Raw genomic sequence first — 226,994 nt, forward strand, 5'->3', positions numbered from 1 at the left:
ACCACGCCCACTTCGACCGGCCCGCACCCGGCACCGCCGTACTCCTCAGGCACCGCCAGCCCCTGAAGCCCCAGCTCGGACCCCATCCGGCGCCACAGTGCCGGGTCGAAGCCCTCCGGGGTCTCCATCAGCCGCCGTACCTCGGTCTCCGGCGAGGTGTCCGCGAGGAACGCCCTTACCGTGCGCCCCAGTTCGGCCTGCTCCTCACTGAACGCGAAGTCCATGCCTCAGCCCTCCCCGCCGGTTCGGCGACCGGCACGGGACGCGATGATCTTCTCGACGACGGCGATGTGGTCCGGTGAGTGCATGCTGTCCCGCTCGGCGAGGAGCGCCGGTTCCAGTACGGTCGAGAGCGCCTGCTCCAGATGCAGGTTCACCGCGCGCTTGGTCCCGCGCAGCGCCTGCGCGGGCAGGGCGGCCAGCCGTCCGGCGAGGTCCATGGCCTCGTCCAGGAGCTTGTCCTTCGGCACGGCACGGTTGGCGATGCCGAGCCGGACCGCGTCCTCGGCGCTCACCCGGTCGCCGAGGAACAGCAGCTCCTTCGCCCGGGTCAGCCCGACCAGCAGGGGCAGTACGAGGGCCCCGCCGTCGCCCGCGACGAGCCCCACCTGGACGTGCGGGTCGGCGATGTGGGCGTCGTCAGCGATCAGTACGAGGTCACTGAGCAGGGCCAGACTGCATCCGAGACCGACGGCGGGCCCGTTCACCGCCGCGATCACCGGCAGTGGGCAGCGGACCATACCGGTGATGATCCGCCGGGCCTCGTCCACGTTCCGCTCCCGGAAGACGCTGTCGCGCTGGACCCGGGTCATGATGTCGAAGTTGCCGCCCGCGCTGAACGCCCGGCCGCGCCCGGTGAGCACGACCACCCGTGCCTCGGGATCGTCGGCGACCGTCTCCCAGACCGACGCGAGTCCGGAGTGCAACTCCTCGCTCATCGAGTTGAGTTGGTCCGGTCGGTTCAGCTCGATCAGCCGGACCGGTCCATGGGACGTCACCACCAGATCCGCCATGTCCACACCCACCGCCGCAATCCCAGAATGAGTCAGTAGAGTTGAATGGTATAACTAATTAAGCTTGCGGGGAACCGGTCGTGGAAGTGACGAGGCTGACGGAGGACGCGAATGCCGGAGCAGAAGTACGAGACCGTGCGAGCCGAGGTGGCGGACGGGATCCTCACCGTCACGCTCGACCGGCCCGAGAAGCTGAACGCCTTCAACCCGCAGATGATGGCCGACCTGCTCGACGTCCTGGACGCGGCCGACGCCGACGACGACGTACGGGTGATCGTGGTGACCGGCGCCGGGCGCGGATTCTGCGCCGGTGCCGATGTCAGCTCCGGCGGCACGTCCTTCGACCACCACAAGGCCGGCGCCTGGCACCGGGACACCGGCGGCCGGGTCGCGCTGCGGATCTTCTCCAGCACCAAGCCGGTCATCGCGGCCGTCAACGGCCCGGCGGCGGGCGTCGGGGCCAGCATGACCCTGCCCATGGACATCCGGCTGGCGTCGACCTCGGCGAAGTTCGGGTTCGTCTTCGCGCGCCGCGGCATCGTGCCGGAGTCCGCGGCGAGCTGGTTCCTGCCCCGGGCCGTGGGCATGCAGCGGGCCATGGAATGGGTGGCGACCGGCCGGGTCTTCGGCCCCGACGAGGCCCTCGCGGCCGGGCTGGTCCGCTCCGTCCACCCGCCCGAGGACCTGCTGCCGGCGGCGTACGAACTGGCCCGCGAGATAGCCGAGAACACCTCCGCGATCTCGGTCGCCCTCTCGCGCCAGATGATGTGGCGGATGCTCGGCGAACCCCACCCGATGGCCGCGCACCGGCTGGACTCGCGGATCATGGGCCAGATCGGCGGCGGCCCCGACCCCATGGAGGGCGTCGAGTCGTTCCTCGCCAAGCGACCGCCCGCCTTCCCGGGCCGGATCAGCGAGGACATGCCCCCCGTCTACCCCTGGTGGCAGGAGGAAGAGTTCCGGCCACTGGAGTCCTAGGTTCACGAGATCTGGCCGAAACATTGTCGTAGTTACCCCGAAGTGTTAGCGTCCGCCCGGCGGGCATTCAGTTGAATGCGCTGAACCATTCACCGCTGGACGGTAACCATGAGCGATGGTTTCCTGTACGAATCCCTCCGCGGTGTCGACTGGGGGGTCGCCACCGCTGACACCCTCGCGGCCCCACCGCCGCACCCTGCCGAGCAGGCCGGTCACTTCCGGCAGTGGACCGACGACATCCGGCACCTGACCGGGGTCGCGGCAGACACGCACCGCATGGTCGCGGGATGGCCGCAGCTCCAGCCCGACGGTCCCGGAAGCTGGGACCGGGCCGCCCTGGACCGCTGCGACCGCGCGCTCGACTCCCTCCTCGCGCAGGGCACGCGGCCGAGCATCACCCTGTTCGACCGCACACTGCCGCCTTGGCTGGACGCGGCGGGCGGCTGGCTCGCCCGCGACACCGCCGAGCACTTCGCCGCGTACGCCGCCGAACTGGGCCGGCGCTTCGGTGACCGCGTGGACCGCTGGATCACCTCCACCGACCTGGCCGGACCCACCCTCGCCGACCATGTGGCCGGAATGTACACACCTGGCCGGGGAGTCGGCCGCCCGGGCCTGGCCGCCGTCCATCACATCCTGCTCGCCAACGCCCTCGCCACCCAGGCCCTCAGGGCCACCGGCGCGAGCGGCCGGATCGGCACGACGATCACGCTCGTCGGCGGCTACGCGGCCACCGACGACCCCTACGACCGGCTCGCCCTGGAACGCCTGGAGAGCTGGACCAACCGGCTCTTCCTCGACCCCCTGCTGCTCGGCGAGCACATGGTGACCGAGGACGACATCTCACCGGTGGCGGCCACCGGCTGTGTACGCCCCGGCGACCTGGAGGTCATCGCCACCGCACAGGACCTGCTGTCCCTGTCCTGGCACACCCCGTTCCGTGTCACCGCGCCCGAGAACCTGCCCCGCGTGCTGCCGACCGCGCACTGCCGCAGCGCCCTCAACGAGGTGAACCGCCTGCTCATGGGCCTCGGCTTCGCGATCGTCCCCTTCGAGGACGTGGAGACCACCGCCTACGGCTGGCCGATCATCCCCGAAGGACTCGCCGACGCCGTCGCGGGCCTCTACGACCTCTACGGCGACCTGCTGCCACCGCTGTCCGTCGTGGACAACGGCATGGGCGACCTCGACCTCGTCGACGGCACCGGACACAGCGACGACACCCGCCGCCGGACCCTGCTGCGGGCCCGGCTCTCCTGGCTGGCGGGACTCGTCGCGGCCGGGGTGGACGTGTGCGGCTACGAGTACTGGTCGGTCCTCGACAACCTGGAGGCCAAGTTCCGCTACACCCGCCTCTACGCGATGGCTGTCCCGGACCACGAGCCCGGGCCGCGCCCCCCGATGCCCGCCGACTGGCTGCACGACGGCGCCTTCGCCGACGCCGCCGTACCCGAGACGGGCCGCGCGGCCGGGCTGCGTCTGGTACCGGCCGACCCCCGGGCTCAGGGCGCCGGGGCCTCGTAGTCCCTGCCCCGGATCAGCCGCACCGGCGTGTAGACGAGCACTTCCTCGTCCCGCTGGTTGCGCACACTGATCCGGCTCGTCACCACACCCCGCCCGGGCCTGCTGGAGGCCCGGGAGCCCGTGGTCTCGACGACGGCGTACAGAGTGTCGCCGACGTACACCGGCCCCTGGACCGTGAGTTCCATGTGCAGAAAGGCAAGTCCCGTGCCGTGCAGCACGTTCGTCTGGAGGACGAGCCCTTCGGCCAGGCAGTACGTCAGCGCTCCCGGAACCAGCCGCCCGGTGTAGCCGCCGTCCGCCGCGTGCGAGGCGTCCCAGAAGAGGGGCTCGTTGAAGCCGCCCCAGGTGACGAAGTTGACGAGATCCGTCTCCGTGACGGTACGGCGGGCGGTCCGGAAGACCTGGCCCACCGGCATCTCCTCGTAGGTCAACCCCCGTACCAGCGGGGGGACTTCGGTGATGGTCTGCTCCGACGGCATGATCGGTTCCTCTCGTACGGGTGGTCGCGGGTGGTGGTCACAGGTCGAGCGGGTGCTTGCCGGCCACGCCCTCGAAGTCCGGGGCGCGCTTGTCCCGGTGGGCGGCGAGTCCCTCGACGACCTCGTGGCCCGCGAAACCGAAGAACTCCAGCCCGAGCGAAGCCTCGAAGATCGGCTGCGCGGTGCGGTACCAGTGGTTGAGGGACCGCTTCGTCCAGCTGATGGCGCTGGCGGGCCCGGCGGCCAGGGCGGTCGCCACCCGCAGACCCTCCGCGTGCACGTCCGCGTCGTCCACGCACTTCGACACCAGCCCGATCCGCTCGGCCTCCTCGCCGGTGAGCGTCTCGCAGGTGAGCAGGTAGTACTTGGCCTTGGCCATACCGCACAGCAGCGGCCAGCAGATGGAGGCATGGTCACCGGCCGCGACCCCCAGCCGTGTGTGCCCGTCGACGATCTTCGCCGTACGGGCGGCGATGGAGATGTCCGCCAGCATGCCGATGACCAGCCCCGCACCGACCGCCGGGCCATGGATCGCGGAGACCACCGGCTTCGAGCAGTTGATCACGCCGTAGACCATGTCCCGGGCCTCGCGCATCACCCGGGCACGCACCGCGTACTCCTCGGTCATCGCCTCGATGGAGTCGAAGGTGCCACCCGCAGAGAACGCCCTGCCCGCCCCCTGCACGAGCACGGCCCGCGTCTGCTCGTCCCGGTCGACGACCGGCCAGATCTCGGCCAGCTCGCCGTGCATGCGCGGATCCACGGCGTTGAGGTTCGGGGCGTCGAGCACGATCCGGAGCACGCCGGGCGCGGGCCGCTCGAAGGTCAGGCTCGTGAACGGGGCGTAGAGATCGGTCACGTCGCGCTCCTGGTGTATTCAGTGCGGATACTATAATTATCTAACTGTATCGAGGGGTGGGCGGCAAGCAGCCCGCATGTGACATCGCACCGGGAAGCACTGCACCGGGGAACACCGCACCGAGGACGGGAAGCTCGGCATGGATCTCACCTTCAGCGAGGAACAGGACGAACTCCGCAAGGTCGTACGCTCGTTCCTCGCCAAGCACTCCGACGAGACGGAGGTACGCCGCCTGGCCGCCGATCCGACGGGCCACGACCCCGTCGTCTGGCGGCGGATGGCCGGCGAACTCGGACTCCAGGGACTCGTCGTACCGGAGGAGTACGGCGGCTCCGGCTTCGGCTACGTCGACCTCGGCATCGTCTTCGAGGAGGCGGGCCGCGCGCTCCTGTGCGGCCCGTACTTCGCCACGGTTGCCCTGGCGGCCGAGGCACTACTGCGCTGCGCCGACGAGACCGCCCGTACCGATCTGCTCCCGGGCATCGCCTCGGGCGAGACGGTGGCCACACTCGCGCTCACGGAGGAAGCCGGCCGCTGGGACGAGCAGGGGATCCGGCTGACCGCACACGAGACGACGGACGGATGGCGGCTGACGGGTGCGAAGACGTACGTCCCCGACGGACACCTGGCCGACCTGCTGCTGGTCGCCGCCCGCACCGAGTCGCCCGGGATCAGCCTCTTCGCGGTAGAGGCCACCGAAGCGGAATCGCGGGGCCTCACCCGACCCCCCCTCCCCACCCTCGACCAGACCCGCAGACAGGCCAGGCTGGAGTTCACGGACACCCCGGCCCGGCTGCTCGGCACCGAGGGCGCGGCATGGCCGGGCCTCGAACGCACCCTCGCGACTGCCTCCGTCCTGCTGGCCGCCGAACAGGTCGGAGGAGCGGCGGCAGCCCTGGACGCGGCCGTGGAGTACGCGAAGATCCGCGAGCAGTACGGCCGGCCCATCGGCTCGTTCCAGGGGATCAAGCACAAGTGCGCCGACATGCTCATGGAGATCGAGTGCGCCCGCTCGGCCGCGTACGGCGGACTGTGGGCGCTGGACACGGGCGACGAGGCGGAGACCGCCATCGCGGCGGCCCTCGCGCAGACCTTCTGCTCGGAGGCGTTCACCAGGGTGGCCGGCGACAACATCCAGGTCCACGGCGGAATCGGCTTCACCTGGGAACACCCCGCCCACCTGTACTTCAAACGGGCCAAGAGCAGCGAAGTGCTCCTCGGCACACCGTCGTACCACCGCGAACTGCTGGCTGCCCGGCTCGGCATCTGATCGTCGGCAGAGGAGCAGAGGAGAGGTCATGGAACTGGACTTCGGGCCCGCCGTACGCGACTTCCGCGACGAGGTGCGGGACTGGCTGGCCGAACACCTCGTGGGGGAGTTCGCCGAGCACCGGGGCGTGGGCGGCCCCACCGACGGCGAGGCCTGGGAGGTCCGCCTTGCCTGGGACCGCGAGCTGTCGGCCGGCCGGTGGCTGGGCGTCGGCTGGCCGCAGGAGTACGGGGGCAGAGGCCTCGGTCTCCTGGAGGAAATCGTCTTCGAGTACGAGTACGCCCGCGCGAACGCCCCCTACCGGGCCACCGTCAACGCCCTTGACCTGCTCGGCCCGATGCTGCTCCAGGTGGGCAGCGAGGCGCAACGGAAACGCTTCCTGCCGCCGATCCTCGCCGTCGAGGAAATGTGGGGCCAGGGCTTCAGTGAACCCGGCGCCGGCTCCGACCTCGCCTCGGTCCGCACCCGGGCGGAACGCGACGGCGACGAGTGGGTGGTCAGCGGACAGAAGGTGTGGACGTCGTTCGGCGTCCACGCGGACTGGCTGTACGTCCTCACCCGCACCGACCCGGAATCCGTACGCCACAAGGGCCTGACCCTGCTGCTCCTGCCCACCGACCAGCCGGGCGTGGAGATCCGCCCCATCCGCAACCTCGCCGGCCAGGACGAGTTCGCCGAGGTGTTCCTCTCCGACGCACGCACGGGCGCGGACATGGTCGTGGGTGAGGTCGGCCAGGGCTGGCGCACGGCGATGGCCACCCTCGGCATCGAACGCGGCACCACGCTCCTGCCCCAGCAGCTCACCTTCGAACGGGAGGCGGAGGCGCTGATCGACCTCGCCCGGGCCCGGGGCGCGCTCGACGATCCGATGCTGCGGCGCAGGATCGTGGACGCCTGGATCTCCGTACGCATCATGCGCACCACCAACCTGCGGACCCTCGCCGAACTGACGGCGGGCCGCACGCCGGGCGCACAGGCCGTCACGGCGAAGCTGTACGCGTCGACAAGGCACCAGCAACTGGGCCATCTGGCGATGGAGTTGGCCGGACCCGCCGGGCAGCTCATCGGATCGGACTACGGCCTGGACACCCGGCAACGCTCGTTCCTGCTCTCCCTCGCGGAGACGATCTACGGCGGTTCCAGCGAGATCCAGCGCAACATCATCGGCGAGCAGCTCCTGGGCCTCCCGAAGGAGCCCCGCCCATGAGCACTGTCGAGGAGCGGCTGGACCGCGTCGAGTCGCAACTGGCGATCCAGCAACTGCCCATCCGCTACGCGCTCGCCGTCGACGCCCGGGACCTCGACGCCTGGGCCGACTGCTTCCGGCCCGACGTCGACATGGGACGTCACGGCCGCGGACGGCAGGTCCTGCGCCGGCACATCGAACCCCTGGTGCGTGGCTTCCGCCGGTCGGTCCACCAGATCTGCGGGCACCGAGTCGAGTTCACCGGCCGTGACACGGCGACCGGCGCGGTCTACTGCCGGGCCGAGCACGAGGTGGGGGACCGGTGGATCGTGATGGCGATCTGCTACCTGGACGACTACGCGCGCGTGGACGGCGAGTGGTACTTCTCCCGCCGCCGCGAACAGCACTGGTACGCGGCGGATGTGACGGAACGCCCGCAGGCGGTGGGCTTCAACGGCTGGGAGGGAGCCGGGGAACCGGCGTTGCCCGAGGCGTTCCCTTCCTGGGCGCCTTTCTGGAAGGACAAGGACGGGGAGGAGACGTGATGGCACGGTTGTCCGGGAAGACGGCGCTGATCACCGGCGGAGGGCAGGGTGTGGGCCGCGGCATCGCGCTGGCGCTGGCCGCCGAGGGGGCGTGTGTGGTGATCACCGGCCGCACGGAGGGCAAACTGAAGGAGGCTGCCGAGGAGATCGCTGGGCGTGGCGGACGGGTGCACACCGTCGTGGGGGATGTGGGGGAGCGGGCGGACGTCGACCGCATGGTGACGGAGACGGTGGGGGAGTTCGGCAGGCTGGATGTGCTGGTCAACAACGCGCAGTCCTCGGTCCAGCGCCGGCTGGAGCAGACCTCCTACGACGATGTCGAACTCACCTACCGCAGCGGTCCGTTGGCCACGTTCCACGCGATGCAGGCGGCTCTGCCGTATCTCCGGGAGAGCCGGGGCAGTGTCGTGAACCTCGGGTCGTCGGCGGCGGTGCAGGGTGAGGTGAGTTTCGCGGCGTACGCCATGGCCAAGGAGGCGGTCCGGGGGCTGACGCGGGTGGCCGCGCGGGAGTGGGGGGTGTACGGGATCCGCGTGAACGTCGTGTGCCCGGCGGCGCTGAGTCCGGCGGCGGAGGCGTACTTCGCGGAGCACCCGGAGAAGGCGGCGAGTGTGATCGCCGGGATTCCCTTGGGGCGGATGGGGGATCCGGAGAGGGATATCGGGCGGGCGGTGGTGGCGTTGGTGAGCGAGGACATGGGGTATCTGACGGGGGCGACGCTGATGCTGGAGGGCGGGCGGACGTTGATCGGCTGAGGCGGGGTTTGTCTCGCCCCCGCCGCCCTTACCCGTCCCATCCTCGGGGGCGCTGCCCCCGAACCCCCGCTCCTCAAACGCCGGAGGGGCTAGGTTTTTCAGCCCGTCCGGCGTTTGAGGGCGAAGGGGGGTCTGGGGGCGCAGCCCCCAGGGATGGGACGGGTAGGGGCGGCGGGGGCGAGAAAACCGCCTCACACGACCCCCCGCCCCCGCAGCTCCGCCAGCTGACCCTCCGTCACCCCAACCAACTCGCCCAGCACTTCCGCCGTATGCTCGCCCAGCGCAGGCGGCGCCACGTACCCCTCCACGGGACTCCCCGTCAGCCGGATCGGATTCGCCAGCATCGGCAACCGCCCCGACACCGGATCCTCGACCTCGACCAGCATCCCCCGATGCTGTATCTGCGGATCGGCGAAGACATCCGGCAGCTCGTTGAACGGCCCCGCAGGGACGTCGTGTTCGTCGAGAACGGCGAGCCACTCGTCCCGCGTCCGAGTCCGCAGGACCGCCGCCAGCACCGGCAGAATCTCCGCGCGATGAGCAATCCGCGCGGACGTCGTCGCGAACCGCGGATCCTGGAGGAGATCGGTCCGCCCGGCCGCCGCGCAGAACCCGGCGAACTGCTTGTCGTTGCCCGCGACAAGGAAGATCGGCTTGTCCGCGCACGGGAACGCCTGGGACGGAATCCCCCCGTACCCACCGTTCCCGCGCCGCTCCGGAACCTCCCCGGAGACCAGGTAGTTCATCGCGAAGTGCGACAACGAGGCCAGACCGCAGTCCAGCAGGGACAGGTCGATGAACTGGCCCTCACCGGTGACGTCCCGGTGCCTCAGGGCGGCGAGCACGGCCGTGGAGGCGTACAGCCCGGTGAGGATGTCGACCATGCTGACGCCGACCTTCATCGGCTCCTCCGGATGCCCGGACACGCTCATCATCCCGGACATGGCCTGGAAGATGCCGTCGTAGCCCGGGCGCCCGGCATACGGCCCCGTCTGACCGAAGCCCGTCACCGACAGGTACACCAGCCGCGGGTTCAGCTCCCGCAGGCTCTCCTGGTCGAGTCCGTACTTCGCCAGCGTCCCCGCCCGGAAGTTCTCGACCAGCACGTCCGAGCGCGCGGCGAGCGCACGGATCAGCTCCTGCCCCTCGGCGGTGGCGTGGTTGACGGTCACCGACCGCTTGTTGCGGTTGCAGGCGAGGTAGAAGGCGGCGGTGTCCGTCCGGTCGCCCTCGCCCTCGGGCCCGGGCGCGAAGGGCGGGCCGTAGGTCCGTGAGTCGTCCCCCGTTCCGGGCCGCTCGACCTTGATGACGTCGGCGCCGAGGTCGGCCAGCATCTGGGTGGCCAGCGGCGCGGCGAGGATGCGGGACAGATCGAGGACACGTATCCCGGCAAGTGCGGTCGACGGCATCGGGACTCCTCCCTGTGCAGTTAACAGTAGAATGAGTTAGATAAATGATACATCCATGTTGACCGCCCCACCCGTACGATTGCCTCAACTAGCTGATTCATGTAACTATATCGATCGGCCGACAGGTCGAGACCGGAGGGCGTGCTGATGACCGTCGCGGCGAGAACCCTCACCGACCAGGAGCAGCGCGAACGCCGGACCTGGTTCCGGGCCCGATGGGAGCGCGGGGTCGCCTTCAACCGTCTCTGCCGCATCCGCGTGACGCGCTGGGACCCGGACGCCGTCGAGATCCTGCTTCCCTACGCCGAGTCCCTCTCCGCCCATGAGGGCGTCTTCCACGGCGGAGTCATCTCGGCACTCATCGACACCGCCGGCGCCGGAGCCGTCATCGCCGGGCACGACTTCACGAAGGGGAGTCTGCTGAGCACCGTGTCGATGTCGGTGCAGTACCTCGCACCCGCCCGGGGCCGGGAGGCCGTCGCCTACGCCCGCTGCGTGCGACGCGGCGGCAGGCTGCACTTCGCCGATGTCGACGTGATGACCGACGGCCGCATCTGCGCGCGGGGCCAGGTGGTGGTGACCATCTCCGGGGAGCGACCGGGCGTCGGCGACCCCATCCAACCCCTGGACATCGAGCCCCTGGACATCGAACCACTGGACGAGGAGTGAGGAGTCACGAGATGCCCGAGGAGCCCATGACCTCGCCGCACGACCTGGACCTGGTGCTGTACGAGGTCGACGAGGACGGCGTCGCCACCGTCACCCTCAACCGGCCCGAGCGCAAGAACGCGTGGAGCCTCCCCATGGAGCGCCGCTTCTTCGCGCTCCTCGACGAGGCCGCGCACGACCCGGCCGTCCGTGCCGTGATCGTCACGGGCGCGGGCAGGGCCTTCTGCCCCGGCATGGACGTCCAGCGCCTGGAACAGAACGCCCAACCCGGTCAGTCGCTCAACCTCCACGCCCGCGTCCCCATGTACAGCAGACGCGACATGCCGAAGCCGCTCATCGCCGCCGTCAACGGCGCCTGCGCGGGCATCGGCCTGGTCCAGGCGCTGATCTGCGACATCCGCTTCGCCGCCCGAGGGGCCCGCTTCACCACCGCCTTCACCCGACGCGGCCTGGCCGGCGAGTACAACCTGCCGTACGTCCTGCCACGCGTCGTCGGCCTGGAGAACGCCCTCGACCTGCTGCTGTCCGGCCGGGTCTTCGACGCCGACGAGGCCAAGGCCCTCGGCCTGGTCAGCCGTGTCGTGGAACCCGAGGACCTGCTCGACTCCGCCCGCGCCTACGCCCGGGACATCGCCCGCAACTGCTCCCCGCGCGCCATGGCCGTCGTACGCCACCAGGTCTACGGCGATCTCGACCGCACCTTCACCGACGCCCTCGCCCGCTCCTACTCCGCGATGGAGTTCTTCGCGGGCTCGCCGGACTTCCGCGAGGGCGTGGCGAGCTTCGTGGAGAAACGGGAGCCGAAGTTCGAGGGACTCCCGCCGGACTTCGACCCGGACGAGGCCACCCGCGACGCGTTCCTGCCGTACTGACCGAACTGACCGAGCTCACCGATGAGTAGGAGTACGCGACCATGACAGGGCAGCCGTTCCCGGTCGAGGCCGGGCACATCATGATGTTCGCCCGCGCCATCGGCGACGAGAACCCGGCGTACGACGGCGAGTCCGCGCTCGCGCCGCCCACCTTCACCATGGCCGGTGCCCATCACGACCCCGACTACCACCTGCGGCCCAAGCCCGGTGAGGAGTGGTTCGGGTCCGGTGCGGGGCCCGGGGTGATGGCCGAGGGCGGCGGCGGGCTGCACGCCGAGCAGCACTTCGAGTACCACCGCCCGGTGCGCGCCGGCGAGACCCTGTACGCCCACTTCACCCTCGGACGCAGCTGGGAGAAGCAGGGGCGCAGCGGTCGGCTGCTCTTCAGCGAGCGCATCACCGAGTACCGGGACGCGGACGGCGAGCCGGTCGTCAGCGCCAAGACGGTCGCCGTCGTGCCCGAGGGCCCCGCCACCCGTAAGGAGGACGCCCGATGAGCCTGAGCCCGGACGACATCAAGGTCGGCGAGACCCGCACGAGCGTCCTCGTCGACGACCTCAAGCGCACCCGGATCGTGCAGTACGCGGGCGCTTCCGGAGACTTCAACCCGTTGCACACCGACGAGAGGTTCGCCGTCGACGCCGCCGGATACCCCGGGGTCTTCGCCCACGGCATGCTGACGATGGGCATGACCGGCCGGATTCTGACCGACTGGGTCGGCGCGGAGTCGCTGCTGCGCTTCGGTGTGCGGTTCAAGGCCCAGGTCTGGCCCGGCGACACCCTCACCGCCACGGCCACCGTCGAGTCGATCGAGGAGACGGCGTCCGGCCCGGTCGCGCACTTCTCCCTGCGCACCCTCAACCAGGACGGCGCCGAGGTGGTCACCGGCACCGCGGCGGCCCGCCTGGAGCGGTGAAGCCGATGGGCGGCGTGCAGGAGACCGGACAGGCGGCCACCTGGACCGCCATGGTGAGCCGCGCCTACGACCATGCCCGCCCCGCCGTCCGCTTCGGCGACCTGACCTGGACCGGACGCGAACTCCTCGACCGGGCCGCCGGCGCGGCCTACTGGCTGGACACCCTCGGCCTCGAACCGGGCACGCCCGTACCGGCGTTGGCCGCCACCTCCGCCGACGCGCTCGCCCTGGTGATCGGCGGCGCCGGTTCCGGACATCCGCTCGCACCGCTCGGCGTCCGCATGACCCCGTACGAACTCGCGGCGGTCGTCAAGGCCACCGACTCCCAAGTCCTCCTGGCACAGCCCGAGTTCGCCACCCTCGGCGGACAGGTGGCCGAACTGTCCGGCCGACGGGTCGCTGTTGTCCCCGAACTGCGCACCAGCGCACGGGAGTTGACGGGCACCCCCGACGAACTCGCAGCCGTCCTGCACACCTCCGGAACCACCGGCCTGCCCAAACCGGTCCCCATGACCCAACGACGTCTGGCCGCCCGCGCCCGCGTCAACGGACGGCTCTGTGGCCTCGGTCCCGACAGCTTCTACGGCGGCAGCGCGCCCTTCCATCACATCGCCGGCCTCGGCAACATCGCCGTCGCCCTCGCCGCCGGAGCCCTGATCACCGGCCTGCCCCGGTTCACCGTCGAGGGCTGGACCCTGCTGCGGGACCTGGGAACCACCCACACCAGCATGGTCCCGGCGATGCTGGAGACCCTGCTGGCGGCGGGCGAGGCACGGCACGGGACGCTGCGGACCCTCCAGTACGGCGGCGCGCCCGTCCGCCCCGGCACCCTGCGCCGGACCTACGAGGCGATGCCCGGTGTCCGCATGCTCAACATGTTCGGGCAGACCGAGGGCTCGCCGATCAGCGTGCTCACACCCGAGGACCACCGGGAGGCGGTCGCCGGACGCACCGAGCTGCTGCGGTCGGTGGGCCGGCCCGCTCCCGGCGTCGAGGTCAGGGTCCACGGCGCGGGCTCGGACGGCATCGGTGAGATCCACGGCCGCGCCGACCATTTCTTCCGCATCGACGCCGAAGGCTGGCTGCACAGCGGCGACCTGGGGCGCGTGGCCGAGGACGGTTACCTCTATCTCTACGGCCGGGGCACCGACATGATCATCCGGGGCGGTGAGAACGTCCACCCCCTGGAGGTCGAGACGCTCCTCGCGGCCCACCCCGGCGTGGCGGACGTGGCGGTCACCGGCGTGCCCGACGAGCGGCTCGGGCAGACCGTCGTCGCTTTCGTCGTGCCGGCCGACCCCGACGACCCGCCCCGGCCGGAGTCCCTCCGGCACTACACCCGCGCCCGGCTGTCCGGGTTCAAGGTCCCCGTCCGCTGGTGGTTCGTGGACGATCTGCCGCGCAACGCCAACGGCAAGGTCGTACGCCGTCGGCTGCGCGAGCCGTCCGAAGGAGGAACAAGTGCCTGATCACACCGGCGAGTTGGACCCGCGGCGACTCGACACGCTCCTGCGCCGGATCCGCCGGGAGGTCGAACACGGCCCCCTGCCGTCCGCGCAGGTCGCCGTCGCCCGGGGCGGCCGGCTGCTGGCCTTCGAGACCTACGGTGACGCGAGCCCCGACACCCGGTACGTGTTGCAGTCCGTCGGACGGTCGATCGTCGCGGGCGTCGTGTGGAAGCTGATCGGTGAGGGGCTCCTGGCCGTGGACGAGCAAGTCGCCGCGATCATCCCGGAGTTCGCACCGAACGAGAAGGAGACGGTGACTGTCGAGCAGGTGCTCACCCACACCGCGGGCTTCCCCTTCGCGCCCCTCGGGTATCCGAAGATGCTGGACCGCGAACAGCGCCTGGCCGCCTTCGGCCGCTGGCGGCTGGACTACCCGCCGGGCACCCGTTTCCAGTACCACCTCACCTCGGCCGCGTGGCTGATCGCCGAGATCGTCGAGCGGCGCACGGGGCTGACCTTGGCCGACTATCTGCACGAGAAGGTCGCCGGGCCGCTCGGCCTGTCGTCGATCGAACTCGGGGTGCCGGTCGACCGCCAGCCCGGCACCGTCGCCCCGATGCTCGTCACCGACCGCACGAGCGACGACCAGGAGGCCGACCCCTGGGGCCCCTGGTACCTGTCCGACCCGTGCGTGCTCGCGGCCGGCGAGCCCAGCCACGCCCTGGTCGCCACCGCTGCCGATGTCGCGCTGTACTTCCAGGCGCTGGAGCACTCGGGGCTGTGGAAGCCGGGCGCGGTCGCGGAGGGCACCCGGATCCGATTCACGGAGCACCCGTACGGCGAACAGATCTACGGCGGTGGCGGCAACCGCCGTACCAGCATGGGCCTGTTCGTCACCGTGGCCGGCCCCGACGCGGGCAGCAACCTGCCGTCCACCGGATCGCCCGCGCTCTTCGGCAGCGCCGGAGCCGCCTACCAACTCGGCTTCATGGACCCGGAGTCGGGCCTGTCCTTCGCCTGCCTGAGCAACGGCTACCCGCTCGCCGGCTACGACCACTCCCCGCGCGGGACCGCCCTGTTGTCGGACATCGCGAACCTCGCGGCGGACCTGACGGACTGAGCTTCTCCCCGGGTGTTCCTGAACTACCGCGGGTTCAGTGCTCGGTCTGGAGCGCTTCACGGGCGGCCTGTTGAAAGGACGCCAGGGGGATCTGCTTGGCACTGGCAGTCGCCGCGAATCGAGAGCGATGGTCGTCCACGTGCGGCTCGCCGTCTCTGATCGCCGCGCGTATCCATTTGACGCCGATCATTTCCCACTCTCGCATGGCCCGGTGCAAGTCGGCCGCAGTCACGGCCGCCGCCGCCGGGCCCACCACGGCCACCGCGGACGAAGCCGTACTGAACCGGGCCCAGGCATCGTGCGTCTCCGACAGGGCCGCCTGCCATTCGGCCGGCGTGGCGGCCCGCGCGGACAGTTGGTCGGCGGCCTTCCACAACGCCGCGTTCAGTTGACGCGTAGCCGCCAAGAAGGCGGTGTACGCATCGCGCCTCATCTCATCGCGCCAACGCTCACGCTCGGCACGCCGTTGCTCACGATGGTGCCGGGACTGTGCCATCACCGAGAGCCAACCGCCGCCAAGTCCCCCCACCGCCCCGACTGCCGCGCCGATGACGGCTGCCACGCTCCCATCCACAGCCACGATTAGATCGTGGGGCGGCCTGGCGTGCCAGAGCGCCCAGGTGGGAAATGGCCGAGCCCGGTACCGATACCGGTACCGGGCTGTTCGACCGGACTGCGACGCTCAGCGGCTGATCAGCTGCTGAGCGTTGTTGTACATGATGTCGTCCTGGACGGACTCGTCCAGCTCCGAGATCAGTTTGCGGAAGTCGGCCGGGTTGGCCAGGCCTTCCGCGTGCGGGAAGTCTGAGCCCATCACGATGGACTCGTGGTAGCCGAGGCGCTTGACCAGGGCCACGGTGTCGTCCTCCGGGTAGGGCACCACGCGGATGTGCTTGCGGAAGACCTGGCTGGGCCGCTCGTCCAACTGCCCGCCGATCCAGGGGCCGTTGCGGCCCATGCCCCGGCTCTTGTCCATGTGGCGCACGAAGTGCGGCACCCACTCGGCGCCGAACTCGGACACCAGGACGTTGATGTCGGGGAACCGGCCGAAGAGGTTGTCGAAGATCAGCGCGGACAGCGTCTCCTCGATGGGACGCTGGCCGTAGGTGTTCTGCCACTGCCAGGCCGACATCCGGAAGTGGATCGGGTGAGGGTCGAAGCCCCAGGAGGGCGCCACCTGCGAGTTGTAGTAGAACTCGCTGATGTGGTAGCAGACGCTCGCCTTGGCCTCGTTGACCAGTTTCCAGAACGGGTCGAAGTACGGGTCGCCCGGTGAACGGCCGTACACCGGCCCCGTGGGCAGCAGGATGAAGCGGGCGCCCTGCTCCAGGACGTACTCCAACTCCTTGACGGCGCTGGGCAGATCGCGGAGCGAGAGCAGCGCGGGGGCGTAGATGCGGTCTTGGTGGTTGAAGCCCCACACCTCGTTCATGTAGCGGTTGAACGAGTGGTAGTTGGCGTAGAGCGGCTCGACGCCCTTCACGTACTCCTCGGCGACCAGGGCCCAGCCGCCCGGATACATGATCGTCTGGTCCAGGCCCTGCTCGTCCATGACCCGCAGCCGGGCCTCGCGGTTCTGGTACGACTCGTGCATCGGCTCGAACTGGTAGGTCTCCTCCGGATTGCCCGAGGCCATCGCCTTGAGCATCTCCTTCAGCGAGCCGGGACGGTAGACCTGCCCGAACTCCGGCTCCAGGCATACGACGATCCGGTCACCGGCGAGGATCACCTCTCGCCCGTCCGGCAGCGTCACCGGTGCGACCGCCGCACCGAGGAACTCCTTCGGAAGGTAGCGGGTGAAGGAGTCCCGCTCCTCGTACATGTGCTGGTCGCAGTCGAAGATGCGCTTGCGCTGTTCGGCCATGGCCGTCGCCTCCGGACCCCAGGATCTATTCAGTACGCCTCCTATAATTATCTAACTGTTTCCAGGAGGCAAGGGGGAGTCCGGAATGATGCCGCGGACGTGATCCGGGGCCGGGTCAGTCGATGAGTTCGAGGACCGTCTTGGGTCCGGCGGCGTTGACCACGTCGTCGGCGCTGGAGATGTGCCGCTGCCAGAGCTTCTCGGCCTCGTCCGCCTTGCCGGACTCGATCAGACCGACCAGCCGCACATGCGCCCGGTGCCCCTTGAGGGCCTGGGTCTTCTGGGCCTCGGCGTCGGTGGCGGCGGCCGTGTACGAGGCGTTGGCCCGGTCGATGATGTTGCGGAGCATGCCGCACAGCAGGATCAGGGTCTGGTTGCCGGTGAGTTCGACCAGCAGGGCGTGGAAGGCGTCCTGCGCCTCGACCAGGGAGAGCGGGTCGTCGAGCGCGGCCTTCTCGTTCGCCACCGCGTCACGCAGCCGCTTGATGTCCTCCGGCGTGTGCTTGACGGCCAGCTGGCGGGCGCAGGGCGGCTCGATGAGGGCCGCCGCGCGGTAGATGTCGCCCAGGGTGGCGCCGCGGTACTCCAGGATCAGACCGGCGTAGCGGGCGGCGACGTCCGAGTCCGGCGCGCTCACGCGGGCGCCGCCGTGGGCGCCGCGCCGCACAGTGATCAGGGACTCCGACTCCAACACACGGAACGCCTCGCGCAGGGTCGGCCGCGAGATGCCGAACTGCTCCATCAGGCCCGACTCCGGCGGCAGCGCGTCGCCGGGGTTCAGCTCGCCCCGGACGATCTGGCGGCGCAGGTGCGCGGCGACCAGTTCGGCGGTCTTCGGGACCCGCACCTGACGTCCGACGCGGGTACGGGCCGGGGCGGGCACGGCCGCCGTTTCTGCTGCGCGGGCTGCCTCGGCCACGATGGGCGCTCCTTGTTCGGGATGCAGGGTTCGGGATATAGCAAAATGAATCGTCTTAGTGCATCGAGGGTACCAGGTCAAGGGTCGGGTGGATCTTCCCGTGACCGGACTCGGCGAGACTTCTGGTATACAGGTGATTCGTCTACCTATTAAGCTGGTTGGAGAGACCTCGATGACCGAGAATCCGACCCCGGTGATCCTCACCGAACTCACCGCCGACGGGGTCATGCTCCTCACCCTGAACCGGCCCGAGCGGCACAACGCCTGGACGCTGGAGATGGAGCTGCTCTACAACGAGCTGTTCGACCGGGCGGAGCAGGATCCAGGGGTACGGGCCGTGGTGCTCACCGGCGCCGGGCGCGGTTTCTGTCCGGGGATGGACATGAGCGTGCTCGACGGAGCGTCGTCCGGTGCCCGCCCGTGGCCGACGGACCAGCTGCCGCCGCGCACCCGTCCCATGTCCTTCCCCAAGCCCGTCGTCGCGGCGATCAACGGCGCCTGCGCGGGCATCGGGTTCAACCAGGCGCTGATGTGCGACGTCCGCTTCGCCGTGCCGCAGGCCAAGTTCGCCGCCGCCTTCAGTGCGCGCGGCCTGGTGGCCGAGGACGGCGTGTCCTGGATCCTGCCCCGGCTGGTCGGCTACGGCAACGCCGCCGATCTGCTGCTCTCCTCGCGCCGGATCACCGGCACGGAGGCCCTGGCGATGGGCCTGGTCAACTATCTGGCCGAGCCGGATGACCTGCTCCCGGCGGCGCTCGCGTACGCGACCGAACTGGCCCGCACGGCCAGCCCGTACGCGATGTCCCTCATCAAGCGACAGCTCGTCGACGACCAGGCCAGGACCTTCACCGAGAGCCGCGACCGGGCGGCCGCCCTCCTGGCCACGGCGAAGCGCGCCCTGGACTACCGCGAGGGCGTACGCAGCTTCATCGAGCGCCGGCAGCCGGAGTTCGCGGGGCTGGTGGAGGCCGTGCCGGAACCGGGCGAGGACGGGGCAGAGTCGGCGGAGACTTCGGAGCCGGCGGAGACCTCGGCATGACCCGCGCCGAGCTCCCGCTGCACCGCCGTACCGTCGCCGTCACCGCCTACGCGGAGGATGGCGGGGATGAGATCTCGGTCGAGGCGGAGCTGCGCGACGAGCGGCCGTGGGCCGAGCCGTCGGCCGCCGTCGTGCACCGGATGGTGCTGGCCGTGCGTGTCCGCCTCGCGGACATGGTGATCGTGGCCGCCGAAGCGGACATGCGGAGCTTTCCGCACGCCGAGTGCCCGCGCATCACGACGGTGTTCGACGGTCTCGTCGGGCTCGGCATCGCCGCCGGGTACAACCGGGCGATCCAGGAGCGGTTCCGGGGTGTCTCCGGGTGCACCCACCTGTACGAACTCGCTCGCGTGCTCGGCCCCGCGGTCGTCCAGGCGTCCCTGTCCGCCTACGTACGGCGCCGTGACGTCGGTGACCCCTCCGTCGGTCCGAGTCCCACCGCCGGTGTGCTCGACAGCTGCCACATCTGGGCGCCCGACGGGGTGGGTCTGCGCAAGCTCGACGCGGGCTGGCGCCCGGGGAACGGGCCGCGTCCGGTCCCGCCGGTCGAGACCTTCGAGCGTCAGCGGCCCAGGTAGGCCAGCTCGGGGAAGTGCCCCTGGTACGCGTCCAGCAGGCGTTTGGCGACGGCGTACGAGTCGATCAGGGGATGGATCGTCAGGGCCTTGACGGCGTGTGCGCGATCGCTGGTGGTGGCCGCCCGGATCACCGCGCGCTCGACGGCCTTGACCGAGCACACCAGACCCGTGCCGTGCTCGGGCAGCGCGGCTCCGGCGACGGGGCGGGCGCCGTTGCCGTCCACATGGCAGGGGACCTCGATGACCGCGTCGTCGTCGAGGACGGGGATCCGGCCGCGGTTGCGGACGTTGAGGATGAGCGACGCCCGCTCGTCCCGGGCGATGGCCCGCATGAGGGCGAGGGCCACCTGCTCGTAGCCGCCGGACTCCAGGTCGCAGGAGTCGCGGTCGCCCATGCCGACGGCGTCGCGGTTCTCCGCCATGTAGGTGACCTCGCGCTCCAGGCGGGTGGCGTCCCAGGCGTTCCAGGCCGTGCGGGGCGTCGGTCGGGAGGCGTCGGCGGTGCCCAGTTCGTCGTAGAAACGCTGCTGCTGGGAGTGGAGGAAGGCGCCCCGGGTCTGCTCGGCGGCTCCGGCCGAGCGCACCGACTCGCGGCTGAAGTAGTAGTAGTGCAGATACTCGTTGGGCAGCGCGCCGAGCGTGCGCAGCAGGTCGGCGCCGAAGAGTTTGCCCTCCTCGAAAGAGGTCAGCGCGGCCTCGTCCTCGAACAGTGACGGCAGCAGGTCCCGGCCGTCGGCGTACAGGCCGCGCAGCCAGCCCAGGTGGTTCAGACCCACGTAGTCCAGGCTGACGCGCGCCGGATCGACGCCGAGCGCCCCGGCCACGCGGCGGCCCAGGCCCACCGGGGAGTCGCAGATCCCGATCACCCGGTCACCCAGGTGTGCGGTCATCGCCTCGGTGACCAGCCCCGCGGGATTGGTGAAGTTGATGACCCAGGCATCGGGCGCCAGCGCGGCGATACGGCGGGCGATCGCGACCGCCACCGGAACCGTGCGCAGCCCGAAGGAGATACCGCCCGCGCCGACGGTCTCCTGGCCCAGGACGCCTTCCGCCAGGGCGATGCGCTCGTCCGCCGCCCGGCCCGCGAGCCCGCCGACGCGGATCGCGGAGAACACGAAGTCCGCCCCGGTGATCGCCTCGTCGAGGTCGGTGGTGGCGGTGACCGTCGGCGGGTCGGGGTGGCCGGCCGCCTGGTCGGCGAGGACCCTGCGGATCGTCGAGAGCCGGGAGGCGTCCAGGTCGTACAGGGTCACGTCGGTGACGCGCCCCTCGCCGCGGTCGCCGAGCAGCGCCCGGTAGACCAGCGGGACGCGGAAGCCCCCGCCGCCCAGGATCGTGAGTCTCATACTTCGACCACCTCAACTCCCGCCTCACGCAGCCGATTGCAGGTCTTCTCGTCGCCCGGCCCGTTGGTCACCACGACGTCGAGTTCCTCCGGACCGCACACCCGGGCCATCCCGGTGCCGGGGAACTTTCCGGCGTCCGCGACCAGGACGACCTGGGCGCTGGCGGCGATCATCGCCCGTTTGACGGGCACTTCGACGGCGGTCGTGTCCAGCACCTGTCCGTCGGGGCGGACTCCGCTGGTGCCGAGGAACAGCCGGTCGGCGTGCACTTGGCGCAGGTTGTCCTCGGTGAGGAAACCGACCAGGGAGCGGTAGTCGCGCCGCACCACACCGCCCAGCAGGATCAGCTGGACGTCCTTGTCGTCCTGGAGTTCCTCGTAGACGGCCAGGTTGCTGGTGATCACGGTCAGGGACCGACCGTGCAGCTGGCGGGCCACCCGGTGCGCGGTGGTGCCAATGTCGAGCAGCACGGTCTCGCCGTCCCTGACGAGGTTTGCGCACCAGGCCGCCAGGGCGTCCTTCGCCTCGACCCGGATGCCGGCCACGTCGGCGAACGGATCGTCCTCGCCCACGACGGGGGCGGCACCGCCGTAGACCCTCTTGAGGAGGCCCTCGTCCTCCAGTTGTGCGAGGTCGCGCCGGATCGTGGCCTCACTCGCCCCGACCTTCTCGGCCAGGGCGACCACCGACGTGGGCCCGTCCGTGCGCAGGGCGCGCAGGATCAGCTGATGTCTTCGGTCAGGGAGCATGCGGCAGACCATACTCGCGAACGCTCCAAACTCAAGCAAAGTCGCGCATGAATGTCTCGATATCTGCTTGACCCTTGTCAAACCCGCGCACCGGGTGCACTCTCTTGCGTAATTCGGAGCCAGGTCCGGACCCCACTCCGGTCGGCCGAAGCGGATGAACGGCATATTCCGCCGTCACGGACGCCTCGGCACCGTCTGAGAGGACCAGGACACACACCCCGGGTGGCTGAAGGGTTGCCCACCCACGCCGATGCTCTTCAGCCACCCGGCCCTCCCGCCGCGTCCCCACGCCACGGCACCAGACCCACACGTCCTGTCGGACATGCCGGACATCCGAACCCGCCGAAATCTAGGAGAAGACCGTGGACCTTTCCCGCAGACGATTCCTCCAAGCCGCCGTACTGACGGCCGCCGCGGCCGGCGCCACCGCCGCGTGCGGTGGCGGCTCAGGATCGAGCGGCAGCAAGGACAGCAAGGACCTGGCCCTCTGGTACTGGTCGGGGGGCCTGAGCGACAAGGTCGTCGCGGACGCCAAGACGCACTTCTCCGACATCACCCTCAAGACGTCCGTGGTCGGCGGCGACTTCAAGACCAAGCTGCTCACCGGTCTGCGCTCGGCGCAGGCCGCCCCGGACATCACCGGCATCAAGGGCGAGGACATCGCCTCCTTCCTGCCGAACGCCGACCGGTTCATCGACCTGAAGACCGTCGGCGCGGACAAGCTGGTCCCGGACTACCTGGCGTGGAAGCTCAAGCAGGCCACCACCCAGGACGGCAAGCTCATCGGCTTCCCGATCGACATCGGCCCCTGCGCCACCTTCTACCGAGAGGATCTCTTCGCGCAGGCCGGACTGCCCACCGACCCCGCCAAGGTCTCCGCCCAACTGGCCACCTGGGACGACTACTTCGCGGCCGGCGTCGAGCTGCACAAGGCCGTCCCCAAGACCTTCCTGATCAACAACATCGGCTCGGTCTTCTCGATGATGGTCGGCCAGGGCACCCAGCGGTTCATCGACGAGGACAACAAGTTCATCGGCGACCAGGACCACATCCGCACCGCCTGGACCACCGCCGTGAAGCCCTACACGCTCGGCATCGACGCCAAGATCAACGACAACACCTGGAACGCGGCCATCAGCAACGGCGCCCTGGGCACCGAGATCGGCGCCGCCTGGCACGCGCTGGACATCAGCAACGCGGCTCCGGGCACCAAGGGCAAGTGGCGGGTGGCGAGCCTGCCCGGCGGGCCGTCCAACCTCGGCGGGTCCTTCCTGGCGATCCCGGCGACCAGCGGCAACCCCGAGGAAGCCTTCAAGATCATCAGCTGGATCCTCAGCCCGGAGAACCAGGCCCGCGGCTTCACCGACGCGGCCCTGTTCCCGACCGCCCCGGCCGCGTACAAACTGCCTGCCCTGACCGGCGGCGACGCCTTCTTCGGCGGCCAGAAGACCATCGAGATCTTCGGTCCGGCGGCCGAGAAGATCCCCTCCGCCTACGAGGCGCCGGCCGACGCCGCGGTCTCCGCGCCCTTCTACAGCGAGCTGACCAGCATCGAGGCCAAGGGCAAGGACCCCGACGAGGCATGGAAGGACGCGGTCAGCCAGGCCAAGCAGATCGCCGAGCGTCAGGGAGTGAAGTGACATGTCGTCAACCCCGGTAGCCGGCCCGGCACCCACCGGACCGACCTCCGGATCCGACAGCGGCCCCACCGGGCAGCCGTCCCCGGACCGTTCACGCGGTCCGGGGCGGCGCGCCCCACGGATCCGTCCGGTGTCGGCCGGGGCCCCGCGCGGGCCCCGTCGGCGGGTCGCCAGGCACTGGCCGCAGTACGTGGCCATCTCGCCGTACTACCTGATCTTCTCCGTCTTCATGCTCTTCCCGGTGCTCTACACCGTGTATCTGGCGTTCCAGAAGTGGGACGGCATCGGGGACATGCAGTTCGTCGGGTTCCAGCAGTTCCGCTTCCTGTGGGACGACCCGATCTTCTGGATGTCCGTCCGCAACACCCTGGTCATCTGGGTGCTGTCGACCGTCCCGATGCTCTTCCTGGCGCTGGTGCTCGCGGTGCTGGTGAACTCCACCAAGCGCTTCACGGCCTTCTACCGGGTCGCCCTGTTCATCCCCAGCATCACCTCGCTGGTGGCCATCGCGATCTTCTTCGGCGCGGTCTTCAGCAACAACTTCGGCCTGATCAACGCCATCCTCAAGTCGGTGCACGTCTCGGCCGTGCCCTGGATGAGCAACGAGTGGACGATCAAGCTGGTGATCGCCGCGCTGATGACCTGGCAGTGGACCGGCTACAACGCGATCATCTATCTGGCCGGCCTCCAGGCGATTCCCTCGGAGCTGTACGAGGCCGCCCGGATGGACGGGGCCGGCCCGGTGCGGATCTTCTTCTCCATCACCATCCCGCTGCTGCGGCCCATCATCCTGTTCACCGTGGTGGTCTCCACCGTCACCGGACTCCAGAGCTTCACCGAACCACAGGTGCTCTTCGGCAGCGAGGCGGCCACCAACCCCAACTCCGGCGGACCGGGCCAGGCCGGTCTGACCACGTTGCTGTACTTCTACCACCAGGCCTTCGACAACAACGACTTCGGCTACGCCGCCGCCATCGTCTGGGCCTTCTTCCTGCTGATCCTGCTCATCGTCCTCGTCAACTGGCGTCTGGTGCAGCGAAAGGAGCGACGGCCGTGAACGGCATGAACCGCAAGCGCGTCCGGGGTCTGAGCGTCCACGTGATCCTGATGCTCGGCGTGGTCATCTCGGTGTTCCCGTTCTACTGGATCGTCGTCATGGCGACGAACACCTCGCAGGACATCTACAGCTACCCGCCGAAGCTGTGGTTCGGCGGCAACCTCCTGACCAACATCCAGCACCTGTTCGACCGGATGGACTTCTTCGGAGCACTGTCCAACACGATGATCGTCGCGGTCTGTACGACGGTCCTGGTGCTGTTCTTCGACTCGCTGGCCGCGTTCGCCTTCGCCAAGTACGACTTCCCCGGCAAGAAGTTCTTCTTCGGCCTGCTGCTGTCGATGTACCTGCTGCCGACCCAGCTGGCGATCATCCCCCAGTACGAGATCATGGTGCAGCTGGGCTGGCTGGGCACCCTCAAGGCGCTGATCGTGCCGGCCGCCGCCAACGCGTTCGGCATCTTCTGGATGCGCCAGTACACCACCACCAGCGTCCCCGACGAACTGCTGGACGCCGCCCGGATGGAGGGCGCCGGATTCTTCCGCCTGTACTGGCACGTCGTACTGCCCTGCGTCCGCCCGGCCCTGGCGTTCCTCGGCATCTACACTTTCATCGCCGCCTGGAACGACTACATCCTGCCGTTGGTGATGCTGGTCAACCCGGACAAGCTCACCCTCCAGGTGGCGCTGGCCCAGTTGTACGCCGGTCACTCCACCGACTACAGCATGGTGATGGCCGGGGTGCTGCTGTCGGTGATCCCGCTGGTGCTGGTGTTCACGTTCTTCGCGCGGGGGTTCATCGCCGATGCCACCAAGGGGGCCCTGCGCTGACGCGGCCGGCGTGTTTTGCAGCAGGTGATCAGGCTCTGGGCTCGCGCGGCAGCCCCAGCACCTTCTCCGCGAGGATGTTCCGCTGCACCTGGGAGGTCCCCGCGTAGATCGTGCCCGAGCGGGCGATGAGGTACGTCGTCGACCAGGACGCCGAGGAGTTCGCGGCGCCCGGGTCGTCGGCGCGGTAGGTCCGCAGGGGCTGACGGCCGACCGGAACCTGGCCGTGCAGGCCCATGATGTCCATCGCCAGGTCGGTGACCTCGGTGTGGTACTCGCTCCAGTACAGCTTGGCGATCGACGACTCGGGGCCGGGATCGGCGCCCTTGAGCCAGCCGGTGAGGATCCGGTAGCCGAGGTAGCGCATGATCTCGACCTTGGACCAGCACCAGGCGATGCGCTGCCGGACGACGGGGTCCTGGTCCTTGCCGTACAGCCGGGCCAGCTCGACGAGCCGTTCGACCTCCGCCTTGAAGAGGAGGGGGTTCGTCGCCGCCTCCTCGCCGCGCTCCACGCCCAGCAGGCTCTGCGCGACGGTCCAGCCGTTGTCGACGCCGCCGACGACCAGGTCGGCGCGGGTGCGGGCGCCGTTGAAGAAGACCTCGTTGAAATGCAGCTGTCCGCTCATCATGCGGAACGGCCGCACCTCGATCCCGGGCTGGTCGAGCGGGACGAGGAGGAAGGAGATGCCCCGGTGCCGGGACGCGTCCTGGTCGGTGCGGGCCAGGACGAAGATCCAGTCGCTGTGGTGGGCGCCGGACGTCCACACCTTCTGACCGTCGATCACCCACTCGTCGCCGTCCCGCACGGCGCGTGTCCTCAGCGATGCCAGGTCGGAACCCGCGTCCGGCTCCGAGTACCCCTGGCACCAGGTGTCCTCGCCGCCGAGGATGCGGGGGAGGAAGCGCGCTTTCTGCTGCTCCGTGCCCCACCGCAGCAGCGTGTTGGCCAGCATCTTCACGCCGAAGGTGTCCTGCGGCAGCCCGAACGGCACCCCGGCCAGGGCCAGCTCCTCCATCAGGACGACCTGGTGGAGCTTGGAGAGGCCGCGTCCGCCGTACTCCTCGGGCCAGGTGAGGGAGAGGTAGCGGCGCTCGGCGAGCAGCCGGCGCCAGTCCCGGGCGAAGGCCCAGGCCTCCTCCTCGTCCAGGGCGCCGATGCCCTTCCAGCCCGGCGGCAGTGTCTCGGCGAGGAACGCCCTGACCTCGGTGCGGAACGCCTCGGTCTCCGGGGGATAGCTGATGTCCACCTGGCTTCTCTCCTCGTCCGGCCCCGCTCGCACAGCTGATCGCTGTATTGATTGTTTCAGCATAATAGGTTATCTATTTAAGAGAAATGGCGAGGGATGACGTCGAGCCAGGGGCGGGCTGACATGGGACTGCTGGACGGCAGGCACGTGGTGATCACCGGCGGTGCACAGGGCATCGGCTTCACGATCGCCGAAGTCCTCGGCGGCGAGGGCGCGTCGGTCGTCCTCGGCGACATCAACGAGGACGCCGCAGCGGAGGCCGCCGAACGCCTCGCCAAGAACGGCGTTCCCGCCACCTCGCTGCGCTGCGACGTCACCGACGAGGACGAGGTCGCCGCCCTGGTCGCCCACTGCGCCGACACCTTCGGACCGGTCGGCGTCATGGTCAACAACGCCGGGATCACCCGGGACGCGACCCTGCGCAAGATGGCCGTCACCGACTTCCGTGCCGTCGTCGACGTCCACCTCACCGGCGCCTGGAACGGCACCCGCTTCGCCGCCGAGGCCATGCGCGCGCACGGACAGGGCGGCAGCATCGTCAACATCTCCTCCATCGCCGGCAAGGTCGGCAACTTCGGCCAGACGAACTACAGCGCCGCCAAGGCCGGCCTCGTCGGCCTCACCAAGGCCTCCGCCAAGGAGCTGGCGAAGGCGGGCATCCGTGTCAACGCCGTACAGCCCGGCCTGATCCGCACCGCCATGACCGAGGCGATGCCCCCGGCCGCCTGGGACGCCAAGCTCGCGGAGATCCCCCTGGGCCGCGCGGGCGAACCCGCCGAGGTCGCCCAGGTCGTCCTGTTCCTCGCCTCCGACCTGGCCGGCTATGTCACCGGAGCCGTGGTCGAGGTCACCGGCGGCCGGTACATGTGACCACTCACGAAAGGCATGCCTGATGCCCGCCCTTCTGCGTGACGCGGTGATCTGCGAACCCGTGCGTACACCTGTCGGTGGCTACGGAGGCGTCTTCCGCGATGTGACGGCGACCGAGCTGGCCGCCACGGTCGTACGCGCCGTCCTCGACCGCACCGGTATTCCGCCCGCCGCCGTCGACGACATCCTCCTGGGCCAGTGCTATCCCAACGGCGAGGCCCCCGCCATCGGCCGCGTGGCCGCCCTGGACGCCGGACTGCCCGTGGAGGTGCCCGGTCTCCAGATCGACCGCCGCTGCGGCTCCGGACTCCAGGCGATCATCACCGCGGCGATGCAGGTGCAGACCGGCTCGAGCGACCTCGTCCTGGCCGGGGGAGTGGAGTCCATGAGCCAGGCCGAGTTCTACACGACCGACGTCCGCTGGGGAGTACGAGGCGCGGGAACCACGCTCCACGACCGGCTGGCGCGCGGCCGGGTCACGTCCGGGGGCGTCAACCACCCGGTCCCCGGGGGCATGTTGGAGACCGCCGAGAACCTGCGCCGCGAGTACGCCATCCCCCGCGAGGAACAGGACCGGCTCGCCCTGCGCTCGCACGAGAAGGCCCTCGCGGCCCAGCGGGAGGGCCGGTTCGCCCACGAGATCGTGCCGGTCACGGTACGGACGCGGAAGGGCGAGACCGTCGTCGACACCGACGAACACCCGCGCCCCGACTCCTCGTTGGAGAAGCTGGCCAAGCTACGACCCGTCCTCGGCCGCCAGGACCCGGACGCGACCGTCACGGCGGGCAACGCCAGCGGGCAGAACGACGGCGCCGCGCTCTGCATCGTCACCCACCCCGAGCGCGCCGCCGAACTCGGCCTGCGCCCACTCGCCCGCCTGGTCTCCTGGGCCGTCGTCGGCGTACCGCCCGAGACGATGGGCATCGGCCCGGTGCCCGCCACCGCCCGGGCCCTGGAACGGGCCGGGCTGAAGCTCGCCGACATCGACCTGATCGAACTCAACGAGGCCTTCGCCGCCCAGGTCCTGGCCTGCACCCGCGAATGGGGCCTGACCGGGACCGACTTCGAGCGGTTCAACGTCAACGGCTCCGGCATCTCGCTGGGCCACCCCGTGGGCGCCACCGGCGGCCGCATCCTCGCCACGCTGCTGCGTGAACTCGACCGCCGCCAGGCCCGATACGGCCTGGAGACCATGTGCCTCGGCGGCGGCCAGGGCCTCGCCGCGGTCTTCGAACGGCCCCGCAACGACGCTCCAGGAGGACGCTGACATGGCCGGACTGATCGCCTACGGCGCCTATGTGCCGTACCACCGCCTCGCCCGCGCGGACGTGGCCGCCGTCCTCGGCACCGGAGCGGGCAAGGGCACCCGCGCGGTCGCGGGCTACGACGAGGACACCACCTCCCTGGCCGTCGAGGCGTCCCGTGTCGCCCTGGCCCGCGACGGGCTGCGCGCCCGCATCGGCCAGCTCTTCCTCGCCACCGCCGCGCCCGCCTACCTCGACAAGACGAACGCGACCGCCGTTCACGCGGCGCTCGGCCTCGACGAGCACGTCCTCGCCGCAGACATGGCCGGCTCGGTCCGCTCCGGCCTCGGCGCGCTGGTCACCGCCGCCCGCTCCCCGGTCCCCACCCTGGCGGTGCTGTCCGACCTGCGTACGGGACTGCCCGGCGGCGCGGACGAGGCAGCGGGCGGCGACGGGGCGGCGGCGTTCATGTTCGGCGGGCACCGCAACGGCGCCCCCGTCATCGCGGAACTGCTCGCCCACGACACGGTCAGTGACGAACTCCTCGACCGCTGGCGCCTGCCCGGAGCACCCACCTCCCGTGTCTGGGAGGAGCGCTTCGCCGAGGAGATCTACACCTCCCTGGCCGACAAGGCGCTCACCGCCGCCCTCGACCACGCGGCCCTCGACATCGGCGCGATCGACCACTTCGTCGTCGCGGGCCTGCACGCGCGCGCGTGCGCGGCGGTACGACGGACAGCGGGCGTACGGCCCGAGGCGGCGACCCCGGACCTCGCCGCGGCGATCGGCAACGCCGGTACCGCCCAGCCAGGGCTGCTCCTCGCCGACGTCCTCGACCGCGCCCGCCCCGGCGAGGTCATCGCCCTCGTCGTCCTCGGCGACGGCGCCGGAGTCCTCCTCCTGCGCACCACCGACGCGCTCCCGGCCCACCGCAGCCCTCGCCCGGTCGCCGCCCAGGTCGCGGTGGGCAGCGCCCCGATCCCGTACGCCACCTACCTCACCTGGCGCGGCCTCCTCGACCGCGAACCACCCCGCCGCCCGGACCCCGAACCGCCCTACGCACCGCCCGCCCACCGCCGTACCGCCTGGAAGTACGGCTTCGTGGCCTCCCGGTGCGAGAAGTGCGGCACCCGGCATCTGCCGCCGGACCGGGTGTGCGTCTCCTGCCGGAGCGTCGACGCCATGACCGACGAGCCGATGGAGCACGTACGCGGCACGGTCGCCACGTTCACCGTGGACCGGCTGGCCGCCACCCCGAGCCCGCCGATGCTCGTCGTGGTCGTCGACTACGACGGCGGCGGCCGGTTCCGCTGCCAGCTCACCGACGCCACCGAGGCCGACGCTGTCATCGGCGCCCGGGTGGAGATGACGTTCCGGCGCACGGTCACGGCGTCCGGTGTCCACAACTACTTCTGGAAGGCCCGGCCGGTGCGGATCGACGACATCCACGACGAGGAGACAGGCCGATGAGCTCGCACGGAATCCGGGACCGCGTCGCGATCGTCGGCATGGGCTGCACGCCCTTCGGCGAGCACTGGACCCGCTCGGCGGACGACCTGCTGATCGACGCCGTCGGCGAGGCGGTCACCTCGGCCGGTGTCACCCTCGACGACATCGACGCGTTCTGGTTCGGCACTCAGGCCTCCGGCGTGTCCGGACTGACCCTGAGCCGGGCCCTCCGTCTGCCCAACAAGCCGGTCACGCGTGTCGAGAACATGTGCGCGACCGGCTCCGAGGCCCTGCGCAACGCCTGTTACGCCGTCGCCTCCGGTGCGTACGACATGGCCATGGCGGTCGGCGTGGAGAAACTCAAGGACTCGGGCATGTCCGGGCTGTCCGGGACCGCCATCCCGGGCGCGGGCGACGACAGCCGGGGCGAGATCACAGCCCCCGCCAACTTCTCCCTCCTCGCTCCCGCCTACGCCGCCAAGTACGGCCTGGACGACGACGAGATGAAGGACGTCATCACCCGCATCGCCTGGAAGAACCACGTCAACGGTGCCCGCAATCCCCGCGCCCAGTTCCGCAAAGAGGTTTCGCCAGAGCGCATCCGGTCGGCCCCGATCGTCGCGGGCATGCTCGGCGTGTTCGACTGCTCCGGCGTCTCGGACGGCTCGGCGGCGGCGATCGTCGTACGCGCCGAGGACGCCTACAAGTACACCGACAAACCGATCTTCGTGAAGGCGCTGTCCTTCGTCGCGGGCCCGGCGGACGGTCTCCTCGACCCGTCCTACGACTTCACCACCTTCCCCGAGGTCGTCGCCTCCGCCCAGGAGGCCTACCGCCAGGCCGGCATCACCGACCCGCGCGCCGAACTCGCCCTCGCCGAGGTCCACGACTGCTTCACACCAACGGAGTTGGTGCTGATGGAGGACCTGGGCTTCTCCGAGCGCGGCCAGGCGTGGAAGGACGTGACCAGCGGGGCGTTCGACCTGGACGGCTCGCTGCCGGTCAACCCGGACGGCGGCCTGAAGGCCTTCGGCCACCCCATCGGCGCCTCCGGCCTGCGCATGATGTTCGAGGCCTGGCTCCAACTGCGCGGCGAGGCCCCGCCCGAGCGGACGGTCGCGTCCGTGGCGGAGGGCCGCTCGCTCGCCCTCACGCACAACCTCGGCGGCGGACCCGGCGAATGCGTCTCGTTCGTATCGGTCGTCGGTAGTCAACTCACCGACTAGGAAAGGCGGTTCGGGACATGGGACGACTCGAAGGGAAAATCGCCGTCGTCACGGGAGCCGCGTCCGGCATCGGCGCCGCCACCGCACGACGCCTGGCCGCCGAGGGCGCGCACACGGTCGTCGCCGACCTGAACCTCGACGGCGCCAAGACGGTGACGGAGGAGATCCGCGCCGCCGGCGGTTCCGCGACCGCGGTCCCCGTCGACCTCGGTGACGTGGAGAGCGTACGGGCCATGGTGGCCACGGCCGTCGAGACGTACGGCGGCCTCGACGTCCTGCACAACAATGCGGCAGCCACCCACCTGGCCGCCCGCCTGGACCTCGCCGTCGTCGACGCCGACCCCACCGTCTGGGACGACACGATGCGCATCAACCTGCGCGGGACGATGGTCGCCGTCCAGGCCGCCGTCCCGCACATGATCGCCCGGGGCGGCGGCTCGATCATCAACACCTCGTCCGGCGCCGGCCTCGCGGGCGATCTGCGCAACCCGGCGTACGGCGCCTCCAAGGCCGCCCTCATCAACCTCACGCAGTACGTCGCCACCCAGTACGGCAAACAGGGCGTGCGCTGCAACGCCATCGCGCCCGGCTTCATCGTCACGCCCTCCAGCTCCGGCTCGGCGCACGGGGCCATCAGGGAGGCGATGCTGCGCCACCACCTCACCCCGCGCCTGGGGCGCCCGGAGGACGTCGCCTCGGCGGTCGTCTTCCTCGCCTCCGACGAGTCCGCCTTCATCACCGGCCACACCCTGCGCGTGGACGGCGGACTGCTGTCCCACCAGCCGTACGTCGCGGACCTGCGCGACGCCTGACGCTCTTGTCATCGACGGTCGGAGGCGCTCCCCGTACGTGGGGAGCGCCTCCGATCCGTTTCAGGCCAGCGTCTCCGGCTCCAGGTCGCCCAGGTAGGCCGCCCGCACCGCCGGATCTCGGCGCACCTCCTCCGGCGTACCGGCGCAGATCCGGCGGCCGAAGTCCAGGACGACGACCTGGTCGCAGACGCTCATCACCATGTCGACGTCGTGCTCGACGAGCAGCACCCCCATGCCCCAGTCCTCGGCGAGCCGCCGCACCAGGTGGGCCAGCTCCCGTGTCTCGTCGTCCGACAGCCCCGCCGCCGGTTCGTCGAGCAGCAGCACGGACGGCGACGCGGCCACCGCGCGGGCGATGGCCAGCAGCCGCCGCTCCCCGTACGACAGATCGCCCACCGGCCGGTCCAGACTGTCCTGGAGTCCGAACTCCCGTACGGCGACCAGCACATGGGCGGGAAGAGGGCGGCTGCCGGGGCGGACCAGGTCCATGAGGTACGTCCAGCGGCCGGGCCGGTCGCAGGCCGCGTACAGGTTGTCCAGGACGGTCATGTCCTCGAACAGCTCCAGCGACTGGAAGGACCGGCTGAGCCCGGCGGCGGCCCGTCGGTGCACCGGCAGCCTGGTCGCGTCCCGGTCGCCGAGGCGCACACTGCCGGACGCGGCCCGGGTGAAGCCGGTGACGGCGTCGATCGCGGAGGTCTTGCCGGCGCCGTTGGGCCCGATGAGACCGACGACCCGGCCCGGCTCGACGTCCAGCGAGAGCCCGTCGACGGCGACGACACCGCCGTAGCGCACGGTCAGGTCTCGTACGTGGAGGGGGAGTGGTGTCGCGCGGGGGACCGCTTCCGCCGCCGTCTCCTCCTCGTGCACGGTCTCCGGCACGAGCGCGGCGCGCTTGGCGGACAGCCTGCGTCGCACGCCCGCCGCCTGCCTGCCGATGTCCTTGCCGATGCCGTCCTGGTTGCCCACCAGCGTCAGTACCAGGATGATCCCGCCGATCAGCGGCATCCACTCGCTCAGCCCGGGCAGCACCAGATCCCCGAACCGGGCGCCCACCGTGCCGGCCGCGAAGGTCGCGCCGAACAACGGGCCCACGAGGAAGCCGACTCCGCCGATGACCGCGAGCCCGAGCGCGGTGATGGACTCGAAGCTGGCGAAGTCCGAGAAGACGACGGACGTCGAGCGGAACCCGGTGAGGACCCCGGCGAGCGCGGCGATGGCGGCGGAGAGACCGAAGGCGTAGAGCTTGGCGGCGCGGACGTCGATGCCGAGGGCGGCCGCGGCCCGCTCGTTCGCCCGTACGGCGATCAGCCGGCGGCCGGTTCGGCTGCGCCGCACGTTGGCGACCACGAGGGTCGCGGCGACGAACATCACGAGTACGACACCGGCGTACCGCTGCGGATGGTCGACGCCGGAGATGCTGATGCCGAAGAGGGTCTGCTTGCCCACGGCGATGCCGTCGCTCCCCGGGGTCGTCGAGAGGTCGGTGTTCTGGAAGACCATCGCCTCCAGCGTGGTGCCGAGCCCGAGCGTGATGATCGCGAGGTTGACGCCACGGGTGCGGACCGCCGGGAGCGCGAAGAGGAGGCCGATCGGGACCGTGCCCAACACACCTGCCAGCAGGGCGAGTTCGAACGGCCAGCCCCAGTCGGCCGCCGCGTGCCCGGCGATGAAGGCGCCGGTCCCGGCGAGCGCGTAGGCGGCCAGGGAGACCTGTCCCGCGTACCCGGTGACCACGACGATCGACAGGATGATCAGCGACATCACCAGGGTGGTGGTGATCGCGTCGGCCCACAGCGGAGTCGCCAGGCTCACCAGCAGCAGTCCCACCGCGACGGCGACAGCCAGCGGCACGGGCCGCACCCGGCCGGAGCCCAGGGCCGGCAGCCGGTCCAGGAACGTGCCGCGCAGCGGCAGCGCCCGGCCGCGTGCGACCAGCACCAGCGCGATGAACAGGAACGGCACGGACGAGGCGAGCCCGGTGACGTCGGAGCCGAAGCGGGTCAGCTCGGACTGGACGACGCCGATGACCAGACCGCCCGCCAGGGTGACGGGGAACGACGAGAACCTGCCGACCAGGGCGGCGGCCAGCGCGCTCAGCAGCAGGGTCGTCAGGCCGGTCACCGACAGACCGATGACCGGCACGATCAGGATGCCCGTCAGGCCCGCGAGCGCCGAGCCCAACGCCCAGTTGCCGGTGGCGATGAGGTCGGGGGACCAGCCTAGCGAGGCGGCGGCGCCCTCGTTCTCCGCGACCGCGGTGGTGCCCAGGCCGAACAGGGTGCGCTTGTAGAGGAGATGGAGGAGCGCGGTCACGACGACGGCGATGGCGAGCAGCCACACGCGGTCCTCGGTCACCGTCGCCCCGGCGATCGTCAGCAGCCGGGTCGGCAGCTTGCCCGGCACCAGCTGGAGGCTGTCGCCGTAGCGTTTCACGGCGATCGCGGTGAGCACGATGAACACTGCGAGGGTGCCGACCAGCCGGGCCAGCGAGGACGCCCGGCGCAGCGGGCGCAGCACCAGCAGATGCGTGAGCACGCCCAGCAGCGCGGAGGCGAGCACCCCGCACGCGACGGCCGGCCAGTACGGCACACCGTGCTGTACGGACAGCTCCCACTGGACATAGGCGCCGGCCATCCCGATCGCGCCGTGCGCGAAGTTCAGGACGCCGGAGCCCCGGTAGACCAGCACGATGCCGTGCGCGGTGAGCGTGTAGAGCGCGCCCAGACCCAGGCCGAGCAGCGCGAACCTGAGGATGTCGTCCATCGGGGAACCTCCCAGGGACAGGACGAGAGCGGAACGAGACAGCACATTCAGTTAAATAATTGTGCCGAGAGTACTTCACTAACTCGAAAACTCACCCCATGCTGTTCGCATCTCGACGACGAGCACCGCGGAGGAACCATGAACGACTCACGCCGACGCAGAACAGCCGCAGCGAGCTGTCTCGCGGTGACCGGAGCCCTGCTCGCCGCGGGCTGCGGGGGAGAGGCCGCCAGTAGCTCGACGGAGACCACCTCCTTGAAGGGCGCACCGGTCAAGGTGATGGTCTGGACGCCGGAGGACACCCAGGGCAGCGCCCAGCCCGGCGTCCGGCTCACCGCCCAGGCCTACGAGAAGTGGATCAACGCCAACGGCGGGATCAAGGGCGGCCCGCTCAAGGTACTGACCTGCAACGAGAAGAACGACCCCGACGAGGCCGAGAAGTGCGCCCAGCAGGCGGTCGCCGAGAAGGTGGTCGCGGTGGTCGGCTCGTACAGCCTCGCGGGCGACCGCTACATGCCCATCCTGGAGAAGGCCGGCATCCCCTACCTCGGCGGGACCGGCGTCTCGGCGGCGGAGTTCTCCAACCCGCTGTCCTTCCCGGTCAACGGCGGCACACCCGTGGTGTTCGCGGCCCACGGTGAGCAGCTCGTGGAGCAGGGCTGCAAGAAGATCTCCGGCGTACGGTACGACGTCGCCGCCGCCGAGACCGTCGCGAAGTTCCTCGCGCTCGGCGTGACCGCCGCCGGCGGAACGGCGCCCAAGGACCTCAAGGTGCCGGTCACTGCCACCGACCTCGCCCCGCAGGTCGCCGCCGCGACCCAGGGCAGCGACTGCGTGGACGTCATCCTCGGCACGCACTCCGACCTGTTCGTGACGTCGTACGTGCAGTCCGGCGCGAAGACGAAGCTCGGCAGCGTCGTCGGCAACCTCACCCCGCAGCTGGCCGAGAGCACCGGCGGTGCGAGCAGTCCCCTGGAGGGCTCCGCGATCACCGGCTACTACCCGCCGACCTCCGACCCCGCTTGGAAGGACTTCCTCGAAGCCACCAAGGGCGAGAAGGAGATCGACCCCACCAACGGCGCCAACGGGACGACCTGGGTGGCGTTCAAGGTCTTCACCGAGGCGGTCAAGAAGCTGCCCACGATCTCCTCCAAGGCCCTGGTACAGGAACTGAACACCACCTCCGGCATCGACACCGGCGGTCTGACCCCGCCGCTGACCTGGAGCGAGTCGACCGCTCTGCCGATCAAGGGCCTCAACCGCATCCACAACACCACGGCCACCGAACTGACCATCCGCGACGGCAAGATCGAGTGGGCCAAGGCCGGCTCGACCTTCGTCGACGTCCGCAAGGTGCTGACGGCCATGGCGTCCGGCTGACCCGGTTGGCCTGGTTGATCCTGCTGACCTGGTTGATCCGGCTGATCCGGCTGAGGAGCAAGCCCGTGCACGACATCGACACGCCCCTGATCGAGACCCGCGCCCTGTCCGCCGGATACGGCACGCGACCCGTCGTACGCGACCTCGACATCCAGGTCCGCCCCGGTGAGGTCGTCGCCCTGCTCGGCCCCAACGGCGCGGGCAAGACCACGACACTCAGGGCACTCTCCGGCGACCTGGCCCCGATGAGCGGGGAGGTGGGCTGGCTGGGCACCACCGGCCACGCACCCTTGCACCGGCGCGCCCGCGAGGGCCTCGCCTACGTCGGTGAACGGGCGGTCTTCACCCGGCTCGACACCGCCGACAACCTGCGGGTCGGCCGGGTGACACCGGACCGGGCCGTCGAACTCTTCCCCGAACTCGACAAACGCCTCAAGGTCGGCGCGGGCATGCTCTCCGGCGGCGAGCAGCAGATGCTGTCGCTGGCCCGCGCCCTGTGCCGCACCCCCAAGCTGCTCCTCGCGGACGAACTGTCCCTCGGCCTCGCCCCGCTCGTCGTCGACCGCCTGCTGCGCGCCGTGCGCGAGGCGGCCGACGATGGCCTCGGCGCGCTGCTGGTCGAACAGCACGTACGCAAGGTGCTGGACATCGCGGACCGCGTGTACGTCCTGCACCGCGGCCGGATCACCATGACCGGCACCCCGAAGGAGCTGCGCGGAAACCTCGACGCGATCGAGTCCTCGTACCTCGCGAAGAACGCGACTCCATGACGCGATTCTCTGACGTGATTCCCCAATCGATGGAGGTGACTGCCGTGTGCGGCGCACGCGAGCAGATCCGATCACTGGTCCTGTCCGGCGAGACCTTCGACCAACCAGCCCAGGAACTACGGGAGTTGCAGCTCGAAGCCGCACGGGAGGCCTTCACCGCCCAGCGCGAGCAGATCCCGCTGCTGCGCACCCGGGCCGAGGAGAACGGCGTACACGAGATCACGAGTCCCGACGACCTCGTGCCGCTGCTGTTCTCGCACACCAGCTACAAGTCGTATCCCCTCTCCCTCCTCACCGCCGGCCGCTGGGACCGGCTGCTGCACTGGTACACGACCGTGTCGGTGGTCGAGCGGGGCGACGTCGACATGGACGGCGTACGCGACATCGACGAGTGGACCGACCGCATCACCGCGGCCGGCCACCGCCCGTACATCACCAGCGGCACCTCCGGGAAGGTCTCCTTCCTCAACTGTGACGCGAGCGACCTGGACTTCCTGCACGACATCCTCGAACACCTCACCTGCTGGCCCGATCCGCTCCCACCGAAGCCCACCCGCCGCGGCTACCTCCTCGCACCCGCGAGCGGCCCGATGCGCTCCATCGACGGCTACCGGTGGCACGCGGAGGTCTTCGCCCGGCCCGGGGAGACCCGGCTGCTGACCCAGGACCCGATGCGGGTCTCCGAACTGATGAGCAGCGCCCTGCTGCGCCGCCGGATCGCGGAGGGCACCGCGACCCCGCAGGAGATCAGCTCCTTCGAGACCGTGTCGGAGTCCCGGGAGCAGGAGCTGGGCGCGGCCATGGACCGGATCGTCGACGACATCGCCACCCACCGCGACGAGCCGCTGCTGATCGCCGGCATGAACAACCAGCAGTTCACGCTGATCCAGGCCCTGCGGGCCCGTGGTGTGGCCGCCGGCAGCCTCCACCCGGACACGCTGGTGCTCAGCGGCGGCGGCAACAAGGGGCGCGCGCTGCCCGACGACTACCAGGAGCGGTTCGCCGCCTTCTACGCCGGCGTACGGCGGGTCCGCAGCTACGGCATGACGGAACTCCAGGGCTCCTGCCTCGCCTGCGAGAAGGGCGACTACCACGTGCCGCCGTGGGTGATCCCGCTGGTGCTGGACGAGGCCGGCGAGAAGCTCCTGAACACCGAACAGGGCGTGGTCGAGGGCCGGTTCGCGTTCCTGGACGTCTCCCTCCAGGGCCGCTGGGGCGGACTGATCAGCGGCGACCGGGTCTTCGTGAACTTCTCGCCCTGCGCCTGCGGCCGACCGGGACCGACCGTCCTGCCGGACATCCAGCGCTACGGCGACCTCGGCGGCGACGACAAGATCACCTGCGCGGCGACACTCGACTCCTACGTCCGGGGGATGATCCACGGATGAGCGCCACGACGCTCGACGGCACGGAGGCGGAGTCCGTGTCCGTCGTCCACGTGATCCGCGGCGAGATCGACGAGGGACCACGCCGCGACCTCGGCCGTTTCACCGCACCGGCACTCGACCTCGACCGCCTCGTGTGGCCCCGCACCGAACCGGGCCCCGCCTTCCAGGTGCCCGTAGCGGAGATCGTCGACCTGCTGGTGGAGACGGGCGAGGCGCTGAAGGCGGACCGCGAGGGCCTGCTCGCCGAGGCCCTGGAGCGGATGGTCCGCGTCAGCCCGCTCCCCGCCGAGGTACTCGAACGCGCCTACGCCGCACTGTGGCGCAGCTTCCAACAGCCCAGTCTGTACGCCCAGATCGACCACGAACTCGGCGGAGCGGACGTCCTCGACGGCTGGCGCGAGGTACGGCTGCCCGGGAACCGGATCGCGGCCACGCGTGCCTTCCCGCCGCGCCTGGTGCACATCATCGCCGGGAACGCGCCCGGCGTGGCGGCGATGTCCGTCGTACGCGGAGCCCTCACGAAGGGCGTCAACCTCCTCAAGCTGCCCTCGAACGACCTGTTCACCGCGACCGCGATCCTGCGCACGATGGCCGCGGTGGCACCCGGCCACCCCGTCGTGCGCTCGTTCTCGGCGGTGTACTGGCGCGGCGGCGACGAGACGGTCGAGAGCGTGCTCTTCCGCCCCCAGTTCTTCGACAAACTGGTCGCCTGGGGCGGCGAGTCCACGATCCGAGGCGCACTGCGGTACGTCGGCCCGGGCCTCGAACTCGTCTCCTTCGACCCCAAGACCTCCATCTCCCTGATCGGCCGCGAGGCCTTCGAGTCCCCCGAGTCCCTGGCCCGGTCCGCCGACGCGGGCGCTGCCGACGCCACGTTCTTCAACCAGCAGGCGTGTGTGGCCAGCCGCTTCCAGTTCGTCGAGGGCTCCTGGGACGACGCCGACCGCTACGCCGAGCTGCTCTGCGAACGCCTCGGCGTGGCAAGGGAGTTCAGCTCCGCCGACGGCCCGCCCGTCGCCGCGGAACTCCGTGAGGAGATCGACGTACTGCGCTCCCTGGCACCCGAGTACCGGGTGTGGGGCGGCTACGACGGCCGGGGCCTGGTCATCCGCTCGCCCGAGCCGGTGGACTTCCACCCCGACGGAAAGATCGTCAACGTCGTCCCGGTGACCGGCCTGACCGACGCCGTGGCACACGCAGGGGTCGCCACCCAGACGGTCGGCGTGTATCCCGACACCCGCAAGGCGGAACTCCGCGATGCCCTCGCCTGCGCCGGAGTCCAGCGCGTGGTCTCCCTCGGCGGGGCGGGCGGAATGCCACCGGGCCTCTCCCACGACGGCTTCTACCCGCTCCAACGGCTCATGCGCTGGGTCAACGACGAGTGACCGCCCGCCGTCCGGGAGGGCCACGAACCTCCTTGACCTGAAGCGCGATCGAGGTTCTAGCGTTTCCCCAAGTCGATCAACTGACGGGACGGGAAACGCTGATGATCCTCGTGACCGGGGCCACCGGAAACATAGGCAGGGCCCTGCTGGGGGAGTTGCAGGCCTGCGGTGCGGGGCCGTTGAGAGGGCTGACCCGTGACGCCGCTCGGGCCGCCTTCCCCGACACGGTCGAGGCGGTCGTGGGCGACTTGGCGAACCCGGAGTCATGGGTGCCCGCTCTGGAGGGGGTGCGCTCGCTGTTCCTTCTGTCCCGGCTGGGTCCGGACGCCGACATCATCGGGGCCGCCCGGTCGGCGGGAGTGGAACACGTAGTGCTCGTGTCGTCGATCACCGTCCGGACGCATCCCCATCTGGGCCCTGCCGACGAGAACCTGGCGGTCGAGAGGCTCCTCCAGGACAGCGGCATGGCCTGGACGATCCTGCGGCCGACCCAGTTCGCCTCGAACGCCCTGATGTGGGCGGCGTCGATCCGCGACGGCGTGCCCGTCTGGGCCCCGTACGCGGACACCGGGCTGCCCACGATCCACCCCGCGGACATCGCGTCGGTGGCACGGGTGGCGCTGACCGAACCCGGCCACCAGGGACGGACGTACGCCCTGACCGGCCCCGAACCGGTGACGGCCCGGCAGCAGGTCGAGGCCGTCGCGGCGGCACTCGGGCGGGAGGTGCCCTTCACCGAGATCAGCCGCGGGGAGGCGCACGCCCGGATGGCCGAGGTCTTCGGCGTGGAGGCGGCCGACGCGGTGCTCGACGTCACGGGCGGAGACGTCAACGACGAGCTGCTGGCGGTGCGTGACACCGTCGAGCGAATCACCGGCTGCCCGGCCAGACCGTTCCGCCAGTGGGCAGAGGAGAACGCCGACCGCTTCCGCTGACGGAACGAGATCGAAGTGCCGCGACGCCCGCTCTAGGGTGGAGCCCATGCCATCGTTACCCGCTGCTCAGCCGCCCCTCGCCGACCCCGCAGAGCTGATCGCCCACCCCTACGAGGTGTACGCAAGGCTTCGCGAGGCAGGGCCCGTCCACCGCATCACCGGAACGGACGGGCTCCCGGCCTGGCTGGTCACCCGCTACGACGACGTACGCCAGGCCATCGCCGACCCCCGGCTCAGCCTCGACAAACGCAACGCGAAACCCGGCGGCTACCACGGGCTCGCGCTGCCGCCGGCGCTGGACGCGAACCTGCTGAACATGGACCCGCCGGACCACACCCGCATCCGGCGCCTGGTGTCGCAGGCGTTCACCCCGCGCCGTATCGCCCTGCTGCGCGAACCCGTCAGGAGGACCGCCGACCAACTCCTCGACACAATGGAACCGCACGGCCGCGCCGACCTGATCGCCTCCTACGCCGCGCCCCTGCCGATCACCGTGATCTGCGAACTGCTGGGCGTGCCCCCGCACGACCGGCGGGACTTCCGGTCCTGGACCGACACCTTGCTGGCCCCGGACCCCGCACAACCCGACAAGGCGAAGGCGGCCGTACGATCCGTCATCGGCTTCTTCACCCAGCTCATCTCCGACAAGCGGGCCGCCCCGACCGACGACCTGCTCTCCGCGATGATCGCCGTACGCGACAACCAGGACCGGCTGACCGAGGACGAGTTGATGTCCCTGGCCTTCCTGATCCTGTTCGCCGGGTACGAGAACACCGTCCACCTCATCGGCAACGCCACCGTGGCCCTGCTCAGCAACCCCGGCCAACTGGCCGCACTCCGCGCCGATCCAGGCCGACTGCCCGGCGCGGTGGAGGAACTGGCCCGCTACGACGGCCCCGTACCCCTGGCCATCCGCCGCTTCCCCACCGAGGACGTCACCATCGGCGGGGTCGGCATCCCGGCCGGCGAGACCGTCCTCCTGTCCCTGGCCGCCGCCCACCGAGACCCACGCCGCTTCCCCGACCCCGACCGCCTCGACGTCACCCGCGACGCGACGGCCCACCTGGCCCTCGGCCACGGCATCCACTACTGCCTGGGCGCTCCCCTGGCCCGCATGGAAACAGAGATCGCCCTAGCAGCACTCCTGGACCGCTTCCCCCGACTGGCCCTGGATGTAAAACCGCAGGAACTGCACTGGAGACCATCAATGCGCTCACGAGGCCTGCTGAGTCTCCCCGTGCACTTCTGAACACGGGTGGCGGACCCGCGCCCCAAAGGGGCGCGGGGAACTGCGCGACCAGCCCCCACCGGCCCGCGGTGAAGGAACTGCCCATCCTGAGGGGCGGCTCAGCCGATGACCCGCCCGAGTTCGATCCGATCGATGTTCGGAGCCCACGCACCCGCGTTCCCGAACGTCACCACATTCGCCCCCGCCCGCAGATCAACAGGCACCCCCACCGTCCAGTAGTCGTCCCAACTCCACGTGTTCTTGAAGGTGACCGTCCGCACCGCCCCGTCCCCCACCGTGACATCCGCCGTACGGGACATGATGTCCGTGTTGTACGCGTGACCGTTGTCGCGCCGATCGTTGTGCGCGTAGTGCACGACCAGCAGATAGCGCCCCGACTTGGGCGCCTCCACCGCGAACTCGGCCGTGCTGGACGCGCTGTTGCCGAGCCACCCGATGTAGGAACCGCCGGACGCGTGGACGGAGTCGACCAGCTTCGCTCCGCCCGCGAGCGTGGCCGAGGCACCCTCGTAGGAGAGCGTGCCGGACGTCGAACCGGCCCCCGAGACGTCGAGGGAGCGGACGGAGGCTCCCTTGGCCGTCAGCGCGATGCGGTTGTTGCCCGCCACCAGATACAGCCGCAGATCCTTGCCGGGCGCCGCCGTCACCTTCTGGCCGTGCAGCTCCACGTTCACCGCCGCCGACGCTCGCGGCACCACCGTGTAGTACCCGTCGCGCGGTGCGTAGACGTCGAACACCGCCTTGTCACCGGAGCGCAGAACGAGCGCGCCCGTGCCGACCCCGGCGGACGAGGAGTAGTCGTACGACGGCCGCCCGCTGATGTCCGCGAGCGTGGCCTCGTACGACGCCGAGGGCGCGGCGGAGGTCCGGGCCGTCAGGTCGATACGGTCGAGGGTGACCTCGGCATCGCCCTTGGACAGCGTCAGCACATGCCGCCCGGCCGGGAGACCGACGGTGATGTCCTTCTTGGCGCGGTAGGTCCAGTTCTCGGTGGAGGGATAGGTGACCGTGACCGGGTCCTGGCCGTCGATCGAGAGCTTCTGTGTTGCGGGCGTCCCGGACTGGTTGCCGTAGAGAATCGCCAGGTCGTAAGTACCCGCGACAGGCACGTCCACCGTGAAGTCGACCTTGCTGGTGGCCGTGTTGAGCGAGCCGACGTCCTTCGTCCCGGAGGCCGCGTAGCCGTTGGCGTTGCCGACCGTGCCCTGGGTGTAGACCTTGCCGTCGGTGATGGCCGCGTCCTCGGCCTCGTACGACGCCGACCAGGGGACCGACGCTGCGGTCGGGGTGCCGGTGCCGCCCGGGGTGAGGACGATCCGGTATGCCGACATCTTGTGCAGGCCACGCAGCGGAACGCTCACCGTGCCGTCGGCCGCGACCTTCACCTTCGTACGGGCGAGGACGCGAGGCGTCGCGTGCTGTCCCTCGTAGCCCGACCAGGCGGACTCGGCGACGGTCGCGGTGACCGTACGGCCGAAGACGGACCGGGAGACGTTCTGGACGACGACATCGGCGTCACCGGCTGAGCCACCGAGCAGGACCTGCGCCTGGCGGCGCTTCTTGTCGAACGAGGCGAGTCCCTGGAGGGTGTCGACGGTGTTGGCCTGCGGCGGGGTCACCTTGACCGTGTCGCCGGTCAGTCCGGCGTACCAACGGAAGTACCACCAGCCGCCGTTGGGGATGTTGGAGCGTACGACGTTGCCGTCGAGGTTGCCGGCCGCGTCCCAGTAGGCCTGGTTGGCGTACACCTTGTTCCGCTCGAACATCGCGACCCACTGGGCGAGTTGGCCCGGCACGGACAGGTCGCGACGGTTGGCGTACTCATCGATATTGATCTTCAGGGGCTCGATGCCGAGTTCACGCTCGATCGCGCGGTAACTGTCGTAGTTCCCCTGGAAGTTCTTAAGGGAGCTGGAGTCCAACTCGTGCCAGGTCATGATCTGGGGCAGGACGTTCTCTCGCTTCGCGAAGGCGAGAAAGTCCCTCAACAGGCGGGTGTGGTAACCGGACTCGTTCGGGCCGGCGATCCTCGCGTCCGGGTCGATCGCGCGGATGCGTTCGTACACCGTCTTCCAGTCCTTGAAGAACCGGTCGCGGTTGATCTCGTACTGCGCCTGGTCGGAGGTGCCGAGGTTGTACCAGATCTGGTCGGGCTCGTTGAAGGGGATGTAGACGAAGCGCTCGCTGTTCGGGTCGGCCGACACCTCGCTGACGATCTTGTCGACCTTGGGGAGGTAGTCCTCGATGCCGAGATCCTCGTACGGCCACTTGGCGTAGATGTCCTGCATCATCACGTTGATCTCGCCGCCGCCGTTGCGGAAGAACGACGAGGAGACGGTGAGCGCGTCCCCGTTGGGATGCTGGGCGCCGCCCTCCGGTTTCTGGGAGACGCTGGTGATCTTCAGGGGGGCCAGTATCGCGTCGCTGGGCACGCCGTCGTCGCTGAGCCCGTACAGGGTGCCGTTGGCGCCGCGCATCACCGGGCCTTCGGACGCGGAGAGGTCGACGGTGACGCGCTGCGGGTCTGCGGCTGCGGTCGCGGACTGGGCCGCGGGAAGGGTGCCTGCCATGGCGGTGACTCCAAGTACGGCTGTGACTAGGGCGGTTCTGGTACGGGACAGGGCGCGCGATCCTGTGAGGGTGGGCGTGCTCACGCTGCTGGACCTCCAGTCATTTGACGGCTCCACTGGTGATTCCGGACACGATCCTTCGCTGGGCCACCAGGAAGACGGCGACCATGGGCAGGCTCATCACCACGACGTACGCGAAGACGAGATGCCAGTTGTTGAGGTAGAGCTGGGCGCTGGCGACCTTGTAGAGGTTGAGCGGCAGGGTCGCCTTGTCTCCGCCGCCGAGGACGAAGAAGGCGTAGAAGATGTCGCTCCAGGCGTAGAGCATCACCATGATCGTCGCGGTGGCGATGACCGGCCTGAGCAGCGGAAGGATGATCCGCAGGAAGATCCGTGACGGCTTCGCGCCGTCCATCCGGGCCGCCTCCTCCAACTCCACCGGGATGGCCCGGATGAAGCCGGTCATGAAGAAGATCGACGTGGAGAGGTACATCCCGGTGTAGACGGCGATCATCCCCGGCCGGGTGCCCGCGAGCCCCAGCTGCCGCAGCTCCATGACGACGGTGATGACGGCGGGTGGCAGCAGCAGTCCGCTGATGCAGAGCGCGTACGCCGCCGAGACCAGCCTCGACTTGCGGCGCGCGAAGACCCAGGCGGCGCCCGCCCCCAGGATCAGCACGAGGGCGACCGAAGGCACCACGACGAGCAGGGAGTTGAGGAAGCCGCGCAGCATCTCGCCCTGGTTGACGGCCTCTTCGTAGTTGCCGCCCGGCTGCCAGTGCCGGGGCAGATCCAGGTTCGGGGTGATCGCCTCGGCCTGCGGTTTGGCGGAGGTGACGACGACCAGCCACAGCGGTACGCCGACCGCGAGCCCGGCGAGCAGCAGGACCAGCGCCGGACGGCCGTACCGCCAGAGGGGGTTCACCGCGGACGCGGGATGAACAGCGGTGCCACTCACAGCAGTTGCTCCCTTCGGCGCAGTCCGATGACGAGGGGGATGGCGACGGCGACGACGACCAGGAAGAGGACGAGGCTCATCGCGGAGGCCTGGGCGTACAGGCCCTGGCCGAAGATCCGGAACATGTAGATGTTGAAGACCTCCGTGGAGCCCGCGGGCCCGCCGCCCGTCGTGGCCTGCACGATGTCGAAGGTGTTCATCGAACCGATCAGCGCCGTCGTGACGTTGAAGGTGAGGGCGGGAGCGAGGAGCGGCCAGCGCACCGACCAGAAGGTCCGCCACGGCCCGGCGCCGTCGCACTTCGCGGCCTCCAGCATCTCGCCGGGGATGCCCTTGAGCCCGGCGAGATAGATCAGCATCGACAGGCCCATCCACTTCCAGCCGTGGACGACGGTGACCAGGACCAGCGTCCAGGTCGTCGAGCCGAGCCACGGGATGTCCGTACCGAGCAGGCCGTTGACGGCGCCGTCCTGGTTGAACAGGGACTGGAAGACATAGCCGGTGGCGAGCGCGGAGATGAGCACGGGCAGGAAGAAGACGGCGCGGAAGAACCGGTTGAACCGGGTGTCCGCCTCAAGGAGCAGTGCCAGGCCGAGCCCGAAGCCGTTCTGGAAGACGGCCGCCAGCAGGGCGTAGAGGAGGGTCGTGCGGATCGCCCGCAGCAGGGAGCCGTCGTCGGCGATGGTGGTGAAGTTGTCGAGGCCGGTGAAGGCGATGTCCGGGTGGTACGAGGACCAATTGGTGAACGGGTAGTAGAAGTTGAGCAGGTTCGGCACCAGGAAGAAGGCCGCGAAGACGGCGATCGCGGGGAGCGCGAACCACCAGGGGTGATGGACGGCGGCGCGCGGCAGCCGCCCCACCCGCCGGGATTCGCCTCTCGTCGGTGCCTCGTTGCGCGTACGTACGGCCGTGTCCGCCATCGGAAGCCCTTGTCTCTCCCCCGGCTAGAAGCCGGGCGCCGCCTGGGCCTTGGCCACCTGCGAGAACTGGTCCTGGATCGCCTGCGCGACCTGCTGCGGACTCTTCTTGCCGTAGAGCATGTCGGCGAGGTACAGGTGCGTGTCGGGCGCGACGATCGCCTTGGCCTGGAAGACACCGATGGCCGTGGGAAGCGCCGCGACCTGGGCCACCGATGCCTGGGGGAGACCGGCGGGGGTCGGCACGGACGGCTGCACGGACGGGATCTTCATCTCCTTGATGTAGTCGGCGTAGTCCGGCCCGAGCCAGAAGGCCAGGAACTGCCGGGAGGCGTTCTGTCGTTTCTCGTCACCGGTCTTGAACGCGACCACACCGTTGGTCTGGTCGGGGGAGTACAGGCCGGTGGCCGAGGAGTTGGCGATCGGGAACCAGCCGATCTTCTGGTCGATCTCGGCCGTGGAGTACTTGGCCTGCAACTGGCTCTGGAAGGAAGTGACGTTGAGGACCAGACCGGCCTCGCCCTTCCACAGCGCGTCGGCCTGCCCGGTGAAGGTGCCCGTCCTGTAGTTCTTCTGCGCGAGCCCGGCGTCGAGCAGCTTCTCCTTGTACTTCTTGATGGCGTCGACGACGACCGGGTCGGTCCACTTCTCCTTGTTCCGGTTGAGATCGGCCCACCACTGCTTGTCGAGGTCGGTGAGCTGGATCTGCATCTGCCACTGGAGCGGCCACTTGTCGCCGCCGGCCTCGTAGAAGCCGGCCGAGTCCGTCTTGTCCGTGATGGTCCTGCCGAGCGCCAGCAGCTCGTCGTACGACTTCGGGAAGTTCTGCTCGGTGAGCCCGGCCTCCTTGAAGACGTCCTTGTTGTAGTAGACGCCGAGCATGGCGGGGCTGGTGACGATCGCCGCGTACCGCTTGCCGTCGATCACGCCGAGCGACCTCTCGGTGTCGCCCAGCTTCGACACCCACTCCTCCCCGTCGAGGGTGAGAAGGTTCTGCTTCGGCTGGACGAACGGCAGTGTGGAGATGGACGGCTGCCAGAACATCAGGTCGGGCCGGTCGCCCGAGGCGAGCTTCGTCGGCACGTTCTGCTCGTACAGGTCGGGGATCGCCTGCGTCTCGACCTCGGCCCCGGTGGCCTTCTCGAAGGCGTCGATGACCTGCTTCGGCGCGTTGAGCGTGTTCTGCGCGGTCCACATGGTCAGCTTCACGCCGTCCAGCCGGGCGGTCGGGTCGACCTTCGACTGCGTGCCGCCAGACTCGGCGGACGAACCGGAGTCACCGACGGTCGGGTCACTGCACGCGGTGGCGGAGAGGGCGGCGGCGCATATGAACGCCAGTGCGGGGAGGGCTCTTCTCGACATTGAGGTGCCTTTCGCGAACGGGCTCAGATGGGCGGATCGGGCAGGCGGTCGGTCCGGCGGTCCGGCTGAGGAAGTGCGATCGGGCGGAGCAAGTGAGCCGTAGGGGGAGTGGGGTTCACCCGCGCCCGGGAGGTGGGCCCGAGCTTTCCCGCACCAGCAGTTCCGGTACGGAGACGGGATGCGGGGCGATCTGCGCGGACTCCTCCAGTACGCCGTGCAGCAGGGCGAACGCGGACCGCCCGAGGCCGGTGAAGTCCAGGCGTACGGTCGTCAGCGACGGGGTCAGATAGGCGGAGTGCGGGGCGTCGTCGAACCCGGCCACGCTCACCTCGCCGGGGACCGCGCGGCCCGTCTCGTGCAGGGCGCGGATCACCCCGAGCGCGAGGTCGTCGTTGCCGCACAGGATCGCGGTGACACCGGCGTCCTTCGCGAGCTTCAGGCCAGCCGCGTGACCGCCCGCCGGGCCCCAACTCCCCTGTACGGGACGGGGTTCCGGCGCTCCGGCCTCCCTGAGCGCCTGCCGCCAGCCGGTCGTGCGGGCGCTGGTGCGCCGGGTGCTGGACGGGATGGCGACGTAGTGCACGGTCTCGTGGCCGAGGGAGAGCAGATGCCGGGTCGCCTCGTACGCGGCCTCGCGGTCGTCGGTCCACACCCAGGGGCGGTCGCCGCCGGGCGGGCTCGCGGGGGTCTCCACCACACCGACGACCGGGAGTTCGGCGGGCACGGCGCCCAGGGCCCGTACACCGGCCGGATCGTACGCGATCACGATCAGTCCGCCGCCCGCGTCCGCCGCCCGCCGCACCTCGGCGGCGACAGCGGCCTCGTCGGCCGATTCGAGGACGCCGACCCCGACGGCGTACGAGGCGGCTCGGGCGGCCTCCTCGATGCCCTGGAGGATCGAGGCGTAGCCGTAGTGCGTGGTGTTGGAGGTGAGCACGGTCACCGCGCGACTGCGTCCGCTGGCCAGGGCGAGCGCGGCGGAGCTGCGCCGGAACCCCAGTTCGTCGATGACGGCGAGCACCCTGTCACGGGTGGACGGCTTGACGCTGGGGCTGTCGTTGATCACCCGGGAGACGGTCTGGTACGAGACTCCGGCCGCGCTCGCGACATCCCGGATGCTCACTGAGCGTCTTGTGTGACCGGTCACATTCATGCCAGGATTGTGACCGGTCACATGGGGGTCGTCAAGAGACCGTAACGTTTGATTCATCCGGCGGAAGCAGACCGCCGACCCAGGCGGCATCGGGAGGGGAAGACGTTGACCGGTACGTCGGACACGGCGGGCACGGCACCCCGCACCACCGCTGAGCCGCACTTCGTCTGGGGACACCGTGCTCTGGAGGCCGAGTTCGCGACCGGCGACGACGAGACCCTGCGGCTGGTCCGGCTGACCGGCCCCGAGTCCCGTTCGAGCGGTGGGCCCCCGGTCGGCGACCCGCGCCCGGACGCCCCCCTCCACCTCGTCGAGGTGACCGCCCTCGGTCACGGCAGCGGCTGGTCGGGCCCCCGCTTCACCGGTACGGCCCTCGGCGCCCGCATGCGCCACCGGGCCCACACCACCCACGAACACGACGGCTGGACGCACCTGACCGTCGAACTCCACGACCCCCGCACCGCGTTGACCGCCTTCGTCGAACTGTCCTCGCCCGTCGGACTGCCCGTGCTGCGCTCCCGCGTCCGCCTCCGCAACGAGGGGGAGGAGCCGATCGTCGTCCAGTCCGTCAGCAGCCTGCTGCTCGGCGGCCTCCCCTCGCCCGACGGCCTCGACATCCACCGCGCCCGCAACGACTGGCTGGCGGAGTGCCGTTGGTCCACCGAGCCGCTGCGCGACACCGTCGCCGACATCCATGTCGACGTCCACCAGCACGACAGCCGGGCGGCGCTCACCCTGACAGGGCGCGGCAGCTGGCCCACCGACGGGCACCTCGCGATGGGCGCCCTCACCGAACGCGGCGGCGACCGGGCCTGGTTGTGGCAGATCGAGTCCCCGGCGGGCTGGCGCTGGGACCTGGGCGAACGCGACCACGGCACGACTCTGGCGCTGAACGGCCCCACGGACGCGGAACACCATTGGCGGGTCGGACTGGCACCCGGCGCCGAACTCACCACCGTGCCCGGCGTCCTGGCCCTCGACTCCGGACTGGACGACGCCTTCGCCGCCCTGACCTCGTACCGCCGTGCCGTACGCCGCCCGCACCCGGACCACACCACCCTGCCGGTCGTCTTCAACGACTACATGAACACCCTGATGGGTGACCCCACGACGGAGAAACTGCTCCCGCTGATCGACGCCGCCGCCGACGCCGGGGCGGAGTACTTCTGCGTCGACTCCGGCTGGTACGACGACAGCACCGAGGGCTGGTGGGACAGCGTCGGCGAGTGGCTGCCCTCGGCGCGCCGCTTCCCCGACGGCGGGATCCGGGCGGTCCTGGACCGGATCAGGGAGCGAGGCATGGAGCCGGGCCTGTGGCTGGAGCCGGAGGTCGTGGGCGTCCGCAGCCCGGTCGCGTCCGAACTCCCGCCGGAGGCATTCTTCCAGCGGGACGGCGTACGCATCACCGAACAGGGCCGCCACCAGCTCGACCTGCGCCACCCCGCCGCCCGGGCCCACCTCGACAAGACCGTCGACCGTATCGTCGGCGACTGGGGCGTCGGCTATCTCAAGCTGGACTACAACATCGTGGTCGACCCGGGAACCTGCGCCCCCGGCGACATCGCCCCCGGAGCCGGCCTGCTCGGCCACGCCCAGGCATACCTGGACTGGCTCGCCGAGGTGCTCGACCGCCACCCCGGCCTGGTGATCGAGAACTGCGCCTCGGGCGGAATGAGAATGGACGGCGCCACCCTCGCCGTCACCCAACTCCAGTCCACCAGCGACCAGCAGGACCCGCTGCTCTTCCCGCCGATCGCCGCCGCCGCGCCGACAGCGGTCCCGCCCGAACAGGGCGCAGTCTGGGCCTACCCACAACCCGGGTACGACGACGACCTGATCACCTTCACCCTCGGCGGCGCACTGCTCGGCCGCATCCACCTGTCGGGCCATCTGGACCGGATGTCGGAACACCAACTGGCGCTCGTACGGGACGCGGTGGCCGTCTACAAGACACTCCGCGGAGACCTCGCGGAGGCCGTGCCGTTCTGGCCGCTCGGTCTGCCGGGGTGGAGGGACGAATGGCTGGCCCTGGGCATGCGGGTGCCGGGTGGCCGTACGACGTACGTCTCGGTCTGGCGTCGTGGCGGAGAGGGCGAACTCCGTGTGCCGGTCGGGCACTTGGCGGGCCGGGAGGTCCGTGCGGAGATCCTGCACCCGTCCGCTCCGGGCGGCGGGTCGGCGGTCTGGGACGGGGGCGGGGTGAGGGTGTCGCTGCCGCGCACACCGGCTGTTGTGCTGATCCGGCTGACTTCGGACGCGTAGGCAAAGGGCAGAGGGAGTCGCTTCGAAGAGTCAGGCGCGCTGGGGTATTTATGGGGACATGAACTACCTGGAGTGCGCGTCATGAACGTCTCGGTCGTCCTGTTCACCTCCGACCTCCGCCTGCACGACCATCCACCGCTGCGGGCGGCGCAGGGCGGTGGACGCGCGGTCGTTCCGCTGTTCGTGCGGGACCGGGCCGTGGACGGCGCCGGGTTCGCCGTACCCAACCGGCTGGCCTTCCTCGCAGACTGTCTGCGCGATCTCGACACCGGTCTGCGCGAGCGGGGCGGACGGCTGGTCGTGCGCAGCGGCGATCTTGTCGGTGAGGTGTGCCGGGTCGCCACCGAGGCGGGTGCCGACGAGGTGCATCTGGCGGCCGACGTCAGCGGTCACGCGCGCCGCCGGGAGGACCGGCTGCGCCGCGCTCTGGAGGCGGACGGCGTACGGCTGCTCGTGCACGACACGGTGACCGCCGCCGTGGCCCCGGGGGCAGTGGTCCCCGCGGCCTCGGACCACTTCGCCGTCTTCACGCCGTACTTCCGCCACTGGTCGCGGCAGCAGCTGCGGGACCCACTCCGGGCGCCCCGGACGGTCCGCGTGCCGGACGGCATCGGATCCGAGCCCCTCCCCTCCCGGAGCGACCTGCGCGGACTGTCGGAGGGGCTCGCCCCAGGTGGCGAGACCGAGGGCCGAGCGCGGCTCACCGCGTGGCTGCGCGGCGGGGTGACGTCGTACGAGGACGGCCATGACGACCTGGCCGGCGACGCCACCTCCCGGCTCTCCCCGCATCTGCACCTCGGCACGCTCTCCGCCGTCGAACTCGTCCACCGGGCCCGCCGGGTGGGCGGTCCGGGCGCCGACGCCTTCGTACGGCAGCTCGCCTGGCGCGACTTCCACCGTCAGGTGCTTGCCGCCCGCCCGGCGGCCGCCGCCTCCGACTACCGCACCCGGCACGACAGTTGGCGAACCGGGCAGCAGGCGGAGGAGGACATCGAGGCGTGGAAGGCGGGCCGGACCGGCTATCCGATCGTCGACGCGGCGATGCGGCAACTGCGCCACGAGGGCTGGATGCACAACCGGGGGCGCCTGCTGACCGCGAGCTTCCTCACCAAGACGCTGTACGTCGACTGGCGGGTCGGCGCCCGGCACTTCCTGGATCTGCTGGTGGACGGCGACATCGCCAACAACCAGCTCAACTGGCAGTGGACGGCCGGTACCGGAACCGACTCCCGGCCCAACCGGGTCCTCAACCCCGTCACCCAGGCCAAGAGATACGACCCCGACGGCGCGTACGTACGCCGCTGGGTTCCCGAACTGCGGTCGCTGGTCGGGCCGGTGGTGCACGAGCCGTGGAAACTGCGCGGCCTGGACCGCGCCGCCCTCGACTACCCGGACCCGATCGTCGACCTGTCCGACGGGCTCGACCGCTTCAAACGGGCACGCGGTCTCGACCGGGCCGCCGCCTCGGCCCCCTGAGCCGGTCAACGGGACGCTGACCTGCTCAGAAGAGTGCAGCGGGGGTGGCTTCGCCGTCATGCGCCGGTCGTCGAGCCAGGGCGGACGATCATCAGGACCACCACGATCAGCCAGGCGAGGGCGAACAGGCCGGTGATCATCGAGAGTCGGGGCAGTCGGGCGGCCAGGGCCTCCGTGGTGATCGACGGCTGGTCAGGTGTGTCGAGCCGGGTGACCACGGCGTCCTGGGTGCCGAGCACCGCGATGCCCAGCAGGACGGCGGCCACCACGGTCAGCGCCACGGAGGCGATCAGCCAGGCGCTGTCCATCACACCCATCACCTCGGCGGTGGCGACGCCGAAGACCGGGACGGAGATTCCGGTCACGGCGTAGACACGGCAGATCCGGTGCAGCAGCCGGACCGAGGCCTCGGCCGATTCCTGCCCGGGTCCGTCGGCCAGTGCCTGGCGCGCGAAGCGCGGGAACAGGCTCGCCGCGACGGTGACCGGTCCGATGAGCAGGATCGCCCCCAGCACGTGGATGCTGAGCAGGAATTCGGCCATGCTGGTGTCTCTCTTTCACGCACGCTGACGCGGGGTGTCAGGCGCACGGGTTCGGTCTGGTTCGACGTACCGCTCACGCTTCGGTGGACGACCCGGCACCGTGCACCTTCTGCCGTACGAACATCGCCGCGGGCACGGCCATGACGATCAGGACGACTCCGCCGATGAGGTTGCCCAGGTGTACGGCGTCGGTGAACGCCCTCGGGACCGCCGTTCCCACCACGCGGGCGAGGGCAGCGGGGAGTTCGGTCGCGCCGCCGCCGTGTGACACACCCGCCACGATCTTGTCCGCTTGCGGCGAGGGGATGTCCGCCTCGACGAGACGGTCGTGCAGGTTCCGGGGGAAGCGGCTGGTGACGATCGTTCCGAGCACACTCGGGCCGAGCACCGTGCCCAGCTGACGTGCCATGTTCGCCGCTGCCGCCGCCATGCCCTCCTGCTCCGGCGGGACACTGTTGACCGCGGCGGCCGTCGAAGGCGCCGTCAGCAGGCCCGCGCCGACGCCCGCGACGAGCAGCCCGGGCCACATCGCCCCGTAGCCTCCCGAGGCGTCGGTCGCCAGCAGCGTGAGGGACCCGGCGCCGATGAGGACCAGACCCGCGGTGATCAAGGGGGTCAAACCGATCCGGCGTACCAGCACCCGGGCCGCGATCACGGTGACCAGGAGGAAGGGGCCGAACAGTGGCAGCAGACGCACACCGACGTCGAGAGGGCTGGTCCGGCCCACGCGTTCCATGTAGAGAACGCTGAGCAGGGCGACACCGACCAGTCCGAAGACGCTGATCGCGGCCACTCCCATCACCGCCGAGAAGGAGGCGTTCCGGAAGAGCCTCAGGTCCAACATGGGGTCGGGGTTGCGCAGTTCGACCCGCACGAACAGGAACAGGGAGGTGGCGAAGACCACGTACATGGTGATGATCGGTGTCTCGGTGTATCCCGTGGAGCCGCCCTGGATGATCGCGTAGGTGGCGGAGGCCGTCATCACCGTGCCCAGGACGAGGCCCGCGAGGTCGGGTCTGCGCGTGGGGTGCCGGGACTCGGCCACGAAGACCGGGGCGAGGAGAAGGGCCGCGCCGGCGATGACGATGTTGGCGAGGTAGACGGAGTGCCAGGAGAAGTGTTCGAGGAGGGCTCCGGCGAGGATCGGGCCGACGGCGAGGCCCACTCCGGAGCACGCGGCCCAGATGCCGATCGCGGCGGTGCGTTCGTGCGGGTCGGTGAAGGTGGCGCTGACGATCGCCAGGCTCGTCGGCAGTACGGCCGCCCCGCCGAGGCCCGCGATCGCCTGTGCGGCGATGAGCATGCCGGCGCTGTCGGCGAAGACGGCGAGCACGCTGCCGGCCAGGAAGACGGCGGCACCCAGGCTGAACACACGCCGACGGCCGAAGAGGTCGCCGAAGGTCCCGGCGGACATCACGAAGCTCACGACGGCGAGGCTGTACGCGCTGGTGATCCACACCAGCGTGCTCGCCGTGACGCGCAGGTCGGTCTGGATGTCGCCCAGGGCCGAGATGGTGGAGGTGACGTCGACGAAGGCCATCATCACGCCGAGGCAGACCACCAGAAGGCCGAGCCGGCGGGACCGTCCGCCGACGGGGGAGGCCTGGGTGGGAACGGACGTCGTCATCGGACCGCCACCGCCTTCGGCTGCTGCGACACACCCAGCGACACCAGGCCCGCGAAGGCCATGAGAGCCATCGCGACCAGCCACGCGTGCCGGTAGGTCTCCAGGGCGGCGCCACCGGAGGCAGTGCCGAGCATGGCGACCAGGATGCTGATGCCGACGACCGAGCCGATCTGCGTCGACATGGTCACGATGGCGCTTCCGGTGGCGGCCTCCTCGGGGCGCAGACCGACGGTCGCGGACGAGACGACGGTCGGCAGCGCCAGGCCGGCGCCGAACCCGAAGAGCAGCCAGCACGGGAGGACGCCCGAAAGGTAGTTCGGGTCGTCGTGCAGCAGGAAGACGAAGAGCAGGATGCCGACGGAGGCGATCGCGCTGCCGACCGCCGCTATGACACCGGCGGGTATCCGGAACCGGCGCTGGAGGGTCTCACTGGCGGTGGCGGCCAGCGCGAAGCCGATCGGGCCGGGAAGGCTGGCGCATCCGGTCTTGATGGCGGAGTAGTGCCAGTGGCTCTGCATCCAGAGGATCGACGACAGCAGCAGGGCGGCGAACGAGGCCAGTTGGAGCATGCCGGCGAGGTTCGCCGAGGCGAAGATCCGGTTCCGGAAGAGCGAAAGGTCGACGACGGGCACCCGGTGCCGTGCCGAGCGGAACAGGAACGCCACCAACCCGACCACGGCCACGGCCAGGGACGTGACGACCCGGCTGTCCGACCAGCCCCAGTCGGGCGCTTTCACGATGCCGAGAGCCAGGGCGCCGACCATCACGATCAGCAGGACACCACCGAGCAGGTCGGGGATACGGGCGTCCTGTTCGTGCTTGGCGTTGGAGACGAGCCGGGCGGCCAGCGCGATGGCGAGCAGCCCGAACGGAATGTTCACCAGGAACAGCCACCGCCAGGAGGCCTGGACCAGCAGCCCGCCGAAGATCGGTCCGCACACCCCGGACAGCGAGCCCGCGGTGAACCAGATCTTGACGTACCGCTCCACCTTGTCGGCGGGGGCGCTCGTCAGGACCAGGCCGAGGCTCGCGGGGGTCAACAGGGCGGCGCCCACCGCCTGGAAGGCACGGAAGACGACCAGCACCCATACGTCGGTGGCCAGCGCCGCCCCGAGGCTCGCCGCCACGAAGACGGCCATGCCGAGAAGGAAGCCGTTCTTGCGTCCGAAGCGGTCGGCGAGCCGCCCGGCGGGGACGAGAAGCGCGGCGAAGACGATCGCGTAGCCGTTGAGCACCCAGCTCAGGTCCGACAGGGAGGTCGAGCCCACGCCCTGTCCGATGTCCGGCAGGCCGACGTTGGTGATCCATACGTCGAGCTGGCCGAGGAAACTCGCCATGGCCAGCACGGCGAGGATGAGAGCCGGACGGGCGTTCGAGGAGCCTTCACCTCCCTTCTGCGTCAGCGGAGGGGCCATCTGATCTTGCGAAGACATGCGTCTTGTCCGTTCCGTGGGCTCTGAGGGGTGCCGAGAGTGGCTGGCGGCATAGTTCTGGACCGCCTTGTCAAGAACCCTACGGATTTCTGGAACGAACTGTCAAGAATGCTCGGACGGCCCCCGGACCGGCGCCGGTTCAGGCCTGCGCCGGCTCCGCCTTGTGCCGGAACACGGCCCGGTACTCCTGGGGAGACGTGCCGAGATGCCGGTGGAAGGCGGCCCGCAGGGACGCGGGAGCGCCGAAGCCGGAGAGGCGGCCGACCTGCTCGACGGGCACGGTGCTCGCCTCCAGCAGTTCGCGTGCGCGGTCGATGCGCGCGTCGGTCAGCCAGGCCATCGGCGTGGTGCCGGTCTCCTCACGGAAGCGGCGGATGAAGGTCCGCCGGGACATATGGGCGCGCTCCGCGAGGTCGTCGACGGTGAAGCCGGCCGCGAGGTTGTCGAGCATCCACTCGCGCAGCGGGGCGAGTTCGTCCCCGCTGGCCTCGGGGCGGAACTGTTCGATGAACTGCGCCTGGCCGCCCCGCCGCCGTGGCGGCGCGACGAGGTCCCGCGCGCGGGTGTTCGCCGCCGCCGCGCCCAGGTCGGTGCGGATCAGGTGCAGGCACAGATCGATCCCGGCCGTCACTCCGGCGGAGGTGAGGATGTCGCCGTCGTCGACGTAGAGCTGGTTCGGCAGGACGTCGACGCGTGGGTAGCGCCGGCGCAGCTGCTCGGCGTGCCGCCAGTGCGTGGTGGCGGGGCGTCCGTCGAGCAGTCCGGCGGCGGCGAGGGCGAAGACCCCGGTGCAGATGGAGACGAGCCGGGCGCCCCGGGCGTGAGCCGCCCTCAGCGAGGCCAGAAGTTCCGGTGAATGGGGCGTGTCGATGTCGTCGTACCCCGGGACGATCACGGTGTCGGCGCCCTCCAGTGCTTCGACGCCGGCTGTGACGGTGATCGCGAAGCCGGAGACGGGCACGGATCCGGGCCCGTTCTCGGCGCACACGGTCAGCTCGTAGTACGGGTCCGTCGAGAAGATCTGCGTCGCGGCGCCGAACTCGAGCGCGAGCACTCCGGGCAGTACGAGCACGGCGACATGGTGTCTGTTCGTCATGGTTTCGTCATGGTGGCACGACAGTAGCGATGGATGGCATCAGTGCCACTTTTCGCACCGGGTCCGCTTTCGTAGCGTCGAGTCATGACCGACATCCCCGCCCTCTCGAACAGGCCGCACGACGGCGTACTCGCTCTCCCGTCCGGGCCGTTGGTCGAGGCGAGCCTCGCCGCCGCCCGCGCCGCGGTGCATCCGTCCGTGCTGAACCACTGCGTCCGCGGCTTCTACTGGTCCCGCCTGTTCGCCGCCCACAAGGGCGTCCTGGACGACGCGGACTACGACGAGGAACTCCTCTTCGCCGCCAACGTGCTGCACGACCTGGGCACCGGTCCGGACGCGCCGGGCCTGCTCCGGTTCGAGATCGAGAGCGCCGATCTCGCCGCCGAACTGCTGACCGGTCTCGGCGCACCGGCCAGGGATGTCGACAAGGTCTGGGAGGCCATCGCTCTGCACACCACTCCGCAGATCCCCGAACGCATGGAGCTGCTGACCTACCTGACCTACGAAGGCATCTGGGTCGACTTCGGCAAGAACGCCGACCTCGTGAGCGAGGAGCAGGAGCGGATCCATGCCGCGTATCCGCGGCTGCGGATGGCCCACCATCTCGCCGAGCAGGTCCTCGCCCACGGCGCCCGCTCCGAGACGGCCGCGCCGCCCTACGCGCTCGCCTTCCACCTCGCGCAGGAGCGGGCGGCCGACGGCGTCACCACCATGGAGCGGGGCGTGGTCGGCGGGCCGTGGGGTGAGTAGCGAAGAGCCAAACACCGTCCATCATGAGAAACGGAGTCAAGAAGTGTCGGATTTCGCGGAGTTCACGTTCCGAGCGCAGCCGGGTTTCGACGAAGCGGTGGCCCGGGAGATCGTCACCGGTTCGATTCCCGTCCGGACGATCGTCATGTACTGCTTCGACCCCCGGGCGGCCGGGGCCGCGCAGGCGGTGGCCGATCACTTCGGCGACGAGGTCTACCCCGGTGAACTTCTCCTCAGTGAGACCGGCAGGAAGATCGGCTCCACGGCGACGGTGTTTCCCCTGATCGTCGGGGGCGGTCGCGCGGCGGACGCCCTTCGCTCGATCACGGTCTCCCAACACCTCTTCGGAGTCGAGCGAGTTGTCGTCGTCCACCACTCCTTCTGCGGTGCCACGTCCTTCACGGCAGAGGGAATCACCTCCGCGTGGAAAGAGGAGCAGCAAGCCGACATCTCGTCGCTGTACGACTGGGACGGCATCGCCATCACCGACTTCGAGAAGTCGCTCAATTACGACGTCAGCCTGATCCGCAACAGCCCGGGCACCCCTGAACACGTGGAGATCTACGGCCTCTTCTACGACATCGACTCCGGCGAACTGACGGAACTCGTCCGCGATGTTCCCGCCGGGGCCGCGTAGCGATCGGGGACTTGGGGCCCAGCGGATATCACGGTGACGGCCAAGGCGAAGTGCCCGGCGGCGGCAAGGCACTTCGCCGCAGCTGTGCCCGGGTCGGAGGACTGCCGCCGTGCTTCGTGGAGCGCGAGCAGTCCGGACAGTACGGCCGAATCGGCTGCCTCGTCGAGGATCTGATCTATCGTCAACTCGCTTGCTCTCGCCAGCTCCTGGGCCCGTCTGACGGCCTGTTCCGGTGAGTCCAGCAGGTCGGCGAGGAAGTCGGCGCCGATGTCCGTATGGGCCGGGACCTCTTCCGTCTCGGTCGTGGCGCCACATCGCACGGCGTCCCGAGCACGCGCCGCCTCCACCCGGGTACCGGCTGACCGGCAGAGGCCGACAAGCGGCCCGAGGTTCACAGGAACGTCGGGCCGCGTGGGCGGAGCCTCGGCGACCGGCCGGTACACGTCACCCGCGGCTCGTGCGCAGTCGCCGATCAGTTCGGTGAGCGCGGCGAGCAGCCAGGCGTGCCGATGCCGGCGGGCGAGCGGCTCCGTGCGGCTCGGTGCGGGCATCAGCCGAGCCTCAGTGCCTTCATGACCCGCAGGCTCAGGCTGATGAAAGCCGCGTACCGCTGATCGTCCATGCCCATCGACGGGGCCAGCGGGAGGATCCGCTGCGTGGCGACGGTCTGCGGCTCCGTGTAGCCGAGGATGCCTTCGCGGCCGTGACGGCGACCGAGTCCGGAGTCCTTCATGCCGCCCATCGGGGACCGGACACTGCCGTGGGCGGCTGTGTAGCCCTCGTTGATGTTCACGGTGCCGCTCTGCAACCGGGTCGCGATGCGTTCGCCGCGACGTGTGTCCTTCGTCCACACGCTGGAGTTGAGGCCGTACGGCGTGGCGTTGACCTGCTCGATCACCTCGTCCTCGTCGGTGAAGCGGTACACCGACACGACCGGTCCGAACGTCTCCTCGGCGTGCACGGCCATCGTGGGCTTCACGCCGTCCAGGACGGTGGGCTCGTAGAAGAAGGGGCCGATGTCGGGACGGGGCTTTCCGCCGGTGAGGACGGTGGCTCCCTCGGCGACGGCCTGGTCCACGTGCCGGGACACCGTCTCCAGTTGGCGCCGGCCCGCCAGCGAACCCATGCCGACCCCGTAACCCAGTGATGTGCCGAGGGTGAGCGCCTTGGTGCGATTGACGAATCGTTCCAGGAACGCGGGCGCGACCGACGAGTGGACGAAGATCCGCTCGGTCGACAGACACAACTGGCCGGCCGAGGAGAAGCTCGTGCGCAGCGCGCCCTCGACCGCCTTGTCGACGTCCGCGTCGGCCAGCACGAGCAGGGCGTTCTTGCCCCCCAGTTCCAGGGACGCGCCGACCAGACGGGTCGCTGCGCGGGCCGCTACTTCGCGGCCGGTGCGGGCGGAGCCGGTGAACGCGACGTGGTCGGCCCGGTCCACGACGGCGGATCCGACGACCCGGCCGTCGCCGATGACGATCTGCCAGACGTCGGCCGGCAGCCCGGCCTGGATGAGGAGCCGACGCGCCCACAGCGGTGTCAGGGCGCTCTGCGTGTCCGGTTTCGTCACCACGGCGTTGCCGGCGACGAGGGCGGGCAGCGCGTCCGCCAGGGAGAGTTCGAGGGGGTAGTTCCAGGGGACGATCTGACCGACCACGCCTCGCGGGTGGTGCCACTCGGTGACTTTCGTGAGCACCGGGAACGCGCCGAGATGCCGCCGCGGCTGGAGGTACGCGGAGGCCTTGTGTCCGTAGTGCCGGGCCACCACGGCGACCCCCTGCACTTCCTCGTGCGCGTGCAGGCGAGCCTTTCCGGTCTCCACCTGGATGAGGTCCATCGCCTCGGCCTGCTTGTCGAGGAGGATGTCGTGAAAATCGAGCAGCACCGCCGCACGCCTGCGCACCGAGAGCGCGGCCCATGAGCGCTGGGCCGCCCGAGCCCTGCCGAACGCCACCTCCACATCGTGGGCCGACGCCTCGGGCAGCTCCGCGATGATCTCGCCGGTCATGGGGGTGCAACTCACGGTACGGCCGCTGCCCTCCACCCCTCGCGTGAGCCGGAACACCAGGTCAGAGGTGACCACGTCGGTCGCCGTCCGGCCGCTGTGTGCTGCGGCGGGGTTGTCGTCACTGGTGGCGAGGTAGTTGGTTCCGCCGTGCGAGGACATGTGTCTCATCCGTTCTGCGGGACTCGCGGGATGCCGTGAGCAACGGTCGCCTGGATTCTGGACCGCTCTGTCAGGAACCGTAGGAACTTGTGGACTGGAATGTCAAGAATGGTCGTGCGGCCTGTACGCTGGCCGCCATGGGGCGCCCACCGGGATTCGACAAGGACAAGGTCGTACAGGCCGTCGAGCGACAGTTCCGCCGTACCGGATACGCCGGTACCAGCGTCGACGACATCGCCAAGGTCGGCGGACTGGGCCGCGGCAGCCTCTACGCCGCCTTCGGTGACAAGAGCAAGCTGTATCTGCGGACGCTGGAGGCGTACTGCGACCGCACCGAGGCCGGGTGGGCGGCCGTACTCGACGGCCCCGACGACAGTGCGCTCGAGCGACTGCACGTGTATCTCTTGACGTCGGCGCGCATCGTGCACGACGACCCCGACGGGCTCGGCTGCATGGTGACCGGTTTCGTCGTCGAGGGCGTCGACCACGACCCGCAGGCCCGTGAGCGCGTCAGGCAGGCCCTCGGGAGGATCGAGGGTTCGCTGACCGGGTGCGTGCAGGCCGCGCAGCGCCAGGGCGACCTCGATCCCGAGGCGGACACGCGGGACGTGAGTCATCTGCTCATGGCGGTCAACCGGGGCATGGAAGTGCTGGCCAGGGCCGGGTTCGACGCGGTCGCGCTGGAGCGAGTCGCCGACCAGGCCTTCGCGGGGCTCCCGCTGACGGCGCAGGCGCGGTCCCGGTCGCGGCAGACGTCCGACGCTTCCTGAGCACTCGCTCCCCGAAGGCCCGCAGCCCGCTCAGCCTTCTACGGCGAACGACTCGACGTACGCCAGAGCCCCGTACAGCGCGTCACGCAGCGGTGTCGACTCTCCGGCCGCCTGGTCCAGCAGTGCTCCGCCCTGGAACGCGGCGGTGAGCAGGTGGGCGAGCGCGGCCGGGTCGGCCTCCGGCCGCAGTTCACCGCGCTCGCGCATCTTGCTCAGCCCGCGCTCGAACAGTTCCTGCCATCGCCCGAAGCCGTCGGCCACCGCGTCCCGGTGGGCCGGCTCGACCTTGACGACCTCGGCGGCCAGGGAGCCGAACGTGCAGCCGCCGCGCACCATGTCCTGCGAGGCGATGTAGGAGTCGGCCCATCGGCGCAGGGCGGCGAAGCTGTCCAGGTCGCCCAGCTCGGGTGCCTGGTGGCGGGCGACGATGGTGTCGGCCTGCCAGGCCAGCACCGCTCGCACCAGGGACTCCTTGGTGGGGAAGTGACGCGTCAGCTGTGAGCCGCTGACCCCGGCCGCCTCGCGGATCTGCTCGTTGTTGGTGTTCTGTGCGCCCTGTTCGTAGATCAGCCTCGCCGCCGCCCCGACGATGCGTTCGCGCGTGGCCAGGCCCTTGGCGGTCAGTTTCCGGCCCGGCGCCTCGCTGGTGGTGGTCATGCTCGCCATCGTACCGCAAGAAAGGGCTTGACAGCCCATTCTGTGAGGTGTTCCCTGGAGGCAGCTCGAAAAAGGGCTACGAAGCCCATTCTTCTCTTTCTCGGGAAACGGAGATCACCCTCATGGAACGCAACCTCCTCGTGATCGGCGCCACCGGCAAGACCGGCGGCCGCACCACCGAACTCCTGCTCCAGCGCGGGCACCGCGTCCGCGCACTCGTCCGAGGCCTCGACGCGCGCGCCGAGCGGCTCGCCGCCCTCGGAGCGGAGGTCGTGGAAGGCGACGTCCTCGACCTGGACTCCCTGGCCCGGGCGGCCAAGGGGATCGACGCCCTGTACTTCACCTATCCGATCCGCCCCGGCCTGCTGGACGCCACCGCGAACGTGGCCCAGGCGGCGGAGGAGAACGGGGTCCAGGCGATCGTGAACATGTCACAGGTGTCCGCCCGCCGTGACACCCCCAGCAACGCGGCCCGCCAGCACTGGGTCGCGGAACGCGTCCTGGACCACTCCCCGGTCCCCGTCACCCACATCCGGCCGACCTTCTTCGCCCAGTGGCTGATCGACACCTGGGCCGACGGAACCGGCGAACTGCGCCTGCCGTTCGCCGACGGGCGCCACGCCCCCATCGCGGAGACCGACCAGGCGAAGGTGATCGCGGCCGTCCTGGAAGACCCCGCCCCGCACGCCGGCCAGATCTACCCGCTGTACGGAGCCGAGGAACTCGACCACTACGAGATCGCCGAGAGGATGTCGCGGGCGCTGGACCGTGACGTCACCTACGTGCCCATCGAACTCGACGAGTTCGCCGCCATCCTGCGCGGGCGCGGCGCGCCGGACCACCTGGTCCAGCACCTGCTCGCCGTGGCCGTCGACTACCGCAACGGCGTCTTCGCCGGCACCAACGACCTGGTGAAGAAGATCGGCGGGAGCGATCCCCTCGATGTCGAGGGCTTCGTCGCCCAGAACCGCGCGGCCTTCAGCCTGCCCACTGACCTGCACACCGTCTGAACACCGGAGAAGACAATGAGCGTCTGGTTCATCACAGGAACGTCCAGGGGCTTCGGCCTGGAGATCACCCGCGCCGCCCTCGCCGCCGGCCACCAGGTGGTCGCGACCGCGCGGAACGCCGAAACCGTCCGCGAGCAGTTTCCCGACGCCGGTGACTCGCTGCTCACCGCGCCGCTGGACGTGACCGACCCGCAGAGCATCCAGGCGGCCGTCGACGCGGCGGTCGAACGGTTCGGCCGGATCGACGTCCTGGTCAACAACGCCGGCAGCGGACTGCTCGCCGCCGTCGAGGAGTCCGACGACGCGGCGGTCCGCGCGCTGTACGAGACCAACGTGTTCGGTCCGCTCGCCGTGCAACGCGCAGTACTGCCGGTACTGCGCCGCCGGCGCTCCGGTCATGTGATCAACATCAGCTCGATCGTGGGCTTCGGCACCGCGCCCGGCTGGGGCGTCTATGCCTCCACGAAGTTCGCCGTCGAAGGCTTCACGGAGACCCTCCACACCGAACTGGCTCCCCTCGGCATCCACGTGACGCTCGTGGAACCGGGCTTCTTCCGCACCGACTTCCTCGATCCCGCCAGCCTGCACACCGGTCCCGACGCGATCGACGACTACGCGCTCACCGTCGGCGCGATGCGTGCGGCGGCCGTGAGCCTGAACCACACCCAGCCCGGCGACCCGGTCAAGGCCGCGCGTGCCATCGTGGAGATGGCCGCCGTGCCCGAGCCGCCCCTGCGCCTCCCGCTCGGAGCCGACACCGTGCAGGCCTTCGACGCCAAGCTGGACGCCTTCCGCAAGGAGATGGACGCGTGGCGGCACGTCGCCCTCTCCACCGATCACGACTAGGGCGACACCGTCGAATCCGCTCCCTTCGGCACAACCGGTCCGAAGCCATGGGAGACAGAGCCCACCGTCCGTACGTGTGTGCGTCAGAGGGCGCGGCCGAACAGCTCCAGCAGCGTGGTCCAGTGGCGCTCGGCGGCCTCGGCGTCGTAGCGGTTGGTGTCGGCCATGGTGTAGCCGTGCTCGGCACCGGCGTAGACGTCGGAGCGGTGCTGGACGCCCGCCTCGGTGAGGGCCTTGTCGAGGCGTTCGATCTGCTCCGGCGGCATCGAGGGGTCGTTGTCGGCGTGGCCGAAGTACAGCTCCGCGGTGATCCGGTCGGCGAGGAGGTGGGGGCTGTCGGGGGCGTCGGTGGCGAGGCCCGCGCCGTGGAAGCCGGCCGCGGCGGCGACCATGTCGGGGTGATGGCCGGCGGTGAGCAGGGCCAGCCGCGCGCCCAGGCAGTAGCCGGACACACCGACGGGTCCCGTGACGGCCTCCGCTCGGCCCGCCAGCCAGTCCAGATACGCGGCGGAGTCGCGCGCCACCACGTCACTGGTCAGGCCGCCCATCAGCGGAACGATCCGCTCGAAGAGGGCCGGCCGGTCGGCGTCGCCGATGAACTCCGGCAGCGGCACCACGGGGGCGCTGCCGTGCCGGTGGAAGACGTTCGGGACCAGCACCGTGTGACCGGCTTCGGCGAGCCGGTCCGCCATCCCCGTGAGCTGCGGGCGCAGACCGAAGGCGTCCATGTAGAGCAGGACTGCGGGATGGGCGGCGCCGTCGTCGGGGTGGGCGAAGTAGGCGTCGGCGGTGCCGTCCTGGGTGGGGATGCCGACGCTGGTGCCACGTACGGCGGTCATGCGGAACTCTCCTTCTTGCTTGCCAGGCCGACCGTTCGGCTGGTGCGGACGCCGGGCCCGGTCGTGACTTCGGGGCGGACGGTACGGCAGTAAGGAAAGAGGAGCCTTAAAGGCAGACTTCACCCATGACCCTCCACTGCGTTGTGCTTGACGACTACCAGGGCGCCGCCCCGACCATGGCGGACTGGAGCCCCCTCGCCGGCCAGGTCGAGATGCGTACCCTCCGCGAACACCTCACCGACCGGGACAAGCTCGTGGCCGAACTCGCCGGCTGCGAGGTCGTCGTGGTCATGCGGGAGCGCACCCCCTTCGACGCCGACCTCCTGCGCCGACTGCCCCGGCTGCGCCTGCTGGTGACCACCGGTATGCGCAACGCCTCCATCGACCTCGCCGCGGCGCAGGCCCAGGGCGTGACCGTGTGCGGTACGGCGAGCAGTTCCACCCCGCCGGTGGAACTGACCTGGGCGCTCCTCCTCGGCCTCGCCCGTCACCTCACCGTCGAGAACCGGGCTCTGCGCGAGGGCGGCCCCTGGCAGTCCACCGTCGGCCAGGACCTGAACGGCCGCACCCTGGGCCTGCTCGGCCTCGGCAAGACCGGCACGCGGGTCGCCGCCGTCGCCACCGCCTTCGGCATGGAGGTCCTCGCCTGGAGCGAGAACCTCACCGCCCGGCGAGCGGCCGACGCGGGAGTCCAACTGGCGGACAGCAAAGAGGACTTGCTGCGCCGTAGCGACTTCGTGTCCGTCCACCTCGTCCTGTCCGACCGCACCCGAGGCCTGCTCGGCGAGCCGGAACTACGCGACATGCGCCCGCACGCCCACCTCGTCAACACCTCCCGCGCCGCCATCGTCGACCGCACGGCACTCGTACGCGCCCTGCGGGAGGGCTGGATCGCCGGCGCCGGGCTCGACGTCTTCGACACCGAGCCCCTCCCCGCCGACGACCCCCTGCGCTCCCTGCCGAACGTGCTCGCCACCCCGCACCTCGGCTATGTCACCGAGCGCAACTACCGCACCTTCTACACGGAAGCGGTGGAGGACATCGCCGCGTTCCTGGCCGGCTCTCCTGTCCGCAGACTGACAGGAGCCTGATCCTCGGGATCTTCGGGCCGCCAGCCCAGCTCGGGCGCGATCAGGTGCCGTACGTCGTGCAGGATCTGCTCGTAGTCGGCCCGGTGGAACTCGTACGGCAGTTCCAGGCGCAGCTCCGAGACGGTAGCGACCACGGGGTCCGCCGCCAGCTGCTCCAGGATCTGGTCGGCGGTCCCGACCACGTCCGGCGCGAACAGGGTCCGCTTCGGGCCCTGCGGTGCGAGGGTACGGGCGTGCCGGGAGGCGGCGTACTCCCGGTAGCGGGCCCGGGTGGTCGCGTCCGCGCTGTCGAACGGGACGATCACCCGGCCGAGCGCCACCCGTGCCGGACGCTCCCCTGCGAGAGCGCGCCTGTACTCGGAGAGCAGGGTGAGCTGGGCCGTGGTGAAGTCGTCGGTGCCCTCGCCGGTGACGATGTTGCCGCTCAGCAGGTTCAGCCCGTGCTCCGCGGCCCACCGGACCGAGCGCAGACTGCCTCCGCCGTACCAGACCCGGTCCACCAGGCCCGGGTTGTGCGGCTGGAGGCGCGGCCGCTGGGTGTTGCCGGGGGAGTGGATCACCGTGTCAGGGCCGCCGAGATAGTCGCCGCGCAGATGGTCGATGACGCGGGCGATCCTGCCGTACGACAGGTCGAAGCCGCGCCAGTCCCCGTCGTACACCAGGTCGCCGAGGAGCTCGGCGTGCGGCATGCCGGTACTGAGGCCGACCTGGAGCCGGCCACGGGACAGTACGTCGGCCAGCGCCAGGTCCTCGGCGAGCCGGAACGGGTTCTCGTACCCGATCGGAATGACCGCCGTGCCCAGCTCGACCCGCTCGGTGCGCTGGCCCGCGGCGGCGAGGAAGACCGCGGCCGAGCCGACGCCGTGTTCGAGATGGCGTTGCCGGATCCAGGCGCCGTCGAAGCCCAACCGCTCGCCGTACTCGAACAGTTGGAGTGTCTCCTCCAGACCGGTGTACGGGTCGTCGTCGGCGAAGTTGCCCGGGGTGAGGAAGGCCAGCGAGCCGATCGTGGGGGTACTCATCCGCTCATGCCCCGCCCCGCTCGCGGGGGATCTTCTCCCCGGCCTCGATCGCCACCGGCAGTCGGTTCTCGGCCGGCGGCAGCGGGCAGGTGGCGAGGTCGGTGTAGGCGCACGGCAGGTTCGTCGCCCGGTTGAAGTCCAGGACGACCGTGCCGTCGGCGGCGGGCGGGGCGATGGCCAGGGCGCGGTTCGCCGCGTAGGTGGTGACGCCGGAGGTCGCGTCGGTGAACAGCGCCATCAGGCTGCCCGGTGCGCGTCCGGCGAACGCGGTGAGCGCCAGGGGCCGTCCGGCCAGCTCGAACTCGACCCGGCCCGGCGCGTCGTACACATGCTCAAGGCCCTCGACCGCCGCGCCCACGGTGGTCGGCCGGGGCGCGTCGAAGGGCGTGTAGCGGCCGGTCACCGTCCAGCGGGGATGCGGGGCGTAGGCGGGCGTGCCGGTGAACGCGGTGCGCAGCGGGGTGTCCGGGTGCCGGGGTCGGACGATGTCGTGTCCGCCGCGCTTGGCGACCTCGATCACGGCGTCGCCCCAGACCGCGTCGACTCCGCCGCGCTCCGGGAGCACCCCGAAGCGGTGCTCGCCATGGACGGGGGTTCCGTCCACGACCAGTTCCTCACCCTCGTCGAGGACCACGACGACCCCGTCGGCGCCGCTCGACCAGGCGCCCGGAGCGTCGGGGAAGCGCTGCGGCTCGGTGCTGAGCCAGTTCAGGCTGGTGATGGCGAGAAACCCGTGCGGGTCGGCGAGCCGCGCCTCCTGCCCGGTGTGCCACTCCTGCCAGGCGTTGGTGAAGGCGGCCAGGTCCGTGGTGGTGTCCTGAACGGTCATGCGGGTTCCTTCGCTTACTGAGGGGGCTGGGATGCGGCCGGTGCGGATCACGACGGCCCGGTGCGCGTTCGTGAGGCAAGTAGTACGCGTGGTCGTGCCGGGAAGCGCTCGGCAGGCGGATGCGGAGCGCGCGCCGGGACAGCAGACGACCCGGCGAGGAGATCAGCGGCGGGTCAGCGGCCGGACGGCACAGATCGCGCTGGCCTGTCGACAGAGGTCGACGTGCCGGCGGGACACGAGGCGCGGGTCCTGGCTCACACGAGCAGAATGACAGTGCTGGTCGGGGAGGGTCAACAGCCGCCCGGCCTGGGCGGCTCGTCAGCACGACGGCGGCATTGCGGCTGTGTTGCGGAAAGTCTGCGCATCCGTGACTCCTTCGGCTTCTGTCATTCGGCCGGAACCGGCACCGAGGTGGCCGCGCGTCGGCGCAGCCGGTCGAGGAGGCGTCGGCCCGTGTCTCCGGTGAACCACTCGGCGTACGGGCCCATCCGGGTCTCCTCGATCACGCCCCAGCGTCCGTCCGGGCCGGTCCAGGTCGGGGCAACCAGGGCGAGCGAGCGGGCGATCAGAGGGCGCGAGAAGTACGGGATCACGCGCTCCAACAGGGCACGTGTGGAGCTCTGTTCGGCGGAAACGGCGGCGAGAAGGGCGCGTACCAGTTCGGGGTGGGCGGCGGCGAAGGACCCGCTTCCGTGGACCCGTTCAGGCCACTGCGGGTGAGTGCGTCAACTGTCGTGCACTGCACGACAATTGACGGTATCTCAGCGAGTCGCCCCGTTGACACCTCCCGCCCCACGTGTTTGCATCCCGCCATGCCGTTGCCAGCGCCGCTGACCCGCCGCCGCGCCGTGGACCTCGTCCGCGTGGCCGCCGCGCTGTGTCCGAAGACCGGCTGCGCACACTCCTTCTGACGCTCCGTCAATCACTCTGCTCCGCAAGCCAGTTGTGCACACGGTGACCGCACCGACGGACGCCCTGGCCCTGGCGCGCGCACTGACCTCCGCCGTGCTGTTCCGCCTCCCCTGACGAGGAACCGCCATGCCGCCTTCTCACACCTCCGCCGGTGACCGCTACGAAACCGACTACGACCGCCGCAGACTGCGCCAGTGGCTCGCCGGTGAGGCCAGGGCCGACGGGGTCACCCGCCGACGGCTCCTCACCCTGCTCGCCGCCACCGCCGCAGGAACCGCGCTCGGCACGACCCGGCCCGCCCACGCCGCCGACACGCCTATCGTCAAGCCCCTGCCGCCCGAGTGGTTCGTCCAGCGCGGCACCAACGCGGAGACCCGCTGGGAGGCCCTGCGCGGCACCGGCCACCACACCCCCAACGAACTGTTCTTCGTACGCAACCACACCGCCACCCCCGTCCTGGAAGCCGGCGACTGGCGGCTGCGTCTGTGGGGGAGCGGGCTGCGTGGTGCCCCTGGCGAGGACCGGCCGATGGAGTTCGGGTACGACGATCTGCGCGCCCTGCCCGCCGTCACCCGGACCGCCTTCGTCGAGTGCGCCGGAAACGGCCGCTCCTTCTACACGACCCAGCAGGGCGAGACGGTCACCGGAACCGCGTGGACCCTGGGTGCGATCGGCGTCGCACGCTGGCGCGGGGTCCGCCTGGCCGACGTACTGCGCAGGGCCGGGCTGTCCCCGTACGCCGTGGACGTGCAGCCGCGCGGCCTGGACGCCGAGTACGTCAGCGGCGGCGAGAGCCTGGGCCGAGTGCGTCGTCCGCTGCCGCTGGCCAAGGCGCTGGACGACGTCCTGCTCGCGTACGAGATGAACGGTGAGCCGCTGCCGTACGACCACGGATATCCGGTGCGGGTGCTGGTGCCGTCCTGGGTGGGGATCGCGTCGATCAAGTGGGTCGGTGACATCGAGGTGTCCGCGCAGCCGCTGTTCTCGCCCTGGAACACCACCTTCTACCGGCTGTTCGGCTCCGCCTACCCGGAGGGCGGCAGCGCGCCGCTCACCCGGCAGACCACGAAGAGTGCGTTTGAGCTGGCGCGCGGGGCCACGTTCACGGCGGGGGAGAAGCACGTGCTGCACGGGCGGTCGTGGTCGGGTGCGGGTGCGGTCGCCCGGGTCGACGTCAGCACCGACGGTGGGACGAGCTGGCTGCCTGCCCGGCTGCACGACCGGCCGCGCAGCGGCACCTGGACCCGGTGGTCCTTGGGCTGGCGGCCCGAAACACCGGGCGCGACCCAGCTGTTGGCGCGTGCTACGGACACGGTCGGTCGTACGCAGCCGGATGTCGCCGTGCCCAACACCCAGGGGTATCTGTTCGACGCGGTCGTTCGGCATCCGGTGAGCGTGGTGTAGGGGTTGTCGGTTGGCTGCTGCGCCGCTGTGGCTGGTCGCGCAGTTCCCCGCGCCCCTTCGGGGCGCGCTTCTGGACCGCTTAGTTGACTAGTTCCCGTACTAGTGCCGCCACTTGCTCCACTTCGATCAGGAAGCCGTCGTGGCCGTACGGGGACTCGATCACCCGGGGCTGGTCCGCTGTGTTGATACCGGCGGCCAGTTCTGCCTGTTGGGTGAGGGGATACAGGCGGTCCGAACTCACCCCGGCTACCAGGGTCTTGGCGGTGATGCGGCGCAGGGCGGCCCGGGTGCCGCCACGGCTGCGGCCGATGTCGTGTGTGTTCATGGCGTCGGCCAGCGCCACATAGCTGCCCGCGTCGAAGCGGCGGACCAACTTGGCGGCGTGGTGGTCGAGATAGGACTCGACCTGGTAGCGGCCGCCGTTCCAGGGGTCCTCGGCGCCCTGGGGTGTGCGTCCGAAGCGGGCCTGCAACTCCTGCTCGCTGCGGTAGGTGACATGGGCGATGCGACGGGCCAGGCCCAGTCCGGCGTGCGGGCCTCGGCCCGTGTCGTGGTAGTCGCCGCCGTGCCAGTGCGGGTCGCTGCGGATGGCGTGGAGCTGGAGGGCCGTCCAGGCGATCTGCTCCGCGCTCGCCGTCGCCGTGGTGGCCAGCAGGAGCAGGGCGTTCGTGCGCTCCGGACAGGAGACCGCCCACTCCACGGCCCGCATCCCGCCCATGGAGCCGCCGACGACCAGCGCCCAGCTGTCGATGCCGAGCGCGTCGGCCAGGCCCGCTTCGGCGGCGACCTGGTCGCGCTGGGTGAGGGGTGGGAACGCGCTGCCCCAGGGGCGTCCGTCGGGGCGGGTCGAGGAGGGGCCGGTGCTGCCCTGGCAGCCGCCCAGCGCGTTGGGGGCGACGACGAACCAGCGGTCCGTGTCCAGTGCCAGACCGGGCCCGATCAGCCCGTCCCACCATCCGGGCGTGGGGTGACCGGGCCCGGCAGGACCGGCGACATGGCTGTCGCCGGTGAGCGCGTGGAGCACCAGGACGGCGTTGGAGCGGTCCGGCGCGAGCCGCCCCCAGGTCTCGAACGCCAGCCGTACGGCGGGCAGTTCGCCGCCCGCCTCCAACGGCAACGGGGTTTCCCGCAGGTGCCACTTGCGGCGACCCGGAGGGTCCCCCTCCCGCCAGGCCCCGGAGGCCGGTGGCGGGAGGGGGATCTCGGAGGTCGTCAGTACGGTGTTCAGGACGCGGCCTTCGCGGCGCGGAAGCCTGCCTCCAGGTCCGCCTTCAGATCGGCGAGGTTCTCGATGCCGACCGACAGACGCACCAGGCCCGGCGAGGTGCCGGTCGCCGCCAACTGCCCCTCGTCCAGCTGACTGTGGGTGGTGGACGCCGGATGGATGATGAGACTGCGTACGTCACCGATGTTGGCGAGATGGCTGAACAGCTCGACCGCGTCGACGAACCGCTTGCCGGCCTCGACCCCGTCCCGCAGCTCGAAGGCCAGGATCGCGCCGGCCCCGCGTGGCAGATAGCGCTGCCCCGCCTCGTACCACCGGTTGGACTCCAGGCCCGGATAGTGGACGGCGGCGACCTCGTCGCGCCCTTCCAGCCACTCGGCCAGGGCCTGGGCGTTGGCCGAGTGCCGCTCGATGCGCAGGCTCAGCGTCTCCACGCCCTGGAGGAGAAGGAAGGCCGAGTGCGGGGAGAGCGCGGGCCCGATGTCGCGGAGCAGCTGGACGCGCAGCTTGATCGCGAACGCACCCGGACCGAGCGCCGGCCAGTACCGCAGGCCGTGGTAGCTGGGGTCCGGCTCGGTGAAGTCGGGGAAGCGCTCGGGGTGCGCGCCGAAGTCGAAGGTGCCGCCGTCGACGACGACACCGGCGATGGTGGTGCCGTGGCCGCCGAGGAACTTGGTCGCGGAGTGCACGACGATGTCGGCGCCGTGCTCAAGGGGCCGCAGAAGGTAGGGAGTTGGGACCGTGTTGTCCACGATCAGCGGGACGCCCGCCTCGTGCGCCACGTCGGCCACCGCCCGTACGTCGAGGACGTTGCCGCGCGGATTGCCGAGCGTCTCGGCGAACAGGGCCTTCGTGTTGGGCCGGACCGCCGCACGCCAGGCCTCGAAGTCGTCCGGGTCGTCGACGAAGGACACCTCGATGCCGAACTTGGGCAGGGTGTGCCGGAACAGGTTGTAGGTGCCGCCGTACAGGGAAGTGCTGGAGACGATGTGGTCGCCCGAGCTTGCCAGCGTCAGGATCGCGAGGGTCTCCGCGGCCTGCCCGGACGCCAGGGCGACTGCGGCGACTCCGCCTTCGAGTGCGGCGATCCGCTGCTCGAAGACGTCCTGGGTCGGGTTGTGGATGCGGGTGTAGATGTTGCCCGGCTCGGCGAGCGAGAACAGGTCGGCGGCGTGCTGGGTGTCGCGGAAGACGAACGACGTGGTCTGGTAGATCGGCGTCGCCCGTGCCCCGGTCGTCGGGTCCGGCGCGGCGCCGGCGTGGATCTGCTTGGTCTCGAACGACCAGGCCGAGGTGTCGGGGCCGGTGGGCTCGTCCTCGGGGGTGTGGCCGGCGGTGACGGAGTCGATGGGCTGGCTCATGAGAGTGCTCCCTTGTGCGGAGGGGGAACTGCGCGGAGGCGGGAAGGCGGGGTCGGCCGCAGGGTGGGGCGCGCCCGGAAACAGGGCAGCGCTCAGTACCGTGCGGTGAAGAAGATGCAGGTCAGAAGCCGGAGCGAGAAGTCAGCGCTCGACGGAACAGCCCGTGGTGGTGACACGCACGTAGTCGACGTGGCGGCGGGTCACGAGCACGGTCATAGGGTCAGATAACCACAGCGGGGCCGCGAAGCACCAGCACCGCCCGGCCGTCTCACGAGGCAAGACGCATGGTGGACGCACCTTCTTCCGTGTGCTTTGATCCGGGCCATGGAGACCACTGGTACGGCACACACGGTGCTGCTCGACCCCTTCTGGGTGAGCCGCCGCGCCGACCAGTTCGACGAGGTCTGTTGCTGATCGCCGGTCATCGGCTCGCGACGCCCGCTTCTCTCTCCGAACCTCCCTTCACCGGCAACTCCGCCTCTTCCTAGGCCGGTTCGCTGCTGCCGCTAAGGAACACCCATGGCTCAGCCCACAGCCCTGCCCGTCATCGACCTCTCCCGCTTCCGCGCCCCGGACACCGACCGCGGCGCATTCCTCGCCGAACTCCGTTCCGCCGCCCACGAGGTGGGCTTCTTCTACGTCACCGGACACGGCGTCCCCGTGTCCGTACGGGACGAGGCGTTGGACGCGGCCCGTGCCTTCTTCGCGCTTCCGGAAGAGCGGCGGCTGGAGATCGAGAACCTCAACTCGCCCCAGTTCCGCGGCTATACGCGCACCGGAACCGAGTACACGGCCGGCAGCGCCGACTGGCGCGAGCAGATCGACATCGGCCCGGAACGCGCGGCCCTGGATGTCGGACCGGGCGATCCCGACTACCTCCGCCTCGTCGGCCCGAACCAATGGCCCACCGCACTACCGGAGTTGCGTGACATCGTGCTGCGCTGGCAGGCGGAGGCGCTGCGGGTGAGCCGGGAGGTGCTGCGGGCACTGGCGGCGGCCCTCGGCCAGGACGAGGACTACTTCGACCAGTGGTTCGACGACGAGGCGGCCGTGCACGTGAAGATCGTGCACTATCCACCGCGCCCCGCCGCCGACGCCGACCAGGGAGTCGGCGCTCACAAGGACTACGGCTATCTCGCCCTGTTGCAGCAGGACGAGGTCGGCGGGCTCCAGGTGCAGGGCGAGGACGGCGGCTGGATCGACGCCGTACCCGTGCCGGACGCCTTCGTGTTCAACATCGGCGAGATGCTGGAGATCGCCACCCAGGGCTATCTGAAGGCTACCCAACACCGGGTCGTCAGCCCGCAGTCGGGCGTCGACCGCTACTCCATCCCCTTCTTCCTCGGCCCGCGCCTCGACGCGGTCGTCAAGCCCCTCCAGCTGCCCCCGGAACTGGCGGCACGCAGCCGCGGGGTCACCGACGACCCGGACAACCCGCTCCTCGCGGCCTTCGGGGAGAACGCCGTGGTCGGCTGGCTCCGCTCCCATCCGAGGGTCGCGGAACGCTGGTGGTCCGACGTCCTGGCGAGGCCGGAGGAGGGCCGATGAGCACCTGGGCGTTCGAGACCCGTCAGGTCCACGCGGGCGCCGTACCCGACCCCACGACCGGCGCACGCGCCGTGCCGATCCACCAGACCACCAGCTATGTATACCGTGACACCGCGCACGCCGCCGCGGCCTTCGAGCTCGCCGACCTCACCACCCACGCCTACACCCGGCTGTCCAACCCGACCACCGCCGTGGCCGAGGAACGCATCGCGGCCCTGGAGGGCGGTTCGGCGGCCGTGGCGGTGGCCAGCGGCCAGGCCGCGACAGCCCTCGCCCTGCTCAACCTGGCCCGCACCGGCGACCACATCGTCGCCTCGTCCTCCCTCTACGGCGGCACGCGCACCCTTCTTGAGCACACGTTCGCCGACTTCGGCATCGAGGTCACCTTCGTCGACGACCCTGACGACCTCGGTGCCTGGGCCGCCGCCGTACGACCGGCCACCAAGGCCTTCTTCGGCGAGAGCATCGGCAACCCGCGCGGCAACGTCCTCGACCTCGAAGCCGTCGCCCGCATCGCCCACGACAACGGTGTCCCGCTCGTCATCGACAACACCGTGCTCACGCCCTACCTGCTGCGCCCCTTCGAGCACGGCGCCGACATCGTCGTGCACTCCACCACCAAGTTCCTGTCCGGACACGGCACCGGCATCGGCGGGGTCGTCGTCGACAGCGGGCGCTTCGACTTCGGCGCGGACCCCGACCGGTGGCCGGGCATCACCCGCCCGGACCCGACGTACAACGGACTGTCCTTCTGGGACTCCTTCTCCGACCTCGGTCTCGCCTACGCGCTGCGGCTGCGCACCCGGCTGGTCCGGGATCTGGGACCGGCCGTCTCGCCCTTCAACAGCTTTCTGCTCCTCCAGGGGCTGGAGACGCTCAGCCTGCGCATCGAGCGGCATGTCGCGAACGCCCAGAAGCTCGCCGAGTGGCTGGAGGCACAGCCGCAGGTCGGCCGGGTCCACTACGCGGGCCTGCCGTCCAGTCCCTGGGCGACCCAGGCCAAGCGGTATCTGCCGCGCGGTGCCGGAGCCGTCCTCGCCTTCGAACTCGCGGACGGGCTCGAAGCGGGGCGCCGATTCGTCGAGGGCGTACGGCTGTTCAGTCATCTCGCGAACATCGGCGACGTACGCAGCCTGGTCATCCACCCCGCCTCCACCACCCACGCCCAGCTCGACGCCGGTCAGCAGGCCGCGGCCGGGGTGACCCCGGGCCTGGTGCGGCTCTCCGTGGGCCTCGAAGGCGCCGACGATCTCATCGCCGACCTCGGAGCCGGGCTCGCGGCAGCCGCCGTATGAGCACCGAGAGCTCTCACCGTTCACGCACCACCCACAGTCAAGGAGCACGATCCGCCATGCGCCGCAGCACCGCCGTCCGGCTCGCCGCCACCGCAGCACTCGTCGGCCTGGCCGCGACCGCCTGCGGCACCGGCTCGGCCGACGATCCCGCGAACGCCGGACAGACCAGCCAGGCCGCCGAGCCCACCGAGATCGACACCGGCGCCACCGTCGACGTACGCCTCGTGCTGGAGCCGACGAGCCTCGACATCGCCACCACGGCGGGCGCCGCGCTCGACCAGATCCTGCTCGACAACGTCTACCAGGGTCTGTTGACCCGCGACGAGGACAACGCCGTCAAGCCGAGCCTGGCCACCTCGTTCGACGAGTCGTCCGACGGGCTGACCTACACCTTCCAGCTCGCGAAGGACGCCACCTTCCACGACGGCAGCAAGGTCACCGCGGCCGACGCCGTCTGGTCGTTGCAGCAGGTGACCAAGGCCGGCTCGAAGAACCCCGACGCCGCCGCACTCGCCTCCGTGAAGAGCGTGTCCGCCGCCGACGACCACACCGTCGTCGTCAAGCTCAAGCACCGTGACACCGGCTTCACTTGGGGCCTGACCGGACGTGCGGGCATCGTCTTCAAGAAGGGCACCGACTTCTCCACGCTCGCCGGCACGGAGAACGGCACCGGCCCCTTCAGGCTCAGCGGGTGGAAGCGCGGTTCCTCCATCACCTTCGTGCGCAACGACTCCTACTGGGGGACGAAGGCGAAGGTCGCCAAGGTCGTCTTCCACTACATCAAGGACGACAACGCCGCCAACAACGCACAGCAGACCGGCCAGACCGACATCGAGACGGCGGCGCAGGCGGACCTGCTCCAGCCGTTCTCCGACAAGAGCAAGTACACGGTGCTGCGCGGCGACACCACCGACAAGTTCACCCTCGCGCTCAACAACGCCTCGGGTCCCACGAAGGACGTCCGGGTGCGGCGCGCCATCCGCCAGGCCATCGACAACGTGGGCCTCATCAAGACCCTCGGCGGCGCCGCCGAACCCGTCGGCGGCCCCATCCCGCCGTCCGACCCCGGCTACGAGGACCTCACCCCGGTCGACGCGTACGACCCGGCAAGCGCCAAGAAGCTGCTGAAGCAGGCCGGTTACGGCAGCGGGCTGAAGCTCACCGTGCAGATCCCCAACATCTACCCGACCGAGATCGGCGACTACCTCGCCTCCCAGCTCAAGCAGGTCGGCATCCAACTCACCGTCCGGCAGGTGGAGTTCCAGACCTGGCTCGACGCCGTCTTCACCAAGCACGCCTACCAGCTCAGCCTCGTCGACCACGCCGAGGCCCGCGACCTCTACAACTTCGCCAACCCCGACTACTACTTCGGCTACGACAACGCGGACGTCCAGAAGTGGTACGCCGCCGCACAGACCGCCGTCAGTGACACCGAGCGCGACGCCCTCCTGAAGAAGGCGGCCAAGCAGGTCGCCGAAGACGCCGCCGCGGACTGGCTGTTCGTCAACCAGACCCTCACCGTCGTCCGCAGCGGCGTCACCGGCGTCCCGGTCGGCTTCACCAGCAACCGCTACAACCTCGCGAACCTCGCAGTGGCGAAGAAGTGACTCAGCAATGACGCTCTATCTGCTGCGCCGGGCAGGGCTCCTGGTGCTGTCCCTGCTAGCCGCCAGTGTGCTGATCTTCCTGGTGCTACGGCTCCTGCCCGGCGACATCGCCCAGACCATCGGCGGCATCAAGGCCACCCCGGCCCAAGTCGCCGCCGTACGCCACGATTTGGGGTTGGACCGGCCGCTCGTCGCGCAGTACGGCAGCTGGATCGGGGGAGTGGTGACCGGTGACTTCGGACGGTCGGTCCTCGACGGTACGTCGGTGTCCGGGCAGCTCGCCGAGAAGCTCGCGGTGACCGGGCCGCTGGCCGTGGGGGCTGTTGTGCTGGCCCTCGCCTTCGCCGTGCCCCTGGGCATCCTCGCCGCCGTGCGCCGCGATTCGCGGCTCGGCAGCGCGGCCAACGCCCTCGGGCAGCTCGGGATCGCACTGCCCACCCTGTGGGTCGGGCTGCTGCTCGTCGTGGTGTTCGCCGTCCAGGTGCGGTGGCTGCCCGCGCAGGGCTTCCCCGTCGACGGCTGGGCCGAGCCGGGGCCGGCGCTGCGCAGCCTCGTCCTGCCCTGGCTGACCCTGGCCCTCGCCGAGGGCGCCGTACTGCTGCGGTTCGTGCGGTCCGCCGTACTGGACGTCCTGAACCAGGACTGGCTGCGCACCGCCCGCGCCAAGGGCCACACCCGCACCGGCGCCCTGGTGCGGCACGGGCTGCGCAACGCGGCCGTACCGGTGGTGTCGGTGCTGGGGCTTCAGATCGCCGCGCTGATCGCCGGCGCGGTCGTCGTGGAGCAGGTGTTCGTGCTTCCCGGGGTCGGACAGATGCTGATCACGGACGTCGGCAACCGGGACCTGGACAAGGTGCAGGGCGAGATCCTGCTGCTCACCGGCGCCGTGCTGGTCATCGGGTTCCTCGTGGACCTCGCCCACCGGCTGATCGATCCGCGGCTCCGGAGCGCCGTATGAAGGGCTCGATGCAGGTCCCCTTTGCCGTCCGGGCGCTGCTCGCCAACCGCAGCGGTCTCGTCGGCGCCCTCCTCGTCGGTCTGCTTGTGCTGTCCGCGCTGGTCTCCCTCGTCTGGACGCCGTACGACCCCACACTCGTCCGGCCCCAGGACGGCTGGCTCCTGCCGTTCTCCGGCGGGCACGTCCTGGGTACCGACAAACTGGGCCGCGACGAGCTCAGCCAGCTGCTCACCGGCGCCCGCAGCACCCTGCGAACCGCCTTGCTCGCGGCGGCCGTCGCGGCTGTCGTCGGGCTCGGTCTGGCGCTCGCGGCGGTGCTCGTGCCGCGCTGGATCGGCGCCGTCGTCGTCCAGCTCACGGACGTACTGATCGCGTTCCCCGTCCTGCTGATCGCGATGATCCTCACTGCGGTGTACGGCGGCTCGACTTGGACCGTGGTCGTCGCGATCGGTGTCGGAGCGGGCGTCAACCTGGCCCGCGTCGCCCGTGCCGAGGCGGGGCGCGTGCTGGGCACCGACTACGTCCTGGCAGCCCATGCCGCAGGGTCCGGAACCTGGCGTACCGTCCGCAAACACCTGCTGCCGAACATCGCGCCCACGCTCATCGTGCAGCTGTCGCTCGTCCTGTCCGTGGCGGTGCTCGCGGAGGCGGCGCTGTCGTTCCTCGGGTTCGGTGCCCCGGCGCCCGCGGTCTCCTGGGGGCGCATGCTGCACGAGCAGCAGTCCTACATCGCCGCGCGCCCGCTCCTCGTCATCTGGCCGGGCCTCGCCGTCGCCGCCTCCGTACTCGGCTTCAACCTGCTCGGGGACGGACTGCGCGAGGCGACCGACGCCCGCCTGCGGGTTCGGGAGGCGGCGTGAGTCTGCTGACGATCACCGACCTCCGCGTACGGATCGGTGGTACGACCGCCGTCGACGAGGTAAGCCTGTCGGTGGGGCCGGGTGAACGGCTCGCGCTGATCGGCGAGTCCGGCTCCGGGAAGTCGCTCACCGCCCTCGCTGTCATGGGTCTGCTCCCTGACGGAGCCGAGGCCACCGGCAGTATCCGCCTCGACGGGCAGGAGATCCTCGGGCTCGGCGACCGGGAGCTGTCCCGATTGCGCGGTGAGCGCATGGCGATGGTCTTCCAGGAACCGATGAGCGCGCTCAACCCGCTCATGCGCATCGGGAAGCAACTCGCCGAGCCCCTGCGGCTGCACCGGGGCCTGAACCGGCGCCACGCGGCTGCCGCCGCCGTCGAACTCGCCGAACAGGTCGGCCTCCCCGACCCCGAACTCGTCGTCCGTGCCTGGCCCCACCAGCTCTCCGGCGGACAACGCCAGCGCGTCGGCCTGGCCATGGCACTCGCGACCCGCCCGGCGCTCCTCATCGCCGACGAACCCACGACCGCCCTCGACGTCACGGTCCAGGCCGACATGCTGAAACTGGTGGACGACCTCGTCCAACAGCACGGCACATCACTGCTGTTCATCAGCCACGACCTCGCCGTGGTCGCCCAGCTCTGCCCACGAGCCGCCGCACTCAAGGACGGGCGGCTCGTCGAGGAAGGCCCCACCGACACCCTCGTACGCACACCCCAACACCCGTACACGCAACGGCTCGTGGAGGCCGCGCGGGCCACGGGCTGGGACACCCCGGAGGTCGCCCGATGACGACATCGCTGCTCAAAGCGACCGGCCTGACCCGCACTTACCGCCTTCCGCGCACCTCACTTTTCGCGCCGACCACCCGTCGCCACGCACTCCAGGACGTGTCGCTGGAACTGACGGAAGGCCGGAGTCTCGGGATCGTGGGGGAGTCCGGCTCCGGCAAGTCGACGCTCGCCCGTCTCCTCCTCGCGCTGGACCGGCCCGACTCCGGCACCGTGCACTACCGGGACCGGGAGGTACGGCCGGGTGCGCCGCGCCGGCTGACCTGGTTCCGGCGCGAGGTACAGATCGTCCTCCAGGACCCGATGGGCTCCCTCGACCCGCGGGCCACCGTGCGGGACATCGTCGCCGAACCGCTGGAGTGCCTGCGGCTACCCGGCGACCACGACGACCGGGTGGACGAACTCCTGCGCGCAGTGGGCCTGGACCCGTCCGTGCGGGGCCGATACCCGCACGAGTTCTCCGGCGGACAGCGGCAACGCATCGCCATCGCGCGGGCGCTCGCCCCCGGGCCGAAGGTCCTCGTCGGCGACGAACCGCTCAGCGCCCTCGATGTCTCCGTACGCGCCCAGATCCTCGCCCTCCTCGACGAACTCGCCGACGCGTACGGGCTGACGCTGCTGCTCGTCTCGCACGACATCGGCGTCGTACGGCATCTGTGTACCGACGTGCTCGTGATGAAGGACGGCCGAGCCGTCGAACAGGGTCCGGCCGCATCCGTGCTGGCCGACCCCCAACACCCGTACACACGCCGCCTGTTGGCCGCCGTACCCCGGCTGCCCGCATGACCGGGAGACCCACATGACCACAGAGACCGCACGCCGACTCACCCTGGGAGCCCTGATCCAGGGCTCCGGCGGCCACATCGCCGGATGGCGCCACCCGGACGCCCGCCCCGACGGTCAACTCGACTTCGCCTTCCACGCCGACCTCGCCCGCACCCTCGAACGCGGCCGTTTCGACGCGCTGTTCGTCGCCGACGTCGTCGCCGTCTGGGGGCACCAGCTCGACTCCCTGTCCCGCACGGGACGCGCCGAACACTTCGAACCGCTGACGCTGCTGGCCGCGCTCGCCCTGGTCACCGACCACATCGGGCTCGCGGCGACGGCGACCACCACCTACAACCACCCCTTCCACATCGCCCGCAAGTTCGCCTCCCTGGACCACATTTCGCAGGGCCGCGCGGGCTGGAACGTCGTCACCTCCGTCGTACCCCTGGAGGCGGCCAACTTCGGCCACGACAACCACCTCGAACACGAGCTGCGCTATCGCCGTGCCGACGAGTTCGTCCAGGTGGTGAAGGCACTCTGGGACAGCTTCGACGACGACGCAGTGGTACGGGACAAGGCGACGGGACGCTACTACGAACCGACCGGGTTGCAGCCGCCGCACCACGAGGGCGAACACTTCACCGTACGGGGGCCGCTGAACATCTCCAGGCCTCCGCAGGGCCATCCGGTCGTCTTCCAGGCCGGATCCTCGGAGACGGGGCGGGAGTTCGCCGCCCGGCACGGGGAAGTCCTGTTCACCACGCAGCACGAGCTGGGCGCCGCCCAGGAGTTCTACGCGGACATCAAGGCACGCGCCGCCGGGTACGGTCGCGACCCTGCCCATGTCCTGGTCTGGCCGGGCCTCACCCCGATCGTCGCGGCGACCGAGGCGGACGCGCGACACCGGCTCGCCGAACTCCAGGACCTCATCCACGACGACGTCGCCCGCCGTCTCGTCCAGGACAACATCGGCGATCTCGACCTCAGCGACTACCCGTTGGACGGTCCGCTGCCGGACATCCCCGACAGCAACCGCAGCAAGTCACGGCGCGATCTGCTCGTAAAGCTGGCCCACGACGAGAAGTTGACGATACGTCAGCTCGCGGGGCGCTACGCCGCGGGGACCTCCGTCGCCGGAACGCCCGAGCAGATCGCCGACCGCATCGAGACCTGGTTCCACGAGCGCGCCGCCGACGGCTTCAACATCTCCTTCCCCTATCTGCCAGGCCCCGCCGAGGACTTCGTTGACCACGTCGTGCCGCTGCTCCAGCGTCGAGGTCTGCTGCGCACCGAGTACGAGGGCAGCACCCTGCGCGAGAACCTCGGCCTGCCTCGCCCCGCCGCCGCCGAGCGACACCTCCAGGAGACCGGACGATGAGCGGCCGCCGCACAGACCAGCTCCACCTCAACGCCTTCCTCAAGCCGCCGGGGGAGTACCTCGCCGCCTGGCGGCACCCGGACACCGCCGCCGACGCGGGAGTGAACATCCGGGAGGTGCTCTCCTTCGCCCGGATCGCCGAACAGGCCACGTTCGACGCGGTGTTCCTCGCGGATCTGGTCGGTGTGCCGTTCGCGAGCGAGGACGTGCTCAGCCGGGTCAGCGTCGTCAACGACTCGTTCGAACCGACCACGCTGCTGGCCGCGCTCGCCGCCGGCACCTCCCGGATCGGCCTGATCGCCACCGCGTCGACCAGCTACAACGAGCCCTACCACGTGGCCCGTTCGTTCGCCTCGATCGACCACATCTCCGGCGGGCGGGCCGGCTGGAACGTCGTCACCTCCCTCAACGACGGCGAGGCCCGCAACTTCGGTCTCGACGCCCATCTCGACCATGCCACCCGCTACGACAGGGCCGAGGAGTTCCACGACGTCGTCGCCGGGCTGTGGGACTCCTTCGAGGACGACGCGTTCCGCCACGACAAGGCGAGCGGTGTCTACTTCGACCCGGCGAAGCTGCACGCGCTCCACCACGAGGGCAAGCACCTGAAGGTCGCCGGGCCCCTCAACATCGCCCGCTCTCCCCAGGGCCGCCCGGTCATCGTCCAGGCGGGTGCCTCGGAGGCGGGCAAGAACCTCGCCTCCCGGATCGCCGAGGTGATCTTCTCCGGCATCAAGGACCTGACCAAGGCACAGGAGTTCTACGCCGAGATCAAGGACCGGGCCGCCGCCCACGGCCGCGACCCGGACCACCTGAAGGTGCTGCCCGCCCTGTCCGTCATCACGGCCCCGACCGAATCGGAGGCCCGCGACAAACTGACCCGCCTCACCGAACTCCTGCCCCCACAGGTCGCGTTGGCGGACCTCTCGTACTGGCTCGGCGGCTTCGACCTCAGCGAACACCCCCTGGACGGCCCGCTGCCCGAACTCCCGGTCTCCAACCAGTCGCAGACCGCACAGCGGCAGATCTACGAGGAGGCCCGCCGCGACAACCTCACCATCCGCGACCTCGTCCAGCGCTTCGCCGACGACGACCGCACTGTCGTGGGAACTCCGCAGCAGATCGCCGACCACATCGAGGAGTGGTTCCACGGTCGCGCCGCCGACGGCTTCAATGTCGTCTTCCCCTATCTGCCGGGCACGCTGTCCGACTTCGCCGAGTCGGTCGTGCCCGAGCTGCGCCGCCGGGGTCTGTTCCGCACCCACTACACGGGCACGACCCTGCGCGACCACCTCGGCCTGCCGCGACCGGCACGGCTCGGGTGAGGACCGGAACGGGTCCGGTCACCCGTAGACATGCCCAGCGTGCCGCCGCCCCCGCCCCACCGTCCGTCGCGCCCTCCCAGGAGTCCCCGTGAAGTTCCTGCTGAACGACATCGTCGCCAACACCCCCGACGCCGCCACCGGCCACCGGCCCACGCAGCGTGACCGCCTTCGCTCCGTCGTCGAACGAGCCGTCCGCGCCGAGGAGTTGGGCATCGACGCCGTGTCGGTGGGCGAACGGCACGGAGGCTACTTCCTGTCCTCCTCACCGGCCGTCCTCCTCTCCGCCATCGGCGAGCGCACCAGCAGGGTGCGGCTGCTCACCGGCGTCACCGTGCTCAGCATCCTCGATCCGGTACGGGTGGCCGAGGAGTTCGCGACCCTCGACAACCTCTCCGACGGCCGGGTCGAACTGATCGTCTCCAAGGGCAACCACCCCGACCAGTACAGCCTCTTCGGCCTCGACGAGTCCCTCCAGTGGGACTACCTCGCCGAGAAGTACGAGCTGCTGCGCCGCCTCTGGGAGCCGGAACCCGTCACCTGGTCGGGCCGGTTCCGTACCCCGCTGACGGGTGTCACCACCCAGCCGCGCCCCCTCCAGCGGCGCATCACCGTCTGGCACGGCAGCGCCACCAGCGAACGCTCCACCGACCTCGCCGCCCGCCACGGCGACCCCCTGTTCACCGCCAACGGCTTCCACCGCAGGGCGCGTTACGCCCGACTCGTCGACCACTACCGCGAACGCTGGGCCCACTACGGGCGGGCCCCGGAGGACGCCGTGGTCGCCGCCAGCTTCCCGAGCCTGCTGGTCGCCGACACCTCGCAGAAGGCGCTGGAACTCTTCCGCCCGGTGTGGGAGGCGTTCGCCGCGAGCCCCACGTTCAAGCACAACAAGTCCGAGATCACCACGGTGGAGGAGTTCGTCGGGGAGGGCTCGGCGCTCGTCGGCAGCCCGGCCCAGATCATCGACAAACTCGGCGAATACCACGAGCTGTTCGGCCATGAACTGACCGGCATCTCCGTCGAGCACACCCCCGCGGGCCTCAAGGAGGAAACCCTGGAACGGTTCGCCGCCGAGGTCGCCCCGGCGATCCGCGCCGGCCAGTCCAGCAGGGTCTGGGCCGACTGACCACCGGGTCCCCACCCGGCGACCCCGCACAGCCCTCCCCGCACGGCCCCGCGCCTATCCGGCCCGACCACAGGAGTCACCCCCATGGCCGCCACCACGAACGAGAAGGAAACCGAGCCCCTCCTCGACACCGCCCCCGACCCCCGCCCCGGGCTGCGCGAGTACCTGGAGGTCAAGCGGGCCGCCCTGCTCGCCAGGCGGGAGGCCCAGCAGACGGCCCCCCTCACCGAACCGCACAAGCTGCGGGCCCGTACGACGGCCGAGGAACGCAGCGGCGTACGGCGTATCCGTATCCGCCACCACCAGATCCTCAGCGACTCCCCGCCGGACTTCGCCGGCTACGACCTCGGGCCCGCCTCCCCGGAGATCCAGCTGGGCGTGCTCTCCAGCTGCCTCACCCACATCTTCCTCATCCAGGCCGCCGACCTACGGATCCCGCTGGACTCCCTGGAGGTCGAGGTCCAGGCCGACCAGGACCCGCGCGCCGGACAGCCCGGCTTCGAGCAGGTGCCGATCTACCCGCACAACATCTCCTACACCGTGCACATCACCTCGCCGGCGGGCAAGGAGCGTATCCGCGAGCTGCACGAGACGGTCGAACGCAAGTGCCCGATCTACAACCTCCTGGTCAACCCGCAGTCCGTCACCGGCCGGGTCGTTCTGACCGGCAGTCCGGAGGAGATCTGACGGCGCCGGTTCCGTCGAGCGGTTTCCTGGCCAGGTGCGCGGCAACCGCCATGACGACGACCGACGCCAGGACGATACCCGCGCCGACGTAGAGCGGTGCGGTGTAGCCGAGGCCCGCGGTGATGGCCAGGCCCCCTAGCCAGGCGCCGAGGGCGTTGCCGAGGTTGGACGCGGACACGTTGGCGCCGGCGGCGAGGGCCGCGCCGTGGGCGTAGTCGGTGACACGGGTGATCATGCCGGGCACGCCGGCGAACCCGAACACGCCCATAAGGAAGGTCAGTACGACCGACGCGGTGGCGTTGGCGGCCAGCAGACCGAATGCCGTGAGGGTGACGGTTAGTCCGAGCAGGGCCAGGATCAGGGCACGGTCACGGTCGTGGTCGGCCGCCCGCCCGCCGAGCAGGTTCCCGACGACCAGACCGACGCCGTACACCATCAGCAGCCAGGCGACCTGCGCCGACGAGAAGCCGCCGACCTCGGTGTACGTGTAGGCGATATAGCTGAACGCGCCGAACATCCCGCCGTACCCGAGCGCGGTGGCCGTCAGCGTCAGCCACACCTGCCAGGACCTGAACTCCCGCAACTGGGCCCGCAGACTGCCAGGTGACTCCGGGGCCGTCTTCGTCAGCGATCGCGCATCCCCTGCCCGGCCGGGGACGAGGGCGACGATCCCCGCCAGCGCGAGTACGCCGATCGCGGTGACCGCCCAGAAGGCCGCCCGCCAGCCCCAGCGTTCACCCACCAGCGCACCGAACGGCACGCCCAGCACGTTCGCCAGCGTCAGCCCCGCGAACATCACCGCCACCGCGCGGGACTTCCGCTCCGGCGCGACCAGACCGCGCGCGACCAGCGAGCCGATGCCGAAGAACGAACCGTGGCAGAGCGCCGCGACGATCCGCCCGAGCAGCATCACCCGGTAGTCCGGCGCGACGGCGGACAGCAGGTTGCCGACGACGAACAACGCCACCAGGCCGACCAGAACCTGCTTGCGGGGCAGCCGTGCCGTCGCCGCCGTCAGGACGATCGCACCCACCGCGACACTCAACGCGTACCCGGAGATCAGCCGTCCCGCGGCCGCCTCGGACACCGCGAAACTCGACGCCACCTGCGGCAGCAGCCCGGCGATCAGGAACTCGGTCAGCCCGATACCGAATCCGCCCAGCGCCAGCGCGACGAGCCCGCCCGGCATCCGCCGCTCGCCGCCGTCCGCGCTGAACTCGCTCATGGTCACCACCCTCACCTCAGGCGGCGGAACCGGTCCATGGACAAAGAGCGGCGACGCTTGGACGGACGCAAGGGAATCCCCGCTCGGTCGACCGGGGTCGCTCTCACGCTCTGGCACCGAGCGAGTGCGCTCTTCGCACCTCCGTGCGCCCCTGTGCTGCTTCCCTCGCGCTCGTCAGAATCACTGTTCACAACGTGGGGGACAGTGGTGACGACGCGTGCTTTCCGGGCTGACGCCTGCCTCCTGAGCTTTCGGCGACAGACAAGTGATGGTGCGACGTGTGGCGACCGCTTCGGCATGGCGAGGATCCGACGAGCATCGGCCCCTTCGAACTGCTGGGCAGGCTGGGCGCCGGCGGTATGGGCAGTGTGTACCTGGCCCGCCGGGCCGGCGGCGGTCTGCTGGTGGCACTCAAGGTGATCCGCCCCGAACTGTGCGCGGAGCCGGGCTACCGGGAACGGTTCGCCCGTGAGATCGAGACCGCCCGAGCGGTCCGCGGTGTGCACACCGTCCACCTCGTCGACTTCGATGCGGAGGCGGCCGTACCGTGGCTGGCGACCGAGCTGGTGCACGGCCCCAATCTGGCCGAGGTGCTAGCCACGCACCGCCGCCTGCCCGCGGACAGCCTGCGGGTTCTCGCGGCCGGCCTGGCCGAGGGGCTGGGGGCGATCCACGCGGCGGGGATCGTGCACCGGGACGTCAAACCGTCCAACATCATCCTGGCCGAGAGCGGGCCGCGGCTGGTGGACTTCGGGATCGCGCGAGCGGTGGGGCAGGGCGGGCTGACGTCGACGGGACAGTTCGTCGGCAGTGTCGTCTACGCGTCCCCGGAGCAGCGGCTCGGTCAACGGGTGGGCCCGGAGAGCGACTTGTTCTCTCTCGGGGTGGTGCTCGCCGAGGCCGCCGGTGAGCGGGTGCTCTCCCCGCAGGGCGCGCCGCTCGCCTCCGAGGCCGTCGACGGCCGTACGCAGTCGTTCGCGTCGCTGCCCGAGGACCTGGGCGCGGTCGTACGGCGGTGTCTGGCGCGCGATCCGGGCGACCGTCCGTCGTCGGCCGAGGTCGGCGGCAGGCTCGCCGTGCCGCCGCGGCCCGGCGCGGGCGGCACCCACCGTTGGCTCCCGGACGCGGTGTTCCGGTCGGTTCGGCGCAGCTCCGAGGAGTTCGAGAAGGCCGCGACCCACCCGCCGACCGTCCTGGATCCGCACGCCGCCGGATTCCCGCACGCACAGCCCACGATGACCGCTTCGGCCCCCGGCGCGGGAACGGCCCGTACGGGAGCGGGACACGACGACCCGACGGTACGGCGTACCCACGACTCCGCGCCGGCCCCCACCGCGCGGCGCAGGCACGTGCCGGTCGCCCTGTCCGCCCTTCTGGTCCTGGCCACCGCCGGGCTCGTCTGGGCGGTGTCGACCTCGGCGGGCGGAGACCAGGCAGAGGCGGGGAAGGATCCGCAGGTCGTCGTGACCCGTACGGCCACGCTCCCCGCCCCGGCGGCCCCGGGCGACGACGGGGAGGCGCCGCGCACGGTGTCGTCTCCCTCCGCCCCCGGTCCGGCCGAAGCCGAGCGGTACCCGTCGGCGGCCCCGCCCGGGGCACCGGCGTTCACCCGCGGAGCGCTCGGCGTCTCCCGCTACCGGGACCCTGGCTATGCGGCGACGGTGACGGCCGTGTCGGCGACCGGCCATCGGCTCACCGTGACCCTCCGGGCCAGGGGTGAGGCCGACCTGAGGCAGGCGGAGACCACCTGCCTCCTGGTGGACGGCCCCGACGGCACGTTCACGGTCCGCCCGTACGCCCGGCAGGCCACCGCCGACAGTCCCGGCGTGTTCGACGGGACGCTCTCCTTCCCGATGCTCGTCCCGGGCAGATACCTGCTCCGCTATTCCTGCCAGGACGACTACTCGGACGTCGAACTGGGCAACGCGTCCGTGCCGAACGTCGGCATCTCCCGCTACAGCGAGGAGTACTTCGCCGTCGTCCTGTCGGCGGACCGGACGGCCCGCGGCACCCAACTCGTGTTCGCGGCGACCGGAAACCCGGACCTGCGGCTGCCGCAGACGTCGTGCCTGAACCAGGGCGGCGCGGAGGAATCGCCGGCGGTGAGCTTGCGGGACAGCGCCACCGAGCTGAACCACTACTACTACGGAGCCATGGCTTTCCGGTCCGGCGCCGCGGGAGGCCGTTTCACCTATTCGTGCGAGGACGACTACACGCCCGTCGTCCTCCCGTGACACGGGGATCTCGCGAGGGGCGGCCCTTGGTCAGGGCGGGCCAATAGGCTGTTGCCGTGGTGGCCGAGAGGGCCGGGCGCGAGTCGTCACGAGACCGGGCAGGCGCTCGGCGCCGGACTCCCGGGGGCCGGGGCAGGGCGTGCCGACGAGGAGTGGTTCGGCTGTCCCGACGGCGCGTCCGACCGCGTCGCCACAGCAGCGCCCGCCGGTCCTCTGCCGGTCTGCTCGGTGCCCCGACGCACTGGTCGCCGCGACGGCAGCCGACCGCTTCGAACGCCTGCTGGAAGACGCCGCCGACGCCCCTCACGCCTCCGTCAGAAACAGCTCCACCACCGGTACGAGTACGTCCGGCCGGGTGACCGGAAGCGTCAGGGTCAGGGTGCCCTCGGGCTGGGGCAAGGGGGAGAGGTGGGCGTGCGGTTGGGGTGTGCTGTCGAGGACGTCGAGCCCGACCTCGCTGCCGTCGCCCAGCAGTTGGGCGTACTCCACCCGGCCGGCCAGCCCGGGCAGGTGCACATGTCTGAACGGCCAGGAGAACAGGTGGAGGTAGAGGCGGTCGCCGCGCAGGGTGTACACGCCGTGGGCGGGCGGAGTGAACGGGGCGGGCCCGGCGCCGTGGATCGCGCGGGCGTGCAGCCGCATCCAGTCCGCGAGGGAGTTCAGGACGCCACGGGCGCGCGGCTCGATGTTCCCGCGGCCGTCGGGACCCACGTTGAGGATCATGTTGCCGTTGTTCGACACCGACTGGACGAGCATGCGTGCCAGGTCACCGGGGTCCTTGAACTCCAGGTTGTCCCGGTGGTACCCCCAGGAGCCGTTGAGGGTCTGGCACGCCTCCCACATGATCTCGACACCGTCGTCGACGAGCGGCCGGTCCGGCTGGTACTGCTCGGGCGTCACGTAGTCGCCCGGGATACCGAGGCGGTTGTTGACCACGATGCCCGGCTGGAGGGCGCGGGTCGTCGCGAGGAGTTCCGCCGAGTCCCAGTCCTCCGGTCCCTTGCCGGGCATCCCGCCACGGTCCCAGGGAAACGTGAAGTCGTAGAACATCAGGTCGATCTGACCGTACGAGGTGAGCAGCTCCTTGACCTGGGCGTGCAGGTAGGCGCGGTATCTGCCCATGTCACGGCCGGAGTTGAGAGCCGCCACGTCCGGCGCGTTGCGCAGCGGATGCACGCCGTCGATCACGTAGTCGGGGTGATGCCAGTCGAGGAGCGAGTGGTAGAAGCCGACCTTCAGTCCTTCGGCGCGTACGGCGGTCACGAACTCGGCGACCAGGTCCCGGCCACAGACACGGGCCGAGCTGTAGTCCGTGACCGCCGAGTCCCACAGGCAGAAGCCGTCGTGATGCTTGGTGGTCAGTACGGCGTACCGCATGCCGGCCGCGCGCGCCGCGCGGGCGATGTCGGCGGCGTCGAACAGATCGGGGTCGAAGTGGTCGACGTACCGCTGGTACGCGGCATCGTCGATCTCCTCGTAGCTGCGCACCCATTCGTGCCGTGCGGCCATGCTGTAGACGCCGAAGTGCACGAAGAGGCCGAACCTCGCCTCCCGCATCCAACCGGTCGCCGCGGGTGTGTCACGCGTCTGGGGCAATTCGATTCCTCTCAATTCCGCCGGATCGACTGAGGGGCAATACTCCCCTTCCACGGCCTGCCGTCAAACACGCTGCCGACATACGAACCTGGTTCTTTTTCTATTTCGGACCAGGTTCGTTTATGGGTGATTCCCGTTGCCTGCTTGACACCCGGTGATTTCCGTCCGCAGAATTCGGCAACCGAGATGGGAGGTCAGCCGTGCGGCTCAGGAGTTCCTTGAGAACCGGTCCAGCAGTGGTCGCCGTGGTGATGAGTCTGGCGCTCACCGCGTGTCAGGACAGTGGTTCGGCGAATTCGAGCAGTGGCTCGCTGATGATCAATTATGCTTCCGGGAAAACCGTGCTCCAGCGGAACTTCAACCCGCTGACCAGCACCGGTGACGCTTCACCAGGAACCAGGATCTACATGTATCAGTCGCTCATGGGGGTGAATGTCCTCAAGGGTGGCGAATTCGAACCGTGGCTCGCCTCCGCGCAGAAACTGTCGGCAGACGGCCGTACGCTGACCGTGGACATCGACAAGAAAGCCACCTGGAGCGACGGGAAACCGGTCACCGCCGCCGACGTCGTGTTCACCTTCGAGCTGGTGAAGAAAACACCCGCACTCGACGCGTCCGGTGTCTCGTTCTCCTCGGTGACCGCGCAGGGGGAGAAGACGGTCGTCTTTCAATTCGACAAGCCGGCGTTCACCCAGGTCGCCTCGATTCTCCAGCAGTACATCGTGCCGGAGAAATACTGGGCGAATCAGAAGAACCCGGTCACCTTCACCAACCCCGACCCCGTGGGCAGCGGCCCGTACACCCTCAAGCGGTTCGACCCTCAGCAGGTCAGCCTCACCCTGCGGGACGACTACTGGCGCAGCAAGATCCAGGTCAAGCAGATCCGGCTGCCCGTGGTGAACTCCGCCACCGAGATCTCCCAGCTGACCAGTGGTCAGGAGGACCTGAGCGGCGGCGCGATACCCAACCTCGAGAAGCAGTACGTCGACAAGGACCCGGCGAAGAACGGCTACTTCTATCCGACATACGGGTCGCTGATCCTGGTCTTCAACCACGACCGGGGCGTCCTGAAGGACGTCCGTCTGCGCAAGGCGGTCGAGCTGGCGATCGACCGACAGCAGCTCATCCAGCTCGTCACCCAGCTCGGCGCCACCCCCATCAGCCAGACCGGCCTGGACGCGGCGACCCAGGGCAAATGGCTCGACCCCGCCTACAAGGACGCCGTCAAGACCGACCTCGCGGCCGCCAAGTCCCAGCTCCAGCAGGCCGGTTACACCTTCAGTGGCGGCAAGGCGGTCAAGGACGGCAAGCAGCTCACGCTCAACTACATCGAGGTCTCCGACTTCGCGGACTCCGTGCAGCGGGCCAGGATCATCGCCGACCAGCTCGGCAAGATCGGCATCAAGGTGAACGTGCAGCCGCTCGCGCAGGGCACCTACACCGACACCCGCGCCAAGGGCGACTTCGACCTCGCCTCGTACGGGCTGGCGTACGGCGCCGTGCCCTGGCAGGTCTACAACCCGCTGCTGAACAGCCAGTTCGCCGGCACCGCGAAGGGCGGTGTGGCGCAGACCAACAACTACCTGCGCTGGCGCGACAAGTCCACCGACGACCTGCTGAACCAGTTGGCGAACTCCGGCGACGAACAGACGCAGATCCAGCTCACCCGGAAGCTGGAGAAGATCATCGTCGACCAGGTGCCGTTCGTGACGCTGTCGAACATCACCGCCGGCTGCGCGTGGAGCGCCCGCAACTGGACGGGATTCCCCGACAAGAGCAATCCGTACGCCATCTGCGCCCCCTGGAACGGCGGCCCGGCGTTCGAGAACGTGCTCGCGCAGCTGAAGCCGGTGAAGTGATGGCCGTGCCCAGGGAGTTCGCCCGATGACGGCGACGACACTTCCGGCGCCGCCCGCCGGACCACCGACGGCGGACGGCCCGCCACGCCGTCGCCGGCGCGGCGGCCGGGCCCGGGTCCTGCTGCGCCGCCTCGGCTTCTATCTCGCGACCGCCGCCGTCGCCGTCACCCTGAACTTCGTCATCCCCCGCCTCATGCCGGGCGACCCGGCCTCCGTCATCCTCAACAAGCTGGCCCAGAGATCACAGGTCAACGCGGCCACCGAGAAGTCCATCCGGGCGTTGTTCGGCGTCCCCGACCAGAACCTGGGGGAGCAGTATCTGCACTACCTATCCCAGCTCGCCCACCTCGACTTCGGGATCTCCACCGCCTACTTCCCGCAGCCCGTCGGCGAGATGATCTCGCAGGGCCTGCCCTGGACACTGGGCCTGGTCAGCCTGACCACCGTCCTGGCGTTCCTCCTCGGCACCGCACTCGGCATCATCTCCGGTGCCAGGCCCGGCAGTCGCCTCGACAGTGTGCTGGCACCGCTCGCGACCTTCCTCGGCTCGATGCCGTACTTCTGGGTCGCCACCATGCTCCTTCTGCTGCTGTCGGTGAGCCTGCCGGTCTTCCCCTCTCAGAACGGCTACGACCTCAACCTCGAACCGGGCCTGAACTTCACGTTCGTCAGCAGCGTGATCGCCCACGGCTTCCTGCCCGCGCTGACCATCGTCGTCTCCTCGATCGGCGGCTGGCTGCTCGGCATGCGCAACATGATGATCACCACCGTGGCCGAGGACTACGTCAGCCTCGCCGAGGCCAAGGGCCTCAGCCGCTGGCGGATCCTGCTGGCGTACGCCGCCCGCAACGCGATGCTGCCGCAGGTGGCGGGCCTGGCCATCTCCATCGGCACCGTGGTCGGCGGCTCGCTGCTCGCCGAGGCGGTCTTCGCCTACCCCGGCATCGGCTACCTCTTCTACCAGGCCGTGGTGAACCTCGACTACCCGCTGATGCAGGCGCTGTTCCTGATCATCTCGCTGTCCGTACTGGTGGCCAACTTCATCGCCGACTCCGTCTACGTCCTGCTCGACCCGCGCACCCGGGAGGACGCATGACGCTCACGGCGACACCGCCCGCCCGGCTCACCTGGCGTACCGCGCCGCGCCGACTGATCCCCGCCAACCGCAAGGCCCGCGTCGGACTCGCGATCATCGCCGGGTACGTCCTCGTGGCCGCCGCCGGTCCGTGGATCGTGCAGTCGCTCATGGGTCTGTCACCCACGGAACTCACCGGTGCCGTCCTCCAACCCCCTTCCATGGACCACCCGTTGGGCACCACCCAGGACGGCACCGACGTCCTCGCCCAACTCGTCGTCGGCACCCGCACATCGCTGCTCGTCGGTGCCGTCGCTGCCGTCGTCTCCACCACGCTGTCCGTGGCCGTCGGGCTGATCGGCGGCTACTACGGCGGCACGGTCGACTCGGTGCTCGGCGCCCTCACCAACGTCTTCCTCGTCCTGCCCGGGCTGCCGCTGGTCATCATCCTCGCCGGGTATCTGCGGGGCAGGGGCGGCCCGTTCGCGGTCGCCCTGGTCATCGGCCTGACCGGCTGGGCCTGGGGCGCCCGCTCCAAGCGCGTACAGACACTGTCCCTGCGCAACAGGGACTTCGTCCTGGGCGCCCGGCTGCTCGGCGAGAGCAATCCGCGGATCATGCTCGTCGAGGTGCTGCCCAACCTGCTGCCGGTGATCTCCGCGACGCTGATGCTCTCCCTCGTCACCTCCATCCTCGCCGTCTCCGGCCTGGACTTCCTCGGCATCGGCGACATCAACACCGTCAGCTGGGGCACGATGCTCTACTTCGCCCAGCAGCGGCAGGCGATGGTCTCCGGCGCGTGGTGGTGGTTCGTACCGCCCGGAGTGGCGATCACCGTGCTCGGCGCCGCCGCCGGGCTCGTCAACTTCGGCATCGACGAACTGACCAACCCGCGACTGCGCGGCGCCCGCCGCAAGAAAGGGGCACAGTGAGCCTGCTGCTGGACGTCAGGAACCTCAGCGTCGACTACGGCACGGCCGCCGAACCCCTGCCCGCGGTGTCCCAAGTCTCCCTGGAACTGCGCCGCGGCGAGATCCTCGGCATCGCCGGTGAGAGCGGCAGCGGCAAGACCACCCTGATCAACGCCCTGCTACGGCTGCTGCGCCCACCCGCCGTCGTCCGCACGGGCAGCGCTACGCTCCACCCGCGCTCGGGCGACCCCGTCGACCTGCTCCACGCCGACGCACGCCAACTGCGCAGAACCCGCTGGGAACACACGGCCGTCGTCTTCCAGAGCGCCATGAACGCCCTCAACCCCGTCGCTAGACTCGGCGCCCAGTTCACCGACACCCTGCACGCCCACCGCCGAATGACCAGATCGGAGGCGCGCGAACGCGCCGCGCACATGCTCGGACTCGTCGGCATCCCCGCCACCCGCCTGGACAGCTTTCCGCACGAACTCTCCGGCGGAATGCGCCAGCGGGCCACCATCGCGCTCGCCCTCGTCTGCGACCCCGACCTGCTGGTCATGGACGAGCCGACGACGGCTGTGGACGTGGTGATGCAGCGCCAGATCCTGCGCCAAGTCATCAGGTTGCAGCGGGAGTTGGGATTCTCCGTCGTCTTCATCACGCACGACCTGTCACTCCTGCTGGAGATCGCCGACCGCATCGCCGTCATGTACGGCGGACGGATCGTGGAGAGCGGCCCGGCCGGCGATCTGTACCGGGACCCGAAACACCCGTACACGCGCGGCCTGCGCGACTCCTTCCCGCCGCTGCGCGGACCGATGCGCCGTCTGAACGGCATCCCCGGCAACCCGCCCGACCTGCGCGGCCTCCCACCGGGCTGCCCCTTCCAACCGCGCTGCCCGCACGCGACGCCCGAGTGCGAGGAGGCGCCTCCCGCGCTGACCACGTACGGCACTGAGCGAGCCGTGGCCTGCATCCACGCCGACAACCTGCCCGCGCTGACCACCGGAGGGCGAGCATGACCGACGAGCAGGCCCGAACGCCCCAGCCGGCCCCCGTACTCGAAGCGGTGGACGTCACCGTCCACTACCCGGTGCACCGCTCCCGCGGGGAGACCGTGCACGCCCTGGAGAACGCCTCCCTGCGTCTGATCCCGGGCCGCACCGTGGCCCTCGTCGGCGAGAGCGGCAGCGGCAAGTCCACCTTCGCCCGGACCCTCGCCCTCGCCCAGACCCCCACCAGCGGCAACATCCTGCTGTACGGGAAACCCGCCTCGGCACGCGGTCGCCGGGCCCGCCGCGCCTACGCCCGCCGGGTCCAGATGGTGCTCCAGGACCCCTTCGCCTCCCTCAACCCCCTGCACCGCGTGCGCTATCTGCTCGAACGGCCGCTGCGGCTGCACGGCTCCGTCACCGGCGGCGAGGACATGGAGCGGCGGCTGCGGGCCCTGCTGGAACGCGTACGGCTCACCCCGCCCGAGCGCTTCCTGGAAGCCTTCCCGCACGAACTGTCCGGCGGCCAGCGCCAGCGCGTCGCGATCGCCCGCGCGCTCGCCGTCGAACCCGAAGTGCTCCTGGGCGACGAACTGGTGAGCATGCTGGACGTCTCCATCCGCCTGGAGATCCTCAACCTCCTCGCCGCCCTGCGCGACGAGGAACACCTGGCCATGCTCTACATCACCCACGACATCGCAGGCGCCCGCTACTTCGCCGACGAGATCGCGGTGATGTACGCGGGGGAGATCGTCGAGTACGGCACGGCGGAGGACGTCACCCAGACCCCGGCCCACCCCTACACCCGACTGCTCCTGGACTCGACCCCGGACCCGGACCGGATGGAGTTCCTGGCGGGCCGCACGAACCGCGAGGACGGCGAACGGGACGTCACCGGGGACGACTACGGCGAACCCCCGGACCTCGTCCACCCCCCGTCCGGCTGCCGCTTCCACCCCCGCTGCCCCCTGGCCCGCGCCGCCTGCCGCACCGAGCAGCCACCGCACGTCGAGCTGACCGACCGTCACTGGGCCCGCTGCGTCCTGCTGGTGCAGCCGGACGCCTCCCGTGACACGACCACCGCGGAGCTGACCCCGTGACCCCCCTCCCGGACGACCTGATCGAGGCCGCCCACCGCTGCCTCGTCCTCGGCTTCGACGGTACGACCGTCCCCGACGACCTGAGACGGCTGGCGGACACCGGACTCGGCGGCGTCATCCTGCACACCCGCAACGTCGCCGGGCGAGCCGAACTGCGCGCCCTCACCGACGAGTTGCGCTCCCTGCGCACCGGACTGCTGGTCACCGTCGACCAGGAGGGCGGAAGCATCAGCCATCTCGCCAGGGCCGGGGCGCCCGAGACCCCGGGAGCCTGGGCCCTCGGCGTCGCCGACGACACCGAGTTGACCGCCGCCGTCGCCGACGCGCTCGCCCGGCACCTCGCCGAGTGCGGAGTGGCCGTCAGCTACGCCCCCGTGGCCGACGTACACCGGGACGCCGCCAACCCCATCGTGCGCACCCGCTCCTTCGGCGCCGACCCCGGCCAGGCCGCCCGCCACGTCACGGCCTGGACGAAGGCCACGCTGGCCGCCGGTGTCGCCCCGTGCGCCAAGCACTTCCCGGGCCACGGCTCGACCACCGTCGACAGCCACTTGGGCATCGCCGTCGACACCAGGGACGAACGAACCCTCCGCGAGACCGACCTGCCGCCCTTCCGGGCCGCCATCGCCGCGGGCGTCCCGCTCGTCATGACGGCCCACGTCGTCCACCCGGCCCTCGACGCGACCGCTCCCGCCACGCTCAGCCGCCGCATCCTCACCGACCTCCTGCGCACCGAACTCGGCTTCGAGGGCGTCGTCGTGACCGACGCCCTGGAGATGAAGGCGATCGCCGACACGGTCGGGGAACCTGCCGCGGCCGTCGCCGCGATCGCCGCGGGAGCCGACCAGCTGATCATCGCCCGCCCCGACCCGACGCTGTGGCGGCGCTGCCGGGACGCCCTGCTCGACGCCCTGGCCGGCGGCACGCTGGACCCCGCCCGGGTCGTCGACGCAGCCCGCCGCATCGACACCTTGGCCGACCGCTTCGCCCAGCCCCCGACAACGACCGGCGGCCCCGCCCCGGAGGACGTGGGACTGCTCGCCGCCCGCCGCGCCATCCGCTGGAAGCCTCTGCCCGGCCCCGTCGTCGATCCGTACGTCGTCGATCTGCACCGCCGCCCCAACCCCGCGCTGGAATGGGACCGTACGGACCTCCTGACCCTCCTGCGCGAGGTCATGCCCGCCACCGACGGCGTCGTGACGAGCGAGGGCCCCGTCGACGTCCCCGGCATCCTGCGGCACGCCCAGGGGCGCCCCCTGCTGATCGCCACCGAGGACGCGGACCTGCACCCCTGGCAGGCGGCGGCCCGCACCGCCCTGTTCACCGCCCGCCCCGACGCCCTCCTCGTCGCCACCGGCATGCCGGACGCGGAGACGGAGGCGGCGGACGGGGTGTGCGCGTACGGACGGGGCCGGGCGAACCTGCGTGCGGTGGCCGAGGCGCTGCTCTAGGCGTGATGTCCTATCGCGCTCCCGAGTGAGCGACCACCGTGCCTGGCGTCAACGTGCCAACCTCTCGACGGCCGCCGGGGTGGCGGGGGTGAAGAAGTTGACGAGGTTGCCGTCGGGGTCGCGGAAGAGCAGCGACCGGTTGCCCCAGGGCATCGTGGTGGGCTCGGTGACGAAGTCGGTGACGAAGCCGGTCAGGTTCTGGTGGACGAGGTCCACGTCGTCGACGAGGAACTCGGTGATCACGCTGTGGTTGTCCGCCGGACGGGCGGAACCCGGGGCGAACAGCGGGACTGTGCGGGTACCGGCGATCGCGAGCGTGGCGCCCGGGGTCTTGAGTTCGGCGAAGTCCTCAGTTGCCCACATCGCCCGCACCCCCGTGGCTCGCTCGTAGAACTCGACGAGGCGGGCTACGTCGCCGGTGATGATGCGGATCGAGACGAACTCCATGGTGATCTCCTTGGCCGATCGGTCGGTGCACGGCGCAGGCTAGGAGAAATAGAGGACAGAATCCGTCCTGTATTCGGCTTAGGCTTGTGCACATGCCTCGACCCACCGGCCGCGTGCTGACACTCCTGGAACTGCTCCAGTCGGGCGGCACCCGGACGGTCGCCGAACTCGCCGAACGGCTCGGCGTGGATGGACGCACCGTGCGGCGGTACGTGGATCATCTGATCGACCTGGACGTGCCCGTGGAGTCGGTGCGCGGCCGCTACGGTGGGTACCGGCTCGCCCCCGGCTACCGTCTGCCTCCGCTCATGCTCAGCGATGACGAGGCGCTGGCCGTGCTGCTCGGCCTGGTCGCCGGCCGCCGATCAGGGTTGACGACGGCGGAGCGCACGGCGAGCGAGACGGTGTCGGCCAAGATCCGGCGCGTACTGCCCAAACACGTCGCCCGCCGGCTCGACACACTCCTGGAGTCTCTCGCCTTCACGGATCAGCCCGGCGAGTTCGCCGCCCCGGACGCCGGGGTCCTGCTCACCGTCGCCGATGCGGTACGCCACCGCCGACCGGTCTCGATCAGATACACCGACCGCGACGGCCGGCGCAGCCACCGCACGCTGCACGCGTACGGGATCGTCGCCCATTCGGGCCGGTGGTACGTCACGGGCACGGACCCCGAGATCGACGAGGCCCGAACCTTCCGGCTCGACCGCATCGCGGACGCGAGGACCCTGCCCGGCTCATTCGACGAGCCCGTGGGTCCCGATCCGGCACAGCGCGTGTTGTCGGGGTTCGCCACGGCCGAGTACCGGCACGAGGTGACCTTGCGGATCCACGGCACCGTTGAGCAGATCCGCGCCCGCCTTCCCGCCGGCGTCGCGACTGTGGAGGAGCACGCGCCCACGGCAGGCGAGGACCGGGCGACCGAGCGCTGGCTGCGCGTCGAACTACGGGCGGAGCGGCTCGACTGGTTGCCTCCGCTACTCGCCGCACTCGACCGGCCGTTCGTCATCGATCGCCCCGATGAACTGCGCGACCTCGTCCTCGCGCTCGCCGATCGCCTCGCGTCCCGCGCCCGCCAGGTCTGACAGTGAGGACCGATGTCGTGTGGTGGCACATCTAGGCCGTGGCCGGGACGGTGGTGAGAGAGCGAGTGTCGGTGGGGAGAGGGTGGGTGTCGGCGGGGCCGCCGGTCAGGGCCGCGGCTATCGCCAGGCGGTACAGCCCGGTCGGTCGGCCCTTGCGGTGGGTCTGGGTCAGCCCCTCGGCGGTGACCAGGCCGTGTGCGTGGAGTTTGCGGACCAGGCGCCGGCCGCTGGGGTCGGTGACGGCCATGGCGTCGGCCAACTCGCTGGGTGTGACGGTCCGTCCGGCCAGGTCGCGTTCGATCGCGGCGAGCCGTGACAACGTTGCCGGACTGAGCCCGACGGTCCGCGCGAGGGAGCGCATCCGGTCGCCCTGCTCCTGGGCCGAGCGGGGCTGTGGCGGCCCACCCGGTCCCAACGGCCCGATCACCAGCCCGCTGTCCTCCATCAGATAGCCGCACGGCCGGTTCTCCGACTCCGCGCGGGCGGCGGCCCGTTCGGCGAGGATCACCGAGGAACGTGCCGAGGGCCCCACGCCGAACCCGGCGGCCACCCCCACCCCGAGCGACTCCTGGGCCTGCTCCAGCACCGGGACGATGAGCCAGTTGCGGCTGAGCCGCTCGAACACCGTACGGCGTCCGAGGACCACGACACCGCGCCGGCCACGGTTCTCGATCCAGGCGTCGCTGAGTTCGGGCGTGGCCCGCAGCAGCTGGAGCAGCCCCATACGGGCGCGCTCCAAGTCACCTGGGCCACCATGCCTGTTGACACAGAACACACCGGCGGCGAACCCGGCGGCGCCCGCCTGTTCGGACCGGATGCGCAGCACCAGCTCGTGCAGTTCGGCCCGGATGCTGGACGGGACGGGCGAGCCGTTCAGCACGCGCAGGCTGCCGCGCAGCTGTCGCAGGACAGCGGTCCGCGCGGTGATGACGTAGCCGCCGCCCTGCCGGAGGGACCGCTGGTGAAAGGCGCAGATCTCCTCGACGGTCTGGTCGTCGGCGTACGGCAGGCACGCGACCCGGGTGCGGTCGATGTGCAGCGCCTCCGCGACCTCGGAGACCACCTCCTGGTCGAAGGTGTCGATGCTGACCGGAACCGGCTGCCAGCCACGGGCCTGCGCCTGGGACAACGCCAGCGCCAGGTCGAGGGCCGAACTGCGGGTGACCGCGACGGGGAGTCCGGGGGAGAGGACGTCACGGCACGCGCGATACGGAACGGCACCCACCAGCAGTCCGTCCAACGCGTGTCCGTCGGCGAGGCTCTGCACACGGGGCCGGATCTCGTGCTCGTGCCCGTACGTGACCCACTTCAGGGAGATCCCGGACAACGGCTCGACGGCTTCTTCGAAGACTCCACGGCGGCTTGCGTGAACGACAAGTCCGATCGACAAACTCACGATGTACCACCCATCAGGAACGTGGTCCTGGGCTGCTCTTGGCGGAAGACGGTACACGCAGGCACCCCGTGCTTCCATGGCGCACCCGGGCAATACATCCGATGTATGGGTGATCGGTGGGAACTGGAGGGTGCTTGCTCTGCTGTGTGTGGCCGAGCCGACAGTGCGGCGGCGTCACCCTCCTCGCATCCACGCCCGGGTGCCGAACGAGGCGCACGCCAGGGAGGCGACCGTGGCGGCATTCCGCAGGGCCTCGGCGAAGTCCCGCGGAGTCAAGTGGTCGTGAAGGGCGAGGTCATGGGTGAGGGCTCCGTGCAGGACGTCGCCCGCGCCCAGGGTGTCCGCGACCGGGACGGCGGGCACGTCCACCGTGCCGCCGCTGTCGGGGCCTGCCCACACGATGGGCAGCCCGCCCCGGCTGACCGCCGCCCAGCGGACCCCCTGCTCCCGCAGGAACCGCAGGGTGTCCTCCGGTGTGTGCGTGCCGGGCGGGCGGAAGTCGTCCGAGCAGACAGCCACGTCGATCAACGGCAGCAGGTCCTGAGTACCGGCCTTCCAGCTGCCCCCGTCGAGGACGGTCCGGCGCCCGACGGCACGCGCGGAGCGGGCGGCGGCCCGGGCCAGCTCCCCGTGGTGGCCGTCGAACTCGACGATGTCGCAGGCGGCCACCAACGCGTCAAGATCGTCGGGTGGGGCGAGCCGATGGCCCGTCGCGTTGGTCGAGACGACGGCACGGTCTCCGCTGGACTCGGTCACGAGGACGGAGGACACGGCAGGCGGCTCGACCGAGCCGGCCGCGAGATCCGACACGGCCACGCCCAGACGGTGCAGGTCCGCAGCGACCGCGAGCCCCAGCGGATGGGAGCCGATCGCTGTGAGCAGCCTGGCCGCACCGCCCAGGTGGGCGAAGGCCGCGGCCGCGTTCGCCGCCGGACCACCTGCGGCCACCGTCTGTTGACGGGCGGTCAGCTTCTGGTTGGAGGAAGGCGTGTGCTCCACGAGCTGGATGACATCGAGCGTGCACAGCCCGACGAACAGCCCTTCAGGACGCCTCCTCGCTGCCGACTCCACCCACCACCTCCTCCTGCCGTGTGTTCATGCCCGCCCCCGCCTCCCCCTACCCGCAGGCAGGCCGGCCGGAGCGTGCATGATCACGGCCGGGGTCGAAGCGGTCCGGGTCGGGGTGGAGCGCCGGATCCCGGTGCAGGGCGGCAGGGCCTCCCGGCCACGAGGAGGCCCTGCCGCGTACGAGGGCGTGCTGTCCGGCCACTGTTCAGGGGCGCCCCGCGAGTTCCCCGGCGAAGTGGCAGGCGGCACGCTGACCGCTGGGGGTGAGGGTCAGTTGCGGGTCGGCCTCCGCGCAGATCGTCCGCTCCGGATGCGCGAGGGGGCCGATCGGACACCGGGTGCGGAACCGGCAGCCGGAGGGAGGGTCCGACGGGCTCGGCAGCTCGCCCCGCAGGACGATGCCCTCCCGTGCGCGCTCCGCGACGCTCGCCGCCGGTGAGGACGACAACAGCGCCGTGGTGTACGGGTGTTGGGGGTTTCCGTAGACGTCGGCGACATCGCCGTACTCCACGATCCTGCCGAGGTACATGACGGCCACCGTGTCGCTGAGGTGACGTACGACCGACAGGTCGTGGGCGATGAACAGGTAGCCCAGGCCAAGTTCGTTCTGGAGCTTCTCCAGCAGGTTGATGATCTGGGCCTGGACCGACATGTCCAGCGCGGACACCGGCTCGTCGAGGACGAGTGTGCGCGGTTCACGCGCCAACGCCCGCGCGATGCCGATCCGTTGACGCTGCCCGCCGGAGAACGCGTGCGGATAGCGGTCGAGGTGTTCCGGGCGCAGCCCCACCTGCTCCACCAACGAGCGTGCCGCCGCTTCGAGTTCGGGTCCGCCGATGCCCCGGAACGCGAGCGCCTCGGTGAGGGACTGCCGGATCGTGCGCCGGGGGTTCAGCGACGCGTACGGGTCCTGGAACACGTACTGCACCGAGGCCCGGACCCGTTTGAGGTCCTCCTCGCGCATCGCGCTCACGTCGGTTCCCTCGACGAGGATCGAGCCGTCGGCGATCGGGCTGATGCCGACGACACTGCGCGACAGCGTCGACTTGCCGCAACCGCTCTCGCCCACCAGCCCGAGCGTGCGGCCCGCCTCCACCGTCAGGCTCACCGAGTCGACGGCGTACACCGGGGGCTCACGACGGAACAGACCCCGTCGCCGCGAACCCACGTCGACGGTGACATCGCGGATCTCCAGTACGGGTTCGGCGGTCGCGGGAGCCGTCTGCCGCACGGGTGCCGCGTCGACGGCGTGCGCTGTCTCGCGTACGCCGGCCGAGGACACGTCCACCCCGGCCTGGGCGACGAAGCAGGCCGCGGTCTGCCCCGCCGCACCGATCTGGAGCAGAGCCGGCGCCTCCCGCGTGCAGGTGTCCTCGGCGAACGCGCAGCGCGGATGGAACGCGCAGCCCGTCGGGAGCGCGGCCGGGTCGGGAGGTGTGCCGGGAATCGCCGGGAGCGGCTTGCCCGTCCGCTCGTCGTCGAGGCGGGGCATGGCCGCCAGCAGCGCCGCCGTGTAGGGGTGGCGCGGATGCTCGAATACTTGCTGGACGGTTCCCTTCTCGACCGTACGGCCGCTGTACATCACCACGACGTCCGTACACAGTTCGGCGACCACCCCCATGTCGTGCGTGATGATCGCGACGGCGATGCCGAGTTCGGTGCGCAGTCTGGACAGCAGCCGCAGGATCTGGGCCTGGACCGTGACATCGAGCGCGGTCGTCGGTTCGTCGGCGATGAGCAGCGCGGGATCGTTCGCCAGGGCGATCGCGATCACCACACGCTGGCGCATACCGCCGGAGAACTGGTGCGGATACTGGTCGATCTTCGTCCGTACGTCGGGAATGCCGACCTGTTCGAGGAGTTCGACCGCGCGTGAGCGTGCCGTCTTCCGGTCCACGCCGTGCACCGTCATGGCCTCGACGATCTGGTCGCCGACCTTCATGACCGGGTTCAGCGCGGACTGCGGGTCCTGGAAGACCATCGCCACCTCGCTGCCGCGCCGACGCCGCATCTCGCTCTCGGGCAGCGCGAGCAGATCCTCGCCGTCGAACCGCACGGAACCGGTGACGATCTCGCCGGGCGGGCGGACCATCCGCATGATCGAGCGAGCTGTGATCGACTTGCCCGAGCCGGACTCGCCGACGATGCCGAGGACGTCACCCGCGTGGATGTCGAAGCTGACGTCGTTGACGGCCTTGACGACACCGTTCCTGAGCTTGAACTCCGTACGGAGCCCTTCGACGCGCAGCAGGGGCACACCTCTGCTCGTGACCGGGGCCGGTGGTTCGGTCGTGGTGGGGTCGGTCGTCGGGTTCATCGGCGATTCACCGCCTCGTTGAGCGCGTCCGACATCAGGCCGACGCCCACCGCGAGCAGCAGAAGCAGCGATGCGGGCCCGATGATGTAGGTGGGGGACTGGGATACGAACCGCAGGCCGTTGTTGAGCAGTACGCCGAGCGACGGCGTCGGCGGCTGCACTCCGAGGCCGACGATGGACAGACCGGCCTCGATGTAGACGCCGATGACCATCCAGACGGCGCCGTTCACGACGATGGCGTCCATCGCGTTGGGCAGCACATGCCGTACGAGGAGTTGGCGGCGCGAGACACCGAGCACCTGGGCGGCGAGGACGTACTCCCTGCCCTGCTGGGTGAGCCAGGCGCCGCGGGCCAGGCGCCCTGCACTGGGCAGACCGCCGATCAGGATGGTCAGGAACAGCGCGAACCAGCCGGGGCCGAGGATCGCCACCAGGCACACCCCGAGAATCAGCCCGGGGAAGCCGATGACGACGTCGAGCAGGCGTTGCACTCCCGCGCCGAGCCATTCGGAGATGGCGCCGCACAGGCCGAGCAGGGTACCGATCGCCATGCTGAGCGGCACCGCGGTGAGGATCAGGCTCAGGTCGACGCGCAGCCCGTAGAGGCTGCGGACGAAGATGTCGCGGCCGAACTCGTCCGTGCCGAAGAGATGCGCGCCCGACGGCCCGGCGAAGCTGTCCGGGCCCTGCTGGTCGTAGCCGGACGAGAACAGAAGAGGAGCGAGCAGGGCGGCGAGCAGCATGATCCCGAGGATCGACACCCCGATGATGCCCTTGGGAGTGCGGAAGGCCGACAGATAGCGGGCCAGTGTCGGATTGAGTCGTCTGCGCGCCGCCGTCGGCGCGGATGCGGACAGGGGGACGTCTGTCATGGCCGGTCTCCCAACCTGATCTTCGGGTCGAGTGCCGCGAGGACCATCTCGGTGACGATCTGGCAGACCACCGCCACGCAGACCACGCCGAGGATCAGCACCTGGAGGACGGTGAAGTCGCGGGTCTGCACGCTGGACACGGCGAGCTGGCCGAGCCCGTTGCGGTTGAAGACCGCCTCGATGACCACGGCACCGGCGAGCAGGGTGCCGATCTCCAGGCCGATCGCGACGACCGCGGTGCCGAAGCTGTTGCGCAGCACGTGCCGCAGGGTGATCCGCCGGGGCGAGACCCCCTTGGCCAGCGCCAGATCGACGTAGTCCTCGTTGCGGATCCGGGCCATCTCCGTCTGGAGCAGCCGGGCCAGACCCCCGGCGGGCGACAGCGCCAGCGCGACCGCGGGAAGGACCAGGTACTGGATCCCGATCGCGGGGTCGTGCAGCACGCTCACCTCCCCGCTGACGGGAAGCCAGCGGTGGTACACACCGAAGAGGAGGATCAGCGCCAGCGCCGTGAGGAACGACGGCACGGCGACCAGGATGCTGGTGCCCAGATCGAGGGTCGCCCGTGCCCACCAGCGCCTGGTCGACCCGGCGAGCACCCCGAGTGTGGTCCCGATGAGGACGACGAGGAGCGTCGCGAACACGGCCAGCTCGACCGTGCTCCCCAGCCGGTCGCCGATCAGGCTCGTGACGCTGCGGTGGAGGAGGTACGACTGTCCCAGGTCACCGTGGAACAGGCCGGAGATCCAGTCCCAGTACTGCACGGCGAGCGACCGGTCCAGCCCCAACTCGCTCCGGATGGCGGCGATGTTGGCCGCCGTCGGGTCCGCACCGGCGAGGGTGACGGCGACGTCTCCGGGCGCGAGCCTGGGCAGGGCGAACGCGACGATCGAGCTGGCGAAGAGCACGAACCCCACCGACGGCACCTTGCGGATCAGGAACCGGATCATTTCGACAGCCAGGCCGTGCCGAGGTCCAGGAAGCCCGTCCGGGTCGCCTTGATACCGCCTACGGCCGTCGACCTGACCGTCATCGTCGGGCGGGTGATCAGGGGAACCGCGAACGCCTGGTCGAGGACGTACTCGTTGTAGGCGAGCACCGCCGTCTTCTGGGCGTCGGTCGAGGTCGCGGTGGCGACCTGCTCGACGAGCTTCGTGTACTTCGGGTCCTTGAGCTTCAGGAGGTTGTCGTCCGCGACGAACTCCGGCCGGCTGACGACCTGGGTGGCCGGCGACAGGGCGTTGCTGTTCATCATCAGCACCGCGGGCGTGCCGATGTTCCGCTTGGCGATCCGCTCGTCGTACTCGGTCGCGGTCAGCAGGACGGGCTTGGCGGTCAGGCCGACCGCGGCGAGGTTGTTCTTGACGATCTGGAAGATGCCGGTGGCCTCGGGGGTGTTCAGCGTGACGACGTCGAACGAGGCACCGCTCACGCCCGCCCGGGCGAGCAACTGCTTGGCCTTGTCCGGCTGATACGTGTAGTGCTTCGCCTGGGTGGCGTCGTAGCCCACGGTGGACGTCCGCCACGGCAGGTCCGTCGCCGCCGCCTGACCGCCCTCGACCTGGGAGACGATCCGGTCGCGGTCGATCGCGTACTGGACCGCCTGTCGCACGGTCTTGTTGTCGAACGGCGCCTTCGTCACGTCGAGGGCGAGCGGGATCGCCGACCCGCCCGACGTCACGAGGGCGTAGCCGTCCTGTTGGCTCAGGCTGCGCGCGTCGAGGGCGGGCATGCCGACGCCGTACTGGACCCGGCCGCTGCGGATCGCCGACACGATGGCGGTCGGGTCGTTGATGATGTTGATCTGGATCTTGTCGAGATGGGTGTTCTTCGCGTCGCGGTACTTGGCGTACTTGGCGAGTTCGACCTTGCCGCCGGGCGTCCAGGACTTCCAGACGAACCGGCCGGTGCCGTCGACGACCTTGCCCGCCGCGTAGTCGCCATAGGCCGTGGGGTTGAGGATCGGCATCGTCTCGAACAGGTCGAAGATGTTCGGCGTCGGCTTCGAGAACGTGAGGGCCAACTCGTGGTCGCCCTCGACCCGTATGGACTTGACCTGGCTCGCGATCGGCTGGTTCGCGGCACCCGTCGCCGGGTCCTGCACCTTCTTCAGGGTGAACTCGACGTCGCTCGCCGTCAGTTGGCGGCCGCTGTGGAACGTCACGTCGTCGCGGAGCGTGATGTCGATGCTTCTGGCGTCGGGTGCCAGCTTCCACGACTTCGCCAGGACACCACTGGGTTGGCCGGTCTTGGTGCTGATGGCGGTCAGGGTCTCCAGGACCTGGTACTCGGACAGCAGGTTGCCGAACGAGGTCTTCAGGAACGAGCCGGGGTCGACGTCGCTGGTCTGCGCGACGACGAGGGTGCCTCCGTCGCGTACCGGGCCGGTGGTCTCGGAGTTCGCGCCGGCGGGCTGGGTGGCGGCGCTGCAAGCGGTGGAGGTGAGCAGTGCCGCGCCTGCGGCGGCGCCTGCCAACAGCCGGCGCGGCCGGACTGGCTTGGTGAGTGACATCGGTGCTCCTTGAAGTGCTCGGGGGAACCCTGGGTGAACAGCCCCGTCAGATGTGGTTCTTCGGGCATGAACTCGGCGTGGGTGCGGGCCGGTCGGTGCCGCTTGCGGGAGGGAGCGGCTGAAGCTGTGGCAGTTCTGTCGTCCTGGCGGGGGACGAGACGGTTCGGCCGTGTGGATACGGGAACGTCAGGCTGCGCGCATGTCGAGCACCACCTTGCCCCACGAGTGACCGGATTCGACTTCGCGCAGGGCGGCTTCGGCGTCCTCGAAGCGGAAGACACCGCGGACCTGGGGATCGAGCCGGCCGTCCGCCACGCGCCGGGCCAGTTCGGTGAGTGTGGTGGTCGAGCTGTTGCGGGACAGGGGCCTGGCACCAAACCGGGCAGCTGTCCCGGAGGCGGCGACCGAGAGGATCCGGCAGGTGGGGGAGATCACCGCCGAGACGCTGTCCAGTACGTCGCCGCCCACGAGGTCGAGGATCGCGTCGACGCCGTTCGGCAGGACTGCCTCCAGCTGTTTGCCGAGGTCGTCGCAGTCGTAGTCGACGGCCAAGGCGCCCAGTGATTCGACGAACCTCCGTTTGGCCGCGGAAGCGGTGCCGACGACCCGGGCTCCGGCGGCGCGTGCGAGCTGCGCCGCCATGACGCCCACGCCGCCGCCGATCCCCAGGATCAGCAGGGTTTCGCCGGCCGCCGGACCGAGCCGGTCCACCCCGTCGTACGCGGTCACGGCGGCCACCGGCAGGACGGCGGCGTCGGTGAACGAGACCGCGGCGGGCTTCACCGCCGTCTGACACGCGGTCAGCAGCGCGAACCGTGCATAGCCGCCGCAGCCCCGAGCGCTGGTGCCGAACACCGGGTCGCCCACGGCGAACCCCTCGACCCCCACGCCGACTCGCTCGACCACGCCCGAGACCTCACGCCCGAGCACGGCCGGCAGGTCGAGGTGGAGGAAAGCGCGGTGCAGACCGGCCCGGACACCCCAGTCCACCGGATTGACGCCCGCCGCACACACCTCGACAAGAAGCTCGCCCCGCCCGGGCACAGGCATGGGCAGATCGAGGAACCGCTGCATCTCAGGACCGCCGTATCCGGTGAATCCGTACGCCTCGGGCATGGCGAGCCTCTCTGACTCAGTGCGACTGCTGGGCCCACTGCCCGCAGAGCCGAATGCTTTCCTCCGGGGTCGCCTGCGCGCCCCGGTCGACCTCGATGACCAGCCAGCCGCTGAAACTGTCGGGCAGCGCCGCCAGGGTCGCGGGGATGTCCACCGACGCGTGGCCGGGCTCGGCCCACAGACCGGCGAGGACCGTCTTCTGGTAGCTCCAGCCCTCGGCCCTGCCCCGCTCGGCCACCTCGGTGTGGAAGTCCTTGACGTGCATGCTCGCCACCCGGTCGCCGTAGTCGCGGATCAGACCGATGACATCGGCTCCGGCCCAGCCGAGATGTCCGATGTCCGGCCCGAAGGAGAGGACGTCCGCCGGGACGGTGTCGAGGATGAAACGGGTCTCCTCCTCGGTCTCCGCCCAGGTCCCGATGTGCGGGTGGAAGGCCGCCGTGACTCCGTTGGCCCTGGTGGTCTCGCCCATCCGCGCGAACACGTCACGCACCCGCTCCAGCCGTTCGGGGGTGGCTTCCGCCCCCACCGCCGGGCGGTGCACCCGGGGTGCCTCCTTGGACATGCCCGTGGCCACGAAGACCGTGGGCAGGCCCAGTTCGGCCATCTGCGCGCTCATCCGCGCCGTCTTGTCGAGGTGCGCCCGCAGGCTCTCCTCGTCCTCGGGCAGCGGGCCCGAGACATAGCCCGGAGCGGGGGACAGGCCGTGGTCCGCGAGGAGTCGGCCGTACTCGGCGGCCGTCATGTCCGCGGGCACCTCGGCGTGCACCGAGCGGATGCCCGCCTCCTGGATGACCTTGAGCCGCTGGGTGAGGGAGGGCGCCAGGGCGGGGTCGATCCAGCCGTCCTCGGTGGCTATCCATTGCAGGGGATTGATGGCGATCTTCTCGGGGCTGATGGTCATGGGCGTCCTTCCCTCGGGCTCGGAAGCGTCAGGTGGGTCTTGCAGGCGTCAGGTGTCATGTGTCAGACGGAGAAACGGGGTTGAGGGCGGTCGCAGGTGCTCTCCAGCTCCACGGCACGACCCTCCTCGGAGGCCTTGTCGACGGCGCACAGCGCTTCGAGCACGTGGAAGGCGAAGGAGGCGTTCGCGCGGTGCGGGCCGCCCTCGACAGCGTCCGCGAGGTCCCGTACGCCGAGTCCTCGCCGGGCCTGCTCGCGGGTGCCGACGGCGCCGAACAGGCCGACGGCCGGTTCCAGCGCCGTCCATTCGGTCTCGCCGTGCCGCCGGAGCCGTACGTCGCCGTCGAAGTGGTTCGGGTTGCCCAGGGACAGCGTGCCCTCGGTGCCGTAGACCTCCATGAAGGGCAGGTCCGTGTCCCATACGTCGAAGCTCATCTGCGTCGTGCCGATGACGCCCGAGTCGAAGGTCAGTACCGCGCCGGCATGGGTGGGGACCGTGACCTCGATCGAGTCGACGGCACGCTCCGGCGCGGTCACCGTCCTGGTCGGCGCGCCGATCCGGCTCGACGCGGCGACGGACCGGACGGGGCCCAGCAGGTTCACGAGGATCGCGAAGTAGTACGGGCCCATGTCCATGACCGGACCGCCGCCCGGCTGGAACAGGAAGCGCGGATCCGGGTGCCACGTCTCGGCCTTGCTGTGGCCGATGAACGCCGAGGCACCGACCGGTGCGCCGATCAGGCCGGCGTCGAGTGCCTTGCGGGCCGTCTGGCTCGCGCTGCCCAGGAAGGTGTCCGGTGCCGAACCGAGCAGACGCCCGCTCCTGGCGGCCGCCGCGAGCACGGACCGGCCTTCCTCGACCGTCGTGGCCAGGGGCTTTTCGACGTACACGTGCTTGCCGGCTTCCAGAGCCTCGATGACGGTACGGGCGTGGTGCACCGGCGGCGTGAGGTTCACGACGATGTCCACCGACTCGTCGGCGTACAGCTCCGCGGCGTCACCCCAGGCCGGGATGGCGTGATCGGCGGCGGCCTGCTTGGCCCGGGCCGTGTCGATGTCGCCGACCCGGACGACCGCCAGCTCCGGGAAGTGGGCGGCCAGACCGGCGACGTACCGGCCGAAGATGTTGCCGCTGCCGAGGATGCCGATCCGATGCGTCTGTTTGGCCATGGTGATGGTCCATCTCCAACCTGATCACAGGGGGGTGACGCCGCTGTGGGCGATGTGCGGTGCCGCGTATTCAAGGGCGGCGCGGAGGTCCCGGACGAGGCGCTCGGTCCGCTGAGCAGAACATTCGCGGCCTGGTTATCGAATCGTGATGAATGGGTGCGGTGGGGTGTCCGGTCGGCTGCGCGTCGCCCGGCCGGCCGACTGTGCGCGCGCTGCGCCAGGCGTGCGGTTCTTGGGGTGGGTGTGGCAAAAAGTGCACGTAAAAGCCCCATTCGAGAGTTCTGTGAGGGCTGGTGGACGGCCTTGAAGTGCTGGGTGCGGGCGACCTGACGGCGCGGGGGAGTCTGCGCGCGGAGGGGGTCTCGGGCGCACCGAAGTGGCCTGTGTGGCGCGGACCTGCCTCAGGGGAAGATCACAAGTCATTGACTTCAGCGCTACGTCATTGAGATAATCCCGCGCTTTTTGGAGGCTGGTCGACCGTCGCGGTGTGCGATGTCCACCTGAACGCCATGTGTCGCGTTCACCTTCGTTTAGTTCGCGCCATCGGAGCAAGATGCCGCTTTTAATTTTCTGCTCGGACTAAATTCGGCTGAAAGTGGACGACCGCTCTGAAGGTCAGGCCCGTTGACGGTCGTGCCGGGACGAAATTAGGGTCCTGAAAGTGCGCAAAGACGAGGGACACCCGATCGACATGGCGCTGCTCCCCGCCGTGCCCGTAGGACTGCCCAAGGTGCTGGGCCTCGTGGTGTCCGGCGAGGCGACCAGCCGTGCCGAGATCGCGCGGCGCAGCGGTCTGGCCCGGTCGACGGTCGGCCAGCAGATCGACCACCTCGTCGGGCACGGCATCCTCCAGGAGAACGAGGCCGGCGAGTCGGTACGCGGCCGGCCGCCGCGCGTGCTGACGCTGAGCCCGCGGGCGGGAACCGTGGTGGTGGCGGACGTCGACACCCTGGCGACGCGGGTCGCGGTCGCCGATCTCGGCGGACGGGTGCTCGCGCAGGAGACCGTGGGTGTCCCGGTCGGCGCGGGGCCGGAAGTCGTGCTGAAGGCGGTGACCGAGCGACTGTTCGATCTGCTGGAGCGGTGCGGGCGCGAGCCGGACCGGGTCCGCAAGGTGGTGATGGGCCTGCCCGGACCGGTCGACTCCCAACGCGGCTGGGCCGTACGGCCGACAGGGATGCCCGGCTGGGACGGCTATCCGGTGGCCGAGCGACTGCGCACCGCTTTCCGCGCCCCCGCCCTGGTGGACAACGATGCCAACCTCATGGCACTCGGCGAGGCCGCCCGGGACGAGGTCGACACCCCGCTGCTCGGCATCAAGATCGGCACCGGCATCGGGGCCGGGATCGTCACCGTCGACGGTGAGGTGTACCGGGGGGCGGACGGAGCCGAGGGCGATGTCGGCCACATCAGGTCCGTCGGCGGCGGGGACGTCCTGTGCGCCTGCGGCAACGTCGGCTGTGTCGGCGCGCTCGCCTCCCACCGGGCCGTCCTGCGCGGCCTGGGCATCCCCGAGTCGACCGAGGACGACCCGCTGCACGGCACCCACACCCTGGCCGAGCGCGTCGCGAACAACGACCCGTCAGCCGTCCGCGCCCTGCGCCAGGCGGCCACCGAGATCGGCGAGTTGGCGGCGATGCTGGTCTACATGTTCAACCCGCGCACACTGGTCCTCGGCGGCCCGTTGAGCGAACTCCGCGACGACATGCTCTCCGGGGTCCGCGCCGTGGTCTACCAGCGCGCCCTGCCCCTGGCCACCCGCAAGTTGACCATCACCACGACTCAGCCCGGCGAGAACTCCGCGATCCACGGCGGCGTCGCCCTCGCCCTGCGGGACGTCTTCAGCGAGCGGGGCATCGCCCGGATGCTGGTCGACGACGGGGGAGTCGCCTGACGGTGGCGGGCGGTGTCTCTCGGGTTCAGCCCGGCCCGCAGCGATCGAGTGCGGCACGCACGTGGTCCAGCCCCGCCGCCCTCCAGTGCTCCCGGTCGGGCATCTGGTCCTCCCGGCGCCAGCGCCAGGCCGAGAACATCGCCCAGTTCAGGGCGCGGCACCGGTGAACGAGGGCGTGGTCGGCCCCCGCGTAATGCTCTCCGACCTCTTCGGGCGCATGCGCGAGGTCGAACTCGATCGGCCCACGGCAGCACGTGGCGAGGTCCACGAAAAGCGGACCTCTCCGCGTGTTGAGGAGGTTGCCCGGATGGGGTTCGCCGTGCAACAGCTGTTCGCCGGTTTCCGCGACGGTGCTCAGTCCGCTGAGTGTGTCGCTGAGAAGGGCCCGGTCGGAATCGGGCAACTCGGGGGACCGCTCCCGGTCGTTCACCTCTCGGAGCGCGGCGGCGACTCGGTCGGTGAAATGCGGCGCGTCCAGATCGATCCGGCGCAGGGCGGCATGGTGCCGCAGGAACGTGTCCGCGTAGTCGGCGGCCGCGATCTCTGATCCGACCGGTTCGTAGTACGTCCAGAGCGAGACGGCGAAAGCGTCACGCACGTAGACCCGGGGTTCGCCCCGGGGGTCGAGCTCGGCCACCGGAGCGTCGACCTCGGTGAGACGGCGAGCAACCTCCACCTCGAACTCGGAACCGGCCAGCTGCCCCGGAGGCGCGACCCGAACCAGCACATCGCACGGGAGCAGGCGCAGCGCGACGCGGTCCGAGTTGTGGACGACGACCACCTCGTCGACCCGAAGGCCCAGCTCCGCAGCGGTGGCCCGTCCTGCCTCGACCGCACGGCGAAGTTCCGACGGCTCCACAGCGTCCTCCCTGGTTCCTCATTGCCGAGTCGGCGAAACATACCCGCCCGGCTACGGCCGGAGACACCGCTTTCTCACCGGGGTGAGGACAAGGGGGCCACGGATCCCCCGGGGGTACACCCGGGTTTCCACGGGCGCGCCCGGTGCCCGCTTCGGGCGACGGTGGCTGGGTCACTGAGCCGGAGCCTGGCGCACGACGAGCCGGTCCCGGTGGATCAGAGCACTGGGATCGGGGAAGACCGTCATGAGCTTGTCCAGCATCGATGTCGTGGCGGAGCCGGTTTCGTCGAGGGTGGCCACGCCCGGGAACAGCTTGACGACCGTCGTTCGCTCCGGGTCCGAGACGGCGGCGGACTTCGAGCGGGTCCGCTCCCTGCTGTTCGGGATCGCCTACCAGACGCTGGGCCGGGCCGCCGACGCCGAGGACGTCGTCCAGGACGTGTGGGTCCGCTGGCAGGGCACGGACCGGGCGCAGGTGCGGGACAGGGTCGCGTTCCTCGCGGCTGTCACGACCCGGGTCGCCCTCAACGCGGCGACCTCGGCCCGCGCCCGTCGCGAGATCAGCGTCGGCGCATCGATTCCGGAACGCGAAGTCGCATCCGTCGATCCGGCGGGGGAGGCCGAACGCGGGGAAGCACTCGAATCCGCGGTCCGGCTCCTGATGGAACGCCTGCTGCCCGTCGAACGCGCCGTGTACGTACTCCGCGAGGCGTTCGAATACCCGTTCCGTGAGATCGCAGAAATGCTGGGGATCAGCGAGGCCAACGCGCGGCAACAGGCGCTCCGGGCCCGCCGTCATCTCGCCGGACAACGGCACAACCGGGTGGACACGGCAGAGCGCGACGCACTGCTCGAAGCCTTCCGCGACGCGGCGCGAGCCGGTGCCATGGCGCGCCTGATCGACCTGTTCCAGGGGCTTCGCAACGCCTCGCGACCGCGATGTCCCTCTCGGTGACCGTGCCGCTACCAACGGTTGACGAGGCCTCGGTCACGCTCCGAGGGGGCCGTCCGGTTGACGGTCCGGGCCGGCGCGCCCGTGGTGCATGATGGGGACGACCCGAGTTGAAGATCAGGGTCTTGCTCCCTTGACCTGCACGGTGGTGGTGGATGTCGAGCAGCGCTCCTCGGCGCGGGCTGCGTGGCCGACGTGGCGAGTGCGGGGTGCTGGATCAGCTGGTGACCGACGCCAGGGCGGGACAGAGCCAGGTGCTGGTGCTGCGCGGCGAGCCCGGAGTCGGCAAGTCCGCGTTGGTCGAGTACCTGGTCACCGGCGCCACCGGCTGTCAGATCCTGCGCGCCACCGGCGTCGAGTCCGAGATGGAGCTGGCGTTCGCCGGTCTGCACCAGCTGTGCATGCCGATGATGGCGCGGCTCGACCGCCTCCCCGTCCCACAACGTGACGCCCTGGCCATCGCGTTCGGTCTGCGTGCGGGGAGCGCGCCGGACCGCTTCATGGTCGGCCTCGCGGTACTCAGCCTGCTGGCCGAGGCGGCGGAGGAGCAACCGGTCGTGTGCGTCGTGGACGACGCCCAGTGGCTCGACCGGGTCTCCGCGCAGACACTGGCCTTCGTCGCCCGCCGACTCCTCGCGGAGCAGGTGGCGCTGGTGTTCGCGGTGCGTACGTCGGCGCCGGCCTCGGGCGACGACCCGTTGCAGGCGCTGCGGGAACTCACGGTCCGGGGGCTGCGCGACGACGACGCGCGGGCGCTGCTCGACTCGGTCGTCCCCGGTCGCCTGGACGAGCGCGTCCGGGACCGGATCGTCGCCGAGACCCGCGGCAACCCGCTGGCCCTGCTGGAACTGACGCGCGGACTGACCGCGGCGGAACTGGCCGGCGGCTTCGGGCGCCCGGACGCACGCCCGCTGGCGAGCCAGATCGAGCAGAGCTTCCTGCGGCGCATCGGGTCGCTCCCGGACGCGGCACAACGACTGCTGCTGGCCGCTGCCGCCGAACCCGTGGGGGACGTACCGCTGTTGAGACGGGTGGCCGAGCGGCTCGACATCGGGGCCGACGCCGCGGGCGTGGCCGAGGCGGCGGGACTGATCGAGTTCGGCGCACGAGTACGGTTCCGGCATCCGCTGGTGCGCTCGGCGGCGTACCGTGCGGCCGACCCCGGGGAACGCCGTGACGTGCATCGGGCGCTGGCCGAGGCGACCGACCCCGCGTTCGACTCGGATCGCCGGGCCTGGCACCGCGCCCACGCGGCGGTCGAACCCGACGAGGAACTGGCGGGCGAGCTGGAGCGCTCGGCAGGCCGGGCCCAGGCCCGCGGCGGTATCGCGGCGGCGGCCGCGTTCCTGAGACGCGCGACCGAACTGACGCCCGACCCGGGCAGACGCGGAACAAGGGCGGTGGGCGCGGCGCAGGCCGCCTTCGAGTCCGGAGCCGCCGACACCGCGCTCGAACTCGTCGCCGCCGCGGAGATGGGCCCGTTGGACGAGGCCCAGCGCGCGCGGCTGGCCCGCCTGCGCGCCCAGATCGTCTTCGCCCGCAGACGCGGCGGTGAGGCTCTCCCGTTGCTCCTCGACGCGGCCGGCCGGCTGGAGGGGGTCGACGACGGACAGGCGCGTGAGGCGTACCTCGAAGCACTCGGCACAGCGGTCGTCGCGGGCCGCCTGTGTGGACATGGCGGAGTGCGGGCGGTGGCCGAGGCCGCCCGCGCCGCACCGCGCGGTCCGCGGCCTCCCCGGCTGGCCGACGAACTGCTCGACGGCCTGGCGACGCGGTTCGCCGAAGGCTACGTCGAAGGCGCGTCGCTGCTGAAGCCCACACTGCGGGCGCTCCGGCGAGCCGCCGGACGCGACAAGGACGACGTCATGCGCCGGCTCTGGCTGACGTGGCTGATCGCCGGCGACCTGTGGGACGACGAGACCTGGCACGAACTGACCACGCACGCGGTCCGGGCGGCTCGGGAGACCGGCGCGCTCAACTTCCTTCCTCTGGCCCTCTCCTACCGCGCCGCCGTGCATGTGCACGCCGGGGAGTTCGACCTTGCCTCGGCGCTGATCGACGAGTCCAACACCATCACGGAGGTGACCGGCAACTCGCCCCTCGGGTACGCCCCGGCTCTGCTCATGGTCTGGCGCGGCGACCTCCGGGCGGTGGAGATGATCCAGTCCGGTACCCGCGACGCGACCGCCTGGGGCGAGGGGCGGGCGATCGGTCTGGCCTCATACCTGTTCGCGGTGCTGTACAACGGCCTCGGCCGGTACCAGGAGGCTCTGGCCAATGCCGAACAGGCCGGGGAGTACGAGGATTTCGCGGGTACCGGGTTCTCCCTCGTCGAACTCGTCGAGGCGGGCGCTCGCAGTGGTGCCCCCGAGGCGGCCGAGGCGGCCCTGCGCCGGCTCGAGGAACAGGCCGGCGCCGCCGGCACGGACTGGGCCCTCGGCGTACTGGCCCGGTCGAGAGCACTGCTCTGCGACGGCCCGGCCGCCGATCTGCTGTACCGCGAGGCCATCGAGCACCTTGAGCGGAGCCGGGTCGCCGTCCACCTCGCGCGCACCCACCTGGTGTACGGCGAGTGGCTGCGCCGCGAGAACCGGCGCGTCGACGCGCGAGAGCAACTGCGCACCGCCTACGGGATGCTGCACGGTTTCGGGGCGGGCGCCTTCGCCGAGCGCGCCCGCCGCGAACTCCTGGCCACCGGCGAATCGATTCGGCAACAGGCGGTCGACATCCGTGAGTCCCTCACCGCGCAGGAGGCTCAGATCGCCTGGCTGGCGGCTGACGGGAAGACGAATTCGGAGATCGGCGCCGAGTTGTTCATCAGCCCGCGCACGGTCGAATGGCATCTGCACAAGGTGTTCACGAAGCTCGATGTGAAGTCACGCAACAAGCTCCGGGGCGCACTGGCCCGCGTGTGACGGCGGAGGGACTCCGAGTCGTGGAGCGGCACCGGTCAGTCGCGGAGCAGCGCGCACACGAAGTTCTCCTCGACCTCGCGCAGTTGCTTGAGCAGCTGCGGCTTCGTCGCCTCGTTCACCTGCGTGGTGAGTGAGAACGTCAGCGACCGCTCGCCGTCCGGGGTCGCGGCGATCAGCTGGGTGTAGCCGGGGGTGTTTCCGGTGTGGCCGAGGACGACCCCGCATCGGGTGGTGTAGCGGAAGATCGCCGCCCCGGCCTTGTTCGCGCCCGGGCCGGCCGGTTCCGAGGCGCCGTCGACCCAGCGGCGCTGCTCGCGCAGGGTCGCCCGGGAGATCAGCGCGCCGCCCGCGTAACCGCGGATGAACCTGGTCATGTCCCGCGGAGTGGAGATGATTCCGCCCGACGCCCACACCCCCGAGGCCCCGATCAGCTCACTGATGTCCTCCGGCGCGGCCGGCGGCTGGACCGGGACGTCGTAGCCGCGCATGTACGGTTCCGGCATCTCGAAGCCCTGCGGCAGGCTCGTGTCGTGCAGGCCGAGCGGACGGTAGACCAGCCGCCGCAGCAGTTCCTCGTAGCGGACCCCGGTCACCGCCTCGGCCATGAGGGCCACGGCGATGTTGTCCGAGTTGGAGTACTGGTAGCGCGAGCCCGGGCGGAACAGCAGCCGCTGGCCGGCCACGAAGTCGAGCAGCCGCCGGGAGTCGAACCGATGATGCGGATCGGCCTGGAGGATGGCGAGGAACTCCGGGCTCCGGCTGTAGTCAGGCAGGCCGCTGGTGTGGGTCAGGAGCTGGCGCAGGGTCACCGCGCGCCAGGCCCGGGGGAGCGCGGGCAGTCGTCGGCCGATGGTGTCGTCGAGTCCGAGTGCGCCCCGGTCCACGAGCCGCAGTGCCACGGCTCCGCTGAACGCCTTCGCCGTACTGGCGATCCGCATGTGGTCGGTCGGTTCGACCGGCCTGCCGGTGGCGAGGTCGGTGGTCCCGGCCCGCAGGATCCGGCGCGAGTCCCCTCGCTGGAGCACGGCGATGACGCCGGGCGGGCCGCCCGGGGCGCGGACCAGCTGTTCGAGCTGGCTCCGCAGCGCGCGGTCCGTGGTGGGGCCGGGCGGGTCGGCTTCGGCCGGGGCGGACACCAGGGCGGCCAGACAGGCGCCGGCCAGCACGGCACCGACCGGTAGACGCAGGTGGCGGGAGGGACGGGGCAACGGCATGGGATCTCCTTGGACGGGCTGGGAGGCCGGGGCACGCCCAGCATCGGCCGCACGACGCCCGGCTGCCTGTGCCGCTGCTGCATACGGCGGAGCGGGTCGTCCGGACGGGTCGTTCGCCGTGGGCGGCGGTTTCCGCCGCGGAAGCGATGAGTTTCGGGTGCGTCCCCGGTCCACCCAGGTGTGAGTTTCCGAGAAGCTGAGGAGAAGCCGATGTCTGAGACGACTCTCGACCTCGGGCCGCAGGCCCTGATCGTGGCCGGCCTCGCGGCCGGGGTGAAGGACGAGCAGCTCGACGGCGCGACCCCCTGTCCGGACTACGCGGTGCACCACATGCTCGGGCATCTGCTCGGGCTGGCCACCGCCTTCCGCGACGCGGGACGCAAGGATCTCGGCGCCACGACCGACACGGCTCCGGACACCGCGATGCCCGACATCGGGCCCGACTGGCGCGAGACCCTGCCGAAGGTGCTCGACGAACTCGCCGAGGCCTGGCGCGACCCGGCGGCCTGGACCGGCGAGACCCGGGCGGGCGGCATCACGCTGCCGGGTGCGATCGCCGGCCTGGTGGCGGCGGACGAACTGGTCATCCACGCCTGGGACCTGGCGCGGGCCACCGGCCAACAGTACGAACCGGACCGGGCCGCGCTACAGGTGTCGTACGACTTCCTCGAAGCCTCGGCCGAGGACCCGTCCCGCGGCGAGATCTTCGGCCCCGTGGTTCCGCTGCCCGAGGACGCGCCCCTGCTCGACCGCGCGGTCGGCCTGAGCGGCCGCGATCCGGGCTGGAAGCCCTAGTAGTGCTTCGTTAGGTCTAGTCGTTGTCGCTGATCAAGAGCATGTTGGTTAGGTGGACACGCATGAAGTGAACCGATTGCGGGCCTCGTTAGGGCTGTTCGTGGCCGATGTGTTCGCCTCGGTGCCGCGCAAGGATCAGCGGGCCAAGGGCGAGTGCTATCTGCGCGGGCTGATGCTGGATGGCCGGCGCAAGTCGATCCAGCCGATGGCCCAGCGGCTGCCGGACGGGAACATGCAGGCCTTGCAGCAGTTCGTCAGCCAGTCGCCGTGGCAGTGGACGCCGGTGCGGCGGCGGATCGCCGAGCGGCTGGTCCAGGTGGTCAGGCCCGAGGTGTGGGTCATCGACGATGTGTCGTTTCCCAAGTGCGGGCGGTCCTCGGTCGGGGTGGCCCGGCAGTACTGCGGGGCGTTGGGCAAGCGGGCCAACTGCCAGGTCGCCGTCAGTGTGCACGCGGCCACCGATCTTGCTTCCTGCCCACTGGAATGGGAGCTGTTCCTGCCCGAGGAATGGGCCCACGACAGCCGGCGCCGCACGGCTGCGGGCGTGCCCGAGGAGGTCGGGCATGTGACCAAGCCCCGTCTGGCTCTGGGGCTGCTGGAGAGGCTGGCGGGCTGGCTGGGGTCGGTGCCGGTGATCGTGGCCGACTGCGGCTATGGCCGCAGTGTCTCCTTCCGCCTGGCCCTGGAGGAACGTGGCTGGTCCTACGTCATGGCCGTCGAGCCCAAGGAGGTCGCCCGCCCGGCCGCTGCCGCGCCGCATCTGCCTCCCTACCAGGGCCTGGGCCCGCCCACGCTGCCCCGCTACCGCGAGCCCGCCCGCCCCCTGCATCAACTGATCGATGCGGGCACCTGCTTCGAAACCGTCACCTGGCGCCAGGGCAGCAAAGGACCGATGACCTCACGCTTTGCCGTGCTCGAGGTGCGGCCCTCGGGCAAGGAAGCCACCCGCACCGCGCAGGAACACGCCGGCGGACGCAGCCGGTGGAACGGCGAGCTGCCGCTGCGGACCCTGCTGGTCGAACAGCCCGATACGGCGCCAGAACCCACCGGCTACTGGATGACCAATCTGCCCGCCACCACACCGATCGTCGATCTCGTGCGCTTCGCCAAGATGCGCTGGCGCATCGAGCACGACTACCGCGAACTCAAACACGGTCTGGGACTGGACCACTTCGAGGGCCGCACCTGGCGCGGCTGGCACCACCACGTCACCCTCGTCACCGCCGCCCAGGCCTTCCTCACTCTGCGGCGCTACGACCCAAAAGCCCGCACGAAAGCCTGACCCTCTACCAAGTCCTCGACGCGTTACAGGACCTGCTGCGGTGCTGGAGCGGCACCTGCACCACCTGCGGCCGCCCCCTCACCACACGCCGACGCAGAACCAGAACCTAACGAAGCACTACTAGTGCTCTGACCGGGAAGGTTCACCGGGTCGCGGGTAGGACCGAGTGGATCGGTGCCTCAATCTGGTGGGGCATGTTTCTCGCGCCACGAAAACCGTTGGACACGTCTTGGACGCTCCACGACGATTCGCGCTGTGACAGACAAAGACGAGCGTCGGACCCCAGTCCCCCCTAGCCCGAAGTCCGTACGGTTTGTTGAGCTATCGAGCACGGCCATGACCGCCTTGCTGAACGACGATCTGGCTCAAGCCAGTGCCGAAGCAGGTGTCGCTCTCACCGAGTACTTCGTCACCGACACGGCAAAGTGGGTGTGGCAGTACCGGGTCAATCAGCTCACCTCGGACCCGGGTTGCGCGGGGTGGCTCACGCAGACTGTGGTAGCCGAGCCGGAAGGTGCCGTCGTGGGGTATGCCGGGTTCCACGGGCCGCCGGATGAGGCGGGCATGGTGGAGCTCGGTTATTCCGTGGCCCCCGTCTACCGTCGTCAGGGCTACGCCAGGGCGATGCTGACCGAGTTGGTACATCGGTCTGTTGCCGAAGCCGGAGTCAGGACCGTGCGGGTGACGATCAGTCCTGACAACGCCGCATCCCTGGCCACGATTTCCGGGTTCGGCTTCGTGGAGGTCGGAGAGCAATGGGACGAGGAAGACGGCCTCGAAACCATATTTGAAGTCCCTGTCTGATCAAGCAGCTGCCGGAAGCGGTCGGCCTCCCCAGCGGACGCCTTTCTCACTGCGGACGCGGGCACGTTCGCGGCGTTCGGCGGCCAGGACATCTCGGTCGCGGGCGTTGGCGTTGCGCCAGCGCAGGTAGGCGTGCAGGGCCCGGGTCTGCACGGGGTGGTTCGGATGGTGGGAGTTGGCGATGGTGAACTGCCGCAGCGGCCCGAAGTGCGCCTCGACGGGATTGGCCCAGGAGGCGTTGGTAGGGGTGAAGCACAGCTCCACTTTGTTCTTCCTCGCCCAGGCGCGGATCTTGGTGCCCTTGTGGGCGGAGAGGTTGTCCATGATCACGTAGATCGGGGCGCCGTCTGGGCGGGCGGCCCGGATCGACTTCAGCGCGGCCAGGGAGTTCACGGCGCCTTTGTGGCGGCGGTTGACGCCCCACAGGGTGTCGTCGCCGACCGAGTAGCAGCCGTGGAAGTAGGTCACCCCATGAGTGCGGTGGTAGGTCGCCGGGACGCGGTCGGGCCGGTTCTGCTTCGCCCAGCAGGACCCGGCGGTGGGGCGGATGCCCAGCGGGCCGAATTCGTCGAAAGCGAAAACGCGGTCGGGGAAGTTCTCCAGGACGTGCTCGATCCGGTCGAGCTTGGCGTCGCGCTCGGGGTCGGTGGACTCCTTCCCGGTCTTGGTCCGCTGGAAGGTCACGCCGCAACGGGTAAGCAGGCACCGCAGGGCCTCGCGGCCGATCCGGATCACCCGGCCGTGGACTTTGCGCAGGTAGGCGACGAGTTTGCGTAACGACCAGCGGGTGAAGGGCTGGCCGAGCCTGGCCGGGCGGGTGGTGGCCGTCGCCACGACGAAGTCCTCGTCGTCAGGGCTGAGCAGGCGGGGACGGCCTCCCGCCCACTGAGACATCTCACGATGCCAAGTCGTCAAGCTGCCGAGGCCAGTTGGGAGGGGAACGCGACGTGCTCGTCGAACAGTTGGCTGGTCTGGAGGCGGTGGTAGAGCTGGCCGATCATGCGGTTGAACAGATGCCGCTGGGCGGCGGCGTGCCAGTCTCCTTGTTCGCGCCGACGGCGGTAGTGGGCTTCGGCGCCGCCCGGCGCCCACACGGCTGCCACCACCCGAGTCATGGGACTGGCGCCCCTCTCAGTGGAGGCCTCGTCGGCCAGGGTCCAGGAAGGCGTCACAGTCCCGCGCTCGAACAGTCCGGCGGAGCTACCAGGAGCTCAGTCGGAGCTGTTACAGAGGAATTAGGGTCCAGGCAGGCCAGGCCCTTCTCATTGAACGCGTGGATCACATCCCGGACAGTGTCCTCGTCGGCCTGCACCAGCCGGGCGATCACCGGCACGCGGTTACCGCCGGCCGAGGCCAGCAGCATCATCGCCCGCCGGTAGCGAACGGAGCTGGTGCTGCCCCGGCGCACGATCTGCTGCAGACGCCGCCCCTCCTGGTCAGTCAGCCTGCGCACACGGACAGGCTCAGCCACCGCGCCTCCAGCGATCGGATCGGATGTCACCGCACATCCAACGGCCACGACCACCAACCCGGCGAACCTGTGCGGACACAGCACTAGGGGCTCCGCCGGATGTGCCGTGACGGGTTGTCTTTCGGCTGCGGCGCCGTCGTGGCTGGTCGCGCAGTTCCCAGCGACCCTTGGCGGCGTCGCCGAACCGCAGTCGACTCCACCGGGCCCGCTCGGTCCCGAGCCGGGGCTACGGCCCCCCAAGGCCGAAGCCCCGGCCGTCTGGAGGGTTACGTGCGGGGGAGCGAGGTGTTGGTGATCGGGAGCGTCACGTGCGTGCCCGCCACGTAGAGGTCCGTCGGGGCCGTGCGCAGCGCGAACGTGTCGTCGTAGCCCGAGACGCGCACGGACATCACGAAGAAGCCGTCCTCCTCGGCCCTCGTCTTCACGTCGTACTCGCTCTCCCAGTAGGTCTGGAGGAAGACCTCGGTGCCCGTCTCCTCGACGCCCTTGGGGAGGGTGACCTTGCCCTGGACGGTGAGGATGTCGCCCGCCTTCACCCTCTTCTTGTTGACCTTGTAGCTGATGGAACTGGACTTGGCCTTGGTGGCCACGGTCGTGTCCGTGAAGTAGCCGTCCTGCGGGGTGTTGAGGTCGCCGTCCACGTCGTAGGAGGCCGTGATCTGCACATCGCGCTGGACGTTGAGCAGGCTGTTGCCGCTCATGTGGTCGATGTTGACGTCGGGGATGCTGAACTTCCCGGTGGCGTCGGTGACCGGTGTGCCCAGGTCGCGCGGGTCGTAGTACGTGGGGTCGATCGGGTCGCCCCAGGGGTTCCAGGTGGTGAAGAGGACGACTTCCTGGACGGTGACGGGGATGTCGGCCGCCGGGGTTCCGTCGGCCTTGGTGACGGTGCCGGTGACGTCGACACGGCGGTTGTCGTAGTCGGTGCCGGTCGGGTTGGTGCTCACGGTCAGCACGTAGTCGCGGACGGGTTCGTCGTCCAAGGCCTTCGCCGATGCGGCGGGCACGGACAGGGCACCCGCGGCGAGCAGGAACGCGACGGTGGCGGCAAGCCGCGTCGGCAGGGACTTACAGGGCACGGTCAACTCCAAGTTTGGTCGGGACTGGAGGAGTTGCGCCGGACGGCACCGGTTCCGCCGCGGCACAGATGTGCGACACAGCAGGTTCGACCTGCGAGGTGGGGCGGGAGTTGTACCTGTGGGGTCTCTGTTACGCGGCTGTGGCAGAGGAGGTTCCGCAAGGAGCGCGGAGCGAGCGGCGCCTAGGATCGCCCGCATGGCGCTGCGACCTGTTCAGGTGAACATCAAGGCTCTTGACCACTCGGCGGTCGGCCGGTTCTGGGCGGAGGCGCTCGGCTGGAGCGACTACAGCCCCGGTGTGACCACCTATGTCGGCCCCGCGGGCGGCCCCGTCTGGCCGGACCCGGTCGTCGTCGGCATCGACGTCGTTCCCGTCCCGGGACCCAAGACGGCGACGAAGAACCGTCTGCACCTCGATCTCGCCACCAACTCCCCGGCCCATCAGGCGGAGTTGGTCGCACGCCTCCGGTCCCTCGGTGCGACGCCCGCCGATGTGGGCCAGGGCGACGACGTGCCGTGGACGGTCCTCGCCGACCCGGAGGGCAACGAGTTCTGTGTGCTGGAACCCCGGGAGGTCTACCGGGACACCGGGCCGATCGCGGCGGTGGTGGTCGACTGCGAGGATCCCCGGGCCATGGCCCGGTTCTGGGGCGAGGCGACGGACTGGACCGTGCGCGAGGTGACCGAGGATCAGGCGGTGCTGCGCTCCGCCAGGGGTGGCGGCCCGTATCTGGAGTTCCTCCGCACACCCGGTGGGAAGACCGTGCCGGACCGTGTCCATCTCGACCTGCTGCCGTACCCCGGTGACGACAAGGCAGCGGAGGTGGCCCGGCTGCGCGCCCTCGGCGCCACCGACCTCGACATCGGTCAGGGCGACGTCCCGTGGACGTGCCTGGCCGACCCTGAGGGCCACGAGTTCTGCGTCCTCGCCCTGCCCTGACGCGAGGCACAACATCGCCCGGTGTGCGTCCCGGTGGGCCGGGCAGGGAAGAATGGGGGCCGTACTCGACGGTCGACCTTGCGGAGGAGCCGGAAATGCAGGACGCGCGAGCAGGGCAGGTCGCCGGGCCCGAGGACCTCATCGATGTGGCCCGCCTGGTCACGGCGTACTACGCGTTGCACCCCGACCCGGCCGAACCGGGGCAGCGGGTGGCGTTCGGCACCTCGGGGCACCGCGGCTCGTCCCTGGCGACGGCGTTCAACGAGGACCACATCGCGGCCACCAGCCAGGCCATCTGCGAGTACCGCGCCGCCCAGGGCACCGACGGCCCCCTCTTCCTCGGCGCCGACACCCACGCCCTGTCGGAGCCCGCGAGGATCACGGCCCTGGAGGTGTTCGCCGCCAACGACGTGACCGTCCTCATCGACGAGACCGACGGCTACACGCCCACTCCGGCGGTCTCGCACGCCATCCTCGCCCACAACCGGAACCGTACGTCCGGCCTCGCAGACGGTGTGGTGGTCACCCCCTCGCACAACCCGCCCGCCGACGGCGGCTTCAAGTACAACCCGCCGAACGGCGGCCCCGCCGGTTCCGAGGCGACCTCCTGGATCCAGGACCGCGCCAACGAGATCATCACCGGCGGCCTGAAGGACGTACGGCGCATCCCGTACACCCGCGCCCTCGCCGCACCCGGCACCGGCCGCCACGACTTCCTCGGCGCCTATGTGGCCGACCTGCCGAACGTGCTGGACCTGGACGCGATCCGGTCCGCCGGTGTGCGCATCGGCGCCGATCCGCTGGGCGGCGCCTCGGTCGCGTACTGGGGGCGGATCGCCGAACAGCACCGTCTCGACCTCACGGTGGTCAACCCGCTCACCGATCCCACCTGGCGTTTCATGACGCTGGACTGGGACGGCAAGATCCGCATGGACTGCTCCTCGCCGTACGCCATGGCCTCGCTCATCGCGCAGCGCGACCGGTTCGACATCGCCACCGGCAACGACGCCGACGCCGACCGGCACGGCATCGTCACGCCGGACGGGGGCCTGATGAACCCCAACCACTATCTGGCGGTGGCGATCTCGTACCTGTTCTCGCACCGGGAGCAGTGGCCCGCGGGCGCCGGGATCGGCAAGACGCTGGTGTCGTCCAGCATGATCGACCGGGTCGCGGCGGACGTCGGCCGGCCGCTCGTCGAGGTTCCCGTCGGCTTCAAGTGGTTCGTGGACGGTCTGTCCGACGGCACCCTCGGCTTCGGCGGCGAGGAGTCGGCGGGGGCGTCCTTCCTGCGGCGCGACGGCTCGGTGTGGACCACCGACAAGGACGGCATCACCCTGGCGCTGCTCGCCTCCGAGATCACGGCCGTCACCGGAAAGACCCCGTCGCAGCACTACGCCCAGCTCACCGACCGCTTCGGCGCCCCCGCATACGCGCGCGTCGACGCCCCGGCCTCCCGCGAGGAGAAGGCCCTGCTCGCCAAGCTGTCCCCGCGCCAGGTCACCGCCGCCACCCTCGCGGGCGAGCCGGTCACCACGGTCCTCACCGAGGCCCCCGGCAACGGCGCCGCCCTCGGCGGCATCAAGGTCGCCACCGCCAACGCCTGGTTCGCGGCCCGCCCCTCGGGCACCGAGGACGTCTACAAGATCTACGGGGAGTCGTTCCTCGGCCCGGACCATCTGAGCCAGGTCCAGGACGAGGCGAGGTCCGTCGTACTCGCGGCGCTGAGCGCCTGACGCCCGCCGGCCGAGCGGGCCGGCGGGTCGTACGTCAGGCACCGGAGCGCCGCTCTGTCGCCGGCCGGGGCGCCGAGGGGGCAGGGAACCGTGTCGAGGTTCTCCTGCCCCGTACGCGAAGTGTCACCGCACCCCGGCCGGTCGGAGCAGCGGTCAGTACTGCTCGGTCTCCACGAAGCTCCCGTCCGCGTCGTTGTCCGCGCCGAAGGTGTCCGCGGCGGCGGTCGGGTTGAATCCGGGCGGGCTGTCCTTCAGGGCCAGGCCCATGTCGGCCAGCTTCGCCTTGACCTCGTCGATCGACTTCGCGCCGAAGTTGCGGATGTCGAGCAGGTCGGCCTCGGAGCGGGCGACGAGTTCGCCCACGGAGTGGACGCCCTCACGCTTGAGGCAGTTGTACGACCGGACGGTGAGGTCGAGATCCTCGATCGGCAGCACCAGGTCGGCGGCGAGGGCGGCGTCCGTCGGGGACGGGCCCATGTCGATGCCCTCGGCGTCGATGTTCAGCTCGCGGGCGAGCCCGAACAGCTCGACGAGCGTCTTACCGGCCGACGCCATGGCGTCACGCGGACGCATGGCCTGCTTGGTCTCGATGTCGACGATCAGCTTGTCGAAGTCGGTGCGCTGCTCGACACGCGTCGCCTCGACCTTGTACGTGACCTTGAGAACCGGCGAGTAGATGGAGTCGACCGGGATACGGCCGATCTCCTGCCCCACCTGCTTGTTCTGCACGGCGGAGACATAGCCGCGACCGCGCTCGACGGTCAGCTCCATCTCCAGCTTGCCCTTGCCGTTGAGCGTGGCGAGGAGCAGGTCGGGGTTGTGCACCTCGACACCGGCCGGGGGCGCGATGTCGGCGGCGGTGACGAGACCCGGCCCCTGCTTGCGCAGGTACATCACGACGGGCTCGTCCTGCTCGCTGCTGACGACGAGCTGCTTGATGTTGAGGATGAGGTCGGTGACGTCCTCCTTGACACCCGGCACGGTGGTGAACTCGTGCAGGACACCGTCGACGCGGATGGACGTGACCGCCGCACCCGGGATCGAGGAGAGGAGCGTACGACGCAGAGAGTTGCCGAGGGTGTAGCCGAAGCCCGGCTCCAGCGGCTCGATGACGAACCGGGAGCGGAACTCGTCGACAACTTCTTCGGTAAGGGACGGACGCTGAGCAATCAGCACGGGGTGTTGCCTCCAGTGGTTTGGCGCCCTCTATCTGACGCCGTAGACACCACGAAGGGTACGGGCGATACGGGCGGTGCGTTCTCCGCAGGGGACGAATCGCCGGTCTTCCCACTCCGGAGCGGTGGCTTTTTCTACCTTTCGATCGCCGTGCGGCCCAGTGAGACCAAGGTGGTGTCGTCCATGAGTGAGCCGTCCCACAGTGCGGTGAAGCGGGTGATCCTGCCCCAGCGGTCCACCTCGAGGCCGACGATGCCACGGGTGACCGCACTGTCGGACGCCGTCCACTCATAGCCCCCGCCCACCGCGTTGCCGACGATGTGGCGAACCGCCGTACCGCCACCGGCGTAGGGCAGCAGGGAGACGGCGTCGGTCAGATAGGTGCCGATGCTTCGGGGGCCGACGATGTGCAGGTGGGCCGTCATGTCCTCGAAGACGGCGGCGGGTGCGAAGAGTTCAGCGGCGGCGGCGCCGTCGCCATGACGCAGGGCCTGTGCGAGCTTGCTCACGACGTGCTTCATGGCGGGCGCGGCGGTTTCTCCGACGGTGGATTCGCCGTAGTCCGGCAGGGACCCGGACCCGTATGCCGCGAGGGCCGCCGTGTTGGCCATGCCGAAATGCCGACCGTCCCAGTAGTCGATCTGCCGGGTGATTTTGTGGCGGCGGAAGTTGACGACGCCGGCCGCGCGGATCTCGGAAGGCCCGAACAGACCGGCGGTGTCGGTGAAGAACACGAGGGCGCTGGTCGCGTCGCCCAGAATGCGCGTGGGGTACGACTTTCCGTCGCTGGGCCAGGTGGGAACGAATTGGGCCAGCCCGTCGCGCAGGGCGTCCCAGGTGAAGTAGCCCGCGCTCACGACCGCATCGATGTAGGTGATCGGATCGCGCGAGAAGAAAGACATCCACCCGTCGAGGTCGTGCGCGCTCTTGCGGGCGAAATACTGCCGGAGCAGCACGGCCGCCTCTCTGGTGGCGTGCGAGGTGTCGATGACGACATCGACTCCGGGGAACACGAGCCCGTCGCCGGAGTCGGTGGCCGCCGCACTTCCGGGGGAAAGCAGGGAGGCCGCGGCGATGCCGGTCCCGCCGAGCACGGCACCACGCAGCAGCGTTCGTCGTGACTTCTGGTTCGGCGTCTGCACGTTGTGTTCCATCACATACCTTTCGACATTGCGGATCGTTCGGTCAGATGAGGAGGTCAAGGGGGGAGGTCAGAGGAGGAGGGTGGACTGCCAGCTGACGACCTTCCAGGCGTCGCCGTCCGGCGCCCACACGACCGTGTAGCGGCTCCGGGTTTCGAGGATGTGCCCGCCGATATCGGCCTTGACGGCCGTGATTCCGCCGAGGAAGGCGAGGCCGCCGTGGAGGCGGACGGTCTCGTCGGCGCAGTCGATGGCGAGGTACTTGGTCCGTCCCGAGCCGATGCTGCCCAACAGGCCCTGCTTGGTGTCCACTGCGCCGTTGCCGTGGATCCACACCATGTCGTCGGCGAACATGCCGGTGAGGGTGGGGACATCGGCGCGGATCATGGCTTCGCGACGGGCCCGGTCGAGTCCGGGGACGGTGACGGGGTCAAGGCCGTGGTCGGTCATGGTGTCGCTCCTGGCTGCTTGCCGGTGATGGCCGTTCGGGGTTCAGCGGATCTCGCCGGCGGTGCGTACACCGCTCCAGCGGCTGACCTCTTCTGCCAGGTCCAGGCGTTCGATGGACGCGGTGGTCGCGTACGCGCTCCACTGGTCGCGAGGGAGCATCCACATGACCTCGAACTCGTTGCCGTCGGGGTCGGAGCCGTAGACGCTCTTGGTCGTGCCGCCGTGGCTGGACTCCCCGGTGTACGCGCCGGCCTCCGCCAACACCTTGCGGACCTGGGGGAGTTCGTCGACGGTGTCGACCTGCCAGGCCAGGTGATAGAGCCCGATCCCGCCGTGGCGCCTGGGCGGTGCGGAGCGGCCGACGCCCATGAGGCCGAGATCGTGATCGTGGACGGAACGCGGCAAGCGCAGGAACACCGCGTTGGCCCGGGGTTCGCGCAGGACGACGTCCATGCTGAAGACCTCGGTGTAGAACCGCTCGGATCGTGCCAGATCGGCGACGAACAGGACGGCGTGGTTGAGCCGCATCGGACCGATTCCCATCGGGGTTCCCCTTTTGGTTCTGTTGGTTCTGTTGGTTCGGAAACCGTGGTGTCAGTCGGCGAGGGCGAATCCGCCGGTCCAGGAGGTCTTCTCGCCGACGGCGAGGGTGAGCTGCAGGAAACCGACCGCCTCCAGCTCCCGGGCCCGGCGGAGGCCGCCCGCGTCCACGGCGCGCAGCCCGGCGGCGCTGATCACGAGGGCGAGCGCCGTCTTGGCGTCCGCGTCGTCACCGGCGAGCAGCACGGTGGCCGGCCGCCCGTTCACCGTGCCGGTGGCCAGCGTGGCGGCGAAGTTGGTGTTGAACGCCTTGATGACACGCGACTGGGGCAGTGCGGCGGCGATCTCGGCGGTGGCGGAGCCGTCGGCCGGGACGACCAGCGAGTCGAAGGTCTGGAAGTCCAGCGGGTTCGTGATGTCGACGACGACCTTGGCGGCCAACTGCGCACCCCGCTGGGCGATGACCTGCCCGACGGCCGGATACGGCACGGCAAGCACCACGATGTCGCCCGTGATCTCCCGCTCCGCGTCGGAGCTGCCGAGGACTTCCACGGTGTCGCCGCTCTTGCCGACGAGTCCGGCGATGGCCTGCCCCATGTTCCCGCTGCCGATGATGCTGATGTGCGCCATGACGACCTCCATTGGTTGTAGCTACAACCATGGCATGCCGGTCTGGGTTGTAGCAACAACTATTTCGTTGCTGACATAATGCGGACGTGGAAACGCGATGGCTCACCCGGGAGCAACTGTCGGCGTGGCTGCGAATGGCCGCCGTACTGGAACTGCTGCCGACGGCCCTGGACAGTCAGCTGCGACGCGACGCCCAGCTGACCCACTTCGACTACCAGGTGCTCGCCATGCTCTCCGAGGCGCCCGACCGCACCATGCGGATGGCGAAGCTCGCCGAGGGCACCATCGCCACCCTCGCCCGGCTCTCCCACGTGGTGCAGCGCCTGGAAGCCCGCGGCCTGCTGGAACGCGTCCCCTGCCCGACGGACCGCCGCGCCACCAACGCCCGTCTCACGGATGCCGGTTGGCAAAAGGTGCGCGAGGCCGCTCCGGGCCATGTGTCCTTCGTCCGGGACACCGTCATCGACGCACTCACGCCCGAGCAGATCACCCAGCTCACCGACATCAGCCAGGCCGTCCTGGACAGGCTCGATCCCGACGCCGGCCGGGCCGGAATGTATCGGTGGTACGACCCGGTCGACTAGTGCTCCGGCGGCGGTTCGCCATCCGGCTTGGTCGGCCGTTGCGATAGAGGGGCGTCAGCTGTCATGCCGATGCGGCGGCCGCTGGAGATCACGGTGAGCTGGTTGGATCCGGGGGTCGCTCCGCTCCCGCTGGACGGCATCGTCCTGGTCTGCGTGCGGCGGCCCGCCGACGCGGGCCCTGTGTCTCCGCCCGGTTCGGGGCTTGAGGAGATCCGGTGACGATCTGGCTGACCCGGCGTCAGTTCCGGATCCCCGCAGCCTTGATCGGAGCTTTCGTGACTGTGCTTGTCGCGCTCGTCGTCCCGGCCGCCGTCGGGCGTGTTCTGGGGCGCACCGGTGATCGAGGCCGGGCTGACGAGTCTCGCGGTGACCTGGTGGAGCGGTCCGATCGACCGCGCCCTCGATGGCGGTGGGGCGGATGCTGGAAGGTCAGGTCTCCGTTGCCGGAGGTGTGGCGCGGTTCCGTGGCCGTGTCCTGGCCAGGCCGGTCTCCACGGCGCTGAGCAGGGCGAGGGTGGCGTCGAGGTGTTCGGTGTCGTGGCCCGCGGCTTCGGAGACGGTCGTGGCCCATTCCTGGCGGACGAGGACGGTGTTGCTGCGTCCGCGCTCGGTGGAGTGGACCGTCACCCCGCGACCGTCGTCCGAGTGGGCGTGCCGCTCGATGAAGCCCTTCTCTTCCAGTCCGCGCAGGACGGTGGAGAGGTTGGTGCGCTGGAGCCCGGTCGCGGTGGCGATGCGGCTGGGTGTGGCGGCGGGGTCGCTCTTCAGGTAGCGCATCACCATGCCCTCGGACTGTGACAGGTGGACAGCCCGCTCGTCCGTGTAGCGGCGGAACTGGATCTCCCGGCTGATGATCAGTACTAGGTCGGCCAGCTCGGCCCACCGCTGCTCGTGGTCCGGCCCTGCTGTCGGGCCCGTCTGTTGCGCTTGGTCCTCCATCACGGCTCCAGGGTACGGGGTTGCCGCCATGTAGTTATGGGGGCATACTCGTTATGTGCTCATAGTTATGAGCACATAACTTTCCTGTGCGACTTCCTTTCCCTGGGGGCTGTCATGACGACAACCACTTCCTCCGCCCGGCAGGCCGGAGCGACGACGCTCTCGCCCCATGCCACGGCCCGCGCCGGGGGCCTGCACCTGGTCGGGGTGTTCATCCTGCTGGCCGGCGCGTTCCTGCCGATCATGGACTTCTTCATCACCAACGTGGCCCTGCCCAGCATCGACGCCTCACTGCACGCCTCCGCGTCGGCGCTGGAGCTGGTGATCGCCGGGTACGGCGTCGCGTACGCCACCCTGCTGGTCCTCGGGGGCCGTCTCGGCGACCGCTTCGGCCGTCGGCGCATCTTCCTCGGAGCGCTTGTGGGCTTCGTGCTGGCCTCCTTGGCCTGCGGCGTCGCTCCGAGCGTGGGTGCGCTGATCGCGGCCCGCATCGTCCAGGGCGCCACCGCCGCCCTGCTCATCCCGCAGGTGCTGGCGACCTTCCACCATGTCCTCGAAGGGGAGCGTAAATCCCGTGCCGTGGCCCTGTACGGGGCCACCTCCGGAATCGCCGCCGTGGTCGGACAACTCGTCGGCGGCCTGCTGGTCAGTGCGGACATCGCCGGTACCTCCTGGCGGCCGATCTTCCTGGTCAATGTGCCCATCGGCGTGGTGGTGCTGTTCGTGGCGGCCCGGATCGTGCCCGACACCCGCTCGCACCACCCGGTCGGCATCGACCTGCCCGGCACCGTCCTGTTCGCCGCCACGCTGACCGCCCTGCTGGTGCCGCTGACCGAGGGGCACTCCCTGGGCTGGCCGTGGTGGACCTGGGTGATGCTCGCCGCCGCGGTCGTCCTGGGCGCCGCCACCTACCTAGTGGAGAAGCGCACCGAGCGGCGCGGCGAGGTCCCGCTGCTGCCGCCGTCCCTGCTGCGCCTGCCGTCGATGTCCCGTGGGCTGACCATGGTGTTCGCCTTCAGTATCGGCTTCGGCGCCTTCATGTTCGTTTTCGCCCTCACGGTCCAGAACGGCCTGCACGCCGATGCCCTGCACAGCGGGCTTGCGATCCTGCCGATGGCCCTGCTCTTCTTCGCCGGTTCACTGGTCGCGCCCCGCCTGATCACACGCTTCGGCCGGGCGGCGCTGTCCACCGGCGCCGTCGTACAACTCGCCGGACTGGTCTCACTGGTGGCGGTCCTGCTGGGGAACTGGCCGCACGTCAGCCTGTGGGCGATGGCCGTACCGCTGGCCCTGGTCGGTGCCGGACAGTCGATGCTGTTCGCCGGCCTCTTCCGCAGCGTGCTCGCCGACGTCCCCACCCACATGGCCGGTATCGGCAGCGGCGTACTGATCACCCTCCAGCAGAGCGGACTCGCCCTCGGGGTGGCCACCCTCGGCACTCTCTATCTGGCCCTGGCCCCGCACAACGTCGCCCACGCCTTTGCCGGAGTCGAGTACGTGCAGATGGGCATCGTCGCCCTCCTCGCGGTCGGCGCCGCCGCCCTGCCGCGATTCAACAAGTCCACGTCGGCCACTCCCGTAGTCGACGCCTGAACCCGCCCCTCTCGAACCTCTCGTAAGGGAGCAGTGATGAGTCTTCTCGACTTGTCGCGATGGCAGTTCGCCATCACCGTGATGTTCCACATGACCTTCCCGGCGATCACCGTCGGGCTGTCGATCTTCCTGGCGGTCGTCTACGGCCTGTACTGGCGTACCGGCAGGGCGGTCTATCTGCAGATGTTCCGGTTCTGGCGGCGTATCTTCGCCGTCGGCTTCGCGATCGGCGTGGTCGCCGGTGCCGTCATCACCTTCCAGATGGGTCTCAACTGGGGTGTGTACGGCGCGAGGACGGGCCCGATCATCGGGCCGATCATCGGCATGGAGGTCGTGACCGCCTTCTTCGTCGAGGCCGGCTTCATCGGCGTCCTGCTCTACGGCGACGGCCGCGTCCGCAAGGGCACGATGTTCCTGTCCACCGTGATGGTGTCGGTCGGCACCGTCCTGTCGTCCACATGGATCATCGCGGCGAACTCGTGGATGCAGACACCCGCAGGATTCAAGGTCGTCCACGGCCGGTTCGAGCCCACGGACTGGATGCGCGTCATCTTCAACCCGTCGTTCATCTGGCGCTGGCCGCACATGCTGGCCGCCGTGCTGATCTCGGCGAGCTTCTTCGTCGCCGGGATCTCGGCCTGGTACCTGGTCAAGGGGCGCGCCAAGGGCTTCGCCCGCCGCTCGATGTCGATCGCGCTCGGCATCGCCGCGCTGCTGATGCCCGTACAGCTCTACCTCGGTGACAATGTGGCCGGGCATGAACTGCCGTATCAGCTCTCGAAGTTGGAGGCGATCGAGGGCAACTGGGGCAACGGGAACACCGGCTTCGTCCTGTTCTCCATTCCGGACCAGCAAGCCGCGCGGAACATCGCCGAACTCGACATTCCCTGCCTCGGCAGCTACATCGCCAAGGATCTCAGTTGCAAGACGGCCATGCCCGGCCTGAAGCTCACCTCCGCCGCCGACCGGCCCGACATGGCCGCGACGTTCTGGGGCTTCCGCGTCATGTTCCTGGCGGCCGTGCTGATGTTCGGCACGGCGTTCGCCGCCACGGTCCTGCGCATGCGCAACCGCCTGTGGACCGCGCGCCGCTTCCACCGGTTCGTCCTCTGGACGACCCCGGTGGGGATCCTCGCCATCCTCGGCGGCTGGGTCACGGCGGAAGCGGGACGGCAGCCATGGATCGTGTTCGGGCAGCTCCGCACCTCGGCCGCGGTGTCCCGGCTGGCGCCCGGCGAAGTCCTGTTCTCGGTGATCGGCTTCTCCGCGCTCTACCTGATCATGCTGGTGGCCTACGTCGCCTACATCGTCCGCACCATGCGCACAGGCCCGGAACGCGACGACCCCGGGCGGGAAACCCCACCGGAGAACCTGCCGGACACCGGCCCCGCCAAGGACGGCGTATCGCTGGAGCTTTCCGTACAGATCGGCTCCCGGGAGGTGGCGGCGCGATGACCACCACTCTCTGGGCGGCTACCGTCCTCGTCTGTCTCCTGATGTACGTCGTGCTGGACGGCTACGACCTCGGAGTCGGCGTTGCCACCCTTTTCGAACGCGACCCCGCACACCGGCGGCACATGCTGGAGTCCGTCGCGGTGGGCTGGGACGGCAACGAGACCTGGCTCATCCTGCTCGGCGTCGCGCTCTGGGCGGGCTTCCCCCTGGCCTTCGGCACACTCCTGCCACACGCCTACCTGCCGATGACGGTCGTACTGTTCTCCCTGATCGTGCGCGGCGTGAGTGTCGAGATGGCGTCCCAGGCACCACCGGCTCCCCGCTGGACCACCGCCTTCGGCGTGGCGTCGCTGCTCGCCGCGTTCGCACAGGGGTTCGCCCTGGGGACGTTGACCTCGGCGGTACATCTGCGGGGTGACGTGTACACCGGGTCGGCCTTCGGGGCCTTCAGCTGGTTCTGCGTGCTGTCGGGGCTCGCGGTAACGGCCGCGTACACGGCACTCGGCTACGCCTACACCAAGCACAAGTCGTCGGGGCCACTGCGGGAGTCGGCGGGACGACGAGGGGCGGTCGCCACGGTGGCCGGGGGAGTGCTGCTGGTTCTCGTCCTCGTCACCGTCGACACCACCGCGGCACCGCTGAACCTCGACAGCCCGGGGCGCGCCTTCGCGTTCGCCCTCCTGCTGTTGTTCGCCTGCGGGGGAGCGTCCGCCTCACTCGTCACGTTTCCGTGGAAGCGGCAGTCCGGGGCGGCGGACACCCTGCCGCTCGGCGGGCTCGTGATCGCGACGGTGTCCGTGTTCCTCGCCCTGTGCGTCGCCCGCTATCCGGTGCTCCTACCACCGGGCCTCACCGTCGACAGTGCGGCCGGCCCGCACTCCACGATGGTCTTCATCCTCGTGGGCATCGGCTTGAACATGCCGCTGGTGCTGGCCTACAACGTGTTCGCCCATCGGGCCTTCGCGGGAAAACTCGACACCGCGGGAGCGCACTCATGACCACCCGAAGCTCGCTCCCCACGCCGGTTCGTGCCGTGCTGCGTCTGCTCGCCGCGGTCGTCTGGACCGTGCTGGGCCTGCTCGCCTACTTCGTCTGCCAGGGGATGTTCGGTGGCTACGCGCAGGTCCACTCGCAGCTGCTGACCACCCTGGGCATGATCGCCATCGCTCTGACCGGTGGCATCGCGTGGATCGTCGACGAGCGGCGCCCTCATGACGACGAATGAGATGTACGAGATGGATGGGACGAGTGAGGCGGGCGCCGTCGGAAAGGGGCAGGACGACGGCGCGTGGCTCACCGCATGCGCCGCGCCCGGGCGGCACTCGTTCCGCCTGTCGGGCACCCTCCGGACACTGGAGACGCTGTTCACGATCACGCGCTGGGGCGCCCTGGCATGGACGGCCCAGGCAGTGATGGACCGGGCCAGGGTGCACGAGACGTGGGGTCTGGTGGCCTTCGCCGTTGCGAGCGTGCTGGCGGTGGGCGCCGACTGGACGGCGGGCACGCTCGCCGGGCGGGGAGCGCGTGCCGTCGCGACCGGCCTGCGGCAGGAGTTGACGGGCGCTCTGCTGCCGACCGCCCGGCGGGTCAGCGAGACCGGCCCGGCCGAGGCCGCATGGGCGATGGTCGACCTGGCCGACGACATCGCCGACTTCCACGCGCGGACCGCGCCCCTGAACCGGTCGGCACCGCTGTCCATGCTCGCCGCACTGGCGGTCACGGCCGCGGTGCACTGGCCGGCCGCGATCGTGCTGGTCCTGACCACCGCGCTGCTGCCCCTCAACATGCGCCTGGCAGGCCTGTTCGCGCAGCACGGCGCGGACCGGCAGGCGGCCGCGACCCGGCACCTGAACGCCGTCGTCCTCGACAGCTTCCGCGGCATGCGGACGCTGCGCGAGCTGGGCGCGGTCGGCCGACGCGGCCGAACCCTGACCACGGCCGCCGAGCAGCTGAACAAGGCGACGACGAGCGTGCTGCGCCGCGCCTTCCTGTCCGGAATGATCATGGACATCGTCATCACGTTCTCCATCGCGGTGAACGCCACCTACATCGGCTTGTCGCTGCTCGGCTATGTGCAGGTGCCGCACGCGCCACGCCTCGACCTGTTCACCGGTCTGCTGGTGCTGCTGGTGTGTCCGATGTACTTCGCCCCGATGCGCGCCAGGGCCTCCGTCTTCCACCAGCGGGAACGCGCGACGGTCGCGGCCGGCGTCATTCGCGGCACCGTCGAGGACACCCCCGCCGAGGTGATCCCGGCGGCCTGTCCGCCGCTGACCGAGCCGGTCGGCGTGTCGCTGACAGACGTCCGGTTCCGCTACGGCGACGCCGACCACGACACCGTCAGTGCCGACGCCGAGTTCGCACCGGGCACCTGGACCGCGATCACCGGCGCCTCCGGCTCCGGGAAGAGCACGCTGCTGTCGTTGATGGCCGGCCTGCGTCGGCCGTCGGCCGGCTCGGTCCGGTGGCAGACCTCGTCCGTACGGCAGGCGCCGGCGCTCGGCGGATGCGCCTGGGTCGGACAGCAGACCGTGCTGCTCGACGCGACCGTCCGCGACAACATCCGCCTCGGCCGCCCGGAGGCCACCGAGCAGCAGATCCGCAGGGCCGTCGATGCCGCCGGGCTGAGCGCCGTGATCGAGGGTCTCCCCGAGGGACTGAACACCCGTCTCGGAGAGGGCGGTTGGGGTGTGTCGACCGGTGAGGCCCGCCGGATCTCCATCGCCCGCGCCTTTCTGCGCGGAGCCCGGCTCTGGCTGCTCGACGAGCCGACCGCCCACCTCGACGCGGACAGCGAACGCGAGGTCGTCGAGGCCCTGCGACGGGCCACCGACGGCTGCACCGTCGTCATCGCCACCCACTCCTTCCCGCTGGCCGCGGCGGCCGACACCGTGCTCGCGATCGACGGCGGCCTCCTGCACGACGCGAGGCCGGTGAACGCGCGATGAGCAGCAGGCGTGGCCCGAACGGCCGTGATCGGCGGGCGCGTTCCCTTGCTGCGGGAGGGCTGGCGCTCGCCGTCGTCGCCGAACTGTCCTCCGTGGGACTGCTCGGTCTGTCGGGCTGGTTCATCAGCGCCTGCGCCGTCGCCGGGGCGGCCACCGTCAGCTCCTTCTCCTACATCGCTCCCAGCGGCGGTGTGCGCGCGTTCGCCCTGGCCCGCGTCGCCGGCAACTACAGCAAGCGCCTGGTCCTGCACGCCGCCGCTCTGCGCCGGGTCGCCACAGCTCGAGCCGGCCTCTTCGACCGTGCCGCAGGCGCAGACCGGGCACAGGCGGACCGTCTGTGGTCGGGAGAACTGCTCGACCGCAGCATGGCCGACGCCGACAGTGCCGGGATGGCACTGATCGAGTTCACGACCCCCGTCACCGTCACCGCTGCGTCGACCGTCGGTGCCGTCCTCGCCGTAGCGGTGTCCACGTCCCTCGTACCGGCCGCCGTACTCGCGGCCGGTGTCGTCGGCATGGTGGTGATCGCCCACCGTACGCCCGGCATCGCGCGCGAAACCGAGCAGCACACCCGCAAGGCGCTGCGCGCCGAACTCGTCACGGCCGTCGACGCCTGGACGGAGCTGGCATCGCTCGGCGCCGCCGAGGAGTTGGCGGCGCGTACGACGGCGAGGCTCACCCGACTCGACATCGCGCGGGAAGTCTCCGGCCGACGAAGGCACCGGACCACGCTGGCCACCGGCCTGATCGGCACGGCCACTCTGACCGCCACGGCCGCCGCCGGCAGCGCACCGGACGCCCCCACGTTCGTGTTGGTCGCCCTGTTGTCCCTCGGCGTGCTGGCCCAGGCCGAGCAACTGGCGGCCGCCGCTGAAGCCCGAGCCGCTGCGAAGGCCGCACACCACAGGCTCACGGCCGGCGCGCCGATCACCATGGGCGACACCGTCGTTCCGGGGATACGGTCATGGTCCACCGAGCAGGGCATCGGCTTCGCCGACTACCCCCTTCCGCCGATGGCCCTCCGGCCCGGGCGTGTCCTCGGTGCCACCGTCGCCCGGGGCGCGACGCTCGTCGTCACCGGCCGCTCCGGCAGCGGCAAGAGCACTCTGCTCCGAGCCCTCGCCTCGTCGCTGCGGCAAGCGGCCGACGGCCACGACGGCCGGCCCGCCGTCGCGGCCGTCGCCGCCGACGACCACCTCTTCACCGGCACCCTCGGATCCAACTGGCGCCTCGCCGACGCCGCCCTGACCGACGACGAGATCGACGAACGCCTCTCCCAACTACGCCTGAACGACAGCGGGCTGACCGCCACAACCCCTGTCGGCCCCGGCGGGAGACAGCTCTCCGGCGGTGAACTCCGCCGGGTCTACCTGGGCCGGGCCCTGGCCCGCCACCCGCACGTACTGATCGTCGACGAACCCACCACGGGCCTGGACGACCGGACCGCCCGCCATGTACTCGGCATCCTCACGAACCTGCCCGACACCGCCGTCGTCCTCGCCCTGCACGACGTACCGGCCTGCCTTGAGCCGGCCCGACCCCTGACCCGGCTGCCGCTCGACCACACCTCCCAGGAGGCGTCATGACCACAACCCGAGCCCTCTCCGGAGCCGCCCAGGACACTGTCCGAGAGGCACACGCCCCGACGCGGTCCGATGCGGAGCACCAGGCCCGCTTCGAACCGGCCCTCGCCTTCCTCGACGGGCTCTACTCGGCCGCCCTGCGCATGACCGGCCGTCCGGCCGACGCCGAGGACCTCGTCCAGGAGACCTACGCCAAGGCCTACACCTCGTTCCACCAGTTCCGCGAGGGGACGAACCTCAAGGCATGGCTGTACCGCATCCTCACGACCACCTTCCTCAACTCCCGCCGCAGCCAACGGCGTCGGCCGCAGTACGACGACACGGTGGAGCCGACGGACCGACAGCTGGCCCGCGCCGGGTCGCACACGTCCACGGGTCTTCGTACGGCCGAATCCGAGGTGCTCGACCACCTGCCCGACGCGGACGTCGAAGCGGCGCTGCGGGCCATTCCCGAGAACTTCCGCATCGTCGTACACCTCTTCGACGTCGAGGGTTTCACCGTTCGGGAGATCGCCGACATCATGCGAACCCCCCTCGGCACGGTGCTGTCCCGACTGCACCGGGGGCGCGGCCGACTGCGCTCGCTGCTCCAGGGCTACGCCTGCGAGCACCGCCTCGTCTCGGCGCCGCACAGGGAGAGTAGCGCCGGGAAACCCGCTCCGACCTCAGCGAACAGCGCGCTTTACGCGCACAAAGATGCGTCAGTACGTCGTTGACCGGCGCTCCGCAGCAGGGCCAGGGTGATGGAGCCACATCGGATCCCGACCACTCGTTTCCGGTCACCGGACTGCGTAAGGAGGCCGTGATGCTTCAGGCAGACACCCGCGAACACACCGAGGCGGGAGAAGACCGCGAGGCGGCTGCCGCAGCCGCGCCCGACACACCTGTGGTCGGCCGTGAACTCCTCTTCCAGCGCTGCCTGTGGTGCGGCACTCCGGCCTATCGCCGCTCGTACTGCCGTTCCTGCGGCTCCACGGCCTTCAAACGGGAGCGAAGCGAGGGCTCCGGTGTCGTCGTACGCCGGAACGGCCATGCCCCGCACAACACCTGGTTCGTCGCGATGGACGAGGGCTTCAACCTGCTCTGCCAGGTCACCGGGACAGCGCCGGTCGTGGTCGCGGTGGGGGCGAGGGTGAGTGTCGTACGGTCCGTCGCCCCCACCGGCCAGGGCCTGCCCCTTGTCGAGCTCGCCCGCCCGACACGGCCTCCGGGGCGCCGGTGGTGACGGGAACCGGCCGAGACGCAGCAACCCCGCGCACGCGGGACGATCAGAGAGGACGGGGCGTGGACACCCAGCACGACGCACCGGACGGATGGACCGGCATTCCCGACGGAGCCGGGCTCGGCGCGCTGGAGGGGCTGCGTATCGCTGATTTCTCCCGGGTTCTCGCGGGGCCCTACGCCACCATGCTCCTCGCCGATCTGGGCGCCGATGTGGTGAAGGTGGAACGGCCGGGCATCGGGGACGACACCCGGGCCTGGCACCCACCGACCGACGACGACGGCACGTCGACGTACTTCCTGAGCGTCAACCGGAACAAGAAGTCCGTCGTCCTGGACCTCACGACCGATGCCGGCCTCGAACAGGCCCGCGCCCTGGTCGCCGAGTGTGACGTGCTGGTGGAGAACTTCCGTCCCGGCACGATGGAACGGCTCGGGCTCGGCCCTCGCGAACTCCGGGCCCGGCACCCGGGGCTGGTCTACTGCTCGATCAGCGGCTTCGGCAGCGGCGCGGGCGCGGCGATCCCCGGATACGACCTGCTCGTCCAGGCCGTCGGCGGGCTGATGAGCGTGACCGGGGACGCGGGCGTGGAGCCGGTGAAGGCCGGCGTGGCCCTGGTCGATGTGATCACCGGCCTGCATGCCTCGCTCGGCATCCTCGCGGCCCTTCGGCACCGGGACGCCACCGGGGAGGGCCAGCACGTGGAGGTGAACCTCCTCGGCTCGCTGCTGTCGGCCATGGTCAATCAGGCGTCGGCGTTCGCCGTCGCGGGTGTGGTTCCGGGCCGTATGGGCAACGCGCACCCGAGCATCGCCCCGTACGAGACCTTCCCGGCCGCCGATCGTCCGATCGCGATCGCGGTGGGCAACGACCGGCAGTTCGTGGCGCTCGCCGGGGCTGTCGGGGATCCCGGTCTCGCGGCCGACGACCGCTTCCGCACCAACGCCGACCGGGTCGTCCACCGCGCCGCCCTTCGAGAGATCCTCAGCGAACGGCTGAGGGCGGCCGGAGCCGACCACTGGTCGGCCGTCCTGCTGGCCGCAGGGGTGCCCGCCGGACCGGTCAACACCCTCGACGAGGCATTCGCCTTCGCCCACAAGCTCGGTCTCCCCGGCATCGTCGACATCCCCGCCGCAGCCGTCGACGGAGTTGTCGGCAAGCCCGCCCGCCAGATCGCGAACCCCATCGCACTGAGCGGTACGCCGGCGCAGTACCGTCTGCCGCCGCCGCGCCTGGGCCAGCACACCACGGAGATCCTCCACCGCGTTTCCGACCACACCTGAGCGGCGGGAAGAGCGGTCATCCGGCCGTTCCCCGTGCAGTTGCCACAACCGAACCGATCACCACAACTCCCAGGAGCTCACGATGAGCGGCGCCAAGCCGATGAAGGACCCCCTCGACCTGCTCGACTTCTCCTCCACCCTCACCGACGAGGAACGCGAGATCCAGGCCACCGTGGCCAAGTTCCTCGCCGACAGGGTGCGCCCATACATCGGCGAGTGGTTCGAGAACGCGCACTTCGCCCGCGAACTCGCCCCCGAACTCGGCAAGTTGGGCGTGCTGGGCATGCACCTGGAGGGCTACGGCTGTGCCGGGACGAACGCGGTCAGCTACGGCCTCGCGTGCATGGAGCTGGAGGCGGCGGACTCGGGCTTCCGGAGCTTCGTGTCCGTGCAGGGCTCACTGTCGATGTTCTCCATCTGGAAGTGGGGCTCGGAGGAGCAGAAGCAGGAGTGGCTGCCCCGGCTCGCCGCCGGTGAGGCGATCGGCTGCTTCGGCCTGACCGAGCCCGACTTCGGCAGCAACCCCGCCGGGATGCGCACCAGGGCCGTCCGCGACGGCGACGACTGGATCCTGAACGGCTCCAAGATGTGGATCACCAACGGCGGCATCGCCGACGTCGCCACCGTCTGGGCACAGACCGAGGACGGCATCCTCGGCTTCCTCGTCCCGCGCGGCACACCCGGCTTCACCACCCAGGACATCAAGCAGAAGATGTCGCTGCGTGCGTCCGTCACCTCGGAGCTGTACTTCGACAACGTACGGCTGCCCGACTCGGCACGGCTCCCGCACGCGGAGGGCCTGCGCGGACCGCTGTCCTGCCTCAACGAGGCCCGCTTCGGCATCCTGTTCGGCGCGGTCGGCGCCGCCCGCGACTCGCTCCAGGCGGCCATCGAGTACGCCGACTCCCGCGTCCAGTTCGACAAGCCGATCAGCGCCTTCCAGCTCACCCAGAAGAAGCTCACCGACATGACCGTGTCCCTGGGCAACTCCGCACTGCTCGCCGTCCACCTGGGGCGGCTCAAGGACCAGCACCGCATCCGGCCCGAGCAGATCAGCGTCGGCAAGCTGAACAACGTCCGCGAAGCGATCGCCATCGCACGGGAGTGCCGCACCGTGCTCGGCGCGGGCGGCATCTCCCTGGAGTACTCACCGCTGCGCCACGCCAACAACCTGGAGTCCGTCATGACCTACGAAGGCACCAGCGAGATGCACACGCTCGTCGTCGGTCAGGCGATCACCGGACACCCGGCGTTCCGCTGACCACCCAGGCGGAGGGGACCGACGAGCGCGCCGCGGAAGAGGCAGACTAAACGTCGCGCACCGCGAGCAGTTCGACCGCTGCCCCGGACGACTCCAGCAGCGGTGCAGCGGCAGAGCGCCGGGGATCCGCCCGGTAGGCAGCGAGATCCTCGCTGCCGGGAAAAGTCAGGAGGTGGGCCTCGACCTGATCGTCCATGGTGCGAAGTCGGCGCTCAAGACGCCCGCCATACTCGGCAAGGAGCGGCAGAACAGCGCTTTCATAAGCGTCGAAGGCACCCAAGCCCCCTTCAGGTAGCCGCGCGAGCATCAAGTAGGTGACGGCCATGGCTCCCTCATAGCGGTCTGTGAACAACGATCTTCTGAGCCTAATACTCCACCCGTAGATCGTGATCTTCATGCTTGAGCAGCTTGTCGTCGGTAGTGGCTGGTCTGGGATCGGGCCTGGTGGCGGCGTCGCCAGACGGACCAGCCAAGCCGGTGGACAGGGTCAAAGACGCGTTGGATGACGAGCGTGATGAACAGTCGTTGGATCTCGTTGCAGGTGAGCGGTATCAGCTCGTCGGGTGAGGGATGACGGTCGTGTTCGTTCGCGCGGACGACGGCGAGGAAGGCGTGCGCAAGCATGGCCAGGGTGACCCAGCGGGACCAGGACGAGTAGCGCCGGACCTGGTGCTCGTCCAAGGCCGCCAAGCCCTTGCCGGACTGGAAAAACTCCTCGACCCGCCACCTTGATCCAGCGACGCGGACCAGGGTGGTCAGCGGCACTGCGGCCGGCGAGTAGCAGCGGTAGTACGCGAGTTCGCCGGTGCTGCGGTTGCGGCGGATCAGCAACTGCTGGCTCCCGGGCCGGGGGTCGGTGAGGTCGATGACGGCCCAGTCGTAGAAGCGGTGGCCCTTGGCTCCGACCCCTGCGGACAGCTTCTGCCAGGCCCTCTTGGGCACCTTCCTGGCCAGCGTATCCGCGCGGAACTTCCCGGCGCCTGTGGTGACTTCGTGCGAGCAGGCCACCGCTAGCACGTAGCCGGTGCCGCGTTCCTCCAGCGCGGCGCGCAGCCTCGGGTTGCCGCCGTAGACCTCGTCTCCCGCGACCCATGCGGCCCGGTGGCCGGCGTCCAGGAATCGGGTGACCATGCGGGCGGCCGGCTCTGGCTTGGTCGCGAACTCCGTCTTGTCACCGAGTCCGGCGGCCCGGCAGCGGTCGGGGTCGGAGGTCCAGGAACGCGGAACATAGAGTTCCCGGTCGATCGCCGCGTGCCCTCGCGGGGTCGAGTAGGCGAGGTAAACGGCTACCTGGCTGTTCTCGACGCGTCCGGCGGTGCCGGTGTACTGGCGCTGGACACCGACAGTGTCGGTGCCTTTCTTCACGTCGCCGGTCTCGTCGACCACCAGCACCGCCTCGTCGTCGTGCAGATGCTCCACCACGTAGTCACCCACGTCGTCGCGGACCTGGTCGGCGTCCCACTTGGCCCGCCCGAGCAGGTGCTGCATGCCGTCCGGGGTCCTGTCCCCGGCCCACTCGGCGATGGTCCAGCAGTTCTTGCGCGGGAGGTCCGACAGCAGGCCGAGTACCAATTTCCGGGCTCGGCGCCGGGATTCGACCCGCGTGAACCGTCCCGCTATCCGGCTCATCAGGCCCTCGAACGCCTCCTGCCAGTGGGCAGGGTTTACGCTGTGACCTGCGGCCACCGCATGATCGTTTGTCTTCACACACCGATGATCAACGGTGGCCGCACCCGTCTCCACAGCGCGTCAGGCTCGCGCAGCGTCTGCCTGCCGTCCTGTATTTGGAGGACTTGTGCAACGTGGCGAAGTCTGGTGGGTTCAGTTCGACGAGCGGAGGTTGGTCGTACTGCTGTCGGGAGAGGACACGTCCGGGATCCGGGTGATGCAGGTCGTTGCTCCGGCGGGCGTCGACATCAGCGGTCTGGGCATCGAAGTGATGGTGGGCGCCGGTGAAGGACTGCCGTTCGAAGGCGTGCTGCGGCTCGCGTTCCCGCGTCCAGGCTTCACCCCGTGCACGTGGCTGACCACTGTGTCCCGGGACGACCTGATAGAGCGGGCGGCCGTCCTGTCCTCGGCGAAGCTCAGCGAGATTGACGATGCCCTCCGACTCGCTGAACAAGCGCAGGAGCAGACCCCGGCGACGACCGCAAAGCTCAGCGAGATAAGGGATGCCCTCCGTCTCGGTGAACTCGGGTAGAGGGAGAAGGAGCCGACAGCGTGGGCGGTCTCGGCCAGATGGTCGACGCTGTCCGACTGTCGCCTCGGCGCCCTCACCATCGAGATCACGATCTACGGCTGGAGTACTAACCGGAGTACGCACCCTCGGCGCCGCGCCGTTGCGTCAAGCCGACCGGGCGCACCTCGCCTTGCCGTCGGCCTCTGGGCACCGAGCGCATGTCGCTCGTCGTTCCACGACGGCCTTGGGGTTCTCAGGCCGCCCGGTAATTGAAGAACCCCTGTCCCGACTTGCGGCCCAGCAGCCCCGACTCGACCATGCGGCGCAGCAGCGGGGGAGGGGCGTACAGCGGTTCCTTGTACTCCTCGTACAGCGCCTCGCCTATCGCGGACACGGTGTCCAGTCCGATCAGATCGGCGAGGCGCAGCGGGCCCATCGGGTGGGCGCAGCCCGCCGTCATCCCGGTGTCGATGTCCTCCGCCGTCGCCGTGCCGGAGCCCACTATCCGCACCGCTGCCAACAGGTAGGGAACCAGGAGGGAGTTGACGACGAAGCCGGCGCGGTCCTGCGCCAGGACCGTCTTCTTGCCCAGGACCTCGCCCACGAAGTCAAGCACGCGCAGCTCCGTGGCCTTCGAGGTCCGCAGCGACGGGATCACCTCGACCAGCGGCATGACGGGGACCGGGTTGAAGAAGTGCAGCCCGACCACCGCCTCCGGCCTCCGGGTCGCGGCCGCGAGCCGGGCGATGGGGATCGAGGAGGTATTGCTGGCCAGTACGGCCGCCGGGTCGGCGACCACGTCGTCCAGCTGCCGGAACAGCGCGGTCTTGGCCTGTTCGTCCTCCACAGCGGCCTCGATGACCAGGTCCGCCCCGGACAGGCGGGAGAGGTCAGCGGTGACCGACACACCGGCCAGGGCACGGGCGCGGTCCTGCGAGGTGATGGTTCCGCGCTTCTCCGCCTTGAGCAGGGAGTCCGCCACGCCCGCCAGTCCCGCACGGGCCCGGTCCTCGGTCACGTCGCACAACGTGACGTGCAGCCCGGCCCGGGCGCAGATCTCCGTGATGCCCCGGCCCATCTGCCCGGCGCCGACGACTCCCACGTGCTTGATCGATGTCATGTGTTCCTCCACCATGCGTCTGTTCGTCGTTGCTGGGGCACCGTGGCGTCAGGCGACGGCGGTCGTGGACGTCGCCCGCAGACGCCGGATCACGCCGCGTACCGCGGGTGAGGTCTCGCCCCTGCGGTACGCGCCCACCAGCCGGGTGGTCAGCGGTACGTCGGCCAGCGGGCGGTAGGCGACACCCGGTATCCGTACGCGGCGCAGCGAGTCCGGCACCAGCGCGACGGCGAGACCGCCGCCCACCAGAGTGAGCGCGGCGATGAAGTCCCGTACCGGAGGCGCGTACTGAGGGCTGAAACCGCCCCGCTCCGCCACCTCCAGGATCTGGTCGCGGCAGCCGTACTCCTCGTCGAAGTGCGGCGCCACGAACCGCTCATGGCGCAACTCCGCCGCCGGCACCGTCTCGTACGCCGCCAGCGGTGCGCCGTCCGGCAGCGCCAGGACGACGTCCTCGGCGAGCAGACAGGTGGCCGTGATCCCGGCCGGGTACTCCGGCCGCCAGCGCAGGAAGCCGACGTCGACGTCCCCGCAGGACAGGGCCTCCAGCTGGGCCGGTGTCTCCAACTCGCGCACCTGCACGGTGAGATGGGTGTCGAGGGCCGCGCACCGGGTGAGGACGTCGGTCAGCACACCGGAGAAGGCGGCGGAGGCCACGTAGGCGATCTCGGCGTGCCCCAGCTCCCCGCGACCGGCACGCCGGCCCACCGCCTCCGCCCGGGCGGCCTGCGCGAGGGTCAGCCGTGCCTCTTCGAGGAACAACCGCCCGGCGCCGGTGAGAGCCGGGCGGGTGCGTCGTCCGCGGTCGATCAGACGGACCCCCAGGTGCGACTCCAGTGCCCTGACCTGGGCGCTGAGCGCCGAGGGAGCCAGGTGCAGCCGGTCCGCCGCGCGGGCGAAGTGCAGTTCCTCCGCGACGGTGACATACGTTTCCAGCCAGCGCAGTTCCACCGGCTCCTCCGTCCTGCCGGGTGCACCGGCCGCGTGCACGGCCGGTGGGATGGATGGACACCCCGCGGCGGTGTCAGGGCAGGACAGGTCCGACGCGGGGTGAGTACGGGTCGTCAGAAATTGGCGTCAGGGGATGACGACGTAGTTGCTGAATCCGCCGTCGCGGTCCGTGAGTCCGGAGATCGCTTCGTTGACCCTGGACAGCGGGAACGGCTTGGCCTGTAGATAGGACAGGTCCAGGGCGCCCGTGGCGACCATGTCGGCGAGTTCCTGCCCCTGCGCGGTGCTGAACCAGTTGGAGCCGATCAGCTGGACCTGCTCGTCCATGAGCCACTTGACGTCCACGGGCAGCCGGTCGGCGACACCACCGACGTTGACGACCTTGCCGCCCCGCCGGACGCCCTGCATGGAGTCGAGCATCGTCTCAACGGGCGCCTTGGCGCCCAGGGCACTGATCACGTAGTCCGCGCCCTCGCCGCCGGTGCGGGACTTCGCCCACTCACCGGTGGAGCCGTCACCCAGCCGGAAGACCTCGATGCGATCCGGGGCGAGTTCTTTGACGCGCTTGAGGAGTTCCTCGTTGCGGCCGGTCCCGAGGATCCGGGAGGCGCCGGAGGCCAGCGCGAGCATGGTGGAGGCGACACCGAGGGTTCCCGTGATGCCGTCGATGAGGGCGACCTGGCCGGGGCTTGCCGCGGCGTTCTTGAGGGCGCCGTAGGAGGTGCCGATGTAGCCCAGCTTGCCGGCCTGCTCGAACGTCATGTTGTCCGGGATGTTGACGATCGAGTACTGCGGGGCGGTCATGTACTCCGCGAAGCCGCCGTAGGGGTACAGGTCGAAGATCCGCTGGCCGTCACGGGAGGTGCTGAAATAGCCGTTCAGGGTGAAGTAGCGGCATCGGCTCAGTTCACCGCCCCGGCACACCTGGCAACTGCCGCAGGAACGCAGGGGGTTGACGTACACCCGGTCACCCGGCTTGGTGTGCAGCACCGCCTCACCGACCTGCTCGACCACGCCCGCGGCGTCCAGCCCGAAGATGGCGGGGAACTTCGGCAACGGCTGGTGCGGGAACCAGGTCGGCCAGTTGTTGATCACGTTGGCCATGTTCGGCACGATCCCGCACGCCTTGACCCGCACCAGCACATCGGTCGGTCGTGGAGTGGGTCTGTCGATCGTGTCCACGGACATCGGCTCACCGAGTGCGTGCAGTCGTGCAGCGAGCATTTTCGCCATTGAAACACTCCTTGAAACCGCTCCGTCCCAGCGGCCCGGGCGGAGATGTCAAAAATTCCCTACGAATTCGGGAAAGGGTGCGGGTAATTGTCTTCGAGGTCGATGTCCAGCAGCCCCATGATGCGGACGCCGGAGTTGTACCAGGCGATGGACAACGACAGTTCGACCATCTGCTTGTCCGTCAGCCGGTCGGCGGCGGCACGCCATGTCTCCTCCGAGACGTCGACGTGGAGCGTGGACTCCTTCGCGAGCCGCATCACCGCCTTCTCCGTGGCGTCGAACAGCTCGGACGACTCGAAGTCGGCCACCGCCGCGAGCTGTTCCCCGGTGAGCCCGGCCTTCAGCCCGTGCGACTGGTGGTGCGCCACCTCGTACGCCGACCGGGTCGCGTACCCCACGGTCAGGATCGCCAGTTCCCGCAGCCTGGGGCTGAGGTCGGCGGCCCGCAGCGAGTTGGCGTAGGTCAGGAAGGCGTCCAGCTGGGCCGGCGCGTTGGTGAGGGCGAGGAAGATGTTCGCCGTCGGCACCTTGCGCTCGGCTTCCAGCCGGTCGTACAGGGGCTTCTGCGAGGGGTCCGCGTCCTCGCGGCGCAGATAGGGGACTCGTGCCATGGTCACTCCTGGGAGTACGGAAGGTCAGTGCGCCGACTGTTCGAGCAGGAACCGTTCGAGCGACATGGGCTTCGGCGGCTCGGTCGGCGGGATCTGGGGCACTCCGACGAAGGGGGACGCCTCGAAGTACCACTTCTCCAGGGCCGGGAGGCCCCAGCGGGCGTTGGTGCTCAGCGAGGCCGCGTCCCAGCGGACCGGCTCGATCTCGGTGTCGATCGTCTGGTAGTGGCTGTTGAAGACCTCCACCCGGTGCCCGTCGGGATCGCGGAGGTAGACGAAGAGCATCCCGCCCGGACCGTGCCGTCCGGGGCCCCGCTCCACGCCGTCGCCGTAGCCCTGGATGCCCGCCCAGTCGCAGGCGGCGAAGATGTCGCGGCTCTCGGAGACGGTGTAGGCGAAGTGGTGCAGGGCGGGCCCGGTGTTCTCGACGATCGCGAGGTCCAGGCAGGTGCCCTTGCGGTACATGAACGCGCCCAGCAGCTTGTCGCCGTGCTCCAGGTACTCCGAGTTGCGGAAGCCGAGTTCGCCGTAGAACGCGCACAGCTCGTAGGTGTCGGGCGCGAAGGTCTGGAAGTGGTCCAGCCGCTGTGCGTGGGCACCCTTGTACCGCTCGAAGTCGATGTGCAGCCGCGGCCGGGTCTCCATGTGCGCGCACAGTTCGAGCGGTGTGCCGATGGGGTCGCTGACGTGCAGGGTACGGCCCTGGTACGGGGTGTCGACCCACTCGGCGGGCAGTCCCCGCTCACGGAACCAGGCGTACGCGAGGTCGAGGTCCTCGTCGAAGAAGACCCGGAAGCCGATCCTCCGGCACCGGCCCGCACCCTCTTCGTCCAGTTCCAGGACGAGGCTGTGGTGGCAGGCTTCGGCCAGGCCGCGCAGATAGCAGGTGCGCTCGTCCTCGTCGCTGACGACCAGCCCCAGCACGTTCACGTAGAAGTTCCGGCTCTCGGCCAGATCGGCGACCGTGAGACGCACGTGACTGGAGCGGGTGATATTGAAACTCGGGCGCAGATTGACGGGTGGCAGCATGCTGGTCTCCGTGCTCGGATCGGCTCTGGAATTCGATGACTGCGACTTCGATGACTGTAATGCTGTGCGGCCGTTCTACGGCTTGGTCGTGGAGGCCCCGGATCCGGCGAATGGAAAGGCGGACCAGCCGCTGAATTCTGCGGATTCACCGAGGGATTCCTCGATGCGCAGAACCTCGTTCCACTTGGCCATGCGTTCGGAGCGGGTGAACGAGCCCACCTTGAGCTGGCCCGCGTCCCAGCCCACGCTCAGGTGGGCGATGGTGATGTCCTCGGTCTCCCCGGAACGCGCCGAGACGATCGTGCCGAAGCCGGCTTCCTTCCCGGCCCGCAGGGCCTGGAACGCCTCCGTGACCGTGCCGGCCTGGTTGGGCTTGACGAGCACGGCGTTCGCCGCCCCGCCGGCCGCCGCGGCCTCGACCCGCTTGGCGTTCGTGACCAGGTAGTCGTCGCCGATGACCTGACAGCGGTGGCCGTGGCGCCGGGTGAACTCCAGCATGCCCTCGTGGTCGTCCTCGCCCACCGGGTCCTCGACGGACAGGATCGGATACTGCTCGATCCAGCCGCCCAGCATGTCGATCAGCGCGGCGGTGTCCAGCGTGCGGTCGTCCAGAGCCAGCCTGTACTGCCCGCCGCTGCCGAACTGCGAGGCCGCGACGTCCAGCGAGATACCGACCTGGGTCGAGGGAGCGAAGCCCGCGCTCTCGATCGCCCGGGTCAGCGTCTCCAGGGCCTCCTCGTTGGAGTCGAACGCCGGCCAGAAACCGCCTTCGTCGGCGACCCCCTGCGCCTTGCCCGCCTGCCGCATCAGACCGCCGGCGGCCCGGTAGATCTCCGCCGTCCAGTCCAGGGCCTCGGCGAAGCTCCGCGCCGCGGGGCACATCACCATGAAGTCCTGGACGTCGACGCGGCGGTCCGCGTGGGCGCCGCCGCCGAATATCTGGATCTCGGGGAGGGGGATGCGGACCCGGCGTCCGCCCGCCAGGTGTTGCCACAGGGGTACGCCCGCCGACGCGGCGCCGGCGTGCAGGACCGCCATGGACGTGGCCACGAGCGCGTTGCCGCCGAGCCGGCTGCGGTCGGGGGTTCCGTCGAGGTCCACCAGAAGCCGGTCGACGGCCTCCTGGTCGGCCGCGTCGCGGTTCAGGAGGGCGGGCGCGATCTCGTGGTTCACCGAGCCCACCGCGCGCCGGACGTCGAGGCCGCCGAAGCGGCTGCCGCCGTCGCGGAGGTCGAGTGCCTCGCCCTGGCCCGTCGAGGCTCCCGCCGGGGCGATGGCCCGCCCGGTCGCGCCGTCCGCGAGGCGTACCTCGACCTCGACGGTCGGGCGACCGCGTGAGTCCCACACCCTGCGGCCGTGGAGCCTGGCGATCCGCGAGTCTGTCATTGCGGTGCGACCTTTCGGAGTTCGGACGGGCGGCCCCGGAGCCGGAGGCGTACGGGCACGAACGAGGGGGAGAAAGCGAAATGGGAGGTGACGAGGGTTGCTCGTTCGGCTCGTCCGCTGCGGCTCCACAGTGCTATCGATAGCGCAATCGTGCAAAGTGGTGACGTCTCTGTCAAGGGGTGAGTGGTCCTTCGATTCGCTGGCCCCGTGTGACTGCTTGCATCTCTTGGCCTGTCGCAACGTGAATGCTATCGTTCGCACAATCTGAGATGCTCCGGCAGAGACTCCGGCGGACCTACGCTCTCCTGGACGGACGGACAGCACAGGCGGCGTGGGTTCGCCGGGCCGGATCCCGGCCGACAGGAAAGCGACCCGCCATGACCGCCCAGCCCTCCCCGGCGCCCATGACCCTCACCATCGTTGTGGCCAGCACTCGCCCCGGACGGGTGGGCAGGTCCGTCGCGGACTGGTTCGCCGGGCGGGTCGCGGAGTGCGACCGGTTCGAGCCGCACATCGTCGACCTGCACGAACTAGCTCTGCCCTTCTTCGACGAGCCGCATCCACCCGCCCTTCAGCGGTACACGAAGAGCCACACCCGCGAATGGAGCCGGATCGTCGAGGCGTCGGACGCGTTCGTCTTCGTCACCCCGGAATACAACGGCGGCTTCCCCGCCCCGTTGAAGAACGCGTGGGACTACCTCGCCGTGGAGTGGCACCACAAACCGGCCGGGTTCGTCAGCTACGGAGGCGTCTCGGCAGGGACCCGGGCCGTGCAGATGGGCAAGCAGGTCGTGGCGAACCTCAGGATGCTGCCGATCGGTCCGACCGTGAGCATCCCGTTCGTCGGTCAGCTCGTCGAGGACGGCGACTTCAGGCCCGGCAAGGTGCACGAGGCCGCCGCCGAGCTGGTCCTCGACGAACTCGCCCGCACCGCCCGAGTCATGCAACAGTTGCGCAGCGGGACGTACTGACCCGGCGGCGCAGGCGTACGAGGGCGCCCGGAGCGGATGCACTTCGGGCGCCCTCGGTGTTCGTGGGTGAGGCCTCTTCTGGCTCAGACGGACCTGGACGGGGCCTTTCCGCCAGGCGGTGCCGTGCTGCCGCGCAGGATCAGCGAGCCGGGGGAGACCGAGGTGTACGGGCCGTCGTTGCCCGGCTTGGTCTTGAGCCGGCGCATCAGCCACAGCGCGCAGCCGGTGGCCATCTCCTGGATGGGCAGACCGGTCGTGGTGAGCCCGGGACCCCACCAGGAGAACCCGGGCTCGTCCCCGAAGCCGACCACGGACAGTTCCCCGGGCACCTTCACGCCCTGTTCGGACAACTCCTCCAGGACCCCCCGGGTGAGCTGGATCGATCCCAGTACGAGACCGGTGGGCGCGTCCGGCCCCGTCAGCAGCCGCCGCACCGCCTCACGCCCGTGGTCCACGGACGACGGCGGCCCCAGCTCCGCACGCCCGGCGTCGTCCGGCAGACCGCCCTCGCTCAGGGCGCTGCGGAAACCGCGCAGACGCTCCGCTCCCGTGGGCAGTTCCTCGGGTCCGCCCAGGTAGGCGATCCGGGTGTGGCCCAGCGCCACCAGATGGGCCGTGGCCCGGCGCAGTGCCTCGTGGTCGTCCACGCCGAACCACTGGGCGCCGAGCGACGGGTGGCGGCGCAGCAGTTGAAGGTGCGGTACGGCCTTGAGCAGCTTGACCGACTCGCTGTGCGGGCGTGCGGTAGGCACGATGATGACGCCGGCGACGCGGTTGGCGGACAGCTCGCGCAGGTGGCTCAGCTCCACCAGTCGGTCGTCGTCGGTCTCCGAGAGCATCAGCTGGAAGCCTTCGGCCTCCATGTTCTTGGACAGCTCGTGCGCGATCGTCGAGTAGAAGCTGTTGCGGATGTCCGGGATGACCAGCGCGACCACGTTGCTGGACGCGCCGCGCATCATCCGGGCGGCGCGGTTGCCGACGTACCCCATCTCGGAAGCGGCCTGGCGGACCCGGAACTTGGTCTCCTCGCTGATGCGGGCGTCGTCGGAGAGCGCCCGGCCGACCGTCGAGACGGAGATTCCGAGGCGTTCGGCGATGTCCCTGGTCGTGATCACGTAAGGCCCCCTTGAGCTGGCTGGTCCCGCTGCCGTCACTTTCCGTGTGCCAACGATAGCGCTCTCGTCGCGCTCAGTGGTCGGGAAGTGGGAGCGCCGAGTTGATCATCACCCTCATGCTAACGTTAGCACTGCTGGATGGGCCGTGCAGCCGCCCGTGGCTGCCTAGTTGCGGAGGTGTCCGTGCGGATCGTCAGGTATGCCGTCGACGGTGTGCGACATTACGGAGAACTCGAAGCCGGTGACACCAGGATCGCGAGATTCGAGGGTGACCCCTTCAACGGACTGTCCCCTACGGGGCATGTCGACGAAGTCGGCGACGTGGTCGTTCTAGCGCCGCTGGAGCGGCCCCGGGTCTTCGGGTTCGCCTACAACTACGCCTCACACATTGACGAGACCGACCGAGAGGTTCCGGAAGTTCCCGTGTGCTTCATGAAGCCCAGCACTGCGGTGATTGGACCGGATGACGCCATTGTCTATCCGGCGGACGGTGAACTGATCCATTTCGAGGGCGAGTTGGTCGTCGTCATCGGAAAGGAAGCCCGCCATGTGAAACCCTCCGAGGCCCACGAGTACATCCTCGGCTATACGTGCGGCAATGACGTCAGCGACCGCATCGTCCAGCGCAAGGAGAGCGCATTCGGAACGCTTCTCATCGGAAAGGGGCAGGACACCTTCGCTCCCCTCGGGCCGGTCGTCGTGACCGGACTCGACTCCTCGGGACTGTCCCTGACGACCCGTGTGAACGGCACCGTCATGCAGTCGGCGAGCACCTCCGACCTGCTGCTCGCCGTTCCCGACATCGTCAGCTACCTCAGCCGCTATCTGACGCTGCTGCCCGGCGACGCGATCATGACCGGCACGCCCGCGGGTGTCGGACCGATCCGTCCCGGGGACGAGGTCGAGGTGGAGATCGAGGGCATCGGCGTTCTGCGCAATCCGGTGGTGGCCGAGAGCCGCTGACTCCGGACGTCCGCCGGACGAACTTGCACAGGGGCCTGCCCACCGCTCGGCGGTGGGCAGGCCCCTGTGGCGTGGCGGCGCCGACCCGCTAGCGCACCGCGTTGTTGAACTGCGCGGGGCGGACGAAGAGCAGCGCCAGGACGCCCAGCAGTGGGAGGGCCATGACCTGGAGCAGTCCCGCGCGGCTCCAGCCGAAGGAGTCCACCAGGGCCGCGAAGAGCAGGCCCGAGAACGCCGCCGTTCCGTAGTAACTGGTGACGAAGAGACCGGAGGCCCGCCCGATCTGCTCGGGACGGACGGACCGCTGCATCGCACTGTTGGTGTTGGGATAGATGAAGCCCAGGCCGAAGGCGCCCATGAGGAACGCGAACACGCACTGCGGGCCGACTCCGGCCCGTGTTTCGTAGATGCACACGCTGATGGCGGAGATTGCCAGCATGCTCCCGATCAGCAGGTTGCGCTGGTTCACACGGTCGCCGAGCCAGCCGCCGAGAACGGCGGACATGCCGCCGAAGCCCAGGAGGCTCATGGCCAGTGCGGCCTGCCCGGAGGTGTAGTGCAGCGAGGTGATGAGGTACGTCGGGTAGAGGCCGAGGAACCCGTAGATGGCCACACCGCTGATGACCGAGTGGACGGCCAGCGCGATGGTGTTGCGGTTGTAGGCGGAGGCCGGCATGTACTCGTAGGTCCTGGTCGAGACGACCTTCTCGACGGAGTGTTCGGTCAGGCCGGTTTTCACCAGGAACAGGCAGGCGACGGCGATCAGCAGCCCGGCCGCGCCGAACAGGTAGAAGGGCGAGTGCCAGGTGCCGTGCGCGCTCGTCAGCCGGACGCCGATGAGCGGGGCGATGAACACGCCGATGGAATAGCCCATGCCGATGATGCCGAATGCCAGGCCCCGTCGGTGGGCGAAGAAGGCGCCGAGCGCCGCGAAGATGGCGGCGGACTGCATGCCCTCACCGAAGCCCGAGACGACCCGGTACAGCGTCATGTCGGCGAAACCGGTCGCCAGCGGCGTGGCCATCGTGCCCAGGGAGTAGATCACGATGCTGACCAGCAGCACGGTCTTGCGGCGGAAGCGGTCCAGGAGATAGCCCGCCGGCAGGCCGGCCAGGGCCATGCCGAGGGTGAAGTTGGTCGCCAGCAGCCCGCCCTGCTCCAGGGAGAACCCGTAGTCCGCACGGATGTTGGGCAGCAGCGGGGGAAAGACCTGGCGGTCCATCGCGTTGACCATGTAGGAGAGGACGATCAGCAGGAAGCCCACCCCGATCATGGGACGGGAAATGGGGGGACGACTGCTTTCCCGCGTTTCGTTCGCGGGCACCGCACTGGTGTCGACTTGCGCTGCGTGAGTCATAGCGGCTCCTGAGAGGAATGGGCCACGGCAGGCCGCGGCGGATCCATCGTCCGTACGGGGCCGCACGGGCGATGACGGGAAGCGGTGAGCTGAACACGGACTCGAAACGGCGACGGCGATGCCGTCGTCGACTCAGGGAATGGGGGCGATGTGCTGCCGCGCGGTCGGACACCGCATGCGGAATTCAGCCGTATATCGCCCGTCGGGGACGTCCGTGGCTATGGCGTCTTCGACAGCCGGACCCCGTGCGGACACTTGTCGGTCACACGGTCGGCGCTGGCAGAAACCATGAAGGGGAAGTCTCCGGCGCGTCAAGACGTGAACGCCGGATTTCTTCCGCGTTCCTCGTTTTCCCGTGATGACCGGGTTCCTCGGCCCTGAACCGGTTCTGCCGCGGGCGGGCCGGAGACCAGGTGTGCGCCGGCACTCTTGACGTGTCGAAGACCCTCAGTGCTATCGTTAGCATCACGTGGCTGTGACAAAGTGATTCGACGTGCCCCGGCATCTCGTGACCCGATCCAGGGGCGTACTGCGGCGCCCGCACCGACCACAAGTCGGCGAGCGCCGACGACACCGGACCCGAGCCCGGCGACCCCCTCCATCCACCTCGGGCGGCCGACGGTCCGACCGGACATGCCGACGGCCGCCCCTCCGGGTGGCGATCAGACCCGCTCACCGGACACGACGGGGCGCGACGCCCGCCGGCCCGCTGCGGCCGCACGATTCTGCGAGGACGACCTGCCATGAAACCACCGAGCCGCTCCGGCACCGTGCTGCTCACCGACCACGCCTGGCCCGACGACTCCGTCGAGCGATCGGTCATCGAAGAGGCGGGCCACACCCTGGTGACCGGCCCCGCCGATCCCGCCTCCGCCGAGACGATCGAGGAACTGGTGGCCGAGCATCGGCCGGACGGCATCCTGACCTGCTGGGCCCCCGTCTCCGCCACCGCTATCGGCACCTCGCCGGAGCTGCGGATCGTGGCCAGACTCGGTGTCGGCCTCGACAACATCGCCGTGGACACCGCCACCGAGCGCGGTGTGTGGGTCACCAACGTGCCGGACTACTGCGTCGAGGAGGTCTCCGACCACGCCGTCGGTATGGTCCTGGCCTGGACGAGGGGCCTGGCCGTCTCCGACCGGGAAGTCCGCGCGGGCCGTTGGAACCCCGCCGGCGCCCGGCTGCGCCGCCTGTCGACGCTGACCTGCGGCGTCGTCGGACACGGCCGTATCGGACGCGCCACCGTGCGCAAGCTCGGCGCGTTCGGCTGCCGGATCCTGGCCCACGACCCGCACCCGCCGAAGGACGCCCCGGGAGTGGAGATGGTGGGCATGGAGGAGCTGCTGCGCCGCAGCGACGTGGTGATCCTCCACGTGCCCCTCACGCCCGCCACGCACCACATCATCGGCGCCGAGCAGCTGGCACTGATGCCACCGGGCGGCCTGCTGGTCAACGTCAGCCGAGGCGGCCTGGTGGACACCGACGCGGTGATCAAGGCGCTGGACAGCGGGCACCTGGACGGAGCCGCCTTCGACGTCCTGGAGACCGAACCGCATGTCCCCGCCGCACTGTTGGACCAGCCGGGCGCTCTCCTCACCCCGCACATCGCCTTCTCCTCCGACGCGTCGGTCACGGAACTGCGCCGCCGCGCCGCCGAGGAGGTCGTACGGATCCTGGCGGGCGAGGCACCGGCCCACGCCTGCAACACTCCCCGTGGTCTGTCTGCCGGGCCGGGGGACCGTCGATGAGCCGGCCATCAGCGCAGAGGGGCCCGGAATCCGCGCTGACCGACTTCCTGACCACCCACAAGCTCGCCGGGCCCGCCGAAACAGCACGCTGGACGCCACTGACCGGCGGTGTCTCGTCCGACCTGTGGCGAGTGGACCTGCCGGGACGCTCCCTCTGCGTCAAACGCGCCCTGGCCAAGTTGAAAGTCGCCGCCGACTGGCAGGCACCGGTGTCGCGCAACGCCTACGAATGGGCGTGGATGCGGTTCGCGTCCCGGCACCGCCCGGACAGCGTGCCCGAACTGCTGGCCCACGACCCCGAAGCCGGCATCTTCGCGATGGCGTTCCTGCCGCCCGAGCACTACCCCATGTGGAAGGCGCGGTTGCTGGACGGCGAGGTGCGGGTGGAGACCGCGGCGGCCGTCGGGGAACTGCTCGGCACCCTGCACGCGCAGAGCGTCGGCGACAACGCCCTCGCCGCGGAGTTCGCCACCGACGACAACTTCCACGCGCTGCGCATCGAGCCGTACCTGCTGGCCACCGCTGCCGTGCACCCCGGTCTGAGTGACATCCTCAGGGGCCTCGCCCACCGCACGGCCACTACGCACCTGGCCCTGGTGCACGGTGACGTCAGTCCCAAGAACATCCTCGTCGGCCCGTCCGGGCCCGTGCTGCTGGACGCCGAGTGCGCCTGGTACGGCGACCCGGCCTTCGACCTCGCCTTCTGCGTCAACCATCTGCTCCTCAAAAGCCTGGTGGTGCCCGGGCGCCGCGCCGAACTCCTGCGGTCCGCCCGGGCGTTGACCGAGGAGTACGTCCGGTGCGTCGACTGGGAGCCCCGGCCGATCATCGAAGCGCGGGCCGCAGCACTGCTGCCGGCGCTGCTGCTCGCGCGCGTGGACGGCAAGTCCCCGGTGGAGTACCTCACGGACGACCGGCACCGGCTGTTCGTACGCACGGCGGCATCGTCCCTGCTCCGGGCGCCCGCTCCGACGGTGGCGGGCGTCCTCGACGCCTGGTCGAACGCGCTCGGGGCGGCGACCGAGCCTCGCAGCGGCCTGGCCGACTGACCACACAGACCCGACCGAGGAGAGACGCATGCGCAGAGTCGTCACCGGCCACGACGAGAACGGCAGGTCGGTCGTCGTCAGCGACGGCCCCGTCCCGCGCAGCCGGGAGTTCACCAGTCTGCCGGGCTGGGTGTCCCGCCTGCCGTGGGCCACCGAACCCGGCGAGCAGCTCAGCCGGACCGGAGAGGACCCCACTCTGAAGGTCAGCAGCCTGCTGCCGGCGCCCGGCGGCACGCGGTTCATCGTCCTGACCTTCCCGCCGGACACCGCGATGGCCGACCCGGCGTTCGACCCCGTGGCCTTCGACCGCGAGCAGCGCGTCGACTCGCCCGGCATCGCGGATCTCATCGAGCCCGACGGCATGCACGCGACACCGACCGTGGACTACGGCATCGTGCTGCAGGGCGAGGTCGTCCTCGAACTCGACGACGGCCGGTGCACCCGCCTCTCGGCAGGGGACATCGTGATCCAGAACGGCACCCGCCACGGCTGGCGCAACCGCAGCGGCCGACCGGTCACGATGGCCTTCGTCCTCGTCGGCGCGGAACGCGACGGCTGACTTCGACGCTGCCAGGTGTTTCTCCCCTGGTTCCCCCCAGCGTTTGTCGGGTCCCAAAAACCCTGGTGAGCGGCTTGTCGGTGGAGTTCTGGTCGATGACGGACCAGGTGGAGTCGGGTTGCCGGACGAGGATGTCGTGCCTGTGGGAGACACCCGGGTCTTGCGGGGCGGCGGCGAGGTCGATGCCAGGGGTTGATCCCGTGGGCTGTCGGCAGCGGCCGATCGTGATCACGATGCGGGTGAGGGGGATGTGGCGTTCGGGGGAGCTCGTGGAGAACCGGAGTTCCTGGCCCCCGGGGCCGTCGCCGGTCTCCGAGGTGGAGCCGGAGCGGTGGTGGCAGCGGCTGCTACAGAACCGGCGGGGCGCGGTGGTCGCGCACGACGTGCGCCGGGACACCGCCCCGGTGATCTGCCGGCTGCGCATCCGGGGCTCAGGCCCCCCGACGGCCTCACGGCGTCGGCCGTATGAGTTCCGTCAAAGGTGTGCGTGATGCCGTCAGGGAGGTGTCAACGGGGGCCGAATCCGGCCACGGAGGCGCTTCTCTCTAGTTGTCCGATTCGTTTCCGAATCTCAGCTAGGAGTTCGCGATGGCCGATCTGGCCTTCGTCGTCACCACGATCGCGGTGTTCGCGCTGGTGGCTCTCGCCGCCAAGGGGGTGACGAAGCTGTGACCGCCGAGAACATCGTCGGCCTCGTCGTGGCCGTCGCCCTGCTGGGCTATCTCGTCCTCGCCCTGCTCTTCCCGGAGAGGTTCTGAGACGCAGATGGGTCCCGTACTTGCCGGCGTTCTCCAGCTGCTCGCTCTGACAGTGGCACTGGGGCTCGCCTATGTCCCGCTCGGCGACTACATGGCCAAGGTCTACTCCTCCGACAAGCACTGGCGTGTGGAGAAGTGGATCTACAAGGGCATCGGCGCCGACCCGAACACGGAGATGCGCTGGCCCGCGTACCTGCGCGGTGTCCTCGCGTTCTCCGCGGTCGGTGTCCTGTTCCTGTACCTGTTGCAGCGGCTCCAGGGTGTGCTGCCGGGCTCGCTCGGCTTCAGCTCCATCGATCCGGACCAGGCGTTCAACACCGCCGCGTCGTTCGTCTCGAACACCAACTGGCAGTCGTACTACGGCGAACAGGCCATGGGCCATGTGGTGCAGACCGGCGGCCTTGCCGTCCAGAACTTCGTCTCGGCGGCCGTCGGTATCGCCGTCGCCGTGGCCCTCGTACGTGGGTTCGCGCGCTCCCGTACCGGTGAACTCGGCAACTTCTGGGCCGACATGGTCCGTGGTGTCGTACGCATCCTGGTGCCGATGTCCGTCGTCGCGGCGATCGTGCTGGTGGCGTGCGGTGCGATCCAGAACTTCGCCGGCATTCACGAGGTCGGGCAGTTCATGGGCGGTTCGCAGCAGTGGAACGGGGGCGCGGTCGCCTCGCAGGAAGCCATCAAGGAGATCGGCACCAACGGTGGCGGGTACTTCAACGCCAACTCCGCCCACCCGTTCGAGAACCCGACCCCGTTCACCAACCTCTTCGAGATCTTCCTGCTGCTGGTCATCCCGTTCGCACTGACCCGCACCTTCGGCCGCATGGTCGGCAGTCTCAAGCAGGGGTACGCGATCCTCGCCACCATGGCGACCATCTGGGTCGGTTTCATCGCCCTGATGATGTGGACCGAGTTCGCCCACCACGGACCGGCGTTCCAGATCGCGGGTGGTGCCCTGGAGGGCAAGGAGCAGCGCTTCGGTGTGGGCGCCTCGTCGATCTTCGCGGTGTCGACCACGCTGACGTCGACGGGTGCGGTGGACTCCTTCCACTCCTCGTTCACCGGGCTCGGCGGCGGTATCACGATCCTGGGCATGCAACTGGGCGAGATCGCGCCCGGCGGTACCGGCTCCGGCCTCTACGGCATGCTCATCATGGCGATCATCGCGGTGTTCATCGCGGGGCTCATGGTCGGCCGTACGCCCGAGTACCTCGGCAAGAAGATCGGCACCCGCGAGATCAAGTTCGCGGCCTGCTACATCCTCATCACCCCGGCACTGGTGCTGGTCTTCACCGCCGTGGCGATGGCCCTGCCGACCCCGGGCAACTCGATGACCAACAGCGGGGCGCACGGCTTCTCCGAGATCCTGTACGCCTACACGTCCGCGTCGAACAACAACGGCTCGGCCTTCGCCGGGCTGAACGCCGACACCCAGTGGTTCAACACCACCCTGGGTATCGCCATGCTGCTCGGCCGCTTCCTGCCCATGGTGTTCGTGCTGGCCCTTGCCGGTTCGCTCGCCGAGCAGAAGCCGGTGCCGGAGACCGCGGGCACCCTGCGTACCGAGAAGCCGCTGTTCACCGGCCTGTTGGTGGGCGCGATTCTGATCATCACCGGTCTGACCTACTTCCCGGCGCTCGCGTTGGGGCCGCTGGCCGAGGGGCTGGCGTCATGACCACCCGTACAGAGAAGCCACGTACAGAGAAGCCACGTACAGAGAAAACCCGTACAGAGAAGCCTGAGGACTCGATGTCCACTGTCACCCCGACCCGGGCACCCCACAGCGATGTGCCGACCGGGCACAAGGCCGCCGAGGGACGTGTCGGCGCTGGCCTGTTCGATCCCAAGCAGTTGCTGAAGTCGCTGCCGGACGCCTGCCGCAAGCTTGATCCGCGGGTGATGGTCAAGTCCCCGGTGATGTTCGTCGTGTGGATCGGCTCGCTGCTGACCACGGTGTTCTCCTTCAAGGACCCGGGGGACTGGTTCGGTTGGGCGATCAGCGCCTGGCTCTGGCTGACCGTGATCTTCGCCAACCTGGCGGAGGCGGTCGCCGAGGGACGAGGCAAGGCCCAGGCCGACACGCTGAGGAAGGCCAAGACCGACACCGTGGCCCGGCGGCTCGTGGGTGACCGCGAGGAGCAGGTGCCCGGTACCGGGCTGCGCATCGGTGATCTGGTGGTGTGCGAGGCCGGCGACATCATCCCCGGCGACGGTGACGTCGTCGAGGGCGTGGCGTCCGTCGACGAGTCGGCCATCACCGGCGAGTCGGCTCCCGTCATCCGCGAGTCGGGCGGCGACCGCAGCGCAGTCACCGGCGGTACGAAGGTCCTGTCCGACCGGATCGTCATCAAGATCACGACGAAGCCCGGCGAGACCTTCATCGACCGCATGATCGCCCTGGTCGAGGGCGCGGCCCGGCAGAAGACGCCGAACGAGATCGCGCTGAACATCCTGCTCGCCTCGCTGACGATCGTCTTCCTGCTCGCGGTGGCCACGCTGCCGCCGTTCGCGGACTACGCGGGCTCGCATCTCTCGATGGTCGTGCTGGTCGCCCTGCTGGTGTGCCTGATTCCGACCACGATCGGCGCGCTGCTCTCCGCGATCGGCATCGCGGGCATGGACCGGCTGGTCCAGCGGAACGTCCTCGCCATGTCGGGGCGTGCGGTCGAGGCAGCGGGCGATGTCTCCACGCTGCTGCTCGACAAGACCGGCACCATCACGCTCGGCAATCGGCAGGCGTCGGAGTTCGTGCCGGTCAGTGGTACCACCGAGGCCGAGGTGGCCGACGCGGCCCAGCTGTCGTCGCTGGCCGACGAGACGCCCGAGGGGCGGTCCGTCGTCGTCCTGGCGAAGGAGAGGTACGGGCTGCGCGAACGCCGGCAGGGCGAGCTGCCCGGTGCCGAGTGGATCGCCTTCACCGCCCAGACCCGGATGTCGGGTGTGGACCTGGATGGCAGGAAGATCCGCAAGGGTGCTGCCGGTTCGGTCGTCGCCTGGGTGCGGGAGCAGGGCGGCGAGGTGTCCGAGGACGCCGGGGCGCTCACCGACCGTATCTCCGAGGCGGGCGGTACCCCGCTGCTCGTGGCCGTCGAAGACACCGACGGGGCGCGGGTGTTGGGGGTCATCCATCTCAAGGACGTCGTCAAGGAGGGCATGCGGGAGCGGTTCGACGAGCTGCGCCGGATGGGCATCAAGACCGTCATGATCACGGGTGACAACCCGCTGACCGCCAAGGCGATCGCCGAGGAGGCGGGCGTCGACGACTTCCTCGCGGAGGCGACTCCCGAGGACAAGATGGCGCTCATCAAGCGGGAGCAGGCGGGCGGCAAGCTCGTCGCGATGACCGGTGACGGCACCAACGACGCCCCGGCCCTGGCGCAGGCCGACGTGGGCGTGGCGATGAACACCGGTACCTCGGCCGCCAAGGAGGCCGGGAACATGGTGGATCTGGACTCCAACCCCACCAAGCTGATCGAGATCGTCGAGATCGGGAAGCAACTGCTCATCACCCGGGGCGCGTTGACGACGTTCTCCATCGCCAACGACGTCGCGAAGTACTTTGCGATCATCCCGGCGCTGTTCGCGGCCGTCTACCCGGGCCTGGACAAGCTCAACGTCATGCACCTGGCCTCGCCCGACTCCGCGATCCTGTCGGCGGTCATCTTCAACGCGCTGATCATCATCGCGCTCGTGCCGCTGTCCCTGAAGGGCGTGCAGTACCGGCCGGTGAGCGCGGACAGGATGCTGCGGCGGAACCTCGGGATCTACGGCCTCGGCGGGCTCATCGCCCCCTTCGTCGGCATCAAGATCATCGACCTGCTCATCTCCCTCATACCTGGAATTGGCTGATCGGCTATGAACAACTCGGTATCGAACACCGGCCGGTTGCTGTGGGCGGGACTCCGTGCCCTGCTCGTGTTGACCGTGCTCACAGGCGTGATCTACCCGCTGGCCGTCACAGGTGTTGCCCAGGCGCTCTTCAACGACAAGGCCAACGGCTCGGAGATCAAAGCGGACGGCAAGGTCGTCGGCTCGTCGCTGATCGGTCAACAGGGCTACAGCCTGGACTACTTCCAGCCGCGCCCCGCCAACGGTCTGGGTGTGAACTCGGTCAACACCCAGTACAAGCTGATCCTCTCCGGTGCCACCAATCGCTCCGGTGACAACGCAGACCTCATCAAGTGGGTGAAGGAGGCGAAGGCGAAGGTCATCAAGGACAACTCCGTCGCCGGCTACACGGTCAAGCCCTCCGACGTACCCGCCGACGCGGTCACGTCCTCCGGCTCGGGCCTGGACCCGGACATCTCCCCGCAGTACGCCGACATCCAGGTCCACCGGATCGCCGAGGGGAACGGCCTGACCGTCGCGCAGGTGCAGAAGCTGGTCGACGACCACACCGACGGCCGCACCCTGGGCTTCATCGGTGAGCCCCGGGTCAACGTCCTCGAACTCAACATCGCGCTCAAGGAACTCGTGGCGAAGGGCTGATGGCCTTACGCACACCGAGCGGGAGTCGGCGGACCGGGAGGCGATCCGGTCCGCCGACTTCCGCCGCCACAAGGCCGGTTCCGCATGACCCGGCCCTCCGTACACGCAGGAAAGGCGTACCCCGATGACCCGGGTACTGGTGGTGGAGGACGACCCTCAGCTCGTCCGGGCCCTCGTGATCAACCTGCGGGCACGCCGGTACGGGGTGGACCCGGCGCCGGACGGCACCACCGCGCTCCGGCTGGCCGCCGCCCGTCGGCCCGACGTGGTCCTGCTCGACCTCGGGCTGCCGGACATGGAGGGTGTGGACGTCATCAGGGCGCTGCGTGGCTGGACCCGCGCACCGATCCTGGTCCTGTCCGCCCGTTGGGCGTCCGACGAGAAGGTCGCCGCCCTGGACGCGGGCGCCGACGACTACATCACCAAGCCGTTCAGCATGGACGAACTCCTCGCCCGGCTACGGGCCGCCGTCCGCCGCACCGAGGACGTACCGCTCACCCCCGAGACGACGCTCGTCGAGACCGGCGACTTCACGGTCGACCTGCGCGCCAAGAAGGCCAGCCGCGACGGCCACGACATCCGGCTCACCCCGACCGAATGGCACCTGCTCGAAATCCTGGTCACCAACCCGGGACGGCTGATCAGCCAGAAACACCTGCTCCAGGAGGTCTGGGGAGACTCACAGAGCAACAAGACCAACTACCTGCGCGTCTACATGGCCCAACTCCGCCGCAAACTCGAAACGGACCCCGCGCACCCCCGCTACCTCATCACCGAGCCGGGCATGGGCTACCGCTTCGAGAGCTGAGGCCACGCTCCGGAAGAACCCTGGGTGCCGCTGTCGATCCAGTCACGTCCCGTTCGACATCCTGATGTAGGACGCATCGCCAGGAGGCGACAGGACCTGATGAGGGAACACATGGATCAGCTGCTGCGCGTGCAGAACTTCTGTATCTCGACGGACGGCGTCGCCGCAGGCGAGGACCAGAGCCTGGAGCGGCCGTTCGGCCACGACATCGATCCGGGAAGGCTCTTCGCCTGGGCCGGTGCCACGGCGAGCTGGCCCAACCGCACCGAGCCAGGGGGAAGCAGGGGCCTCGACGACTACTTCACCCGGGACTTCGGCCACAACATCGGCGCCGAGATCATGGGCCGCAACAAGTTCGGACCCCAGCGCGGCCCGTGGTCCGACCACGAGTGGCGCGGCTGGTGGGGTGACGAGCCGCCCTTCCACACGCCGGTGTTCGTCCTGACCCACCACGAGCGTCCGTCGTTCACGCTCTCCGACACCACGTTCCATTTCGTGGACGGCGACCCCGCCACCGTTCTCGCGCAGGCACGGGAGGCCGCGCAGGGCAAGGACGTCCGGCTCGGCGGCGGCGTGTCCACCATCCGGGAGTTCCTCGACGCGGACCTCGTCGACACCATGCATGTGGCCGTCTCACCAGTGAAGCTCGGGTCCGGGCTGCGCCTCTGGGACTCACCCGAACAACTGCTGGACCGGTTCCACATGGAGGTCGTGCCCAGCCCGAGCGGCGTGACGCACCACCTCTTCTGGCGCAAGTGACGAGTGAGACAACGTGCGGCAGAACTGCCGGCTCCGGTGCGCCTACACCTCGATGTGCGAGCCCATGATGACCGTACGGTCGCGGGGCAGACTGAAGTACTCGGCGGCGTCCGCCGTGATGTAGGAGGTGGCGATGAACAGGCGTTTGCGCCAGGGCGCCATCGTCGGGGCCTTCCCGCGGCGCAGCTCGATCTTCGACAGGAAGTAGGACGCCTGGTCGAGCTGGAGTGGTCCTTCGGTGTCGGCCGGGTCGAGCAGTGCCAGTGTGCCGGGCACGTCCGGTGTCTCCATGTAGCCGAACCGGGCGGTGACGTGGATGATCCCGTCGTCGCCGTACCCGAGGTCGTCGACGACGACCCGCTGCTCGGGCGGGACACGGGGCACGGGCTCGGTGCCGATGGACAGGATCACGACGTGGTCGTGCCGTACGTGGTTGTGCTCGGCGTTGGCCCGCATGGCCAGCGGGGCGGTCTCCTTGCCCCGGTTCAGGAAGACCGCCGTACCGGGCGCCCGGAGCGTCGGCTCCTCTCCCGACTGGAGGTGTTCGATGAACTCGGGCAGCGGGCCCTCCTGGCGCGCTCGTTCCGCGGTGACGATGTCGCGGCCGCGCTGCCAGGTCGTCATGACCGTGAACGCGGTGAGGCCGATCAGCAGCGGCAGCCACGCCCCGTGGACGAGCTTGGTCAGGTTGGCCGCCACGAACAGCAGGTCCACCAGGAGGAGCAGGCCCCCACCGACGACGAGCAGCCACCGGGGCGTACCCCACTTGGCGCGGGCGACGTAGAAGAAGAGCAGGGTGGTGATGGTGATCGTGCCGGTGACCGCCATGCCGAACGCGTACGCCAGCGCCGCGGAGCTGCGGAACGCGAAGACCAGGGTGAGCACCGAGACCATCAGCAGCCAGTTGATCCAGGGGACGTAGATCTGACCGATGGTGGACTCGGAGGTGTGCGCGATGCGCAGCCTCGGCAGATAGCCGAGCTGGGCCGCCTGGGAGGCGACCGAGTACGCGCCGGTGATCACCGCCTGCGAGGCGATCACGGTCGCCGCCGTCGCCAGGATGACCATCGGCCAGCGCCCCCAGTCGGGCACGAGCAGGAAGAACGGGCTGCTGATGTTGGCCGGGTCGTCGAGGATCAGCGCGCCCTGGCCCAGATAGCTCAGGACACAGGCGGGCAGTACGAGGAACAGCCAGCCCCGGGTGATCGCCCGGCGGCCGAAGTGCCCCATGTCGGCGTAGAGCGCCTCGGCACCGGTGACCGCGAGCACGATCGCCGCAAGCGCGAAGAAGGCCGTACCCCAATGACCGAACAGGAAGCCCAGTGCGTACGTCGGTGACAGCGCCCTGAGGATGTCCGGGTGGTCGGTGATGCCCACGACGCCGCACGCGCCGATGGCCGTGAACCAGGCGATCATGACCGGCCCGAACACCCGGCCCACCGCGGCGGTTCCCCGGCGCTGCACCAGGAAGAGCCCCACGATGATCACCGCGGTGATCGGCACGACCGCGCTGTCCAGCGACGGCTCGACGACCTTGAGCCCTTCGACCGCGGACAGCACCGAGATCGCCGGGGTGATCATGCTGTCCCCGAAGAACAGCGACGCACCGAAGATGCCGAGCGCGGCCAGGACGACGGCGCCCCGACGCCCACGCTCCGAACTCCACCGCCGCAACAGGGTGATCAGCGCCATGATGCCGCCCTCACCGTCGTTGTCGGCGCGCATCGCCAGCAGAATGTAGGTGACCGTGACGATGATCATCACCGACCAGAAGATCAGCGACACCACCCCGTACACGTTGTCCGTGGTGACCGGGACGGGGTGCGGGTCGTCGGGGTTGAACACCGTCTGGAGGGTGTAGATCGGGCTGGTGCCGATGTCGCCGAAGACCACACCGAGAGCACCGATGACCACCGCGAGGCGCACCGCGTCGCGCGTGCCCGCCCGACGGGCCTCCGGTGCCCGTGGCGCGGATCCGTCGTCCGACACGGTTCCCTGCCGTCGATCGGCCATGGTGCTCCTCCTCCGTGTGGTCCGCCGAGCTGCGGACCAGGGGCATCGGGGCGGACGATACCCACCCGCTGGCGTGACACCTGGTAGGGGGTGCTGTTTCGTGTTCCGAGTGGCGTCTGTGGCGCGCCGTTGTCAGGGCCTGTCGATCGGGGCCGCGCCGATCCAGCGGTGGTAGGCGTCGACGTCGACGTTGCTGCCACACACGATGGTGACGACGTGCCGGCCGGCGAAGCGGTCGCGGTCCTCGATGATCGCCGCGATGCCCAGCGCGGCCGAGGGTTCGACGACGAGGCCGGCGTGGTCGAGGAGCATCCGCATACCGGCCATGATCGACGCCTCCTGGACCAGTACGGCGTCGTCGGCGACCAGAAGGAGGTCGTCCAGGACGGCCGGGATGGGATACCGGCCGGCCACGCCGTCGGCGATGGTGTCGGTCGAGTCGGTGGTGACCACGCGCTTCCGGTGCCAGGAGCGGGTCAGCGCCGGTGCGCCCAGCGGCTGGACGCAGATCACCTCGACCTCGGGTGCCAGGGCCTTCACCACATGACCCACGCCGGTGGCCAGCGCCCCGCCGCCGAGAGCGATCAGGACGGTGTCGAACGACGGCGAGGTGTCCCCCCGTTCCACGGGTTCCACCAGTTCCAGTCCGATGGTCGCCGCGCCCTCGCAGGTCTCGATGTCCAGGCTGTCCTCGACCAGCCGGATGCCCTCGTGACGTGCGATGGCCGCCGCCCGCTCGCGGGCCGACTCGTGGTCGCCGTCCACCAGTTCCAGCCCGGCGCCCAACGCGCGGATACGGTCGAGCTTGGCCCGGGTCGCGAAACGGGATGCCACGACGGTGACATCGAGCCCCCGGCCGCGCCCCGACCACGCGAGGGCCTGGCCGAGGTTGCCCGCGCTCGCGCACACCACGGCACGCGATCCCTCATCGGCGAGCAGGCTCGCGATCACCTCGGTGCCACGGGCCTTGAAGCTGCGGACCGGGTTGGCCGTTTCGAGCTTGATGCTCACGCCGCACCCGAGGACGGGTTCCAGCGCCTCGCAGCGGTACAGCGGAGTGTCGAGAAAGACCGGGTCGATCAGTCGGCGGGCCGCTCGGATCCGGGCGGTGTCGAGGCGCGTCTTCTGCACGACACAGGAGCGTAGTGCCACCGGCGCCGGGTTCCTCGGGCCGTTCGACGAGGCCGGGGGCGGACCGTACGTCGGTACGCCCAAGGCCGGGCAGCGGCGGAGGCAGAACAGCGGCACCACCTCGGAGACCTCCGGCGACCTGTCCCGCCGGTCGGCCAGAAGACACCGAGGCGTTCTCGACCGCGCGCTTCACGGTCCTCGCCGTTTCCGTGCGCCGCGCTGCGCACGCAACTACGCCCCGGCGATTCCCGGTTGATCCGGCGGAGCCATCCATACGTGCTTCCAGCGACGCTGCACAAGCCGCGTGGAGGGCGCCAGAGGATGGGGAATCGGACTGCGATCGCGGAACGGACAGCGGACGCGCCTCCGCGCTCCAGGAGGGGGCACCGCCCGTAACGCCCGCTGCTCGGCGTACGGCTCGGACAGGTCGTCGTGTGGGAGGCCGCCGTCCTGCTGCTCGCGGCCGGTCTGGCGTACCCCGGCCCAGCCAGGGTTCCCGCCCTGGCCGCCGGCGGCCAGGTCTTGGCGCAGTCCCCGTCGCACGTGGGGCAGGCGCTCAGTGCGGCGCCCGCGGGCTTGGCCGCGTCGTCCTGCTGGGGCCGCAGCCGGCCGCGAACATGATTGCCGCCGCCGACGCCGCCACCGTCACCGAAATTCCCTGCAACTTGCGTATGACTGTTTCCCTCTTCCGTATCTGAATTTCGGCGCGACGGAGCCCGCCCCCGTTTTCAGGGGTTTCCGTGAATGGCGGAACATCCGTCCCGTCGACGGACATCCGCTTCAGCGGTGCATTCCGACGGCGCGTCCGGCGCGGTCGGTCGGCAGGTCTTCCGCTGCTGCCGTGAACACGGGCTGCGCGGGAAGGGGGTTCAATCTCCCGAAGGTTCTCTCGAAGATTTTCTCAGCTCTCAGCTCTCTCGGATGAGCTTGCCGTCCGCGCCCAGCACGAACCACTCACCGTCCAGGCCCTGCCCGTTGACGTCACCGGGGGAGGCGTCGCCGACGTAGTAGTAGAGCGGCCATTCGCCGTACCTGGCCTGCACCGCGCCGCCGGCGCTGGCGGCCGTGGCCAGCAGCTTCGTGTCGGTGCCGGGACCTGCGGCGACCTTGGTCGAGCCGGTCAGCGCGGGCCAGACGGCGATGCAGTCGGCGTCGCAGTTGCTGGTGCCGGCCTTGTCCTTGGTGAAGGCGTAGAGCGTACGGCCGTCCTGGTCGACCAGGATGTCGCCGAGGTCGGAGCCGGCCACCTTCACGGTCTGCCCGGCGCCTTGCGCGGAGGGGCTCGCGGGCTTGTCCGCCGCCGTGCCCTCCGTGTTTCCGCCGCAGGCGGTCAGGGCCAGCAGGGTCAGGGGAATCGCCGCCAGAGTGATCCGTGTGGTCCGTGCGCGCATGATGTCGACCGTCCTTTTCGTTGTCGTGGCTGCCCGCGAAAGCGCGTCGCGGATTCCCACACGTGCGTCCGACGCGACGGGTTCAATCGGAATTTCTCTGAACCTCCGTACCGCCGTGGCCGTGTGCTGGGTGCTCGAAGCAACACCCGCACTCGGAAAGGTCCAAGAAAATGCGCAGGAATTCCGCCCTCGTCTCGGCCGCCTCGGCCGTCGTACTCGCCGCGGGCACGCTCGCCGGAGCCGCCGCCGTCCCGGCCGCCGCCCACGACAGCCACACCGGTCATACCGGGCACAGCGGTTCAGGCGCCGCCTCCACCACGGCCACGAAGCCGCTGTCGGCGGTGTCGGCGAAGGCCCGAGCCGTCTCGCTGGTCGCGCGGCTGGACGGCGCGCAGGAAGTGCCCACGCCGGGTGGCCCGGCGGTCGGCGACCAGGACGGCCAGGCCGTCGCCCTCGTCAAGGTCAAGGGCGACCGCGTCACCTTCGCGCTGAGCTGGCAGGGCATCGGCGCGCCGACCCTCGGCCACATCCACGAGGGCAAGGCCGGCGTCAACGGCGCCGTCAAGACGGGACTGTTCACCACCGCCATGCCCGCCGGGGTGGACTCGGCCGCGGGCCAGACCTCCGTCAACGACGCCGCGCTGGCCGAACGGCTGCGCACCGACCCCGGCAGCTTCTACGTCAACCTGCACAGCGCGGAGTTCCCCGGCGGAGCGGTGCGCGGTCAACTGAAGCCGACGGGCCGGTCGATCAACCCGCTCGCCATCATCAGGGGCGGCAGCCTGCGCGCCCTCGCAGACGGCAGCCAGGAGGTTCCGGCCGAGGACCCGAAGGCGGTGGGCGACCGGGACGGTCACGCGGTGGCGTTCCTGCACCCGGGGCGTCGCTCGGTGGGCTACTCCCTGGCCTGGGTGAACATCGCGGCCCCGGTCGCGGGCCACATCCACGAGGGCGTGCTGGGGAAGAACGGCGCCGTGAAGGTGCCGCTGTTCACGACACCCGTACCGCAGAACATCTTCGCCCTCTCGGGCTCGGTCGCGGTGGCGGACACCGCGGTGCTCAAGCAGCTGAAGAAGCGCCCGACCGGCTTCTACGCCAACCTGCACACCGCCGAGTTCCCCGACGGGGCGGTGCGCGGCCAGCTCTTCCACTGACCGCCTGCTCCTGACCGGCCGGTCAGGAGCAGGAAACCCGTCAACCAGACCTGATGGCTCAAGGGCAGGCTTGATTGGTCTGGACATTGCTGGGATTCTGCTCGCGTGTGGATTCGATTCCTCCGTTCAAGAGCCCGGTCGTTACAGGTCGTTGTGCCCGTGGTGCTCGGTGTGTGCGTGGCGCTGGCCGTGGGGATCCTCGGCCTCGGTGGCCACCCCACATCGGCACAGGCGGCACCGTCGACCGACCGGTACGTGGACATCTCGGCGGTTCCCGCCACCGCCGTCCCGGCCGACGGACCGGACGCCTCCAGGGGATCCTTCACCGAGGACTGCGGACGCAACGAGAACGGTCATCGCAATGCCGACAACCTCGTGATCTCCCCGGGGCTGACGGGCGGAGCCCATCACGTGCACGATTACGTCGGGAACGTGACGGCCGACGCCCTGTCGACCAACGAGGGTCTGGCGGCGGCAGCGACCACCTGTGTGGGCGGTGACCGGTCCACGTACTACTGGCCGGTTCTGCGACGGCTGGACCGGACCGGGAGCGATGCGCACGCCGTGGGCGGCGGGATCGACGGGAACGCCGGCGAGATCCTGGTGGCGTCCTCGGTCCGGGTGGAGTTCCGCGGCAGCCCGACGAGCGAGGTGGTCGGCATGCCCCGGTTCCTGCGGATGGTGACCGGGGACCCGGTGGCGGCGACGGTGAACGAGCCCGGCCGCGTACGCGCGCAGTGGGGGTGTTCCGGCTACGCGGAGCGCTTCACCGTGAAGTACACGCTGTGCCCCGAGGGCAGCGGGCCGACGCGCACGCTGGACTTCCCGAGCTGCTGGGACGGCCTGTCCACGGACAGCCCCGACCATCGCTCACACGTGGTGTTCCCCGCTGCCAACGGCGTCTGCCCCCGGGCCACGTTCGCCGTCCCGCAGTTGAGGATCACCCTCACGTACGACGTCCCGCAGGGGGTGCGCTACGCCCTGGACTCCTTCCCCGAGCAGAAGCGCGATCCGGTCACCGACCACGGTCTGTTCGTCAACGTCATGACGGACCGTCGGATGGAACAGCTCGTGTCCTGCATCAACGAGGGCCGCTACTGCCGGCCCGAGTGACGCAGACCACATTGAACCAACCTCCTCGGGGATGCGTGTTGGACGTGTCAGTCAGGGAGAGGACGGGAGTAAGTGGATGGCGGCGGCACTGTGGTCCCGCACTCGGCACAAGCAAAGAGCTGCTAGTGACGAGGCACTGATCCGGGCGCTGTACGAGGAACACGGCAGAGCCCTCCTCGCATACGCGCAGCGGTTGACCGGCGATCACGCGGCAGCGGAGGACGTGGTCCAGGAGACGCTGATCCGGGCGTGGAAGCACCCGGACGTGCTGGTCAACGGCAAGGGCTCGGTGCGCGGCTGGCTGCTCACCGTGGCCCGCAACATCGTCACGGACCGGCATCGGGCGAAGGCCTCGCGCCCGACGGAGGTCGCGGAGTCCGTCACCACCACCCCGGTGGAGGAGGACCACGCGGAGGCCGTGGTGAACTCGATGCTCGTCATGGAAGCCCTCGACCGGCTCTCGCCGGACCACCAGGACGTGCTGAGGGAGATCTACTTCCAGGGCAGGAGCGTCAACGAGGCGGCAGAGACTCTGGGGATACCGCCCGGGACCGTCAAGTCCCGGTCACACTATGCCCTGAAGGCATTACGGGACATGTACAGGGACAAACCAAGAACAGCGAAGCTCGTCGCACTGAAGGAGGTGGCGGTATGAGCATTCAGCAGCACGACAGCGAATTGCTCGGTGCCTACGTCCTCGGCACGCTCGACGAGGAGGAGGTGCGGGCCGTCGACGAACATGTGGAGTCGTGCCCGCGATGCGGCGACGAACTGGACGGGTTGCGGGAGATGCAGGCCGCACTGGGTGAGGTGCCGCCGGAGGCGTTCCTCGACGGACCGCCGGAGGGCGGGGACCTGTTGCTCCAGCGCACGCTGCGACAGGCCCGCAGCGAACGTACGGGTGTGGAGCGGCGACGACGGGTGGTGCTGTCCGCGGTGGCGTCCGTCGCGGCCGCGGCCGTGCTGGGCGGTGGCGTACTGATCGGCCAGTCCTTCGGCGGCGGGACGGATACGAGAGCGGTGCCGGCTCCGCCTACGGCCTCCGCCCCGGCCGCACCGCCCGCCGGTTCCGAGGTGGGTGCGGCGACCAGTGCCGCCACCGGGACGCAGATGACGGTGCGGGTGACCCCGGCTGCCGACTGGGTGCGGGTCAACGCCTCCGTCAAGGGCATCCCGGCGGGGGAGCGGTGCCGCCTGATCGTGGTGGCCAAGGACGGCACCCGCGAGGTCGCCGGCAGTTGGCTCGTCGCCGACGAGGCCAAGGGCGCCAACCTCGACGGCTCCGCGGCCGTACGGGTCGACGACGTCGCGAAGGTCGTCGTCGAGAACGACCGGGGCAAGGAGTACGTGGCGGTCGAACTCTGAGACACGGCGGCTTCGGCGGGATCCGGAGACGGATCCCGCCGTACGGCCCGCCACTTGGGCGTGATTTTTTCGATGGAGCGTAAGTGCCCGCCGGGCACGACGCTCCTTTTTTGCGGGAGTTCGCCGCGAGAGGGCGTCGAAGTCACAGTGAATTCATAGGTAATCGGTGCCGCACCTTTGTGGGACATTGCGGAAGAAGGCGGAAATAGGGCGCTTGGTCGGCCGTTGACAATGGACTGGACCAGTCGTATTTTTTTGAATGCGCAACCATCGCTTGGCTGAACTCTTACCGGTGTCACCGGTCTTCTGGCGTTCCCCTTCACAGGACGGCCACAATGACGTTCGGAATCTCGCAGCGCAATTCATTGCTCGCCACTCTGCGGCACCTCTACGAAACCCAACCGGAGAAACTCCTCTTCACCTTTGTCGACGACCTCGGTGAGGACAAGGAGACGCTCCGAGCCGGCGAACTCGCCGAGGCCGTCGACGACATCGCCACCTCCCTGCGGTTATCAGGACTCACTCCCGGAGACCGGGCGGTGCTCGTCTACCCGCCCTCGCTGGACTTCGTGAAAGCCTTCATGGGCTGCCTGGCAGCAGGCGTCCTGCCCGTGCCCGTCTACCCCCCGAACCCGTTCCGGCTCAAGCGCGACCTGGCCGGCTTCAACGCCATCGTGGAGAGCTCGGGCGCACGTGCCGCCCTCACCAACGGCCTCTTCGACCGCTCCCGCAGGGCCGGTTCGGTCGCCGGACTGCTCGGACGGTCGGAGCACAACTGGCCCCGTATCCCCTGGTACCGCACCGACCGGCGCTCCGGCAGACAGGGCAGGACGGACTGCGATCCTGGAACCTGGTACGAACCGGCCGATCCGGGTGACACCGCGTTCGTGCAGTACACATCGGGGTCCACCGGAGTCCCCAAGGGCGTGATGGTCACGCACGGCAACCTCGTCCACGAGATCGCCGCCAACGTCGTCGACCTCCGGCTCAACCCGGACACCCGTGGGGTGTTCTGGCTCCCGCAGTACCACGACATGGGACTGATCAACGTCCTGCTCAGCACCGCTCTCGGCAACTCCACGACGCACATCATGTCGCCGCTCACCTTCCTGCAACGGCCCTGGATCTGGCTCGACGTCATGTCCCGGGTGGGAGCCACGATCACCTCGGCGCCGAACTTCGCGTACGACCTCGCGGTCCGAAAGACCACCCCCGAAATGCGCGCCGGATGGGACCTGAGTTCCCTGGAAATGGCCATCACCGCCGCCGAACCGATCAGGACCCGGACCATCCGTGCTTTCCTGAACGCCTTCCTGGTGTCCCGGATCCGGCCCGACGTTTTCTACGGCGCCTACGGGCTCGCGGAGAACACGGCGAGCGTCACCAACCGCGGCCAGGGAGTGCTGCGCCTCGACAGAAAGGCGCTGGCGGAAGGCGAAGTCGTCTTGGTGGACGACATCCCCGGCGGCCCGGACCCCCTGGACGCGGAAAGGCATGTCGAGTACCACGGCTGCGGTTTCTCCAGCAAACCCGGGGACCGGATCCGGATCGTCGACCCCGGGACCGGAGTCCCGTGCCCGCCCCGGCGCGTCGGCGAGATCTGGGTCCGCTCCTCGACCACCGCGGCCGGCTACCACGGACGCCCCGAGACGACCCGCGAGGTCTTCCACGCCACCGTGACGGGCGACGACGACCCGACGGAGTACCTGCGCACCGGAGACCTGGGATTCCTGCACGAGGGCCAGCTCTTCATGACCGGCCGGATCAAGGACCTGATCATCATCCGGGGGCGCAACGTCTACCCCTCCGACATCGAGGACAGCGTCCGGGAGTGCCACCGGGCCGTCCGCCCCGGCGGAGTCGTGGCCTTCGCGCTCGGACCGGACGAGACCTTCCCCGGGGACACCGCGACCACAGCGGCCGGCGCGGACGCCACGGAGAACGGCGAGCGGCTCGTGGTCTTCGCCGAGACGGGCCAGAAGCGGGTCGACGCCGACCTCGCCGCCGAGATCTGCGCGACGGTCCGCAAGTTCGTCTACGCCGACCACCAACTCTCCTGCCACGCCGTCGTGTTGGGCCGACCGGGGCTGGTCCGCAAGACCACCAGCGGCAAGGTCCGCCGCCGGGTGTGCAAGGAGGCACTCCTGAACGGCGAGATCGACCGCGAGACCACCACGCTCCTGGTCTCCGTGCACGAGAGCGACCTCCCTGCCCGCGACGAGTTCACCGAGGGACGACGTTGACGAACGCAGACCACGCCGACCACAACGGTCCGATCCTCGCCACCGGTCCCCGCGACCCGCGGATGTACGACGTCGACGACGACTTCCGGCGCGTCCTCATCGACATGTCCGCGCTGACCGTGGCCTCCGCGACCCGCAGGGACCGTTTCTTCCACGCCACCTCCACGGCCGCCCGCGGTGTCCTGACGGTGGGCGACAGCCCCCTGCTGCCCGCGCACGGATTCCTCCGGCCGGGCCGCCGCTTCCCGGTGCTCGTCCGCTACAGCAACTCGGTCGGCACGGACGACGTCAGGCCGACGGTCCGCGGACTCACCCTCCGCCTGCTCGACGCCACCCCCGACACCGCCACCGGACTCGAACCCGGCCTGCTCGACCTCACCTTCAACACCGGCCCGACCTTCTTCGCCTCCACCGCCGAGATCTTCCGGCGCAGCTTCGGCACCCCCGAGGAACGCTCCCGCACCATCAGCGACAACCCGGCCGTACGGTCCACCATCTGGAACAACATCAGGACCGCCGGCTCCTACGCCACCTACGACTTCTACTCCCAGGTGCCCCAGGGCTTCGTCGCCGAGGACGGACGGCAGTGGCTCATCCGCTTCCGCGTGCACCCGGCCGACGAACCGCTGCTGCGGGGCGACTTCGACCACGGCGACCTGTGGTGGCCGCCGGACGCCCCCGAGGAGATCCCGCGCCCGTACGGCGACACACGTGACCCCGCGTTCCTTCGCGACGACCTCCGCCACCGCGTCCGCACCACCGGCGTGCACAATGTGCTCCAGGCCCAGCTCCACCCCCTGGACGCCACCCCCGAAAACACCGAGACCGCCCTCGACCCGGCGCGCCGCTGGCCGGAGGACCTGTACCCCTGGTTCGACCTCGGGGACGTACACCTCGACACCCTCGCCGACGACGACACCGTCAACGACCTGGCCTTCGACCCGGCGTTGGCCCCGCCGGACCTGGGTATCGCCCTCGCCCGCTCGCCCCACTCGACCGCGTCCCTGAACCAGCTGCGGGCGCTCGTCTACCAGGCCGCGTCCTACGCCCGACTGGGCGAGCGGCAGCCCCCGGAACTGGCGGGACTGCTGCGCCCGAGCCGCAGCATCACGACGAGCACCACTGCTGGACCCGCCTCCGGGACCACTTCACCCGTCGCCGCCGGATCCCGCAGCGTCGTGGTCATCGGCGCCGGACCGGCGGGCCTGACCATCGCCCGCGAACTGGAGCGCTCCGGCCACCGGGTGACCGTACTCGAAGAGCGGGACGCGGTGGCCGGCAAGTGCGAGACGGTGGAGATCGAGGGCCGCGCCTACGACCTCGGCGGCCACATCTGCACCAACCAGTACGAGAGAGTCGCCGAGTTGGCGACCGAGCTGGGCGTGGCGACGGAGGCCACCACCCCGTACCGGGTCCTCGACACCGCGCACGGCGCCGTGCTGCCGCAGGACACCTCCTTCTTCCGCAGGGACACGTTCCTGCGCTACCAGGCCCTGCGGGAGCGGGAGTTCCCGCGCATCGCCGAACCGGGCCTCGCGCACTCCGCGAAGGCGCTCGCCGCCCCCGTGACGCAGTGGCTGGCCGCACATGGACTCCAGGCCATGGCCGCCTCCTTCGGCACCGGCTACACCGCGGCCGGCTACGGCCACCTCGACGACGACGTCCCCGCGCTGTACTTCGTCAAGTACGCGGAGATGACCGGGCTCCTGTCCCACAGGGCCGAACTCCTGGGCCACCCCGGCGCGTTCACCATCTCCGGCGGCTTCGCCACCCTGTGGCGCCGGATCGCCGGAGAACTCTCCGACGTACGGTGTGCCGTGCGCGTCGGGTCCGTCGAACGGCACGCGGACGGCGTACGGGTGCACACCGACTCCGGACCGGTGGAGGCGGACGACCTGGTGCTGACCGTCGCCCTCGACCGCGTGCTGCCGATCCTGGACAGCACCGAACACGAGCGCGAACTCGCCGCGCGGATCCGCGCCAACACCTACCACACCACCGTCGCCACAGCGCCCGGCCTCCCGGACTCCGCCTTCTACTTCCTCAAGCAGCACAACGACACCCGCGAGGCGACGGGCCACTGCGTCGCCTACCACCACCGCTACCCGGACAGCGACGTCCACACCTTCTACTCGTACGGCCGCCCCGAAGAGATCGTCCCCCTGCTGCGGGACGACATCGCAGGCATCGGCGGACGGCTGGAGGCCGTACACCTCGAACGCCAGTGGGCGTTCATGCCGCACTTCGGCAGCGACGACCTCCAGGACGGCATCCTGGACCGGCTCGAAGCGATGCAGGGCCGCCACCACACCTACTACACGGGCAGCCTGCCCTCCTTCGAACTGGTCGAGTGCACCGTCGCCCACGCCCAGGACCTGGCCCGCCGTCACTTCCCGCCCGTGGACGGCACACGGACGCCCACCGCGGCCACCGCCCCCGAACGCTCCGCCGTCACCGCTCCCGGGCTCGGCGCCCGGCTGACCGTGGACGCCGTACGGGACTGGCTGGTCACCAACATCGCCGCCGAACTGCGGCTGCCCGCGACCTCCCTCGACACGGCCCGGCCGCTGGAGGAGTACGCGCTGGAGTCGCTGTCCGTCGCGGCCCTCCAGGCACGGCTCTCCGACTGGCTGGGCTACCGCATCCCGCACACCCTCTTCATGGAACTGCCCACCATCGACCAGGCCGCCCGCCATCTCGCGGAACCCGACGCACCCACATCCACCGGTGGCACCGCGTCCACCCGCCAGGAGGCCGCGATGGACACCACCCGACCCGCACCCCGCCGGATGCTCCCGCTCAACCCGCCCGTCCCCTTCTTCTGCGCGGGCGGCCTCGGCGGCTCCGCCCGCTACCTCGCCTCACTGGCCCGCGCACTCGGCGACGGACGGCCCTGCTACGCCCTCGAGATCCCCGGCCTCGACGGCACGGAGGAGCCGTTGGACGACATGCCGGCCCTCGCGGCCGTGTTCGCCGACGAGGTCCAGCGGATCCAGCCGCACGGCCCGTACCACCTCGGCGGCCACTCCTTCGGCGGGATGCTCGCCTACGAGGCGGCACGCCACCTGCGTGAACGCGGCGAGAAGGTCCACAGGGTCGTCCTGTTCGACACCTACGTCCCGCTGCCCGGCCGGGGCACGCCGGCCGACGACGACCTGCGGGCCATAGAGGAACTCCTCGCACTGCGGCACATCGCCTGCCTCGCGACGGACCGGTGCAGCTGCGGTGTCGACCGTTCCAAGCCCCTGGACGAGCAGGGCGAACAGATCGCGCTGGCCCTCGGGGCGCCCGACCCGCAGTCGTACGAGTCCCACCTCGTGAACCTGGTCGGCACCTACCAGGCGGGCCTGCGGGCCTTCGCGCTCTACCGGCCCGAACCCTCGGACCTCTCGGTGGTCCTGGTCAAACCGGAGGCGGGGTTCGCCCCCCTCGCCCAGGAGGACCACCGCGTCCCGATGCACTTCGACTCGCCCAACGGCTGGGACACGGTCGAACTGGGCGACCTGACCGTCGTTCCGGTGACCGGCAACCACTTCAGCATGTTCACGCGCCCTCACCTGACCGCGGTCGCGGAGGCGACCCGGATCAGCCTGACGGCCGCCTGGTGACGACGGTCAGGTGGTCATCGGGGTCTCACCTCGTCCGTCAGCTTGCCCTTGCGCAGGGTGAGGACCTGATCGGACTGTCCCGCGAGGTGCTGGGAGTGGGTGACGACGATCACGCACTTGCCCTGTTCGTGGGCCAGTTCGCGGAAGGTGTCGATGATGCCCTGGGCGGTGTCCTCGTCGAGGTTTCCGGTGGGTTCGTCGGCGAAGAGGATGTCGACGTCGCAGGCGAGGGCGCGGGCGATGGCGACCCGCTGCTGCTGGCCGCCGGAGAGCCGCATGACGTTGCGCGTGGCCGTGTCCCGGTCCAGACCGATCCGCTCCAGGATTTCCAGAGCGCGGGCCCTGCGGCCGCCGTGGCCGGGCTTCGTACCGGTGATCTCCATGGCGGTGGTGACGTTCTGGAGGGCGGTCATGTAGGTGAGCAGGTTGTAGTGCTGGAAGATCGTGGCGGCGTGCTTGTTGCGGTAGCGGCCGAGGCCGATCCGCGTCAGGTCCCGGCCGCTGAAGCTGATGGTGCCCCGGGTGGGTGCGTCGAGGCCGCTGGCGAGGCTGAGCAGGGTTGTCTTGCCGCTGCCCGAGGGCCCCAGGACGGTGTAGAAGGTGCCGCGTTCGAAGCTGAAGTCGATGTTCTTGAGTACGGCGGTCCTGCGGCGCTGGCCGACATAGGTGTGGCTGACTCCGTCCAGCCGGAGGACGGGCCGGGTCGCGGTGGTGCTGGTCATGGTGGCTGTCACTTGCCCTTCGCGAGGATGGTCCGGGGGCTGGACCGCAGGACGGAGGCGGCCGGGACGGCGGTAGCCAGCAGGCCGATGCCGAGACCGACACCGCCCACGGTGGCGAGGTCCGCCGGGGCGAGGCGTACGTCGATCCTGTCGATGGGGTCGGCGTTCTCCACCGGCTTGTCGTCCGGGTCGATGCCCTGGTCGAGGCCGGTGCTGCCGGGAGCCGGGGGCTGCCAGGAGTCGAGCCTGTCCCGGGCCTCGGCGGCCTCCTGGCCGAGCAGCGACTGGCCGGCGCTCTGGGTCAGGCTCTGCGTGAACATGCCGCTCAGACCGACGGCGAGGGCCGCGACCGCGACGATCTCCAGCGCCTGCTGGGCGATGAGCTTCCACTTCTTCTCGCCCATGGCCAGCAGTACGCCGTACTCCTTGCGGCGCTGTTTGACCGCCAGATTGACGAGGAGGACGAGGACGGCGGCGCCCGCGACGCCGATCAGCCACATCGCGACGGCGGCGGTGGAACTGATGCTGTCCAGAGGGCCCGTCATCTGCCGGATCGCCTTGTCGTTGGCGTCCAGGGTGAATCCGTCGAGCGCCGAACCCGCGATCCGCTCGGCCTCCTCCTTGAACTTCCCCAGGTCGTCGGCGTCTTGGAGGAGGAAGGTCGCCTGCCTGACCTGTACGCCCCCGTCCGCAGTGGAGTTGAGCCCGGCGAAGCCGCCCACGGACGCGTACAGCATGTTGGCCGGGTTGACGAGGTGCTCCGGCTCGGGCTCTGAACTGGGCCGCGGGTCCCGGAAGATGCCCGCCACGGTGAACTCCGCCGTGGCCTTGCCTTCGTTGGCGCCCAGGGCGATGCTGTCGCCGGTCTTGAGGCCGTTCTTCCGGGCCAGCCGCTCCTCGATCAGCAGCAGGTGCTTGTCCTTGTCGGCGGCGGTGAGATGGGCACCGGACAGGAGCGTGAAATTGCCGCTGCGGAAGTCGGGGAGCAGCGCGGAGTCGAGGATCCCGATGGTCGGGGTGCCATCGGGCCCCATGTACGAGGTCGATGAGTCCACACCTTCGGTGACCAGTTCGGCGCCCGCCTTAACGACGCCCCGGTCGAACATGGAGTAGTTGTACTTCTGGACCAGCGGGGAGGCGCCCAGTTCGTCCACCGTCGTGGCATCGATCTGCGGGGCGACGAGACCACCGCCCGCGCTCAGACCGTTGAGGTCCATCTCCAGGCTGACCTCGGCGCCCACGGAGCGCTCGGCCTCGGTTCTGGCCTCGGCGGTCGCGTCCCTGATCAGCACTCCGGCCAGCACCATCACGGAGATGACGAGGAAGGTGCACAGGGTGATCAGGGTTCTGCCCTTGCGGGACCACAGGCTGAAGGCCGCGCGTTTGACGAAGTTCATGTGGATCGGCTTTCTGTGGGGGCTCATTCGTCGGAGACGAGGATGGAGCGGGGGTGGAGACGGAGGATCCCCAGGCCGGGGACGACGGTCGAGACGAGGGAGATCCCGAGACCGATGCCGGCGACGTTGCCGACGTCGGAGGGCTCCACGCGCAGCTCGGGCCGGTCGGCGGCCGGTGCGTCCGGGGACCCGGACCTCGCGGAGGGGGCGAGCAGCGCGTCGCCCGCCTGCCGGACGGCGAGCTGACCGGCGAGGGCGGCGACGGCCACGGCGGGCAGGGCGACGGCGGCCACTTCCACGGTGTGCTGGCCGATGAGCTTCCACTTCTTCTCGCCCAGCGACAGCAGGATTCCCAGCTCGTCGCGGCGATTGCGGATCTGGAGCATCACCACCAGCCCGAGAATCAGCGCACCGGCCACGGCGACGACCCGGACGATCAGCCCGGCGAAGGCCGCGACCCGCTGGATCGGGCGGACCTGGTCCCGGTACGCCTTGTCATTGACGCGGAAGTCGAACGCCCCGGCACCGAGCAGCCGCCGGGTCTCGGCGTGCAGCCGCTCGGCCTGTTCCGGGGAGCCGATCCTGAAGACCGCCTCGGTGAGGTCCGACGCGCCGGGGCTCAACTGCCGCACAGCGCCGACGGGAACGTAGAGCGCGTTGCCGGGCAGCAGGTGCGGCGGCGTCCACGTCGAGGGGTCCGGCGTCGAGTCCCGGTAGATCCCGACGACTTCGAGCGGCACGGTGCGGCTTCCGTCGGCGGACCGGGCGCGCAGGGTGTCGCCGACCTCGATGCCGTTCTTCTCGGCCAGCCGCCGCTCGACCAGGGCGACCGCCCGACCGGCGTCCCCAGGGGTGATCCCGCGCCCCGCCGTGATCCTGTTCGAGCCGTACGAGAAGCGCAGCAGCAGCCCCGAGTCCCGTACGCCGATCAGCGCCAGGGACGGCTGTGTCCGCGCTCCGGTGCTTCCGTCGCCCTCCTCCGGGGCGCCGGACCGCAGCGGCTCGACACCGAGGCCCTCGGCGTCGAGCGGGAGCCACGGGGTGTACCGGTGCACCTGCGGGGACGAGCCGAGCCGGTCGGCCACCGCCGAAGTGAGGCCCTTGCCGCTCACCGTCACATCGACGCCGATCGTCCGCCGCGCGTCCGCCTCCTGGCGGGCGGTGGCGCCTTGCAGCAGGAAGCCGCCCAGCAGCAGCGTGCAGATGACGACGCAGATCGCCAGCAGGACGACGGTTCTGGCTTTCCTGGCCCGCAGACTCTGCCCGGCACGCTTGACGAAGTTCATGGCCAGGACAGAATCAGGGCGACCCGCGCAACGGGATAAGCGCGTTGCACCGGGATAAGGACGCTGTCCTCATGATGCTGTCCTTATCCCGCTGCAATGCCGTGCCGGGTTTCATGGGGATCATGAGAGTTCTGGTAGCCGAGGACCATCGCGTTCTCGCCCGTACGATCGCCACCGGTCTGCGCCGGCAGACGATGGCCGTCGATGTCGCCGCCTCCGGCGACGAGGCCGAGCGGATGTGCCTGCTGACCGACTACGACGTGCTGATCCTCGACCGGGACCTGCCGGTCATGACCGGCGACGAGGTGTGCCGACGACTGCGCGAACTCACCGACCCGCCACGGATCCTGATGCTGACCGCGGCCGGCGAGATCACGGACAAGGTCTACGGGCTCACGGCTCTCGGGGCCGACGACTACCTGGCCAAGCCGTTCGACTTCGCCGAACTGGTCGCCCGCGTACGGGCGTTGAGCCGTCGCGTCCCCAAGTCGCCACCGGTCGCGCTACGACACGAGGGCATCACCCTGGACCGGGCACGGCGCGCGGTGTCCGCGGACGGCCGGCCGCTGGACCTGACCCCCAAGGAGTTCGCGGTCCTGCAACTGCTGATGGAGGCACAGGGGGCTGCGGTCCCGCACGACGAACTCGTACGCACCGTCTGGGACGAGAACCTCGACCCGCGCACCAGCGCCGTACGGGCCGTCATCAGCAGGCTGCGCCGCAAACTCGGCGACCCCGACCTCATCACCGCGGACAAGGGACAGGGATACCGGCTGTGCGACTGAACCCGCGGACGCTGCTGCGGGGCATGCCGTTCCGTGCCCGGCTGGCCGCGGCCTTCTGCACGCTCTTCCTGCTGACGGGCGCGGCGCTGCTGGCCTTCGTGGTGCTGCTCGCACGCTACGGGACGGCCCAACAGGTCAAGGGCATCGCGATCACGAAGGGCGACGCGCCGACAGTCGGCGGGTTCCCCAGTGGGTACGCGCGCGCCACGGACCCCGACGGCACCCGCCCGTCGCTGGACGCGACCGGAGACGACTTCGCCCTGATCCGGCAGATCGACCAGACCGTACAGGCCGTGCAGGACACCGCCCTGAGACAGATGGTCCTCTGGTCGGCCGTCGGACTGCTCTTCATGGCGCTGCTGGCCGGACTGCTCGGCTGGTGGCTGGCCGGGCGGGCGCTGAGGCCGGTCGCCGCGATGACGGAGGCCACCCGTCGGATCAGTGAGCAGAACCTGCACCAGAGGCTGGCGCTCACCGGCCCGGACGACGAACTCCACCGTCTCGCCGACACCTTCGACACCATGCTCGACCGGCTGGAGAGGTCCTTCGAGAGCCAACGGCGTTTCGTGGCCAACGCCTCCCACGAACTCAGGACACCCCTCGCGGCCCAGCGCACGAGCCTGGAGGTCGGCCTCGCCGATCCGCTCCCCGAGGGCCTCGCCGAAGTACGCGAGGACCTGCTCGACACCAACCGCGAGGCCGAGCAGCTGATCACCGCGCTGCTGCTGCTCGCCCGCAGCGACCGCGGCCTGGAGGAGACCGAGACAGTGAACCTGTCGGCCGCGGCGATGCTCGTGGCGGCCGAACTCGCCCCGCAGGCCGAGGAAGAGCAGGTGGACGTGGCGGTGACGGCGGACCGGCCGCTGACCGTCCTCGGCGATCCCGTACTGCTGCGCCACCTCCTGACCAACCTCGTCCGCAACGCGATCCAGTACAACCACCCCGGTGGCCGGGTACGCGTACGGCTCGAAGACCGCACGCTGACCGTGACCAACACCGGGCCCACCGTGCCGGCCGACCGGGTCCCGGACCTGTTCGAGCCGTTCCGCCGCCTCACTCAGGACCGCATCGGCACCACGGGTCACGGGCTCGGCCTGTCCCTCGTCCGTTCCATCGCGGAGGCCCACGGAACCAGGGCAACGGCCGAACCGGGCCGGCAGGGCGGCCTCACCGTCACCGTGCGCTTCCCATGACGTGGCCCCCGCTCCGCACGTCTGGCAGGAGCGCGGCCTACTGAGCGCGCTGCCACTTCCGGTACGCGGCCACCGCGGTCGGCAGGGTGGGGAAGAGGAGGCCGGTGCCGACGGACTCCGTCAGGCCGTACGCGTCCAGGTCGTCCCGCAGATCCTGTTTGACGCGGGCCAGGGCGAAGACGATGCCCCGGCCCGTCAGTTCCTGGCGCAGCTCGTCGACGGCGTCCAGGGCGGTGATGTCGACCTCCACATTGGCCTCGGCGTTGAGGACGAACCAGCGGACCGGGTCGTCCTGTTCGTCGACGGCGGCCATGGCCCGGCGGCGGAAGTTCTCCGCGTTGGCGAAGAAGAGGGGCGAGTCGTAGCGGTAGACCAGCAGACCGGGGATCGTACGGGCCTGCGGATAGTCGTCCACGTCGTGCATGCCGGCCACCCCCGGGACGACCCCCTCGATCGCGTCGTGCGGGCGCGCGACCCGGGTCAGCAGCTCGGCCACGGACAGACCGACGGCGACCAGCACCCCGTACAGGATGTCCAGGGCCAGTACGCCCGCCAGACAGCCGAGCGCGAGCAGCAGCTCCCGGCGCCGGAAGGACGCCAGCCGCTGGAAGCCCGCCAGGTCGATCATGCGGAGGGCCGCGTAGACGACGAGCGCGCCCAGGACGACCGACGGGGTCCGGGACAGCAGGGGGCTGAGGAAGAGGAGGACGGCCAGGACGGCAGCGGCGGCGACCAGTGAGTACGCGGGGGAGCGGGCGCCCGCCGAGGAGGCGAGCGCGGTGCGGCTGGCGCTGCTGCTGACCGGGAAACCCTGCACCGCCCCGGCACCGAGGTTGGCCGCGCCCAGGGCGAGCAGTTCCTGGTTGGCGTCGAGCCCGGGGCCGTCGTCGGTACGGTCGGCGAAGGCGCGCGCGGTGAGGATGAAGTCCGTGTAGCCGACCAGGAGCACGCCGAGGGCGGGCAGCACCAGGTGCGGCAGCTCCGTCAGGTCCGGCGCCGCCAGGCCGGGCAGCCCCGCTGGGACGTCGCCGATCACCTTGATCCCGTGGCGGTCGTCGAGGTCGAGAACGGCCACGGCCGTCGTCGCGAGGACCACGGCCAGCAGGGGACCGGGGACGGCGGGGAGGAAGCGGGCCACGGCGAGGAGGAAGGCGAGCAGGAGCACGGCGAACAGCAGCGTGGGCAGATGGATCTGCGACAGATGCCGTACGAAGGACCACAGTTGGGGGAAGAACGCCGAGCCCGTGGTGCTGACCCCGGTGAGCTTCGGCAGCTGGTCCACGATCATGATCAGTGCCACGCCCGCCAGATAGCCGACCAGCACCGGCCGGGAGAGCAGGTCCGCGACGAAGCCGAGCCGTACCGCCCAGGCCACGACGCACAGCAGCCCGACCGTGACCGCGAGGGTGGCGGCCAGTACGGCGTACCGCTCCGGGTCTCCCGCGGCCAGCGGACCGACCACGGTCGCCGTCATCAGCGCGGTCGTGGACTCGGGCCCGACCGACAGCAGCCGCGAGGAACCGAGCACCGCGTACAGGGCGAGCGCGGGCAGAATCGCCCACAGCCCGGCGACCGGCGGCAGCCCGGCCACCCCCGCGTACGCCATCACCTGCGGCACGAGATACGCGGCCACCGTCACCCCGGCCAGCAGATCGCCGCGCAGCCAGGCGCGCTGATAGCCGAGAAGCACGCCGAGCCCCGGCGTCAGCCGACGCCACACCGGAACGGGTCTGCCCGAGCTGTGGGACATGGGCCTCCTTCTGCCGAGAGACCTCATGATCCACGCATGGCCGGGCAACCGCGAGGGACCGGGCCGCGCCGAGTCGCCCGGGGACCTGTTTCGTCGGCCCAACAGGCCTTCGGGTGAGGGGCGTTAGGACCCCACAGGTCGCTGACCGGCTTGAGAAGCCCCACTCACGTTCGGTACAGGCGGCGGACGACGTCGACAAGTGGCCGCACGACAACGCCCGCACCGAGGCCGAACGCGAACGGCTGGCCGCCACGCTGGCGCAGCGGCGCACCCGCTGGCCGCCTGACCGGGACCCGACCGGCCCCGTACGCGGCCGTGGCCGGTCGGGACCCGCGTGCCAGAATGGAGAAGTCCGTTCTCCGTTCCGGTTTCTTCGAGGTTCCTCTCGTGTCCCAGCCCGTCGGTCGTGTGCCGCAGCGAAGCAACGCGCGGTCCAACCGGGCGCGCATCCTGGCGACCGCGCGCCAGGAGCTCGGGCGGAACCCCGACATCACCCTGGAGGAGCTGGCCCGCGCCTCCGGTGTCGTACGGCGCACTCTGTTCGGGCACTTTCCCGGCCGGGCGGCGCTCCTGGACGCGCTGGCCGAAGAGGCCGCCGAGGCGCTCCAGGCCGCCGTGGCGGTCGGCGCGGGGGCGACGGAGCCCGCCGATCGGGCGCTCGCACACTTCTCGTTGTCGCTCTGGCCCGTGGGCGATCGGTACCGGATGCTCCTGGCGCTGGCCCGGCGGGACCTCGGCATGGACCGTGTCGCCGGGATCCTGGAGCCTGCCCGGGTCAGGGTCACGGCCATCGTGGAACGGGGACAGCGGGACGGAGTCTTCCACTCCCACCTGCCGGCCCCGGTGCTGAGCGCCGGTCTTGAAGCGATGACGGTCGCCCTGCTGCAAGAGGTCAACACCGGGGCGTTGCAGGACGACGGCACCCGGGTCGCCGTCACCACACTCGTCGCGGCCGGTGTGCCGGAGCAGCGGGCGCGGATCGTGGTCGACGACGTGGCCGCGGCACAGGACGTCCCTGTCGGCTGAGCCGCGAAACGGTCGCTCACCCCGACCTTCGAAAAGACCCCGCTTGGGAGAAGCGCAGTGAACTTCAGCGGACCGGACTTGCCGGAGCCGGACCAGGCGTGCTCGCGTAGGTGACGGCCCGCCGTGCACCGTCCGATGTGTCTTCGGTGGTCGTGCCGGTGTCCCGGGTGCGGACAACAAAAAAAAGGGGGGTGCCGGGTGTCCCCTCCCGGCACCGCCCGGGGCCGTGCGCCGCTCAAGGCACGGCCCGTCCTGGGGGTGGAGGAGGCCCGGAATCGGGGTTCCGGCCTCCGGTGTACGGGGCTCAGGCGCCCACGGTCTCGGTCTGCTCCTCGGTCGTCTGCGCCGCTTCTTCCTCACCGTGCTTGGTGGTGTGCCCCCGGCCGGGCAGGACGGCGATGACGATCAGCGTCCCGGCGGCCATGATGATGCCGCCGATGAGGCTGGTGTGGGCGATGGCGTGGGCGAAGGACTCGTGCACCGCCCCCAGCAGGGTCTGGGCCTGCTCGGCGCCGCCCTGGGGGTTCTTGGCGACCTGCTCGGCGACCGCGATGCCGCCGCCGACGGAGTCCTTGGCGGTGTCCATGGCCTCGGCCGGGAGCCGGCCGCCGATCATGCCGGTCAGCTTGTCCTTGTAGGACGTGGCCAGCAGCGAGCCGAGGATGGCGATGCCCAGTGAGGCGCCGAGTTCCAGCGCGGTGTCGTTGGCGCCGCCGCCGACGCCCAGCTCGTCCTCCGGGAAGGAGCCCATGATGGTGTCGGTGGCCGGGGCGAGACTCAGGCCGATCGCGAAGCCGAGCAGCAGCAGGGGAGCCAGGAAGGCGGTGTAGGCCGAGCCCGACCCGATCTGCGTGAGCAGGAAGACGCCCGCCGTGCCGATCACCATTCCGGTGCCCACGACCAGCTTCACGCCGAGCCTCGGGGCGAGCCTGCCGGTGACCGCGGCTCCGGCGAAGACGGCTCCGGCGAGCGGCAGCAGGCGGATGCCGGTCTCCAGGGCGTCGTAGCCGAGGACGAACTGGAGGAACTGGGTGGAGTAGTAGATCGAGCCGAAGGTTCCGAAGAAGAAGAACAGCACCGCGAGCATCGAGCCGCTGAAGGGGCGCTCGGTGAACTTGCGCACGTTCAGCATCGGGTTCGCGTGCTTCAACTCCCAGGCGACGAAGGCCAGGAGACCCACGCCGGCGGCCACGGCCGCGGTGATCGGGCCGACGCCCCAGCCGAAGTGCGGGCCCTCGATGGTCGCGTAGACCAGGGAGCCGACCGAGATGATCGACAGCAGACCGCCGATGTAGTCGATACGGCCCATGCCCGCAGCCTTGGACGGCGGGACCAGCAGCAGCGTGCCGACGACGCCGAGGACGGCGATGGGCACGTTCATCAGGAACGTGGAGCCCCAGGCGTGGTCCTCCAGGAGCCACCCGGCGGCCAGCGGGCCGGCGGCGATGGCGAGACCGGAGGTCGCGGACCAGGCGGTGATCGCCTTGGCGCGCTCGGCCCTCGGGAAGATCGCGACCAGCAGCGAGAGCGTGGCCGGCATCACGACGGCGGCGCCGACGCCCATGATCGCGCGAGCGACGATGACCAGGTTGGTCTCGTCGACCAGGCCGCCCATCACCGAACCGCCGATGAAGATCAGCAGGCCCAGGACCAGGGCGCCGCGGCGGCTGTACTTGTCGCCGATCGCGCCGAGCACGAGCATCAGCGCGGCGTACGGGACGGTGTAGCCGTCGATGACCCACTGGAGGTCACTGCTCGACAGGCCCAGGTCCTTCGTCATGTCGGGGGCGGCCACGATCAGCGACGTGTTCGCCATGACGACGATCAGCAGGCTCAGGCACAGGACCAGCAGGGCCCACCAGCGGCGTGGATAGGGCTCGGTCATCTTCTCGACGGGTGTGTTCGCAAAGAGCGGCATCGTCAGGCTCCTCGGCAGGGGGAAGCGGAGTGAGCAGTTAATTGCCCATGGATGTGCAGGCTAGTTTATTGCTCGCTGGTGTGCAACTATCGAGCTGCCCTCCCCGTCGAACGGAGGTCCGACATGGCCCGCACACCCGTCACAGCCACCCCGGAACGCAGCCGAACCCTGCTCACCCGGGCCCGCATCCTCGAAGCAGCCAGGCAGGAACTGGGTCGCGACCCCGACAGCAGCCTCAGCGACATCGCCGAGGCGGCGGGTGTGGTGCGCCGTACGGTCTACGGCCACTTCAACGGCAGGGCCGCACTCGTGGAGGGGCTGGTGGAGGAGGCCGCGCAGGCGCTGCGGCAGGCGCTCGCGGCCCCGCGGGCCCCCGCGGCGGATGCCGTCACGGAGTTGGCGTGCTTCGTCCTCGCCGTATGGCCCGTCGGTGACCGCTACCGAATCCTGCTTCGCCTCGCCCCCCAGGACCTCGGGGCCGAACGAGTCGCCGAACTCCTCGCCCCCGCACGCCACATGGCGGAGGCGGTCATCGACCGGGGGCAGCGGCAGGGTGTCTTCCAGACCAGTGTTCCGCCGGCCGTGCTGGCCCGGGGGTTGGAGGGACAGCTGCTGGGGCTGCTGGACTGCGTGAACGGTGGGGTCTGGAGTGACGACGGCACGGGCACCACGGCCGCCGCACTGATCGCGATGGGCGTGAACGCCGACCACGCCGCCACCCGTGTCCGCGAGCTCGTCCGACCCGAGGGCGTCGGCGCGTAGGCGCACTTCCCGAAGCACCACCCGAAGAGGGAGAACCATGTACCAGTCCCAGCGCGACGAGGAGTACGTCGGCGAGCCCTACTACGGCGACGGTTCCGTGTATATCAGCCCCCCGACCCGGACCGGGCGGCGCATGATCATCGCCGCCGCGTCCCTGGTGGTATTGCTGATCGGTGCCGTCGCGGTCGACCGGATCGCCGCGGCCCGCGCGGAGAGCCGTACGGGCCAGGCCTTCCAGGACGGCATGGGAACCGCCGACCGGCCGTCGGTGCACGTCAGCGGGTTTCCCGTGCTGACCCAGCTGGCCGAGGGACGCCTGGACCACGTCGACCTCACCGCCCACGACATCCCCGCGAACGGCACGACCCGGCCCCTGTCGGTGACGAGGCTGACTGTCGGGCTGGACGGGCTCAAAACCTCGGGAAGCGCCGACGAAGCGCACGCCCGCAGTGTTCGGGCGACCGCCTATCTGTCGTACGCGGACGTGTCGAACGTGCTCGGCGTGGAGGTGTCGCGGGGCGACGAGTCGGGTCGGATCAATGCGACGGCCAGTCTGCCGCTCGTCGGCGACGTGACCGTGAGCGCCGCCGTCTCGGCGGAGACCGGCAACCGCATCGCCTTCACGGACGTCCGCGCCGAGCGGGGCGAGCTGATTCCTCCGCTGAAGTCTCTGCTCGACAAGGCCCTGGACGAGCCCGTCCCACTGCGGAACATCCCTCAGGGGCTCCAACTACGGTCGGTCACCACCACCGAGGGCGGGATCGACGCCCGCTTCACCGGCCGCTCGGTCACCTTCCGCCCGGACTCGTCGTCGAGTGCCTAGGAGGAGGGCGGTCGGTCGAGGTCGGGGAGGGGGCGCCGGGCGACCTCGTGGGCATCGTCCGGCGGCAGGCCCAGCATGCGCAGAACCATCTCGGCGAGGTTCTTCGCGGCCTCGTCGCCGTCCACCTCGGGGCGGGCGAAACGCAGCTCCACCAGGGACAACAGGGTGCCGCCCAGCGCGGACAGGGCGACCACCGGGTCGAGGACGGTGAAACGGCCGGAGGCGATGCCTGCCTGGAGATCGCGCAGCGCCCGACTGGCCAGTCCGTTGTCCGAGTGGATGTGCCCGAGGCCGCGGCGGCGCAGGACCTGCATCAGCTCCGGATGGGAGTCGGACATACGGGCGCTGAGCCGGAAGCCGGCCGCGACGAGCTCCGCCGGGTCGTCGATCCCGGCCAGGCGCTCGTCGAAGCTCTGGCCGAACTCCTCCAGGGCGTCCACCACCGCCGCCTCGAACAGCTCCGTCTTGGAGTCGAAATGGTTGTAGAAGGAGCCGAAGCCGACGTCCGCGCGCTCGGCGATCGCCTGGATGCTGGCGCTCGTGTCACCGCTCTCGGCGAGTATCTGCCGGGCCGCTCGCACAAGAGCCCTGCGGGTCTCTGCGCGACGCCGCTCGAACCGGTTGCTGGGCGGGGCTGACGTAGACATGCGCAGAGTCTAACCATCGGGACGATGGCGATCGCAGTCCTGATGAATTCATCATTTCCTACCGCGAACGCCTTGACGACGGAACTGTCACAGTTGATGATTTCCTCATTACGGCAATGTTGCTCGGAGGGCACCATGTCTGAAAACCGTGTCAACGGGGCCGACCTCAGGACGGCCCATCAGGACCTCCACAGCGAGCAGGGCGCCCTGCGCGGCGAGCATCCGGGCCGGTCCCGGAATCCCGTGATCAAGGTGGCGGACCTGGCCTGGCTGGAGTTCGAGAAGCCCGACCTGGACCGCGCCGAGATCTTCGCCCGCGACTTCGGCTTCGGCGTCGCCGCGCGCACCGAGTGTGAGCTGTGGCTGCGCGGCACCTTCGCGGGCTCGCCCTGCATGGTGATCCGACGCGGCCGTACATCCCGCTTCATCGGCCCGGCCTTCCGTGCCGCCGGGCGGGCCGACCTCGACCGGCTGGCCCGCGCCACCGGATCGTCCGTACGGGAGACCGACGTCCCCGGCGGCGGCCAGGTGGTCGACCTGCTCGACCCCTCCGGCTTCCCGGTGCGGGTCGTGCACTGCGCCGAACGGCTCCCCGCGCTGCCGGAACAGCGGCCGGTGCTCCTCAACTTCGGCACGGATCACCGTCGTACGAACGCCACCCAGCGCCCGCCGCGCGAGCCGTCCCGCATCCAGCGGCTGGGCCATGTGGTGCTGGAGACCCGCGTGTTCGCCCGGGCTCTGGACTGGTACCTGGACACCCTCGGGATGATCGTCTCCGACTTCCTGTTCCTGGACGGACAGCGCGGCCGTGGCCCGACGATGGCGTTCATCCGCTGCGACCTGGGCGGCGTGCCGGCCGACCACCACACCCTGGCCATGCATCTGGGACCGGGCACCGGGTACGTCCACTCCGCCTACCAGGTCACCGACCTCGACTCGATCGCCGCGGGCGGCGAGTACCTCAACGAGCGTGGCTACAAGCGCAGTTGGGGCATCGGGCGGCACATCCAGGGCAGTCAGCTCTTCGACTACTGGCGCGACCCCGACCGCTTCATGCTGGAGCACTTCGCCGACGGCGACCTCTTCTCCTGCGACGTCGAGCCGGGCTGGGCCCCGATGTCGACCAGCGGTCTGGCCCAGTGGGGACCGCCCGCCACCCGCGACTTCCTCGGCGCGAGCCCGTCCCCGCAACGTGTCCGCGATGTCGTCGAGGCCCTGCGCGGAGACAACGAGATGGACCCGGCGCGACTGTTCGGGCTGCTCAAGGCTGCGAACTCCTGACCACATCCCCCTTGTAAAGGCACTGACATGAGTACGAACGTCCTGCGCACCGCCGACGGCTGGTGGGCGGTGGTCGGCGACCACGCCGTCCGCGTCGACACCAAGGCCCTCACCACCGACGAGTTGCTTCTCGACCGGGAGGCCGTGAAGGAGGCGGCTCGCTCCGGCGAGGCGGGCACGCCCGTCGCCGACCTGGCCGCCCTCTCCCCGGTCACCACCCCGTGCCGGGTGGTCGCCCAGATGGTCAACTACCGCAGCCACGCCCGCGATTCGGGCTTCACCGGCGACATCCCGCCCGCCTTCTTCCGCAAGGCGTCCGGCTCGGTCAGCGGCCCCGGCGACACCATCGTCCGCCCGTCGCACGTGAAGTTCCTCGACTACGAGATCGAACTCGGCCTGGTCATGGGCGCCCGCCTGCCCGTCGGCGCCGTCGTCACGGAGTCCGACCTGCACGAGTACGTCGCGGGACTGGTCGTCACCAACGACGTCAGCGCCCGTGACGTACAGCTCACGAAGACGCAGTTCTACGAGAGCAAGTCGTACCCCACCTTCACGCCCACCGGGCCCCACCTCGCGCTGCTGGACCCGGGCGACTTCGCCCATCTCCTGGACCTGCGGCTGAAGTTGAGCGTCAACGGCGACCTGCGCCAGGACCGCACCCTCGCCGACATGATCGTCCGCCCGGCGCAGGCGCTCACCCTGCTGGCCCGCTTCCAGACCCTCGACCCCGGCGACCTCCTGCTCACCGGCACCCCCGGCGGCACCGCTCTCAAGGCCCCTCCCAAGCCGGTCGAGAAGATCGGCGCGCTGCTGCCGCCCGCGCTGAAGTGGAAGGCCTTCTTCAAGAGCCAGGCCAAGAACCCGCACTACCTGAACCCGGGCGACGTGATCACGGCGACGATCGCGACCCCGGACGGCCGGATCGACCTCGGCGAGCAGCGTACGCCCGTCGCGGACGCGAACTGACACCCGAGGTGAGCCGCACATGACCGTCGACGAAGCCGCACGTGTGCCCGTCGTGATCGTCGGGGCCGGGCCGGTGGGCGTGACCGCCGCCCTTCTCCTGGCCCGGCGCGGAGTCCGCAGTGTCGTCCTGGAACGCCACCAGGACGTCTACCCGCTCCCGCGCGCCGTCGCCACCGACGACGAGATATGCAGGATCCTCCAGGCCGCAGGCGTCGGTGAGGAGTTCACCGCGATCACCCGCCCGGCCGACGGGCTGCGCCTGCTGGACCCCCGGCACCGGGTGATGGCCGAATTCCGGCGCTCCCGGCACGGTGCGCACGGCTACCCACAGTCCAGCATGTTCGACCAGCCCGAACTGGAACGCCTGCTGCGCGACGCCCTGGCCGAACGCCCGGAGTGCGAACTGCGCGGCGGCGTGGAGGTCACCGGCGTCGGCCCGGACACCTCGGGCCCCGTCCGTGTGACCTACCGTGACGACCACGGCGAGCACGAACTGCGGGCCGACGCGGTCCTCGGCTGCGACGGCGCCAACAGCCTCACCCGCGAGGCCATCGGGGGTGTCTGGGAGGACCTGCGCTTCGAGGAACGCTGGACCGTCGTCGACGTCCGCACGACGGCCGGTGTCCGCTGCTGGGAGGGCGTCGACCAGGTATGCGACCCGGCCAGGCCGGCGACCTTCATGCGCGTCGGCGAGGACCGTTACCGCTGGGAGTTCCGGCTGGGGGAGGGGCGGGAGACGGTCCGCGAGCTGGTCGCGCCGTGGCTGCCGCCCTCGTACGACGGGGACTTCGAGGTCGTCCGCGAGACGCAGTACACCTTCCGGGCGCGCGTCGCCGACCGCTGGCGCAGCGGACGGGTCTTCCTGCTCGGCGACGCCGCCCACCTCACCCCGCCGTTCGTCGGACAAGGGCTGTGCTCGGGCATACGGGACGCCTACAACCTCACCTGGAAGCTGGCCCGAGTCCTCCGACAGGGTGCGGAGGACGGGCTGTTGGCGACGTACGAGAGTGAGCGCAAGCCGCACGCCCGGCATGTGGTCCGCCTCGCGGTCGCCATGGGCTGGGCCATGACCGGCGGCCAGGACGGCGCCGCCGCACTCCGCCGCAGAGCCCTGGCCGCGGCCTGCCGCATACCCGGCGTGACCGAACTGGCCGGCCGCGACCTCAGCCGGCCCCTGACCGCCGGGCCGCTGGTGCGGCGCGGTCTCCGCCGGGGTCTTGCGGGCACGTACTGTCCGCAGCCGTGGGTGAACGTCGACGGACGGCGCACCCGTCTCGACGAGGTGCTCGGCGACTCCTTCACCGTCCTGACCGCCACCGAACCCGGCCCTTCGCTGACCGCGATCGCCCACGGCCTCGGCGTGCGCGCGGTCCCGGTGACCGGCCTCGGCGACGACGGCACGCTCGCCGCCTGGCTGCGCGCAGGAGACGCGGACGCGGTCCTGCTGCGGCCCGACCGTGTCGTGATGGATGTCGTCCCGTCGGGCGGCCGGGACTTCACGTCGACCGCCGCCTGGGCGTCCCTGCTGCACACCACACGAAGCCCGATCGCCGCCCGACGCCCAGTCGAGAAAAGCCTGTTGAGGAGCACCGCACGATGACCAGGCCCTACCCGGAGCCCTTCACGACGCCCGATCCGCAGGTTGTCGCCGACAGCAACATCATGGACTTCGCCCGCCATGCCGGACTGGACGGCACCGACTACGCCGCCCTGCACCGCTGGTCCGTCACCGACCTGGAAGGCTTCTGGGGCGCTGTCTGGGCGTACTTCGACATCGACGCGGACACCCCGTACGAGCGGGTCCTGGCCGAGGAGACCATGCCCGGCGCCCGCTGGTTCCCGGGCGCCACCCTCAACTACGCCCACCACGCCCTGCGCAACCTCATCGCCGGCCGGCCCGCGATCATCGCCCTCGACGAGACCGGCTCCGGCCACGCGGTCACCGGGGAGGCGCTGCGCGCGCAGGTCGCCTCCGTCGCCGCCACCCTGCGCGACCTGGGCGTCGGCAAAGGCGACCGGGTCGTCGGCTATCTGCCCAACACCCCGCACGCCATCGTCGCGTTCCTCGCCGCCGCGAGCCTCGGCGCCGTCTGGTCGGTGTGCGGGCAGGACTACGCGCCCAAGGCCGCCGCCGACCGCTTCGCCCAGCTCGAACCGACCGTGCTGATCGCCGCCGACGGCTACCTCTTCAACGGCACCGCCCACGACCGCCGCGATGCGAGCCTCGAACTCGCCCGCGCACTCCCGACGTTGAAGGCCACCCTGCTGGTGGACCATGTGGGCCTGCCCTGGCCCTCGCGCGACTACCCCTCGCTGGTGGTGTCTTGGGAGGACGCCGCCACCCGCACCGAACAACTCGCCTGTACGCCGGTGCCGTTCGACCACCCGCTGTGGGTCGTGTTCTCCTCCGGCACCACCGGTCTGCCCAAGGGCATCGTCCACGGCCACGGCGGCGTCCTCCTCGAACACCTCAAAACCCTCGGCCTGCACTCCGACCTGGGCCCCGGCGACCGCCTCCTCTGGTACACCACCACCCACTGGATGATGTGGAACCTGGTCGCCTCCACCCTCCTGACCGGCGCCACGACCTGCACGTACGAGGGCAGCCCGGCCCCCTTCGCCAAGCTCGACGTCCTGTGGGAACTGGCCGCACGCCACCGCGTGACCGTCTTCGGCACCAGCCCCCAGTACCTCCTGGGCATGGCCAAGTTCGGCATCGACCCCTCCGCGCACGACCTGTCGTCCGTCCGCGTCGTCGGCTGCACCGGCTCCGCCCTGCCCGCCTCCGCCTACCCCTGGGTCCGCAAGAACGTGGGCGACCGCGTACTGCTCGCCTCGATCAGCGGCGGTACGGACGTGGTGTCCGGCTTCGCGGGCAGCGCGCCCAACACCCCGGTGTGGGCAGGGGAGCTGTCGGCACCCCACCTGGGCGTGGCGCTCGCCGCGTACGACGCCGAGGGCCGCCCGGTCACGGACGAGGTCGGCGAACTGGTCGTCACCCGGCCCATGCCGTCGATGCCGCTGTGCTTCTGGAACGACCCCGACGGCACCCGCCACCACGACGCCTACTTCTCCTCCTATCCCGGTGTCTGGCGGCACGGTGACTGGATCACCCACACCTCGTACGGCTCGGTGATCGTCCACGGCCGCTCCGACAGCACCCTGAACCGCAACGGCGTCCGCCTGGGCAGCGCCGACATCCACGACGTCGTCGAACGCCTCGCTGAGATCACCGAGGCCCTGGTCATCGGTGCGGAGGAACCCGACGGCGGCTACTGGATGCCGCTCTTCGTGGTCCCGGCGGCCGGAGTGATCCTCGACGACACCCTCCGCGAGAAGATCAAGGAGGCGATCCGGACCGGCGCCTCACCCCGCCATGTCCCCGACGAGATCATCGAGGTCCCGGGCATCCCGCACACCCGTACCGGCAAGAAACTGGAGGTCCCGGTCAAACGCCTGCTCCAGGGTGCCCCGGTCGAACAGGTCGTCAACCCGGCCGTCGTGGACGCTCCCGACCTCATCGACCACTTCGCCCGTCTGGGCGCCGAGCGCCGCAAGGGCAGGACCACCGCATGACCACCTTGCTCGCCGTCGCCCTGTCCCTGGTCTTTCTCCCGCTGGGCCTGGCGAAGATGGCCGCGGTGCCGTTCATGCGCCGGGCGGCGGCCCACCTCGGCATGTCGATCCGCCTCTACCGCGTGGTCGGCACCCTGGAGGTGGCCGGGGTCGCCGGTCTGCTGCTGGGGCTGACCCGGACGCCTCTGGGCGTGGCCGCCGCGACAGGCCTTGCCCTGTTGATGACCGCGGCGGCGGTGGTCCACCTGCGCCACGGCGACCCGCCGCCCCGGGCCGTCCCGGCCGCCGTACTGGCCCTGATCGCTGTGGCGTACGCGGTGACGGCGGTGGCCGCCGCCTGACGTGCGTCCTGTGGGGCCGGGCGCGGGCAGCCCCGCGAGGTTGGCGGCTGCCCGTCCCCGGCTCCTCCGCGGGCTGCCCTCGCACACCGGCCTCCCCCTCCCTCCGAGGCCGGGACGCCGACCGAGGGTTGTCGTGATCGTTCGTCAGCCTGGCAGGCTCGCCCAGAAATCGAGGTTGTGCTCGGCTGCGAAGCCGTCGCTGACCTCGGAACAGGCAGCCGGGGCCCGGTTGCTCGACGGGTCGGTGTCGCAGGCCTTGAGGGACATCAACCTCCCCGTTGCCGCGCTGTACTTCGGCCAGGTCGGCGTACCCGCCCCACTGGGGGTGCCCTCGGCGGCGAAGCGGCCCCAGTAGGCGATCATCTGGTGGGACAGCTCCAGCTGGTCGTCGTCGTACGGCAGGGTCTGGCCGAGGTAGTCCCAGATGTAGCCGAGGTCGTCGACGTGGATGGCCCCGCCGAAGGGGAAGTCACGGGCCGCCGCGCTCTTCTGCTGGATCAGGTGGATGGACGTGAAGTGCGGGGTGTCGCTCTCGGCGAACTCGTAGGCGTAGGTGGGCACCCACCTCGACAGCGAGGTGAACAGCTGCTGCCGGGTGTAGGAGGTGGAGCCGTTCTGGGCGGCGGTCCAGGCTTCGCCCGGGGTGGCGTACGCGCTGAGGGGGTACTCCGCCAGAACCTTGTCGGCGTCGGCGTCGGCGCCGTAGGCGGAGCGCACCTGCTGCTCGTACTGCGCGGCGGTCATGGGGGTGCCGAGGTAGTCGTAGTTCTGGAAGGTGGACAGACCGCGCTCGCTGTCGGTCTGACCGATCATCACGGGAACGCGGGTGAAGTTCCCGGTCCTGATCGCGGTCGCGGGGTTCACCGGGAAGGCCGATCCGCCCGCCGAGGGAGAGACGCCCGCCTTCTTCTGGGCGGCCAGGAGATCGGCGGCGGGCTTGGCACGCAGGCAGGCGAGGACGTCGGACGCCTCGGAGCAGCCGACGGCCCTGACGAAGGCCGCGCTCTGCGTCTGTCCCGCGGCCGCCGTCTGTAGGTTGCAGCCGCCACTGGCGATGACGGCGCGGGTGAACAGACCCTTGGCGGTGGGTGAGGTGAGGTGGTCGCAGACCGCCGTCGCGCCGGCGGACTGCCCGGAGACGGTGACGTTCCTCGGGTCGCCGCCGAAGCCCGCGATGTTGGAGTGCACCCAGCGCAGGGCGGTCTGCTGGTCGAGGAGGCCGTAGTTGCCCGGGCCGTTCCCGCTCTCGGCGTGCAACTGGGGCAGGTTGAGGAAACCGAGTGCGCCGAGGCGGTAGTTGACGGTGACGACGATCGCGCCGGTCTGCTGGACGAACCTGCGCGGGTCGGTGTCCTGGCCGGCGCCCCCGGTGTTGCCGCCGCCGTGGATCCACACCACGACAGGTGCCTCGGCCTCGGCGTTGTCGGGGACGTACACGTTGAGGGCGAGGCAGTCCTCGCTGGTGACGGTCTTCTCGTAGCCGGGGTCCCAACCGGTGTTCTGCGCGCACCGGTTGCCGAAGGCGGTGGCATTGCGTACGCCGGACCACTTGGCCACGGGCTGCGGGGACTTCCACCGGTTGCGCCCGGACGCGTCGGCGGCGTACGGGATGCCGAGCCACTCGTCGTAGCCGGTGCGGCTCTCGCCACGGACTCTGCCCGCATCCGTCCGCACCACCAGTGAAGAGGTGCGAGCGGATGCGGGGGGATCCGCCGAGGCTCCCAGGGCGTCGGCGGCGACGGGGGACAGCAGTCCCAGGCCGAGCACGCCCACTGCGGCCAGTGCGATGGCGGTTCGGCCGGACGACTTCGTTCTGATCATGGTTCCCAGCTCCTGACTCTGTGATCGGGAACGGTGAACTGCGGTGAGAGGCAGCCCTGGTGGAGGGAGCCTGTGCGGATAGATCGTGCGAGCGCCGAGAACGTAGCCGTCCGGCAATGTTGGGAGCAATACGCGTGACGGGATTCCCTGCGGGCGACTGATAACCGTTGTTGATGGGGGGAGTAGCAACTGTGGACTTCTGCGGGGAAACCGCACCGGCCTAGCCTGGCGGAACGTGATGGCAGAAGGAGTCGCCGCGCCCCTGTGTGCGGCTGCGTCCGGCATTTCGAAGGGAAGTGCAGGTCATATGCCCCATACCGGCGACTGGTCGGTCGCGATCGCAGGCGAGTGCATGGTGACCCGGCCGTTCTCTATTCATCGTGAGGGTGAATTCGAGGAAATTCGTGGGCTGTTCGGTGCCGCCGACGTCGGATACGCGCACCTGGAGATGAACTTCGGGAATTCCTCGGACGTGTATCCGGCCCGCGGTGACTGGTTCGGAAGCTACATGCTGGCGGATCCCGGCATCGCACGGGATCTGCGCTGGCTGGGCGTGGACGTCATGTCGACGGCGAACAACCACAGTCTGGACTTCGGGGAACGAGCCCTGCTCTCGACGCGTGCGGCGCTCAGGGGCGCGGGACTCGCGTCCGCAGGCACGGGACAGGACCTGGACGCCGCGCGGGCTCCGGCCTTCGTCGAGACCCCGAGGGGCCGGATGGCCCTGATCTCGGCCACCTCCGGCAACCGGCCGCACGAGTGGGCGGGCGTGCCCAAGGAGACCATGGCGGGCCGCCCGGGCATCAACCCCCTTCGCGTGACGACGACCTACGTGGTGCCGTCGGATGCCGCCCGGCACCTGAGGTCCGCGGCGGACCGGCTCAACGTGCTGCGGACCAGCAAGGACTGCAAGCCGGGCAGGACGGGCCGGATGCTCACCGCCGGCGAGTTCCAGTACAACCTGCCGGGTGGTCAGTCGGCCGCCGGGGAGATGGTCTTCCGCGAGGGGGACGAGTTCGGGATCCACACCGAGTGCCACCAGGGAGACCTGGAGGGCAACCTGCGGTCGATCCGGTCGGCGGCGGCGATGGCCGATCTGGTCATGGTCGCCCACCACTTCAACATCTCCGAGGGACCGCGCGGCGACCGACCGCCGCGGTTCGTCAGGGAGTTCGCCCACCGTGCGATCGAGGCCGGCGCGGACATCTTCGTCGGCCACGGCTGGCACAAGACGCTCGGCATCGAGATCTACCGCGGCAAACCCATCTTCTACGGTCTGGGCAACTTCTTCGCCCAGTCGGAGTTCCTGGAGCGCGTCCCGTACGACAGTTACGAGACCTGGGGCCACGACGTGGACGCCCTGCCCACGCTCACCCCGGATGTCCACCCCCTGCACCCGGGCCTCGACACACCGTCCCCCACATGGTGGAGTTCGGCCGTCCTCGACGTGCGCCTCACCGACGGCCGGGTCACCGGCGTCACGCTCCACCCGGTGGAACTCGGCCGTGAGGTCTCCAAGGAGGCGAAGATCACCCGGGGCACCGGCAAGTCGACCGAGCACCCCCTGACGGAGGGCCGCCCGCTCATCGCGGACCAGGCCAACGGCGCCCGCGTACTGGAGCGTTACCAGCGGTTGTCCGCGGAGTACGACACACAGGTGGAGATCGACGGGGCGGTGGGCAGGGTGCGGATCGGGGACTGACCGCGGCGCGATCACGGATCAGGAGGTTCCGAGGATGGGATGCGGTGACACATGGCCACGCTGACCCGGGAGGAGATCTCCCCGCCCCGCCCGACCAGGGAGGCGCTCAGGGCGCGGTGGGGGCCCCGGGGTCTCCTGATCCTCGTCGTCCTGCTCCTGGCCGGCCTGGTGTTCCTCCCGACGGCGCTGGTGTTCGTCCGCGCCGTCACGGAGGACCCCCGAAACCCCTTGTCCACCTTCACCCTCCACGCCCTGGCCGACTCGTACGGATCTCCGCGGATCTGGCGGGTCCTCGCCGAGACCATGGCCATGTCGCTGGCGTGCGGGATCCTCGCCACCGTGCTGGGCGGCGCGCTGGCCTGGATCCTGGCGCGCACCGACGTACCCCTGCGACGGTTCTTCGAACTCGTCGTGATCGCGCCGCTCTTCCTGTCGCCGTTCATCGGGGCCCTGGCGTTCCTGGAACTCGGCGCCCCGCGCACCGGACTGCTCAACCAGCTCGCGCGTGACATCGGTCTGCCGGGCTGGGTGTCGATCGACGTGATGACGTTCCAGTGGCTGGTCGTCATCCTGGCGCTGCACTACGTGCCGTACGGCTATCTGCTGGTGTCCGGCAGCCTCCAGAACATGGACGCGAGCCTGGAGGAGGCCTCGCACATGAACGGCCGGGGCACTGTCCAGACAGCCCTGCGCATCTCGCTGCCGGCCGTCCGGCACGCCACGCTCTCGTCGGTCATGTTCGTCACCATCAGCGCCACCGGAATGTTCTCCGTGCCGGCACTGCTGGGGGCCAAGATGTCCTTCCACCCCCTGGCCGTGACGATCTACCGCGCCACGAACGGCTACCCGAGCGACTACGCGCTCGCCGCCGCCCTGGGCACGATGCTGGTGCTGCTCAGCGTCATCGGGCTGTGGCTGTACCAGCGGGGCCTGCGCCAGTCCTCGAAGTTCGTCACCGTCACGGGCAAGTCGCAGAACAGGAAGCGCATTTCGCTGGGCCGGGCCAAGTACGCGGTGATCCTTCTTCTGGTTCTCTACTCCCTCGTCACCACGGTCCTGCCCTACGCCGCGCTCTCCCTGCGTGCCTTCAGCACCTCGTCCAACCTGGACGAGATCCATCTGACCACCCAGGTCGTCAGAGAGGTGCTGGGCGCACCCGAGCTGAAGGACGCGCTGGCCAACACGGTGACGGTGGCGGTGGCTACGGCCGTCGGTGCCGTGGCCGTGGGCATCCTGACCTCGTACGTCACCGAACGCGTCCGGCACAGGGGCTCCGGTCTGCTGAACGCCGTCGCCATGTCACCCCTGGCAGTTACCGGCATCGTCTTCGCCACCGGCGTGTTCGCGATGTACCTCGGCACGCCGCTGTACGGCTCGCTCACCATCATGGTGCTGGCCTATGTGGCGTCCTACCTGCCGCACGCGACCCGCGTCACCGGCAACGGGTTCGCCCAGATCGACAAGTCCCTGGAGGAGGCGTCGAGGATGTGCGGGGCGAGCCAGGCACGCATGGTGTACACCGTCCTCCTGCCACTGATGCGGCCGTCGATATCGGCCGCCGTCATCATGGTCTTCCTCTTCACGGTCCGCGAGATCAACACCGCGATCCTGCTCTACACGCCGGACACCATGCTGCTGTCCATCCTCTCCTTCAACTACGCCCAGCAGGCGTCGTTGCCCGCTGCCGCCGTCGTAGGACTTCTGGAGACCGCCCTGATGATCGCGTGGATCGTCGTCATGCGGGCCCTGCTGCGGCCCGGGAAGCTGCACCAGCGGGCCTGACCCGCACGGACCACACCGCCTGGACACACGAACGAGGTGAACGGATCGATGGACGAGCCGCACGGGAATCCGGCGTCGGACGACGGCCTGTCGGTGGAGGGGCTTTTCGCGGACTACGGCGGCACGATGGCGGTCTCGGATCTCAGTCTGCGGATCGGCCGGTCCGAGTTCGTGACGCTGTTGGGCCCTAGCGGCTGCGGGAAGACGACGACACTGCGGTGTGTCGCCGGCCTGCACACGCCGAGGGCGGGGGAGATCACCCTGGGCGGCCGTCGGCTCTACTCAGGGGGCGCCGGTGTCCCGCCGCACAAGCGGGACATCAACATGGTCTTCCAGTCCTACGCGGTGTGGCCGCACATGACGACCCTGGAGAACGTCATGTACGGCCTCAAGGCGAAGAAGATGCCCCGGGACCGGGCGCGTGCGAAGGCCCGGCAGATGCTGGAGCTGGTCGGCCTGGCGGAGTTCACCGGCCGCAACGCGACCGACCTGAGCGGCGGACAGCAGCAACGCGTGGCTCTGGCCCGCGCGTTGGCGACCGAGCCGAGTCTGGTCCTCATGGACGAGCCGCTGAGCAACCTCGACGCGCAACTGCGCGCCCGGATGCGGGACGAGATCCGGCAGATCCAGCGCCGGACCGGGATCACGGTGCTCTACGTGACGCACGACCAGTCCGAGGCGCTGTCCCTGTCCGACCGTGTGGTCGTCATGGACCACGGCGTCATCCAGCAGGTCGGCGCTCCCTGGGACCTGTACCACCGGCCCGCGAACGCCTTCGTGGCGACGTTCGTCGGTGAGGCGAACGTCGTACCGGGGACGGTCGCCGGGATCGGGATCCGCGCCTTCACGGTTCGGGTCCCCACGCTCGGGCCGGACGTGGTGCTCGACATCGCCCACGGCGCGACGGGCGACGGCCCTAGCGTGGGCGACGAGATATCCGTCGTCTTCCGGCCGGAATGGGTGCGGGTTTCGAGGGAGACCGGACCGCTTCCGGAGACTCTCGACGGGAACGAGTTCAGGGCCCGTCTCGTCGCCAGCGAGTTCCTCGGCGATCACTTCGAGCGCACCTACGAAGCGGGAAGGCACCGGCTGCGCGTCCAGGCCGTCACCGGACCGACCTCCCCGCCCCCGCGGCTCGGAGCCGAACAGGCCCTGCTCCTCCCGCCGGAGAACGTGACCTGGTTCCCCGGTCACGGCGAGACACCGGGTGCGGTTGGGAGCGGGGAGGAGGCGGTGGACGTCGGACGTCCCTCCGGTGTACCGACCGAAGTGCTGGGCCGCTGACCCCGGGGGCAGGCTCAGACGGGCATCGGCACCGTGGCGCGGGTGGCGAGGCGCGGCGAGGAGTTCACCTTGGCCGGCAGCCTGCCGAGGAACGCCCGGGCCGCCCGGGTCACCTCACGGTCGGGCGGGCTCAGGATGACCGCGCCCCGCAGGAGGGGGAGGCCCGGGGCGGACACGGCCCGGAGGAGGCCGGCGGCGAGATCCTCCCGCACGCAGAACTCCGGGAGGACGGCCAGGGCCAGGCCGTGGGTGACATAGGTGCGCATAGCCTCCAGACCGCGCGATTCGAGCACGACGTGCAGCGAGATGCCCACCTTCTCGGCCCAGCGCTCCACCAGTTGGCGGCTGCGCATCCCGTCCGCGAACGTGGCGAAGTCCGCGCGCGCGAGATGGGCGATCCGGTCGCTCTCCGACAGCGTGTGAATGCGGTCCTCGGGGCGGGCGTAGAGGTACATCCGCTCCTCGATCGTGCCCAGTGCGGGGAACTCGCTGGGCGCCGGGTAGCGGCAGATGCCGAGGTCCGCGCGTCCGTCGGAGAGCGCCTGGGTACAGGCCTGCCGCGACGGCTCGTGTCTGATGACCACGCGGACGGACGGCGCCAGCTTCTTCATGGCCATGACGGCCTCGACGAGCAGATGCCGGATGTGGTCGGAGTCGCTGACGACCGTGAGGGAGGAGTCCTCCGGGAGGTCCTTCATCTGTTCCAGCCGGTGGTGGAACCGGTCGGTGTACGACAGCACCTCCTCGGAGAAGGCCAGCAACTCCCGTCCCGCGGCCGTGAGCTCGGACCGTGCTCCCTGCCGGCGTTCGAGCAGCGTGCAGCCCAGCAGGCGTTCCAGATAGCGGATCCGCTGGGACACGGCGGGCTGGGTGAGCGTCAGCTCGGCCGCCGCGGCCCGGAAGGACCCGGCGCGGGCCAGGGTCTGGAAGGTGTACATCTGCTCGAACGTCAGGCCCGCTATGAGCCTTTGACGGCTGGTGTGACGCCAGTCGCCGTGGGGGAGCGCCATGTTCTCTCCTGTCGCCGTGAACGGCTGCGCACAGCCGTGGACCCGGGAAGGGCCGTGTCCCGTACGGCTCTTCCCGGGGTGTCGAGTCCTCGGAGGTGAGTGGTCACCTGTCGAGGGTGGCGTTGACCTTGCTGACGAAGTCGGCGAAACCATCACCCTGTAGGTCGGGCTCGGTGGCCATGCCGTACCAGATCTCGGGCTTCGTGTACCACGGCTCCTTGGCCACCTCGCGCTTGTCGACCCATCCCGTACGGGTTCCGGTGCCCGAACCGTAGGTCGCCATCAGATCGTGGCCCTCGTCGGACGTCGCCCATTCCATGAACAGCCGGGCGGCGTACGGATGGGGGGTCGTCGTCGGCAGGCCGACCATCCAGAGGGCGGCGTTGGTGGGCTTCGGGTAGGCGTACTCGACGGGGGCGCCGTCGTCGATGTAGTCGTTGTAGAGGGTGTCGGTGCCGAACGTCACCGCGTACTCGCCCTTCACCAGCTGTTCGGCGATCGGGATCTGACTCTCGAAGAGGGCCGGATCGTTGTCGGCGACGCCCTCCAGCCACTTCCACCCGTACGTGGCGGACTGGTGCAGGATCACGTTGGCGTAGTTCCCCGCGGTGGTGGCGCCGCCGGTGTCGCCGAGTGCGATCCGGCCCTTGAACGAGGGATCGGCGAGAGCCGCGACGGGGTCCTCCCGCAGCAGCTTCTCCTGCTCGGGCGTGGTCACCCTCGTGTTCCACGCCACCGCTCCGATGCTCTGGTGGAGCGGGTAGACGAGCCCGGCCGGCCCCGTGCCGGGCAGGACCTTCGCGAAGTCGTAACTGCCGTAGTTCCCGGTCCTGTAGCCGGTGATCCAGTTCTTGTCCTTCGCGTCCTGCCAGAGTTGGTAGACGTTCTGGATGACGATGTCGGCGTTGTTCACGCCGCCGCTCACTTCCTGGGCCCATTTCTGGAAGAGGGTGGTGCTGCCGTCCCGGTAGAGCTTGACCTTGATGCCGTACTTCTTCTCGAAATGCCTCACCCATGCGGAAGTCGACTTCTCCGTGGTGGCGGCGTAGAGACTTACCTCGCCCTCCTCTTTCGCCTTCGACACCAGGGCATCCATTCCGCCCGCGTCGGCCGCGCTCTTCGGCAGGTTCTCGGTATTGCTGCTTCCGGAGCCGCCACAGCCTGCCAGCAGCAGGGAAAGAGCGGCCGTGATCCCGACGAGTGCGATTCTCGCTCGCATGCTGACCAGCCTCCAACTCCGGGTTGTCGGCAAGGAGTCGGCCGTAGCCGTCCGTAACCCGCCAGAAACGGTAGGGCCGCACTTCGGGGCCTGAAAGCGTCGGGTCCCTACTCGACCGATAAGGCTGGTCTTATCGCTCGATCGGATTTCGGTGGCGTGGCTTCCCACGGAACCACAGCGCCCCCCATCCTTGAACGTCGACAACATTGTCCACAGTTGGCATGGGGACAGTACACGCATGTGCCGTCGGCGCGGAACGGTGCGGACGTGACCTTGTGCAGGGAGGCGCCTGTGACAGCGGAGGCACCGCGGCCGGCCGTTCCCTGGCGGGAGTTGCTGCCGACCGCGTTGATACCCAACGTCCTCCACGGCTCCGGCCAGGGCGCGGCGGCGCCCGTCACGCTCCTGGCGGCCCTGTCCCTGACGGGCTCCTCGGCGGTCGCCGCGGTGGCCGCCGCCATGCTCACCGTCGGACAACTGCTGCTCGCCCTGCCTGCGGGATGGCTGGTCCAACGGTTCGGTGAGCGGCCGACGATGCTGGCGTCCACGGCGGTCACGGGCCTCGGTGGCCTGGCGGCCTACCGGGCGACCTCCCTGTGGGCTCTCATGGCCGGTGCCCTGCTGATCGGGAGCGGCGTCGCCGTGTTCACCATGGCCCGGCACACCTGGGTGACCGTGGCGGTGCCCGCCCAGGTACGCGGCCGGTCGCTCTCCGCCCTCGCCGGGGCCACCCGGCTGGGACTGTTCACCGGCCCGCTCCTCGCGTCCGTACTCATCCGGCTCACGGGTGAGGTGCGGGGCGGCTTCCTGGTGGTCGTGGCGGCCTCCGTCCTGCTGGCGGTCGTCGTCGCGCGGGCACCCTTCGCCGGGGGAGGCGCGGGCGAGCGCGACGAAGGGGCGCGGCCGAGCGTCCTGAGCGTCGTCCGCCGACGGCGCGATGTGCTGCTGACGCTCGGTCTGACCCTCTCGGTCGTCAGCACGATGCGCAGTGCCCGACGCGTCCTCGTACCCCTGGTGGGTGCCGCCGTCGGACTGGACGAGGCGACCGTCACCCTGGTCGTGGGCCTGGCCGCGGGCCTCGACTTCTCCCTGTTCCACATCGGGGGAGTGGTGACCGACCGTTGGGGCCGGCTGGCGGTCGCCGTTCCCGCCCTGGTCGTGTTCGGTGTCGCGCACCTCGGTCTCGCCGTGGCTTCCCGTCTGCCCGCCGGGCTCTGGTGGTTCCTGGCCTGTACGACGCTGATGGCCATGGCCAACGGCTGGAGCGGCGGGGTGGTCGCCACGGTGGGGTCGGATCTCGCCGACCCGCGATCACCCGCGCTCTTCCTCGGATCGTGGCGGCTGACCACGGAACTGGGCCCCTCCGCGGCGCCGTTCCTCATCGCGGCCCTGGTCGGAACCCTCTCCCTGCCCGCGGCGTGTGTGGCACTCGCCCTCCTCGCCGGGACGGCCGCCGCCGCGCTTCCGCCGCAGGCGCGCAGACATCTGCCGAACGCGAGGCGCTGATTCTCCTCGGCGTCCGATGCGTTCCGGCTTATCGGTCGATCACGAACGCTTACGCGCAGAGTGTTGCACTCGCTCCGCAAGCTGACTTTCCTGATGGGGGATGCCGCCGTGACAAGAGGAGCGAGCCGTGAAACCGAAATGGAACACAGGGCGTCTGAGAAGACGAATCGGCGCTGTCGTGTCGGCCGCCGTTCTCATCACGGTCTCCCTCGGCGCCGCACCGTTCGAGAGTTCGGTCGACCGGACGGCGCAGAATGCGAAAGGCACGGTTCTGCGCGTCCGGGTGCACGGGACGTCACTCGAAGGAAACCTCGAAGGAGATTCACCGGACCGCGAGGTGTCGGTCTATCTGCCTCCCGGATACAAGTCCGACTCCCAACGCCGTTACCCCGTCCTCTACATGCTCCACGGATTCACGGAAACGGATCTGAGCTACTTCGCGACCGACGCCCGGACGAACATCCCCGCAAGCGCCGACCGCACGCTCGACGCCGGCACCTCACGACAGATGATCATCGTCACTCCCAACGCGATGACCGTCTACGGCGGCAGCAACTACTCCAGCGGAGCGACCACCGGGGACTGGGAGACCTTCGTCTCGCACGACCTCGTGTCCTACGTCGACCGGCACTTCCGCACCATCCCCCGGGCGGCGGCGCGCGGGCTCGCGGGCCACTCCATGGGCGGCTACGGCACGCTGCGGATCGGCATGAAACACCCCGACGTCTTCTCGGCCCTCTACGTGCTGAGCGCGTGCTGCATCTCCCGGACGAGCAACATCCCGGACACCCCCGAGGAAATGGCCGAGTTCGAGGCGTTCACCGAACGGCCCGAGGACTACACGCAGATCCCCTCCGGCATTCGTACGGCGGTCGCCGCGGCCGCGGCGTGGGCACCCGATCCCGCCAAGCCGCCCCTCTACTACGACTCTCCCGTCCAGAACGGCGAACTCCAGGAGTCGGTCATCGCGCGCATGACCGCCAACCGCCCCCTGGCCATGATCGACCAGTACATCGGCAACCTCAGGAAACAGCGGATCGCGTTCGACGTCGGCGACCAGGACACGAACATCGCCGCCAACCTCACCGAACTCGACCGCGTCCTGACCACCTACCAGGTGCCGCACACCTTCGAGGTCTACGAGGGCAACCACACCAACCGCATTCCCGAACGGTTCGAGAAAGAGGTCCTCCCCTTCTTCTCCGCGCACCTGCAACGGTCGTCCCGGGCCTCGAAGGAGTCCTCTTGAGGCAGATCGACGAAGGCGGCACCGGGCGTCGCACGCAGGCACAGGAGTTCGCCGACGCAGTGGCGCGGTCCGGGGTCACGCATGTCTTCGGGCTCATGGGCGACGGCAACATGCACCTGCTGATCGCCCTCGGACAGCGGGGTGTTCCCGTGGTCGAGGTACGGCACGAGAACGCCGCCGTGGCGATGGCCGAAGGCTACGGATGGTCCTCGGGGCGCATCGGGATCTGCTCGGTCACCCACGGCCCCGGACTCAGTCACGTGGCCACGTCGTTGCTGGTGGCGGCCCGCAACCGGTCCCCGCTCCTCGTCGTGGCGGCCGAGACGCCGAGCGGCTACCAGGGGGCCCAGACCTTCGACCAGGCCTCCTTCGTCGCCTCGTGCGAGGCCGCCTACCGCAGGATGAAACCGGGGGAGCATCCGGCGGACGTGCTCGCCGAAGTCCTGGCGCTCGCCCGGGACGAGTCCCGACCGGTGGTTCTCGGCGTCGCGGCGGACCTGTTCACCTCGCCCGTGGACGGGGCCGCCCGAAGCGGATCGACGTACCCTCCGAGAGCGACGGTCACCGCCGACGACGACATCGACGCGGCCCGACGGATCAGCCGACTCCTGACCGGTGCGCAACGCCCCGTACTCATCGCGGGCCGCGGTGCCATGGACGACACCTCGCCCGCGATGATGACGGCGCTCGCGGACCGGTTCGGTGCCGCTCTGGCCACGACGCTGCCCGCCAAGGGGCTGTTCGACGGGCATCCGTACGACCTCGGGATCGCCGGAGGGCTGGCGCACCCGGCGGGGGAGCGGGTGTTGCGCTCCGCCGACCTGGTCGTGGCCGTCGGCGCCTCGATGGGCCGTAGCACCACGCAGTCGACGCGCCTGTTCGAGGCGGCACACGTCGTCAAGGTCGTGGACGACCTCGCGGCCACGGGCAAGGCCGAAACCCTCCGTGGCGACGCGGCGGCGACTTTGCGCCACACCCTGTCCCTGACGCGGGACACCCCGGACACCCGGCCGCCCTGGTTCACCCCCGTCGGCCCGTCCGCAGCCTGCTGGCAGGAGGATCTGCACGACTTCAGCCCACCCGTCCCCGACGGCACCGTCGATCCACGGGTCGCGCTCGCGGCGATCGACCGGCACATCCCCGACGACGCGACCGTGGTCATCGGCAACGGCCACTGCTCGGGCTTCGCCGCCGCCTTCCTCACGGCCCCGGCGCGGGGCCGGTTCTTCGCCGCACAGGGCTTCGGGTCCATCGGACAGGCACTCACGACCGCCATCGGCGCGGCCCTCGGATCGCCCGAGCGCAAGACGGTCGTCTTCGAGGGCGACGCCGCGTTCATGATGCATGCGCAGGAGCTGGACACCGCGGCCCGGGCCGGCGCGGACCTGACGGTGTTCGTCCTCGACGACGACGCCCTGGGCACCGAGTACCAGCGGCTCCGTCTCGAAGGCGGTCACGCGGAGGCGGCCGTCGTGCCCGCGCCCGACCTCGCGGCGGTCGGGGCGGCGTTCGGCGCGGACTCCTTCACCATCGACTCGCCCGACACGCTCGTACTCGCGGAGACCGCGCTGCGTCCCGGCCTCGCGGTTGTCGACGTGCGCACGGCGCGCTCGGTGCTCAGCCGACATCTGCGCCTGCCGCACCGGACCCCGACACCGAACAGCTGAAAGCGGCCCCGCCCATGGAGTTCGCGATGCAGTTCACCCTCACCGATCCCGTCCTCACCCGACAGCACGCCCACGGTCTGGTCGAGCTGGCCCGGATGGCGGACGACTACGGTCTGCACTCGATCGGCGTGGGCGACACCGGATTCCGGCTGAACGAGGCGGCGTCGAGGGTGACCCTCCTGGCACTCGGCACCACCCGGGCGTACGTCGGGATGCGCCCGACCAACCCCTGGACCCGCGACCCGCAGATCACCGCGGCCTTCCTCGCCACGATCGACTCCATGACCGGGGGCCGCGCCTTCATGGAGATCGCCACCGGCGACTCCGCCGTGCGCAGCGTCGGGCGGCGACCGGCGACGCGAGCACGACTGGAGGAGTACGTCACCTGCGTCCGTGCCCTCCTGACAACCGGTCACGGCCGCTTCGACGGACGGGAGATCGACGTGTACGGCGGCGCGCGGGCTCCCGTCCGCGTCTCGGTCGGTGCCGAGGGTCCCCGCATGCTGGAACTCGCCGGTGGCATCGCCGAGGCGGTGTCCATCGGCACCGGGCTCACGGCCGATGTCGTCGCGTGGTCACTGGAGCGCGTACGTGCCGGTGCGCGGCTGCGCGGGCGCGAACCCGCCGACGTCGAGGCCTGGTTCACCGTCCGCAGTGTCCTGGACGCCGACCGGGAGAGCGCGCGGAAGCGGATACGTCCGTCCCTGGCCTCGATCCTGCATCACAGCATGCGAGCCGGAGTGGACGGACGGCTGGTTCCCGAACGCCACCACGACGCCGTCCGCGCCTACGTACGGCACTACGCCCTGGCCGATCACCAGCGACCCGGCGGAGCCAACGAACAGCTCATGGACCGCCTCGGTTTGACCGAGTTCGCCCTGGACCGCTGGGGGATGGCCGGCGACCCGAAGGACTGGATCGACCGCATCGCGACGCTCCGGAACTCGGGGATACGACGGATATGGCTGGCCAACCGCGGCAGCCTCACGCAACTCCGGGCGACGTTGCGGAACTTCGGGGAGCAGGTACTGCCCCGAATCAGGTGAGCGCCGTCCAGGAAGGAGCCACTCGGCCCCCATTCCGCCACTGCTCGCGGCGCTCCTGTGCGTGGTGCCCGCACAGCTCGCCTCCAGCGCCGTCGGCGGCCGACACGTCGTGGGTCCCACTTTGTCGGTCTCGCTGTCCCGGGCGCTGATCATGATGAGTGAGACGTCACTGTCGGCGCGGAGCTGTCTTCACACGTCGAGGCCGTCGATGTCCGGCAGGCGATGGAGGATGGCACTGAGGTCGGCGACAGCCGGGTTGAGCATCACCTCTCAGTGTGCGCCGGAGTTCGGGGTTGTCGTAGCTTGCGTGTCCGACGCCCAGTTGTAGGCGACGGGCTGCTCGGCGGCTCCGGCGCCGCCACCCTCGCCCGTACGATGCGGACCTTCCTGGTCGGCGCTCACGCACACCCCGGTCTCGACATCGCACCAGCCGCCCCCGTCCGGCTCGATCTCGATGAGCTGCGGCGGCAAGGGTGCCTTGGGCGGGTCAGCCATTGATCTGCTCCCATGCCTGGTCGATGGCGGCGGTGTACTGGTGGGTGCTCGCCGTGCCGGGGATGCCGAAGCGCTCGCCGAGGACGGTGAACGGCACCCCGCGGGCACCCAGGGCCACGGCGGCGTCGTGGTCGGCCTGGACGGCGTCGGCGTAGCGGCCGGTGGCGAGTACGTCGCGGATCTCGTCGGCGGGGATGCCGAGCTTCTCGCCGAGGCGGACGAGCGTGTCGTGCTCGAAGGCGTCGGAGTTGCCGCCGAACAGCGCGGCGTGCATCGCCGACATGTACTGCCGGCCGACGCCGTGCTGGTTGCCCAGGTGCACCAGGCGCAGCATGTCGAGCGAGTTGCGCACGGGCCGTTCGAGGGCGTAGGGCAGGCCGTCGGCGGCGGCCTGTGTGGCGACGGGGATCTCCATCGCGCGCGCCTGGTCGGGAGTGACCCCGAACTTCGCGACCCGGTACTCCGGGATCCACGAGACTTCTGTGGGGACGTTCGGGTCGAGCTGCCAGGTGTGGATCTTCAGCTCGATGTCGGCCGCGTGCGGGGACCGGGCCACTGCGGTGCTCAGACGATGCTCACCGACGTAGCACCAGGGGCAGAGCACATCCGCCCATACGTCGATCGTCAGTCGGGGGGATGCCATCTCGGGCGCCGCCTTCCATACCTTGAACGGGGTTTCAACTGCTGTGGCCGGCCCCGGGGATGTCCTGTGATCAGGCGCATCCCCGGGTGAGGGGGGGCTTAGTTCGTCGCCAGTACGTCGACGGCGTGGATGGTGGCGAGGTACTCCCGGGTGTGCAGGATCTTGATGTCCAGTCCGTTCGGCATGACCTGTCCGACCCGGCTCAGCATCTGGATGACCTGGGCCTTGTCGTGGTTGCCTGCGGAGGGGTACTGATCCGGTCTGCCCGACCCCCACCACACCACCTGCTCGTCCAGCAGGGCCAAGGCCGCCTCCACGTCCCCCGCGCGGAAGCTTTCGAAGTGCCGCAGCACCACGGCGGTGTTGTCGGTCGCTGTCACGACACGTACTCCCCTTACTTGAGTGCCATGGGGGTGATGGGGGAGCCCACCGAGCCGGTGATCTTGAGGCCGGGGGCGCAGAGGAGGAACTCCCAGACGCCGTCCTGGGCGCAGTCGGCGGCGAGGGCCTCGAAGTCCCACATCTCGCCGAGGGTGAGGCCCATGTCCCGGAGGGCGATCTGGTGGAACGGGGCGTAGGTGCCTTCGACCGGGGACGGGTAGACCTCGACGGCCCAGTTGTCCGCGGCGACGGCGGCGACCTCGCGGTCGTACATCCAGCGCAGGGTGTCCAGGCCGAGGCCGGCCTCGTTCTCGCCCATGTAGCGGTCGCGGTCGCCTTCGAGCAGCCACTGGTGCCATCCGGTGCGGACGCAGAGGATGTCGCCGGACTCGACGCGCACGCCCTGGCGTTCCTCGGCCTGCGACAGGTCGGCTGCGGTGACCTCGTAGGAGTCGTCGAGGCGGTCGACGCCCTTCAGCGCGGCGATGTCCAGGAGCACCCCGCGCGAGATCGGGCGTCCGGCGACCTTGTCGAAGGAGTTCCTGGAGGCGCCGGTGAAGTTGTTCACCGTGGCGGCGGGCGCGTTGTTGTAGAGGTGGCCGTCGTACCCCATGTGGGCGAGGGAGTCCCACTGGGTGGCGGCCTGCAAGCTCATGACCACCAGGTCGTCGGTGCCGAACATGCCGTCGGGGGCACCGGCGCTGTCCGAGGGCAGCAGGGTCATCATGTGCTGGGGGTTGTCCCGGAAGGTGTTCGGCGTGGCGGGGCCCTCCTTGCCGAACGACAGACCGAGGTCGAAGGTCTTCCCGGTCCTGACCAGCTGTGCCGCGGCGACACGCTTCGCAGGCGTGATGAAGTTCAGGGTGCCGATCTCGTCGTCGTCGCCCCAACGTCCCCAGTTGCTCAGCTCCTTGCCGAGTGCGTGGTGCGGCCAGGTCGTTGTGTCACTCATGCGCTTCTCCTTGCGGGTGTTCGGATTCAGGGTGTGCGTGTGGGTGTCGATGAGGGGTCAGAGCTGGGTGTGGCCGCCGTCGACGACGAGGTCGGATCCGGTGGTGTAGCGGTTGTCGTCGGCGGCGAGGAACAGCACAGCCGCGGCTATCTCCTCGGACCGGCCCAGACGGCCCATGGGAACCATGGCGGCGAGGCCGGTGCGCAGGGCGGCCGGGTCGTCCTGGGTGTCGATGGCGGGCGTGTCGATGGGGCCGGGGCTGACGGTGTTCACCCGGATCCCTCGGTCCTTGAGCTCGCTCGCCCAGGTGCGGGCGAAGGAGCGTATGGCGGCCTTGGTGGCGCTGTAGACGGTGCGCACCGCCACGCCGTTCATGTGTCCGGCGGATGACATCAGGACGACCGAGCCGTTGTCGTTGAGCAGCGGCAGCGCCTTCTGCACGGTGAAGAACGTGCCCCGGGCGTTGATGGCGAAGATCCGGTCGAAGTGCTCGGGCGTGGCCTCGGCCAGGGTGGCCTGCTCGCCGCGGCCGGCGTTGGCGACGACGACGTCGACTGATCCCCGCTCCTCCTCGACCTGTTGCCAGAGCCGGTCGAGGTCTTCGAGGCGGGCGATGTCGACCTGGACGGCCGTGACGTCGCCGCCGATCTCGGCCCGGGCCTTGTCGAGCCCCTCCGTGCTCAGGCCGGTGATGTACACGTACGCGCCCTCGGCGACGAACGTCTTGGCGGTCGCCAGACCGATTCCGCTGCTTCCGCCGGTGATGACCGCGGTCTTGCCGTCCAGTTTGCCCATGACGGGCCTCCAACTTTCCGTGTAGCGATCGCTAAAGTGGTGAGCGGCTACACTGTAACGACCACTAAAGTGATTGTGCAACCGGGGTCCGCACAGGAGCCGGCTGAGAACCAAGAACCGGGAAAGGAGAGGCCATGCCCAGGGGCGGCAAGCGTGCTTTCGACGAGGAGGCCGCGCTGGATGTGGCCTTGGAGCTGTTCTGGCGCCAGGGCTACGAGGGCACGTCGATCGCCGACCTGACCGCGGCGATGGACATCCGGCCGCCGAGCCTGTACGCGGCCTTCGGCAACAAGCAGCAGCTCTTCGAGAAGGTCCTGGACCGTTACGCCCAGGCGCGCTCCCCCCTGTCCCGCGAGGCACTGGCGCAGCCCACGGCGCGCGAGGTGGCGGTGCGGCTGCTGACCGGCCTGGTCGAGGCGTACACCACACCGGGCAAGCCCCGTGGCTGTCTGACGGTGCAGGCGGGCCTGGCCTCCGGCGAAGAGAGCCGCGCCATAGTGGAACTGCTCACGGCCGCTCGTGACGACTACCGGCAAGCCGTCTGTGACCGGTTCGAGAAGGCCGTCGCGGACGGGGATCTGCCCGCCGGTACCGATTGCAGGGCCCTGGCCCGCTTTCTCATGGCCACCGCCGAGGGCCTCGCTGTCAACGCCGTCTCCGGCGCCTCCCGCGAGGAACTCATGGCAGCCGCCGTTCTCGCCACACAGGTGGTGGCAAGTACCTGACGGCCGGCGCCGCCGAGCCGTGTGCAAGCGGCCCCGGCACCGTCTGAAGCTGGGTCGCCCCGGTTGGTCGGCAAGGAACTGAGCAACCGGGGGCGGTGGACGACGACGGGATCGTCGTCTGCGAGTGGCAGCGGCGTTCTGTATGCCGGCGGTCATGGGTTCGCGTGATGACGCGCCGGAGGAGCGGGATGTCGCGGATGGATGCCTGTCGAATCCGGTGAGACACGTCAGGCCGCTGGTCCGGCGCTGCGCCCGGGGCAGGCGGTCAGCGGGGCAGGCCCGGGCCGCGGGCGATCATGCCGCGCTGGATGTCGTTCGTGCCGCCGCCGACGACGTACATGACGGACAGCCGCAGGCCGTACTCGAAGGCCCCCCGCCGAGCACGCCGGGTGCTGATGCCGACAGCGCGGCGTCGGGGCCGAGGATGTCCGGGACCGCCTCGCCGACCGCTCGGGGAGTTCACCGGCCAGGACGCCGGCCATGGGGGCCGCGAGGCGCTCGACGGTGCCGCCGCCGGCGGCCCGGAGCCCGGCGGCGACCAGGACACGGGTGGCCTGCACGCCGACGGCCAGCTCCGTCACCAGGGCGCGGGCGTGGGAGCCGCGCGGGCCGACCGCGGTGCCGGAGTCCTCACGGGCGTGGGCCAGCAGATCGTCGAGCTGGCGGTGCAGAACGGCGGCGATGTCGCCCATGGCGATGCGCTCACCCGCGAGGGAATCGGTGATGACCTTCCAGCCCCCGTTCACCTCTCCCACGCGCAGGCCGTCCGGAACGCGGACGTCGTCGTAGAAGACGGTGCAGGAGATCTCGCCGGACAGCGCCCGGTGCTGCTGCACGGTGATGCCGGGCGTGTTCATCGGGACGAGGAACATGGTGATGCCCGGGTGCCGGGGGGGCGTCCGGGTCGGTCCGTACCGCCAACCACAGCCAGTCCGCCTCGTGACCGCCGCTCGTCCACAGCTTCTGCCCGTTGATCACCCAGTCCTCTCCGTCGCGGACCGCGCGGGTACGCAGCGAGGCGAGATCGGAACCGGCCTCCGGCTCGCTGTAGCCGAGGCAGAAGGTCAGCTGTCCGCTGCGGATCAGTGGCAGGAACTGTTCCTTCTGGTCCGGGGTGCGGTGCCTGAGGATCGAGTCGCCGAGCAGCGTGACAGCACCGAGTGCCTTGATGGCGGGCGCCCGCTGGTAGGCGGCCTCCTCGTTGAGGACGACCTGTTCGGTCGGTGAGGCGTTCCGGCCGCCCGCCTCCTCGGGCCGGGTGAACCCGAGCCAGCCGCGGTCCGCGACCGCTCGCACGAGTTCCTCGTCCTCGCCCATCTCGATACGGCCGAGCCGGTCGGCGTACGTGCCGAAGAGGGCGCGCACCTCGGTGCGGAACGCCTCGCCCCGTCGGCAGTGATCCGGTGCCCTCGACGAGGACGTCGGCCACGTCGCCATGGGCAGCTTTTTCAGGACTGTTCGGTCGGCCGGGTGGCGGGGGTGCGGTGCCGGATCGCGTCGAGGGTCTGGGCGACGAAGCCGCGCAGGGCGTCCGCCTCGGCCTTCCCGGCCGGGGGCAGGATGTTCTGGGCGAGCCCGGTGGGAGCCGTGCTCGCGGCCACGGTGCGGCGGTGGCTGAACGTCAGGAAGCCGGTCTTTCCGGAGTACGCGCCCACGCCGCCTGACGGCGCGCCCTCGACGCCCCAGTGCACGGCGAGGTCGCTGCGGGAGACACCGCCCGAGGTGGTCCTTGTGATGAACCGGCGGAACTCCGGCCCGCCGGACCCGAAGAAGTAGGCGGCGAGTGGGCTGGGACGGGCGTTGACGTAGGCGATGACGTCGTCGAGGTCGTACGGGTACACCACCAGGACCGGGCCCAAGATCTCCTCGGACGCGACGGCCATGCCCTCGGTCACGTCCAGCAGCACGGTGGGCGCGATACGGCGTCCCGCGCGCCGGGGGAGGACGTCGGCCTCCTCCGGCGCGGCGATGGTCAGCACGAGTGCGCCCTTGGCCTCGGCGTCGGCGACGAGCGCCGTGACCCGGTCGAAGTTCCTGTCGTCGATGATCGAGACGACGTCCGGGTTGTCGAGCCAGGTCGGGAAGCGTGTACGGGCGGACCGCTCGTACCCGGTGACGAACTCGTCGAGACGGGCGCGGGGTACGAAGACGTAGTCCGGGCAGAGGCAGATCTGACCGCCGTTCAGCAGCCGCATGTCGGACACGCGTTCGGCGGCCAGTGGTACATCCGCGTCCGCGCCGAGCACGACGGGGTTCTTGCCGCCCAGCTCCAGCGTTACCGGCGGCCAGCGCCTCGATCGCGGGCTGGACGACGAGAGTGACCGGGAAGTTCCAGGGGCCGACGACCCCGACGACGCCCTTCGGGCGGGTCTGGACGAAGGCGGGCGTCCCGGCCTCGGCGGAGCCGGGAACTACTCCAGGACGTCGATCCGCCCGAAGGGTGCCGTCGCGGCGGCCAGCGCTCCGGTGAGCTGCTCGGGGTCGGAGACGTCGGCCCGGAGCCTTCCGCAGTGATGCCGTCCGTCGTCAGGGCGCCGACGCCGACGACGTCGTCGTGGCGGACGGACCTTTGGCTGCCGGTGCGGTTCACGGTCGACGACGTGAAAGCTGTGCCGGTGGGCTGTACGGCCATGCAGCGCTACCGCGGTAAAGCGGGCGGGCTCGGCTCCCTCAGGGAGATCGTCCAGGATGGACTGCGGGGCGGCCAGGACTGACGGAGGGCGGCGCGTGCTCGGCCGTCGAGGTTTCTTGTGTCGGTCGCCGGAGTGGGGGCCATGGCGGAGGCGATGCCGCCTGTGACGTCAACCATGGGGCAGTGCCGTCTTCGAAGTGCCGTCTTGGATAGGGCATCGACCTCCGATCGGCCGGCACAGTCCCCAGGACGGCCGCCCTGGAGGCCCTCGCATGCTGGCCCTGTGCGGGAGGCGGACGTCCCCATCGCGGCTCGGTCGAGGTCGAACGGAGCACCAGACAGCGGGCACCTCTCCGATCGCCCCAACTCGGCGCGGGCGGTCACACCTTGAGCTGGGGTGCGGAGGGCTGAAGCCGTGTCCGTCCGTTGCGTTCGGTGTGGGGCGGCAGGAGGGCCCTCAGCGACGGGGAGGGCTCCAGGCCCAATTCCTCCCGCAGGATGCGACGGCACTGCTCGAATTGGCGCACTGCCGCACCCCTGTTACCGGCTGCCAAATGCGCTTTCATCAGTACGCGATGAGCGCTTTCCCGCAGCGGTTCGGTACGCACGGCGGTAAGTCCCGCGGCGACGGCTTCACCGTGGCGTCGCGCTTCCGTCAGACGCTCGGTCATCGCTTCCAGGGCATAAAGCCGGAGCTGATGGTATTGCTCCTGCTCGATCAACATCCAGTCGTTTTCTGGCCATTCCGGTAGCAAATCCGATGACAGGCCTGCCAGCGTTTGCATGGTCAGGATGTCGTCGCACGCGCGTGAGTTGTCGAGCAGTCTGTGCGCGTGTGCAACCGCCTCGTGCAGGTCGACGGTGACGTCCTTCGAGATGGCCAGGTCGTGCGCGGACACGTCGATGATCGGGTGGCCGGCGCGCATCGCGCGCCACAGGGACGACCTCAGGTTTGCGTTGGCGCGTGACGCCGTGACATCCGGCCAGAGGATTCCGGCCACGTAGGTGCGGGATCGCGGCATGTCCTGCAAAGCCAGAAACGCGAGGAGTCGTTGAGTGCTGGAGCAGACCGGAACGCGCGTGTGATCTATAGCCAGTGCAAAGCCCTTGAGTAACCTCAAGGAGATGGATTGTGTCTGTCCGTTCATCGACGCCCCCGTACCGATCTCGGCTTCGGTGATCTTCGGCGTGGCTGCTGGGATTCCCGAGGCCATGTTACGAGCAAGTTATGCCTGTAGGGTCGACTATCGACGTGACGGCGTCACAAGGGAATCACCAGAGCGTCGCATTGACGTCACCCTTCGCGTTCCAGAAGCTCATCGAGCCAAGTCCGCACCGCTGTGAGGACATCGACGGTCTTGCTCACCGCGGTGGGCGGTTCCGGCTGTCCGTCGACGGTCTGGATGATGCGTGCGCGGAAGCCGTCCTCCCTGCCGTCCTCCACCCATACCCGGAGGATCAGGACGCCGGACCGTGTCGAGGGGGTCTCCATGAGAGACCGAGTGTCCCTCACCGCTGTCACCCGGGCGTTGTCGATCCGTGTTCGATGACGTCATCGCGAGCGACGGGGACGGATCCAGGGATGCATCGGTGACGCCGGTGTGACGGGTGAGTCGCGGGCGGATCACGGGGGCCTCTGCATCCTCTCGGTAGATGTCATCGGTATACGTCGTCGGCGCGCGCCGGGAGGGGGCTTCGCATGGGTGACTTCGGTGTGATCGCCGATGTCTCGTCCGTCATCGTGAGCACTCTGACGCAGTCCCTGCGCGGGTTGGGCCAGCGCGACATGCCACCACCGATCGCGGAACTGAACGACCTCTCCGAGACGGTGCAGACACCGCCCCCCAAACTCACGGTGTTCCTCTACGAGATCGCCGAGGACCCCACCTCCCGCAACCGGCCCCCGGTGCGCTCCCAGCCGCCCGACCCGCTGACCGCCCGCAAACCGCCGATGGCCCTGCTCCTGCGGTATCTGATCACCCCCTGGGGCGGCGACCAGGACACCCAGCACCGGATGCTCGGGCGTGCCCTCCAGACGTTCTACGACGACGCGATCCTGGACGGCACCCAGTTGGCCGGCAGCCTGGCGGGCAGCACGGACTCACTGCACACGACGCTGACGCCCCTGACCCTCGATCAGAAGTCCTGGGTCTGGTACGCGATCCAGAAGCCGTACCGGCTCTCGCTGAACTACGAGATCCGCGTCGTCAACCTGGACTCGGCCGTCGAGACGCCGGTGCGCCCGGTGCGCAGCCGCATCATCGCGGGGACGGCGACGCCATGAGCCCCTTCCTGCCCCTGGCCCGGTCGGCGCTCTACAGCCCCGTCTGGCTGGTGCCGTTCGACGACCACGCCCGCCGGGTGCGCTCCGCGGGCGTGGAGGCCCGCCTCGACCGGTTCGACGACGAGGGCGGGTCCGACGGCCAGGGCGGCTGGCTGCCGCTGGACGACAGGGCGGTGCGCACCCCCAGCGGGCACCTCGCGTTCCCGGGACTCGGCAGACGGGCCGAGCCGTGGGCGGCCCGGCCGGAGCGCCACCGGGTCCGGTTCGAGGCAGCCGGCTACCAGCCGCTGTACCCGGCCGACGGCGAGCCGTTCTCGGCCGCGCTCGTCGGCGTCGAGTTCCTGGTGTATCCGTACGACAACACCAACCCGCCCGCTGTGGAGGCCTCTCCGAGGCTGGTCCGGCTGCTGCCGGGGGTCGCCTTTGCCTATCCGCCGGGTGTGCGCACCGTCCGTGGCGTCGTGCTGGACGCGGCCACCCGGGCGCCCGTCGCGAACGCGCTCGTCGAGGCCGGGGGGCGGACCGGCCAGGACCTGACGCCGTGGCACGAACGCACCCTCTCCGACGCCACGGGCGCCTTCCGGCTCGCCCTGCGCTGGGAGGGCGAGAAGGCCACCGAGAACACCGTCGAGGAGACCTTCCTCGTCGAGGCCACCGAACGGCCGGGCCGGGCCGGGTCGCTGACCGTGCGCCTGCCCCAGGAAGCCGAGCGCCGACACGTCATCGAGATTCGTGAGCAGTGAAGGAGCCACATCCATGGCCGAGTATCTGAGCCCCGGGGTCTACATCGAGGAGATCGATGCGGGGCCACGGCCGATCGCGGGGGTGAGCACGAGCACGGCCGGCATGGTCGGGGTGACCGCTCGTGGCCCGTACACCGGCAAGCCCAAGCTGGTCACGAACTTCCTGGAGTTCCAGACCGTCTTCGGCGGCTTCCTGCCCGAGCCGGGCGCGGGCGTACGGGACGACTGGGCCAACGACCCGTCCGAAGGCGGCCGTTGGTGGCTGTTCCCGCTGGCCGTCAAGGGCTTCTTCGACAACGGCGGCCAGCGGCTCTACGTCAAGCGGGTCGCCGCCGCGGACGCGAAACCCGCCTCCGGGGAGCTGGCCAACGGCCTGGTGAGCCCCGTCGCCTCCGACGCAGCGCGCGGCGCGACCAGCCTCCAGCTCGGGCACCTGATCGGCTTCACCGGGGTCGGCCAGCAGATCGACATCCTCCGCGGCGACGACCAGCAGACGATCCACACCGCCGTGGTCGCCGGTTACGACATGTCCGCCCGCCGGATCCGGTTGGAGACGCCGCTGCCCGCCGAGGTCAGGACGGCCCGCGGGGACCACGTCCAGGTCGGTCAGCGCGGCGCCGAACAGACACTGCGGCTGTCCGCGGTGAGCCCCGGTGCGTGGGGCGGCGGCGTCCAGGTCCGGGTCCAGCCGATGGTCGGCGCGGCGCTGCCGGTGCTGCCCGATCCGCAGGAGGGCGCGCTGTTCATCACGCGCCTGGTCGCGGACGCGGACGCGGACAGCGAATCCGTCGAGGTGGCCGTGGCGAGGGGGCTCGACCCCGACGACCTGCCGGCCGACGTGTGGGCGCAGATCGGCCCCCGCCGGTTCAAGGTTCAGGTGAGCCAACCTGCCGACGGCAAGGTGACGTTGACCTTCCCGGCGGACACGACCCACGCGGCGTGGGAGACCGGGCTCACGGTGCGCCGCGTACGCCGGGGCAACATCGCGGCCGGACCGACGCTGCGGGTCGGCGGCGCGAGCAGGCTGTACGAGGGTGCGGTCGTCCAGGCCGACGACGGCACCGCCCTGACCGCCCTGACCGTCCAGGCGGTCGCCGAGGATCTCGTCACCCTCGACCGGAACGTGCCCGGGACGCTCTTCGAGACCGACCGGATCCATCTGGTCGAGGCCGAGGTCACCACCCGGTTCACGGACACGGCCGGGGCCGCGGTCACGGAGACGTTCCCCAATCTCCGGCTCACCGGCGACACCCCGGCCAACCTGACGACCGCCCTTCAGAACCGCTCGCAGCTCGTGCAGGCCACGGCGCTGCCCGGCCTGTCCACCGACCCCACGAAGTTCCCGGTGCCCGCGACGGGCTCTTGGCTGACGCTGGCCGACGGCGACGACGCGTACGGCAGCCTCAGCGTGGCCGACTTCGTCGGCACCGACGGCGGCAGCGGACGGCGTACGGGAATCGTCGCCCTGGAGGACATCGACGAGGTGGCCGTCTGCGCGGTGCCCGGCATGTGGTCCAGCACCGTCGAATCGGCCCTCGTCACCCACTGCGAGCTGCTCAGGGACCGGTTCGCGATCCTCGACCCGCGCGACGGCCTCGACATCGAGGGCATCCAGACGTTCCGCGAGCCCTTCGACACCAAGTACGCGGCGCTCTACTACCCGTGGCTCGTCACCCGCGACCCCTCCACCGACCGTGACGTCGAGGTACCGCCGTCCGGCCACATGGCCGGGATCTACGCCCGGGTCGACGTGGAGAGGGGCGTGCACAAGGCACCGGCCAACGTGGTCATCCGCGGGATCCGGCAGACCGACGGCATCGCCCAGGACATCACCAAACGCCATCAGGACCTCCTGAACCCGAAGGGGATCAACGCACTGCGGTTCTTCCCCGGCCTCGGCCACCGGGTGTGGGGTGCCCGCACGCTGTCCTCGGACAGTTCGTGGAAGTACATCAACGTCCGGCGGCTCTTCCTCTTCCTTGAGGAGTCGATCGACGAGGGCACCCAGTGGGTGGTCTTCGAGCCCAACGACGAGTCGCTGTGGGCCCTGGTCCGGCAGACGGTCGCCAACTTCCTGACCACGGTCTGGCGCAGTGGCGCGCTCGCCGGGACCACCGCCGACGAGGCGTTCTTCGTCGCCTGCGACCGCACCACCATGACCGAGGACGACCTGGCCAACGGCCGGCTCATCTGTGTCATCGGGGTCGCGCCGGTCTTCCCGGCCGAGTTCGTGATCTTCCGGATCCAGCAGAAGACCCGCGAGACCCAGCTCGCCTGAGCACCTGACCGAGCCAGAGCCCAGACCGAGCCAGAGCCCAGACCGAGCCAGAGCCCAGACCGAGCCAGAGCCCCGACCGAGCCCGTGCACCGACTGAGGAGCGGCCACCATGCCACCCGTGACCAGGGAAGATCCCTACGCGTCATACAACTTCCAGATCATCGTGACCAACGTCAGCGACGACGGCGTCGCGGTGAGCGGTTCCTTCACCGAGATGAGCGGTCTGGAGCTGGAGATCCCGCCGATCGAGTACCGCAACGGCAGCGAGGACATCACCGTCCGCAAGATCCCGGGACTGAAGAAGTTCACCAACCTCACCTTCAAGCGCGGCGTCACCGGCCACGTCGGCTTCTGGAACTGGGTGGCCGAGGCACTCAACGGCAAGGTGCGCCGCGCCTCCGGATCGATCGTGCTGCTCGACGAGAACCGCCAGGAAACGATGCGCTGGAACTTCGACCGGGGCTGGCCGACCAAGTACACCGGCCCGACGCTCAGCGCGACCAAGAACGAGATCGCCATGGAGACGCTCGTCCTGGCGGTCGAGAAGCTGGAGATCGACGTCTGACATGACGAGCGAAGCGCTTCCCGGCGTATCCCTGACGTTCGTGCCCCGCGGCCCGGAACCGGAGCCGCTGCGCACGGACGTGGCGGCGTTCCTCGGCCGGTTCCGCCGCGGCCCGGTCGCCGCCCCGGTGCGGGTGGAGAGCTGGAACGACGTCGTGGGCGTCTTCGGGCCGCCCCCGCCGGAGGGCGCCTTCGCCACGCCGTACGCGCTGCGCGGCTTCTTCGAGAACGGCGGCCGTACGGCCTGGGTGCTCCGCGTGTCCGGGCCGGCCGCCACCGCACGGGCCGTGTGGCCGGTCGGGGACATCACCGGATTCGCGGCCACGCGCTACCGGGTGGACGCCACCAGTCAGGGCGCCTGGGCCAACACCGTGCGCGTCGACATCCGCTACCAGGCCAGTACCGTCGCCGGACCGCCGACGGTGAGTGTGCGGGTCACCGTGCCCGGCGAGGCCCCCGAGACCTTCGCCGGACTGCCGCCCGCCGACGTGGCCGACCGGCTCACCGCGTCTCGCTACATCCGGCTGGTCCCCGACGGACCCGCACCCGCGCCCGGCACGCCCGGTCCGATCTCGACGTCCTGGCCCCTGACGCTCGCGGGCGGCACCGACGCCCCGCCGACGCGGCAGGAGTACGCGGACGCCGTGACCGTGCAGTCCGAACTCCCGGAACCGGCACTGGTGGCACTGCCCGACCTGGGCACGGACCTGTCCGGGACCGTGCACACCGACATGGTGCTGGAACTGCTGGGGACCGTGTCCCCGCTCCTCGACCGGCTGGTCGTCCTCGACGTCCCGCCCCAACTGTCCTCCGCCGACGCCACGGTGGAGTGGGTGAAGTCACTGACCGCGACCGGCGACAGCGGGCTGCTGAGCTGCGCGGCCGTCTACCACCCGCTGCTGCGGACCCCCGACGGACCCGCACTGCGCACCGTCCCGGCGTCCGGACACGTCCTGGGCGTGATCGCGAGGCTCGACGCCGAGCGCGGAGCGCACCACACCCCCGCGAACGCCGTCGTCCTGGAGGCCGTCGACCTCGCCGCCGAACTCCCCGAACCCCAGCAGGTCCGCCTCTTCGACGCGGGCGTCGACCTGATCCGCTGCACCCGAGGCCGGGGACTGATGGTGTGGGGCGGACGCACCCTGTCCGCCGACCCCCGCACCCGCTACATCGCCCACCGCAGACTGCTGCACCTCCTGGTGCGTGCGATCCGGCGGGTGGCGAGCCCACTGGTGTTCGACGTCAACTCGCCCGAACTGCGGCTGACCCTCGTCCGCGCGATCACCTCGGTGCTGCTGTCCGCCTTCCGGGCGGGAGCGCTCACCGGAACACGGCCCGAGCAGGCGTTCCGGGTGGTGTGCGACGACACCAACAACCCGCCGGAGCAGGACCCGGGGCAGCTGGTCTGCGAGATCGAGGTCGCCGCCGCCGTACCCATGGAGTTCGTCCGGCTGCGTCTCGTACTCGGCCAGGACCGCGGTCTGGAGGTGATCGAGGCATGAATCAGGACCCACTGCCGAAGTACCGA

207 protein-coding genes and 3 pseudogenes (2 of these 210 only partly in view) are annotated in these 226,994 nt (G+C 70.1%); 121 read left to right on the forward strand and 89 right to left on the reverse strand.

From position 1 onward, the window contains the following. Both OG787_RS49725 and OG787_RS49730 read right to left on the reverse strand, forming a co-directional pair. Positions 1-224: the 5' portion of an acyl-CoA dehydrogenase family protein gene (locus tag OG787_RS49725; RefSeq protein ID WP_405540067.1), read on the reverse strand. 898 nt of this gene lie to the left of the window's left edge; only the first 224 of its 1,122 coding nucleotides appear in the window; the start codon lies at positions 222-224; the stop codon falls past the left edge of the window. 3 nt (positions 225-227) lie between these two features. Further along, complete coding sequence (locus tag OG787_RS49730) at positions 228-1,013, reverse strand: enoyl-CoA hydratase/isomerase family protein (RefSeq protein WP_369031428.1); 786 nt, start codon at positions 1,011-1,013, stop codon at positions 228-230. Between the two features lie 111 nt (positions 1,014-1,124). Between OG787_RS49730 and OG787_RS49735 the strand changes: the two genes are divergently transcribed. Beyond that, positions 1,125-1,991, forward strand: a complete 867-nt coding sequence (locus tag OG787_RS49735; RefSeq protein WP_405540068.1) for a crotonase/enoyl-CoA hydratase family protein — start codon at positions 1,125-1,127, stop codon at positions 1,989-1,991. 108 nt (positions 1,992-2,099) lie between these two features. Next, the gene (locus OG787_RS49740; RefSeq protein WP_405540069.1) at positions 2,100-3,515 is read left to right on the forward strand and encodes a family 1 glycosylhydrolase; all 1,416 of its coding nucleotides are present in this window, start codon (positions 2,100-2,102) and stop codon (positions 3,513-3,515) included. On the opposite strand, the gene OG787_RS49745 is transcribed toward OG787_RS49740, so the two are convergent. Both OG787_RS49745 and OG787_RS49750 read right to left on the reverse strand, forming a co-directional pair. After that, entirely contained in the window at positions 3,494-3,994 is a 501-nt protein-coding gene (locus tag OG787_RS49745; protein ID WP_405540071.1) for a MaoC/PaaZ C-terminal domain-containing protein, read from the reverse strand. The two genes, OG787_RS49740 and OG787_RS49745, sit on opposite strands and share 22 nt — an antisense overlap. Positions 3,995-4,031: 37 nt before the next feature. After that, positions 4,032-4,853: an enoyl-CoA hydratase/isomerase family protein gene (locus tag OG787_RS49750; protein WP_405540073.1), complete on the reverse strand. Its 822-nt coding sequence runs from the start codon at positions 4,851-4,853 to the stop codon at positions 4,032-4,034. 139 nt (positions 4,854-4,992) lie between these two features. On the opposite strand from OG787_RS49750, the gene OG787_RS49755 reads away from it, so the two are divergent. Genes OG787_RS49755 through OG787_RS49770 form a run of 4 tightly spaced genes read left to right on the forward strand, consistent with a single transcriptional unit; the run spans position 4,993 to position 8,609 of the window. Then, complete coding sequence (locus OG787_RS49755) at positions 4,993-6,123, forward strand: acyl-CoA dehydrogenase family protein (protein ID WP_405540074.1); 1,131 nt, start codon at positions 4,993-4,995, stop codon at positions 6,121-6,123. Positions 6,124-6,151: 28 nt separating this feature from the next. Beyond that, positions 6,152-7,330 carry an acyl-CoA dehydrogenase family protein gene (locus tag OG787_RS49760; protein WP_369031434.1) on the forward strand — a complete coding sequence of 393 codons (1,179 nt, stop codon included), beginning with the start codon at positions 6,152-6,154 and terminating at the stop codon, positions 7,328-7,330. Further along, positions 7,327-7,854, forward strand: a complete 528-nt coding sequence (locus OG787_RS49765) for a nuclear transport factor 2 family protein (protein WP_369031435.1) — start codon at positions 7,327-7,329, stop codon at positions 7,852-7,854. The genes OG787_RS49760 and OG787_RS49765 overlap by 4 nt, the downstream gene beginning before the upstream one ends. Next, positions 7,854-8,609, forward strand: coding sequence for an SDR family NAD(P)-dependent oxidoreductase (locus OG787_RS49770; protein ID WP_405540076.1), 756 nt, complete (start codon positions 7,854-7,856; stop codon positions 8,607-8,609). Before OG787_RS49765 ends, OG787_RS49770 begins: the two co-directional genes overlap by 1 nt. A gap of 191 nt (positions 8,610-8,800) precedes the next feature. On the opposite strand, the gene OG787_RS49775 is transcribed toward OG787_RS49770, so the two are convergent. Then, positions 8,801-10,018 (reverse strand): CaiB/BaiF CoA transferase family protein, encoded by a 1,218-nt coding sequence (locus OG787_RS49775; RefSeq protein WP_405540077.1) that lies wholly within the window; start codon positions 10,016-10,018, stop codon positions 8,801-8,803. Positions 10,019-10,165: 147 nt separating this feature from the next. Here OG787_RS49775 and OG787_RS49780 point away from each other — a divergent pair, with 147 nt between their 5' ends. Genes OG787_RS49780 through OG787_RS49805 form a run of 6 tightly spaced genes read left to right on the forward strand, consistent with a single transcriptional unit; the run spans position 10,166 to position 15,043 of the window. Further along, entirely contained in the window at positions 10,166-10,687 is a 522-nt protein-coding gene (locus OG787_RS49780; protein ID WP_369031438.1) for a PaaI family thioesterase, read from the forward strand. 11 nt (positions 10,688-10,698) lie between these two features. Continuing rightward, positions 10,699-11,559, forward strand: coding sequence for an enoyl-CoA hydratase-related protein (locus OG787_RS49785; protein WP_405540078.1), 861 nt, complete (start codon positions 10,699-10,701; stop codon positions 11,557-11,559). Positions 11,560-11,600: 41 nt separating this feature from the next. Next, on the forward strand, positions 11,601-12,056 hold the full coding sequence (locus OG787_RS49790) for a MaoC family dehydratase N-terminal domain-containing protein (protein ID WP_405540080.1): 456 nt from the start codon (positions 11,601-11,603) through the stop codon (positions 12,054-12,056). After that, on the forward strand, positions 12,053-12,475 hold the full coding sequence (locus OG787_RS49795; RefSeq protein WP_369031441.1) for a MaoC family dehydratase: 423 nt from the start codon (positions 12,053-12,055) through the stop codon (positions 12,473-12,475). The genes OG787_RS49790 and OG787_RS49795 overlap by 4 nt, the downstream gene beginning before the upstream one ends. A gap of 5 nt (positions 12,476-12,480) precedes the next feature. Next, the gene (locus OG787_RS49800) at positions 12,481-13,944 is read left to right on the forward strand and encodes a class I adenylate-forming enzyme family protein (RefSeq protein WP_405540081.1); all 1,464 of its coding nucleotides are present in this window, start codon (positions 12,481-12,483) and stop codon (positions 13,942-13,944) included. After that, positions 13,937-15,043 (forward strand): serine hydrolase domain-containing protein, encoded by a 1,107-nt coding sequence (locus tag OG787_RS49805; RefSeq protein ID WP_405540082.1) that lies wholly within the window; start codon positions 13,937-13,939, stop codon positions 15,041-15,043. Before OG787_RS49800 ends, OG787_RS49805 begins: the two co-directional genes overlap by 8 nt. Before the next feature lie 34 nt (positions 15,044-15,077). Here OG787_RS49805 and OG787_RS49810 read toward each other — a convergent pair whose 3' ends face one another. From OG787_RS49810 to OG787_RS49820, 3 genes are all read right to left on the reverse strand, one after another. Then, on the reverse strand, positions 15,078-15,605 hold the full coding sequence (locus OG787_RS49810; protein ID WP_369031444.1) for a hypothetical protein: 528 nt from the start codon (positions 15,603-15,605) through the stop codon (positions 15,078-15,080). A 120-nt stretch (positions 15,606-15,725) separates the two neighbouring features. After that, a complete protein-coding gene (locus OG787_RS49815) occupies positions 15,726-16,907 on the reverse strand; it encodes an amidohydrolase family protein (RefSeq protein WP_369031445.1) in 1,182 nt (393 codons plus the stop codon). A 115-nt stretch (positions 16,908-17,022) separates the two neighbouring features. Further along, positions 17,023-17,826 carry a FadR/GntR family transcriptional regulator gene (locus OG787_RS49820; protein WP_369031446.1) on the reverse strand — a complete coding sequence of 268 codons (804 nt, stop codon included), beginning with the start codon at positions 17,824-17,826 and terminating at the stop codon, positions 17,023-17,025. Positions 17,827-17,998: 172 nt separating this feature from the next. Here OG787_RS49820 and OG787_RS49825 point away from each other — a divergent pair, with 172 nt between their 5' ends. Then, the gene (locus OG787_RS49825) at positions 17,999-18,865 is read left to right on the forward strand and encodes an enoyl-CoA hydratase-related protein (protein WP_405540084.1); all 867 of its coding nucleotides are present in this window, start codon (positions 17,999-18,001) and stop codon (positions 18,863-18,865) included. Further along, complete coding sequence (locus OG787_RS49830) at positions 18,862-19,443, forward strand: DUF2889 domain-containing protein (RefSeq protein WP_405540086.1); 582 nt, start codon at positions 18,862-18,864, stop codon at positions 19,441-19,443. The genes OG787_RS49825 and OG787_RS49830 overlap by 4 nt, the downstream gene beginning before the upstream one ends. On the opposite strand, the gene OG787_RS49835 is transcribed toward OG787_RS49830, so the two are convergent. Further along, complete coding sequence (locus OG787_RS49835) at positions 19,428-20,789, reverse strand: 6-phospho-beta-glucosidase (RefSeq protein ID WP_405540088.1); 1,362 nt, start codon at positions 20,787-20,789, stop codon at positions 19,428-19,430. The two genes, OG787_RS49830 and OG787_RS49835, sit on opposite strands and share 16 nt — an antisense overlap. Next, positions 20,786-21,538 (reverse strand): DeoR/GlpR family DNA-binding transcription regulator, encoded by a 753-nt coding sequence (locus OG787_RS49840; protein WP_405540089.1) that lies wholly within the window; start codon positions 21,536-21,538, stop codon positions 20,786-20,788. Before OG787_RS49840 ends, OG787_RS49835 begins: the two co-directional genes overlap by 4 nt. 362 nt (positions 21,539-21,900) lie before the next feature. On the opposite strand from OG787_RS49840, the gene OG787_RS49845 reads away from it, so the two are divergent. The 3 genes from OG787_RS49845 to OG787_RS49855 are packed head-to-tail and all read left to right on the forward strand — an operon-like array spanning position 21,901 to position 25,065. Continuing rightward, positions 21,901-23,178 (forward strand): extracellular solute-binding protein, encoded by a 1,278-nt coding sequence (locus OG787_RS49845; protein ID WP_405540090.1) that lies wholly within the window; start codon positions 21,901-21,903, stop codon positions 23,176-23,178. Position 23,179: 1 nt separating this feature from the next. Then, positions 23,180-24,235: an ABC transporter permease subunit gene (locus OG787_RS49850; protein ID WP_405540092.1), complete on the forward strand. Its 1,056-nt coding sequence runs from the start codon at positions 23,180-23,182 to the stop codon at positions 24,233-24,235. 5 nt (positions 24,236-24,240) lie between these two features. Next, positions 24,241-25,065, forward strand: coding sequence for a carbohydrate ABC transporter permease (locus OG787_RS49855; protein ID WP_369031554.1), 825 nt, complete (start codon positions 24,241-24,243; stop codon positions 25,063-25,065). Positions 25,066-25,093: 28 nt separating this feature from the next. On the opposite strand, the gene OG787_RS49860 is transcribed toward OG787_RS49855, so the two are convergent. Next, the gene (locus OG787_RS49860; protein WP_405540093.1) at positions 25,094-26,311 is read right to left on the reverse strand and encodes an acyl-CoA dehydrogenase family protein; all 1,218 of its coding nucleotides are present in this window, start codon (positions 26,309-26,311) and stop codon (positions 25,094-25,096) included. Between the two features lie 123 nt (positions 26,312-26,434). On the opposite strand from OG787_RS49860, the gene fabG reads away from it, so the two are divergent. The 5 genes from fabG to OG787_RS49885 are packed head-to-tail and all read left to right on the forward strand — an operon-like array spanning position 26,435 to position 31,912. Beyond that, entirely contained in the window at positions 26,435-27,181 is a 747-nt protein-coding gene (gene fabG / locus OG787_RS49865; RefSeq protein ID WP_405540094.1) for a 3-oxoacyl-ACP reductase FabG, read from the forward strand. A gap of 22 nt (positions 27,182-27,203) precedes the next feature. After that, the gene (locus OG787_RS49870; protein ID WP_369031455.1) at positions 27,204-28,448 is read left to right on the forward strand and encodes an acetyl-CoA C-acetyltransferase; all 1,245 of its coding nucleotides are present in this window, start codon (positions 27,204-27,206) and stop codon (positions 28,446-28,448) included. Between the two features lies 1 nt (position 28,449). Then, positions 28,450-29,895: an OB-fold domain-containing protein gene (locus OG787_RS49875; protein ID WP_405540096.1), complete on the forward strand. Its 1,446-nt coding sequence runs from the start codon at positions 28,450-28,452 to the stop codon at positions 29,893-29,895. Continuing rightward, on the forward strand, positions 29,892-31,100 hold the full coding sequence (locus OG787_RS49880) for an acetyl-CoA acetyltransferase (protein ID WP_369031457.1): 1,209 nt from the start codon (positions 29,892-29,894) through the stop codon (positions 31,098-31,100). Before OG787_RS49875 ends, OG787_RS49880 begins: the two co-directional genes overlap by 4 nt. Positions 31,101-31,117: 17 nt before the next feature. Next, positions 31,118-31,912 (forward strand): SDR family NAD(P)-dependent oxidoreductase, encoded by a 795-nt coding sequence (locus OG787_RS49885; protein ID WP_405540097.1) that lies wholly within the window; start codon positions 31,118-31,120, stop codon positions 31,910-31,912. A gap of 60 nt (positions 31,913-31,972) precedes the next feature. On the opposite strand, the gene OG787_RS49890 is transcribed toward OG787_RS49885, so the two are convergent. Next, on the reverse strand, positions 31,973-34,678 hold the full coding sequence (locus OG787_RS49890; protein ID WP_369031459.1) for an ABC transporter permease subunit: 2,706 nt from the start codon (positions 34,676-34,678) through the stop codon (positions 31,973-31,975). A gap of 138 nt (positions 34,679-34,816) precedes the next feature. Here OG787_RS49890 and OG787_RS49895 point away from each other — a divergent pair, with 138 nt between their 5' ends. The 6 genes from OG787_RS49895 to OG787_RS49920 all read left to right on the forward strand — a co-directional run bounded on the left by OG787_RS49895 (position 34,817) and on the right by OG787_RS49920 (position 41,785). Further along, complete coding sequence (locus OG787_RS49895) at positions 34,817-36,058, forward strand: ABC transporter substrate-binding protein (protein WP_369031460.1); 1,242 nt, start codon at positions 34,817-34,819, stop codon at positions 36,056-36,058. A gap of 65 nt (positions 36,059-36,123) precedes the next feature. After that, entirely contained in the window at positions 36,124-36,828 is a 705-nt protein-coding gene (locus OG787_RS49900; RefSeq protein ID WP_369031461.1) for an ABC transporter ATP-binding protein, read from the forward strand. After that, positions 36,825-38,216 carry a hypothetical protein gene (locus tag OG787_RS49905; protein WP_405540098.1) on the forward strand — a complete coding sequence of 464 codons (1,392 nt, stop codon included), beginning with the start codon at positions 36,825-36,827 and terminating at the stop codon, positions 38,214-38,216. Before OG787_RS49900 ends, OG787_RS49905 begins: the two co-directional genes overlap by 4 nt. After that, positions 38,213-39,601, forward strand: coding sequence for an acyl-CoA reductase (locus OG787_RS49910; RefSeq protein WP_405540099.1), 1,389 nt, complete (start codon positions 38,213-38,215; stop codon positions 39,599-39,601). Before OG787_RS49905 ends, OG787_RS49910 begins: the two co-directional genes overlap by 4 nt. Before the next feature lie 101 nt (positions 39,602-39,702). Continuing rightward, positions 39,703-40,536 (forward strand): SDR family oxidoreductase, encoded by an 834-nt coding sequence (locus tag OG787_RS49915; protein ID WP_405540101.1) that lies wholly within the window; start codon positions 39,703-39,705, stop codon positions 40,534-40,536. A 46-nt stretch (positions 40,537-40,582) separates the two neighbouring features. Further along, complete coding sequence (locus OG787_RS49920) at positions 40,583-41,785, forward strand: cytochrome P450 (protein WP_405540103.1); 1,203 nt, start codon at positions 40,583-40,585, stop codon at positions 41,783-41,785. Between the two features lie 98 nt (positions 41,786-41,883). Here the strand turns inward: OG787_RS49920 and OG787_RS49925 are convergent, their stop codons facing one another. From OG787_RS49925 to OG787_RS49945, 5 genes are all read right to left on the reverse strand, one after another. After that, the gene (locus OG787_RS49925; protein ID WP_405540104.1) at positions 41,884-44,355 is read right to left on the reverse strand and encodes a CBM35 domain-containing protein; all 2,472 of its coding nucleotides are present in this window, start codon (positions 44,353-44,355) and stop codon (positions 41,884-41,886) included. 100 nt (positions 44,356-44,455) lie between these two features. Beyond that, entirely contained in the window at positions 44,456-45,280 is an 825-nt protein-coding gene (locus OG787_RS49930) for a carbohydrate ABC transporter permease (protein ID WP_369031555.1), read from the reverse strand. Between the two features lie 29 nt (positions 45,281-45,309). Next, the gene (locus tag OG787_RS49935; protein WP_369031467.1) at positions 45,310-46,233 is read right to left on the reverse strand and encodes a carbohydrate ABC transporter permease; all 924 of its coding nucleotides are present in this window, start codon (positions 46,231-46,233) and stop codon (positions 45,310-45,312) included. Between the two features lie 24 nt (positions 46,234-46,257). Beyond that, positions 46,258-47,592 (reverse strand): ABC transporter substrate-binding protein, encoded by a 1,335-nt coding sequence (locus OG787_RS49940; RefSeq protein WP_405540106.1) that lies wholly within the window; start codon positions 47,590-47,592, stop codon positions 46,258-46,260. 115 nt (positions 47,593-47,707) lie between these two features. Beyond that, complete coding sequence (locus OG787_RS49945) at positions 47,708-48,745, reverse strand: LacI family DNA-binding transcriptional regulator (RefSeq protein WP_369031469.1); 1,038 nt, start codon at positions 48,743-48,745, stop codon at positions 47,708-47,710. A gap of 105 nt (positions 48,746-48,850) precedes the next feature. Here OG787_RS49945 and OG787_RS49950 point away from each other — a divergent pair, with 105 nt between their 5' ends. Together OG787_RS49950 and OG787_RS49955 are read left to right on the forward strand one after the other, a co-directional pair. Continuing rightward, positions 48,851-51,007 carry a glycoside hydrolase family 36 protein gene (locus OG787_RS49950; protein ID WP_405540108.1) on the forward strand — a complete coding sequence of 719 codons (2,157 nt, stop codon included), beginning with the start codon at positions 48,851-48,853 and terminating at the stop codon, positions 51,005-51,007. 81 nt (positions 51,008-51,088) lie between these two features. Further along, positions 51,089-52,483, forward strand: coding sequence for a cryptochrome/photolyase family protein (locus OG787_RS49955; RefSeq protein WP_405540110.1), 1,395 nt, complete (start codon positions 51,089-51,091; stop codon positions 52,481-52,483). Positions 52,484-52,539: 56 nt separating this feature from the next. On the opposite strand, the gene OG787_RS49960 is transcribed toward OG787_RS49955, so the two are convergent. The 4 genes from OG787_RS49960 to OG787_RS49975 all read right to left on the reverse strand — a co-directional run bounded on the left by OG787_RS49960 (position 52,540) and on the right by OG787_RS49975 (position 57,181). Beyond that, entirely contained in the window at positions 52,540-53,025 is a 486-nt protein-coding gene (locus tag OG787_RS49960) for a DUF2269 family protein (protein WP_369031472.1), read from the reverse strand. A 73-nt stretch (positions 53,026-53,098) separates the two neighbouring features. Continuing rightward, positions 53,099-54,652, reverse strand: coding sequence for an MFS transporter (locus OG787_RS49965; RefSeq protein ID WP_405540112.1), 1,554 nt, complete (start codon positions 54,650-54,652; stop codon positions 53,099-53,101). Continuing rightward, a complete protein-coding gene (locus OG787_RS49970) occupies positions 54,649-56,085 on the reverse strand; it encodes an MFS transporter (RefSeq protein ID WP_405540113.1) in 1,437 nt (478 codons plus the stop codon). Before OG787_RS49970 ends, OG787_RS49965 begins: the two co-directional genes overlap by 4 nt. A 139-nt stretch (positions 56,086-56,224) precedes the next feature. Further along, positions 56,225-57,181 carry a GlxA family transcriptional regulator gene (locus OG787_RS49975; protein ID WP_405540114.1) on the reverse strand — a complete coding sequence of 319 codons (957 nt, stop codon included), beginning with the start codon at positions 57,179-57,181 and terminating at the stop codon, positions 56,225-56,227. Positions 57,182-57,265: 84 nt separating this feature from the next. Here OG787_RS49975 and OG787_RS49980 point away from each other — a divergent pair, with 84 nt between their 5' ends. Beyond that, positions 57,266-57,931, forward strand: coding sequence for an HD domain-containing protein (locus OG787_RS49980; protein ID WP_369031476.1), 666 nt, complete (start codon positions 57,266-57,268; stop codon positions 57,929-57,931). A gap of 43 nt (positions 57,932-57,974) precedes the next feature. Continuing rightward, entirely contained in the window at positions 57,975-58,568 is a 594-nt protein-coding gene (locus tag OG787_RS49985; protein ID WP_405540115.1) for a carbonic anhydrase, read from the forward strand. On the opposite strand, the gene OG787_RS49990 is transcribed toward OG787_RS49985, so the two are convergent. Together OG787_RS49990 and OG787_RS49995 are read right to left on the reverse strand one after the other, a co-directional pair. Next, on the reverse strand, positions 58,505-59,119 hold the full coding sequence (locus tag OG787_RS49990; RefSeq protein ID WP_405540116.1) for a hypothetical protein: 615 nt from the start codon (positions 59,117-59,119) through the stop codon (positions 58,505-58,507). The genes OG787_RS49985 and OG787_RS49990 overlap by 64 nt on opposite strands. Further along, entirely contained in the window at positions 59,119-60,735 is a 1,617-nt protein-coding gene (locus OG787_RS49995; RefSeq protein WP_405540117.1) for a succinic semialdehyde dehydrogenase, read from the reverse strand. The genes OG787_RS49990 and OG787_RS49995 overlap by 1 nt, the downstream gene beginning before the upstream one ends. A 137-nt stretch (positions 60,736-60,872) precedes the next feature. On the opposite strand from OG787_RS49995, the gene OG787_RS50000 reads away from it, so the two are divergent. After that, complete coding sequence (locus OG787_RS50000) at positions 60,873-61,505, forward strand: TetR/AcrR family transcriptional regulator (RefSeq protein ID WP_405540118.1); 633 nt, start codon at positions 60,873-60,875, stop codon at positions 61,503-61,505. A 30-nt stretch (positions 61,506-61,535) separates the two neighbouring features. Here OG787_RS50000 and OG787_RS50005 read toward each other — a convergent pair whose 3' ends face one another. Beyond that, positions 61,536-62,162, reverse strand: a complete 627-nt coding sequence (locus OG787_RS50005) for a TetR/AcrR family transcriptional regulator (RefSeq protein WP_405540119.1) — start codon at positions 62,160-62,162, stop codon at positions 61,536-61,538. Between the two features lie 122 nt (positions 62,163-62,284). Between OG787_RS50005 and OG787_RS50010 the strand changes: the two genes are divergently transcribed. Beyond that, the gene (locus OG787_RS50010) at positions 62,285-63,172 is read left to right on the forward strand and encodes an NAD(P)H-binding protein (RefSeq protein ID WP_369031482.1); all 888 of its coding nucleotides are present in this window, start codon (positions 62,285-62,287) and stop codon (positions 63,170-63,172) included. A gap of 15 nt (positions 63,173-63,187) precedes the next feature. Beyond that, positions 63,188-64,018: an oxidoreductase gene (locus tag OG787_RS50015; protein WP_369031483.1), complete on the forward strand. Its 831-nt coding sequence runs from the start codon at positions 63,188-63,190 to the stop codon at positions 64,016-64,018. An 83-nt stretch (positions 64,019-64,101) separates the two neighbouring features. Here OG787_RS50015 and OG787_RS50020 read toward each other — a convergent pair whose 3' ends face one another. Continuing rightward, positions 64,102-64,857 carry a dienelactone hydrolase family protein gene (locus OG787_RS50020; protein WP_405540120.1) on the reverse strand — a complete coding sequence of 252 codons (756 nt, stop codon included), beginning with the start codon at positions 64,855-64,857 and terminating at the stop codon, positions 64,102-64,104. A gap of 125 nt (positions 64,858-64,982) precedes the next feature. Between OG787_RS50020 and OG787_RS50025 the strand changes: the two genes are divergently transcribed. Beyond that, on the forward strand, positions 64,983-65,948 hold the full coding sequence (locus OG787_RS50025; RefSeq protein WP_405540122.1) for a D-2-hydroxyacid dehydrogenase family protein: 966 nt from the start codon (positions 64,983-64,985) through the stop codon (positions 65,946-65,948). Here the strand turns inward: OG787_RS50025 and OG787_RS50030 are convergent. The 4 genes from OG787_RS50030 to OG787_RS50045 all read right to left on the reverse strand — a co-directional run bounded on the left by OG787_RS50030 (position 65,876) and on the right by OG787_RS50045 (position 68,401). Then, positions 65,876-66,970 carry an LLM class flavin-dependent oxidoreductase gene (locus tag OG787_RS50030; RefSeq protein WP_405540123.1) on the reverse strand — a complete coding sequence of 365 codons (1,095 nt, stop codon included), beginning with the start codon at positions 66,968-66,970 and terminating at the stop codon, positions 65,876-65,878. The genes OG787_RS50025 and OG787_RS50030 overlap by 73 nt on opposite strands. 4 nt (positions 66,971-66,974) lie before the next feature. After that, positions 66,975-67,799: a DUF1684 domain-containing protein gene (locus OG787_RS50035; RefSeq protein ID WP_369031487.1), complete on the reverse strand. Its 825-nt coding sequence runs from the start codon at positions 67,797-67,799 to the stop codon at positions 66,975-66,977. 162 nt (positions 67,800-67,961) lie between these two features. After that, complete coding sequence (locus OG787_RS50040) at positions 67,962-68,057, reverse strand: putative leader peptide (RefSeq protein WP_405540124.1); 96 nt, start codon at positions 68,055-68,057, stop codon at positions 67,962-67,964. Between the two features lie 128 nt (positions 68,058-68,185). Next, on the reverse strand, positions 68,186-68,401 hold the full coding sequence (locus OG787_RS50045; protein WP_369031489.1) for a hypothetical protein: 216 nt from the start codon (positions 68,399-68,401) through the stop codon (positions 68,186-68,188). Positions 68,402-68,611: 210 nt separating this feature from the next. Between OG787_RS50045 and OG787_RS50050 the strand changes: the two genes are divergently transcribed. Continuing rightward, entirely contained in the window at positions 68,612-68,710 is a 99-nt protein-coding gene (locus tag OG787_RS50050) for a putative leader peptide (RefSeq protein ID WP_405540125.1), read from the forward strand. 127 nt (positions 68,711-68,837) lie between these two features. Next, positions 68,838-70,115 carry a sulfite oxidase gene (locus OG787_RS50055; protein WP_405540127.1) on the forward strand — a complete coding sequence of 426 codons (1,278 nt, stop codon included), beginning with the start codon at positions 68,838-68,840 and terminating at the stop codon, positions 70,113-70,115. A gap of 79 nt (positions 70,116-70,194) precedes the next feature. On the opposite strand, the gene OG787_RS50060 is transcribed toward OG787_RS50055, so the two are convergent. Continuing rightward, positions 70,195-71,343, reverse strand: a complete 1,149-nt coding sequence (locus tag OG787_RS50060; RefSeq protein ID WP_405540804.1) for a homoserine O-acetyltransferase — start codon at positions 71,341-71,343, stop codon at positions 70,195-70,197. After that, entirely contained in the window at positions 71,340-72,701 is a 1,362-nt protein-coding gene (locus tag OG787_RS50065) for a bifunctional o-acetylhomoserine/o-acetylserine sulfhydrylase (RefSeq protein ID WP_405540128.1), read from the reverse strand. The genes OG787_RS50060 and OG787_RS50065 overlap by 4 nt, the downstream gene beginning before the upstream one ends. 519 nt (positions 72,702-73,220) lie before the next feature. Between OG787_RS50065 and OG787_RS50070 the strand changes: the two genes are divergently transcribed. The 11 genes from OG787_RS50070 to OG787_RS50120 all read left to right on the forward strand — a co-directional run bounded on the left by OG787_RS50070 (position 73,221) and on the right by OG787_RS50120 (position 85,043). Continuing rightward, positions 73,221-74,249 (forward strand): isopenicillin N synthase family dioxygenase, encoded by a 1,029-nt coding sequence (locus OG787_RS50070; RefSeq protein ID WP_405540130.1) that lies wholly within the window; start codon positions 73,221-73,223, stop codon positions 74,247-74,249. After that, entirely contained in the window at positions 74,246-75,544 is a 1,299-nt protein-coding gene (locus tag OG787_RS50075; RefSeq protein ID WP_405540132.1) for an O-acetylhomoserine aminocarboxypropyltransferase/cysteine synthase family protein, read from the forward strand. The genes OG787_RS50070 and OG787_RS50075 overlap by 4 nt, the downstream gene beginning before the upstream one ends. Positions 75,545-75,600: 56 nt before the next feature. After that, positions 75,601-77,151 carry an ABC transporter substrate-binding protein gene (locus OG787_RS50080; protein WP_405540133.1) on the forward strand — a complete coding sequence of 517 codons (1,551 nt, stop codon included), beginning with the start codon at positions 75,601-75,603 and terminating at the stop codon, positions 77,149-77,151. 7 nt (positions 77,152-77,158) lie between these two features. After that, positions 77,159-78,109, forward strand: coding sequence for an ABC transporter permease (locus OG787_RS50085; protein WP_405540135.1), 951 nt, complete (start codon positions 77,159-77,161; stop codon positions 78,107-78,109). An 8-nt stretch (positions 78,110-78,117) separates the two neighbouring features. Then, positions 78,118-78,969 carry an ABC transporter permease gene (locus OG787_RS50090; RefSeq protein WP_405540136.1) on the forward strand — a complete coding sequence of 284 codons (852 nt, stop codon included), beginning with the start codon at positions 78,118-78,120 and terminating at the stop codon, positions 78,967-78,969. Continuing rightward, positions 78,966-79,760 carry an ATP-binding cassette domain-containing protein gene (locus OG787_RS50095; RefSeq protein ID WP_405540137.1) on the forward strand — a complete coding sequence of 265 codons (795 nt, stop codon included), beginning with the start codon at positions 78,966-78,968 and terminating at the stop codon, positions 79,758-79,760. The genes OG787_RS50090 and OG787_RS50095 overlap by 4 nt, the downstream gene beginning before the upstream one ends. Then, positions 79,757-80,545, forward strand: a complete 789-nt coding sequence (locus tag OG787_RS50100) for an ABC transporter ATP-binding protein (protein ID WP_369031499.1) — start codon at positions 79,757-79,759, stop codon at positions 80,543-80,545. The genes OG787_RS50095 and OG787_RS50100 overlap by 4 nt, the downstream gene beginning before the upstream one ends. A 13-nt stretch (positions 80,546-80,558) precedes the next feature. Then, positions 80,559-81,905 (forward strand): LLM class flavin-dependent oxidoreductase, encoded by a 1,347-nt coding sequence (locus OG787_RS50105; RefSeq protein ID WP_405540139.1) that lies wholly within the window; start codon positions 80,559-80,561, stop codon positions 81,903-81,905. Then, on the forward strand, positions 81,902-83,230 hold the full coding sequence (locus tag OG787_RS50110; RefSeq protein ID WP_405540140.1) for an LLM class flavin-dependent oxidoreductase: 1,329 nt from the start codon (positions 81,902-81,904) through the stop codon (positions 83,228-83,230). The genes OG787_RS50105 and OG787_RS50110 overlap by 4 nt, the downstream gene beginning before the upstream one ends. Before the next feature lie 88 nt (positions 83,231-83,318). Continuing rightward, positions 83,319-84,356 (forward strand): LLM class flavin-dependent oxidoreductase, encoded by a 1,038-nt coding sequence (locus OG787_RS50115; RefSeq protein WP_369031502.1) that lies wholly within the window; start codon positions 83,319-83,321, stop codon positions 84,354-84,356. An 84-nt stretch (positions 84,357-84,440) separates the two neighbouring features. Next, positions 84,441-85,043, forward strand: a complete 603-nt coding sequence (locus tag OG787_RS50120) for an OsmC family protein (RefSeq protein ID WP_369031503.1) — start codon at positions 84,441-84,443, stop codon at positions 85,041-85,043. On the opposite strand, the gene OG787_RS50125 is transcribed toward OG787_RS50120, so the two are convergent. Beyond that, on the reverse strand, positions 85,000-86,232 hold the full coding sequence (locus OG787_RS50125) for an MFS transporter (RefSeq protein ID WP_405540805.1): 1,233 nt from the start codon (positions 86,230-86,232) through the stop codon (positions 85,000-85,002). The two genes, OG787_RS50120 and OG787_RS50125, sit on opposite strands and share 44 nt — an antisense overlap. A 314-nt stretch (positions 86,233-86,546) precedes the next feature. On the opposite strand from OG787_RS50125, the gene OG787_RS50130 reads away from it, so the two are divergent. Continuing rightward, complete coding sequence (locus OG787_RS50130) at positions 86,547-88,502, forward strand: protein kinase domain-containing protein (RefSeq protein ID WP_405540142.1); 1,956 nt, start codon at positions 86,547-86,549, stop codon at positions 88,500-88,502. Positions 88,503-88,805: 303 nt separating this feature from the next. On the opposite strand, the gene OG787_RS50135 is transcribed toward OG787_RS50130, so the two are convergent. Further along, positions 88,806-90,098 (reverse strand): alpha-L-fucosidase, encoded by a 1,293-nt coding sequence (locus OG787_RS50135; protein ID WP_405540144.1) that lies wholly within the window; start codon positions 90,096-90,098, stop codon positions 88,806-88,808. Between the two features lie 314 nt (positions 90,099-90,412). Between OG787_RS50135 and OG787_RS50140 the strand changes: the two genes are divergently transcribed. From OG787_RS50140 to OG787_RS50165, 6 genes are read left to right on the forward strand one after another with little or no spacing between them, the layout of a single operon-like run. Continuing rightward, positions 90,413-91,957, forward strand: a complete 1,545-nt coding sequence (locus OG787_RS50140; RefSeq protein WP_405540146.1) for an ABC transporter substrate-binding protein — start codon at positions 90,413-90,415, stop codon at positions 91,955-91,957. Positions 91,958-91,982: 25 nt separating this feature from the next. Continuing rightward, a complete protein-coding gene (locus OG787_RS50145; RefSeq protein ID WP_369031508.1) occupies positions 91,983-93,053 on the forward strand; it encodes an ABC transporter permease in 1,071 nt (356 codons plus the stop codon). Continuing rightward, a complete protein-coding gene (locus OG787_RS50150; RefSeq protein WP_405540147.1) occupies positions 93,050-93,964 on the forward strand; it encodes an ABC transporter permease in 915 nt (304 codons plus the stop codon). Before OG787_RS50145 ends, OG787_RS50150 begins: the two co-directional genes overlap by 4 nt. Then, positions 93,961-94,965: an ABC transporter ATP-binding protein gene (locus OG787_RS50155; RefSeq protein WP_369031510.1), complete on the forward strand. Its 1,005-nt coding sequence runs from the start codon at positions 93,961-93,963 to the stop codon at positions 94,963-94,965. The genes OG787_RS50150 and OG787_RS50155 overlap by 4 nt, the downstream gene beginning before the upstream one ends. Beyond that, entirely contained in the window at positions 94,962-96,035 is a 1,074-nt protein-coding gene (locus OG787_RS50160) for an ABC transporter ATP-binding protein (RefSeq protein ID WP_405540148.1), read from the forward strand. The genes OG787_RS50155 and OG787_RS50160 overlap by 4 nt, the downstream gene beginning before the upstream one ends. Beyond that, entirely contained in the window at positions 96,032-97,486 is a 1,455-nt protein-coding gene (locus OG787_RS50165) for a glycoside hydrolase family 3 protein (protein ID WP_369031512.1), read from the forward strand. The genes OG787_RS50160 and OG787_RS50165 overlap by 4 nt, the downstream gene beginning before the upstream one ends. 48 nt (positions 97,487-97,534) lie before the next feature. Here the strand turns inward: OG787_RS50165 and OG787_RS50170 are convergent, their stop codons facing one another. Continuing rightward, positions 97,535-97,933 (reverse strand): VOC family protein, encoded by a 399-nt coding sequence (locus OG787_RS50170; protein WP_369031513.1) that lies wholly within the window; start codon positions 97,931-97,933, stop codon positions 97,535-97,537. Between the two features lie 92 nt (positions 97,934-98,025). Between OG787_RS50170 and OG787_RS50175 the strand changes: the two genes are divergently transcribed. After that, positions 98,026-99,015, forward strand: a complete 990-nt coding sequence (locus tag OG787_RS50175; protein WP_369031514.1) for a helix-turn-helix transcriptional regulator — start codon at positions 98,026-98,028, stop codon at positions 99,013-99,015. A gap of 31 nt (positions 99,016-99,046) precedes the next feature. Here the strand turns inward: OG787_RS50175 and OG787_RS50180 are convergent, their stop codons facing one another. From OG787_RS50180 to OG787_RS50220, 9 genes are all read right to left on the reverse strand, one after another. Then, entirely contained in the window at positions 99,047-100,411 is a 1,365-nt protein-coding gene (locus OG787_RS50180) for a MarR family transcriptional regulator (protein ID WP_405540150.1), read from the reverse strand. Between the two features lie 174 nt (positions 100,412-100,585). Beyond that, entirely contained in the window at positions 100,586-101,482 is an 897-nt protein-coding gene (locus OG787_RS50185; RefSeq protein ID WP_405540151.1) for a PfkB family carbohydrate kinase, read from the reverse strand. 202 nt (positions 101,483-101,684) lie between these two features. Continuing rightward, a complete protein-coding gene (locus OG787_RS50190; protein ID WP_405540152.1) occupies positions 101,685-103,796 on the reverse strand; it encodes a dipeptide ABC transporter ATP-binding protein in 2,112 nt (703 codons plus the stop codon). Then, positions 103,793-104,668, reverse strand: coding sequence for an ABC transporter permease (locus OG787_RS50195; RefSeq protein WP_405540154.1), 876 nt, complete (start codon positions 104,666-104,668; stop codon positions 103,793-103,795). Before OG787_RS50195 ends, OG787_RS50190 begins: the two co-directional genes overlap by 4 nt. After that, on the reverse strand, positions 104,665-105,618 hold the full coding sequence (locus OG787_RS50200) for an ABC transporter permease (protein WP_405540155.1): 954 nt from the start codon (positions 105,616-105,618) through the stop codon (positions 104,665-104,667). Before OG787_RS50200 ends, OG787_RS50195 begins: the two co-directional genes overlap by 4 nt. After that, on the reverse strand, positions 105,615-107,180 hold the full coding sequence (locus tag OG787_RS50205; RefSeq protein ID WP_405540156.1) for an ABC transporter substrate-binding protein: 1,566 nt from the start codon (positions 107,178-107,180) through the stop codon (positions 105,615-105,617). Before OG787_RS50205 ends, OG787_RS50200 begins: the two co-directional genes overlap by 4 nt. A 186-nt stretch (positions 107,181-107,366) precedes the next feature. Continuing rightward, on the reverse strand, positions 107,367-108,296 hold the full coding sequence (locus tag OG787_RS50210) for an NADP-dependent oxidoreductase (protein ID WP_405540158.1): 930 nt from the start codon (positions 108,294-108,296) through the stop codon (positions 107,367-107,369). Between the two features lie 16 nt (positions 108,297-108,312). Next, entirely contained in the window at positions 108,313-109,200 is an 888-nt protein-coding gene (locus tag OG787_RS50215; RefSeq protein WP_405540160.1) for a sugar phosphate isomerase/epimerase family protein, read from the reverse strand. A 62-nt stretch (positions 109,201-109,262) separates the two neighbouring features. Next, complete coding sequence (locus tag OG787_RS50220; protein ID WP_405540162.1) at positions 109,263-110,369, reverse strand: Gfo/Idh/MocA family protein; 1,107 nt, start codon at positions 110,367-110,369, stop codon at positions 109,263-109,265. 661 nt (positions 110,370-111,030) lie between these two features. Here OG787_RS50220 and OG787_RS50225 point away from each other — a divergent pair. After that, positions 111,031-112,263 carry an ROK family protein gene (locus tag OG787_RS50225; protein WP_405540163.1) on the forward strand — a complete coding sequence of 411 codons (1,233 nt, stop codon included), beginning with the start codon at positions 111,031-111,033 and terminating at the stop codon, positions 112,261-112,263. A 25-nt stretch (positions 112,264-112,288) separates the two neighbouring features. Here OG787_RS50225 and OG787_RS50230 read toward each other — a convergent pair whose 3' ends face one another. Both OG787_RS50230 and OG787_RS50235 read right to left on the reverse strand, forming a co-directional pair. Continuing rightward, positions 112,289-113,122: a phosphotransferase gene (locus tag OG787_RS50230; RefSeq protein ID WP_369031524.1), complete on the reverse strand. Its 834-nt coding sequence runs from the start codon at positions 113,120-113,122 to the stop codon at positions 112,289-112,291. Between the two features lie 171 nt (positions 113,123-113,293). Next, positions 113,294-113,422 carry a hypothetical protein gene (locus tag OG787_RS50235; RefSeq protein WP_369031525.1) on the reverse strand — a complete coding sequence of 43 codons (129 nt, stop codon included), beginning with the start codon at positions 113,420-113,422 and terminating at the stop codon, positions 113,294-113,296. Positions 113,423-113,435: 13 nt separating this feature from the next. On the opposite strand from OG787_RS50235, the gene OG787_RS50240 reads away from it, so the two are divergent. Next, entirely contained in the window at positions 113,436-114,077 is a 642-nt protein-coding gene (locus tag OG787_RS50240; RefSeq protein ID WP_369031526.1) for a sigma-70 family RNA polymerase sigma factor, read from the forward strand. 152 nt (positions 114,078-114,229) lie between these two features. Further along, entirely contained in the window at positions 114,230-116,989 is a 2,760-nt protein-coding gene (locus OG787_RS50245; protein ID WP_369031527.1) for an AAA family ATPase, read from the forward strand. Between the two features lie 35 nt (positions 116,990-117,024). Here OG787_RS50245 and OG787_RS50250 read toward each other — a convergent pair whose 3' ends face one another. Continuing rightward, a complete protein-coding gene (locus OG787_RS50250) occupies positions 117,025-118,203 on the reverse strand; it encodes a serine hydrolase domain-containing protein (protein ID WP_405540165.1) in 1,179 nt (392 codons plus the stop codon). A gap of 210 nt (positions 118,204-118,413) precedes the next feature. Here OG787_RS50250 and OG787_RS50255 point away from each other — a divergent pair, with 210 nt between their 5' ends. The 3 genes from OG787_RS50255 (at position 118,414) to OG787_RS50265 (ending at position 121,084) form a co-directional block, all read left to right on the forward strand. Further along, complete coding sequence (locus OG787_RS50255; RefSeq protein WP_405540166.1) at positions 118,414-118,998, forward strand: TIGR03086 family metal-binding protein; 585 nt, start codon at positions 118,414-118,416, stop codon at positions 118,996-118,998. Positions 118,999-119,050: 52 nt separating this feature from the next. Further along, positions 119,051-120,280, forward strand: a complete 1,230-nt coding sequence (locus OG787_RS50260) for an IS701 family transposase (RefSeq protein WP_405540167.1) — start codon at positions 119,051-119,053, stop codon at positions 120,278-120,280. Between the two features lie 336 nt (positions 120,281-120,616). After that, positions 120,617-121,084 (forward strand): GNAT family N-acetyltransferase, encoded by a 468-nt coding sequence (locus tag OG787_RS50265; RefSeq protein WP_369029153.1) that lies wholly within the window; start codon positions 120,617-120,619, stop codon positions 121,082-121,084. On the opposite strand, the gene OG787_RS50270 is transcribed toward OG787_RS50265, so the two are convergent. The 4 genes and pseudogenes from OG787_RS50270 to OG787_RS50285 all read right to left on the reverse strand — a co-directional run bounded on the left by OG787_RS50270 (position 121,085) and on the right by OG787_RS50285 (position 123,634). Continuing rightward, positions 121,085-121,999 carry an IS630 family transposase gene (locus OG787_RS50270; RefSeq protein WP_405540168.1) on the reverse strand — a complete coding sequence of 305 codons (915 nt, stop codon included), beginning with the start codon at positions 121,997-121,999 and terminating at the stop codon, positions 121,085-121,087. After that, positions 121,996-122,184: pseudogene (locus OG787_RS50275) on the reverse strand (IS110 family transposase); the annotation flags it as partial. The gene OG787_RS50270 and the pseudogene OG787_RS50275, both read right to left, overlap by 4 nt. A 68-nt stretch (positions 122,185-122,252) precedes the next feature. Continuing rightward, positions 122,253-122,537: a helix-turn-helix domain-containing protein gene (locus OG787_RS50280; RefSeq protein ID WP_405540169.1), complete on the reverse strand. Its 285-nt coding sequence runs from the start codon at positions 122,535-122,537 to the stop codon at positions 122,253-122,255. 284 nt (positions 122,538-122,821) lie between these two features. Further along, positions 122,822-123,634: an acyl carrier protein gene (locus tag OG787_RS50285; RefSeq protein WP_405540170.1), complete on the reverse strand. Its 813-nt coding sequence runs from the start codon at positions 123,632-123,634 to the stop codon at positions 122,822-122,824. A 196-nt stretch (positions 123,635-123,830) separates the two neighbouring features. Between OG787_RS50285 and OG787_RS50290 the strand changes: the two genes are divergently transcribed. Beyond that, complete coding sequence (locus OG787_RS50290) at positions 123,831-124,574, forward strand: VOC family protein (RefSeq protein ID WP_405540171.1); 744 nt, start codon at positions 123,831-123,833, stop codon at positions 124,572-124,574. A 95-nt stretch (positions 124,575-124,669) separates the two neighbouring features. Beyond that, a complete protein-coding gene (gene pgm, locus OG787_RS50295) occupies positions 124,670-126,310 on the forward strand; it encodes a phosphoglucomutase (alpha-D-glucose-1,6-bisphosphate-dependent) (protein WP_369031532.1) in 1,641 nt (546 codons plus the stop codon). 153 nt (positions 126,311-126,463) lie between these two features. Here the strand turns inward: pgm and OG787_RS50300 are convergent, their stop codons facing one another. From OG787_RS50300 to OG787_RS50320, 5 genes are all read right to left on the reverse strand, one after another. Then, entirely contained in the window at positions 126,464-127,486 is a 1,023-nt protein-coding gene (locus OG787_RS50300; RefSeq protein ID WP_369031533.1) for a DNA-directed RNA polymerase subunit alpha, read from the reverse strand. 134 nt (positions 127,487-127,620) lie between these two features. Next, positions 127,621-128,628: a nuclear transport factor 2 family protein gene (locus tag OG787_RS50305; protein WP_405540173.1), complete on the reverse strand. Its 1,008-nt coding sequence runs from the start codon at positions 128,626-128,628 to the stop codon at positions 127,621-127,623. A 69-nt stretch (positions 128,629-128,697) separates the two neighbouring features. Next, positions 128,698-129,078, reverse strand: coding sequence for a nuclear transport factor 2 family protein (locus tag OG787_RS50310; RefSeq protein ID WP_405540174.1), 381 nt, complete (start codon positions 129,076-129,078; stop codon positions 128,698-128,700). A 42-nt stretch (positions 129,079-129,120) separates the two neighbouring features. Next, entirely contained in the window at positions 129,121-129,621 is a 501-nt protein-coding gene (locus tag OG787_RS50315; RefSeq protein ID WP_369031536.1) for a VOC family protein, read from the reverse strand. Between the two features lie 51 nt (positions 129,622-129,672). Further along, positions 129,673-130,248, reverse strand: coding sequence for an NADPH-dependent F420 reductase (locus tag OG787_RS50320; protein ID WP_369031538.1), 576 nt, complete (start codon positions 130,246-130,248; stop codon positions 129,673-129,675). A gap of 86 nt (positions 130,249-130,334) precedes the next feature. Between OG787_RS50320 and OG787_RS50325 the strand changes: the two genes are divergently transcribed. Both OG787_RS50325 and OG787_RS50330 read left to right on the forward strand, forming a co-directional pair. Then, positions 130,335-130,832, forward strand: coding sequence for a MarR family winged helix-turn-helix transcriptional regulator (locus OG787_RS50325; RefSeq protein WP_369031539.1), 498 nt, complete (start codon positions 130,335-130,337; stop codon positions 130,830-130,832). Between the two features lie 63 nt (positions 130,833-130,895). Then, the gene (locus tag OG787_RS50330) at positions 130,896-131,051 is read left to right on the forward strand and encodes a hypothetical protein (RefSeq protein ID WP_405540175.1); all 156 of its coding nucleotides are present in this window, start codon (positions 130,896-130,898) and stop codon (positions 131,049-131,051) included. A gap of 210 nt (positions 131,052-131,261) precedes the next feature. On the opposite strand, the gene OG787_RS50335 is transcribed toward OG787_RS50330, so the two are convergent. Continuing rightward, the gene (locus tag OG787_RS50335; protein ID WP_405540807.1) at positions 131,262-131,771 is read right to left on the reverse strand and encodes a MarR family winged helix-turn-helix transcriptional regulator; all 510 of its coding nucleotides are present in this window, start codon (positions 131,769-131,771) and stop codon (positions 131,262-131,264) included. 114 nt (positions 131,772-131,885) lie between these two features. On the opposite strand from OG787_RS50335, the gene OG787_RS50340 reads away from it, so the two are divergent. From OG787_RS50340 to OG787_RS50385, 10 genes are all read left to right on the forward strand, one after another. Next, positions 131,886-133,364 (forward strand): MFS transporter, encoded by a 1,479-nt coding sequence (locus OG787_RS50340; RefSeq protein ID WP_405540176.1) that lies wholly within the window; start codon positions 131,886-131,888, stop codon positions 133,362-133,364. A 36-nt stretch (positions 133,365-133,400) separates the two neighbouring features. Next, positions 133,401-134,819, forward strand: coding sequence for a cytochrome ubiquinol oxidase subunit I (locus OG787_RS50345; RefSeq protein ID WP_405540177.1), 1,419 nt, complete (start codon positions 133,401-133,403; stop codon positions 134,817-134,819). Next, positions 134,816-135,817 carry a cytochrome d ubiquinol oxidase subunit II gene (locus tag OG787_RS50350; RefSeq protein ID WP_405540178.1) on the forward strand — a complete coding sequence of 334 codons (1,002 nt, stop codon included), beginning with the start codon at positions 134,816-134,818 and terminating at the stop codon, positions 135,815-135,817. Before OG787_RS50345 ends, OG787_RS50350 begins: the two co-directional genes overlap by 4 nt. Next, entirely contained in the window at positions 135,814-136,044 is a 231-nt protein-coding gene (locus OG787_RS50355; protein WP_405540180.1) for a hypothetical protein, read from the forward strand. Before OG787_RS50350 ends, OG787_RS50355 begins: the two co-directional genes overlap by 4 nt. Then, positions 136,031-137,767 carry an ABC transporter ATP-binding protein/permease gene (locus OG787_RS50360; RefSeq protein ID WP_405540181.1) on the forward strand — a complete coding sequence of 579 codons (1,737 nt, stop codon included), beginning with the start codon at positions 136,031-136,033 and terminating at the stop codon, positions 137,765-137,767. Before OG787_RS50355 ends, OG787_RS50360 begins: the two co-directional genes overlap by 14 nt. After that, a complete protein-coding gene (locus tag OG787_RS50365) occupies positions 137,764-139,353 on the forward strand; it encodes an ATP-binding cassette domain-containing protein (protein ID WP_405540182.1) in 1,590 nt (529 codons plus the stop codon). The genes OG787_RS50360 and OG787_RS50365 overlap by 4 nt, the downstream gene beginning before the upstream one ends. Beyond that, a complete protein-coding gene (locus OG787_RS50370; protein ID WP_369031547.1) occupies positions 139,350-140,066 on the forward strand; it encodes a sigma-70 family RNA polymerase sigma factor in 717 nt (238 codons plus the stop codon). Before OG787_RS50365 ends, OG787_RS50370 begins: the two co-directional genes overlap by 4 nt. A gap of 89 nt (positions 140,067-140,155) precedes the next feature. Then, entirely contained in the window at positions 140,156-140,575 is a 420-nt protein-coding gene (locus tag OG787_RS50375; RefSeq protein ID WP_369031548.1) for a Zn-ribbon domain-containing OB-fold protein, read from the forward strand. Between the two features lie 59 nt (positions 140,576-140,634). Then, positions 140,635-141,855 carry a CaiB/BaiF CoA transferase family protein gene (locus OG787_RS50380; protein ID WP_405540183.1) on the forward strand — a complete coding sequence of 407 codons (1,221 nt, stop codon included), beginning with the start codon at positions 140,635-140,637 and terminating at the stop codon, positions 141,853-141,855. Positions 141,856-141,937: 82 nt separating this feature from the next. Next, positions 141,938-143,116: an acyl-CoA dehydrogenase family protein gene (locus tag OG787_RS50385; protein ID WP_405540184.1), complete on the forward strand. Its 1,179-nt coding sequence runs from the start codon at positions 141,938-141,940 to the stop codon at positions 143,114-143,116. 46 nt (positions 143,117-143,162) lie between these two features. Here the strand turns inward: OG787_RS50385 and OG787_RS50390 are convergent, their stop codons facing one another. After that, entirely contained in the window at positions 143,163-143,441 is a 279-nt protein-coding gene (locus OG787_RS50390) for a hypothetical protein (protein WP_405540185.1), read from the reverse strand. A 68-nt stretch (positions 143,442-143,509) separates the two neighbouring features. Beyond that, positions 143,510-144,745, reverse strand: a complete 1,236-nt coding sequence (locus OG787_RS50395) for an IS701 family transposase (RefSeq protein WP_405540762.1) — start codon at positions 144,743-144,745, stop codon at positions 143,510-143,512. A 166-nt stretch (positions 144,746-144,911) separates the two neighbouring features. On the opposite strand from OG787_RS50395, the gene OG787_RS50400 reads away from it, so the two are divergent. After that, on the forward strand, positions 144,912-145,316 hold the full coding sequence (locus tag OG787_RS50400) for a type II toxin-antitoxin system PemK/MazF family toxin (RefSeq protein WP_369029891.1): 405 nt from the start codon (positions 144,912-144,914) through the stop codon (positions 145,314-145,316). Positions 145,317-145,548: 232 nt separating this feature from the next. Here the strand turns inward: OG787_RS50400 and OG787_RS50405 are convergent, their stop codons facing one another. The 6 genes from OG787_RS50405 to eno all read right to left on the reverse strand — a co-directional run bounded on the left by OG787_RS50405 (position 145,549) and on the right by eno (position 151,625). After that, on the reverse strand, positions 145,549-146,415 hold the full coding sequence (locus tag OG787_RS50405; RefSeq protein WP_405540186.1) for a 3-hydroxybutyryl-CoA dehydrogenase: 867 nt from the start codon (positions 146,413-146,415) through the stop codon (positions 145,549-145,551). A 48-nt stretch (positions 146,416-146,463) separates the two neighbouring features. Beyond that, entirely contained in the window at positions 146,464-147,366 is a 903-nt protein-coding gene (locus tag OG787_RS50410; protein ID WP_369034953.1) for a LysR substrate-binding domain-containing protein, read from the reverse strand. A gap of 126 nt (positions 147,367-147,492) precedes the next feature. After that, positions 147,493-148,590: an alcohol dehydrogenase catalytic domain-containing protein gene (locus OG787_RS50415; protein WP_405540187.1), complete on the reverse strand. Its 1,098-nt coding sequence runs from the start codon at positions 148,588-148,590 to the stop codon at positions 147,493-147,495. Positions 148,591-148,658: 68 nt separating this feature from the next. After that, positions 148,659-149,210, reverse strand: coding sequence for a carboxymuconolactone decarboxylase family protein (locus OG787_RS50420; protein WP_369034955.1), 552 nt, complete (start codon positions 149,208-149,210; stop codon positions 148,659-148,661). 24 nt (positions 149,211-149,234) lie between these two features. Beyond that, positions 149,235-150,239 (reverse strand): VOC family protein, encoded by a 1,005-nt coding sequence (locus OG787_RS50425; protein ID WP_405540188.1) that lies wholly within the window; start codon positions 150,237-150,239, stop codon positions 149,235-149,237. 75 nt (positions 150,240-150,314) lie between these two features. Further along, positions 150,315-151,625: a phosphopyruvate hydratase gene (gene eno, locus OG787_RS50430; RefSeq protein ID WP_369034957.1), complete on the reverse strand. Its 1,311-nt coding sequence runs from the start codon at positions 151,623-151,625 to the stop codon at positions 150,315-150,317. A 377-nt stretch (positions 151,626-152,002) separates the two neighbouring features. Here eno and OG787_RS50435 point away from each other — a divergent pair, with 377 nt between their 5' ends. Next, positions 152,003-152,596 carry an NADPH-dependent FMN reductase gene (locus OG787_RS50435; RefSeq protein ID WP_369034958.1) on the forward strand — a complete coding sequence of 198 codons (594 nt, stop codon included), beginning with the start codon at positions 152,003-152,005 and terminating at the stop codon, positions 152,594-152,596. Between the two features lie 83 nt (positions 152,597-152,679). On the opposite strand, the gene OG787_RS50440 is transcribed toward OG787_RS50435, so the two are convergent. After that, complete coding sequence (locus OG787_RS50440) at positions 152,680-153,711, reverse strand: LacI family DNA-binding transcriptional regulator (RefSeq protein ID WP_369034959.1); 1,032 nt, start codon at positions 153,709-153,711, stop codon at positions 152,680-152,682. Between the two features lie 138 nt (positions 153,712-153,849). Between OG787_RS50440 and OG787_RS50445 the strand changes: the two genes are divergently transcribed. Further along, positions 153,850-154,674 carry a fumarylacetoacetate hydrolase family protein gene (locus OG787_RS50445; protein WP_369034960.1) on the forward strand — a complete coding sequence of 275 codons (825 nt, stop codon included), beginning with the start codon at positions 153,850-153,852 and terminating at the stop codon, positions 154,672-154,674. Between the two features lie 88 nt (positions 154,675-154,762). Here OG787_RS50445 and OG787_RS50450 read toward each other — a convergent pair whose 3' ends face one another. Then, positions 154,763-155,947, reverse strand: coding sequence for an MFS transporter (locus OG787_RS50450; RefSeq protein ID WP_369034961.1), 1,185 nt, complete (start codon positions 155,945-155,947; stop codon positions 154,763-154,765). 827 nt (positions 155,948-156,774) lie between these two features. Here OG787_RS50450 and OG787_RS50455 point away from each other — a divergent pair. The 10 genes and pseudogenes from OG787_RS50455 to OG787_RS50500 all read left to right on the forward strand — a co-directional run bounded on the left by OG787_RS50455 (position 156,775) and on the right by OG787_RS50500 (position 166,197). Continuing rightward, entirely contained in the window at positions 156,775-157,779 is a 1,005-nt protein-coding gene (locus tag OG787_RS50455) for a C-terminal binding protein (RefSeq protein ID WP_405540190.1), read from the forward strand. Continuing rightward, positions 157,776-158,828 (forward strand): phosphotransferase family protein, encoded by a 1,053-nt coding sequence (locus tag OG787_RS50460; RefSeq protein ID WP_405540191.1) that lies wholly within the window; start codon positions 157,776-157,778, stop codon positions 158,826-158,828. Before OG787_RS50455 ends, OG787_RS50460 begins: the two co-directional genes overlap by 4 nt. Before the next feature lie 28 nt (positions 158,829-158,856). Then, positions 158,857-159,387, forward strand: coding sequence for a cupin domain-containing protein (locus OG787_RS50465; protein WP_405540192.1), 531 nt, complete (start codon positions 158,857-158,859; stop codon positions 159,385-159,387). A gap of 308 nt (positions 159,388-159,695) precedes the next feature. Beyond that, positions 159,696-159,878 (forward strand): annotated as a pseudogene (locus OG787_RS50470) (hypothetical protein); the annotation flags it as partial. 177 nt (positions 159,879-160,055) lie between these two features. Further along, positions 160,056-160,145, forward strand: a complete 90-nt coding sequence (gene kdpF / locus OG787_RS50475) for a K(+)-transporting ATPase subunit F (protein WP_037727062.1) — start codon at positions 160,056-160,058, stop codon at positions 160,143-160,145. A 7-nt stretch (positions 160,146-160,152) separates the two neighbouring features. Further along, on the forward strand, positions 160,153-161,817 hold the full coding sequence (gene kdpA / locus OG787_RS50480) for a potassium-transporting ATPase subunit KdpA (RefSeq protein WP_405540194.1): 1,665 nt from the start codon (positions 160,153-160,155) through the stop codon (positions 161,815-161,817). A 74-nt stretch (positions 161,818-161,891) separates the two neighbouring features. Then, positions 161,892-163,991 (forward strand): potassium-transporting ATPase subunit KdpB, encoded by a 2,100-nt coding sequence (gene kdpB / locus OG787_RS50485; protein ID WP_405540195.1) that lies wholly within the window; start codon positions 161,892-161,894, stop codon positions 163,989-163,991. Positions 163,992-163,997: 6 nt separating this feature from the next. Beyond that, positions 163,998-164,630 carry a potassium-transporting ATPase subunit C gene (locus tag OG787_RS50490; protein WP_405540196.1) on the forward strand — a complete coding sequence of 211 codons (633 nt, stop codon included), beginning with the start codon at positions 163,998-164,000 and terminating at the stop codon, positions 164,628-164,630. Between the two features lie 124 nt (positions 164,631-164,754). Beyond that, a complete protein-coding gene (locus OG787_RS50495; RefSeq protein ID WP_369034968.1) occupies positions 164,755-165,438 on the forward strand; it encodes a response regulator in 684 nt (227 codons plus the stop codon). A gap of 111 nt (positions 165,439-165,549) precedes the next feature. After that, positions 165,550-166,197: a dihydrofolate reductase family protein gene (locus OG787_RS50500; protein ID WP_405540198.1), complete on the forward strand. Its 648-nt coding sequence runs from the start codon at positions 165,550-165,552 to the stop codon at positions 166,195-166,197. Positions 166,198-166,239: 42 nt separating this feature from the next. Here the strand turns inward: OG787_RS50500 and OG787_RS50505 are convergent, their stop codons facing one another. From OG787_RS50505 to OG787_RS50515, 3 genes are all read right to left on the reverse strand, one after another. Further along, positions 166,240-168,210, reverse strand: coding sequence for a potassium transporter Kup (locus OG787_RS50505; protein WP_369034970.1), 1,971 nt, complete (start codon positions 168,208-168,210; stop codon positions 166,240-166,242). Positions 168,211-168,342: 132 nt separating this feature from the next. Then, positions 168,343-169,341 carry a threonine/serine dehydratase gene (locus OG787_RS50510; RefSeq protein ID WP_405540199.1) on the reverse strand — a complete coding sequence of 333 codons (999 nt, stop codon included), beginning with the start codon at positions 169,339-169,341 and terminating at the stop codon, positions 168,343-168,345. 908 nt (positions 169,342-170,249) lie between these two features. Next, complete coding sequence (locus OG787_RS50515; protein WP_405540200.1) at positions 170,250-170,732, reverse strand: hypothetical protein; 483 nt, start codon at positions 170,730-170,732, stop codon at positions 170,250-170,252. 170 nt (positions 170,733-170,902) lie between these two features. Between OG787_RS50515 and OG787_RS50520 the strand changes: the two genes are divergently transcribed. From OG787_RS50520 to OG787_RS50545, 6 genes are all read left to right on the forward strand, one after another. Then, positions 170,903-171,886: a CHRD domain-containing protein gene (locus OG787_RS50520; RefSeq protein ID WP_405540201.1), complete on the forward strand. Its 984-nt coding sequence runs from the start codon at positions 170,903-170,905 to the stop codon at positions 171,884-171,886. Positions 171,887-172,045: 159 nt separating this feature from the next. Further along, positions 172,046-172,999, forward strand: a complete 954-nt coding sequence (locus tag OG787_RS50525; RefSeq protein WP_405540202.1) for a DUF1996 domain-containing protein — start codon at positions 172,046-172,048, stop codon at positions 172,997-172,999. A gap of 76 nt (positions 173,000-173,075) precedes the next feature. Further along, positions 173,076-173,654, forward strand: a complete 579-nt coding sequence (locus OG787_RS50530; protein WP_369034975.1) for a sigma-70 family RNA polymerase sigma factor — start codon at positions 173,076-173,078, stop codon at positions 173,652-173,654. Next, positions 173,651-174,364 (forward strand): anti-sigma factor family protein, encoded by a 714-nt coding sequence (locus tag OG787_RS50535; protein WP_405540203.1) that lies wholly within the window; start codon positions 173,651-173,653, stop codon positions 174,362-174,364. The genes OG787_RS50530 and OG787_RS50535 overlap by 4 nt, the downstream gene beginning before the upstream one ends. 335 nt (positions 174,365-174,699) lie before the next feature. Continuing rightward, a complete protein-coding gene (locus tag OG787_RS50540) occupies positions 174,700-176,607 on the forward strand; it encodes a fatty acyl-AMP ligase (protein WP_405540204.1) in 1,908 nt (635 codons plus the stop codon). Further along, on the forward strand, positions 176,604-180,215 hold the full coding sequence (locus OG787_RS50545; protein ID WP_405540206.1) for an alpha/beta fold hydrolase: 3,612 nt from the start codon (positions 176,604-176,606) through the stop codon (positions 180,213-180,215). The genes OG787_RS50540 and OG787_RS50545 overlap by 4 nt, the downstream gene beginning before the upstream one ends. Positions 180,216-180,229: 14 nt before the next feature. Here the strand turns inward: OG787_RS50545 and OG787_RS50550 are convergent, their stop codons facing one another. From OG787_RS50550 to OG787_RS50560, 3 genes are read right to left on the reverse strand one after another with little or no spacing between them, the layout of a single operon-like run. After that, positions 180,230-180,937 carry an ABC transporter ATP-binding protein gene (locus OG787_RS50550; protein ID WP_369034979.1) on the reverse strand — a complete coding sequence of 236 codons (708 nt, stop codon included), beginning with the start codon at positions 180,935-180,937 and terminating at the stop codon, positions 180,230-180,232. An 8-nt stretch (positions 180,938-180,945) separates the two neighbouring features. Further along, positions 180,946-182,361 carry an FtsX-like permease family protein gene (locus OG787_RS50555; RefSeq protein WP_405540207.1) on the reverse strand — a complete coding sequence of 472 codons (1,416 nt, stop codon included), beginning with the start codon at positions 182,359-182,361 and terminating at the stop codon, positions 180,946-180,948. After that, entirely contained in the window at positions 182,358-183,620 is a 1,263-nt protein-coding gene (locus tag OG787_RS50560) for an FtsX-like permease family protein (protein ID WP_405540209.1), read from the reverse strand. Before OG787_RS50560 ends, OG787_RS50555 begins: the two co-directional genes overlap by 4 nt. A gap of 122 nt (positions 183,621-183,742) precedes the next feature. Here OG787_RS50560 and OG787_RS50565 point away from each other — a divergent pair, with 122 nt between their 5' ends. Then, positions 183,743-184,405, forward strand: coding sequence for a response regulator transcription factor (locus OG787_RS50565; RefSeq protein WP_405540210.1), 663 nt, complete (start codon positions 183,743-183,745; stop codon positions 184,403-184,405). After that, positions 184,396-185,598 (forward strand): sensor histidine kinase, encoded by a 1,203-nt coding sequence (locus OG787_RS50570; RefSeq protein WP_405540211.1) that lies wholly within the window; start codon positions 184,396-184,398, stop codon positions 185,596-185,598. The genes OG787_RS50565 and OG787_RS50570 overlap by 10 nt, the downstream gene beginning before the upstream one ends. Positions 185,599-185,635: 37 nt before the next feature. Here OG787_RS50570 and OG787_RS50575 read toward each other — a convergent pair whose 3' ends face one another. Then, the gene (locus tag OG787_RS50575) at positions 185,636-187,348 is read right to left on the reverse strand and encodes a SulP family inorganic anion transporter (protein ID WP_405540212.1); all 1,713 of its coding nucleotides are present in this window, start codon (positions 187,346-187,348) and stop codon (positions 185,636-185,638) included. A gap of 387 nt (positions 187,349-187,735) precedes the next feature. On the opposite strand from OG787_RS50575, the gene OG787_RS50580 reads away from it, so the two are divergent. After that, positions 187,736-188,374: a TetR/AcrR family transcriptional regulator gene (locus OG787_RS50580; RefSeq protein ID WP_405540214.1), complete on the forward strand. Its 639-nt coding sequence runs from the start codon at positions 187,736-187,738 to the stop codon at positions 188,372-188,374. 304 nt (positions 188,375-188,678) lie between these two features. Here the strand turns inward: OG787_RS50580 and OG787_RS50585 are convergent, their stop codons facing one another. Next, positions 188,679-190,292 carry an MFS transporter gene (locus OG787_RS50585; protein WP_405540215.1) on the reverse strand — a complete coding sequence of 538 codons (1,614 nt, stop codon included), beginning with the start codon at positions 190,290-190,292 and terminating at the stop codon, positions 188,679-188,681. A 123-nt stretch (positions 190,293-190,415) separates the two neighbouring features. Here OG787_RS50585 and OG787_RS50590 point away from each other — a divergent pair, with 123 nt between their 5' ends. Both OG787_RS50590 and OG787_RS50595 read left to right on the forward strand, forming a co-directional pair. After that, a complete protein-coding gene (locus tag OG787_RS50590) occupies positions 190,416-191,054 on the forward strand; it encodes a TetR/AcrR family transcriptional regulator (protein ID WP_405540216.1) in 639 nt (212 codons plus the stop codon). 37 nt (positions 191,055-191,091) lie between these two features. Then, positions 191,092-191,877 carry a DUF2993 domain-containing protein gene (locus OG787_RS50595; protein WP_405540217.1) on the forward strand — a complete coding sequence of 262 codons (786 nt, stop codon included), beginning with the start codon at positions 191,092-191,094 and terminating at the stop codon, positions 191,875-191,877. On the opposite strand, the gene OG787_RS50600 is transcribed toward OG787_RS50595, so the two are convergent. Beyond that, entirely contained in the window at positions 191,874-192,524 is a 651-nt protein-coding gene (locus OG787_RS50600) for a TetR/AcrR family transcriptional regulator (RefSeq protein ID WP_405540219.1), read from the reverse strand. The two genes, OG787_RS50595 and OG787_RS50600, sit on opposite strands and share 4 nt — an antisense overlap. A gap of 135 nt (positions 192,525-192,659) precedes the next feature. On the opposite strand from OG787_RS50600, the gene OG787_RS50605 reads away from it, so the two are divergent. From OG787_RS50605 to OG787_RS50625, 5 genes are read left to right on the forward strand one after another with little or no spacing between them, the layout of a single operon-like run. Then, positions 192,660-193,805 carry a VOC family protein gene (locus tag OG787_RS50605; protein ID WP_405540220.1) on the forward strand — a complete coding sequence of 382 codons (1,146 nt, stop codon included), beginning with the start codon at positions 192,660-192,662 and terminating at the stop codon, positions 193,803-193,805. A gap of 27 nt (positions 193,806-193,832) precedes the next feature. Beyond that, on the forward strand, positions 193,833-194,771 hold the full coding sequence (locus OG787_RS50610; protein ID WP_405540221.1) for a fumarylacetoacetate hydrolase family protein: 939 nt from the start codon (positions 193,833-193,835) through the stop codon (positions 194,769-194,771). Positions 194,772-194,790: 19 nt separating this feature from the next. Continuing rightward, complete coding sequence (locus OG787_RS50615) at positions 194,791-196,371, forward strand: bifunctional 3-(3-hydroxy-phenyl)propionate/3-hydroxycinnamic acid hydroxylase (RefSeq protein ID WP_405540222.1); 1,581 nt, start codon at positions 194,791-194,793, stop codon at positions 196,369-196,371. Continuing rightward, a complete protein-coding gene (locus tag OG787_RS50620; protein WP_405540224.1) occupies positions 196,368-198,347 on the forward strand; it encodes an acetoacetate--CoA ligase in 1,980 nt (659 codons plus the stop codon). Before OG787_RS50615 ends, OG787_RS50620 begins: the two co-directional genes overlap by 4 nt. Next, positions 198,344-198,688, forward strand: coding sequence for a DoxX family protein (locus OG787_RS50625; RefSeq protein WP_405540225.1), 345 nt, complete (start codon positions 198,344-198,346; stop codon positions 198,686-198,688). The genes OG787_RS50620 and OG787_RS50625 overlap by 4 nt, the downstream gene beginning before the upstream one ends. 144 nt (positions 198,689-198,832) lie before the next feature. Here the strand turns inward: OG787_RS50625 and OG787_RS50630 are convergent, their stop codons facing one another. Beyond that, entirely contained in the window at positions 198,833-200,509 is a 1,677-nt protein-coding gene (locus OG787_RS50630; RefSeq protein ID WP_405540226.1) for a carboxylesterase/lipase family protein, read from the reverse strand. A gap of 307 nt (positions 200,510-200,816) precedes the next feature. Here OG787_RS50630 and OG787_RS50635 point away from each other — a divergent pair, with 307 nt between their 5' ends. Genes OG787_RS50635 through OG787_RS50645 form a run of 3 tightly spaced genes read left to right on the forward strand, consistent with a single transcriptional unit; the run spans position 200,817 to position 205,277 of the window. After that, positions 200,817-202,211 carry a CapA family protein gene (locus OG787_RS50635; RefSeq protein ID WP_405540227.1) on the forward strand — a complete coding sequence of 465 codons (1,395 nt, stop codon included), beginning with the start codon at positions 200,817-200,819 and terminating at the stop codon, positions 202,209-202,211. Between the two features lie 51 nt (positions 202,212-202,262). Beyond that, entirely contained in the window at positions 202,263-203,993 is a 1,731-nt protein-coding gene (locus tag OG787_RS50640) for an ABC transporter permease (protein WP_405540228.1), read from the forward strand. A gap of 48 nt (positions 203,994-204,041) precedes the next feature. Then, the gene (locus tag OG787_RS50645; RefSeq protein WP_405540229.1) at positions 204,042-205,277 is read left to right on the forward strand and encodes an ABC transporter ATP-binding protein; all 1,236 of its coding nucleotides are present in this window, start codon (positions 204,042-204,044) and stop codon (positions 205,275-205,277) included. 14 nt (positions 205,278-205,291) lie between these two features. Here OG787_RS50645 and OG787_RS50650 read toward each other — a convergent pair whose 3' ends face one another. After that, positions 205,292-206,287 carry a LysR family transcriptional regulator gene (locus OG787_RS50650; protein WP_405540230.1) on the reverse strand — a complete coding sequence of 332 codons (996 nt, stop codon included), beginning with the start codon at positions 206,285-206,287 and terminating at the stop codon, positions 205,292-205,294. A gap of 103 nt (positions 206,288-206,390) precedes the next feature. Next, complete coding sequence (locus OG787_RS50655; RefSeq protein ID WP_405540232.1) at positions 206,391-207,506, reverse strand: extracellular solute-binding protein; 1,116 nt, start codon at positions 207,504-207,506, stop codon at positions 206,391-206,393. A 291-nt stretch (positions 207,507-207,797) separates the two neighbouring features. Between OG787_RS50655 and OG787_RS50660 the strand changes: the two genes are divergently transcribed. From OG787_RS50660 to OG787_RS50675, 4 genes are all read left to right on the forward strand, one after another. Then, the gene (locus OG787_RS50660; RefSeq protein WP_405540233.1) at positions 207,798-209,012 is read left to right on the forward strand and encodes an MFS transporter; all 1,215 of its coding nucleotides are present in this window, start codon (positions 207,798-207,800) and stop codon (positions 209,010-209,012) included. A gap of 178 nt (positions 209,013-209,190) precedes the next feature. After that, positions 209,191-210,261 carry an alpha/beta hydrolase gene (locus tag OG787_RS50665; RefSeq protein WP_405540235.1) on the forward strand — a complete coding sequence of 357 codons (1,071 nt, stop codon included), beginning with the start codon at positions 209,191-209,193 and terminating at the stop codon, positions 210,259-210,261. Then, the gene (locus OG787_RS50670) at positions 210,258-211,928 is read left to right on the forward strand and encodes a thiamine pyrophosphate-binding protein (protein WP_405540236.1); all 1,671 of its coding nucleotides are present in this window, start codon (positions 210,258-210,260) and stop codon (positions 211,926-211,928) included. Before OG787_RS50665 ends, OG787_RS50670 begins: the two co-directional genes overlap by 4 nt. A 26-nt stretch (positions 211,929-211,954) precedes the next feature. Next, on the forward strand, positions 211,955-212,974 hold the full coding sequence (locus OG787_RS50675; RefSeq protein ID WP_405540237.1) for an LLM class flavin-dependent oxidoreductase: 1,020 nt from the start codon (positions 211,955-211,957) through the stop codon (positions 212,972-212,974). A gap of 270 nt (positions 212,975-213,244) precedes the next feature. On the opposite strand, the gene OG787_RS50680 is transcribed toward OG787_RS50675, so the two are convergent. The 5 genes from OG787_RS50680 to OG787_RS50700 form a co-directional block, all read right to left on the reverse strand. After that, positions 213,245-213,469: a hypothetical protein gene (locus tag OG787_RS50680; RefSeq protein ID WP_369035004.1), complete on the reverse strand. Its 225-nt coding sequence runs from the start codon at positions 213,467-213,469 to the stop codon at positions 213,245-213,247. Next, on the reverse strand, positions 213,462-214,112 hold the full coding sequence (locus OG787_RS50685) for a DsbA family protein (protein WP_405540238.1): 651 nt from the start codon (positions 214,110-214,112) through the stop codon (positions 213,462-213,464). Before OG787_RS50685 ends, OG787_RS50680 begins: the two co-directional genes overlap by 8 nt. 98 nt (positions 214,113-214,210) lie before the next feature. Then, positions 214,211-214,492, reverse strand: a complete 282-nt coding sequence (locus tag OG787_RS50690; protein WP_405540239.1) for a nuclear transport factor 2 family protein — start codon at positions 214,490-214,492, stop codon at positions 214,211-214,213. 14 nt (positions 214,493-214,506) lie between these two features. Continuing rightward, complete coding sequence (locus OG787_RS50695; RefSeq protein WP_369035007.1) at positions 214,507-215,445, reverse strand: cyclase family protein; 939 nt, start codon at positions 215,443-215,445, stop codon at positions 214,507-214,509. A 57-nt stretch (positions 215,446-215,502) separates the two neighbouring features. Further along, the gene (locus OG787_RS50700) at positions 215,503-216,240 is read right to left on the reverse strand and encodes an SDR family NAD(P)-dependent oxidoreductase (RefSeq protein ID WP_369035008.1); all 738 of its coding nucleotides are present in this window, start codon (positions 216,238-216,240) and stop codon (positions 215,503-215,505) included. A 134-nt stretch (positions 216,241-216,374) separates the two neighbouring features. Between OG787_RS50700 and OG787_RS50705 the strand changes: the two genes are divergently transcribed. Then, positions 216,375-216,965, forward strand: coding sequence for a TetR/AcrR family transcriptional regulator (locus OG787_RS50705; protein ID WP_369035009.1), 591 nt, complete (start codon positions 216,375-216,377; stop codon positions 216,963-216,965). A gap of 227 nt (positions 216,966-217,192) precedes the next feature. Here OG787_RS50705 and OG787_RS50710 read toward each other — a convergent pair whose 3' ends face one another. The 4 genes and pseudogenes from OG787_RS50710 to OG787_RS50725 form a co-directional block, all read right to left on the reverse strand. Then, positions 217,193-217,720 (reverse strand): acyl-CoA dehydrogenase family protein, encoded by a 528-nt coding sequence (locus OG787_RS50710; protein ID WP_405540240.1) that lies wholly within the window; start codon positions 217,718-217,720, stop codon positions 217,193-217,195. Beyond that, the gene (locus OG787_RS50715) at positions 217,668-218,402 is read right to left on the reverse strand and encodes an acyl-CoA dehydrogenase family protein (protein ID WP_405540241.1); all 735 of its coding nucleotides are present in this window, start codon (positions 218,400-218,402) and stop codon (positions 217,668-217,670) included. The genes OG787_RS50710 and OG787_RS50715 overlap by 53 nt, the downstream gene beginning before the upstream one ends. Positions 218,403-218,413: 11 nt before the next feature. Next, the gene (locus tag OG787_RS50720) at positions 218,414-219,211 is read right to left on the reverse strand and encodes an aldehyde dehydrogenase family protein (protein WP_405540242.1); all 798 of its coding nucleotides are present in this window, start codon (positions 219,209-219,211) and stop codon (positions 218,414-218,416) included. A gap of 85 nt (positions 219,212-219,296) precedes the next feature. Continuing rightward, positions 219,297-219,476 (reverse strand): annotated as a pseudogene (locus OG787_RS50725) (hypothetical protein); the annotation flags it as partial. A gap of 2 nt (positions 219,477-219,478) precedes the next feature. Here OG787_RS50725 and OG787_RS50730 point away from each other — a divergent pair. Beyond that, the gene (locus OG787_RS50730; protein WP_405540243.1) at positions 219,479-219,679 is read left to right on the forward strand and encodes a hypothetical protein; all 201 of its coding nucleotides are present in this window, start codon (positions 219,479-219,481) and stop codon (positions 219,677-219,679) included. 298 nt (positions 219,680-219,977) lie between these two features. On the opposite strand, the gene OG787_RS50735 is transcribed toward OG787_RS50730, so the two are convergent. Both OG787_RS50735 and OG787_RS50740 read right to left on the reverse strand, forming a co-directional pair. Further along, a complete protein-coding gene (locus OG787_RS50735; RefSeq protein ID WP_405540244.1) occupies positions 219,978-220,811 on the reverse strand; it encodes a BTAD domain-containing putative transcriptional regulator in 834 nt (277 codons plus the stop codon). 80 nt (positions 220,812-220,891) lie between these two features. Next, positions 220,892-221,089, reverse strand: coding sequence for a hypothetical protein (locus OG787_RS50740; protein ID WP_369035013.1), 198 nt, complete (start codon positions 221,087-221,089; stop codon positions 220,892-220,894). 207 nt (positions 221,090-221,296) lie between these two features. On the opposite strand from OG787_RS50740, the gene OG787_RS50745 reads away from it, so the two are divergent. The 6 genes from OG787_RS50745 to OG787_RS50770 all read left to right on the forward strand — a co-directional run. Next, complete coding sequence (locus OG787_RS50745) at positions 221,297-221,881, forward strand: DUF4255 domain-containing protein (protein ID WP_369035223.1); 585 nt, start codon at positions 221,297-221,299, stop codon at positions 221,879-221,881. After that, complete coding sequence (locus OG787_RS50750; protein WP_405540245.1) at positions 221,878-222,624, forward strand: carboxypeptidase-like regulatory domain-containing protein; 747 nt, start codon at positions 221,878-221,880, stop codon at positions 222,622-222,624. Before OG787_RS50745 ends, OG787_RS50750 begins: the two co-directional genes overlap by 4 nt. A 13-nt stretch (positions 222,625-222,637) precedes the next feature. Then, positions 222,638-224,902, forward strand: a complete 2,265-nt coding sequence (locus tag OG787_RS50755) for a phage tail sheath family protein (protein WP_405540247.1) — start codon at positions 222,638-222,640, stop codon at positions 224,900-224,902. A 109-nt stretch (positions 224,903-225,011) separates the two neighbouring features. After that, positions 225,012-225,467 (forward strand): phage tail protein, encoded by a 456-nt coding sequence (locus tag OG787_RS50760; protein ID WP_369035226.1) that lies wholly within the window; start codon positions 225,012-225,014, stop codon positions 225,465-225,467. Position 225,468: 1 nt separating this feature from the next. Next, positions 225,469-226,968 (forward strand): phage tail sheath family protein, encoded by a 1,500-nt coding sequence (locus OG787_RS50765; protein WP_369035227.1) that lies wholly within the window; start codon positions 225,469-225,471, stop codon positions 226,966-226,968. Further along, positions 226,965-226,994, forward strand: the 5' end (the start) of a protein-coding gene (locus tag OG787_RS50770; protein ID WP_369035228.1) for a phage tail protein. The gene runs 489 nt beyond the window's last position; the window shows 30 of its 519 coding nt (coding positions 1-30); it begins with the start codon at positions 226,965-226,967; its stop codon lies off the right edge, out of view. Before OG787_RS50765 ends, OG787_RS50770 begins: the two co-directional genes overlap by 4 nt.

The organism is Streptomyces sp. NBC_00075, from assembly GCF_045041225.1.
GTDB classification, from domain to species: Bacteria; Actinomycetota; Actinomycetes; order Streptomycetales; family Streptomycetaceae; genus Streptomyces; species Streptomyces adonidis.

What these genes read in the sequence shown, in the direction of transcription:
- OG787_RS49730 (WP_369031428.1), bottom strand. Translation starts at nt 1,013, where the DNA reads ATGGCGGATCTGGTGGTGACGTCCCATGGACCGGTCCGGCTGATCGAG.
- OG787_RS49735 (WP_405540068.1), top strand. Translation starts at nt 1,125, where the DNA reads ATGCCGGAGCAGAAGTACGAGACCGTGCGAGCCGAGGTGGCGGACGGG.
- OG787_RS49740 (WP_405540069.1), top strand. Translation starts at nt 2,100, where the DNA reads ATGAGCGATGGTTTCCTGTACGAATCCCTCCGCGGTGTCGACTGGGGG.
- OG787_RS49745 (WP_405540071.1), bottom strand. Translation starts at nt 3,994, where the DNA reads ATGCCGTCGGAGCAGACCATCACCGAAGTCCCCCCGCTGGTACGGGGG.
- OG787_RS49755 (WP_405540074.1), top strand. Translation starts at nt 4,993, where the DNA reads ATGGATCTCACCTTCAGCGAGGAACAGGACGAACTCCGCAAGGTCGTA.
- OG787_RS49760 (WP_369031434.1), top strand. Translation starts at nt 6,152, where the DNA reads ATGGAACTGGACTTCGGGCCCGCCGTACGCGACTTCCGCGACGAGGTG.
- OG787_RS49765 (WP_369031435.1), top strand. Translation starts at nt 7,327, where the DNA reads ATGAGCACTGTCGAGGAGCGGCTGGACCGCGTCGAGTCGCAACTGGCG.
- OG787_RS49770 (WP_405540076.1), top strand. Translation starts at nt 7,854, where the DNA reads ATGGCACGGTTGTCCGGGAAGACGGCGCTGATCACCGGCGGAGGGCAG.
- OG787_RS49775 (WP_405540077.1), bottom strand. Translation starts at nt 10,018, where the DNA reads ATGCCGTCGACCGCACTTGCCGGGATACGTGTCCTCGATCTGTCCCGC.
- OG787_RS49780 (WP_369031438.1), top strand. Translation starts at nt 10,166, where the DNA reads ATGACCGTCGCGGCGAGAACCCTCACCGACCAGGAGCAGCGCGAACGC.
- OG787_RS49785 (WP_405540078.1), top strand. Translation starts at nt 10,699, where the DNA reads ATGCCCGAGGAGCCCATGACCTCGCCGCACGACCTGGACCTGGTGCTG.
- OG787_RS49790 (WP_405540080.1), top strand. Translation starts at nt 11,601, where the DNA reads ATGACAGGGCAGCCGTTCCCGGTCGAGGCCGGGCACATCATGATGTTC.
- OG787_RS49795 (WP_369031441.1), top strand. Translation starts at nt 12,053, where the DNA reads ATGAGCCTGAGCCCGGACGACATCAAGGTCGGCGAGACCCGCACGAGC.
- OG787_RS49800 (WP_405540081.1), top strand. Translation starts at nt 12,481, where the DNA reads ATGGGCGGCGTGCAGGAGACCGGACAGGCGGCCACCTGGACCGCCATG.
- OG787_RS49815 (WP_369031445.1), bottom strand. Translation starts at nt 16,907, where the DNA reads ATGGCCGAACAGCGCAAGCGCATCTTCGACTGCGACCAGCACATGTAC.
- OG787_RS49825 (WP_405540084.1), top strand. Translation starts at nt 17,999, where the DNA reads ATGACCGAGAATCCGACCCCGGTGATCCTCACCGAACTCACCGCCGAC.
- OG787_RS49830 (WP_405540086.1), top strand. Translation starts at nt 18,862, where the DNA reads ATGACCCGCGCCGAGCTCCCGCTGCACCGCCGTACCGTCGCCGTCACC.
- OG787_RS49835 (WP_405540088.1), bottom strand. Translation starts at nt 20,789, where the DNA reads ATGAGACTCACGATCCTGGGCGGCGGGGGCTTCCGCGTCCCGCTGGTC.
- OG787_RS49840 (WP_405540089.1), bottom strand. Translation starts at nt 21,538, where the DNA reads ATGCTCCCTGACCGAAGACATCAGCTGATCCTGCGCGCCCTGCGCACG.
- OG787_RS49850 (WP_405540092.1), top strand. Translation starts at nt 23,180, where the DNA reads ATGTCGTCAACCCCGGTAGCCGGCCCGGCACCCACCGGACCGACCTCC.
- OG787_RS49855 (WP_369031554.1), top strand. Translation starts at nt 24,241, where the DNA reads ATGAACCGCAAGCGCGTCCGGGGTCTGAGCGTCCACGTGATCCTGATG.
- fabG (WP_405540094.1), top strand. Translation starts at nt 26,435, where the DNA reads ATGGGACTGCTGGACGGCAGGCACGTGGTGATCACCGGCGGTGCACAG.
- OG787_RS49870 (WP_369031455.1), top strand. Translation starts at nt 27,204, where the DNA reads ATGCCCGCCCTTCTGCGTGACGCGGTGATCTGCGAACCCGTGCGTACA.
- OG787_RS49875 (WP_405540096.1), top strand. Translation starts at nt 28,450, where the DNA reads ATGGCCGGACTGATCGCCTACGGCGCCTATGTGCCGTACCACCGCCTC.
- OG787_RS49880 (WP_369031457.1), top strand. Translation starts at nt 29,892, where the DNA reads ATGAGCTCGCACGGAATCCGGGACCGCGTCGCGATCGTCGGCATGGGC.
- OG787_RS49885 (WP_405540097.1), top strand. Translation starts at nt 31,118, where the DNA reads ATGGGACGACTCGAAGGGAAAATCGCCGTCGTCACGGGAGCCGCGTCC.
- OG787_RS49890 (WP_369031459.1), bottom strand. Translation starts at nt 34,678, where the DNA reads ATGGACGACATCCTCAGGTTCGCGCTGCTCGGCCTGGGTCTGGGCGCG.
- OG787_RS49895 (WP_369031460.1), top strand. Translation starts at nt 34,817, where the DNA reads ATGAACGACTCACGCCGACGCAGAACAGCCGCAGCGAGCTGTCTCGCG.
- OG787_RS49905 (WP_405540098.1), top strand. Translation starts at nt 36,825, where the DNA reads ATGACGCGATTCTCTGACGTGATTCCCCAATCGATGGAGGTGACTGCC.
- OG787_RS49910 (WP_405540099.1), top strand. Translation starts at nt 38,213, where the DNA reads ATGAGCGCCACGACGCTCGACGGCACGGAGGCGGAGTCCGTGTCCGTC.
- OG787_RS49915 (WP_405540101.1), top strand. Translation starts at nt 39,703, where the DNA reads ATGATCCTCGTGACCGGGGCCACCGGAAACATAGGCAGGGCCCTGCTG.
- OG787_RS49920 (WP_405540103.1), top strand. Translation starts at nt 40,583, where the DNA reads ATGCCATCGTTACCCGCTGCTCAGCCGCCCCTCGCCGACCCCGCAGAG.
- OG787_RS49925 (WP_405540104.1), bottom strand. Translation starts at nt 44,355, where the DNA reads ATGGCAGGCACCCTTCCCGCGGCCCAGTCCGCGACCGCAGCCGCAGAC.
- OG787_RS49935 (WP_369031467.1), bottom strand. Translation starts at nt 46,233, where the DNA reads ATGGCGGACACGGCCGTACGTACGCGCAACGAGGCACCGACGAGAGGC.
- OG787_RS49940 (WP_405540106.1), bottom strand. Translation starts at nt 47,592, where the DNA reads ATGTCGAGAAGAGCCCTCCCCGCACTGGCGTTCATATGCGCCGCCGCC.
- OG787_RS49945 (WP_369031469.1), bottom strand. Translation starts at nt 48,745, where the DNA reads ATGAATGTGACCGGTCACACAAGACGCTCAGTGAGCATCCGGGATGTC.
- OG787_RS49955 (WP_405540110.1), top strand. Translation starts at nt 51,089, where the DNA reads ATGAACGTCTCGGTCGTCCTGTTCACCTCCGACCTCCGCCTGCACGAC.
- OG787_RS49960 (WP_369031472.1), bottom strand. Translation starts at nt 53,025, where the DNA reads ATGGCCGAATTCCTGCTCAGCATCCACGTGCTGGGGGCGATCCTGCTC.
- OG787_RS49965 (WP_405540112.1), bottom strand. Translation starts at nt 54,652, where the DNA reads ATGACGACGTCCGTTCCCACCCAGGCCTCCCCCGTCGGCGGACGGTCC.
- OG787_RS49970 (WP_405540113.1), bottom strand. Translation starts at nt 56,085, where the DNA reads ATGTCTTCGCAAGATCAGATGGCCCCTCCGCTGACGCAGAAGGGAGGT.
- OG787_RS49975 (WP_405540114.1), bottom strand. Translation starts at nt 57,181, where the DNA reads ATGACGAACAGACACCATGTCGCCGTGCTCGTACTGCCCGGAGTGCTC.
- OG787_RS49980 (WP_369031476.1), top strand. Translation starts at nt 57,266, where the DNA reads ATGACCGACATCCCCGCCCTCTCGAACAGGCCGCACGACGGCGTACTC.
- OG787_RS49990 (WP_405540116.1), bottom strand. Translation starts at nt 59,119, where the DNA reads ATGCCCGCACCGAGCCGCACGGAGCCGCTCGCCCGCCGGCATCGGCAC.
- OG787_RS49995 (WP_405540117.1), bottom strand. Translation starts at nt 60,735, where the DNA reads ATGTCCTCGCACGGCGGAACCAACTACCTCGCCACCAGTGACGACAAC.
- OG787_RS50000 (WP_405540118.1), top strand. Translation starts at nt 60,873, where the DNA reads ATGGGGCGCCCACCGGGATTCGACAAGGACAAGGTCGTACAGGCCGTC.
- OG787_RS50005 (WP_405540119.1), bottom strand. Translation starts at nt 62,162, where the DNA reads ATGACCACCACCAGCGAGGCGCCGGGCCGGAAACTGACCGCCAAGGGC.
- OG787_RS50010 (WP_369031482.1), top strand. Translation starts at nt 62,285, where the DNA reads ATGGAACGCAACCTCCTCGTGATCGGCGCCACCGGCAAGACCGGCGGC.
- OG787_RS50015 (WP_369031483.1), top strand. Translation starts at nt 63,188, where the DNA reads ATGAGCGTCTGGTTCATCACAGGAACGTCCAGGGGCTTCGGCCTGGAG.
- OG787_RS50020 (WP_405540120.1), bottom strand. Translation starts at nt 64,857, where the DNA reads ATGACCGCCGTACGTGGCACCAGCGTCGGCATCCCCACCCAGGACGGC.
- OG787_RS50025 (WP_405540122.1), top strand. Translation starts at nt 64,983, where the DNA reads ATGACCCTCCACTGCGTTGTGCTTGACGACTACCAGGGCGCCGCCCCG.
- OG787_RS50030 (WP_405540123.1), bottom strand. Translation starts at nt 66,970, where the DNA reads ATGAGTACCCCCACGATCGGCTCGCTGGCCTTCCTCACCCCGGGCAAC.
- OG787_RS50035 (WP_369031487.1), bottom strand. Translation starts at nt 67,799, where the DNA reads ATGACCGTTCAGGACACCACCACGGACCTGGCCGCCTTCACCAACGCC.
- OG787_RS50050 (WP_405540125.1), top strand. Translation starts at nt 68,612, where the DNA reads ATGCCGTTGCCAGCGCCGCTGACCCGCCGCCGCGCCGTGGACCTCGTC.
- OG787_RS50055 (WP_405540127.1), top strand. Translation starts at nt 68,838, where the DNA reads ATGCCGCCTTCTCACACCTCCGCCGGTGACCGCTACGAAACCGACTAC.
- OG787_RS50065 (WP_405540128.1), bottom strand. Translation starts at nt 72,701, where the DNA reads ATGAGCCAGCCCATCGACTCCGTCACCGCCGGCCACACCCCCGAGGAC.
- OG787_RS50070 (WP_405540130.1), top strand. Translation starts at nt 73,221, where the DNA reads ATGGCTCAGCCCACAGCCCTGCCCGTCATCGACCTCTCCCGCTTCCGC.
- OG787_RS50075 (WP_405540132.1), top strand. Translation starts at nt 74,246, where the DNA reads ATGAGCACCTGGGCGTTCGAGACCCGTCAGGTCCACGCGGGCGCCGTA.
- OG787_RS50080 (WP_405540133.1), top strand. Translation starts at nt 75,601, where the DNA reads ATGCGCCGCAGCACCGCCGTCCGGCTCGCCGCCACCGCAGCACTCGTC.
- OG787_RS50085 (WP_405540135.1), top strand. Translation starts at nt 77,159, where the DNA reads ATGACGCTCTATCTGCTGCGCCGGGCAGGGCTCCTGGTGCTGTCCCTG.
- OG787_RS50090 (WP_405540136.1), top strand. Translation starts at nt 78,118, where the DNA reads ATGCAGGTCCCCTTTGCCGTCCGGGCGCTGCTCGCCAACCGCAGCGGT.
- OG787_RS50100 (WP_369031499.1), top strand. Translation starts at nt 79,757, where the DNA reads ATGACGACATCGCTGCTCAAAGCGACCGGCCTGACCCGCACTTACCGC.
- OG787_RS50105 (WP_405540139.1), top strand. Translation starts at nt 80,559, where the DNA reads ATGACCACAGAGACCGCACGCCGACTCACCCTGGGAGCCCTGATCCAG.
- OG787_RS50110 (WP_405540140.1), top strand. Translation starts at nt 81,902, where the DNA reads ATGAGCGGCCGCCGCACAGACCAGCTCCACCTCAACGCCTTCCTCAAG.
- OG787_RS50120 (WP_369031503.1), top strand. Translation starts at nt 84,441, where the DNA reads ATGGCCGCCACCACGAACGAGAAGGAAACCGAGCCCCTCCTCGACACC.
- OG787_RS50125 (WP_405540805.1), bottom strand. Translation starts at nt 86,232, where the DNA reads ATGCCGGGCGGGCTCGTCGCGCTGGCGCTGGGCGGATTCGGTATCGGG.
- OG787_RS50140 (WP_405540146.1), top strand. Translation starts at nt 90,413, where the DNA reads ATGATCAATTATGCTTCCGGGAAAACCGTGCTCCAGCGGAACTTCAAC.
- OG787_RS50145 (WP_369031508.1), top strand. Translation starts at nt 91,983, where the DNA reads ATGACGGCGACGACACTTCCGGCGCCGCCCGCCGGACCACCGACGGCG.
- OG787_RS50150 (WP_405540147.1), top strand. Translation starts at nt 93,050, where the DNA reads ATGACGCTCACGGCGACACCGCCCGCCCGGCTCACCTGGCGTACCGCG.
- OG787_RS50160 (WP_405540148.1), top strand. Translation starts at nt 94,962, where the DNA reads ATGACCGACGAGCAGGCCCGAACGCCCCAGCCGGCCCCCGTACTCGAA.
- OG787_RS50170 (WP_369031513.1), bottom strand. Translation starts at nt 97,933, where the DNA reads ATGGAGTTCGTCTCGATCCGCATCATCACCGGCGACGTAGCCCGCCTC.
- OG787_RS50175 (WP_369031514.1), top strand. Translation starts at nt 98,026, where the DNA reads ATGCCTCGACCCACCGGCCGCGTGCTGACACTCCTGGAACTGCTCCAG.
- OG787_RS50190 (WP_405540152.1), bottom strand. Translation starts at nt 103,796, where the DNA reads ATGAACCCGACGACCGACCCCACCACGACCGAACCACCGGCCCCGGTC.
- OG787_RS50195 (WP_405540154.1), bottom strand. Translation starts at nt 104,668, where the DNA reads ATGACAGACGTCCCCCTGTCCGCATCCGCGCCGACGGCGGCGCGCAGA.
- OG787_RS50200 (WP_405540155.1), bottom strand. Translation starts at nt 105,618, where the DNA reads ATGATCCGGTTCCTGATCCGCAAGGTGCCGTCGGTGGGGTTCGTGCTC.
- OG787_RS50205 (WP_405540156.1), bottom strand. Translation starts at nt 107,180, where the DNA reads ATGTCACTCACCAAGCCAGTCCGGCCGCGCCGGCTGTTGGCAGGCGCC.
- OG787_RS50210 (WP_405540158.1), bottom strand. Translation starts at nt 108,296, where the DNA reads ATGCCCGAGGCGTACGGATTCACCGGATACGGCGGTCCTGAGATGCAG.
- OG787_RS50215 (WP_405540160.1), bottom strand. Translation starts at nt 109,200, where the DNA reads ATGACCATCAGCCCCGAGAAGATCGCCATCAATCCCCTGCAATGGATA.
- OG787_RS50220 (WP_405540162.1), bottom strand. Translation starts at nt 110,369, where the DNA reads ATGGCCAAACAGACGCATCGGATCGGCATCCTCGGCAGCGGCAACATC.
- OG787_RS50245 (WP_369031527.1), top strand. Translation starts at nt 114,230, where the DNA reads ATGTCGAGCAGCGCTCCTCGGCGCGGGCTGCGTGGCCGACGTGGCGAG.
- OG787_RS50250 (WP_405540165.1), bottom strand. Translation starts at nt 118,203, where the DNA reads ATGCCGTTGCCCCGTCCCTCCCGCCACCTGCGTCTACCGGTCGGTGCC.
- OG787_RS50255 (WP_405540166.1), top strand. Translation starts at nt 118,414, where the DNA reads ATGTCTGAGACGACTCTCGACCTCGGGCCGCAGGCCCTGATCGTGGCC.
- OG787_RS50265 (WP_369029153.1), top strand. Translation starts at nt 120,617, where the DNA reads ATGACCGCCTTGCTGAACGACGATCTGGCTCAAGCCAGTGCCGAAGCA.
- OG787_RS50290 (WP_405540171.1), top strand. Translation starts at nt 123,831, where the DNA reads ATGGCGCTGCGACCTGTTCAGGTGAACATCAAGGCTCTTGACCACTCG.
- pgm (WP_369031532.1), top strand. Translation starts at nt 124,670, where the DNA reads ATGCAGGACGCGCGAGCAGGGCAGGTCGCCGGGCCCGAGGACCTCATC.
- OG787_RS50310 (WP_405540174.1), bottom strand. Translation starts at nt 129,078, where the DNA reads ATGACCGACCACGGCCTTGACCCCGTCACCGTCCCCGGACTCGACCGG.
- OG787_RS50315 (WP_369031536.1), bottom strand. Translation starts at nt 129,621, where the DNA reads ATGGGAATCGGTCCGATGCGGCTCAACCACGCCGTCCTGTTCGTCGCC.
- OG787_RS50320 (WP_369031538.1), bottom strand. Translation starts at nt 130,248, where the DNA reads ATGGCGCACATCAGCATCATCGGCAGCGGGAACATGGGGCAGGCCATC.
- OG787_RS50330 (WP_405540175.1), top strand. Translation starts at nt 130,896, where the DNA reads ATGCCGATGCGGCGGCCGCTGGAGATCACGGTGAGCTGGTTGGATCCG.
- OG787_RS50335 (WP_405540807.1), bottom strand. Translation starts at nt 131,771, where the DNA reads ATGGAGGACCAAGCGCAACAGACGGGCCCGACAGCAGGGCCGGACCAC.
- OG787_RS50340 (WP_405540176.1), top strand. Translation starts at nt 131,886, where the DNA reads ATGACGACAACCACTTCCTCCGCCCGGCAGGCCGGAGCGACGACGCTC.
- OG787_RS50345 (WP_405540177.1), top strand. Translation starts at nt 133,401, where the DNA reads ATGAGTCTTCTCGACTTGTCGCGATGGCAGTTCGCCATCACCGTGATG.
- OG787_RS50350 (WP_405540178.1), top strand. Translation starts at nt 134,816, where the DNA reads ATGACCACCACTCTCTGGGCGGCTACCGTCCTCGTCTGTCTCCTGATG.
- OG787_RS50355 (WP_405540180.1), top strand. Translation starts at nt 135,814, where the DNA reads ATGACCACCCGAAGCTCGCTCCCCACGCCGGTTCGTGCCGTGCTGCGT.
- OG787_RS50360 (WP_405540181.1), top strand. Translation starts at nt 136,031, where the DNA reads ATGACGACGAATGAGATGTACGAGATGGATGGGACGAGTGAGGCGGGC.
- OG787_RS50365 (WP_405540182.1), top strand. Translation starts at nt 137,764, where the DNA reads ATGAGCAGCAGGCGTGGCCCGAACGGCCGTGATCGGCGGGCGCGTTCC.
- OG787_RS50370 (WP_369031547.1), top strand. Translation starts at nt 139,350, where the DNA reads ATGACCACAACCCGAGCCCTCTCCGGAGCCGCCCAGGACACTGTCCGA.
- OG787_RS50375 (WP_369031548.1), top strand. Translation starts at nt 140,156, where the DNA reads ATGCTTCAGGCAGACACCCGCGAACACACCGAGGCGGGAGAAGACCGC.
- OG787_RS50385 (WP_405540184.1), top strand. Translation starts at nt 141,938, where the DNA reads ATGAGCGGCGCCAAGCCGATGAAGGACCCCCTCGACCTGCTCGACTTC.
- OG787_RS50390 (WP_405540185.1), bottom strand. Translation starts at nt 143,441, where the DNA reads ATGGCCGTCACCTACTTGATGCTCGCGCGGCTACCTGAAGGGGGCTTG.
- OG787_RS50395 (WP_405540762.1), bottom strand. Translation starts at nt 144,745, where the DNA reads ATGAGCCGGATAGCGGGACGGTTCACGCGGGTCGAATCCCGGCGCCGA.
- OG787_RS50405 (WP_405540186.1), bottom strand. Translation starts at nt 146,415, where the DNA reads ATGACATCGATCAAGCACGTGGGAGTCGTCGGCGCCGGGCAGATGGGC.
- OG787_RS50415 (WP_405540187.1), bottom strand. Translation starts at nt 148,590, where the DNA reads ATGCTCGCTGCACGACTGCACGCACTCGGTGAGCCGATGTCCGTGGAC.
- OG787_RS50420 (WP_369034955.1), bottom strand. Translation starts at nt 149,210, where the DNA reads ATGGCACGAGTCCCCTATCTGCGCCGCGAGGACGCGGACCCCTCGCAG.
- OG787_RS50425 (WP_405540188.1), bottom strand. Translation starts at nt 150,239, where the DNA reads ATGCTGCCACCCGTCAATCTGCGCCCGAGTTTCAATATCACCCGCTCC.
- eno (WP_369034957.1), bottom strand. Translation starts at nt 151,625, where the DNA reads ATGACAGACTCGCGGATCGCCAGGCTCCACGGCCGCAGGGTGTGGGAC.
- OG787_RS50435 (WP_369034958.1), top strand. Translation starts at nt 152,003, where the DNA reads ATGACCGCCCAGCCCTCCCCGGCGCCCATGACCCTCACCATCGTTGTG.
- OG787_RS50445 (WP_369034960.1), top strand. Translation starts at nt 153,850, where the DNA reads ATGGGCCGTGCAGCCGCCCGTGGCTGCCTAGTTGCGGAGGTGTCCGTG.
- OG787_RS50450 (WP_369034961.1), bottom strand. Translation starts at nt 155,947, where the DNA reads ATGATCGGGGTGGGCTTCCTGCTGATCGTCCTCTCCTACATGGTCAAC.
- OG787_RS50455 (WP_405540190.1), top strand. Translation starts at nt 156,775, where the DNA reads ATGAAACCACCGAGCCGCTCCGGCACCGTGCTGCTCACCGACCACGCC.
- OG787_RS50460 (WP_405540191.1), top strand. Translation starts at nt 157,776, where the DNA reads ATGAGCCGGCCATCAGCGCAGAGGGGCCCGGAATCCGCGCTGACCGAC.
- OG787_RS50465 (WP_405540192.1), top strand. Translation starts at nt 158,857, where the DNA reads ATGCGCAGAGTCGTCACCGGCCACGACGAGAACGGCAGGTCGGTCGTC.
- kdpA (WP_405540194.1), top strand. Translation starts at nt 160,153, where the DNA reads ATGGGTCCCGTACTTGCCGGCGTTCTCCAGCTGCTCGCTCTGACAGTG.
- kdpB (WP_405540195.1), top strand. Translation starts at nt 161,892, where the DNA reads ATGTCCACTGTCACCCCGACCCGGGCACCCCACAGCGATGTGCCGACC.
- OG787_RS50490 (WP_405540196.1), top strand. Translation starts at nt 163,998, where the DNA reads ATGAACAACTCGGTATCGAACACCGGCCGGTTGCTGTGGGCGGGACTC.
- OG787_RS50495 (WP_369034968.1), top strand. Translation starts at nt 164,755, where the DNA reads ATGACCCGGGTACTGGTGGTGGAGGACGACCCTCAGCTCGTCCGGGCC.
- OG787_RS50500 (WP_405540198.1), top strand. Translation starts at nt 165,550, where the DNA reads ATGGATCAGCTGCTGCGCGTGCAGAACTTCTGTATCTCGACGGACGGC.
- OG787_RS50505 (WP_369034970.1), bottom strand. Translation starts at nt 168,210, where the DNA reads ATGGCCGATCGACGGCAGGGAACCGTGTCGGACGACGGATCCGCGCCA.
- OG787_RS50515 (WP_405540200.1), bottom strand. Translation starts at nt 170,732, where the DNA reads ATGCGCGCACGGACCACACGGATCACTCTGGCGGCGATTCCCCTGACC.
- OG787_RS50520 (WP_405540201.1), top strand. Translation starts at nt 170,903, where the DNA reads ATGCGCAGGAATTCCGCCCTCGTCTCGGCCGCCTCGGCCGTCGTACTC.
- OG787_RS50530 (WP_369034975.1), top strand. Translation starts at nt 173,076, where the DNA reads ATGGCGGCGGCACTGTGGTCCCGCACTCGGCACAAGCAAAGAGCTGCT.
- OG787_RS50535 (WP_405540203.1), top strand. Translation starts at nt 173,651, where the DNA reads ATGAGCATTCAGCAGCACGACAGCGAATTGCTCGGTGCCTACGTCCTC.
- OG787_RS50540 (WP_405540204.1), top strand. Translation starts at nt 174,700, where the DNA reads ATGACGTTCGGAATCTCGCAGCGCAATTCATTGCTCGCCACTCTGCGG.
- OG787_RS50550 (WP_369034979.1), bottom strand. Translation starts at nt 180,937, where the DNA reads ATGACCAGCACCACCGCGACCCGGCCCGTCCTCCGGCTGGACGGAGTC.
- OG787_RS50555 (WP_405540207.1), bottom strand. Translation starts at nt 182,361, where the DNA reads ATGAGCCCCCACAGAAAGCCGATCCACATGAACTTCGTCAAACGCGCG.
- OG787_RS50560 (WP_405540209.1), bottom strand. Translation starts at nt 183,620, where the DNA reads ATGAACTTCGTCAAGCGTGCCGGGCAGAGTCTGCGGGCCAGGAAAGCC.
- OG787_RS50565 (WP_405540210.1), top strand. Translation starts at nt 183,743, where the DNA reads ATGAGAGTTCTGGTAGCCGAGGACCATCGCGTTCTCGCCCGTACGATC.
- OG787_RS50575 (WP_405540212.1), bottom strand. Translation starts at nt 187,348, where the DNA reads ATGTCCCACAGCTCGGGCAGACCCGTTCCGGTGTGGCGTCGGCTGACG.
- OG787_RS50585 (WP_405540215.1), bottom strand. Translation starts at nt 190,292, where the DNA reads ATGCCGCTCTTTGCGAACACACCCGTCGAGAAGATGACCGAGCCCTAT.
- OG787_RS50590 (WP_405540216.1), top strand. Translation starts at nt 190,416, where the DNA reads ATGGCCCGCACACCCGTCACAGCCACCCCGGAACGCAGCCGAACCCTG.
- OG787_RS50595 (WP_405540217.1), top strand. Translation starts at nt 191,092, where the DNA reads ATGTACCAGTCCCAGCGCGACGAGGAGTACGTCGGCGAGCCCTACTAC.
- OG787_RS50600 (WP_405540219.1), bottom strand. Translation starts at nt 192,524, where the DNA reads ATGTCTACGTCAGCCCCGCCCAGCAACCGGTTCGAGCGGCGTCGCGCA.
- OG787_RS50605 (WP_405540220.1), top strand. Translation starts at nt 192,660, where the DNA reads ATGTCTGAAAACCGTGTCAACGGGGCCGACCTCAGGACGGCCCATCAG.
- OG787_RS50610 (WP_405540221.1), top strand. Translation starts at nt 193,833, where the DNA reads ATGAGTACGAACGTCCTGCGCACCGCCGACGGCTGGTGGGCGGTGGTC.
- OG787_RS50615 (WP_405540222.1), top strand. Translation starts at nt 194,791, where the DNA reads ATGACCGTCGACGAAGCCGCACGTGTGCCCGTCGTGATCGTCGGGGCC.
- OG787_RS50620 (WP_405540224.1), top strand. Translation starts at nt 196,368, where the DNA reads ATGACCAGGCCCTACCCGGAGCCCTTCACGACGCCCGATCCGCAGGTT.
- OG787_RS50625 (WP_405540225.1), top strand. Translation starts at nt 198,344, where the DNA reads ATGACCACCTTGCTCGCCGTCGCCCTGTCCCTGGTCTTTCTCCCGCTG.
- OG787_RS50630 (WP_405540226.1), bottom strand. Translation starts at nt 200,509, where the DNA reads ATGATCAGAACGAAGTCGTCCGGCCGAACCGCCATCGCACTGGCCGCA.
- OG787_RS50635 (WP_405540227.1), top strand. Translation starts at nt 200,817, where the DNA reads ATGCCCCATACCGGCGACTGGTCGGTCGCGATCGCAGGCGAGTGCATG.
- OG787_RS50640 (WP_405540228.1), top strand. Translation starts at nt 202,263, where the DNA reads ATGGCCACGCTGACCCGGGAGGAGATCTCCCCGCCCCGCCCGACCAGG.
- OG787_RS50645 (WP_405540229.1), top strand. Translation starts at nt 204,042, where the DNA reads ATGGACGAGCCGCACGGGAATCCGGCGTCGGACGACGGCCTGTCGGTG.
- OG787_RS50650 (WP_405540230.1), bottom strand. Translation starts at nt 206,287, where the DNA reads ATGGCGCTCCCCCACGGCGACTGGCGTCACACCAGCCGTCAAAGGCTC.
- OG787_RS50655 (WP_405540232.1), bottom strand. Translation starts at nt 207,506, where the DNA reads ATGCGAGCGAGAATCGCACTCGTCGGGATCACGGCCGCTCTTTCCCTG.
- OG787_RS50675 (WP_405540237.1), top strand. Translation starts at nt 211,955, where the DNA reads ATGCAGTTCACCCTCACCGATCCCGTCCTCACCCGACAGCACGCCCAC.
- OG787_RS50680 (WP_369035004.1), bottom strand. Translation starts at nt 213,469, where the DNA reads ATGGCTGACCCGCCCAAGGCACCCTTGCCGCCGCAGCTCATCGAGATC.
- OG787_RS50685 (WP_405540238.1), bottom strand. Translation starts at nt 214,112, where the DNA reads ATGGCATCCCCCCGACTGACGATCGACGTATGGGCGGATGTGCTCTGC.
- OG787_RS50695 (WP_369035007.1), bottom strand. Translation starts at nt 215,445, where the DNA reads ATGAGTGACACAACGACCTGGCCGCACCACGCACTCGGCAAGGAGCTG.
- OG787_RS50700 (WP_369035008.1), bottom strand. Translation starts at nt 216,240, where the DNA reads ATGGGCAAACTGGACGGCAAGACCGCGGTCATCACCGGCGGAAGCAGC.
- OG787_RS50705 (WP_369035009.1), top strand. Translation starts at nt 216,375, where the DNA reads ATGCCCAGGGGCGGCAAGCGTGCTTTCGACGAGGAGGCCGCGCTGGAT.
- OG787_RS50715 (WP_405540241.1), bottom strand. Translation starts at nt 218,402, where the DNA reads ATGGCGACGTGGCCGACGTCCTCGTCGAGGGCACCGGATCACTGCCGA.
- OG787_RS50730 (WP_405540243.1), top strand. Translation starts at nt 219,479, where the DNA reads ATGCCGTCCGTCGTCAGGGCGCCGACGCCGACGACGTCGTCGTGGCGG.
- OG787_RS50735 (WP_405540244.1), bottom strand. Translation starts at nt 220,811, where the DNA reads ATGGCCTCGGGAATCCCAGCAGCCACGCCGAAGATCACCGAAGCCGAG.
- OG787_RS50740 (WP_369035013.1), bottom strand. Translation starts at nt 221,089, where the DNA reads ATGGAGACCCCCTCGACACGGTCCGGCGTCCTGATCCTCCGGGTATGG.
- OG787_RS50745 (WP_369035223.1), top strand. Translation starts at nt 221,297, where the DNA reads ATGGGTGACTTCGGTGTGATCGCCGATGTCTCGTCCGTCATCGTGAGC.
- OG787_RS50750 (WP_405540245.1), top strand. Translation starts at nt 221,878, where the DNA reads ATGAGCCCCTTCCTGCCCCTGGCCCGGTCGGCGCTCTACAGCCCCGTC.
- OG787_RS50755 (WP_405540247.1), top strand. Translation starts at nt 222,638, where the DNA reads ATGGCCGAGTATCTGAGCCCCGGGGTCTACATCGAGGAGATCGATGCG.
- OG787_RS50760 (WP_369035226.1), top strand. Translation starts at nt 225,012, where the DNA reads ATGCCACCCGTGACCAGGGAAGATCCCTACGCGTCATACAACTTCCAG.
- OG787_RS50765 (WP_369035227.1), top strand. Translation starts at nt 225,469, where the DNA reads ATGACGAGCGAAGCGCTTCCCGGCGTATCCCTGACGTTCGTGCCCCGC.